Source organism: Parerythrobacter lutipelagi, assembly GCF_005434975.1.
Classification (GTDB): Bacteria; Pseudomonadota; Alphaproteobacteria; order Sphingomonadales; family Sphingomonadaceae; genus Parerythrobacter_A; species Parerythrobacter_A lutipelagi.
This window is the reverse complement of record NZ_SKCJ01000002.1, coordinates 225,540-455,564: the sequence shown is the minus strand read 5'-3', so window position 1 is coordinate 455,564 and position 230,025 is coordinate 225,540. Positions and strand designations below refer to the sequence as shown.

Annotated in this window: 208 protein-coding genes, 1 tRNA gene and 1 other RNA gene (1 of these 210 cut by a window edge); 108 read left to right on the top strand and 102 right to left on the bottom strand. The window is 61.0% G+C overall.

Annotated elements, in window-relative coordinates; all coding sequences use genetic code 11:
* The 3 genes from mgtE to E0502_RS10465 form a co-directional block, all read left to right on the top strand.
* On the top strand, positions 1-378 hold the 3' end of the coding sequence (gene mgtE / locus E0502_RS10475) for a magnesium transporter (protein ID WP_192895953.1). The gene continues 1,068 nt to the left of window position 1, outside the view; only the last 378 of its 1,446 coding nucleotides appear in the window; its start codon lies beyond the left edge, outside the window; its stop codon occupies positions 376-378.
* A 31-nt stretch (positions 379-409) separates the two neighbouring features.
* Entirely contained in the window at positions 410-811 is a 402-nt protein-coding gene (locus E0502_RS10470) for a DUF1489 family protein (protein WP_137677955.1), read from the top strand.
* 337 nt (positions 812-1,148) lie between these two features.
* Positions 1,149-2,126 carry a hypothetical protein gene (locus E0502_RS10465; protein ID WP_137677954.1) on the top strand — a complete coding sequence of 326 codons (978 nt, stop codon included), beginning with the start codon at positions 1,149-1,151 and terminating at the stop codon, positions 2,124-2,126.
* A gap of 54 nt (positions 2,127-2,180) precedes the next feature.
* Here the strand turns inward: E0502_RS10465 and E0502_RS10460 are convergent, their stop codons facing one another.
* From E0502_RS10460 to E0502_RS10450, 3 genes are read right to left on the bottom strand one after another with little or no spacing between them, the layout of a single operon-like run.
* On the bottom strand, positions 2,181-2,855 hold the full coding sequence (locus E0502_RS10460; RefSeq protein WP_137677953.1) for a DsbA family oxidoreductase: 675 nt from the start codon (positions 2,853-2,855) through the stop codon (positions 2,181-2,183).
* Entirely contained in the window at positions 2,852-3,748 is an 897-nt protein-coding gene (gene nudC / locus E0502_RS10455; protein ID WP_137677952.1) for an NAD(+) diphosphatase, read from the bottom strand. The genes E0502_RS10460 and nudC overlap by 4 nt, the downstream gene beginning before the upstream one ends.
* On the bottom strand, positions 3,748-5,058 hold the full coding sequence (locus E0502_RS10450; protein ID WP_137677951.1) for a serine hydrolase domain-containing protein: 1,311 nt from the start codon (positions 5,056-5,058) through the stop codon (positions 3,748-3,750). Before E0502_RS10450 ends, nudC begins: the two co-directional genes overlap by 1 nt.
* Positions 5,059-5,200: 142 nt before the next feature.
* Here E0502_RS10450 and E0502_RS10445 point away from each other — a divergent pair, with 142 nt between their 5' ends.
* Entirely contained in the window at positions 5,201-5,422 is a 222-nt protein-coding gene (locus E0502_RS10445; RefSeq protein WP_137677950.1) for a hypothetical protein, read from the top strand.
* Here the strand turns inward: E0502_RS10445 and E0502_RS10440 are convergent.
* On the bottom strand, positions 5,419-6,456 hold the full coding sequence (locus E0502_RS10440; RefSeq protein ID WP_137677949.1) for an A/G-specific adenine glycosylase: 1,038 nt from the start codon (positions 6,454-6,456) through the stop codon (positions 5,419-5,421). The two genes, E0502_RS10445 and E0502_RS10440, sit on opposite strands and share 4 nt — an antisense overlap.
* A gap of 29 nt (positions 6,457-6,485) precedes the next feature.
* Between E0502_RS10440 and E0502_RS10435 the strand changes: the two genes are divergently transcribed.
* The 5 genes from E0502_RS10435 (at position 6,486) to E0502_RS10415 (ending at position 13,892) form a co-directional block, all read left to right on the top strand.
* Positions 6,486-7,034 carry a DUF721 domain-containing protein gene (locus E0502_RS10435; RefSeq protein ID WP_137678778.1) on the top strand — a complete coding sequence of 183 codons (549 nt, stop codon included), beginning with the start codon at positions 6,486-6,488 and terminating at the stop codon, positions 7,032-7,034.
* 7 nt (positions 7,035-7,041) lie between these two features.
* Positions 7,042-7,734: a DsbA family protein gene (locus E0502_RS10430; protein ID WP_161593764.1), complete on the top strand. Its 693-nt coding sequence runs from the start codon at positions 7,042-7,044 to the stop codon at positions 7,732-7,734.
* A gap of 103 nt (positions 7,735-7,837) precedes the next feature.
* A complete protein-coding gene (locus E0502_RS10425; RefSeq protein WP_137677947.1) occupies positions 7,838-8,584 on the top strand; it encodes a thioredoxin domain-containing protein in 747 nt (248 codons plus the stop codon).
* A gap of 32 nt (positions 8,585-8,616) precedes the next feature.
* On the top strand, positions 8,617-12,036 hold the full coding sequence (locus E0502_RS10420) for an AAA family ATPase (protein WP_137677946.1): 3,420 nt from the start codon (positions 8,617-8,619) through the stop codon (positions 12,034-12,036).
* On the top strand, positions 12,033-13,892 hold the full coding sequence (locus tag E0502_RS10415; protein ID WP_137677945.1) for a caspase family protein: 1,860 nt from the start codon (positions 12,033-12,035) through the stop codon (positions 13,890-13,892). Before E0502_RS10420 ends, E0502_RS10415 begins: the two co-directional genes overlap by 4 nt.
* On the opposite strand, the gene E0502_RS15465 is transcribed toward E0502_RS10415, so the two are convergent.
* The 5 genes from E0502_RS15465 to rpmF form a co-directional block, all read right to left on the bottom strand.
* On the bottom strand, positions 13,889-14,533 hold the full coding sequence (locus E0502_RS15465) for a MerR family transcriptional regulator (protein ID WP_420813498.1): 645 nt from the start codon (positions 14,531-14,533) through the stop codon (positions 13,889-13,891). The genes E0502_RS10415 and E0502_RS15465 overlap by 4 nt on opposite strands.
* Before the next feature lie 4 nt (positions 14,534-14,537).
* Positions 14,538-14,837: an integration host factor subunit alpha gene (locus E0502_RS10405; RefSeq protein WP_137677944.1), complete on the bottom strand. Its 300-nt coding sequence runs from the start codon at positions 14,835-14,837 to the stop codon at positions 14,538-14,540.
* Between the two features lie 109 nt (positions 14,838-14,946).
* Positions 14,947-15,912, bottom strand: coding sequence for a beta-ketoacyl-ACP synthase III (locus tag E0502_RS10400; protein ID WP_137677943.1), 966 nt, complete (start codon positions 15,910-15,912; stop codon positions 14,947-14,949).
* Positions 15,909-16,985 carry a phosphate acyltransferase PlsX gene (gene plsX / locus E0502_RS10395; RefSeq protein WP_137677942.1) on the bottom strand — a complete coding sequence of 359 codons (1,077 nt, stop codon included), beginning with the start codon at positions 16,983-16,985 and terminating at the stop codon, positions 15,909-15,911. Before plsX ends, E0502_RS10400 begins: the two co-directional genes overlap by 4 nt.
* A 28-nt stretch (positions 16,986-17,013) precedes the next feature.
* Positions 17,014-17,193, bottom strand: a complete 180-nt coding sequence (gene rpmF / locus E0502_RS10390; protein ID WP_137677941.1) for a 50S ribosomal protein L32 — start codon at positions 17,191-17,193, stop codon at positions 17,014-17,016.
* Between the two features lie 193 nt (positions 17,194-17,386).
* On the opposite strand from rpmF, the gene E0502_RS10385 reads away from it, so the two are divergent.
* Positions 17,387-17,782 carry an MAPEG family protein gene (locus E0502_RS10385; protein WP_137677940.1) on the top strand — a complete coding sequence of 132 codons (396 nt, stop codon included), beginning with the start codon at positions 17,387-17,389 and terminating at the stop codon, positions 17,780-17,782.
* An 87-nt stretch (positions 17,783-17,869) separates the two neighbouring features.
* Here E0502_RS10385 and E0502_RS10380 read toward each other — a convergent pair whose 3' ends face one another.
* Positions 17,870-18,511 (bottom strand): MBL fold metallo-hydrolase, encoded by a 642-nt coding sequence (locus tag E0502_RS10380; RefSeq protein WP_137678777.1) that lies wholly within the window; start codon positions 18,509-18,511, stop codon positions 17,870-17,872.
* 25 nt (positions 18,512-18,536) lie between these two features.
* Here E0502_RS10380 and E0502_RS10375 point away from each other — a divergent pair, with 25 nt between their 5' ends.
* Complete coding sequence (locus E0502_RS10375; protein WP_204517955.1) at positions 18,537-19,223, top strand: hypothetical protein; 687 nt, start codon at positions 18,537-18,539, stop codon at positions 19,221-19,223.
* A gap of 79 nt (positions 19,224-19,302) precedes the next feature.
* Here E0502_RS10375 and E0502_RS10370 read toward each other — a convergent pair whose 3' ends face one another.
* Positions 19,303-19,950, bottom strand: a complete 648-nt coding sequence (locus E0502_RS10370) for a S24 family peptidase (protein ID WP_137677939.1) — start codon at positions 19,948-19,950, stop codon at positions 19,303-19,305.
* A 143-nt stretch (positions 19,951-20,093) separates the two neighbouring features.
* Here E0502_RS10370 and E0502_RS10365 point away from each other — a divergent pair, with 143 nt between their 5' ends.
* Both E0502_RS10365 and E0502_RS10360 read left to right on the top strand, forming a co-directional pair.
* Positions 20,094-20,297, top strand: a complete 204-nt coding sequence (locus E0502_RS10365; protein ID WP_137677938.1) for a hypothetical protein — start codon at positions 20,094-20,096, stop codon at positions 20,295-20,297.
* On the top strand, positions 20,287-20,646 hold the full coding sequence (locus E0502_RS10360) for a hypothetical protein (RefSeq protein ID WP_137677937.1): 360 nt from the start codon (positions 20,287-20,289) through the stop codon (positions 20,644-20,646). Before E0502_RS10365 ends, E0502_RS10360 begins: the two co-directional genes overlap by 11 nt.
* Positions 20,647-20,833: 187 nt before the next feature.
* Here E0502_RS10360 and E0502_RS10355 read toward each other — a convergent pair whose 3' ends face one another.
* The 3 genes from E0502_RS10355 to E0502_RS10345 all read right to left on the bottom strand — a co-directional run bounded on the left by E0502_RS10355 (position 20,834) and on the right by E0502_RS10345 (position 25,028).
* Entirely contained in the window at positions 20,834-22,270 is a 1,437-nt protein-coding gene (locus E0502_RS10355) for an aldehyde dehydrogenase family protein (protein WP_137677936.1), read from the bottom strand.
* 24 nt (positions 22,271-22,294) lie between these two features.
* Entirely contained in the window at positions 22,295-23,950 is a 1,656-nt protein-coding gene (locus tag E0502_RS10350) for an acetolactate synthase large subunit (RefSeq protein WP_137677935.1), read from the bottom strand.
* Positions 23,951-24,089: 139 nt separating this feature from the next.
* A complete protein-coding gene (locus E0502_RS10345) occupies positions 24,090-25,028 on the bottom strand; it encodes a D-2-hydroxyacid dehydrogenase (protein ID WP_137677934.1) in 939 nt (312 codons plus the stop codon).
* Positions 25,029-25,095: 67 nt separating this feature from the next.
* Between E0502_RS10345 and E0502_RS10340 the strand changes: the two genes are divergently transcribed.
* Together E0502_RS10340 and E0502_RS10335 are read left to right on the top strand one after the other, a co-directional pair.
* Positions 25,096-25,689, top strand: a complete 594-nt coding sequence (locus E0502_RS10340) for a 2OG-Fe(II) oxygenase (RefSeq protein ID WP_137677933.1) — start codon at positions 25,096-25,098, stop codon at positions 25,687-25,689.
* 82 nt (positions 25,690-25,771) lie between these two features.
* Entirely contained in the window at positions 25,772-26,035 is a 264-nt protein-coding gene (locus E0502_RS10335; RefSeq protein WP_137677932.1) for a hypothetical protein, read from the top strand.
* Here E0502_RS10335 and E0502_RS10330 read toward each other — a convergent pair.
* The 5 genes from E0502_RS10330 to E0502_RS10310 all read right to left on the bottom strand — a co-directional run bounded on the left by E0502_RS10330 (position 26,032) and on the right by E0502_RS10310 (position 46,228).
* The gene (locus E0502_RS10330) at positions 26,032-26,472 is read right to left on the bottom strand and encodes an RES family NAD+ phosphorylase (protein WP_161593763.1); all 441 of its coding nucleotides are present in this window, start codon (positions 26,470-26,472) and stop codon (positions 26,032-26,034) included. The two genes, E0502_RS10335 and E0502_RS10330, sit on opposite strands and share 4 nt — an antisense overlap.
* A complete protein-coding gene (gene cysS, locus E0502_RS10325; RefSeq protein WP_137677930.1) occupies positions 26,469-27,917 on the bottom strand; it encodes a cysteine--tRNA ligase in 1,449 nt (482 codons plus the stop codon). Before cysS ends, E0502_RS10330 begins: the two co-directional genes overlap by 4 nt.
* A 49-nt stretch (positions 27,918-27,966) precedes the next feature.
* On the bottom strand, positions 27,967-41,145 hold the full coding sequence (locus tag E0502_RS10320; protein ID WP_137677929.1) for a hypothetical protein: 13,179 nt from the start codon (positions 41,143-41,145) through the stop codon (positions 27,967-27,969).
* Between the two features lie 149 nt (positions 41,146-41,294).
* Positions 41,295-43,055 carry a ShlB/FhaC/HecB family hemolysin secretion/activation protein gene (locus E0502_RS10315; RefSeq protein WP_137677928.1) on the bottom strand — a complete coding sequence of 587 codons (1,761 nt, stop codon included), beginning with the start codon at positions 43,053-43,055 and terminating at the stop codon, positions 41,295-41,297.
* Positions 43,056-43,132: 77 nt separating this feature from the next.
* Positions 43,133-46,228 carry a CHAT domain-containing protein gene (locus tag E0502_RS10310; protein ID WP_161593762.1) on the bottom strand — a complete coding sequence of 1,032 codons (3,096 nt, stop codon included), beginning with the start codon at positions 46,226-46,228 and terminating at the stop codon, positions 43,133-43,135.
* A 217-nt stretch (positions 46,229-46,445) separates the two neighbouring features.
* On the opposite strand from E0502_RS10310, the gene E0502_RS10305 reads away from it, so the two are divergent.
* Complete coding sequence (locus E0502_RS10305) at positions 46,446-46,925, top strand: hypothetical protein (RefSeq protein WP_137677926.1); 480 nt, start codon at positions 46,446-46,448, stop codon at positions 46,923-46,925.
* 4 nt (positions 46,926-46,929) lie between these two features.
* On the opposite strand, the gene E0502_RS10300 is transcribed toward E0502_RS10305, so the two are convergent.
* The 6 genes from E0502_RS10300 to E0502_RS10275 form a co-directional block, all read right to left on the bottom strand.
* Positions 46,930-47,604: a nitroreductase gene (locus E0502_RS10300; RefSeq protein WP_137677925.1), complete on the bottom strand. Its 675-nt coding sequence runs from the start codon at positions 47,602-47,604 to the stop codon at positions 46,930-46,932.
* A 2-nt stretch (positions 47,605-47,606) separates the two neighbouring features.
* Complete coding sequence (locus E0502_RS10295; RefSeq protein WP_161593761.1) at positions 47,607-48,032, bottom strand: GNAT family N-acetyltransferase; 426 nt, start codon at positions 48,030-48,032, stop codon at positions 47,607-47,609.
* A gap of 4 nt (positions 48,033-48,036) precedes the next feature.
* Positions 48,037-49,854, bottom strand: a complete 1,818-nt coding sequence (gene cobT / locus E0502_RS10290; protein WP_137677923.1) for a cobaltochelatase subunit CobT — start codon at positions 49,852-49,854, stop codon at positions 48,037-48,039.
* 9 nt (positions 49,855-49,863) lie between these two features.
* Complete coding sequence (gene fsa / locus E0502_RS10285; protein ID WP_137677922.1) at positions 49,864-50,517, bottom strand: fructose-6-phosphate aldolase; 654 nt, start codon at positions 50,515-50,517, stop codon at positions 49,864-49,866.
* Between the two features lie 83 nt (positions 50,518-50,600).
* Positions 50,601-51,713, bottom strand: a complete 1,113-nt coding sequence (locus E0502_RS10280; RefSeq protein WP_137677921.1) for a hypothetical protein — start codon at positions 51,711-51,713, stop codon at positions 50,601-50,603.
* Positions 51,714-51,829: 116 nt separating this feature from the next.
* Complete coding sequence (locus E0502_RS10275; RefSeq protein WP_137677920.1) at positions 51,830-52,519, bottom strand: DUF4197 domain-containing protein; 690 nt, start codon at positions 52,517-52,519, stop codon at positions 51,830-51,832.
* Positions 52,520-52,576: 57 nt separating this feature from the next.
* Between E0502_RS10275 and E0502_RS10270 the strand changes: the two genes are divergently transcribed.
* The 3 genes from E0502_RS10270 to E0502_RS10260 are packed head-to-tail and all read left to right on the top strand — an operon-like array spanning position 52,577 to position 56,991.
* Positions 52,577-54,742: a primosomal protein N' gene (locus tag E0502_RS10270; protein ID WP_137677919.1), complete on the top strand. Its 2,166-nt coding sequence runs from the start codon at positions 52,577-52,579 to the stop codon at positions 54,740-54,742.
* A gap of 15 nt (positions 54,743-54,757) precedes the next feature.
* Positions 54,758-55,390 (top strand): glutathione S-transferase family protein, encoded by a 633-nt coding sequence (locus E0502_RS10265; protein WP_137677918.1) that lies wholly within the window; start codon positions 54,758-54,760, stop codon positions 55,388-55,390.
* 35 nt (positions 55,391-55,425) lie between these two features.
* Positions 55,426-56,991, top strand: a complete 1,566-nt coding sequence (locus tag E0502_RS10260; RefSeq protein ID WP_137677917.1) for a cryptochrome/photolyase family protein — start codon at positions 55,426-55,428, stop codon at positions 56,989-56,991.
* Here E0502_RS10260 and E0502_RS10255 read toward each other — a convergent pair.
* From E0502_RS10255 to ada, 3 genes are all read right to left on the bottom strand, one after another.
* On the bottom strand, positions 56,985-57,884 hold the full coding sequence (locus E0502_RS10255; protein WP_137677916.1) for a CPBP family intramembrane glutamic endopeptidase: 900 nt from the start codon (positions 57,882-57,884) through the stop codon (positions 56,985-56,987). The genes E0502_RS10260 and E0502_RS10255 overlap by 7 nt on opposite strands.
* An 83-nt stretch (positions 57,885-57,967) precedes the next feature.
* Positions 57,968-58,861, bottom strand: coding sequence for a CPBP family intramembrane glutamic endopeptidase (locus E0502_RS10250; protein ID WP_137677915.1), 894 nt, complete (start codon positions 58,859-58,861; stop codon positions 57,968-57,970).
* A 45-nt stretch (positions 58,862-58,906) separates the two neighbouring features.
* Positions 58,907-59,950, bottom strand: a complete 1,044-nt coding sequence (gene ada / locus E0502_RS10245; RefSeq protein WP_240049018.1) for a bifunctional DNA-binding transcriptional regulator/O6-methylguanine-DNA methyltransferase Ada — start codon at positions 59,948-59,950, stop codon at positions 58,907-58,909.
* A 117-nt stretch (positions 59,951-60,067) separates the two neighbouring features.
* On the opposite strand from ada, the gene E0502_RS10240 reads away from it, so the two are divergent.
* Positions 60,068-61,645, top strand: coding sequence for a S1 family peptidase (locus tag E0502_RS10240; protein WP_137677913.1), 1,578 nt, complete (start codon positions 60,068-60,070; stop codon positions 61,643-61,645).
* Between the two features lie 4 nt (positions 61,646-61,649).
* Here E0502_RS10240 and E0502_RS10235 read toward each other — a convergent pair whose 3' ends face one another.
* A complete protein-coding gene (locus E0502_RS10235; protein WP_192895952.1) occupies positions 61,650-62,477 on the bottom strand; it encodes a TauD/TfdA dioxygenase family protein in 828 nt (275 codons plus the stop codon).
* 230 nt (positions 62,478-62,707) lie between these two features.
* Between E0502_RS10235 and E0502_RS10230 the strand changes: the two genes are divergently transcribed.
* The 7 genes from E0502_RS10230 (at position 62,708) to E0502_RS10200 (ending at position 70,190) form a co-directional block, all read left to right on the top strand.
* Positions 62,708-63,262 carry a F0F1 ATP synthase subunit delta gene (locus E0502_RS10230; RefSeq protein WP_137677912.1) on the top strand — a complete coding sequence of 185 codons (555 nt, stop codon included), beginning with the start codon at positions 62,708-62,710 and terminating at the stop codon, positions 63,260-63,262.
* Positions 63,263-63,300: 38 nt separating this feature from the next.
* The gene (gene atpA / locus E0502_RS10225; RefSeq protein ID WP_137677911.1) at positions 63,301-64,830 is read left to right on the top strand and encodes a F0F1 ATP synthase subunit alpha; all 1,530 of its coding nucleotides are present in this window, start codon (positions 63,301-63,303) and stop codon (positions 64,828-64,830) included.
* 26 nt (positions 64,831-64,856) lie between these two features.
* Complete coding sequence (locus tag E0502_RS10220) at positions 64,857-65,729, top strand: F0F1 ATP synthase subunit gamma (RefSeq protein WP_137677910.1); 873 nt, start codon at positions 64,857-64,859, stop codon at positions 65,727-65,729.
* Positions 65,730-65,744: 15 nt separating this feature from the next.
* Positions 65,745-66,110, top strand: coding sequence for a hypothetical protein (locus E0502_RS10215; protein WP_240049017.1), 366 nt, complete (start codon positions 65,745-65,747; stop codon positions 66,108-66,110).
* A gap of 20 nt (positions 66,111-66,130) precedes the next feature.
* Positions 66,131-67,588 (top strand): F0F1 ATP synthase subunit beta, encoded by a 1,458-nt coding sequence (atpD, locus tag E0502_RS10210; protein WP_137677908.1) that lies wholly within the window; start codon positions 66,131-66,133, stop codon positions 67,586-67,588.
* 5 nt (positions 67,589-67,593) lie between these two features.
* Positions 67,594-67,851, top strand: coding sequence for an ATP synthase F1 subunit epsilon (locus tag E0502_RS10205; protein ID WP_137677907.1), 258 nt, complete (start codon positions 67,594-67,596; stop codon positions 67,849-67,851).
* Positions 67,852-68,006: 155 nt separating this feature from the next.
* Positions 68,007-70,190: a prolyl oligopeptidase family serine peptidase gene (locus E0502_RS10200; RefSeq protein ID WP_137677906.1), complete on the top strand. Its 2,184-nt coding sequence runs from the start codon at positions 68,007-68,009 to the stop codon at positions 70,188-70,190.
* A gap of 24 nt (positions 70,191-70,214) precedes the next feature.
* Here the strand turns inward: E0502_RS10200 and E0502_RS10195 are convergent, their stop codons facing one another.
* Complete coding sequence (locus tag E0502_RS10195) at positions 70,215-70,556, bottom strand: PilZ domain-containing protein (RefSeq protein WP_137677905.1); 342 nt, start codon at positions 70,554-70,556, stop codon at positions 70,215-70,217.
* A gap of 265 nt (positions 70,557-70,821) precedes the next feature.
* Here E0502_RS10195 and E0502_RS10190 point away from each other — a divergent pair, with 265 nt between their 5' ends.
* The gene (locus E0502_RS10190; protein ID WP_137677904.1) at positions 70,822-71,061 is read left to right on the top strand and encodes a DUF1153 domain-containing protein; all 240 of its coding nucleotides are present in this window, start codon (positions 70,822-70,824) and stop codon (positions 71,059-71,061) included.
* A gap of 137 nt (positions 71,062-71,198) precedes the next feature.
* Here the strand turns inward: E0502_RS10190 and E0502_RS10185 are convergent, their stop codons facing one another.
* The 3 genes from E0502_RS10185 to glmU all read right to left on the bottom strand — a co-directional run bounded on the left by E0502_RS10185 (position 71,199) and on the right by glmU (position 73,552).
* Positions 71,199-71,858, bottom strand: a complete 660-nt coding sequence (locus E0502_RS10185) for an SOUL family heme-binding protein (protein WP_137677903.1) — start codon at positions 71,856-71,858, stop codon at positions 71,199-71,201.
* A gap of 69 nt (positions 71,859-71,927) precedes the next feature.
* On the bottom strand, positions 71,928-72,197 hold the full coding sequence (locus E0502_RS10180; protein ID WP_137677902.1) for an HNH endonuclease: 270 nt from the start codon (positions 72,195-72,197) through the stop codon (positions 71,928-71,930).
* Positions 72,194-73,552 carry a bifunctional UDP-N-acetylglucosamine diphosphorylase/glucosamine-1-phosphate N-acetyltransferase GlmU gene (glmU, locus tag E0502_RS10175; RefSeq protein WP_137677901.1) on the bottom strand — a complete coding sequence of 453 codons (1,359 nt, stop codon included), beginning with the start codon at positions 73,550-73,552 and terminating at the stop codon, positions 72,194-72,196. Before glmU ends, E0502_RS10180 begins: the two co-directional genes overlap by 4 nt.
* A 71-nt stretch (positions 73,553-73,623) precedes the next feature.
* On the opposite strand from glmU, the gene E0502_RS10170 reads away from it, so the two are divergent.
* The 5 genes from E0502_RS10170 (at position 73,624) to E0502_RS10150 (ending at position 77,977) form a co-directional block, all read left to right on the top strand.
* Complete coding sequence (locus E0502_RS10170) at positions 73,624-74,307, top strand: HAD family hydrolase (protein WP_137677900.1); 684 nt, start codon at positions 73,624-73,626, stop codon at positions 74,305-74,307.
* 132 nt (positions 74,308-74,439) lie between these two features.
* On the top strand, positions 74,440-75,369 hold the full coding sequence (locus tag E0502_RS10165; protein ID WP_137677899.1) for an SDR family NAD(P)-dependent oxidoreductase: 930 nt from the start codon (positions 74,440-74,442) through the stop codon (positions 75,367-75,369).
* 107 nt (positions 75,370-75,476) lie between these two features.
* On the top strand, positions 75,477-76,583 hold the full coding sequence (locus tag E0502_RS10160; protein ID WP_137677898.1) for a hypothetical protein: 1,107 nt from the start codon (positions 75,477-75,479) through the stop codon (positions 76,581-76,583).
* A gap of 86 nt (positions 76,584-76,669) precedes the next feature.
* Positions 76,670-77,272: a DUF4328 domain-containing protein gene (locus E0502_RS10155; protein ID WP_137677897.1), complete on the top strand. Its 603-nt coding sequence runs from the start codon at positions 76,670-76,672 to the stop codon at positions 77,270-77,272.
* A gap of 18 nt (positions 77,273-77,290) precedes the next feature.
* Complete coding sequence (locus E0502_RS10150) at positions 77,291-77,977, top strand: DUF4328 domain-containing protein (RefSeq protein WP_137677896.1); 687 nt, start codon at positions 77,291-77,293, stop codon at positions 77,975-77,977.
* Here E0502_RS10150 and E0502_RS10145 read toward each other — a convergent pair whose 3' ends face one another.
* The 4 genes from E0502_RS10145 to E0502_RS10130 are packed head-to-tail and all read right to left on the bottom strand — an operon-like array spanning position 77,978 to position 80,990.
* Positions 77,978-78,343 (bottom strand): DUF2794 domain-containing protein, encoded by a 366-nt coding sequence (locus E0502_RS10145; protein ID WP_137677895.1) that lies wholly within the window; start codon positions 78,341-78,343, stop codon positions 77,978-77,980.
* Positions 78,343-79,053, bottom strand: coding sequence for a serine O-acetyltransferase EpsC (gene epsC, locus E0502_RS10140; RefSeq protein WP_137677894.1), 711 nt, complete (start codon positions 79,051-79,053; stop codon positions 78,343-78,345). The genes E0502_RS10145 and epsC overlap by 1 nt, the downstream gene beginning before the upstream one ends.
* A 27-nt stretch (positions 79,054-79,080) precedes the next feature.
* The gene (locus E0502_RS10135) at positions 79,081-79,692 is read right to left on the bottom strand and encodes a P-loop NTPase family protein (protein WP_137677893.1); all 612 of its coding nucleotides are present in this window, start codon (positions 79,690-79,692) and stop codon (positions 79,081-79,083) included.
* Positions 79,693-79,703: 11 nt separating this feature from the next.
* On the bottom strand, positions 79,704-80,990 hold the full coding sequence (locus E0502_RS10130) for a heavy-metal-associated domain-containing protein (protein WP_240049016.1): 1,287 nt from the start codon (positions 80,988-80,990) through the stop codon (positions 79,704-79,706).
* A gap of 71 nt (positions 80,991-81,061) precedes the next feature.
* On the opposite strand from E0502_RS10130, the gene purM reads away from it, so the two are divergent.
* Positions 81,062-82,165, top strand: coding sequence for a phosphoribosylformylglycinamidine cyclo-ligase (purM, locus tag E0502_RS10125; protein WP_137677891.1), 1,104 nt, complete (start codon positions 81,062-81,064; stop codon positions 82,163-82,165).
* Entirely contained in the window at positions 82,158-83,147 is a 990-nt protein-coding gene (gene purN, locus E0502_RS10120; RefSeq protein ID WP_275668359.1) for a phosphoribosylglycinamide formyltransferase, read from the top strand. Before purM ends, purN begins: the two co-directional genes overlap by 8 nt.
* A 111-nt stretch (positions 83,148-83,258) precedes the next feature.
* Here the strand turns inward: purN and E0502_RS10115 are convergent, their stop codons facing one another.
* The 6 genes from E0502_RS10115 to E0502_RS10090 all read right to left on the bottom strand — a co-directional run bounded on the left by E0502_RS10115 (position 83,259) and on the right by E0502_RS10090 (position 86,968).
* Positions 83,259-83,663, bottom strand: a complete 405-nt coding sequence (locus E0502_RS10115) for a YybH family protein (protein ID WP_137677889.1) — start codon at positions 83,661-83,663, stop codon at positions 83,259-83,261.
* A 108-nt stretch (positions 83,664-83,771) separates the two neighbouring features.
* The gene (ndk, locus tag E0502_RS10110) at positions 83,772-84,194 is read right to left on the bottom strand and encodes a nucleoside-diphosphate kinase (RefSeq protein WP_137677888.1); all 423 of its coding nucleotides are present in this window, start codon (positions 84,192-84,194) and stop codon (positions 83,772-83,774) included.
* A 106-nt stretch (positions 84,195-84,300) separates the two neighbouring features.
* Positions 84,301-84,804, bottom strand: coding sequence for a hypothetical protein (locus E0502_RS10105; protein ID WP_137677887.1), 504 nt, complete (start codon positions 84,802-84,804; stop codon positions 84,301-84,303).
* Between the two features lie 59 nt (positions 84,805-84,863).
* Entirely contained in the window at positions 84,864-85,298 is a 435-nt protein-coding gene (locus E0502_RS10100) for a DNA polymerase III subunit chi (protein ID WP_137677886.1), read from the bottom strand.
* Positions 85,295-85,471, bottom strand: a complete 177-nt coding sequence (locus E0502_RS10095; RefSeq protein ID WP_420813497.1) for a DUF2256 domain-containing protein — start codon at positions 85,469-85,471, stop codon at positions 85,295-85,297. The genes E0502_RS10100 and E0502_RS10095 overlap by 4 nt, the downstream gene beginning before the upstream one ends.
* A gap of 39 nt (positions 85,472-85,510) precedes the next feature.
* Positions 85,511-86,968 carry a leucyl aminopeptidase gene (locus E0502_RS10090; protein ID WP_137677884.1) on the bottom strand — a complete coding sequence of 486 codons (1,458 nt, stop codon included), beginning with the start codon at positions 86,966-86,968 and terminating at the stop codon, positions 85,511-85,513.
* A 100-nt stretch (positions 86,969-87,068) separates the two neighbouring features.
* Between E0502_RS10090 and E0502_RS10085 the strand changes: the two genes are divergently transcribed.
* From E0502_RS10085 to E0502_RS10065, 5 genes are all read left to right on the top strand, one after another.
* The gene (locus E0502_RS10085) at positions 87,069-89,336 is read left to right on the top strand and encodes an LPS-assembly protein LptD (RefSeq protein ID WP_137677883.1); all 2,268 of its coding nucleotides are present in this window, start codon (positions 87,069-87,071) and stop codon (positions 89,334-89,336) included.
* Positions 89,337-89,483: 147 nt separating this feature from the next.
* Positions 89,484-90,884, top strand: a complete 1,401-nt coding sequence (locus tag E0502_RS10080) for a peptidylprolyl isomerase (protein ID WP_137677882.1) — start codon at positions 89,484-89,486, stop codon at positions 90,882-90,884.
* 17 nt (positions 90,885-90,901) lie between these two features.
* Positions 90,902-91,918: a 4-hydroxythreonine-4-phosphate dehydrogenase PdxA gene (gene pdxA / locus E0502_RS10075; RefSeq protein ID WP_137677881.1), complete on the top strand. Its 1,017-nt coding sequence runs from the start codon at positions 90,902-90,904 to the stop codon at positions 91,916-91,918.
* Positions 91,911-92,729: a 16S rRNA (adenine(1518)-N(6)/adenine(1519)-N(6))-dimethyltransferase RsmA gene (rsmA, locus tag E0502_RS10070; protein ID WP_137677880.1), complete on the top strand. Its 819-nt coding sequence runs from the start codon at positions 91,911-91,913 to the stop codon at positions 92,727-92,729. The genes pdxA and rsmA overlap by 8 nt, the downstream gene beginning before the upstream one ends.
* A 54-nt stretch (positions 92,730-92,783) precedes the next feature.
* Positions 92,784-93,602: a TerC family protein gene (locus E0502_RS10065; protein WP_137677879.1), complete on the top strand. Its 819-nt coding sequence runs from the start codon at positions 92,784-92,786 to the stop codon at positions 93,600-93,602.
* On the opposite strand, the gene E0502_RS10060 is transcribed toward E0502_RS10065, so the two are convergent.
* Genes E0502_RS10060 through E0502_RS10050 form a run of 3 tightly spaced genes read right to left on the bottom strand, consistent with a single transcriptional unit; the run spans position 93,599 to position 96,988 of the window.
* Positions 93,599-94,135, bottom strand: a complete 537-nt coding sequence (locus E0502_RS10060) for a hypothetical protein (RefSeq protein WP_137677878.1) — start codon at positions 94,133-94,135, stop codon at positions 93,599-93,601. The two genes, E0502_RS10065 and E0502_RS10060, sit on opposite strands and share 4 nt — an antisense overlap.
* A gap of 48 nt (positions 94,136-94,183) precedes the next feature.
* A complete protein-coding gene (locus tag E0502_RS10055) occupies positions 94,184-94,861 on the bottom strand; it encodes a D-Ala-D-Ala carboxypeptidase family metallohydrolase (protein ID WP_137677877.1) in 678 nt (225 codons plus the stop codon).
* A 12-nt stretch (positions 94,862-94,873) separates the two neighbouring features.
* The gene (locus tag E0502_RS10050) at positions 94,874-96,988 is read right to left on the bottom strand and encodes a malate synthase G (protein WP_137677876.1); all 2,115 of its coding nucleotides are present in this window, start codon (positions 96,986-96,988) and stop codon (positions 94,874-94,876) included.
* A gap of 176 nt (positions 96,989-97,164) precedes the next feature.
* On the opposite strand from E0502_RS10050, the gene E0502_RS10045 reads away from it, so the two are divergent.
* The 5 genes from E0502_RS10045 to E0502_RS10025 all read left to right on the top strand — a co-directional run bounded on the left by E0502_RS10045 (position 97,165) and on the right by E0502_RS10025 (position 101,564).
* Entirely contained in the window at positions 97,165-98,373 is a 1,209-nt protein-coding gene (locus tag E0502_RS10045; protein WP_137677875.1) for a hydrolase, read from the top strand.
* Entirely contained in the window at positions 98,370-99,386 is a 1,017-nt protein-coding gene (locus tag E0502_RS10040) for an arginine N-succinyltransferase (protein WP_137677874.1), read from the top strand. The genes E0502_RS10045 and E0502_RS10040 overlap by 4 nt, the downstream gene beginning before the upstream one ends.
* Positions 99,383-100,645, top strand: a complete 1,263-nt coding sequence (locus E0502_RS10035; RefSeq protein ID WP_192895951.1) for an N-succinylarginine dihydrolase — start codon at positions 99,383-99,385, stop codon at positions 100,643-100,645. The genes E0502_RS10040 and E0502_RS10035 overlap by 4 nt, the downstream gene beginning before the upstream one ends.
* 119 nt (positions 100,646-100,764) lie before the next feature.
* The gene (locus E0502_RS10030; protein WP_137677873.1) at positions 100,765-101,028 is read left to right on the top strand and encodes a hypothetical protein; all 264 of its coding nucleotides are present in this window, start codon (positions 100,765-100,767) and stop codon (positions 101,026-101,028) included.
* A gap of 44 nt (positions 101,029-101,072) precedes the next feature.
* Positions 101,073-101,564 carry a hypothetical protein gene (locus E0502_RS10025; RefSeq protein WP_137677872.1) on the top strand — a complete coding sequence of 164 codons (492 nt, stop codon included), beginning with the start codon at positions 101,073-101,075 and terminating at the stop codon, positions 101,562-101,564.
* A gap of 161 nt (positions 101,565-101,725) precedes the next feature.
* Here the strand turns inward: E0502_RS10025 and ssrA are convergent.
* From ssrA to mscL (E0502_RS10010), 3 genes are all read right to left on the bottom strand, one after another.
* Positions 101,726-102,069: a transfer-messenger RNA gene (ssrA, locus tag E0502_RS10020) on the bottom strand.
* 20 nt (positions 102,070-102,089) lie between these two features.
* Complete coding sequence (gene mscL / locus E0502_RS10015) at positions 102,090-102,548, bottom strand: large conductance mechanosensitive channel protein MscL (RefSeq protein WP_137677871.1); 459 nt, start codon at positions 102,546-102,548, stop codon at positions 102,090-102,092.
* Between the two features lie 83 nt (positions 102,549-102,631).
* On the bottom strand, positions 102,632-103,114 hold the full coding sequence (gene mscL / locus E0502_RS10010) for a large conductance mechanosensitive channel protein MscL (protein ID WP_137677870.1): 483 nt from the start codon (positions 103,112-103,114) through the stop codon (positions 102,632-102,634).
* A 136-nt stretch (positions 103,115-103,250) separates the two neighbouring features.
* Here mscL (E0502_RS10010) and E0502_RS10005 point away from each other — a divergent pair, with 136 nt between their 5' ends.
* From E0502_RS10005 to E0502_RS09980, 6 genes are read left to right on the top strand one after another with little or no spacing between them, the layout of a single operon-like run.
* Entirely contained in the window at positions 103,251-103,874 is a 624-nt protein-coding gene (locus E0502_RS10005; RefSeq protein ID WP_137677869.1) for a LemA family protein, read from the top strand.
* 35 nt (positions 103,875-103,909) lie between these two features.
* Entirely contained in the window at positions 103,910-104,479 is a 570-nt protein-coding gene (locus E0502_RS10000) for a TPM domain-containing protein (RefSeq protein ID WP_137677868.1), read from the top strand.
* The gene (locus E0502_RS09995; protein WP_137677867.1) at positions 104,476-105,333 is read left to right on the top strand and encodes a TPM domain-containing protein; all 858 of its coding nucleotides are present in this window, start codon (positions 104,476-104,478) and stop codon (positions 105,331-105,333) included. Before E0502_RS10000 ends, E0502_RS09995 begins: the two co-directional genes overlap by 4 nt.
* Entirely contained in the window at positions 105,334-106,011 is a 678-nt protein-coding gene (locus E0502_RS09990) for a TPM domain-containing protein (RefSeq protein ID WP_137677866.1), read from the top strand.
* A gap of 10 nt (positions 106,012-106,021) precedes the next feature.
* A complete protein-coding gene (locus E0502_RS09985; protein ID WP_137677865.1) occupies positions 106,022-106,573 on the top strand; it encodes an NUDIX hydrolase in 552 nt (183 codons plus the stop codon).
* A complete protein-coding gene (locus E0502_RS09980) occupies positions 106,570-107,352 on the top strand; it encodes an SDR family oxidoreductase (protein WP_137677864.1) in 783 nt (260 codons plus the stop codon). Before E0502_RS09985 ends, E0502_RS09980 begins: the two co-directional genes overlap by 4 nt.
* Before the next feature lie 93 nt (positions 107,353-107,445).
* Here the strand turns inward: E0502_RS09980 and E0502_RS09975 are convergent, their stop codons facing one another.
* From E0502_RS09975 to E0502_RS09970, 3 genes are read right to left on the bottom strand one after another with little or no spacing between them, the layout of a single operon-like run.
* A complete protein-coding gene (locus tag E0502_RS09975; RefSeq protein ID WP_137677863.1) occupies positions 107,446-107,661 on the bottom strand; it encodes a PspC domain-containing protein in 216 nt (71 codons plus the stop codon).
* A complete protein-coding gene (locus E0502_RS15200; RefSeq protein ID WP_192895950.1) occupies positions 107,658-107,789 on the bottom strand; it encodes an enoyl-CoA hydratase in 132 nt (43 codons plus the stop codon). The genes E0502_RS09975 and E0502_RS15200 overlap by 4 nt, the downstream gene beginning before the upstream one ends.
* A gap of 51 nt (positions 107,790-107,840) precedes the next feature.
* Positions 107,841-107,972 (bottom strand): recombination protein F, encoded by a 132-nt coding sequence (locus E0502_RS09970; RefSeq protein ID WP_240049013.1) that lies wholly within the window; start codon positions 107,970-107,972, stop codon positions 107,841-107,843.
* 225 nt (positions 107,973-108,197) lie between these two features.
* On the opposite strand from E0502_RS09970, the gene recF reads away from it, so the two are divergent.
* Positions 108,198-109,283, top strand: coding sequence for a DNA replication/repair protein RecF (gene recF / locus E0502_RS09965; protein ID WP_137678773.1), 1,086 nt, complete (start codon positions 108,198-108,200; stop codon positions 109,281-109,283).
* Between the two features lie 397 nt (positions 109,284-109,680).
* On the opposite strand, the gene E0502_RS09960 is transcribed toward recF, so the two are convergent.
* Entirely contained in the window at positions 109,681-110,379 is a 699-nt protein-coding gene (locus E0502_RS09960) for an arylesterase (protein WP_240049011.1), read from the bottom strand.
* A 71-nt stretch (positions 110,380-110,450) separates the two neighbouring features.
* Here E0502_RS09960 and E0502_RS09955 point away from each other — a divergent pair, with 71 nt between their 5' ends.
* Both E0502_RS09955 and E0502_RS09950 read left to right on the top strand, forming a co-directional pair.
* Entirely contained in the window at positions 110,451-111,140 is a 690-nt protein-coding gene (locus tag E0502_RS09955) for an ABC transporter ATP-binding protein (RefSeq protein ID WP_137678771.1), read from the top strand.
* The gene (locus E0502_RS09950) at positions 111,137-113,659 is read left to right on the top strand and encodes an ABC transporter permease (protein WP_137677861.1); all 2,523 of its coding nucleotides are present in this window, start codon (positions 111,137-111,139) and stop codon (positions 113,657-113,659) included. Before E0502_RS09955 ends, E0502_RS09950 begins: the two co-directional genes overlap by 4 nt.
* Positions 113,660-113,777: 118 nt before the next feature.
* Here E0502_RS09950 and E0502_RS09945 read toward each other — a convergent pair whose 3' ends face one another.
* The 6 genes from E0502_RS09945 to E0502_RS09920 form a co-directional block, all read right to left on the bottom strand.
* Positions 113,778-114,182 carry a DUF805 domain-containing protein gene (locus tag E0502_RS09945; protein ID WP_161593760.1) on the bottom strand — a complete coding sequence of 135 codons (405 nt, stop codon included), beginning with the start codon at positions 114,180-114,182 and terminating at the stop codon, positions 113,778-113,780.
* A 51-nt stretch (positions 114,183-114,233) separates the two neighbouring features.
* Positions 114,234-114,668, bottom strand: a complete 435-nt coding sequence (locus E0502_RS09940; RefSeq protein ID WP_137677859.1) for a DUF805 domain-containing protein — start codon at positions 114,666-114,668, stop codon at positions 114,234-114,236.
* Between the two features lie 133 nt (positions 114,669-114,801).
* Positions 114,802-115,260, bottom strand: coding sequence for an RDD family protein (locus E0502_RS09935; RefSeq protein WP_137677858.1), 459 nt, complete (start codon positions 115,258-115,260; stop codon positions 114,802-114,804).
* Positions 115,261-115,377: 117 nt separating this feature from the next.
* A complete protein-coding gene (locus tag E0502_RS09930) occupies positions 115,378-117,954 on the bottom strand; it encodes a TonB-dependent receptor (RefSeq protein ID WP_137677857.1) in 2,577 nt (858 codons plus the stop codon).
* 177 nt (positions 117,955-118,131) lie between these two features.
* The gene (locus tag E0502_RS09925) at positions 118,132-119,343 is read right to left on the bottom strand and encodes a hypothetical protein (RefSeq protein WP_137677856.1); all 1,212 of its coding nucleotides are present in this window, start codon (positions 119,341-119,343) and stop codon (positions 118,132-118,134) included.
* Entirely contained in the window at positions 119,340-119,981 is a 642-nt protein-coding gene (locus E0502_RS09920) for a hypothetical protein (RefSeq protein WP_137677855.1), read from the bottom strand. The genes E0502_RS09925 and E0502_RS09920 overlap by 4 nt, the downstream gene beginning before the upstream one ends.
* Before the next feature lie 190 nt (positions 119,982-120,171).
* Here E0502_RS09920 and typA point away from each other — a divergent pair, with 190 nt between their 5' ends.
* Positions 120,172-121,995 carry a translational GTPase TypA gene (gene typA, locus E0502_RS09915; RefSeq protein ID WP_137677854.1) on the top strand — a complete coding sequence of 608 codons (1,824 nt, stop codon included), beginning with the start codon at positions 120,172-120,174 and terminating at the stop codon, positions 121,993-121,995.
* Positions 121,996-122,033: 38 nt separating this feature from the next.
* Here the strand turns inward: typA and E0502_RS09910 are convergent, their stop codons facing one another.
* Both E0502_RS09910 and E0502_RS09905 read right to left on the bottom strand, forming a co-directional pair.
* Positions 122,034-122,762, bottom strand: a complete 729-nt coding sequence (locus E0502_RS09910; RefSeq protein ID WP_137677853.1) for an extensin family protein — start codon at positions 122,760-122,762, stop codon at positions 122,034-122,036.
* 134 nt (positions 122,763-122,896) lie between these two features.
* Entirely contained in the window at positions 122,897-123,880 is a 984-nt protein-coding gene (locus E0502_RS09905; RefSeq protein ID WP_204517953.1) for an inorganic phosphate transporter, read from the bottom strand.
* Positions 123,881-123,946: 66 nt separating this feature from the next.
* On the opposite strand from E0502_RS09905, the gene E0502_RS09900 reads away from it, so the two are divergent.
* Positions 123,947-125,095, top strand: coding sequence for a DUF4424 family protein (locus tag E0502_RS09900; RefSeq protein WP_240049010.1), 1,149 nt, complete (start codon positions 123,947-123,949; stop codon positions 125,093-125,095).
* Between the two features lie 39 nt (positions 125,096-125,134).
* On the opposite strand, the gene budC is transcribed toward E0502_RS09900, so the two are convergent.
* Entirely contained in the window at positions 125,135-125,911 is a 777-nt protein-coding gene (gene budC, locus E0502_RS09895) for a meso-2,3-butanediol dehydrogenase (protein ID WP_137677851.1), read from the bottom strand.
* A gap of 148 nt (positions 125,912-126,059) precedes the next feature.
* On the opposite strand from budC, the gene E0502_RS09890 reads away from it, so the two are divergent.
* Positions 126,060-126,404 carry a response regulator gene (locus tag E0502_RS09890; RefSeq protein WP_161593759.1) on the top strand — a complete coding sequence of 115 codons (345 nt, stop codon included), beginning with the start codon at positions 126,060-126,062 and terminating at the stop codon, positions 126,402-126,404.
* Positions 126,405-126,417: 13 nt separating this feature from the next.
* On the opposite strand, the gene E0502_RS09885 is transcribed toward E0502_RS09890, so the two are convergent.
* Positions 126,418-129,822 (bottom strand): CheR family methyltransferase, encoded by a 3,405-nt coding sequence (locus E0502_RS09885; RefSeq protein ID WP_137677849.1) that lies wholly within the window; start codon positions 129,820-129,822, stop codon positions 126,418-126,420.
* A 15-nt stretch (positions 129,823-129,837) separates the two neighbouring features.
* Complete coding sequence (locus tag E0502_RS09880; RefSeq protein WP_137677848.1) at positions 129,838-130,380, bottom strand: PAS domain-containing protein; 543 nt, start codon at positions 130,378-130,380, stop codon at positions 129,838-129,840.
* Positions 130,381-130,615: 235 nt separating this feature from the next.
* Here E0502_RS09880 and E0502_RS09875 point away from each other — a divergent pair, with 235 nt between their 5' ends.
* Both E0502_RS09875 and putP read left to right on the top strand, forming a co-directional pair.
* On the top strand, positions 130,616-133,960 hold the full coding sequence (locus tag E0502_RS09875; RefSeq protein WP_137677847.1) for a CHAT domain-containing protein: 3,345 nt from the start codon (positions 130,616-130,618) through the stop codon (positions 133,958-133,960).
* Between the two features lie 87 nt (positions 133,961-134,047).
* Complete coding sequence (gene putP, locus E0502_RS09870) at positions 134,048-135,511, top strand: sodium/proline symporter PutP (RefSeq protein WP_137677846.1); 1,464 nt, start codon at positions 134,048-134,050, stop codon at positions 135,509-135,511.
* Positions 135,512-135,650: 139 nt separating this feature from the next.
* Here the strand turns inward: putP and E0502_RS15460 are convergent, their stop codons facing one another.
* From E0502_RS15460 to E0502_RS09845, 5 genes are all read right to left on the bottom strand, one after another.
* Positions 135,651-135,815 (bottom strand): XapX domain-containing protein, encoded by a 165-nt coding sequence (locus E0502_RS15460; protein WP_137677845.1) that lies wholly within the window; start codon positions 135,813-135,815, stop codon positions 135,651-135,653.
* Positions 135,812-136,036, bottom strand: coding sequence for a DUF1427 family protein (locus E0502_RS09860; RefSeq protein ID WP_137677844.1), 225 nt, complete (start codon positions 136,034-136,036; stop codon positions 135,812-135,814). Before E0502_RS09860 ends, E0502_RS15460 begins: the two co-directional genes overlap by 4 nt.
* 49 nt (positions 136,037-136,085) lie before the next feature.
* Complete coding sequence (locus tag E0502_RS09855; RefSeq protein WP_240049008.1) at positions 136,086-137,210, bottom strand: fumarylacetoacetate hydrolase family protein; 1,125 nt, start codon at positions 137,208-137,210, stop codon at positions 136,086-136,088.
* A gap of 65 nt (positions 137,211-137,275) precedes the next feature.
* Positions 137,276-137,713 carry a hypothetical protein gene (locus E0502_RS09850; RefSeq protein ID WP_137677842.1) on the bottom strand — a complete coding sequence of 146 codons (438 nt, stop codon included), beginning with the start codon at positions 137,711-137,713 and terminating at the stop codon, positions 137,276-137,278.
* Positions 137,713-138,606 carry a glutathione S-transferase family protein gene (locus tag E0502_RS09845; protein WP_161593758.1) on the bottom strand — a complete coding sequence of 298 codons (894 nt, stop codon included), beginning with the start codon at positions 138,604-138,606 and terminating at the stop codon, positions 137,713-137,715. Before E0502_RS09845 ends, E0502_RS09850 begins: the two co-directional genes overlap by 1 nt.
* A gap of 82 nt (positions 138,607-138,688) precedes the next feature.
* Between E0502_RS09845 and E0502_RS09840 the strand changes: the two genes are divergently transcribed.
* From E0502_RS09840 to E0502_RS09815, 6 genes are all read left to right on the top strand, one after another.
* A complete protein-coding gene (locus tag E0502_RS09840) occupies positions 138,689-139,330 on the top strand; it encodes a TetR/AcrR family transcriptional regulator (RefSeq protein ID WP_161593757.1) in 642 nt (213 codons plus the stop codon).
* 3 nt (positions 139,331-139,333) lie between these two features.
* Positions 139,334-140,155 carry a DAPG hydrolase family protein gene (locus tag E0502_RS09835; RefSeq protein ID WP_137677839.1) on the top strand — a complete coding sequence of 274 codons (822 nt, stop codon included), beginning with the start codon at positions 139,334-139,336 and terminating at the stop codon, positions 140,153-140,155.
* Positions 140,152-141,504, top strand: coding sequence for an FAD-binding oxidoreductase (locus E0502_RS09830; protein WP_137677838.1), 1,353 nt, complete (start codon positions 140,152-140,154; stop codon positions 141,502-141,504). Before E0502_RS09835 ends, E0502_RS09830 begins: the two co-directional genes overlap by 4 nt.
* A 1-nt stretch (position 141,505) precedes the next feature.
* Positions 141,506-143,257: a sulfatase family protein gene (locus E0502_RS09825; RefSeq protein WP_137677837.1), complete on the top strand. Its 1,752-nt coding sequence runs from the start codon at positions 141,506-141,508 to the stop codon at positions 143,255-143,257.
* Positions 143,258-143,577: 320 nt separating this feature from the next.
* Positions 143,578-143,964 carry a VOC family protein gene (locus E0502_RS09820; RefSeq protein ID WP_137677836.1) on the top strand — a complete coding sequence of 129 codons (387 nt, stop codon included), beginning with the start codon at positions 143,578-143,580 and terminating at the stop codon, positions 143,962-143,964.
* Positions 143,965-144,027: 63 nt separating this feature from the next.
* Entirely contained in the window at positions 144,028-144,678 is a 651-nt protein-coding gene (locus E0502_RS09815; RefSeq protein WP_240049004.1) for an extensin-like domain-containing protein, read from the top strand.
* Here E0502_RS09815 and E0502_RS09810 read toward each other — a convergent pair.
* The 6 genes from E0502_RS09810 to E0502_RS09785 form a co-directional block, all read right to left on the bottom strand.
* A complete protein-coding gene (locus E0502_RS09810) occupies positions 144,675-145,295 on the bottom strand; it encodes a response regulator transcription factor (protein WP_137677834.1) in 621 nt (206 codons plus the stop codon). The genes E0502_RS09815 and E0502_RS09810 overlap by 4 nt on opposite strands.
* Before the next feature lie 138 nt (positions 145,296-145,433).
* Entirely contained in the window at positions 145,434-146,204 is a 771-nt protein-coding gene (locus tag E0502_RS09805; protein WP_137677833.1) for a proteasome-type protease, read from the bottom strand.
* A gap of 54 nt (positions 146,205-146,258) precedes the next feature.
* Positions 146,259-147,071: a transglutaminase family protein gene (locus tag E0502_RS09800; RefSeq protein WP_137677832.1), complete on the bottom strand. Its 813-nt coding sequence runs from the start codon at positions 147,069-147,071 to the stop codon at positions 146,259-146,261.
* Positions 147,072-147,075: 4 nt separating this feature from the next.
* Positions 147,076-148,020: an alpha-E domain-containing protein gene (locus E0502_RS09795; RefSeq protein ID WP_137677831.1), complete on the bottom strand. Its 945-nt coding sequence runs from the start codon at positions 148,018-148,020 to the stop codon at positions 147,076-147,078.
* Between the two features lie 13 nt (positions 148,021-148,033).
* Positions 148,034-149,464 carry a circularly permuted type 2 ATP-grasp protein gene (locus E0502_RS09790; RefSeq protein ID WP_137677830.1) on the bottom strand — a complete coding sequence of 477 codons (1,431 nt, stop codon included), beginning with the start codon at positions 149,462-149,464 and terminating at the stop codon, positions 148,034-148,036.
* A 214-nt stretch (positions 149,465-149,678) separates the two neighbouring features.
* Positions 149,679-150,593, bottom strand: a complete 915-nt coding sequence (locus E0502_RS09785) for a hypothetical protein (protein ID WP_137677829.1) — start codon at positions 150,591-150,593, stop codon at positions 149,679-149,681.
* A gap of 78 nt (positions 150,594-150,671) precedes the next feature.
* Here E0502_RS09785 and uvrB point away from each other — a divergent pair, with 78 nt between their 5' ends.
* On the top strand, positions 150,672-152,855 hold the full coding sequence (gene uvrB, locus E0502_RS09780) for an excinuclease ABC subunit UvrB (RefSeq protein WP_137677828.1): 2,184 nt from the start codon (positions 150,672-150,674) through the stop codon (positions 152,853-152,855).
* An 11-nt stretch (positions 152,856-152,866) separates the two neighbouring features.
* Here uvrB and E0502_RS09775 read toward each other — a convergent pair whose 3' ends face one another.
* The gene (locus E0502_RS09775) at positions 152,867-153,448 is read right to left on the bottom strand and encodes a hypothetical protein (protein ID WP_137677827.1); all 582 of its coding nucleotides are present in this window, start codon (positions 153,446-153,448) and stop codon (positions 152,867-152,869) included.
* A gap of 139 nt (positions 153,449-153,587) precedes the next feature.
* Between E0502_RS09775 and E0502_RS09770 the strand changes: the two genes are divergently transcribed.
* Positions 153,588-154,019: a hypothetical protein gene (locus tag E0502_RS09770; protein WP_137677826.1), complete on the top strand. Its 432-nt coding sequence runs from the start codon at positions 153,588-153,590 to the stop codon at positions 154,017-154,019.
* On the opposite strand, the gene E0502_RS09765 is transcribed toward E0502_RS09770, so the two are convergent.
* A complete protein-coding gene (locus E0502_RS09765) occupies positions 153,943-156,057 on the bottom strand; it encodes a protein-disulfide reductase DsbD family protein (protein ID WP_137677825.1) in 2,115 nt (704 codons plus the stop codon). The two genes, E0502_RS09770 and E0502_RS09765, sit on opposite strands and share 77 nt — an antisense overlap.
* Before the next feature lie 71 nt (positions 156,058-156,128).
* Positions 156,129-157,310, bottom strand: coding sequence for a nucleotidyltransferase domain-containing protein (locus E0502_RS09760; protein WP_137677824.1), 1,182 nt, complete (start codon positions 157,308-157,310; stop codon positions 156,129-156,131).
* 91 nt (positions 157,311-157,401) lie between these two features.
* Here E0502_RS09760 and E0502_RS09755 point away from each other — a divergent pair, with 91 nt between their 5' ends.
* The 8 genes from E0502_RS09755 to E0502_RS09730 all read left to right on the top strand — a co-directional run bounded on the left by E0502_RS09755 (position 157,402) and on the right by E0502_RS09730 (position 163,817).
* The gene (locus E0502_RS09755; RefSeq protein WP_137677823.1) at positions 157,402-158,211 is read left to right on the top strand and encodes a sulfotransferase; all 810 of its coding nucleotides are present in this window, start codon (positions 157,402-157,404) and stop codon (positions 158,209-158,211) included.
* A gap of 55 nt (positions 158,212-158,266) precedes the next feature.
* Positions 158,267-158,866: an aspartyl/asparaginyl beta-hydroxylase domain-containing protein gene (locus E0502_RS09750; RefSeq protein ID WP_137677822.1), complete on the top strand. Its 600-nt coding sequence runs from the start codon at positions 158,267-158,269 to the stop codon at positions 158,864-158,866.
* Positions 158,853-159,770 (top strand): hypothetical protein, encoded by a 918-nt coding sequence (locus E0502_RS15125; RefSeq protein WP_161593755.1) that lies wholly within the window; start codon positions 158,853-158,855, stop codon positions 159,768-159,770. The genes E0502_RS09750 and E0502_RS15125 overlap by 14 nt, the downstream gene beginning before the upstream one ends.
* Entirely contained in the window at positions 159,767-160,639 is an 873-nt protein-coding gene (locus tag E0502_RS09745; protein ID WP_161593754.1) for a sulfotransferase domain-containing protein, read from the top strand. Before E0502_RS15125 ends, E0502_RS09745 begins: the two co-directional genes overlap by 4 nt.
* Positions 160,640-160,688: 49 nt before the next feature.
* Positions 160,689-160,979: a PqqD family protein gene (locus E0502_RS09740; protein WP_137677820.1), complete on the top strand. Its 291-nt coding sequence runs from the start codon at positions 160,689-160,691 to the stop codon at positions 160,977-160,979.
* A gap of 79 nt (positions 160,980-161,058) precedes the next feature.
* Positions 161,059-161,196 carry a hypothetical protein gene (locus E0502_RS15120; RefSeq protein ID WP_161593753.1) on the top strand — a complete coding sequence of 46 codons (138 nt, stop codon included), beginning with the start codon at positions 161,059-161,061 and terminating at the stop codon, positions 161,194-161,196.
* 98 nt (positions 161,197-161,294) lie between these two features.
* Positions 161,295-162,944 carry an asparagine synthase-related protein gene (locus E0502_RS09735; RefSeq protein ID WP_137677819.1) on the top strand — a complete coding sequence of 550 codons (1,650 nt, stop codon included), beginning with the start codon at positions 161,295-161,297 and terminating at the stop codon, positions 162,942-162,944.
* Positions 162,945-162,947: 3 nt separating this feature from the next.
* A complete protein-coding gene (locus E0502_RS09730; protein ID WP_137677818.1) occupies positions 162,948-163,817 on the top strand; it encodes a glycosyltransferase in 870 nt (289 codons plus the stop codon).
* On the opposite strand, the gene E0502_RS09725 is transcribed toward E0502_RS09730, so the two are convergent.
* Positions 163,814-167,032 (bottom strand): FG-GAP-like repeat-containing protein, encoded by a 3,219-nt coding sequence (locus E0502_RS09725; protein ID WP_137677817.1) that lies wholly within the window; start codon positions 167,030-167,032, stop codon positions 163,814-163,816. The genes E0502_RS09730 and E0502_RS09725 overlap by 4 nt on opposite strands.
* 151 nt (positions 167,033-167,183) lie before the next feature.
* Between E0502_RS09725 and E0502_RS09720 the strand changes: the two genes are divergently transcribed.
* The gene (locus tag E0502_RS09720; protein WP_137677816.1) at positions 167,184-168,398 is read left to right on the top strand and encodes a UbiH/UbiF/VisC/COQ6 family ubiquinone biosynthesis hydroxylase; all 1,215 of its coding nucleotides are present in this window, start codon (positions 167,184-167,186) and stop codon (positions 168,396-168,398) included.
* Here E0502_RS09720 and E0502_RS09715 read toward each other — a convergent pair.
* The 3 genes from E0502_RS09715 to hemC are packed head-to-tail and all read right to left on the bottom strand — an operon-like array spanning position 168,395 to position 170,963.
* Complete coding sequence (locus E0502_RS09715; protein ID WP_240049003.1) at positions 168,395-169,291, bottom strand: MICOS complex subunit MIC60; 897 nt, start codon at positions 169,289-169,291, stop codon at positions 168,395-168,397. The two genes, E0502_RS09720 and E0502_RS09715, sit on opposite strands and share 4 nt — an antisense overlap.
* Positions 169,292-169,335: 44 nt before the next feature.
* Positions 169,336-170,037 carry a uroporphyrinogen-III synthase gene (locus tag E0502_RS09710; protein ID WP_137677814.1) on the bottom strand — a complete coding sequence of 234 codons (702 nt, stop codon included), beginning with the start codon at positions 170,035-170,037 and terminating at the stop codon, positions 169,336-169,338.
* Positions 170,034-170,963, bottom strand: coding sequence for a hydroxymethylbilane synthase (gene hemC / locus E0502_RS09705; protein ID WP_137677813.1), 930 nt, complete (start codon positions 170,961-170,963; stop codon positions 170,034-170,036). Before hemC ends, E0502_RS09710 begins: the two co-directional genes overlap by 4 nt.
* Before the next feature lie 43 nt (positions 170,964-171,006).
* Here hemC and tsaD point away from each other — a divergent pair, with 43 nt between their 5' ends.
* From tsaD to E0502_RS09645, 12 genes are all read left to right on the top strand, one after another.
* On the top strand, positions 171,007-172,041 hold the full coding sequence (tsaD, locus tag E0502_RS09700) for a tRNA (adenosine(37)-N6)-threonylcarbamoyltransferase complex transferase subunit TsaD (RefSeq protein ID WP_137677812.1): 1,035 nt from the start codon (positions 171,007-171,009) through the stop codon (positions 172,039-172,041).
* A gap of 10 nt (positions 172,042-172,051) precedes the next feature.
* A complete protein-coding gene (locus E0502_RS09695; RefSeq protein ID WP_137677811.1) occupies positions 172,052-173,029 on the top strand; it encodes an NAD(P)H-dependent glycerol-3-phosphate dehydrogenase in 978 nt (325 codons plus the stop codon).
* Positions 173,030-173,092: 63 nt separating this feature from the next.
* Positions 173,093-174,571, top strand: a complete 1,479-nt coding sequence (locus E0502_RS09690; protein ID WP_137678769.1) for a lipopolysaccharide biosynthesis protein — start codon at positions 173,093-173,095, stop codon at positions 174,569-174,571.
* A 105-nt stretch (positions 174,572-174,676) separates the two neighbouring features.
* Positions 174,677-176,449 (top strand): vWA domain-containing protein, encoded by a 1,773-nt coding sequence (locus E0502_RS09685; RefSeq protein ID WP_420813495.1) that lies wholly within the window; start codon positions 174,677-174,679, stop codon positions 176,447-176,449.
* A gap of 55 nt (positions 176,450-176,504) precedes the next feature.
* Positions 176,505-177,248 carry an OmpA family protein gene (locus tag E0502_RS09680; RefSeq protein ID WP_137677810.1) on the top strand — a complete coding sequence of 248 codons (744 nt, stop codon included), beginning with the start codon at positions 176,505-176,507 and terminating at the stop codon, positions 177,246-177,248.
* 113 nt (positions 177,249-177,361) lie between these two features.
* Positions 177,362-178,012 (top strand): hypothetical protein, encoded by a 651-nt coding sequence (locus E0502_RS09675; RefSeq protein ID WP_137677809.1) that lies wholly within the window; start codon positions 177,362-177,364, stop codon positions 178,010-178,012.
* A gap of 70 nt (positions 178,013-178,082) precedes the next feature.
* Positions 178,083-178,439 carry a response regulator gene (locus E0502_RS09670; protein WP_240049001.1) on the top strand — a complete coding sequence of 119 codons (357 nt, stop codon included), beginning with the start codon at positions 178,083-178,085 and terminating at the stop codon, positions 178,437-178,439.
* Between the two features lie 75 nt (positions 178,440-178,514).
* A complete protein-coding gene (acs, locus tag E0502_RS09665; RefSeq protein ID WP_137677807.1) occupies positions 178,515-180,467 on the top strand; it encodes an acetate--CoA ligase in 1,953 nt (650 codons plus the stop codon).
* A 12-nt stretch (positions 180,468-180,479) separates the two neighbouring features.
* On the top strand, positions 180,480-180,923 hold the full coding sequence (locus tag E0502_RS09660; protein ID WP_137677806.1) for a lasso peptide biosynthesis B2 protein: 444 nt from the start codon (positions 180,480-180,482) through the stop codon (positions 180,921-180,923).
* 82 nt (positions 180,924-181,005) lie between these two features.
* A complete protein-coding gene (locus E0502_RS09655; protein ID WP_137678767.1) occupies positions 181,006-182,181 on the top strand; it encodes an acyl-CoA dehydrogenase in 1,176 nt (391 codons plus the stop codon).
* A gap of 165 nt (positions 182,182-182,346) precedes the next feature.
* Positions 182,347-183,000, top strand: a complete 654-nt coding sequence (gene maiA / locus E0502_RS09650) for a maleylacetoacetate isomerase (RefSeq protein WP_137678766.1) — start codon at positions 182,347-182,349, stop codon at positions 182,998-183,000.
* Between the two features lie 6 nt (positions 183,001-183,006).
* Positions 183,007-184,017 carry a fumarylacetoacetate hydrolase family protein gene (locus tag E0502_RS09645; protein ID WP_137677805.1) on the top strand — a complete coding sequence of 337 codons (1,011 nt, stop codon included), beginning with the start codon at positions 183,007-183,009 and terminating at the stop codon, positions 184,015-184,017.
* A gap of 18 nt (positions 184,018-184,035) precedes the next feature.
* Here the strand turns inward: E0502_RS09645 and E0502_RS09640 are convergent, their stop codons facing one another.
* The 5 genes from E0502_RS09640 to E0502_RS09620 all read right to left on the bottom strand — a co-directional run bounded on the left by E0502_RS09640 (position 184,036) and on the right by E0502_RS09620 (position 195,514).
* Positions 184,036-185,736, bottom strand: coding sequence for a Dyp-type peroxidase (locus E0502_RS09640; protein WP_137677804.1), 1,701 nt, complete (start codon positions 185,734-185,736; stop codon positions 184,036-184,038).
* Positions 185,733-186,692: a hypothetical protein gene (locus E0502_RS09635; protein WP_137677803.1), complete on the bottom strand. Its 960-nt coding sequence runs from the start codon at positions 186,690-186,692 to the stop codon at positions 185,733-185,735. The genes E0502_RS09640 and E0502_RS09635 overlap by 4 nt, the downstream gene beginning before the upstream one ends.
* Positions 186,692-187,348 carry a hypothetical protein gene (locus tag E0502_RS09630; RefSeq protein WP_137677802.1) on the bottom strand — a complete coding sequence of 219 codons (657 nt, stop codon included), beginning with the start codon at positions 187,346-187,348 and terminating at the stop codon, positions 186,692-186,694. Before E0502_RS09630 ends, E0502_RS09635 begins: the two co-directional genes overlap by 1 nt.
* 487 nt (positions 187,349-187,835) lie before the next feature.
* On the bottom strand, positions 187,836-191,366 hold the full coding sequence (locus tag E0502_RS09625; RefSeq protein ID WP_137677801.1) for a CHAT domain-containing protein: 3,531 nt from the start codon (positions 191,364-191,366) through the stop codon (positions 187,836-187,838).
* A 653-nt stretch (positions 191,367-192,019) separates the two neighbouring features.
* Positions 192,020-195,514, bottom strand: coding sequence for a YadA-like family protein (locus E0502_RS09620; protein ID WP_137677800.1), 3,495 nt, complete (start codon positions 195,512-195,514; stop codon positions 192,020-192,022).
* A 278-nt stretch (positions 195,515-195,792) separates the two neighbouring features.
* Between E0502_RS09620 and E0502_RS09615 the strand changes: the two genes are divergently transcribed.
* A complete protein-coding gene (locus E0502_RS09615) occupies positions 195,793-196,416 on the top strand; it encodes a helix-turn-helix transcriptional regulator (protein WP_161593752.1) in 624 nt (207 codons plus the stop codon).
* 406 nt (positions 196,417-196,822) lie between these two features.
* Here the strand turns inward: E0502_RS09615 and E0502_RS15115 are convergent, their stop codons facing one another.
* Positions 196,823-196,927 (bottom strand): AlpA family phage regulatory protein, encoded by a 105-nt coding sequence (locus E0502_RS15115; protein WP_161593751.1) that lies wholly within the window; start codon positions 196,925-196,927, stop codon positions 196,823-196,825.
* 170 nt (positions 196,928-197,097) lie between these two features.
* Here E0502_RS15115 and E0502_RS09605 point away from each other — a divergent pair, with 170 nt between their 5' ends.
* The 3 genes from E0502_RS09605 to E0502_RS09595 all read left to right on the top strand — a co-directional run bounded on the left by E0502_RS09605 (position 197,098) and on the right by E0502_RS09595 (position 198,865).
* Positions 197,098-197,652 (top strand): hypothetical protein, encoded by a 555-nt coding sequence (locus E0502_RS09605; protein ID WP_137677797.1) that lies wholly within the window; start codon positions 197,098-197,100, stop codon positions 197,650-197,652.
* Complete coding sequence (locus E0502_RS09600) at positions 197,630-198,202, top strand: HD domain-containing protein (RefSeq protein WP_204517950.1); 573 nt, start codon at positions 197,630-197,632, stop codon at positions 198,200-198,202. The genes E0502_RS09605 and E0502_RS09600 overlap by 23 nt, the downstream gene beginning before the upstream one ends.
* Positions 198,203-198,271: 69 nt before the next feature.
* Positions 198,272-198,865 (top strand): helix-turn-helix domain-containing protein, encoded by a 594-nt coding sequence (locus tag E0502_RS09595; protein ID WP_137677796.1) that lies wholly within the window; start codon positions 198,272-198,274, stop codon positions 198,863-198,865.
* Between the two features lie 297 nt (positions 198,866-199,162).
* On the opposite strand, the gene E0502_RS09590 is transcribed toward E0502_RS09595, so the two are convergent.
* Positions 199,163-199,253: transfer RNA gene (locus tag E0502_RS09590), tRNA-Ser, on the bottom strand.
* Between the two features lie 301 nt (positions 199,254-199,554).
* Between E0502_RS09590 and E0502_RS09585 the strand changes: the two genes are divergently transcribed.
* Together E0502_RS09585 and E0502_RS09580 are read left to right on the top strand one after the other, a co-directional pair.
* Positions 199,555-200,580 (top strand): peptidylprolyl isomerase, encoded by a 1,026-nt coding sequence (locus tag E0502_RS09585; protein ID WP_137677795.1) that lies wholly within the window; start codon positions 199,555-199,557, stop codon positions 200,578-200,580.
* Between the two features lie 84 nt (positions 200,581-200,664).
* Entirely contained in the window at positions 200,665-201,012 is a 348-nt protein-coding gene (locus E0502_RS09580; protein WP_137678764.1) for a DUF1905 domain-containing protein, read from the top strand.
* On the opposite strand, the gene E0502_RS09575 is transcribed toward E0502_RS09580, so the two are convergent.
* On the bottom strand, positions 201,009-203,099 hold the full coding sequence (locus tag E0502_RS09575) for a RelA/SpoT family protein (protein ID WP_137677794.1): 2,091 nt from the start codon (positions 203,097-203,099) through the stop codon (positions 201,009-201,011). The two genes, E0502_RS09580 and E0502_RS09575, sit on opposite strands and share 4 nt — an antisense overlap.
* Positions 203,100-203,143: 44 nt before the next feature.
* Complete coding sequence (locus E0502_RS09570; protein WP_137677793.1) at positions 203,144-204,133, bottom strand: hypothetical protein; 990 nt, start codon at positions 204,131-204,133, stop codon at positions 203,144-203,146.
* Between the two features lie 265 nt (positions 204,134-204,398).
* Between E0502_RS09570 and E0502_RS09565 the strand changes: the two genes are divergently transcribed.
* Positions 204,399-205,700 (top strand): patatin-like phospholipase family protein, encoded by a 1,302-nt coding sequence (locus E0502_RS09565; RefSeq protein ID WP_161593750.1) that lies wholly within the window; start codon positions 204,399-204,401, stop codon positions 205,698-205,700.
* A 6-nt stretch (positions 205,701-205,706) separates the two neighbouring features.
* Here the strand turns inward: E0502_RS09565 and E0502_RS09560 are convergent, their stop codons facing one another.
* Complete coding sequence (locus E0502_RS09560) at positions 205,707-207,599, bottom strand: M1 family metallopeptidase (RefSeq protein ID WP_137677791.1); 1,893 nt, start codon at positions 207,597-207,599, stop codon at positions 205,707-205,709.
* Between the two features lie 132 nt (positions 207,600-207,731).
* Between E0502_RS09560 and E0502_RS09555 the strand changes: the two genes are divergently transcribed.
* Positions 207,732-208,613, top strand: a complete 882-nt coding sequence (locus tag E0502_RS09555) for a glycoside hydrolase family 16 protein (protein WP_137677790.1) — start codon at positions 207,732-207,734, stop codon at positions 208,611-208,613.
* Between the two features lie 216 nt (positions 208,614-208,829).
* Entirely contained in the window at positions 208,830-209,060 is a 231-nt protein-coding gene (locus tag E0502_RS09550; protein WP_137677789.1) for a hypothetical protein, read from the top strand.
* Positions 209,061-209,088: 28 nt separating this feature from the next.
* Here E0502_RS09550 and E0502_RS15240 read toward each other — a convergent pair whose 3' ends face one another.
* Entirely contained in the window at positions 209,089-209,952 is an 864-nt protein-coding gene (locus E0502_RS15240) for a Rieske (2Fe-2S) protein (protein WP_204517948.1), read from the bottom strand.
* Complete coding sequence (hemF, locus tag E0502_RS09540) at positions 209,943-210,815, bottom strand: oxygen-dependent coproporphyrinogen oxidase (protein ID WP_137677788.1); 873 nt, start codon at positions 210,813-210,815, stop codon at positions 209,943-209,945. The genes E0502_RS15240 and hemF overlap by 10 nt, the downstream gene beginning before the upstream one ends.
* A 44-nt stretch (positions 210,816-210,859) precedes the next feature.
* Between hemF and pdeM the strand changes: the two genes are divergently transcribed.
* The 8 genes from pdeM to purT all read left to right on the top strand — a co-directional run bounded on the left by pdeM (position 210,860) and on the right by purT (position 220,198).
* Complete coding sequence (gene pdeM / locus E0502_RS09535; protein ID WP_137677787.1) at positions 210,860-211,552, top strand: ligase-associated DNA damage response endonuclease PdeM; 693 nt, start codon at positions 210,860-210,862, stop codon at positions 211,550-211,552.
* Positions 211,553-211,669: 117 nt separating this feature from the next.
* Positions 211,670-212,212 carry a translation initiation factor IF-3 gene (infC, locus tag E0502_RS09530; RefSeq protein WP_137677786.1) on the top strand — a complete coding sequence of 181 codons (543 nt, stop codon included), beginning with the start codon at positions 211,670-211,672 and terminating at the stop codon, positions 212,210-212,212.
* Positions 212,213-212,476: 264 nt separating this feature from the next.
* A complete protein-coding gene (locus tag E0502_RS09525) occupies positions 212,477-213,637 on the top strand; it encodes a DUF547 domain-containing protein (protein ID WP_137677785.1) in 1,161 nt (386 codons plus the stop codon).
* A 118-nt stretch (positions 213,638-213,755) separates the two neighbouring features.
* Positions 213,756-214,994 carry an NRAMP family divalent metal transporter gene (locus E0502_RS09520; RefSeq protein WP_137677784.1) on the top strand — a complete coding sequence of 413 codons (1,239 nt, stop codon included), beginning with the start codon at positions 213,756-213,758 and terminating at the stop codon, positions 214,992-214,994.
* A gap of 79 nt (positions 214,995-215,073) precedes the next feature.
* Positions 215,074-216,624, top strand: a complete 1,551-nt coding sequence (locus E0502_RS09515; RefSeq protein WP_137677783.1) for an SLC13 family permease — start codon at positions 215,074-215,076, stop codon at positions 216,622-216,624.
* A gap of 154 nt (positions 216,625-216,778) precedes the next feature.
* On the top strand, positions 216,779-218,098 hold the full coding sequence (locus E0502_RS09510) for a cystathionine gamma-synthase family protein (protein ID WP_137677782.1): 1,320 nt from the start codon (positions 216,779-216,781) through the stop codon (positions 218,096-218,098).
* 7 nt (positions 218,099-218,105) lie between these two features.
* Positions 218,106-218,999 (top strand): ATP-grasp domain-containing protein, encoded by an 894-nt coding sequence (locus E0502_RS09505; RefSeq protein WP_137677781.1) that lies wholly within the window; start codon positions 218,106-218,108, stop codon positions 218,997-218,999.
* Between the two features lie 11 nt (positions 219,000-219,010).
* Positions 219,011-220,198 carry a formate-dependent phosphoribosylglycinamide formyltransferase gene (purT, locus tag E0502_RS09500; RefSeq protein WP_137677780.1) on the top strand — a complete coding sequence of 396 codons (1,188 nt, stop codon included), beginning with the start codon at positions 219,011-219,013 and terminating at the stop codon, positions 220,196-220,198.
* 4 nt (positions 220,199-220,202) lie between these two features.
* Here purT and E0502_RS09495 read toward each other — a convergent pair whose 3' ends face one another.
* Positions 220,203-220,505 (bottom strand): PilZ domain-containing protein, encoded by a 303-nt coding sequence (locus E0502_RS09495; protein ID WP_137677779.1) that lies wholly within the window; start codon positions 220,503-220,505, stop codon positions 220,203-220,205.
* Between the two features lie 134 nt (positions 220,506-220,639).
* Between E0502_RS09495 and E0502_RS09490 the strand changes: the two genes are divergently transcribed.
* A complete protein-coding gene (locus E0502_RS09490; RefSeq protein WP_137677778.1) occupies positions 220,640-221,419 on the top strand; it encodes an SDR family NAD(P)-dependent oxidoreductase in 780 nt (259 codons plus the stop codon).
* 595 nt (positions 221,420-222,014) lie between these two features.
* Here the strand turns inward: E0502_RS09490 and E0502_RS09485 are convergent.
* A complete protein-coding gene (locus E0502_RS09485; RefSeq protein WP_137677777.1) occupies positions 222,015-222,548 on the bottom strand; it encodes a J domain-containing protein in 534 nt (177 codons plus the stop codon).
* A 206-nt stretch (positions 222,549-222,754) separates the two neighbouring features.
* Between E0502_RS09485 and E0502_RS15110 the strand changes: the two genes are divergently transcribed.
* Positions 222,755-222,907, top strand: a complete 153-nt coding sequence (locus tag E0502_RS15110; RefSeq protein WP_161593749.1) for a hypothetical protein — start codon at positions 222,755-222,757, stop codon at positions 222,905-222,907.
* A 44-nt stretch (positions 222,908-222,951) separates the two neighbouring features.
* Here E0502_RS15110 and pal read toward each other — a convergent pair whose 3' ends face one another.
* The 6 genes from pal to E0502_RS09455 all read right to left on the bottom strand — a co-directional run bounded on the left by pal (position 222,952) and on the right by E0502_RS09455 (position 227,368).
* On the bottom strand, positions 222,952-223,464 hold the full coding sequence (gene pal, locus E0502_RS09480; protein ID WP_137677776.1) for a peptidoglycan-associated lipoprotein Pal: 513 nt from the start codon (positions 223,462-223,464) through the stop codon (positions 222,952-222,954).
* Between the two features lie 63 nt (positions 223,465-223,527).
* On the bottom strand, positions 223,528-224,904 hold the full coding sequence (gene tolB / locus E0502_RS09475) for a Tol-Pal system beta propeller repeat protein TolB (protein ID WP_137677775.1): 1,377 nt from the start codon (positions 224,902-224,904) through the stop codon (positions 223,528-223,530).
* A 4-nt stretch (positions 224,905-224,908) separates the two neighbouring features.
* The gene (locus E0502_RS09470; RefSeq protein ID WP_137677774.1) at positions 224,909-225,709 is read right to left on the bottom strand and encodes a TonB C-terminal domain-containing protein; all 801 of its coding nucleotides are present in this window, start codon (positions 225,707-225,709) and stop codon (positions 224,909-224,911) included.
* Positions 225,710-225,720: 11 nt separating this feature from the next.
* On the bottom strand, positions 225,721-226,197 hold the full coding sequence (locus E0502_RS09465; protein ID WP_192895949.1) for an ExbD/TolR family protein: 477 nt from the start codon (positions 226,195-226,197) through the stop codon (positions 225,721-225,723).
* A 1-nt stretch (position 226,198) separates the two neighbouring features.
* Positions 226,199-226,900 (bottom strand): protein TolQ, encoded by a 702-nt coding sequence (gene tolQ / locus E0502_RS09460; RefSeq protein WP_137677773.1) that lies wholly within the window; start codon positions 226,898-226,900, stop codon positions 226,199-226,201.
* Positions 226,901-227,368 carry a YbgC/FadM family acyl-CoA thioesterase gene (locus E0502_RS09455; protein WP_137677772.1) on the bottom strand — a complete coding sequence of 156 codons (468 nt, stop codon included), beginning with the start codon at positions 227,366-227,368 and terminating at the stop codon, positions 226,901-226,903.
* Between the two features lie 251 nt (positions 227,369-227,619).
* Between E0502_RS09455 and E0502_RS09450 the strand changes: the two genes are divergently transcribed.
* Positions 227,620-229,608, top strand: a complete 1,989-nt coding sequence (locus tag E0502_RS09450; protein WP_161593748.1) for a TIR domain-containing protein — start codon at positions 227,620-227,622, stop codon at positions 229,606-229,608.
* The last annotated feature ends 417 nt before the right edge of the window (positions 229,609-230,025 follow it).

Below are 230,025 nucleotides of genomic sequence, written 5' to 3'. Positions count from 1 at the left end.
ATCGGCGGCAATGCCGGCACGCAGACCATGGCCGTGACGGTGCGCGCCATTGCGATGAACCAGCTGACCGAAGCCAACACCGGGCGCATCCTTTGGCGCGAAATGCGCGTTGCCTTGCTCAACGGCGCGACGATTGCCGTCCTCGTCGGCCTCGCCACCGCGCTGATTTTCTCCCCCATGCTCGGGGTGGTGATCGCCGTGGCGATGATTATCAACATCGTCACCGCCGGTCTCGCCGGGGTACTGGTGCCGGTGATTTTCGAACGGCTGGATCAGGACCCGGCGGTCGCCAGCTCGGTGTTCGTCACAATGATCACCGACTCGATGGGCTTCTTCGCCTTCCTCGGACTTGCAGTCGCGGTTGGCCTCGCGGGTTGAGTGACCGGCGATAATCGCTATCTCGGCGGCAATGTCCGATAAGCCGCGCCTCCATCTGACCAAGATCGCTTTCGGCGCGCAGTCCTATGGCGATCTGGAAAGCTGGTACGCCAACCGGCGCAGCCCGAACCTGACGACGCGCTACCGCCCGACGAAGTGGGAACAATGCATCGGCGGCTCGCTGTTCTGGATCCACCAGCACAATATCGTCGCGCGCAGCACGATCCTAGGCTTCAGTGAAACGCCCGACGGGCGCTGGTCGATCGATCTGGAACCCCGGCTCGTCCCTGTCCTGCCACGCCCCAAGCGCGCCCATCAGGGTTGGCGCTACCTTAAGGGCGAACCCCCGCGCGATCTGGGCGAAGGTGAAGACATCGGCGATGTCATTCCGGGCAAGCTGGCAGGAAAGCTGCAGCGCCTCGGACTGATTTAACGGCAGGAATTCGGAACAAGCGACCCCTGCACAATGAACTCTTAGACTTATTCCGAACCCTCAAACCCGAAGTCGATCTGCATAATCCGCAGCAAGGTGGGATGAAGGGTGCGAAAAAATCCGCCACCATCCAGGCCCGTCATGGTAGCTAAAAGAGCCTCCAACTACCAGAGCTTGTGACACGCTACCATTAACCGCGCTCAATTCGCGCGCAATTTTTCATTTTTATATATGCAATCTATTGGCAGTTGATCTCTGATGTTCGAGGAATATTTTACAGCCATACTCGCATTTACTGTTCGCGTCGTAAAGTCTATGGTCGGGATTGGGGGTGACCATGTCTGATGAGCTTAAAGCAAAATCTTCTTTCATCGTAATCAGTGCGGGCGCGCTAACATTCGTATTCGTTTTTTACGCGATCGGGGCGGCGCGTACATTGAAGTTCTTCCCCGAACCTGCAGCAAAGTCTCCAGTTCTGTTCATCGAAATGGCTCACGATGCTTTGCTAATCTGGGCGGCAACATCTGTTGCGATCATGGGAATATGTGTAGTCCTCCTCGCATACGCGGTTGTCGGCCTTTTAAGGCTAAGCGGATGGGTGCGGGCGTACTCGCTGATCTGGGTGGGCGCGCTGGGCGCTATCTCTGCTTATTTACTCTTCTCAACTGGCAATGGCGTCGCGAGCTCCGTAATTGCGCCCTACTGCGATGCGGCATCCAATCAACGTACACTTTGCGACATCGCGACGGCAGCAAACGAATCTCAATCGCAGAGGCTGGCCGAGCCTGCGTATATTTTTCTGGCAAATCTTAATGTAGATAACCCAGGCTATACGGTCGCAATCAACCGGATTAAGCTCCAACTGAACCTCTTGATGCAACTCGCAGGCATAGCAATCCTGAGCCTGACAATTATCCTGGCTACATCTAGGCGAGTTTACCATCTTGTCGATACGAAGCTAATACGCGAAGCCTACCTCCTTTCGGCGGGCCTTCTGTCATTGGTCGTACTATCCGACGCATTGTTTTTCGATTTCATCGCGAAAGCTGCGCAAGAGAATGGTGCGGAGAGTCCGTTGGTCGCACATCAGCGGGGTTTGTTGCTCTACTATGCGATTATCAGCACCGCGACGCTGGCTCTGACTTTAGGAATTTGCAGCGTGGTCGGAAAAACACCCATATTATTATCGGCCAAAGGCGATTCGCCTGTCGATGCGGCATTGATTGATCGCGCCAAAAACTTCTTCCTCAAGCCTGGCTTCGGCACTGCATTCGCTACTTTTGTGCCGCTTTTGGTAGGGATTTTGACACCGTAAGCCCTCCGACTTCAAGTTTTATCCGAGAATGCATCACGCTCCAAGGCCAGCGCATCACCGGGCGACTTTTTCCGCCACTTTGCGCAGCACGTTGGCGTAGGTTTCCGCCGGCTGCGCGCCGGGAACCATGAACTTGCCTTCGATCACCATCGCCGGGACACCTGAAATGTTCGCGTCAAATGCCTGTTGCTCGTCCATCCGGACATGTCTGGCGAGACCTTCGTCATCGAGCGCCGTTTCCGCAGCGGCGCGGTTCAGGCCAATTTCCTCGATGATATCCAGCAGCACGCTGCGTTCGCCGATCGGGCGGCGGTCGTTGAAATGGGCGGTGAACAGCGCGAGCTTGAGCTCGGTCTGTTCCTTGGGTCCGTATACCGCGAGCGCCCAGGCGAGCAGCTTGTGCGCATCGAACGTGTTCCACATCATCGCCGGGGGCGCAGGGTCCTCACCCTCGTAGTCGAGCGATACGCCTGCGGCCTCCGCAGCGCTGCGCATCTGGCCCTGCACGCCTTTCGATTCCTCGATCGAACGGCCGTATTTGCGGGCAATGTGCTCGGTCCGGTCTTCACCCTCTTCGCTCATATCCGGGTTCAGTTCGAAGGCGTGCCAGCGGATCTCCGCTTCGATCTCGCCTTCGACCAGCTTGAGGCCTTGCTGGAGATTGCCCCACCCAACGAGGCACCACGGGCACATCACGTCGGACCAGATATCGATTGCGAGCTTGGTCATTTGTTGATCCACCAATTGAGAAGATGATGCGCGATGGCATGCGGCGGTGGGGCGTTGAACGGGCCGTCACCGGCCAGCGCCGCCTGTACCTGTTCGCGCGTGTACCATTCGATCTCGGCCATTTCGGTTTCGTCGATCACCAGCGCGTCGTCATCGGCATGGGAATGGCAGCCCATCATCAGCTGGCTGGGAAACGGCCATGGCTGGCTGGCGATGTAGGAAACATCACGCACCCGCACGCCCGATTCCTCGAACACTTCACGCGCCACTGCCTCTTCGATGCTCTCACCCGGTTCGACAAATCCTGCGAGCGCGGAAAAGGCCTGCTCCGGCCAGCCAAGACCGCGCCCCAGCATCAGCCTCGGGCCCGAAGCGCTGGCGTATTCGACCAGCATGATGGTGACCGGATCCGTGCGCGGGAAATGCTGCGCGCTGCAGCGTTCGCAATTGCGCTGCCAACCGCCCTTGGCAATTTTGGTCGGGCCACCGCAGGCGGCGCAAAACCGGTGCCGTGCGTGCCAGTCGACAATGCTGCGCGCGCCCCCGTAAAGCGCCAGATCGTCAGGCCGAAGCGCTTGCATCAGGCCCCACAGGCGCGGGTTCGCCATACGCGGGCTGGCATCACCTTCAGGCGGTACAGCGGCAAAGCATGGCTTTGTGCCTCCCCCCTCCTGTGCATCCAGCCCGAGGAACACCAATTCCGCATCGTCCGGCGCGTCAGCCAGCGTACCCCAGACCAGGCCGTTGGCATCGTCGAGCCCCGGCATCAGACCGTCGAGAACAAGCAGTTTCGCCCGCCAGTTCATCATTCCCGCCAGCGCTTCGGGATCGGCGCGGACATTGTCAGCCCGGTCGAGCCGCGATCCGGTGAATGCCAGCGGCGGTCCCGCCATCAGGAGGCAGCCGCCTTCAGCAGCGCAAGATCCTTCATCACGATGTCAGGGAATTCGCGCTGGATGGAATAGGCATCGGACGGCATGTATTGCGTGAAATTGGCCGCGCGCAGGCGGCTTTCCATGTCGACGAAGCCGGTTGTGCCAGCCGCTCCGCCCCAGCCAAACGCACCGCCGCTCGAACGGCCGCCTGCGCCAAAGCCCTGTCCGGCGACCCAAGTGCCTGCCGTATCGGCCCCTTCGGGCAGCAGGTTGGACGTGCCTTCCAGCACCGCAGCTTCGCTCATCACTCTGGTCCCGTCGAGCATCCCGCGGCCAACCAGCATCCGCTGGAATTGATCGTAATCGCGCGGACTGGAGACGAGACCTGCCCCGCCAGAGGCAAAGCCAGGGTTGTCGTAGAAGATCGAGTTGGCACCGAGATCGATCGGCAGCGACATACCGTTCGCGACACCGTAATTGGTGGTCATCCGCGCGCTGACGGCTTTCGGCACCTGGAACCAGGTGCTGTCCATGCCGCAAGGTTTGAACAGGCGGGTTTCGAGGAAACTTTCGAACGACATGCCCGATGCAACTTCGATCACCCGGCCAAGTATGTCGAGCCCGACGGAGTAGCTCCATCTGGTGCCCGGCTGGTGAACCAGCGGCAGGCTGGCGATGCCATCGGCGAATTTCTCCAGGCTGTCGGTCGGCTTGGCGCGGCTGAGGCCGGGGATCGGGAAACGGCTGATCTGGCCGGGAACAAGGCCCTTGTCCCCCATCGCCTTAACGATCGGGCCTTTCTGGATGATACCGTAACCAAGACCGGCCGTATGCGTCATCAACATGCGCACGGTAACCGGACGCGCCAGCGGCTCGAGGTTTTCCGGGCCGATGCTGCCGTCATATTCCTTCTGCACCATCATGTTCGCGAAGCCGGGAATAAAATCCGCAACCGGCTGGTCGAGCGTAAGCTTGCCGTCTTCGACCAGCATCATCGCGGCCATACCGGTGATCGGTTTGGTCATCGAATAGATGCGATAGAGGCTGTCGAAGCCGGCCTCCGTCGCGCCGCCCAGTGCCAGCGTTCCGCGCGCGATGATGTCCGGGTGCTTCTGCTCCCAACCCAGTGTCGCGACCATATTCGCGACCTTGCCGCTCGAAACATAGTCTTCGACCGTCGCGGCGACATTGGGCCAATGGCCGACATGCGCCATCGCAGCGCGGCCCAGCGGCAGGCCGGACAGGGCAACGCCCGCCCCCAGCAGTGCCGAACCGCGCAGAAGAGAGCGGCGGGATATCTGGTTGGAATCAAAAGAGCGAAACGCCATAATAGGTCCTTGTCTGCAATCTGTTGCCGGGCGGTTTGGGCGAAGCTGGATGAACGGTCAATTGCATCACGCAAATTTCCGCCCCGATCACTCGTCAGGTCCGGGTCTTGCGCGGACAAGGCGTATTATCTATATAACACACATGCTCAATTTCATCTCGATCCTGATCGGTCTCGTAGCGCTGATCCTCGCCATCCCTTCGACCATTCCCTTCCTCGGCTGGGGCAACTGGCTGGTCCTGCCGATTGCCGTGCTCGGCGCGGGAATCGGTGCGCTTTCCTCATCCAACGGCGGGCGGAATTTCTGCCTGATCGTCTTTGTGATCGCGGTCATCCGGCTGTCACTCGGCGGCGGGCTGCTTTAAACTTCAGCAAGCGCCAGTCGCGCAGCTTTGGCGAAAAGCGTCGGCAGACCGGCATTGTCCAGATCGGCCAGCGGCCACCATTCGCCGTCGGGGACAGCCGATACCCGCACATGTTCCAGCGCGCGGACATGCAGCGTCAAATTGGCGTGGGTGAAGCCGTGCCGCACTGTCCCGCATTCGCGCCACTCGCCCCCGACCGGCGGCTGGCCACTGCCATTCGCCCGAGCCGTCCAGCCATCGTCGGGCAAGGCGCGCATCCCGCCAAGCATTCCGGTGCCCGCGCGCCGGACCAGCAGCACTCTGTCGCCATCCGCAATCCACCAGGCATGACCCACTCTCTCGGGCTTGGCCTGCTTGGGTGGTTTGACGGGATAACGCTCAGGATAACCCGCCAATCGTGCGCCGCAATCCGCTGCCAGAGGGCACAACAGACACTTGGGCGCGCGGGTGGTGCAAATGGCTGAACCCAGATCCATCATTGCTTGCGCAAAGTCTCCGGCTCGGTCTTCCGGCGTAATGGTCTCTACATGGTGGCGGATCGCCTTGCGCGCGCCCGGCAGCGGCTCGTCAATGGTGAACAGCCGCGCAACCACCCGCTCGACATTGGCATCGACGACAACAGCCCGCTGTCCGAACGCGATCGCGGCGACAGCAGCCGCAGTATAGGCGCCCAGCCCGGGCAATTTGCGCAATTCGTCTTCAGCCGCAGGGAACGCGCCGAGCGCAGCCACTGCGCGCGCGGCTTTCACCAGATTGCGCGCCCGCGAGTAATATCCCAGCCCGGCCCACGCGGCCATCACCTCTTCTTCAGGTGCCGCAGCCAGCGACTCTACCGTGGGCCAGATGGCGAGGAATTTTGCGAAATAGGGTTTGACCGCAGCAACCGTCGTTTGCTGCAGCATCACTTCGGACAGCCACACGTGATAGGGATCGGGCGCCGGTTTGCCCGGCCGCGCCCGCCACGGCAGGTCGCGGGCATGGCGGTCATACCAGTCGAGAAGTTTCGCGGGGATATCGGCAGCGCTGGCAGTCACGCCGCGCCTATGGCATGGCCCATCCCACAATGGAACGGGACAGCAACAAGAAGACCAAAGGCACTGCGCGCAAGCCGGCCAAGGTCAAACCCTACGAGCGGCCACGCGGCGGCCCGGCAAAGCCGATTGCCGAACTGATGCCGCAAATCGGGCGCACCGCTTTCCGCCGCTTCGGCTTTGTCCAGTCGAGCGTCGTCACCCGCTGGCCGGAAATCGTCGGCGAGACACACGCCCGGGTTTGCGCACCGGAATCGATCCGCTTCCCGCCGGGGGAGAAGGCCGACGGCATCCTGCAACTGGTCGTCATGCCGGCGCATGCGCCGCTGATCCAGCATGTCATCCCGGAGATTATCGAGCGGGTGAACCGTTTCTTCGGCTATCAGGCGGTTTCACGCGTGAAAATGCGGCAAGGTGCGGTTAAGGCCCCGCCTGCTGAAAAGCCCAAAGCGCCGCCGTCGCTCAAGCCGATCCCGATGGAACTGGGAGAAAGCCTGCGCGATATCGGCGATCCGGAGCTGAGGTCGGTTCTGGAATCGCTCGCGCGGAGCCTTGGTGGGCAGAATGACGAGAAGGAATAGGTTCGCAATGATCAGGATGAACACCGCAAAGCGCGCGGGGCGGCTGATGGCGCTGGCAGGTGCTGCCTTCGTCGGCATCGCGGCAACCGGTACGCCGTGGCATGCGACTGTGACGGAGAGCGACCGGGCACAGACAATCGGCAATCCCGAAGCCGAGCTTCGCCTGACGGAATTCGTCAGTTACACCTGCCCGCATTGCGCGACATTTACGATGCAGGGGGAGCCGCCCTTGCAGCTCGCCTATATCGGCAGCGGAAAACTCAAGATGGAAGTACGCTCCGTCATTCGCAACGACATCGATCTGGTTGCGACCATGCTCGCCCAGTGCGGAGACAGCGACAAATTCATCCGCAACCATACAATGTTCATGCTCACGCAGCGCAGCTGGCTGCCTGTGGCGCAGCGCGCCAATCAGGGGCAAATCGCGCGCTGGACCGGGCCGGACAAATACGCCGCCCGGCGCAGCATCGCCAGCGATCTAGGCTATTACGCGCTGATGGAATCGCGCGGCTATTCCCGGACCGATACCGATCGCTGCCTCGCCGATCAGGCCGTGGCTGACCGGCTGCGGGCCAACACCGATGCGGATTTCGAGGAATTCGGTGTCCAGAGCACGCCGAGTTTTGCCATCGACGGGCAGCTGCTCGAAGGGGTACACGAGTGGCGCACGCTGGAATCTGCGCTCAACGACCGATTCTGACCGGACAAGCACGGGGACAAGCTGTGGATAGGCGCAAGCCTTGCTTCACCCCGTCCGGTTCATCCGATAGCTTCCAATCACTTCGCCAAGGACGACACAACCTATGATCAAGTTTCGCACCCTCGCCCTCGCAACTCTCGCGGCGCCGCTCGCCTTGGGCCTTTCCGCCTGCAATTCGGCAGATGAAGCGGGCGTAACGGAAAGCGAAGCGATCGATCCGATCGAAGCGCCCGCAGGTCAGAGCTGGGTCGATACGACGACCGTGTCGGAATATGACGGTTATGTCCTCGGCAATCCGGAAGCGCCGATCAAAGTGGTCGAGTATGCCTCGCTCACCTGCCCCGCCTGTGCCGCCTTTGCGATGAATGGCGCGGAGCAGCTCAAGAACGAATATGTCTCGACCGGCCGGGTCAGCTACGAGATTCGCAACCAGATCCATGGCCCGCATGATTTGGCGCTGGCCACTATGGTTCGGTGCGGCGAGAAAGAAGCGTTCCACCCGTTGGCCGATCAGGTTTGGGCGAACCTGCCCGAAGTTCTCGGCGGGCTTCAGCAGAACGGCGGCGCAGTGCAGGATGCTGTCGGACTGCCGCCCGAACAGCGACTGGTCCGCACGGCCGAGCTTCTCGGCTTCTTCGATTTCTTCAAGGCGCGCGGGCTGAGCGAAGATCAAGCCCGCCAATGTCTTGCCGACGAGACTGTCTACGCCGCGATTGCTGAGCGTTCGACTTCGCAGTCGCGCGAATTCGGGGTCGAAGGCACACCAACGTTCTTCATCAACGGTTCGAAAGTCGATGCCAACGCGTGGGACGCGATCGAGCCCCTGTTGCAGAAGGCCGGCGCCCGCTAACACCGGGCACCGAGGGGGGAACAGGCGCGGCGATGCAAATTCGGAAGCTCAGACTGAGTGGCTTCAAAAGCTTCGTCGAGCCTGCCGAACTGCATATCGAACCCGGACTGACGGGCGTTGTCGGCCCGAACGGGTGCGGCAAATCCAACCTGCTCGAGGCGATCCGCTGGGTGATGGGCGAGAACTCGCCCAAATCGATGCGGTCCGGCGGGATGGAAGACGTGATCTTCGCCGGCACTGAAACGCGCCCGCCGCGCGATTTCGCTGAAGTCGTGCTGCATGCTGAGGATGATCGGGGCGAAGCGCTCGATGTGACCCGCCGGATCGAACGCGGTGCAGGCAGCGCCTATCGGGTCAACGGCCGCGATGTCCGGGCGAAAGATGTCGCTCTGACCTTTGCCGATGCGGCGACCGGCGCGCACAGTCCGGCTCTGGTCAGCCAAGGCAAGATCGCGCAGGTGATCGCTGCCAAGCCGACCGAACGGCGCCAGATGCTGGAGGAAGCCGCCGGGATCGCCGGGCTCCACGTCCGCCGCAAGGATGCCGAGCAGAAACTGCGCGCAACCGAGAACAACCTGGCGCGGCTTGAAGATTTGATGGCCGGGCTCGACAGCCAGATTGCTTCGCTCAGGCGGCAGGCCAAACAGGCCGAACGATATACCAGGCTGACGGAGCAAATTTCAGGAGCCGAAGCGCGGTTGCTGTTCGCGCGCTGGCGCGATGCTGCCGAGGCGGCCGAAGCGGCTCAGGCCGAAGCGAAGCGCGCAGACGAGCGTGTGGCGCAGGCCAAGGCTGCGACCGACCAAGCGCAGAAGGCACAGCACGAAGCGGCCAAGGCGCTGTCTGTGGCGCGCGAAGAGCAGCAGGACCGCCGCGACGATGCGAGCGCGCATGGCCACCGCATGGCTTCGCTGACCAGCCAGCTGGAGGCAGCAGAGCAGCGCTTGGCCGATCTCGACCGGCAGAAAACCCGGCTGGAAGAGGATCGCGGCGAGGCGGACCGGTTGACCAAAGACGCAGCCGAAGCGCTGGCGCGGCTGGAGCGCGATCTCGCGGCAAGCGAGAAAGCTCTGACTGCCAACGAGGAACAGCGCCCTTCACTCGCGGTCGCAGCAGAGAAAGCGGAGCGTGACGGCAGATCGGCGGAACTGGCGCTGGCCAAAGCAACCGCCGATCATGCCGGAGTCGAGGCCGAATGGCGCGTGGCCGAAGCGGAAATCGAACAAGCGCAGGCGCGGCTGGCGCGGCTCGATGCGGAGACACAGCGGCAGGCGGAACAACGGCGTGATTTGACCAATGCCGGTGATCCCGAAGCGCGGCTGGGCGAAGCACGCAAAGCCGCCGAAGCGGCCGGCAATGCCTTGTCAAAGGCGCGCGCCGAGCTTGAATCGAAGCAGGCACGGAAGGTGGAATTGCAGACCACGCGCGATGAAGCGGGCAGCGCGCTGGCAACCGCTCGCGCGGAACTCGCCGGGATCGAACGCGAGTATCAGGCGCTGGTCCGTGACCGTGACGCACGGGCCAGGCAGAAGGCGCAGCGACAGGGCCGCCCCGTCGCGCTCGATGAAGTGCGCGCAGAGCCGGGGTACGAGCGGGCGCTGGCTGCGGTGCTCGGCCGTGACGCAAAGTCGCCGCTGGGCGAAGCGCAGGGCGAAGGCCGCTTCTGGACGGGCCGCGACGCACCGCCCAAGGTTGCAGCCAGCCTCGCCGATCACATCACCGACTGCCCGTCACAGCTCGCGGCGCGTCTGGCGCTGGTGCATGTGGTGGCCCAAGACGACGGGCGCCAGCTTGGTCCGGGCGAGTGGCTGGTCACGCGTGAAGGCCATTTGCGCCGCTGGGACGGGTTTGTGGCACGCGGAGAAGGCGCGGCCGAGGCCGCCCGGCTCGAAGCCGACAACCGCTTGCTCGAGCAGGAAAAACTGCTTCCTGCCCTGCGTTCTGCGGTAGAGACCGCGCAATCGCGTCAGGACCAGGCGCAGCAGGAATTATCCGACCTGCAACGCGATCTTATTGCGCAGGAGCGGACAGTCGTTGCAGCGTCGCAGGCGGAGCGTGAGGCGCTGCGCGAGCTCGATCAGGCGGAGGCCGCGAAAGAGCGGATTGCAATGCGTCTGGCAGAACTTGACCAATCCGCCGGCGATCTTGCCGAACAGCGCAAGCAGGCGGACGGAGAACTCCAGGCCGCAACTGAGCGCAAGGCCGCCCTGCCCGATCCGGCGGCGGGCCGCGCGTCGCTGGAAGCGGCTCAGGCCAAGAACGAGGCCGCGAAGTCCGCTGTGCAGGCGGCCATGGCCAACCTCGCCGCGCACGATCAGGGTCTGGCCGTCGCGCGTGAACGCACCGCTGCCCAGCGCAGCGATATGGCCAATTGGCAAGCCCGCTCAGGCGAGGCAGCCCGGCGGCTGAGCGACATGGGCCGGCGCTTCGAGGAGATTGCCGAAGAGCGGGCAGTGTATGCTGCCAAGCCTGAAGGGCTGATGCGCGAGATCGAGCAAGGCGACACGGTGCGCGAACGGCTGGGCAAGGAACTGGCTGCCGCAGAAGCCGTGGTGGCCAAAGCACAGCAGTCCGCCGATGCCGCCGACCGCGCGTTCGCAGAGATCAATGAAACCCTCGCCACGGCGCGCGAGAGCCGCGCAGGACTGGCCGCGCGGGCCGAGAACGAGGCAGCACGCCGCAGCGAAATGGCGCGTATCTCTGGCGAACGTTTCCAATGTCCGCCGCCGATGCTGGCCGACCGGTTCGAATTCGACCCTGACCAGGTGAAGAATTCCGGTATCGAAGGGGAAGAACTTGAACGCCTGAACGCCAGCAGAGAGCGGATTGGCCCGGTCAATCTCGTTGCCGCCGACGAACTGGCCAAGATCGAGGCCGAGCATGGTGCCAGCGCAGAAGAACAGGCCGAACTGGCCGAAGCGGTCAGCCGGCTGCGCGGTTCGATCGGAAGCCTGAACCGTGAAGGCCGCGAACGCCTCAAGGCCGCTTTCGAACAGGTAAACACCCATTTCCAGCGCCTGTTTGCCCGGCTGTTCGAAGGGGGCCAGGCGCATCTGGCACTGATTGACAGCGATGACGTGCTCGAAGCCGGACTGGAGATTTTTGCTCAGCCGCCGGGCAAGCGGCTGCAGTCGCTGACGCTGCTCTCCGGCGGCGAACAGGCGCTGACCGCAACCGCGCTGATATTTGCCCTGTTCCTCACCAACCCTGCGCCGATCTGCGTGCTCGACGAAGTCGATGCGCCGCTCGACGATGCCAATATCGACCGCTTTTGCGATCTGCTCGATTCAATGGTGAAGGAAACCGACACCCGCTACCTGATTGTCACCCATAATGCGGTGACCATGAGCCGGATGCACCGCCTGTTCGGCGTGACCATGATAGAGCAAGGTATCAGCCGCCTGGTCAGCGTCGATCTCGGTGCCGCAGAAGAACTGATTGCGGCGGAATGACCCTGCGGGCGGCCTTGCTCGGCCTCGGCACTGCGATATCGCTTTTCCCGATAGCGGCTTTCGCTCAGACGCCGACGGCCGAGCCGGCAAAATGCGTCGAAACCGCCATGCCTGCCGCTGGCGATCGGGTGGCGCTGATCATTGCAAACAGCTCGTACGACCGCGGATTCTCAGCCCTCAAGAGCCCTGCTGCTGACCAGGCGGTCGTGGTCGACGGGCTGCGACGTGCCGGATTCGCCACCACGGTGCTGTGCGATGCCGACCGTGCATCGATGCTCGCACGATTGGACGATTTTGCCGCCTTGTCCCGCCAGGCAGACGCCGCTCTGGTCTATTTTGCCGGGCATGGCTTCGAATGGCAGGGTCACAATTATCTCGTCCCGGTAGACGCGCAAGATTCGCTCGAATCGGCGGCGGATCTTGAAGCAGGTTTCATCAGCGTCGATCGCCTTTTCGCATCGGTCGAGGGATCGCGCGTTGGCTTGGTCTTTTTCGACGCCTGCCGATCTGAAGTCGGTCCGAAAATCGAAGCCGGCGGCGCGGACATGCTTGGCGGAGCGAATACGATCGCCGCGGGTACGATGGCGATCGGGTTTTCCACTGCGCAAGGACAACCGGCCTTCGATGCCGCTCCGCCGACCTACACGGTCAGCCCTTTCGCCGAAAGTCTTGGCGAACATCTGGTTATTCCCGGCCTTGAGCTGGCGCAGATGTATCGCGCGATCCATCGCGATGTCAGGCGCAGAACACAGATATTCGATGGCGGCCCGCAAGAGCCGTGGCTGATCGACCAGCTGACAGAAGATTTCTATTTTCGACAGCCCTTGTCGCAAGTGGATGAGTCGGTGGCAGCCGGACCGCCGCTGGAAGTCGACATCCAGGCGCTTGAGAACGGAGATGAATTCGCCGTTGTCTCGCGCCTGTTGAAAGAGCGCGGCGTTAACGACATTGCCGCGCGGGCACGTGCCGGCGATGCCATGGCGCAATATCTGTTCAGCTACATGCTGGAGTTCGGAGTCGGCATCAAAGCGGATCGCACAACGGCGAGTCAGTGGCTCCGCCGATCTGCTGATGGCGGCAACGCGGCGGCGCTCACGGCGCTAGGCTTTGAAATGCAATTCACTTCGGGCACGCCGGAAGAAGATGAGGCGGGCCATGCACTGTTGCGCCAGGCGATGGAGCAAGACTTCGCCCGCGCAGCATATTTTCTCGGTGAGATCGAACAAGCTGCGCGGGATGGCGACCCCTATAGCGCTTACCTGCTCGCAGACCGGGGCGATACGGACGCTGCCTTCGCTTTGCTCGAGGGATTGTTTGACGCGGATGACGACATGGCGGCAGTCTGGCTGTGCGAGCTTGCCAGAGCGCAAGGCAAGACAGCGATCGCGCGGAGAGCTTGCCAATGGGCGGCCTTGTCCGGATTCCGGGGATCGCAGGCACAGTATGGCAGCCTGCTGGCGGAGGCAGAAGATATCTCAAACGGCAACGCCCGGGAATCGAGCGCGCATTGGGCTGCACTTGGACGCCGGACTGTCTATTTCGAGCTGGATCGCGGCTCTCCGCATGGCCTCAACCAGCAGTTCGTCATTGCCGATCTGATTGCCGAATTGCGCCGGCGGCCGCATGGCCAGATTACGCTCGAAGCCCACACGGACCAACTGTTTTCCAGCGCCTACAGCGTGGGTCTTGGCTCGCGCATGGCCGATGCCATCCGGCAACAATTGTCCGATGCCGGGATTGCAGATTCCAGGATTGAGACGATTTCTTTCGGATCAACCCAGCCGGTCACGCAGGGCTTCGGAATTCAGCCGCTCAACCGGCGAGTGGAAATAAAAATCGACTGGCGCGACGATTAACCGCCGACGGCTTCGCTAAGAGTGCGGTGGATCGATTTCAGGCGTGCGACGATATCTTCATGCGGGATGATTTGCTGGTCGGTCTGCGGCTCTGCCGGTGTTTGCGAATGGGTTGGCACTTGGGAATGGGCTGGCTCGGGCGCGGCTTCAGCCATCACTTCTGCCACCTGTGTTTCTGCGGCAGGCTCTTCAGCAGCCAGCTCTTCCGCCGGCATTTCCTCCTGCGCTGGCGCCCCGTCACCGAAGAAATTGGACAGACCGCCGTCTTCGGCAATCGGCGTGTCGGTTACGACGGGCGGAGCTTTGAACGCAGGCGAGTCTTCCGCCGGTGTGGAAGGCGCTTCGGCTTCGGGTGCTCCACCAGCCGGTTTTTCAGCCGGTGCGGCGTCATCTTCAATCACCAGTCGGGCGCCTTTCAAAGTGTATCCCTGATCGTTCACGAGCGCATCGATCCGTTCGACAAGTTGCACATCCGCAGGCCGGTAATACCGCCGCCCACCGCTGCGTTTGAGCGGCTCGAGCATGGGGAACTGCTGTTCCCAGTAACGTAGCACATGGGATTTGATATCGAGCGCCTTGCTGACTTCGCCGATGGTGCGCAGGGCGCCGTCGTCTTTCCCGTCATCGAACTCGGCGCTCATCCACTCATCCCTTTGCGATACGATCCTTCAGCAACTGGCTGGCACGGAAGGTCATCACGCGGCGCGGCGTGATCGGCACTTCCACCCCGGTCTTGGGGTTGCGCCCGATGCGCTCTTTCTTGTCCCGCAGCACAAACGTGCCGAAGCCGGAAATCTTGACGTTCTCGCCATTGGTCATGGCAACGCACATATGATCGAGTATCGATTCGACCATATCAAGCGATTCAGCCCGCGAGAATCCCATCTTGCGGTTTATAGTTTCAGCCAGGTCGGCTCGGGTGAGCGTGCTCATTGATCGCGACATCCACCATCTCCCTCTCGGCGCGACCCGAGTGTAAGAGATTGCAGGATAACGAGAAAGCTTTTGTGGGGCAATGGCTATAAGAATCGACAACCGTGGATATGCCGCAAACTTACAAACGGACCAGCGATGCGCCCCATGTGAAGCCGCCGCCCATCGCCTCGAACATGACCAGATCGCCCGGCTTTATCCGCCCGTCGCGCACAGCAACATCGAACGCCAGCGGCACCGATGCAGCGGAAGTGTTGGCATGCCGGTCAACTGTTACGATGACTTTCTCGGCCGGCAGGCCCAGCTTGCGCGCGGTCGCGTCGAGAATGCGCGCATTGGCCTGATGCGGCACCACCCAGTCGATGTCGGTCGCCTGCAATCCGACCGCGTCGAGTGTTTCGCCCAGCACCTCTGCCAGATTGACGACCGCATGGCGGAAGACCTCGCGCCCCTTCATCCGCAGCTTGCCGACCGTGCCTGTGGTCGAGGGGCCGCCATCGACATAGAGCAATTCCTTATGCTCGCCATCGGCATGCAGCTTGGTGGCAAGGATGCCGGGTCCGCCCTCTGTCACATCTTCGGCTTCGAGCACGATTGCACCGGCCCCGTCACCGAACAGAACGCAGGTGGTGCGGTCTTCCCAGTCGAGGATGCGGCTGAAGGTTTCCGCGCCTATTACCACTGCGCGCTTGGCCATGCCGGTACGCAACATCGAATCGGCGGTGCCCAGCGCGTAGAGGAAGCCGGAGCACACGGCGTGCACATCGAAGGCAATCCCGCCGCGGCAACCGAGCGCTTTCTGCACTTGCGTTGCCGTGGCGGGGAAGGTGTGGTCGGGGGTGGCAGTGGCCAGGATGATCAGGTCGATGCTGGCCGGGTCGATATCTGCCGCTGCAAGTGCGTTGCGCGCAGCCTCGGTTGCGAGCGTTGAAGTGGTCTCCCCCTCGCCGGCGATATACCGCTGGCGAATCCCGGTGCGCTCGACAATCCATTCGTCGCTGGTTTCGACCCGGTCCGCCAGGTCGGCATTGGTGACGACCTGCTGCGGCAAGGCCGAACCGCTGCCCCTGATCTGGGACCGGATCACTTGGCCAGCCTGCTCTCTTCAGAGCCCGCTTCGCCCTCGGCGACAATGGCCTGGCGATCCTGAATCTCAGCGAGGCCGGTGCTGATGCGCCGCGTCAGGTTTTCTTCCAGCAGACGAGCCGCGACAGCAACCGCGTTGGCCACCCCGCCAGCGGTCGCGCTGCCGTGGCTTTTCACCACCACGCCATTGAGCCCGAGGAAAACCGCGCCATTGTGGTTGTTCGGATCGAGATGGTGCTTGAGCAATTCGGTCGCCGGGCGCGAGACGAGGAAACCGATCTTGGAGCGCAGCGAACTGGTGAAGGCCTCTCGCAAAAGGTCGGTCACGAAGCGCGCAGTCCCTTCGATCGCCTTGAGCGCGATATTGCCGGAGAACCCGTCAGTCACCACGACATCGACTTCGCCGCGATTGATCTTGTCCGACTCGACGTAGCCGTCGAATTGCATGTCCAGCCCGGTCGCATCGTTGAGCAAAGCCGCCGCTTCACGCAGCCGGTCGAAGCCCTTGATCTCTTCAGTGCCGATGTTGAGCAGCCGGACGCTGGGCTTTTCCTTGCCGGTCAGGATGCGCGAATAGGCCGCGCCCATCACTGCAAATTGCACCAGATTGCGCGCATCGGCCTCTGTGTTGGCACCCAGATCGAGCATGACGACATCGTTGTCGCCCAAGGTCGGCATGATGGCCGCGAGCGCCGGACGGTCGATCCCCGGCATGGTGCGCAGGGCAAGCTTGCTCATCGCCATCAGCGCGCCGGTGTTGCCTGCGCTCACGGCCGCGCCCGCGTCGCCGGCTTTCACGGCGTTGACCGCAAGCCCCATCGACGTGGTTTTCGCCCGGCGCAATGCCCTGCTCGGCACTTCGTCACCGGCAACCACATCGTCGCAATGGAGGATTTCCGAAGCTTCCCGCAGGTTGGGATGCGATTCGAGCGCGGATTTGATCCGCGCTTCGTCACCCACCAGCAGGAATTTGAACCGGTCATGCCGACGGCGCGCCTCGGCGGCACCGTCGATCATCACGCGAACGCCTTCATCACCGCCCATCGCATCGACAGCGATACGCGGCAGGCTCATGACGTTCTCCGGCTAATTGCTGATTCGATCAGAGACCGACGGCGATGACTTCACGGCCGTTGTAGTGGCCGCAATGCGTGCAAAGATTGTGCGGACGCTTCAATTCGCCGCAATTGCCGCACTCGTGGAATGCTTCCGGCTTGAGCGAATCGTGGGACCGGCGGTTACCACGGCGATGCGGCGATACTTTTCTCTTAGGGACAGCCATGGTGGCACCTGTTCCTTAAATACAATAAAAATCGTTGCGTTAGCCGCCCTAAGCCAAGCCTGCCCGGCACACAAGGGTGTGCGACGCAATGGCCCTGCCATGACGGTGAAGGGCCGCGCTATAGCGCAATTTACGCCGCTTGCAAGCGGTGTGACACTGCAATAGCAAGCGGGCAACACACAGGGGAATTACCATGGGCGTCTTGCCGATCACACTTTGTGCCGCTGCGGCGGCTGCGATCATCAATCTCTGGCTGGCGGTTCGCTGCGGCCAGATGCGCAATCAGTACAAGGTCCTGCATGGTGACGATGGCGGCGGTCCGCTGACCCGCCGGATGCGCGCGCAGCTCAACTTCGTCGAGAACACGCCCTTCGTCCTGCTGCTGATCGCCGGGATCGAGCTGTCCGGCCGCGGCCATCCGTGGCTCGCCTATGTCGCAGGCATCTATATGCTCGGCCGCATCGCCCACGCCATCGGGATGGACAGCGAAGGCCCGGCCAAACCGCGCATGATCGGCGTGCTGATCACCATGCTGACGCTGCTCGGCCTGGCGATCGTCGCCGTGCTGATCGCTGCCGGGGTGATGTAGAAGGTTGTTTGTTGAGTACGGGACGCACATCCGTGCGTCCCTTGGCTGTTCCGTCCCATCGCGACAGCTCGCATCTCCGCCGGAAAACTAACCCAGCGCGTAATCGCTGACGAACTGGTTGGTCTTGCGCTCCTGACCGAAAGTGCTGGTCGGGCCGTGGCCGGGGATGAACAGCACGTCCTCGCCCAGCGGCCACAGCTTTTTGGTGATCGAATCGATCAGGTCCTGATGGTTGCCGCGCGGGAAATCGGTGCGCCCGATGCTGCCTTGAAACAGCACATCACCGACAATCGCGAATTTGCTCGGTTCGTGATAGAAAATCACATGTCCCGGCGTGTGACCCGGGCAATGGATTACGTCGAGGGTTAGCTCACCCACGGTAACCTGATCGCCATCGTGCAGCCAGCGGTCGGGTTCGAAGCTTTTCGCTTCCATCCCGTAACGCGCGCCGTCATCGTCAAGCTGCGCGATCCAGAAGCGGTCGTCCTCATGCGGCCCTTCGATCGGCAGCCCCAGCTCCTCCGCCAGCATCCCCGCCTGCCCGCAATGGTCGAGATGGCCGTGGGTGATGAGGATCTTTTCCAGCGTGACACCCGACTTGGCGACACCCGCCTTGAGCTTGTCGAGATCGCCGCCTGGATCGGTCAGCGCGCCCTTCATCGTCTTCGTGCACCAGATCAGCGAGCAATTCTGCTGCAGCGGCGTCACGGGCATGATCGCCGCTTTCATGGGCGGGGTTTTGGCTTGTTCGGTCATGGGCAGAGAGGTGGCGGTTGTTTTGCCTGAATGCAAGCTAGTGATACTCTTGGGCAAACGACAGAAATCAGAAGGAGGTACAACTGTGTCAGGCTCATGGGTTCAGACTGACGAAGCAGTGGATGTTTCTGGATCAATCCGCCACGTCATTCGCACTAGCGCATTCATTGAAGCGGACCCTCAAGCATGGAAATGGGTCGTGCTCGCACTTCACTCGGCTCTTCAAGGCGCATGCGTATGCCATTTGACGACCACGGCTTCACCAGTCGGCGCTCTAACAAATCGTAATACAGGTGAATGGCTTGCCTATTTTAAAAACTCGCGAACCGATAGCAACGCGAAGCCACCCGCTACGTATATTAAGTCGCTACCTGAATTGCTAAAGGCCGTAAGAAAGCCCCACTCGGCGGGAGATCGAAGCAATTTGAATGGGGTCAAAATTTCAGAGCATGAGTTCCGCTGGATCAGTGATTTCCACGAAGGGATACGAAACCAGTTTGTGCATTTTGAACCAATGGGTTGGTCAATTGAGGTTTCGGGAATTCCTAAAATTGCCCAGCTCGTCGTACGAATAATCCGTGAAATAGATGATCTAGGTTGGGCATTTCGGCATCAGGAACCAAGTGAAAAGAGTGAACTGAGGAAGGACCTCTGTAATATCGAGAAAATCGATTGGCCTTGCTAGAAAAATACCGACCAGCAAATCTAAAAGAATGGCCACGGCAGCAAATACTGCTCCTCGCATAGTTGGTAGTATCTGGCCTTCACAACCGCCCGCTCTTCCACACCACCCGCCCGATGATCTCAATATCCTCCGCACCGACCTCAATGGGCGGATAGGCGAGATTCTGGCTTAGCAGGGTGAAGCGTCCCCCCCCCTGTGCGGCGACGCGCTTGACCAGCAGCGTGTCGTCGAGGCGCACCACGTGAATGCCGTCGCGGAACGGCCCGTGTGCGTGGTCGACCAGCACTTCATCGCCCGCCCGCAGCAGCGGCTCCATCGAGTCGCCTTCCACTGCAATGGCGGAAAGCTTCGAACCATCGAGCCCCTGTTCGCGCAGCCACCGGCGAGAGAAGCGGAAATTGTCGAACGCCTGTTCTTGCGTGCTCACCGCACCCGGTCCGGCAGACGCCGCCAGCGACAGCCGCGGAACATCGATCCAGCCGCCATCGAGCGGCAGTTTGCGATTCGGCGTATAGGATTTTTCCTCCGGCCCGCCCAATTCCGATTCGTCCACACCGAAGAAATCCGCCAGCGCGCGGCGATCCCGCTCCTCCAGCTTGCGCGGACTGCCTTTGCGAATAAATTGCTGCAAATACGTTGGGTTGCGCCCGATCATCTCTGACAGGCGGGCAAGGCTACTCCCTGAATTCTGGCTTAGCTCCAGCAAGCGATTACGTGCATTCGACATAGCTTGTCCTCATCGTCGATATATTTCCTACCTATACGATGTATTTTTCCTAGACAAGTAGGATTTTACAAATCACGTTTCGGCTCATCGGGCGATTCGCCAGTCACCCGAACCCGCCAGCTTATCCATCGCAGGGGAGCCATATGCTAATCCGTACTATCGAGAAATTCCTTCGCCGAACCGGGATGCCCGCAACCAAGTTCGGCCGCCTCGCAACGCATGATCCGCGCTTTGTGCTCGACCTTCGCAACGGACGCATTCCTCGCACCAGTATGGAGCGGCGGGTGGAGCATTTTATCGCGGCTTATGAAGCGCAGCCTGTCGGGGGAACCAATCATGTCCATTGAAACCGGACCGGATCTTCTCCGCCGCCGCGCAGAAGTACGCGGCCTGACCGGCCGCTTGCGGCGCGCGGTGCTTGCGCTCGCCAATGGCACGGGAACCATTATCTCCCATTCGGAGAAGCCCTGGGCAAGCATCACCTTCGCCGGATCGCGTCACCGCCTGCGGATTGCATTCACCGGCCCCGAAGATGTCGAAGCGGGAGAGGAGCTGGTCGCCGAACTGCCCGAACATGAATTCGCTTTGGGCGGCCAGCTGGTCGCCGATGCGACAATCACCGGTGTCGAACACACGATGCTGCCTGAACCGATGCTGGTGGTCGATTGCGAGATCCTGTTGCTGGAGGAAGGGTGAGCTGTTCTGCCTCTCTTAACCGTCACCCCGGCCGCCGAGCCGGGGTGACGGAATTGGGGAAGGGGCAATGCGTGCGGTATGCCGTCAGGAATTCAACTCTAGAACAGTGTTCCACTTGTTCCACATGCACCAAAACGCGAACACGAGGACAGTGTCAGATGTGTCAACACCCCCTCGGCGTAACGTATCAGTCGCGCCGGATCACCAGGTTCCGAATCTCGCTCATGTCTTCCATCGCGAAACGGATGCCTTCGCGGCCCAGACCGGAGTCCTTCACCCCGCCATAAGGCATGTTGTCGACCCGGTAGGATGACACATCGTTGACCACCACGCCGCCGACATCGAGCACGTCCCACGCATCGAGCACCTGGTGGATGTCGCGCGTAAAGATACCGGCTTGCAGACCGAACTTGCTGTCATTGACCTGTTCCAGCGCCTTGTTGAAATCATTGAACTTGAACAGATTGGCGAGCGGCCCGAACGCTTCTTCCGTGTTGGCATCGCAATCGCGCGGCACACCCTCCAGCAGGGTGGCTTGCAGCATCGCGCCGTCTCGCTCGCCGCCGCACAGCACTTTGGCCCCGGCTTGGACGGCATCTTCGATCCAGCCGTGCAGGCGGGTCGCTTCCTTCTCGGAGATCATCGGCCCGATGAAGGTATCGCGTTCCTTCGGATCGCCGGCGACAAGCGTGCCGGCTTTCTCGACCAGCATATCCTTGAAGGTGTCGTAGATGTCCTCGTGGATGATGATGCGCTGCACTCCGATACAGCTCTGGCCGCTCTGGTAGAACGCGCCGAAGATGATCCGTTCGAGCGCGTGATCGAGATCGGCATCCTTGTCGACGATGACCGCTGCATTGCCGCCCAGTTCGAGCACGACCTTCTTCTTGCCGCAGCGCGACTTCAGGTCCCATCCGACACCCGGCGAGCCGGTAAAGCTGAGCAGCTTGAGCCGTTCGTCAGTGGTGAACAGGTCCGCCCCGTCACGGCTGGCAGGCAGGATGGAGAACGCACCTTCGGGCAGCACGTCGCATTCGGCCAGAACCTCACCCATGATGATCGCGCCAAGCGGGGTCATGCTGGCGGGCTTCATCACGAACGGGCAACCGATCGCAATCGCAGGGGCGATCTTGTGCGCCGCGAGATTGAGCGGGAAGTTGAACGGTGAAATGAAGCTGCACGGACCAATCGGCACGCGTTTCCACATCCCCATATAGCCTTTGGCACGCTCGGAAATGTCCAGCGGCTGGACCTCGCCGTAATTGCGCACCGCCTCTTCCGCGCCGATCTTGAAGGTATCGATCAGCCGGTCGACTTCGCCCTCCGCATCCTTGATCGGCTTGCCCGCCTCGACACACAGCGAATAGGCGAGCTCGTCATACCGCTCCCGAAACCGCTTCACGCAATGCTCGAGCACATCGCGCTTCTCGTAACTCGCCAAGCGCGCCATCGGTTCGGCCGCCCGCTCCGCCCCGGCGATCGCTTCATCGATGATGTCGGGCGTCGCCAACGCGGTGCGAAACGCAACCTCGCCGGTGTATTTGTCCGTCACCGCGAGATCGGTGTTCGGCTGCGCTGCCTTGTTGTTGAGGTAGAGCGGATATGTGTCTTTGAGCTTCACCATGTCATCCTCCAATACACTTCAATCTCAGAGCTTTGCGGAAAGTTCCTTGATGTCGTGATTGAGGATCTGGTCGTTCTCGCTGTAGTCGACCGGGCAGTCGATCAGGTGGACTCCGTCGGTCGAAAGGCAGGTGTCGAGCACTTCCTTCAGGTGGTCCGCGCTCTCGACCCGGTGGCCCTTCGCGCCGTAGCTTTCCGCATACTTCACGAAATCGGGATTGCCATAGGTCAGCCCGTAATCCTTGAAGCCCATATTGGCCTGCTTCCAGCGGATCATGCCGTAGGCATCGTCGCGCAGGATCAGCACGGTCATGTTGAGGCCGAGCCGGACCGCGGTCTCCATCTCCTGGCTGTTCATCATGAACCCGCCATCTCCGCAGATCGCCATGACCTTGCGCTCGGGATAGATCATCGAACTCATCATCGCGCTGGGCAGGCCCGCACCCATCGTGGCAAGCGCATTGTCGAGCAGCACGGTGTTCGGCAGGTAAGCGGTGTAATTGCGCGCGTACCAGATCTTGTAGACCCCGTTATCGAGACAGATGATCCCGTCTTCCGGCATGGCATCGCGGGTCGCCTTGACCAGATGCGGCGGGAAGATCGGAAAGCGCGTGTCGTTGGCCAGCGGCTCCCGGTGGGCCAGCTCGGCCTGATGATATTCGAGCATGCGACCGAAGTCCCACTTGCCCTGTTTTACGATGTCTTCCTTGATCTGCCAGATCGCGTTGGCGATATCGCCGATCACTTCGACCTGCGGGAAATAGACCGGATCGACTTCAGCGGTGCGGTTCGACACGTGGATCACCGTCGCACCGCCCTGCTTCATGAAGAATGGCGGCTTTTCGATCACATCGTGCCCGATGTTGACGATACAATCGGAATCTTCGATCGCGCGGTGGCAGAAGTCACCGGCAGACAGCGCGGCGCAGCCAAGGAACAGCGGGTGCCGTTCGTCGAGCACGCCCTTGCCCATCTGCGTGGTGACGAAGGGAATTCCGGTCTTCTCGACCAGCTGATAGAGCATCCGCCCCGTCATGGTGCGGTTGGCACCGGCACCGATGATGAGAACCGGCGACTTGGCCTTCTCCAGCTCTTCCACCGCCATCCGCACTGCCTTCGGCTCAGCCGACGGCCGGCGCGCGACAGATGCCTTGATCGGCTGGCTGTCGGTCATTTCTTCCGCAATATCTTCGGGGAACTCCAGATGGACAGCGCCCGGTTTTTCTTCCTCCGCCAGGCGGAAGGCCTCGCGCACCCGGCTCGGGATGTTGTCACCTGCGGCCAGCTGATGCGCGTATTTGGTGATCGGCCCCATCATGTCGACCACGTCGAGGATCTGGAACCGGCCCTGTTTCGATTTCTTGATCGGCTTTTGCCCGGTGATCATCAGCATCGGCATTCCGCCAAGCTGGGCATAGGCACCCGCCGTCACGAAATTGGTCGCGCCTGGTCCGAGCGTGGCAATGCAGACGCCGGTCTTGCCGGTGTGGCGGCCATAGGTCGCCGCCATGAAGCCTGCGCCCTGTTCGTGACGGGTAAGAATCAGCTTTATCTGCTTGCTGTTGGAAAGGCTTTCCAGAAAATCGAGATTCTCTTCGCCCGGAACCCCGAAAATATACTCGACCCCTTCTTCCTCAAGGCAGTCGATAAACAGATCGGAAGCTTTTTTCTTGTCGGCCATCGCGTATGTCCCCCTCGCGGCGCCAATCAAGGCACCTGGTCAAAAACTCGGACGCGACCGCAGGCGGTTCGGGAATCCCTGCCGCTCTCGGATCAACGGGTAACAAAAGGCGGCGCGCGAGTCACCGTTCTTAAGCAAATCAATATCCTCGCGCCGTATCGAACAGAGGATGCAGCTCCTCGTCCTTCATATACGCATCGAGATTGGCGAGGAATCGTTCGGCCGAACGGCGAAACATGGAGTTCTGCGCGCGGCCCGAAAGATGCATCGTGACATGGGCATTTTCGAGGCCCCACAGCTTGTGATCGGATGGTAACGGCTCCGGCGTGCAAACGTCGAGCAACGCTGCACCGATCGATTTAGCTTCCAGCGCGCTTACCAGTGCATCCTGCTGCACCACTGTGCCGCGCGCGATGTTCACCAACACCGCGCTGTCTTTCATCGCGGCAAGTTCCTCCGGGCCGATCATGCCGTCGGTTTCGGGCGTGGCGGGGACAGCCAGTATCACCCAGTCGAATTCGCGCAATCTCGCGCGCCATTCGTCCGGACCCAGAGCACCGCCTGCCGCCGAGCGGCGCACCGGCACGACTTCGACCCCCAACCCTTCCAGCCGCGGTCTGATCTGCTGGCCAATCGCCCCGTATCCGAGCAGCAGCGCGCGCGTGCCGGGCAATTCCAGCTTGCCGGGGCTGTCCTGCAGCCATTCGTTCCGATCCTGCGCGCGCACGACATCGCGATAGCCCTTGGCATGCACCAGCATCATCATGGTGACATATTCCGCGATAGCGACCGCGTTGATGCCCGCCCCGTTGGTGATCTTCACACCGCGCTGATGCAGCACGTCGAGCGGCAGGAAATCGAGCCCGGCATAGATCGAATTGAGCCATTTGAGATTGACCGCCAGCTTCACCGCTTCGATCATCGGCGCCTGTTCGTTGAGGTCGAACCAGCCGATTTCGGCGTCAGGTGCGAAAGCGTGCATTTCTTCAACCGAGGCAAAGAAGCGCGCATCGACGCCGTCCGGGATATGCGGCTCGACCATCGGGCGGATCAGAGCGCTGAGAACGGCGATGGGCATGGCGGCTTGTTTCCTCTCGTTTGTTCGCACTTGACCGCAAGGCGGCCCGGACCGCAAGGCTAAAGCCATGCTGCCACGCCATGCGACCTTCGATGATCTGCTCAGCGCAAGCGATGCCTCAGCCTTGCTCGATAATGTGCTTGGGCAAGAATGCGCCTTTTCCGCGTCGCAGGTGACATCAGCCGAAGGGCACACTGTCGACCTTGGCCATCGCAACGCAGCCTCGCTCGATATCGACTGGAATGCCGAAGGAAGCGCTTTTCGCGCGGCAGTCCGCAACACGCTGCCGGCGATCTTCGAAGCCACGGGTATCCGTCCCTTCTCGCCTGTCACGCTTGAACTGGAATGCGTGGCGCACCGCGATGGCGGCAAGTTCGGTACGCATATCGACACGCTGACCGACACGCAGCGGCAGGACAGCGACCGGATCGTCAGCGCCGTGTATTATTTCTACCGCGAACCGAAGCCCTTTTCAGGCGGCGAACTGGCGCTTCATGCCATTGGCGAAGATGAGAGCATTCATGTCGAGCCGCGACACAATCGACTGGTGGCTTTCCCCTCGTTCGCCCCGCACGAAGTCATGCCGGTGACGGTGCCCGGCAATGCCTTCCCCGATGCACGGTTCTCGATCAATTGCTGGCTGCGCCGCAAACGCGGTTGAAGCCCACATCTGTGGGATTGGCACGGCGGCACGGTACGCCACACTGGTTTCTCATGAAATCGAAGAGCGGATGGATGGTTTTATGCAGTCCGTCCAACCAGTCGGACGCGCGCAGTTTTTGCCGGGCAGCAACCGGGTCAATCTCTCGATCGTAAAGCCCGACCAGTATCGCAGCGCGGTCATCGATTGGATCGCAGTGGATTCGCGGGAAGTAAGCGGGCAAATCGGCGAGAATTACGCCGTGCAGATCGATGGCCTGCAACGTCCGGTCGATTGGGTGCGGTGGGAACAGCTCGATGTGATGCTGTTCGTCCCCTACGAGCTCGAAGTAATCCCGCGCGGCTAGCCGCCCTGAGGCAAACTCAGGGTTTGCGCGAAATCGAACGGCCGGATGGTCAGTGGCGGCACGGATGCTGCGCCGGCATGGCCCGGGTTGAGCAGCACAATGTCCGCCTCCGGCAGGACGGCGGATTGCACCGCAGCAAGCAAGGATCGTCCCGAGCGCAACCAATCGTCGCCGAGGCGGCGCTTTTCCGCTTGATCGGCCACAAACGGCAAGCGCTCGGGCACGGCATCCACTTCAGTCCAGCCGAGGACGTAGTCGCGATCGATCCCGGTCAGGTCACGGGGAAGATAGCGCAGCACGACCAGCACAGCGAGACCCGGCTCCGATGCGAAGTTGACCACCGGCAGCCCCGGCGATGTCCAGCGCGCACCGTGCTTTTCCGGCCCCGACCCGTCGAGCGCGACAAACGGCGCACGCGTGAGCCGCCAGAGCTTCAACCCAGCTTCCAGTCCCAGCCCAGCGGATCACCGTCCATCACTTCGACGCCCTTGGCCGCCAGGGATTCGCGAATCGCATCGGACGCGGCAAAATCTTTCGCCACGCGGGCTTGTTTGCGGCGGATCAGTTCGGCTTCGATTTCAGCCTCGGTCATTTGTGTGTCCTTCGGCCGTATCCGCAGGTCCGTCCGCTTCAGATCGAACAAGTCGAGACCAAGGACGTTGTCCATATGCTCGATCACGGCCCGCTTGATTCCGGCATCGACTTTCTTGACGGCCAACGCGTCTTCCAATGCGGTCAAGGCAACCGGCGTGCCAAGGTCGTCACTCATTGCATCGGTGAATTTCGCCAGTGAAGATGCGAATTTGGCGTGGTCGATCGTCGGGGCAGACACCGCATCCGACAGGCGCTCCACCGCCATCACCATCCGTTTGAGGCGGGTCAAAGCGGCAGCGAGCCCGCCCCAACTGAATTCCAGCTCGCTGCGATAGTGCGCCTGCAGGCACATCATGCGGTAAGCCAGCGGATGATAGCCTTTGTCGACCAGCAATTGCAGCCGCAGAAACTCGCCTGCACTCTTCGACATCTTGCCCGACCGCTCGACCAGGAAGTTGTTGTGCATCCAGATTTTCGCGCCGGAGTTTGCGGCCTCGGACAAGCTGCCACAGCCGCAGAACGCCTGGTTTTGGGCAATCTCGTTCGGATGGTGGATTTCGCGGTGGTCGATCCCCCCGGTATGAATGTCGAGCGGAAAGCCGAGCAGATTGCGGCCCATCACCGAGCATTCCAGATGCCAGCCGGGTGCCCCTCTGCCCCATGGGCTGTCCCATTCCATCTGCCGCGTTTCACCCGCCGGTGTCTTGCGCCAGATGGCGAAATCGGCCGCGTTGCGCTTGCCTTCGACGGTGTCGATTCTGCCTTCGCCATCGTCGGTAACCGCCCGGGCGAGCCGCCCGTAGTCCGCGACGCTGGAGACATCGAAATAAAGCCCGCCATCAAGCTCGTAGCAGTGATCCGGCGCGATCTTTTTGCCCCACTCGATCATCGCGTCGACATAGTCCGTAGCGCGTGGGTGCTGGACAGGGCGGTTGTTCAAACGGGCCAAGTCACGCTCGAAATCCTCCTGATAGAAACGCGCAATATCCCAGGCGGACTTGCCTTCACGGGCCGCCATCTTCTCCATCTTGTCCTCACCCTCGTCGGCATCGGAGGTCAGATGGCCGACATCGGTAATGTTGATGACGTGGCGAAGGGAGAAGCCTTTCCAGCTGAGGGTCCGGCCCAGCGTGTCGGCGAACACATAGGCCCGCATATTGCCGATATGCTGGTAATTGTAGACTGTCGGGCCGCAGGTATAGACCCGCGCCTGACCGGCATGGACCGGTTCGAATATCTCCAACTCGCGGGTCAGGCTGTTGAACAGCTTGAGAGGGGTGTCGCTCATGGCTGCGCGCCTTGCACGCGCGTTTGCCCAGAGGTCAAGACGTTAGCGCCTATTCGGCCGCTTGCGCCAGGCACACACCGTTCTCGTCGCTTTCGCACTCGTCCTCGTCGCCGGAGTCAAAGTCCCACAGGTCTTCATTGCCAGCACCGGTAACCGGCTCGTCGATAAGTGGATCATCCCGGCGCAGCGGATCTTCGCGCAGTTCGACCAGCCCCGTGTCGATCGTTGCGGTATCGACGGGATCGTCCTCGATTTCCTCGTCGATCAGATCGCGCAGCGGGTTGTCGCCCGGCCCGATATCGATGGGAATAACGATGCAGCTCGAGGGATTGGCGATCAGGCATCCGTTGATGGTCGAACCGGGATCGAAACTGCTGCTGATATCGGCCAGCGGTATCGCATCGATCCCCGTATTGCCGGATATGACCCCGTTAATCACAATCGGCTGCACACTGCTGCTCGGGTCGGAAATGAGCAACTGATCCACTGTAAAGCCGCGGCGTTCATCGAACGCGGTTCCCGGGACCGTGTTCTGGATGAAGACATCGCTGGCAATCGTCGTGATGTCGAGCGTTCCTGCCCGGATGACACCCTCAGGGATGTCGAGCCCATCGCTGTCCGCCAGCCGCGCGTCTATGTCTTCGATGCTCAACCCCTGAATATCGGCGAGAGCGGCCCCGGTCATTGCATAGAAATTCTCCGCCTCGATCAGGATCGAACCGGTGTAATCTCCGGTACCGGCTTGCACTTCGAGCAGACCGGTTTCTGCATCGAGGAACACATCACCGGAAGCGAAAAGGCCGAGTTTCGTGTCAACGCCCGCATTGCTGACGATTGCCTCCCCAATTACGTCGATCGAGGAGCCGATTACAAAAAGGCCTCCGCCCTGTCCGATATTCCCATCGGTCGCATCTGAGGCCGCACCGGCAATAACGGACAGCTCATCAATTGTGACCGGGAGCAAGCCTGTGTCAGAATCGCCGGAAATCAGGCTCACACGGTCGCCACTGAACACGCGCGAAAATTCGTCATTGTCGAGCTGGTAGTCTGATGCCCCGCCCGCGCCGCCCAACGTCGCCGAACTGGCGCGGGAGTTGAAATTGATCGCTTGCGTCCTGTCGCTTTCGCCAATGGCCCCGTCGGAACCGATCACGATGTCGCTTGAGAAAACATCGATTGATATGCCGCTCGCCAGAGCCTGCACATCGACGAGATTGCCAGCGTCGACGCTCAGATTGCCGCCCGCAACGACATCATCGGAGATCACGATATCGCCGGGCGAGGAGAGCAGGATATCGGCTGTCGCGCCTGCCCCAGCTGCAGTAAGATTGCCAAGCGTGCTGATATCGATGCCGCCATCGTTCGCAATCGATGACACCACCAGATCCTTGGTAGAGCGAAGCAACACACTGTTGCCCTCGGCGGCAAGACTGCCGGCCAGATCGATCTCGGTGTCGACTGACACCGGACCGGCGACAGAGATCAACGACGCGTCGAAGCCGATCAATTCGTTCAGCACCACGCCGTCATGACCCGAAATGGTGATTGTGCTGCCGGACGCAGTTCCCGTGGTGACCGACCCGAACTGCGCCAGTCCGTCCGCTTCGACGGCAATTGCATCTCCGGCATCGAGACTGTCAGCAAGAGCATCGCCGCCTGTCACGAGATCTATGTCGCTGCCCGCCGATGCGCTGGTGAATTGCGCGTCGCCCGCAGTAGCGATGACTATCGAAGTGCCGGCAGCAAGGCTTGTTCCGCTGAAGCTTTCCCCGCCAATGGAGATTTGCGTACCGGCATCAAGGGAGCCGGTCGATACATCGGTTGCAGCGCTCAATGCGATCGAACCGCTTGCTTGCGCATTGCCGAGCAACAAACCGCCGACATTCGCGATCCCCGTGATATCTCCGCCGGAAGCAACACTACCCACATCGACAGTGTCGCCCTCGACAGTCGCATTGCTGCCAGCGTCGATGGAAAGCCCGACCAGCGGACCGTTTCCGGCAAATACCGTGACGAAGCCATCGGCCTGAAGATCGGCGAACGAAACGGTCCCGTTGCTGCTGGATATCGAGATGTCGGTCCCGTCGCCGCCAATCACGTCTTGCAAGGTGATGTTGCCGCCCGCTGTGATCTTGGCCGGACCGGCGGACATAATCACGTCCTGCAAATCGACCGTCCCGCCTGCAAGGACATCCAGACCATCGCCAACGAACATCTCGGTGCCGGCAATCGAACCAAGCGTCGCTTCGAGAAACGCACCGTTTCCGGTTGTTACTGTGCCAGTGCCGAGAATGTCACCGCTCTGCGCGAGGAAATCGAGCGCGTCAGCAACATCGGTCGTGCCATGGCTGATCGAGCCACCAGCGGTGGCGATGAAGTCGCCCCCCTGCACATCGGTGGCCGTGAGGACGATGTCGTCAGCCGCATCCAGCGTCAAACCGCCGCCGATCGTCATGGTTCCGCCAATCAGGATCGATCCGAACGCATCCATGCTGCTCGCCCCGGCGCCAGCTGTGACGGTCGTGCCCGCAATGTCGCCATTGCCGACCGAAGTGTTCGGCGTGACTGCAGTCAGAAGGTCGATCGAACCGCCTGCAATCAGCGTCACGAAATCGATCTGGCTCCCTTGCACGTCGATCAGTCCGCCTGCGGTCGAGTTTCCGAGATTGACGATGTTGCCGGCGACGATCTGGATATCTCCGCCGGTGATGATCGAGTTCAGTCCAGTGGTGAAATTGCCGTCCGCGGTGCCAGTGAAATCGGTCCCTGCTTCCGCATGATCGGCGAGTATATCGCCGGTGGCGCCAAGAGTGATCGACCCAAGCGCGATGGTGTTGGCGAGCGAAATGCCGCCTGCTGAAGCAGTGACATCGACGGATCCTCCGCTCAGCAGATCAGTCACGCTGACAGCGGATCCTTCGAGCGAAACATCGCCGGCTGCATCGACGGAAACGCCTTGAAGCGTGCTGCCAGCGCTCATTTCGACCAACGCCGATCCCGTTGCCGCAACAAAGGATATCGCTCCCCCTGCATCAACCAGGAAGTCGCCACCCTGAGCTTCCAGCGAACCAAATGCGATGTCACCGCTCGCGTTCAACGCGATGCCGCCGCCGACCGACACGGTTCCGTTACTGGAAACATTGCCCGCTGTTGCGGTGAGCGCGAGATCGCCGCCAATTGTGCCATTGTCGAATGCGACCGACTGGCCGGTGATGCTGGTTTTCCCGCCGCTGATGGCATTGACGAGGGTCGGCGTGCCGCTGGCTGTGATAGTGATGTCCGCCGCTGTTTCGACCGTTCCGAACGACGCGTTACCCGCCGTCGCTTGCGCATCGACTGAACCGCCTGCAGTAATATCGTTGAGCGCTATCGCTTGCGCAGTCAGCGAAACATCGCCGTCGCTTTCGATATCTCCCGGGCCGCTGTTTGCGCCAATCACGCCATTGGCCGCGATCAGCGTGATTCCATTGGGCGATTGCAGCAGGTCGAACAGAATATCGCTGCCGCTGGTCAGTCCGATCAGATTGGCAGAGGCGTTGCCGATGGCAATCGAGCCGCCATCGAGTGACAGCGATCCCGCCGCGGTCAAATCCCCGCCGGTGATCGCACCGACTGCAAGCAGGCCGATATCATTCCCCGCAGTGATCGTTCCGATATCGATAGTCGAACCGGAATCGGCGGTAACATCGCCTGTCGCATCAATCGCTCCGAATACGACTGATCCGCCGTCGAGGCCGACATTGTTGGCCGTATCGGTGAAGCCCAGTTGAGCCAGCCCGCCGGCCGAAAGATTGATGTCGGTGCCCGGTACGATGATCGTCCCGATGTCAATATTGCCGCTCGCCGAATAGTTCACCCCACCGATGCCGACTTCAAGCGTACCGATGTTGATGTTGCCCGGAACGCTGAAGAATCCTTCCGGCGCATCACTAACGTCCGCAACTGTGGTGAGTTCTCCGCCAGTTACGATCGAGGCAGCATTCAAATCCTGCCCCACGGTGATCCCGATATCGCCGGTGCTGGTCAGGCTGGCTGAACCCAGCAGACTGCCCGCAGCTTCGATCAGGATGTTGCCGCTTGAAATGGTCGCATCGAGCAGATTCACATCGCCGGAAATGCTGGTCGCACTAAACACATTGGCGGCATTCAGCGTGGTCGCAATGCCGCTGGTGCCCATAACGATGTCGTTGCGCGTGGTGATCAGAATGTCATTGGCATCGACGGTGCCTTGCTCGACAATCGCCTGGATCACGTCATTATCGCTGTTCTGGCCGATAGCCAGGACGTTGTCGGCGGCAATATTGCCGACGCAGATGTTCCCTTGCAGACAGGAAGCAGAAAGCAGGCCCGCATCGTCCGACTGGATCATCCCGGTCATCGGCGCGCCATTGATATCGAGCGCGATGGAACTGGCGATAAAGTCACCCGCAAGGCCATCAATCGCCCCGGCCGAAGCGATAATCGCGCCATTGTTGGCATCGAGCGTACCGCCAACGACAAGCGATGCCACCGGAGTAAGCGGGACCGACAACAGGTTACCCAGCCCACCGGCCTGGAGCTCGAGTGCGGCAACGCCGTTGAACGGATTGCTCGGGTCCGGCGCGGTCGCCGGATTGCGCCCGCTGACCAGCGAAGCGCCTGTCTCGACAATGATGTCATCGCCGGTCTGCACGCTCAGCCGGTCATTGGCCACGGTGGTTGAGCCTGACGCAAACACTGCATTGCCGCCCGATCGGACGGTAATGTTGGCATAGGAATCCACCGTTCCTGTGATCCGCGCTTCCGCCGCATTGTCATAGACAGGCGAGAAGAACGGATTGAGGCCCGCATCGATCGTGATTCCGCTGAAGTTCGAGCCACCCTGCGGCCCTGTGGCGGACGCATTGTTGACCAGAACATTGCCGCCGGCAGTAATGATCAGGCCAGGCACGGAGCGCACGTCATCCACGTCGATATCCCCGCTGGCGAGCAGGAACACTTCATTGCCGGAGAGGATCGATCCTGCCTGAGCATCAATCGAACCGCCGAGCGCCTGTGCCAAAATGTTCCCGCTCACGTCGAGCGACAGGGTACCGGCAGTGTTGTTGCTGTGTGTGACAGTGATGCCGCCAGCCGAAGACAGCGTCGCGCTGCCACCGACAACGATCTGCTCCGCACCGTCGAGCGACAGGACAAGATCGCCAATTGTCGAGGTGAGATTCAGGTCACCCGCGATGCTGCCCCCGCCCAGGCCGACAGAGGCGCCGGTGATCGATAGATTGTTGCCTGCGTCAAAACTTCCGATTGTCGGCGTTCCCGCCGCAACCACAGTGATATTGGTCGCAGCCGTAATCGCACCGAAACTGGCATCGCCTGAAATGGCATTCGCGGTCACAGACCCGTTGACCGAATTGGCGGACAAAATGTCGATACTGGCAGCGTTGATTGTCAGCACCCCGTCGGCGGCAAATGCGCCCCCGGCCAAGGCTCCGCCCACCTGAATGTTGGCTGGACCCGCCAATGCAGTAAACGAAGCGATATCGGCGTCCCCGCCAACTGTCAGCGCAGTGCCCGGACTTACGACATTGGAGGAAAGATCCCCCGCCGTCAGATTTCCGCCGACAGTCACCGTCAACTGGTTGCCCGCAGTCGCATCGCCGATATCTGCATCAGTGCCGGCGTTGACGGTTATGTCCGAAGCATTGGCTGTCCCGGTGGTCAAAAGATCGCCAGTGGTGACTGATCCTGATGCGAGCGCAGAAATGCCGAAAATCGTGTTGGTCAGGTTGCCGGTCACTAGGTCCCCGGCAGTCGCCTGAAGCACGATCGGACCGTTGATGAGGACCTCGACATCGCCCACATCGATGCTGTTCGCGAGGATATTGACTCCGTCATCGGCAATAATATTGCCGCCGCCACTGACCGAGCCAACGTCGATATCGATGCCTCGGCCAGCTGTCAGCGAAGCGAAAGAAAGCGCTCCGCCTGCATTTAGATCGATCGCGATCCCTCGGATGTCGCGGCCCAGTGCGTCGACGTTGCCGAGTTTAATGTCGTTGCCAGCAGTGACGGTGAAAATCCGCGTCGTTACGTCATCCAGAATCACATCCGTTCCGGCCGTAAACTCCGAGCTTGCGGTAGCCTGTTCGGTTGTAATCGTGCCGCCAAGGATGTTTCCTCCGGCATCGAAGGTCATGGTGTTGGTAGATGATGCAGACGAGAAGGAAATGTCGCCGCCGGCATTGGCGTTGAACAGGCCGTTCGCGGTGAGGCTGCCAAACCCGATATTGCCAGTCGCGTCGAGATCGATTGCACCGCCGACGGTAATGACACCCGCCCCCGACACGTCGCCTGCCGTCGCGTCGAGGATCAGGCCGCCTGCCAAAGCACCCGAATTGAGCGTGACCGAACTGCCGCGCAGCGTCGCGTTGAAATTGTTGGCGTTCCGGACCGTATCGACCACAACGACGCCTGTTGCGATGGCCGAGATTGTGTCCGCTGCGTCGATGGTTGCGACGTCGATATTGCCAGCCGCAGTCAGGAACACGCCGTCATCTACGGACTGCGCGACCCCGGTCAGGGTGATGTCTCCACCAGCATTGATGATCGTCCGGTCCAGTCCGCCGCTGCCTACCGGCGCGGTGTTGACAGCATCAACGCCGGTCACATTGGCTGCCGCCGTCAGCGACAGATTTGCATTGCTGTTTTCAATCCGGTCAAAATCGATATCGGTCGCGGAATTGACTGCGATTCCGCCTCCAGATTGAATCAGTCCGGTGAAAAGCACCCCGCCGGTGTTGGATGTAACGCTCAGCAAGCCAGCGACATCCGACGTGTCCAACGTGATGTCAGCGGCTGTCAGCGTGGCATTGGCGTTAGCTCCGATTGCATTCGCATCGATCGAACCGACCGCCGTAACCGTCAGGCTATCCTTGGCAAAAACGGTCCCGGTAAAGGTAATGTCGCCCCCGGCAGTGAACACATGGTTTTCATTGAAGATGGTGCGGTTGCCGGTGCCGGCGGTGGAACCCCCGACTATGTTGGCACCGGCATTGAGGTTGATCTGACGCGAACTCGTCAACGTTGTGAAGTTGATATCGCCCGCCGCGTCGAGGTCGAATGCTGCACCTCCGGAAACATCTCCGAAAATGTCGAGATTCCCCCCAGAGGCATTGGCCACCAATCCACCGACCAGCGAACTTGCGCCGAGTGAAATGATCGGCGCGTTGATGGTCACCGTGTTGCCGGTACCAAAGACGGTGGTCGTCACTCCGGCTATGTTCGCAGTGGTTCCGGCCGTGACATTGACATTGTCGAAAGCCGTCAACTGCTGCGCATCGACCGCTCCACCAGCCGTCAGATTTATACTGTCGTGAGAGTCGATCACGCCGGCAACCGTCACATTGCCCGCGGCGTTGAAGGTCATTGATTCGTTGCCGAACGTGTCGGTTCCGCGTTTCACACTGCTACCAAGCAGGAGATTTGCTGCAGAATTTACGATCACGTTGCCGTCGGTAACAACCGAGTCGAGAATGATATCGCCGTCGGCAGAATCGAGGAACGATCCGGCCTGGACTGCGATATCGCCAATAGTGATGCTGGCGGCGTCGACATCGATGAAACCCTGCACATCGGCGGACCGAATTGTTGCGTTGCGGATGACGTTGATGATGACATCGCTTGCAACGCCCGCCGCACCATTGCCGGTGATGATCGAATCGGTTTCGAAGGACCCAGCCGTTATCTCGACATCATTTATCGTGCTGAACGATGTGACCACGACATCGCCCGGCGCCGTGATCTGCACATCGCGCGGACGACTGGTGTTGATGTTGCGATCTGTGCTCGCGAAACTGCCGGTCACATTGCCGGCAGTCGTTGTAAGAAACACGCCTGCACCTGTCAGTGTGTCAAACACGATGTCACCGGTCGCAGCGACATCGAGGAACGCCTCGGTGTTGATCGTACCGAGCGTCATTCCCCCGGCCACGGCATCAAGCAGGATATCGTTGCCGACCAGCGTGGAAGCATCGGCACTGCCGAGAATGATGGACGTGCCGGTGATAGTGATCCCGCCGCCGCCGGCCACGCCATTGAAGATCGTCGCGTCGCCAATATTGACCGCGCCCGCTGCGGTTGCCGTGATGCCCGTCGCGCGCAGCGAAAGCGCGTCCAACGATCCGCCGCTGGTGATCGTCAGCTCGTCGATCGCAGCAACATTGCCGAGCGTCGTGTCGCCTCCGGCGTTGATCGCAATCGACTCATTGCTGACGAACCCGCCCTGGTTGATGGTGATATCGCCTGCGCCTAGCGTAGTCCCCGCATCGATCCGTATCGGGCCGTCGTTGATCGCCAAATCGCCGATCGAGATCGCCTGTGTCGCATCGAGGTCGACCCCGGCCACGGCGGTCAAAGAGCCAATCGGCCCCGAAGTGATGCTGCCGTTGGTCGCGTTGAGCGTAAGTGCGAACTCGCCCGCATCGAAGATATTGTCATTGCCCGCAGCAATCGTGTCGAAAGCAATATTCTGCGCGGTGATCGATACTTCTCGGGAAGCGGTGATGATCGAATTTGCGCCCGCGTCGAAGTCGAGCCCGGCAGTCGCCGTCAGATCATTGCCGATATCGAGCGAATTGACCGGCCCCGTGTTGTTGGTGTGCGTCAGCAGAATATTGCCCGCGGCGTTGAGCACCGCGTTGTTGCCCACAACCAGTTGACCGTCACCGTCGAAGTCGAACACGATATCAGCGCTAACATCGGCAACCATGTTGTTGGTGACAGTGATCGGGCCGCTATCACTGCCAAGCGTCAGCGAAGCCGTGCCGGCGGTGGTGCTCGTGCCAGTCGCTGTGACCGTAAGGTTCGTCATGCTGATCAGGCCGGCCGGATCGGCCGAACCATCGGTAATGGTGATCTGCCCTCCTGCTGTCGAACCTGCAATCGTGCCGCCACCTGCGAGGCCGCTTGCATCGATTGTCACCGTGCCGAGCGTGATGATCCCCGGACTACCGTCGAACGTTTCGATTGTAGGCGTGCCGCCGACACCGGTGCCGCCATTGCCTTGCGCACCCAGTACAACTGCCAGATCATCGCCGCCGGTCCCGCCTGTGCCGCCAACACCCTCTGCAACAAGCGAGATAGCGCTGCCATTAATAGTCCCGCCCACCGCTCTCAACCGCGGAGAACCGCCGGTGCCGGTGCCGCCGTCGCCGCCATTGCCGGCGCTTCCACCGGAAACCATATCGATCCCGCCACCGGTTCCGCCAAGGCCGCCCGTACCCGTGGCGGATAGCAAGAAGGGATCGCTCGTCGCCTGGAGCAAGGTCAGTGTGGAACCACTACCAACCTCGAGGATGATTTCGCCGCCAGTTGCGTCGCCACCTGTGCCGCCGTTTCCGGCAATCCCACCATTCAGGTTGGTGCCGCCGCTGCCGCCGGTGCCGCCCGTTGCGTCGGCATCGAAGATAACAACCTGGGGATCCAGATCGTAGCTTGCGCCAACACCGCCGATAATAAATGCGGCGGTGCCACCATTGCCTGAGCCGCCGGAAGCACCGGCGCCGGAGAATTCATCCGAGCTACCGGAACCGCCCACACCGCCCGTACCGCCTCGTCCGCCCGCCTCGATGCTTGCATCAGCCAGATCGGCGAGCAAGGGGCCGGTGCCTGAGACAGATAGCACGGCCGAGCCACCGGTTCCGGTACCGCCGATGCCGCCTGAGCCGCTAACCTGGCCATTTCCGCCGGTGCCACCGGAGCCGGCCGATCTCACTACCAGATCGACAATCGTCGCAAGGTCGTTTTCCGCGATGACCTCGGAAGTTCCGCCGAACCCATCTCCTCCAGCGCCGCCCGAGCCGCCAGTTCCGCCATCGCCGCCCGCTCCGCCGATGCCGCTGGTATCGGTTTGCAGAAATGTCAGCCCGACAATCGTGCCAGTGGAATTGAACGATGCTGTCCCGCCGGTGCCGGTGCCGCCCGTGCCTGCCGCCCCGAATGACACGCCCGATCCGCCATCTCCGCCGAGGCCGGTGGCCGTCATCTCGATCGAATCGACGGTCAGTGTGCCGCTGTTGTCGAGGACGATAGTGCCGCCCGTGGTCGAACCGCCCTGCAAACTTTCCGAAAGCGCAGTAGCGGCGCCGCTATCATCTCCGCTCGCGTCGAGTTGCAGGCTGTTTGCGGACAGGCTGCTGCCTGCCGAAACGTTGACCGTAATCGTGCCGCCCATGCCGGAACTGGTATCGAACAGGCTGAAATTTTGCGCTTGGGCAAATGCCTGAACAATGTTGGCGACAGAAATATCACCGGCATTGCGCGCGGCAATATCGATCGAGCCGCCGGTCGTGTTCGCGCCGTTGGCGCTAACGTCGAGAAGTAGCCGACCGGTATCGAAGTCGAGCAGCGAACCGGCCCCGTCCGAGATCAGCGAGATGCTACCCCCGGTCCCCGCACCGAATGATCCGGCCTGCGCCGAAGTTGTTCGCCGCGCGCGAACGCTGCCGGTAAAGCCCGTCGCAGACAGGGAAACCGTACCACCATTTGGCCCGGCCAGGATTTGTGCACCGTCAAGCGCGGCAATGGAAATAGAACCGCCCGCCCCATCGCCTGCATCCCCGTCAATGTCAGGCAAAGCACCTGCTGTGAATCCGTTGCCCCCTTCACCTGTGGCGGAGATTACAAGGCCGCCCGTTGTGTCGAAGGAATTGACCGAGCCGGAGACCGTTAGCGATACATTGCCGCCGATCCCCAGACCGCCGTTGCCGCCAACCACGCCCACAGTTCCGGTCGTAACGCCCGAGGTCCCACCAACACCTTGGGCAAAAATGGAGACGTCCGATGCTGCTGTGCTGGTCGTCAGCAAGTCGATCGCAACGTTTCCAGCCTGTGCATTGCCACCATCACCGGTGAATGCATTATCGGCTCCATTGCCGCCCAATCCACCAACTGCCGTGGTGTCGATTGAAATCGCACCAGGCTCGAATACACCGCTATCCAGATCAATCAGGACATTACCGGCTCGGGCATTCCCGCCTGCGCCGCCACTGCCACCGACACCGGCTGCCCCGCCAACACCGCCCACGGCGGTTGCGGTAATCTCGAGCGAGGCCAGGCCGATGAAATCGGAGACACCTGTCAGAGCGATGTCTCCGGCGGTCGCCGTGCCGCCATTGCCGCCAGGGGGTGAGCCAAAGCTGCGTCCACCATTGCCACCCAAGGCATCCGAAGTGAGAGCAATGAGAGGTACGTTGATCGTGGCACTGTTCGCAAAGGCGATCGAACCGGATGTGGCGTCCGGCGCGTCTGCTGTCGCTTGAAGTCCCGACGTTGCAGTCGCACCGCTGCTGAGACGGATCTCGGCAGCGTTCAGCAGGCCATCGACAAGCGTGAACCGGATGTCGCCGCCAGTGGAGTTTCCTCCGACAAAGGGATCGAACCCGCCAGAAGCCGGATTTACAGCCGCTCGCCCAGACGTGTCTGCGGATATGGTCCCACCAACCAGCAAGCGGCTGTTCTGACCGGTCATGTTGAGATTCACTGTCCCGCCCTGAGCGGTCCCGGCAAGTGTTTCCCCGAAACCTGCCTGAGCAAAGGCCTGCAAGCTCAGGTTTCCGCCGGCGATGATCTCTCCGCCTTGCGACAGGTCGATATTTATCTGACCGCCGATTGCATCCCCGCCGACGCCGCCAGTGTTGGTGTCGTTGGTGCCGACAGCTTGTACGCCGACAGTCAGATTTCCTCCGACGATCAGCCCGCTGAAACTCGTGTCATCGTTTCTTCCGGCATCATCGACCGTGATATTGACGGTGCCGCCAGTCTGGCCATTGCCAGCCAGGGCAAAGAAATTGTCAGCAGCGAAAATGCTCGAGCCGCCGGTGGCGCTGATGTTGAGCTCGCCCTCCGAAATTATGAAAAAGTCGGATTCATTGGCCGCGTTGCCGACTGTCAGCGTCTGGTTCTGGCCATCGAGTTTGATCGACGTTTCGCCAAATGCACGCATCAGCGTGCTTGAGGTAAAGGCACCCGCGCCCAACGCGATATTCCCCGAGCCGGGTTTGCTGTCCTCGCCCGAAGTCAAAAACACCACGCCATTACTGATGCTGGCTGCCGACGCGTTGTCATATCCGATATTACCGCCCACCAGCATGGTGACGAAATCGTTCTTCGCCACCGAAGCCATCGAAATCGCGCGGGTCGGATTGTCGATTGGCGTTGCACCGCCCGTCGTGCCTGTGTGGACGATGCCATTGGCATCTTCCGTGCCCACACTGACCGACATGTCGAACAAACCGCCTGTCACAATCAGCTGGCCCTGTTCCGCGCCGACATAAGACACATTGCCGGTTGCCCGGACATTGCCGGCCTGCTCGATGCGCGGTGCCCACATCACGACATAGTCGCCCGCATTCACGGCAGCGCCGTTCTCGATCATGACCTGACTGCCGGGCTCGCTCACGCCGAGAAAATTTAGCTCCGTCCCGAGCTTGTCGATCTGCGCCAGATTGCTGGTCGTCAGTACAAGCCCGCCGACATTGAATGCGGCGGTCGAACTGACCAGAATGCCGCCTGGGCTGTAAAACCACACATTCCCGCCAATCGGCCCGGCATCCGATAGGCGGCTGGTTACAGTCCCTTCAAACGCGATCCCGCGATAGACGCCCGATGCATTGGGCGTCCCGAAGATCCGGTTGAGGACAGTGTAATCGGTGCCGGTTCCGACGAATTCCAGCTCGGTCCCGGCTGGCAGGAAATTGATTGCATCGGTCGTGCTATCGATTGTTGCAGTATCGAGCGTGGTCCAGTTGAGCACGGCTTCAGTGCTTCGCACTTCGACCTGATCCTTGGTCGATGAACGGTTCACAACGACAGAACCGGATTGGACCGCGACGGTGCCTTGGGCGGATACAGTGCCGTTCGCGCGCGCCGCGACTTTAGGCTCCGGACCGGAAACCGAAGTGACCGATCCCTCGATAGCGGCGATCGTCTGGTTGGGCATGCCGCCGCCGGTATTCGGTGCCGGCAAGGACCCTGCGGGAATCGCGCTGCCGCCAGACGGCGGGCTTGCAGTGGGACCGGGCACGACCGGCGCATCCAAGGTCATGCCCAGATCGGCCATGTACGGTGCGCTCGCGATCGTCCGGACTTCGGGCGTAGCGCGCATTTGCAGGATCGCTCGGGAATCGATCGGTTGCGGCGCGGGGCGCGCGGCGGGCATCGCTGACTGGGCGTGGGCGGACGGACTCCACACGCCGGCAAGAGCGACGGCCGCTGCAAGCGCCGAGCAGCCGCGAAGAAGCGGAGAGCGCTTCCTCCCCCTCGCCAAAGCTTTCGGGTTCGAAACCCCTGTGCGTTTGTTAGTCATACAGTCCTCTCTGCCCATCGTTCGGTGTGCCCTGTTCACCGGAACCACGGGGCCAGTTGGATCGTCAGATTGACCAGCAGGCGGAAGTCTCCGCGCTCGGCCTGAAATGGCGCGCGTTCCAGGGGAACGGCGCCGAAAACGTCGAGAAACAGCCGCTGTCCGAGGTTAGCCCTCAGCCCGCCACCCAGCGAACTGATCGTTTGCGGGTCACCTGCAACATTCTTCGTGCTGACCGCCATCAAGTCGAAAAACGCGTAGCCCTGAAACGCTTTTCCGCCGGGCGCATCCGGGACCAGCGAACCATAGGCCACTTCGACCTGTCCGCCATACCCGCTGTCCCCGATGACCGCGCCCGGATCGAACCCGCGCCCGACCGTATAATTGCCGCCAGAGACCTGCTCGAAGCTGAGCAGTGCATCGGGCGAGTACTGGAACCGCGGTGCGAAGCTGAGCTTCCACAAAGGCGTGGGCCGCAGGTCGATCCGCGCCTCCCCGCGCAAGGAAAGGCCCGAAGGATCACCATCGAGCCTTGAGATTGGCACCACACCGGGGGCAGCGCAGGCCAGAAAGCCGGTCGATGCCGGTCCGCAATCATTGCTTGCGCCGAGGAAATCGAGACCCTGCCGCAATTCGAGCGAACCGGCGATCCCGAACCGAGGTTCGATCCCGCTGTATCCGCCAGCGCCGCGCAGGCTTGCGTCATCGATTTTGTTGAAATCCAGCCGCGCATAGGCGACGCGCAGCTTGTCTTCGCTCAGTGGAACGCCGGAAAAATCGGTCTGCTGGTCAATCAGATCGACCCCGACACTGCCGAACAGGTTCATCGCCTGCGTCCGCTTGAACGGATAGCTCGCATAGGCCGAGATGATGGTCGTATCGGATTCGAACGGATCGGGACCGACGAAATCGGGCCGCGACCAGGCAGTGGTGTACCCGGCACCGAATTTCAGTCCATCGCCGCCCACACGGAATTCATGGCTCGCCTGCAATACGACCTGTTCCGACGTGTCGGCTGTCGAATAGGCACTCAGTACGGTCTCGTCGCCCAATCCGGTGATACCGTTGAAGCGCATCCGCAGCAGTCCGCCAAACCGGCCGACCGCTTTCGAGCCGAAGTTCTGGATGTTTGCGTCGGAATAGAACGGCGTCCGGGTGACGTTGATGATGCCCACCACATCCCCCGGCTGCGCACCGGCTTCGCGCGAGGCAGGCTGAAGCACCAGCCGGACATCGAGACCGGGTATGTCGCGAGCGAGCAGCAAGTAGCGCTCAGCCTCGTCGATATTGAAAACCGGCTGGCCGGTCAGCTGATCGATGTAACGTTGCAGCGCTTTGCCCGATGGCCCCGCTTCGCCGCGCACTTGAACTGCGCTCATCCGGGCGAGCACCGCGTCGAACTTCACTTCTCCGCCGTCGACCGCCTGAACCGGCACCTGGACCGCTGCGAGGTAGCCTGCGCGGCGCAGGATCGTTGCAGCCCGATCGCGAATTTCGCAGATCGCGGCTACCGGCAGTTCCTGGCCGATCTGATCGGCATAGGCAGGGCGAACAACATCGGCACCGATTGCGTCGAGGCCGGTAAAATCGGCGCCGGTGAAGGTGAAGCGAATTTCAGCAAACTGCGGATCGGCCAAAGGGCATGGAGCGCGCTCGACCGTACCATCATCGACAGTCACGGCCTCCCCTTGGGTCTGCAACCTGTCTTCAAGCTGATCGCGGCGGATCTCCTCGCGTGTCGTGGGAACCGGGCCTGTCTGCGCTACGGCGATGTCAGGCACAGTGACAGCGGTAATCAACGGCGCCGCAATCAAAGCAAATGTCTTGGTACGCAATGTGATAGCGCGGGTCCTTCTCAAGGCTTCTTTGTTCCGGTTCATTGGCCGACAACCGCTTCATCGGAGCCTTCGCCCGATGCCACGTTCGGCACAGGGGCTTTGCCGGAAAGCAGCGGACGCGAGGCGTCACCGATGATCGCAAAACCGCCCCAATAGAACGGGTGCGAGGTATCGGGCTCGTCCATCAGCACCCGCTGCGACTGGCGCAGTGCTGAACCAACGCTGCCCTGCCTGGCGCGGGAGAACATGCCGTTCATCAACCGCTCTGTTGCGCGAAAATCGTCCGGCGCGGGCCAATGGCTGGCCATGACCGAACGGCTCCCGGCCCCGACGAAGGAACGCACGAGACCGTCGAGCGAGGTGCCGCCGCCGCTGGTCAGGCCCGCCGCGCGCGTCGCTTCGATGCTGGCTTCGCCCGCTGTGTCGCAGGCAGACAGGATCACGATGTCGGCGTCGAGGTCGAGATCGAAAATCTCCTCGAACGAAAGCAAGCCGTCGGAATCACCGCGGCCGAAGGATGTCAGGAGCGCAGGCTTGGCCGGGCAGTCCGGGCGCGGCGGCGTGACCAGCCCGTGGGTTGCGAAGTGGATGATGCGGAATTCGTCGAGGTCTTCTTTCGCCCTGATCGCAGTGTCGCTGAACGCCGCCCCGGTAATCAGTTCGGATTCAGCCTGGCCGACCAATGCGCTCGCCGTAATCAATTCGGCATCATCGATCGGCTGGTTCCACAATTGTGCGTCCCAACCGCACGTGTCGCTGCCGCCGACTACCGCCGCCCGCAGCTGACCAAGGCGTGCATCGCCGATTGGTGCATTGTCGCCCATGCCCAGATAATCGCGATTTCCGCTGGCCGAGCCGACCCGGCGTGCGTCGACGAAAGCTTGGGCCGACACTGTCGTGCTGATGATCCGGTCGCGGCCGAACCACGATGTGCCGGTGAAGTCGAACCTGTCGCCTCCGGCAGCGAGGCGGGTGTCATACCGTGCAACCGATGCATCGTCGGTCACCAGGATATCAATCGGCAGGCGGAGCATCGCCCCATCGGGTTCGAAAATCAGGTGATCGATCCCGCTCAGCTCTGCCTGAAGCGGCCCGAACAGTGCCGCATACAGGTCGCGCGCCATGGCGAGATCATACGGATAGGTCGCGAACTGGCCGCCTTCGAACAACGAGATCGATGCGCGCAGCATATCGACATGGAAATCGAGGTCTTCCTCGGTCACCGTAGTCCGATAGGCGCGCGCGTTCTGCGCATCGGTGTAGAACAGGAAAACGTCACCGCCGATGATTGCCAGCCGGGCATAGGCCTCGCCTGGCTTCAGGGCAGATCGGAAGGCATCCAGTTCCATCGCCCTTGGCGTGACGACACGGTATTGCGGATAGTCGTTGAGCCGCACCTGCGTTTGCTGCTGCTCGCGTTCGAGCCGGTCGATCTGATCGGACAGCTCGCTCATTTCTTGCGCGACCAACGGTGACTGTTCGGCCTTGCCCAAGGCGGCATAGCGCATCCGCAATCGCTCGATGTCGCGCCCGAGATCAAGCGACTGCCGAAACAGCGCCGCGCCTTCATCGGAATTCGCACTCAGCTCGCGCGCAAGAACGGCCTGCGTTTCCGCCACACCCGGGCGCAGCAACACCTGCAACGCGCGGAAATATTCCGCAGCCGCATCCGGATCATTGTCTGCCCGCTCGGACAGAATACGGTAATAGGGATTGAGCTGGTTGGCGAAGCCCAGCACCGCGTTCCGCTTGCCCAGCGAGCGATCGATCACGGTCCGGTAGAGGTCCATCGCCTCGCTCTCGCGCCCGCGCCGCAGAAGGAAGCTTGCCAGCCGTGCCTGTGCGCCGCTGACCGCACGGCGCTCAGGATATTGCAGTTCGAGAATTTCCAGCCCGTTGCGCAGAAGCGTCTCGGAATCGCTGAAGCGATCGGACTGTTCCGCAATCAACGCCAACTCGCCGAGGATCTGCGCGCGCATGCGGGCGATCGACGTCACCCGCCCGTCGCGTACACCGATGGCGCGCGAATAGGCCTCGAGCAGCGCCAGCCGCGCGCCGTCGCTGTCACCCTCGATGCGCAGCCCCGTACCGCGCAGCTGCAGCGCCTGCGCGTCGATGATCTCTGCACGTTCCTGAGGTGTAAGCTTCAGCTCATCGACAAAACCGAGCAATGAACTTGCTTCACCCGACTGGTTGATGCGCGCTGAAAGGGGCAGAGTAATCTGCAAGCCCGTAGCAAGATCGGCCGCCCCGGCGGCCGAACCGTCAAGGCCGCGCCCGGCCCGCTCGATAGCCTCAAGATAAAATCCCTGATTGAGCAAATGAAATGCTTCGAAATTGCGCTGGAGCCGGCCGGCCACCGGATCGCCTTCAGTCAGTTCTTCCGCATCGGCAAACAGGCGATTGGCCTCGGCAAATTGCCCGAGGTTGGATTTCTGCAAGGCGCGGTTGATCAAAAACTCGCCGGGATTGATGGTCTCGTCATCCTCGCCTTCAAGCCGCTGCTGGAGCGTTTCGAAATAGGCCGCCGCCTCTGCATACTCGCCGCCCAGATTGCGCCGATAGCCTTCCCACAGCGCCTGTTCCGGCTTGAGCGTCTCGGCCTGCACGCGCGCGAAGGACAGCGGGTCGAGCACGGATGTCGTCGCGACATCGATCGTCCCTTGCGCGATGGCATTGTTGCGCACCGATTTGAGCGCCAGCTGCGTCGCGCTGTCATAGGCAGCAAAGCCCTCGGCCACGAAAATCATGTCGCCAGACTCGGCCCGGTACCGGTTCCACTCGAGATCGGTCGCCCCCGACAGCTGGCAGCTTTCGCGCCGAATCCCATCGCCGATACTGGCCAGTCCGACTCTGGCCGGGCATTCGGTATTTTCCTCCCGCACCGACGGCAGGTTCGATCCGTCGTCCTTGAAGGCATAAAGGGTTGCAACCGGCCGCGCGCTGTCGCGACATATAACCGCCCATCGGCGGTCGAACATCGTGCGTTTTGCCGGATTGCCGACACTGCGGTCCTGCACCTGGCACAAAATGCCATTGCCATCGCCGATCGGAAAACTGTCTCTGACAAGGGGTGGCTGCGTCTGCGCGAGCGCAGGGGCCGAAAGGCCGGTGCCTGCCAAAAGACAGGACAAAATAAAGGCGCCTCGCCGTTGCACGATGTGCTTCCCTCCCCAAGGAATGGGGGCCGAAAGCATTCCGACCCTGCGTGCGCGACCCATGATTTTCTTATTATGTCTAAGGAGCCTAGACGCTGATTCGAGTCGCATCTAGGATATTTTGGACACTTGCCGGATATGGCATCGGAAGCGCTTCAATCACTTGTCGATTGACAGCAACAGGGGATTTACAATGCGGGTCATTTTCATTGCATTGATCGCCATCGCTGCCGCCGGATGCCAGGATGACTCGGTTCGGGAGGGCACGCACGCAGAGGCAAGCACTTCGGCCGCCCAGCCTGCCGCAAGCCAGCCGGAGCAGACCATTGCTCAAGCCCCATCCGTTTCCAGTGACGAGCAGCAAGTGGCACCAGTTAGCCGGCCCGGCTGGAAATCGGCGCTCTGCGCGGTCGAAAGCAGCGGCGAAGAATATCGCGGCCCGTGCGATTTCTTGGCGGAACGGGGCGGGACCTTTTCAGTGCAGATGCCCGGAGGCAACGAAGCGATTGCGCCGGGCGTGGCCAACATCACTGTCGCGGTGATTGCGCCGGGAGAAGCCGAAGTGCGCGGACTGACCCTCGACGGGATCAATTCACGCTGGGGGTCCGCAATACGGTCGCAGGAAGACCCGGCATGCTGGCTCGGCAGCGATTTCCGGGTCTGCGCTTACTGAGCAGTCAGTTCCAGCCGTCCCACCGGATGGTTTCGTCCAGCGGCGCGCGGGCAACCGTGAAATTGTTCACCGCTGCATCAGGATCGCGATAGCCGATCGCGACACCGCAAAAGAATATGTGATCTTCCGGAATATCGACCACTTCGCGGATTTGCGGCGAGTAGACCGCCCAAGCCTCCTGATAACAGCAGTCGAGCCCCTCCTCGCGCAGCAGCAAGCCAATGGTCTGGAGCCACATGCCGATATCGGACCATTGCGGCGGTCCCATATATTTCGGCGTGTGAACCAGCATCAGCACCGGCGCGCCGAACGCGCGGAAGTTGTTGGCGAACCACATCAGCCGCTTTCCCTTTTCCTCGCGGGTGATTTCAAGCGCGCCATACATGTCCTCGCCAACCCCGCGGCGGCGCTGCTCATAGGCCCCGTCGAGTTCGGGCGGATAGACATTGTATTCCGGCGCAAACGCCTCGCGCCCCTTGGGCAATTCCTGCGCGACCCGGTCGAACAGCCGGTGCATCGGCTCACCGGTGACGACGATCCCGTGCCACGGCTGGGTGTTCCCGCCGGAAGGCGACCGCTGCGCCTTTTCGAGGATACGGGTCAGGGTTTCGCGCTCGACGGCCTTGTCGAGGAATGCGCGCACGGAGCGGCGAGTCTCGACGGCTTCGGTTACGTTCATTTTTACTCCCATTCGAACACGGTCGCGCCGCGTTCTTTCATGTCTCCAAGTGATCTGTAGAATGCGATCGCCTGCGCATCATCCCCTTCGGCAGCGACCCATATCGGCCAAAGTCCATTCATTTTTCCGTATTCCTGCACCGTCCGCATCAACCGCGTAGCAATCCCTAGCCTCCGGAAACCTTCACGTGTCTCGAGCTCGTTGACAAACAGATGGGGCAGCTTGTCGGGATGGAGAATGCTCGTCGCGCTAACGAAACCCGCCACTTCACAATCGTAAAACGCCAGCCAAAGGAACTCGCGATCGCTGGCAAGAAAATCGTGCGTCTGGTCCGGGATAGGGCGGTTGTCGAAGATGCCTTGAGCGGCGATCACGACAGCATGGTCATCCGGGCCCAACAAGCGGATGTCTATCGTCCTTTCAGCCAAGCGATCACTCCACCTCGAACAACCCAGCGAGTTGCTCGATTATCGTCCCGCCCAGTTGCTCCACATCCATGATCGTTACCGATTTCTTGTAATACCGCGTTACGTCGTGCCCGATCCCGATTGCGGCGAGTTGCACCGGCGAGCTTTTCTCGATCCATTCGATCACGCGGCGCAGGTGCTGTTCGAGATAGCCGGCGTTGTTCACGCTGAGCGTGCTGTCGTCGACCGGGGCGCCGTCGCTGATCACCATCAGGATGCGGCGGTCCTCGGCGCGGGCAAGCAGGCGCTGGTGCGCCCACATCAGCGCTTCGCCGTCGATATTTTCCTTGAGCAGACCCTCGCGCATCATCAGGCCCAAGTTGCGGCGCGCGCGGCGCCAGGGCTCGTCGGCCTTCTTGTAGACGATGTGGCGCAGATCGTTGAGGCGGCCGGGATGCGGCGGCTTGCCGTCGGCGAGCCAGGCCTCGCGGCTCTGCCCGCCCTTCCATGCGCGGGTGGTGAAGCCGAGAATCTCGGTCTTGACCCCGCACCGTTCCAGCGTGCGCGCCATGATATCGGCGCTGATCGCGGCGATGCTGATCGGCCGCCCGCGCATGGAGCCGGAATTGTCGATCAGCAGGGTCACGATGGTGTCCTTGAACTCGGTATCCCGCTCCATCTTGTAGCTGAGCGAGTGGCCGGGGCTGATGACCACACGGGCGAGCCGTGCGGCATCGAGCATCCCCTCTTCCTGGTCGAAATCCCAGCTGCGATTCTGCTGCGCCATCAGGCGGCGCTGGAGCCGGTTGGCGAGCTTGGTCACCACGGACTGCAAGCCGGTCAGCTGGCTATCGAGATAAGCTCGAAGCCGGTCCAGTTCCTCGCTGTCGCACAGCTCGGGTGCTTCGATGACTTCGTCGAACCTGTCGGTGAAATGCTTGTATTCGAAATCGTTCGGGAGATCGGTCCATGGCCGGTTGGGGCGCACCGGAAGCATGCCCTCGTCGCCTTCTTCGCCAGCTTCGCCATCGGACATTTCTTCCGAGGATTCGAGCTCGGTTTCAGCCTCCCCGTCGCTCTCGCCCTCGGCCATTTCGCCGGCCATTTCGGTCGACTGCGGCTCCGCCCCGTCGGCCTCCTGATCGCTCTCGTCCTCTTGCTCGTTCTCGCCCTCGTCGTCGTCGCCTTCGTTGTCGTCAATATCGCCCGCGTCATCGGGACGCGTAAGCTCGAGATGCTGCAACATGTCGAGTGCAAGCGACTGAAAGGCCTCCTGATCATCAAGCGAAAGCGCGAGCGATTCAAAATCACCCCCGGTTCGAGCCTCGATGAACTCACGCACCATTTCGACACCGGCGCGCGCTTTCTCCGGGATCTGCGCGCCGGTCAGTTCTTCGCGCAGCATCAAGCCTAGCGCGCTCTGCAACGGGACGTCGTTCTCCCCTTGCGCCCGCGTGATCGGGTCCGAAGCCGTGCGCAGTTCGGTCGCGGCCTCAAGATTGGTCCGCATCCCGCTGAAATTATTGGCCCCAAGCGCTTCATAGCGAACCTGCTCGATCACATCATAACAGGCGCGGGCCACCGGCTCCGGCGGCGCGTTTTTCGTATGGAGAGCCTCATTGTGATGGCGCAGCTTGAGCGCGAAACTGTCCGCAAACCCGCGCGCTTCGGCAGCTTGCTCGGGCGGCAAGTTCCGTCCGGGCAAAGGGACGCGGAAATTCTTCCCGCTCGCCGATGGCGCATCCGCACTCCACGCGACCTCCACCTCAGGCTCGCGCGCCACCGCGCGGGCCGTGCCGGTCAGCGTTCGCTTGAAGCGATCAAGGGGCGTTTCGTCAGCCAAATCCCGGGATCAGAGAATGCTCTGTCCGGTCTTCTCCCAGTCGGCAAGAAAGCCTTCGATACCCTTGTCGGTCAGGATATGCTTGAACAGGCCTTTGATCACCGCCGGCGGCGCGGTCATCACGTCGGCGCCGATCAGCGCGCTTTCCAGCACATGGGTCGCGTGCCGCACCGATGCGACGAGGATTTCCGTGTCGAACGCGTAATTGTCATAGATGTGTCGAATGTCGCGGATCAGGTCCATGCCGTTCGATCCGTTGTCGTCATGCCGTCCGACGAAGGGCGAGATAAAAGTAGCGCCCGCTTTCGCTGCCAGCAGAGCCTGATTGGCGCTGAAGCAGAGCGTGACATTGACCATTGTGCCATCTGCCGTCAGCGCATTGCAGGTCTTGAGCCCGTCGATCGTCAGCGGCACCTTGATGCACACATTGTCCGCGATCTTGCGCAGGACTTCGGCCTCTTTCATCATCGTCGCGTGATCGAGCGCGACAACCTCAGCGCTCACCGGACCATCGGTGATGCCGCAGATTTCCTTCGTCACTTCCATGAAATCGCGGCCCGACTTCGCGATCAGCGAGGGATTGGTGGTAACGCCATCGAGCAGGCCGGTAGCGGCCAGTTCCTTGATGTCATCGATTTCGGCAGTGTCGGCGAAGAATTTCATGTGCGCGTGTCCTTGCGGGATGGGTGATTCCCGCAAGGCTTTAGCGTCAGGTTCAAACCACGGCTAGGGGTTGAGCCGCGCTGTCAGGCCCCGTAGCTCGCTTCAAAAATCTCATCGCAGAAAAAATAGGTCTCGCCGTTGATCCGTTCGATACTTGTGATCACCCCGTCGATTGCCTCAGCGACTTGGACCTTGCCCTGCTGATCGGTGTAGCGAGAGCGTTCGACCTTATCGACTTGCCGCCGTTCGCTGCCGTCGCGGTTCACTACGAAGCCAGCCGCTGCCAGCCGCTGCGCCACAATTTCGACCGGCTCAGCAAAACGAATGCCGTCGCCCCACACCCCGTGCGATTCTTCTACGAAGGTGGTGAAGGTTCCAAGCACCGTGAGCCCGTTCCAGCGCCCTTTCACATCCGCTTCCACCCGCACGATGCTTTCCCATTCCTTTTGCGGCCGGGTGATGCGGCCGGTCACTCGCTGACCGGTGTCCGGCACAGATGTGGTTGCAGGCTTGGTCAGGTAGTCTCGGTCATCAATTCTGTAAGCGCCCTGCATCATGCGCTGCCATCCCTCGCTGAAATGGCAACGCTTGGGGTTCTTGAAGTCGAGCCAGGCGAGGCTCGGCAACCGGTTCTGCACATCGACTGTCGTCGCCGCGTTGCGCAATCCGCCATAGGGTCCGTCGGTCGCGAGCTGCGTCGCAAGCTGGATCGCTTGCTGGTCGATAACCGCCGTATCACTGACGCTGCTGCTCAGCGAAGATAACAGGTCCAGCGCTTCGCTCCGCAGCGAAGCGTCGTCTCCCGACAGCTGGTAGGCCACTTGTGCATAGAGATACGCCTGGTCGCCCCGGCCCAGAAATTGTGCTGCCGAGACGAACCCTTCCGGTACGCCGCGCATCCCCGCCTCGACGAAATATTCACCCGACTTCTCTTTGCAGCGCGAACGACTGAGCGCGGTCAGGATCATCGATTGGCTGGCGGACTCTTCATACTGACAGGCATGACCGAGGGCGTAATATTCCTCACCCGTGGTGAGCTGGCCCTTTTTCTCGAGGCTGCGCAGCTTCTTCCGTGCGTCGGTGATGTTCTTGTATCGCTGGAACACCGAACCATAGATTTCGTTCGGCGAACGCGCCTCTGCCGATATCGCGACCATGCTGCTACCCACCAGCCCGAAAGCAAATATCGCTGACACAATTCTCCGCACAACACCCCCCTCTTCACCGCCGATAACTGACTGTAAGAGAGAGTCTTAAGTTGCAGAATCGGATTTTTGAACCCCCTTTGGAACGAATAGCGCGCCAGACGGGGTCAGAGATTGCCCAGACCGAATACTCCGATCAGCAGCGGATCGTTGGTGGCGCGCGGGTTGCGGCGGATTGCCGCCTCTTCGACGCCCATCTCGTCCCATATCGCGTTGTTGATCGTGTCCGAGAACCGTGTCGCGACCCGTCCCACATCGACCCCCGCCAATTGCGTGATTGCGCGGGCAATGACCGGATCGCGCGCGAGCCTGATGCCTTCGCCAAGTTCAGGGATCATCGCCTCGACCAGAGTATTGCCCATCTCGCCGCGCAGGAAGCTGGTGGCAGCAGTCGGGCCGCCGCGAACGAGCTGTTCGGCCGCTTCGAAACCGACAATCCGCACAGTGTCGGCAACGATCGGAGCGGCTCGCTCGGCCCCTTCGATAGCAAGATCCGCGAACGCGCCTTCCAGCTGGTCCTTGAACAGCGCCGATGTGAGGATGCCCGACAGAATATCGCCGCGCGCACCCATGATGTTGTTCAGGCCGATCCGTTCGACCTGACCGTCCCAGAAACCGCCAGGGGCAGTCAGCCGGGCAAACGCGCGTTCGCTCGACAGTAACAACAAACGGCGCACCGCATCGGTCAGACTGTATCCGGGCAAGGCTGCGCAGCCCGATAGCCCGACCACGCTTGCCGCAGATGCTGCCGCGATAAATGCGCGCCGATTGAAGTGTACTTGAACAATCTCGGTCATTTTCGTCTTCCTTCCCTTGCCGCGCATGGCAGCCGGTGCCCATATGTACGGTCAAACATGAACCGCGTCCGCTGCCTCGTCTTCAATGCCGCTCTCGGCCCGCTCGACTATCGGGTGCCCGATAACATGACAGTCGAGTACGGTTCGATTGTCGTGGCACCGCTCGGGCCGCGACAGATCATCGGCATTGTCTGGGAAGAGGAACGCCTGCCGACCGATCCGGTGCCCGAAAACAAGCTCCGCCCGATACTGGAGGTGCTGCCGGTCCCTCCGCTCCGGCCTGAATTGCGGCGACTGATCGAATGGACTGCCAACTACTACTGCGCGCCGCTCACTTCGGTTGCGCGGATGGTAATCTCGTCCGGCGGGGCTTTGCGCGGCCCGGCGACGATCACCGAGTATCGCTTGTCAGGCGGCTTGCCAGAGCGGATGACACCGAAACGCGAGCAGGCGATGGGCGCGCTCGAAGGCGAACAGGCGACGATCCGCGAGCTGGCGGAACTGGCCGATGTGTCGGACGGAGTGCTGCGCGGACTGGTCAATCAGGGCGTGCTGGAGCCGGTGGTGGTCGATTGCGACCGCCCCTATCCGCGCGCGGACGACGCCCACGCCACAGTCGAGCTGAACGAGCAGCAGACAGCGGTTGCCCGCCAGCTTGCCGAGGCGGTTCAGTCCCGCAAGTTCGCGCCCTATCTGCTCGATGGGGTGACGGGATCGGGCAAGACGGAAACCTATTTCGAACCGATGGCCGCAGCGCTGCGAATGGGGCGGCAAGTTTTGGTCCTGCTACCTGAGATCGCTCTGACCGAAGCGTTCTTGCGCCGGTTCGAAGACCGGTTCGGTGCGCCGCCCATCGTGTGGCACAGCTCGCTAAAATCGACCGAGCGCCGCCGTGCGTGGCGCGCGATTGCCAGCGGTCAGGCGCAAGTGGTCGTCGGCGCGCGATCGGCCCTTTTCCTGCCCTATGCGAACCTCGGCCTGATCGTGGTCGATGAAGCGCATGAGATCAGCTTCAAACAAGACGAGGGCGTGCGCTACAACGCGCGCGATGTCGCGGTCATGCGGGCGCGGTTCGAGAAAATCCCGGTGGTTCTGGCCAGCGCGACACCGGCGCTCGAAAGCCTGCAGATGGCGGAAAGCGGGATTTACGAGCGTCTCGACCTGCCGAGCCGATATGGCGGGGCACAATTGCCTGAAATCCGCATCGTCAACCTGACTGAAGAACCGCCCGAGCGCGGGCGATGGCTCGCCCCCTCACTGACCCGCGAGCTGTTCGTACGGCTCGAACGCGGCGAACAGTCGCTGCTGTTTCTCAACCGGCGGGGCTATGCCCCGCTGACATTGTGCCGCAATTGCGGCTTTCGCTTCCAATGCACCAACTGCAGCGCATGGCTGGTCGAGCATCGCTTCAGCAAGCGCCTCGCCTGCCATCATTGCGGCCACGAAGAAAAGCCCCCGCTCAATTGCCCCGAATGCGGAGAGCCAGAGTGTCTCGTGGCTTGCGGGCCGGGGGTCGAGCGCATCGCGGATGAAGTGGCAGAGATATTGCCGGATGCGCGCGTCGCGGTCGCCACGTCCGACACGCTCAACACGCCGGAGAAAGCGGCGGAGTTCGTCGCGCAGGCTGAAGCCAAGGCAATCGACGTGATCGTCGGCACGCAGCTTGTCACCAAGGGGTTTCACTTTCCCGAACTGACGCTGGTCGGGGTGGTCGATGCCGACCTGGGCCTCGAAGGCGGCGATTTGCGCGCGGCAGAACGGACCTACCAGCAAGTCGCACAGGTGGCCGGGCGCGCAGGGCGCGGGGCCAAACCCGGCACCGTGCTGATCCAGACGCGCCACCCCGAAGCCCCCGTTATCGAAGCTCTGGCGGCCGGCGACCGCGATGCGTTCTACGACGCCGAAACCGAAGCCCGCCGCCACGCAGGCGCGCCGCCGTTTGGCCGGTGGGCCGCAATCATCGTTTCGTCCGAAGACGAGACAGAAGCCCGCGAGGCTGCCCGCGCAATCGGCGGCACGGCTCCGCATTTGCAGGACATAGCCATTCTCGGCCCTGCCCCCGCCCCGATGGCTCTTTTACGCGGGCGTTATCGTTATCGCCTGCTGGTCAATGCCAGGCGCAGTGCGCAAGTGCAGGACGTGATCCGCGACTGGCTGGCAAAGCTCGACTTGCCCCGCACGGTTCGCGTAAGCATCGACATCGATCCCTATAGTTTTGTCTGAGAGGAATAGCCCGACATGCTCACCATTCACCACCTGCGCATTTCACAATCCGAACGCATCGTCTGGCTGTGCGAGGAATTGGGGCTGGAATACGACCTGAAACTCTACAATCGCGATCCGGAAACCCGGTTGGCCCCGCCGGAGCTTAAAGCGCTTCATCCGATGGAGATCGCCCCGCTTATCGAAGACAACGGCACGCTGCTGGGTGAGAGCGGAGCCATCGTCGAGTACATCGTGGGAAAATATGCGCCCGATACCGGCCTTGTTCCCGGGCCCGATCATCCGGACTTCGCCGACCATCTTTACTGGTTCCATTTCGCCAACGCGACATTCATGACCAATGGCATGATGCAGATCGCAGTGGGCGCAGTCGGCGCGGAAATGCCACCTTCGCTGGGCAAACGCGTGTCCAATGCCTGGGCGCAGGTTGAACGCCGGTTGGGCGAAGCCGACTATTTTGGCGGATCGCAGCTGACCACTGCAGACATCATGATGGTGTTCCAGCTGACCACCAGCCGCGCGTTCAACAACCTCTCGATCGACGACAAGCCCAACCTCAAGGCCTATCTGCAGCGGATCGGTTCGCGCGAGGCATATCAGCGCGCAATGGCCAAGGCCGAACCCGGTTTTCCGCCGAAGCTGGATTGACGGGAGCGAAGCGCAAGATCGTGCGTTAAAGGCCCATGTCTTCGCAACGACCGATCCTCGTACCCATCCTGGGCGACCAGCTGACCCGCGACATTGCGTCGCTGCGCGGGAGGGCCAAGGACGACACGGTCATCCTGATGATGGAAGTCTGGGACGAGGCGACTTACGTCAAACACCACAAGCAGAAGATTGCCCTGATCTTTTCCGCCATGCGCCATTTTGCGCAGGACTTGCGCGATGCCGGGTGGACCGTGGACTATGCAAGCCTGACCGACGAGGGCAATGCCGGCGGTTTCTCCGGCGAAGTCGCGCGGGCGGTCGAGCGGCGCACTCCCCGCGCCATCCATGTGGTACAGGCGAGCGAATGGCGGGTGCAGCAGGACATCGAGCAATGGCCCGACAAATTTGCTTGCGAAGTGGACATCATGCCGGATGACCGCTTCGTGTGCTCGCTCGACGAATTCAATGACTGGGCGGAGGACCGCAAGACGCTGCGGATGGAGTATTTCTACCGCGAGATGCGCCGCAAGACCGGAATCCTGATGGATGAAGACAAGCCCGAGGGCGGCGAGTGGAACTATGATAGCGAAAACCGCAAACCACCCAAGGACGGGCTGAATGCCCCACAGCGTCCGCTGTTCGAACCGGACGATATCACGCGTGAAGTGATCGAACTGGTCGAAGATCAGTTTGCCGATCATTTCGGCAACCTGGACCGCTTCGGCTGGCCGGTGACCCGGGCACAGGCGGAAGAAACCGCAGATGCCTTTTTTGCCGAACGCCTGCCCTTCTTCGGCGACTATCAGGATGCAATGGTCCACGGACAGGACGACCTGTTCCACTCGATGCTGTCGACCAGCATCAACCTCGGGCTGCTCGATCCGCTCGAGTTGTGCCAGCGGGCCGAGCGGGAATATGAACAAGGCAACGCCCCGCTCAATGCGGTCGAGGGCTTCGTTCGCCAGATCATCGGCTGGCGCGAATATGTGCGCGGTTTCTACTGGCGCTTCATGCCCGGGCTGGAGAGCGACAATGCGCTCAACGCGCAGCGGGGGCTGCCGGAGTTTTACTGGACGGGCAAGACCGACATGCGGTGCTTGGCCGATGCCATCCGGTCGACCCGCGAAAACGCGCATGCCCATCATATCCAGCGGCTGATGGTGCTGGGCAATTTCGCGCTGATCGCGGGGATCAGTCCGCGTGAAGTGCAGGACTGGTTCCTGGTGGTCTACGCCGACGCCTATGAGTGGGTCGAACTGCCCAATGTCGCCGCGATGGTGCTCTACGCCGACGGCGGTAAGCTCGCTTCGAAACCCTATGCTGCGAGCGGCAATTACATCAACAAGATGAGCAATTACTGCTCCGAGTGCAAATACAGCGTCAGCAAGAAAACCGGCGAAGGCGCGTGCCCGTTCAACGCGCTCTATTGGCACTTCATGGATCGCCACCGTGAACGGCTGGAGAAAAACCCGCGCATTGGCCGGATCTATTCCAACTGGGACCGGATGGGCGAAGACCGGCAGGCCGAATATCTCGACAGTGCGGAAACGTTTCTGGACACGCTGGAACCTGCACAAAGCGGCTGGGCGCGCGATCAGTAAGCGGTAATCGGCTCGCCCTTGCGGCTCCACATCGGTTTGACGATCCGGCCCTTGCGCGCTGCGAGCACGAGCATCCAAACGCCGGCGCCGGTTGCGACCACCAGCGCGAAGATAGTCGCCTCCAGGCCAAAACCACCACCGGCGAGCAGGCTTGGTCCTTCAAGTTCGGCGGCAATCACACCGTCGAAGTCATTGCCTGAAACCGGAACGTCCCACAGGCCCTGGACAACGTTCCACCCGGCATGGATTCCGATCGCCAGCCACAGCGAGCGGGTGAGCATATAGGCACCGCCCAGCAGAATGCCTGCTTCGATGGCGATCGCGACCGAAGAAAAGACCGTCGCATTGTCATTCCACGCATGGCCGAAACCAAAAATGAGCGAACTGATCCCGAGCGCGATCCAGCTACCGGTCATCTCCTCCAGCCAGCGCAGGATGATACCGCGGATCAGCAGCTCCTCGAAAAAGCCGGCATAGACGCCTGTCAGCAGCACGATCGTGGCAAGGTCTGTGCCCTCGCCGCTGCCTTCAATGCGATACACGCCGAACGCCGCAGCCAGTGCCACGCAGATACTGATCAGCATTCCGCCGAACACAAAACCCAGAGCGGTGTCCTTGAAAGCCCCGGCAAGCGGCAGATCATCGTGCTTCTTTCCGCCCAGCCGCCTGATGATCAGCTTGTAGGCTGCAGCGGACAGCACGACGAGCAAGAGAACGCTGCCGAGGAATTTCGTTTCCTCCGGCAGCGCAAGGCCGTCTGAATATGCGTATGAGATTTGCATCAGGCTGACGATCCCGATGATCACCGCGATGGCCACCAGCATGGCGGTCAGCGGGAATTCCCACACTTTGCGCCACAGCGGGCGCTGTGCAGATTGCTCTGAGGCTTCCATAGATCGACCCGTTCCCCTTCAGGCCTATCCTATGCTGTTCCGAACATAGTGGCGCAAGTCATACGCTGTTGGTATTGCCGAGTTTATGGCTCGCAGACCGCTCGCTGCCAGCCGAACGGCAGCCAATGCCCCACCGCGGCCGCCTTGCGCGTCACCCACACAGCAAAGAGCAATCCGATGCCAAGCGCGATGGCTGAACTGCCCAGCCCCATGATCCCGCCGGAAAGCCAGTCGCTGCCCCCATATTCGGAGATGACAAGCCCTTCATACTGGATACCCGAGACAGGCTCCCCCCAGCCGAGAGCCAGCGTCACATTCCAGCCCGCGTGCAAACCAATAGGCAGCCATAGCGAGCGCGTGAGCATATAGGCACCGCCCATCAGCAGCCCGAAAACGACCGCTTGAGAAGCAATGAAGAGCGGTGCCGCGTTGGGAGAAAACGCCTGAATCGCACCGACCAGTGCGCTTGTCAGGATCAGGGCGAGGAAGCTCCCTCCCGCCTCTTCAAGCCACCGGAACAGAATGCCGCGGAGGAGGATTTCCTCGATCACGGCGGCGGAAATGCCGGCAACAACCACGATATACAGCGCGTCCACCATGCTGCCCCAACCGGCAATGCCGTAAACACCCGCAAGCATTGCGATGCCGACCACTGCAGAGATCAGCGCTGCCCCCGTGCCGAGACCGATGGCGGTGTCTGCTAAGACGCCGCGCAGCCCGAGATCATCCTTGCGGAACCGGCCAAGCCGCGTGATGACCAGCTTGTAAACCGTCACACAGGCCAGAACGGGGATCATCTCGCGCACCACCATGTCGACCGCTGGCGACAGCCCCGTGTCCCACTGCACCATTGCGACGGCAAAACCGAGCCATACGAAGACGAACAGGCTTGCCGCCACAAACGCGGCGGTGATCGGATGGTGCCAGAGCTTTTGCCACGCGAGTGCGAAGGCTGAACTGTGCGTTGCCGTAGTCATTGCGACTCCTTTTCACCGCACAGGACTGGCAACTCCCGTCCATCGTCAATCGCGTTTACCATCCTCCCTGCGCAGCAGTTCCGATTTGATACGGGTTCCGTAAGCATAGCCGCCCAGCCCGCCGTCATGGGCGATGACCCGGTGGCACGGGATCAGCACCGCGATATTGTTCGCCCCGTTGGCCCCGCCCACCGCGCGGCTGGCCTTGGGTTTGCCCAGTGCTGCGGCAAGCTGCCCATAGCTACGCGTTTCGCCCGCCGGAATGGCGCGCAAGGCCTGCCACACGCTTTGCTGGAACGCGGTACCTTTTACATCCAGCGGAATGTCGTTTCCGGTGCCGGGTTGCTCGACCGCAGCGACAACACGTTCAAACAGATCACGGAACGAATCGCCGCCTGCCACCAGTTCGGCATTAGGGAATCGGGCGCGCAGCTCCTCTTCGCTTTCATCGAATGACAGGCAGCAGACCCCTGTTTCAGTGGCTGCAACCAACATCGGCGCGATGGTCGTCCGGATCACTGCAAAGTGGATCACGCGCCCTTCCCCGCCGTTCTTCCAGTCGCTGGCGCTCATCCCCATCTTGCCCTCCATCGCGGCGTAAAAGCGGCTCGGCGCTTCAAAACCTGCATCATATATTGCATCGCTGACCCGGGCCGCCCCGCCCAGTGCATCCTTGGCCCGCTCCTCACGCAGCGCGCGCTGATAGGCGGCGGGTGACAGGCCGACCGTCCGTTTGAAAACCCGCTGGAAATGGGTCGGCGAGTATGCGGTCAGAATTGCAAGCTGTTCGAGTGAGACCGGCCCTTCGCTTCGCTTGAGCAGATCGAGCGCGTCCTTAATTGCCCCCTCCTCACGCGATTGCTGATCGGGGGCGCAGCGTTTGCAAGCGCGCAAGCCCGCCGCCTCCGCATCTTCGCAGTTCGCGTAAAACCGGACATTCTCACGCTTGGGCGCCCGCGCCGGGCAGGACGGGCGGCAATAGATCCCGGTCGAATGCACGCCGGTTACAAACACTCCGTCGAAACGGCGATCCTTTGCCAGCGCGATTTGCCAGCGGTCATCGTCGGAAAGGTCGTTCTGCGATTCCATGTCGGCCATCCTCGCTAATCTGCCACCGTGCCACGCAATGCACCAGATAGCAGCGCAGTTATCCCGCCGCGTCCCGAAGCTTGCGATCAATGTGGCGGCGGCATAGACAGCCCGGCGATGACACGTATCCTATCCGCACTGCTGGCGCTTTGCGCTCTCGCCCTGCCGCTGACTGCCCGGGCCGATCCCGCCGATATCGACGCCGCCGCGCGCGGGGTCGTGCGGGTCGTTATCATCGGCACCGATGGCGATGAAGTCTACCCGATCAGTCATGGCACCGGCTTTGCCGTTTCGCCCACGAAGATCGTCACCAACGCGCATGTCGTACGTGAGGCGGCGCAGGACGACACACTTCGGATCGGGATCGTGCCGAGCGAAGGCGACGATGCGACCTATGCGCGGATCCTCTCGGTCAGCCCGAGGAATGACCTTGCCCTGATCGAGATCACCGGCGCACTACGCCTGCCACCGCTGACCCTGTCAGCCAATGGCAACCGCGACAGCGGGCAGGTCACCTCGGTCGGCTACCCGATGAATGTCGACCGCGCACAGGGGCTGGAGATAGACGACATCTTCAATTCGCAGCCACCGGTGAAATCGCCAGGCTTCATTTCCGGGGCGCGGCCCAGCCGACAGTTCGACAGCATCCTGCACACTGCCCCCATCGCACGCGGCAATTCGGGCGGCCCGCTGCTCGACGGATGCGGGCGTGTTCTCGGGGTCAACAGCTTCGGGGCGGATTCAGGAAATGCGGATGCGGAGTTCTTCTTCGCGGTCTCGATGCGCGAGCTTATCCCGTTCCTGCGCGCGAATGATGTGGCGGCACGGATCAACGAACTGCCGTGCCGCAGCCTCGACGATCTCGACGCGGCAGAGCGCGCGCGAATGACTGCCGAGCAGGAGCAGGCGCGCAGCGAACTGGCCGCAAGAAACCAGCAAGAGCGCGAAAAACGCGAACGTGCCCAGCTGGAAGCCGAACTGGAAGTGCAGGCCGAGCGCGAAAATGCCATGTTGTTCACGCTACTCCTTCTGGCGCTTGGCGCAGGGGCCGGGGTGATCGCGTGGCAGGGCTGGCAGCAGCGCCAAACCGCACCGGCCAGCCCCGAAGAAGCCGCCAGCAATATTGGCGAGCGCAAGCTGATGATCGGCGGGACGATTGCCACCGTTGCACTCGTCGCTGCGCTAGCGCTGTGGTTCACCCGCCCGGGCCTCGACGCGATCGATCGCAAGGTGGCCGCTGCGATGGCTGACGGCGCTGAGGAACCGGACGCGCCGGACACGCAGGCATCGGGCAATGGCACCCTGACCTGCACGCTCGACATATCGCGCAGCCGCGTCACCGGCGCGCCCGACGAAACAGTCGAATTCGACTGGAATGAAGGTGGCTGCGTCAACGGCCGCACGCAATACGGCCTTGCCGCAGGCGACTGGAGTCGCGTGTTCGTGCCCAACCAGGACGCGGCCGTTTCGATCAACACCTATGATCCGGACAGCGGCACTTTCCGCACCGACCGCTATCTGCTCGGCCGCAATGACATGAGCGCCGCCCGCGCAGCGCGCGGAAAATACACCCCGCCCAGTTGTGACAGCGAGAATGCCGGCAGCAAGCTTGGCGACCTGCAGGGCGCGGTGACGTCGCTTCTGCCACCCGCGCCGAACGAACGGCTGGTGTATAAGTGCGAGGTCAAGGAGTGAGCGATTAAGCCGCCAGCGCCTCACCCGACAACGTGATCCGGTGCATTTCGCGGGCGTGGCCCGGATAATCGTTCAGCGCATTGTGCCAGGTGGTCCGGTTATCCCAGATCGCCACAGTGCCGGGCTGCCATTCGACGCGGCACTGATTGTCTTCGCGCACCGCTGCGGCGAGCAATTTCTGCAGCAGCGGGAGGCTTTCCTCGCGCGTCTGGCCGACGAAGTTGATCGTGAAACCGCCATTGACGTAGAGCAGCTTGCGCCCGGTGACCGGGTGACGGATCACCACCGGATGGACCGCCCCGGTCTTGAGGTCCTGCCCCCGCAGTTCCTTGCCCATATCGGTCTGCGCATAGAGACCGTCGGCCTTATATACATGGTCGGCAGTGTGGAACGCCTCAAGCCCGTCGATTTCCTGCTTCAATTCATCAGGCAACGCATCGTATGCGGCGCCCATGTGGGCGAACAGAGTGTCGCCGCCCTTTGGTGGCAGGGTGCGGGCGACCAGGATCGATCCCATCGCCGGGATCTGGTCGTAGGAATGGTCGGTGTGCCACGCGCCGCCGATATTGGTTTCCTGATCGGCGGCTTTGCGCACGATGGCGATTTCGGGGTACTCGTCCTCCAGCGGGAAATAATTGTTGATGTCGATCCCGCCCCAGCGCTTGGCGAAGGCGATGTGATCTTCAGGCGAAAACTCCTGACCGCGGAAAACCGCAACTCCGTTTTCGTAGATGGCCTGCTTGATGGCATCGATCTCTGTGTCGCTGCAACTCGCCAGTTGGATACCTGATATCTCCACACCGCAGTTTTGCGCCATCGGCGTCATCTTCATTGCTACTCTCCCGATCTGGATTCTCTGTCCTGGTCTAATACGCTCTTAGCGCAAAAACCCGTCAGGTGCATCCTGCGAAACAGTTGTGACGCAAATCGCCACCGAGTCGGCTTGCCATCATCAAGGCCCAATGCTAGGCGCGCGCCAGCTTTGCCGGGGTGACTCGATCACCCTCCGCAGGCGAGGCTGATGCATCGTTATTTTCCGGACCTTTAGAGGACGAGACACGCGTGGAAATTTCCGCCGGTATTCAGGCTAGCCTGTCAGGGCGTTATGCCTCTGCTTTGTTCGAACTTGCGAGCGAAGGCGGCACTGTGTCCGCAGTCGAATCGGATCTCGACAAGCTGGCTTCTGCGCTCGCCGAATCGGGCGATTTGCGCGAGGTTACGACCAACCCGGAACTGAGCCGCAAAGCGCAGGGCTCGGCCATTGCCAGTGTCGCTGCCCATCTCGGGCTGAGCGAACTGACGAAGAACTTTCTCGGCGTGCTGGCTCAGAACCGCCGCCTGTCGCACCTGGACGACATGATCCGCGCCTTCCGCAGCATTGCCGCTGCCCAGCGCGGTGAAGTGACTGCCGAAGTCACCAGCGCCCATGCGCTGACCGATGCGCAGCTCGATACATTGAAAAACAAGCTGACCGCGCGCGAAGGCCGCACGGTCAAACTCCAATCCAAGGTCGACCCGGATTTGCTGGGCGGCCTCGTCGTAACTATCGGTTCGAAGCGTATAGATGGTTCGATCCGTACCCGTTTGAATTCCCTCGCGCAGGCGATGAAGGGCTGAACGCCCGTATGCCAAAAGGCTCGATGAAAGGCTAAATGATGGAAATCCGCGCCGCAGAAATCTCCAAGGTCATCAAGGACCAGATCGCCGGTTTTGGCACTGACGCTGAAGTCAGCGAAGTCGGTAAAGTGCTGTCGGTTGGTGACGGCATCGCCCGTATTCACGGCCTCGACAAAGTCCAGGCCGGTGAGATGGTCGAATTCAGCAACGGCGTGCAGGGCATGGCCCTGAACCTCGAAGCGGACAATGTCGGCGTCGTGATCTTCGGCTCGGACTCCGAGATCAAGGAAGGCGACAGCGTCAAGCGGACGGAAACCATCGTGGACGTTCCCGTCGGCAAGGGCCTGCTGGGCCGCGTGGTCGACGCGCTGGGCAATCCGATCGACGGCAAAGGCCCACTGACCGACGTCAAGCGCGAACGTGTCGAAGTGAAGGCGCCGGGCATCATCCCGCGTGAATCGGTTTCCGAACCGGTCCAGTCGGGCCTCAAGGCGATCGACGCGCTCGTTCCCGTTGGCCGCGGCCAACGCGAACTGATCATCGGTGACCGCCAGACCGGCAAAACCGCTGTCGCGATCGACACCTTCATCAACCAGAAGGGTCCGAACCAGAGCGACGACGAGAAGAAGAAGCTTTACTGCGTCTATGTTGCCGTCGGTCAGAAGCGTTCGACCGTCGCGCAGATCGTGAAACAGCTCGAAGAAAACGGCGCGATGGAATATTCCATCGTGGTTGCCGCCACCGCATCGGAGCCGGCTCCGCTGCAGTATCTCGCACCTTACACCGGCTGCGCGATGGGCGAGTTTTTCCGCGACAACGGCATGCACGCCGTGATCGTTTATGACGATCTTTCGAAGCAGGCCGTTGCTTACCGCCAGATGTCGCTCCTGCTGCGCCGCCCTCCGGGCCGCGAAGCCTATCCGGGCGACGTGTTCTACCTCCACAGCCGCCTGCTTGAGCGTGCCGCGAAGATGAACGGCGACAATGGCGGCGGTTCCTTGACCGCGCTGCCGATCATCGAAACCCAGGCGGGTGACGTTTCGGCCTATATTCCGACCAATGTGATTTCGATCACCGATGGTCAGATCTTCCTTGAAACCGATCTGTTCTTCCAGGGCATTCGCCCGGCGATCAACGTCGGTCTCTCGGTCAGCCGTGTGGGCGGTGCCGCTCAGACGAAAGCGATGAAGAAGGTTTCGGGCTCGATGAAGCTCGACCTCGCGCAGTACCGCGAAATGGCTGCCTTCGCGCAGTTCGGTTCCGACCTCGATGCATCGACGCAGAAACTGCTCAATCGCGGCGCGCGCCTAACGGAACTGCTCAAGCAGCCGCAGTTCTCGCCCATGCCGTTCGAAGAGCAGACCGTGTCGATCTTCGCCGGGACCAATGGCTACCTCGATAGCGTAGCCGTCGACCGGGTGACCGAATACGAAGCCGCGATGCTCAGCTTCTTCCGCAACGATCATGCTGACGTGCTTTCCGAAATCCGCGACACCGGCAAATTCGAAGACGGCACGAAGAGCAAAGTCGTCGCCGCGCTTGACGCTTTCGCCAAGCAGTTCGCCTGAGCCTGAAGAGAAACTAGGGAGCCGAAATGGCCTCGCTGAAAGAACTCAAGGATCGGATCGGGTCGGTCAAGTCGACTCAGAAGATCACCAAGGCCAAACAGATGGTCGCGGCGGCAAAACTGCGCAAGGCGCAGGCTGCTGCCGAAGCCGCGCGCCCATATGCCGAGCGGCTTGGCGCTGTCATGGCGTCGCTGGCCGGCAAGGTCAGCGGCGACAGTGCGCCCAAACTGCTCGCCGGCACCGGTAGCGACAAGCGCCATCTGCTGGTGGTGGTCAACACCGACAAGGGTCTGTGCGGCGGCCTCAACGCCAATGTCGTCAAGGAAGCCAAGAAGCAGGCGCAGAAGCTGATCGCTGAAGGCAAGGATGTTGTTTTCTATCTCGTCGGCAAGAAGGGCCGTGCGCCGATCAAGCGTGACTATGCGGGCAGCATCGAGAAGCACTTCGACACCAGCACCGTCAAGAACCCGGGCTTCGAAGAAGCAGCGGCCGTCGCCGACGAGCTGATTGCCCTGTTCGAAGATGGCAAATTCGATGTCGCGCATCTGATCTACCCGACATTCCAGTCGGCGCTGGTTCAGAACCCGACGACCACACAGCTTATTCCGGTTCCCGCGCCCGAGGGCAGCGAGTCCGCCGGTGATGCCGTGGTTGAATACGAGCCCGGTGAAGAGGAAATCCTCGAAGAACTTCTGCCGCGCTATGTGAAGACGCAGGTCTTTGGTGCGCTGCTGGAAATCGGTGCCTCCGAACAAGGCGCGTCGATGACCGCGATGGACAACGCCACGCGCAATGCGGGCGACCTGATTAACAAGCTGACGATCCAGTACAACCGCAGCCGTCAGGCCGCGATCACGACGGAACTCATCGAAATTATCGCAGGCGCGGAAGCGCTCTAGAAACGGACGGATATCGTGAAGAAACTAGCCCTCGCCCTTCTCCCGGCATTTGCGCTCGCAGCTTGCGGCGAAGAACCGGCCCCCGCGCCGGAGCAGACTGAATCTGCCGCACCCGCACCGGAATCGACTTTGCCGGCCCCGGACCAAGCTGTATTCACTGAATTGTTCGCCAGCTCGTGCGAAGGCGCAGAGCCGGTCAATACCGCAGTATGCCGCCGCGCCATGGGAGCCGACGAAGCGCAGTGCGAATTTGGTCTCGGCGAAGACGAATACATGCGCCACAAAGCGAACATCACCCCAAATGACGACATGACCGCCTGGGTCCTGTCCGATCCTGAATCCATTTGCGCAGAGCATGGCGCTCACCACGTAGATTCCTGAGCCAGTAGGACACATTTATCATGGCCACCGCACCCGCATTGAACAAGACCACCAATGGCAAGATCAGCCAGGTTATCGGCGCTGTCGTCGACGTAACCTTCGAAGGCGAACTGCCAGCGATCCTGTCCGCACTTGAAACCAAGAACGGCGCTAACACGCTGGTTCTCGAAGTTGCGCAGCACCTCGGTGAAAACACCGTTCGCACCATCGCGATGGACGCCACCGAAGGCCTCACGCGCGGCAGCGAAGTAACCAGCACCGGCGCGCAGATCAGCGTTCCTGTCGGTCCGAAGACACTTGGCCGGATCATGAACGTGATCGGCGAACCGATCGACGAACTCGGTCCTATCGGTGCTGAAAAAACCATGCCGATCCATGCTGAAGCCCCGGCTTTCATCGACCAGTCGACCGAAGCGGCCATCCTCGTCACCGGCATCAAGGTGATCGACCTTCTCGCGCCATACGCAAAGGGCGGCAAGATCGGCCTGTTCGGCGGCGCCGGCGTTGGCAAAACCGTTCTTATTCAGGAACTGATCAACAACATCGCGAAGGGTCACGGCGGCGTGTCCGTGTTCGCCGGTGTGGGTGAGCGGACCCGTGAAGGGAACGATCTCTACCACGAATTCCTCGACGCAGAGGTCATCAAGAAGGACGAAAACGGCGTCGCAACGCCTGAAGGTTCCAAGGTGGCACTGGTGTTCGGCCAGATGAACGAGCCTCCTGGCGCACGTGCCCGCGTTGCTCTGTCCGGCCTGACCATGGCGGAATATTTCCGCGATGAAGAAGGTCAGGACGTGCTGTTCTTCGTCGACAACATCTTCCGCTTTACTCAGGCGGGTTCGGAAGTGTCCGCTTTGCTCGGCCGCATTCCTTCGGCGGTGGGCTATCAGCCGACCCTGTCGACCGACATGGGTAACTTGCAGGAACGCATCACCTCGACCAACAAGGGTTCGATCACTTCGGTTCAGGCGATTTACGTGCCTGCCGATGACCTTACCGACCCTGCCCCGGCCACCTCGTTTGCTCACTTGGACGCAACGACCACGCTGAACCGCGCGATTTCCGAGCTGGGCATCTATCCCGCTGTTGACCCGCTCGATTCCACCAGCCGCGTGCTGGAGCCGCGCGTTGTCGGACAGGAACATTACGAAACGGCTCGCAAGGTCCAGGAAACGCTACAGAAGTACAAGTCGCTGCAGGACATCATCGCCATCCTCGGCATGGACGAGTTGTCGGAAGAGGACAAGCTGACTGTGGCCCGCGCCCGCAAGATCCAGCGCTTCCTGTCGCAGCCGTTCCACGTGGCAGAAGTCTTCACCGGCATCAGCGGTAAATTCGTCCAGCTCGAAGACACCGTGAAATCGTTCAAGGCGGTTGTCGAAGGCGAATACGATCACCTTCCGGAGCAAGCCTTCTACATGGTCGGCGGCATCGACGATGCAGTCGCCAAGGCCAAGAAAATGGCTGAGGACGCCTGATCGCCATGCCCCTTCATTTCGAACTCGTCACTCCGGAACGCCAGGTCCGCTCGGAAGACGTCCATATGGTCGTCGTCCCCGGTGCCGAAGGCGAATTCGGTGTGCTTGAAGGTCATGCGCCCTTCATGTCGACCATCCGTGACGGCGTGGTCCAGGTCTACAAGACCGACGGCGCAGCGGCGGAAGAAATTCAGGTTCGCGGCGGTTTTGCCGAAGTGAGCGAGAACGGCCTGTCCGTTCTGGCGGAACATGTCGAAACCTGAGCGCGGCTGACATATCGAAAATCGACAGGGCGGCCCACTGCGGGCCGCCCTTTTCGTTTCGACGAACCGCGCTGCCTTTTCGGCAAAGCCCCTTGTTATTGCTGTCCGGCTTGGCACAGTGCACCCCTGAAACCGGGGAAAGGGACGCTCCACACATGAAACTCGTATCCACCCGAGCACTGGCCGCTGGCCTTGCGCTTGCCACACTTTCGACACCGCTTGTCGCACAGGACTCCAACACCGTGATGGAACCCGAATACGAAGCCGAGAACGATCCGTTTATCTGGCTTGAGGAAACCCGCAGCGATCGCTCGCTCGATTGGGTGCGCGGAGAGAACGACAAGACCGAGAACGCCTTGCAGACGGATCCCCGGTTCGAGGAACTGAAGGCGGAAGCGCTGGCAATCTACAACGCCAAGGACCGCATCCCGGGGGTCGGCTTTACGCCCTACGGCATGGTGAATTTCTGGCAGGACGAGAGCAATCCCAAGGGTATCCTGCGCCGCACCACGCTGGACAGCTGGCGGACCGACGAGCCCGAATGGGAAACCATTCTGGATATCGACAAGCTCGCCGCCGAAGAAGGCAAGGAATGGGTTTACGGCGGAATGAGCTGCCTGCCGCCCGCCGGGACCAAATGCATGGTCTACCTGTCCGATGGCGGCAAGGATGCCCGGGTGGCGCGCGAATTCGATATCGAGACGCTGAGCTTTGTCGATGGCGGTTTCGAATTGCCGGAAAGCCAGGGCGGCGCGAGCTGGGTCGATGAAGATACGCTGCTGATTAGCAGGGACTTCGGTGAGGACACTGTAACCGACAGCTTTTACCCATTCACCACCCGGCTATGGAAACGCGGCCAGTCGATCGAGGAAGCCGAAGAAATATTCCGCGGCGAGAAGAGCGATGTGTCCTCGGGCGCATACCTCTTGCGCGATGGTGAGGCGACAGTTCATGCGCGGATGGCCTATCGCGGTGTCTCGTTTCACGAGCGCGAATATTTCGTCGAGCATGAGGGCGAGTGGCTGAAACTCGACCTTCCAAAGAAAGCCAATCCCTACGCGATCATTGATGGGCACATGTTGTTCTCGACTGATGTCGACTGGGAAACGGATGGCATAACATTCCCGGCAGACTCCATCGTGGCCGCCAATCTGGAGGCATGGAAAGCGGATCCCAACGGGGCTCAGAAAGTATTGGTCTGGGCACCGGGTGAGCGCCAGACCAAGCGTGGTGCAACCACCACGAAGAACAGCCTCTATGTGAACCTGCTCGACAATGTGCGCGGCAAAGTGCTCAAATTCGATTATTCCGATGGCGGCTGGGCCTGGATCGAGATCGACCTGCCCGAAAATGCGACGGTCGGTATCGCAGCCTCGTCGGATGAAACCGACGAAATCATGTTTACGTCAACTGACTTCCTCACTCCCGGAACATGGTTCTACGCTGCGGACGGGGTAACCCCGGAAGCGGTGAAGGAAAGCCCCACTCGATTTGATTCGGCCGGCATGGAAATCGAGCAGTTCGAGGCGGTCAGCAAAGACGGCACCAAAATTCCGTATTTCATCGTCAAGCCTGAAGGCATGGTGCTGGACGGTTCCACCCCGACCCTGCTGACCGGCTACGGCGGTTTCCAGGTTCCCCGCCTGCCCGGCTATCTCGGCTCGACCGGCAAGCTATGGCTGGAACGCGGCGGAGCATATGTCCTGGGGAATATGCGCGGCGGCGGCGAGTTCGGCCCGGACTGGCACCAGACCGCCATTCGCGAGAACAAGCAGCGCACGTGGGATGATTTTATCGCCATCGGTGACGATCTCGTCGCGCGCGGTTTCACCAGTCCCGACCATCTCGGCATTCAGGGCGGATCACAGGGCGGCTTGCTGGTCGGCACGGCGTTCACTCAGCGTCCCGACCTGTTCAACGCTGCGATCGTCCAGATTCCGCTGTTCGACATGCTGCGTTATCATCTGATTGGTCGCGGCGCATCGTGGATCGGCGAATATGGCGATCCGCGCATTCCCGAACAGCGCGAATGGATCGAGGGGTACTCCCCGTATCAACAGCTGACCGAAGACAAGGATTTCCCGCGGATTTACTATGTCACCTCGACTGCGGACGACCGGACGCACCCGAGCCATGGCCGCAAGGCCGCGGCACGGATGGCGGCCAACGGGCAGGATTATCTGTATTACGAAGATATGCAGGGTGGCCATTCCGGCGGCGTCGATAATGATCAGCGCGCGAAACTGCAGGCGATGCAGTGGGTCTATCTGATGCAGCAATTGATGGACGGCGGAGAGACCAGTGGCGAGATCAGTGGTGGGGACAGCGGCGGCGACTAGTCCACGCCGTCTCTTCGGCAGCTGTCAGGGCTTGATTGCCACAACCACGTCGGATGCGATGGGCGGGGGCAAGTCCGTCTTCACATAGTTGTGGACGGTGAAATCGAGCACCGAGGGATCCAGTTCGTGGCGAAATTCGACCCCAATGGAGCCGGCCGTCGACCAGCGGACGTGCGCCATGGCACTGGCCAGTCCGATCAGTCGCACAAGCACGGCTTCGCCGACAGCCAGTTCGAGATCCACGGGCACTTCCAGCATGGCACCGCCAATCGATAGATCGACCAACAGGGCGGCGCGTATCTTGCCGCGCGCATAGAGCTCGACCGGGACAAGTGCTTCCTCCCTGACGGCTTTTCTCTGGCTCATGACTTGCTCCGATTCCACACTCTATCAAAGCGGCCCACCAGCTAAATACTGGCAATTGGTTAACGGAACTGAAGGATGAAATGTAACATTTGCTGCATGCCAAAAGACGCGCGATCACGACCGACTGGCGCGTGCGCAAAGCAATTCATCGGACACCAGCCTCCGTTCGGATGGTGAATTCCCGGTTTGCTACGATTGTTGAGCCGTAATTAAGGCTGCGCAGCGAGTATTTTCAATGACAGGGGGGCAGTTTGGAGAAGAAGTCATGCCTTACCCCCCGAATGAAACCATCGCTTCGCGGATCAAGCGCGCCGGCCTGCCGGAATCCTATGATGTCCACTGGTCCAAGAACCGCAAGGAAGAAGTGGTGAAAGCTGTGCGCGACAAGCTGATCAGTTTCGATGAGGCGCGCTGGCGTTACCTGCTCAGCCGCAGCGAGTTCGAGAGCTGGCAGCGACAGGTTGCCCGCACCGACAAGAAGTCGAAAGAACTCGAACTCACCTGAGCCGACTGGTCCCGGCTTGAACAATGGGTCCTTACCCCGTCAGGCCGTCCGCTTTCACAGCCGTTCCTTGCCCCCGGTTCGGGCCCAGTTCGGTACGATAGGTGAAAGTCGGGCGGTCTGACCCGATTACCGATTGGCTATTCTGCGGACACCTCTGCGGACACCGGGATCATGACTTCGTTGCGCCGAAAACGGCCGGGCACCATCGGTGCATCGTAGAATGCATGTTCCACACCGCCGGTAATCTCCAGCTCCTGCGCCGCGATCCATGCCCGCAACTGCGACTCGGCCAGTTCAAGATCCCTTTGCGGTGCATTTCCGCTGAAGGTGATGACCGCCATCCGCCGCCCCGGCACAGTGGTCAAAGTAATATCCTCCGGCGCGGTTGGCAGCGTATCGAGCGTGTATTTCCCGGGCATGACAAATCGCGTCCGCCAGACACCGGCTTCAGGCGAATCCGCCATAACCGGGGCAGTCATCGCAATCTGCTCGTCTTGCGCAGGCCGGTCCTGCATCACAGGCGCAGTCATGGCGATTTTCTCACCGCCATCGGGGCGATCCTGCGCAAAGATGTAAGCCGCCAGCCTGCGAAAGCCTTGTCCGCGCGCGCTCCGTCGATCACCCGTAACAGTCACCTCTGCCACGATCATCGGCGCGTAATCCCGCAATTCGAACAGGTCCTCGCTTTTGAGGACTTCATGCGCCGGCTCTTCGGTATCACTATACTGCGCGTAAGCCACGGCGCTTCCCATCGCCACGGCCCCGAGGCCAGCCAGTGCCCATTTCCATTTGCGCATTTCCATTTCCCTGCTGTTGCTTGCTCAGACAGCAGCTACGCAGCGAATTTGTTCCCGGATGCAAAATCGCTAGCGGGTCGGCGCATGGAAATCAGGCGGCTTGCCCTTCACCCAGGCGACGAATTTGGCCAGCGTCGCATCTTCGAGCAGTCGGGCAGGCTCATCACCGATCCGGGCCAGTTGCGCGTTGGTGAAGTTGGTATGGATCGCCTTGTGGCAAATCGGGTGGACCGGCACCGTACCGCGTCCCTTCTTCGATTTCGGGACCGGGTGATGCCACTGGATGCGTGTTTCGAACCCCCGCCCGCATAGCCAGCAAACAGGCGCCTTTTCAGTCAATCTTTCTTCGCCGCCGCTTTCTTCTTTTTCATCGTGTCGTGGAAACGGTCGGCCCAGCCTTGCTTGACCAGCTGTTCGGCCCGGACCATGCGCAGTTCGCCATCGCCGACATCGCGGCTGACCGCGCTGCCCGCAGCAACAATCGCATCCTTGCCGATCTTGACCGGGGCTATCAACGAACTGTTGCTGCCGATGAAGGCGCGGTCGCCGATCTCCGTCTGGTATTTGAAATAGCCGTCGTAATTGCAGGTGATCGTGCCGGCGCCGATATTGGCGTCCTTGCCCACAATGGCATCGCCGAGATAGGTCAGGTGGCTCGCCTTGGCACCTTCGCCCAGCACCGCTTTTTTCATCTCGACGAAATTGCCGACCTTGCTGCCTTTTTCCATCACCGCACCGGGCCGCAGGCGGGCATAGGGCCCGACCGAGCAGGCCTCGCCAATCGTTGCGCCTTCGAGATGGCTGAAGGCGCGGATCGTCGCGCCCTGCGCCACCGTGACGCCGGGTCCGAACACCACATTGGGTTCGACCGTTACATCATTGGCAAGCCGCGTATCGTAACTGAAAAATACGGACTCGGGCGCGCGCAGGGTCACGCCTTGTGCCATCCAGTGCTCACGCTGTTCCTGCTGCCACTGCGCCTCTGCATTGGCGAGTTCCCCGCGGCTGTTGATCCCGGAGACTTCGTTCGGATCGTCCGTCGTCACGGCCGCACATACGCGCCCGTCACTGATCGCTATATTGACGATATCGGGGAGGTAATACTCACCCTGCGCATTGTCGTTGCCAACCCGATCGAGCAGCGCCCACAGATCCGCCGCCTTCGCCGCCATCAGGCCCGAATTGCACAGGCCGCAGGCGCGCTCTGCCGCATCGGCATCCTTGAATTCGACCATCTTGGATATCCGGCCGGCTCCATCGGCAATGACCCGGCCATAGGACAGCGCGTCCTCCGGTTCGAATGCCAGCACAACCGCAGCCGGGCCATCGCCCTCGTTCAGCCGGTCGAGCATCGCCTGCATTGTCGCGGCCCGCACAAATGGGACATCGCCGTACATGACCAGCACGTCGCCGTCGAAGCCCGCCAGTTGCGCCTGCGCCTGCTGCACCGCATGGCCGGTGCCAAGTTGGGGTTCCTGCAGGCAAGTTCTTGCCCGGTCGGCCATGGCACTTTCGATCTGTTCGCGCCCTGCACCAACGACCACGACTTTCTCCGCAGGCTGCAGCTGATCGACCGACGCCATCAGGTGGTCGATCATTGCCCGCCCGGCGATCGGGTGAAGGACCTTGTGCAGGTCCGATTTCATTCGGGTGCCCTTGCCCGCGGCGAGGATAACGGCGGCAAACTGGTTCATGGTGTCTCCTGTTGCACGCCCCTTGCCAGCAAATGCTTGCGGATTGAAGAACCATCCTGCACGCCGCGTGGATGAACGGATTTCCATTCGACGCGATCGGCTTCGACCTCGACGGCACTTTGCTGGACACGCACCAGGACCTGGGTGCTGCAGTCAATCACGCGCTGGGGCTTGGCGGGTTCGACCCGGTGCCGGTCGATTCCTCGAAAGACCTGATCGGCGGCGGGGCCAAGATCATGCTTGCCCGTGCGGTCGATGCACAAGGCGGCCTGCCGGCAGAGGATTTCCGCCCGCTCTACAAGCAGATGCTGGCTTTTTACGCAGAGAACAACGCAGTCCATTCGCGGCCCTACCCCGGCGCGCTGCAAGCACTCGATGCGCTTGATGCAATGGGCGTGAAAGCCGCTGTCGTGACCAACAAGTTCGAGGAATTCGCAACCTCGATCCTGACTCAGCTCGGCCTGGCGGACAGATTCGTCACCATCATCGGTGGCAACAGCATGGGCAAGGGCCCGGACGGACGATATCTGGCGAAACCGTCGCCTGCGCCTGTGGTCGAGGCGCGCACACGTTGCGGCGGCGGCCGCTTCGCCTTTGTCGGAGACAGTTCTTACGATGTTGCCGCGGCGAAAGGCGCCGATGTGCCGGTGCTGGTGGCCGCCTATGGATATTGCGACAAGCCTCCGCACGAGCTTGGCGGTGACGCGGTAATCGATTCGTTGGACGGCCTTATTCCCGCCCTTGAAGGGCTGTAAACGGCCCGCTTAACCCTACGGCATGGCGGTTCACCATGCATACGGTTGCATGCCGCGCACGAACCTGCCAACCCGCCTGCCAGATTGACGCAAACGTAAGGCCGGACTCGGCCCTATCAGGAGGATTTGACCATGAGTATCGACTTCAAGGACAAGGTAGCAATCGTGACCGGCGCTGGCGGCGGACTGGGCCGCGAATACGCGCTGGAACTTGCCCGCCGCGGTGCAAAGGTCGTGGTGAACGATCTGGGCGGTTCGCGTGACGGTACCGGCCATTCCGACATGGCCCTGCAGGTCGTCGAAGAAATCGAGAAAATGGGCGGCGAAGCCATTTCGAACGGCGGCAGCGTTACCGAATACGACCAGATGGAAAAGATGGTCGCCGACGCCAAGCAGAAGTGGGGCGGCGTCCATGTTCTGCTCAACAACGCCGGTGTGCTGCGCGACAAGACCTTCGCCAAGATGAGCCCGGAAGATTTCGAATTCGTCCTCAAGGTTCACCTGACCGGCTCCGCCTTCGTCACCAAGGCCTGCTGGGAGACTTTCCGCGAGCAGGCCTATGGCCGGATCATGATGACCGCCAGCTCGACCGGCCTGTTCGGCAATTTCGGCCAGGCAAACTACGGCGCAGCCAAACTGGGCCTCGCCGGTCTGACCAAGACGCTCGCGCTCGAAGGCGCGAAGTACAACATCAAGGTCAACACCCTCTCGCCAGTCGCTGGCACCCGGATGACCGAAGACCTGTTCCCGGAAGAGGCCTTCAAACTGTTCGATCCGATCAATGTGGTTCCGGCCGCGTTGTTCCTGGTCAGCGAAGACGCGCCGACCAATGCCATCGTCGGCGCTGGTGCGGGCGGCTACCACTCTGCATGGACTGTGATGAACGACGCCGTGTGGCTGCCTGAAGGTGAGCGGACGGTCGAGGGCTTCGCTGAGAATTGGGACAAGATCTCGGACTTCTCGAACCTCAAGGCTCCGCAATCGGGCAGCGAGCAGTCGGGAGCGATCCTGACCGCGATGCAGAAAGTTACCGGCACTGGTCCGTCTTCGGCGCGGAGCTGATCGTTCGTCCGCAACGGTCGACGCTTCGTCGATAACAATCCCGCTGTGTTGACACAGTAATACACCGGGCGTATCCCCGAACCATCACAGGGGAGGAGATACGCCCGATGTATACCGAAGATGACCTGCGCAGCGCGGTTTCCAGCGGCGCAATCAGCGCCGATGCCGCCGATGCACTGCGCAATTCCGTTCGCGCCACACGCTCAGCGCCCGCCGGGGATGAAGAACATTTCCGGCTGATCAACAGCTTCAACGATATTTTCGTGACCATAGCCGCCATTCTGCTGCTGGTCGCCATGGCCGGGATCGGTCAGGCGTTCACCCCCGATATCGACGGGCCGCCGCCCTTCGCCGGGGCCTTCGTGGCCGCCGCCGCCTGGGGCATGGCAGAATTCTTTACCCGCAAACGCCGGATGGCGCTGCCCAGCATCGTGCTGCTGCTCGCATTCGTCGGCGGCGTTTTTGCTACGCTGCTCGGCTTTGTCGTGCTGGGTTTCAGCGGCGACGATTTCGGCCGGGAAAACGCCACATTGCCCGGGTTGCTGCTGGCCGGTTCTGCACTTCTGACCGCAGGTGCTGCATGGTTGCACTGGCGCCGCTTCATGGTGCCAATCACCGTGGCTGCCGGCGCAGGGGCCATCGCGCTCACGGTTGTCGCGCTCGTGGTAACCGGCATCGGACCGCAGAACATCGACAATCCGGAACGCATCATCATTCCGATGGTCTTCATTCTCGGGCTGGCGATCTTTGCCTTTGCCATGCGCTGGGATACGAGCGACCGCGAGCGTCAGACACGGCGCAGCGATGTGGCCTTCTGGCTGCACCTGCTCGCCGCACCGATGATCGCACATCCGATTTTCCACGCGCTGGGCGTGACCGACGGCGGCGCCATCGGCCTTGGCGGGGCCTTTGCTGTGCTCGCGGTCTATGTGCTGTTCGGGCTTGTCGCGCTGGCGATTGACCGGCGTGCATTGCTCGTCTCGGCCCTCGCCTATGTGCTGGTGGCGCTGACCTTCCTGTTCGACCGCTTCGGTGCGGTGGAGCTCAATGTCGCGCTGACCGCACTGGTCATCGGCTCGGCCCTGCTCACGCTGAGCGCGTTCTGGAGCCCGATCCGCCGCGCGATTGTGGTGAAACTGCCAGAGAACCTGCAGGCCCGCCTCCCAGTCTCTGCACCAGTCTCTGCGCCGGTCTCCGCACCGCTCGCCGCCTGACGCGAAAGCCCTTGCAAACAGGGGCTTGCCCAGAGAGAGACCCCTGCGCATAAGGCGCGGGGGTTTTCTCATTTGGGGGTGGTTTGATGAATTCCGAACTCGAGCAGGGGCTCGATACGCTGGATCAGCGCGCGACTTTGGCTCGCATCGCGATCATCATTGTCATAGCAACATCGCTCCTCTCACTGGCCGCTGTCGTTCTGCTGCTCAATGGTGTGATCGATCAGGTAAATCCCTATTCCGATGAACTGCATCCGGTCGATTTCGTCGTTCTGCTAGACTTTCTCGCTCTGGTCGTATCCTTTGTCCTGGTCGGCATGTGGATCCACCGCGGGCACAAGAACCTGATTGCCGCCGATCTGCCGTCGCTCAAATATACGCCGGGCTGGGCGATCGGATGGTTTGCCATTCCCTTCGCGAATCTCTTCAAACCGTTTCAGGCCATGCGCGAATTGTGGAACGCGAGCCACGGAGCGATAGGCGACTATTCCGACGAAGTCCCGGGCTTCTTCTGGGTGTGGTGGCTGGCCTATGTCTTCAGCGGACTCGGCGGGTTCGGTGAGGAATATTCCATGATCGATGTCATTGGTTACGCGCTGACGATCATGTCCGCAGCCGCGCTGCTGCATATCGTCAATTCGGTCACCCGGGCGCAGCGTTCAATGAACCTTGCCGATACCTTTGCCTGAACCGGGGATCGCTTTTTCATGAGCATTGATCATGCGCACCAGTCACTCGCCACCCGGGCTCGCCTCGTCAAAATTTTCGCGTGGATTTTCGCAATTGTTTTCGTGACGCAGGTCGCCTTGGATGGCTATTTCACCTTCAAGCCGGATGATCCGATCGTAGTCACGGCGGGAGAAGCGCCCACTGGCCGATCCCCGGAGGAAATCCTGCTTGTTGTCGCAGTGCTGCTTCCGCTTCTGTTGCTGGCAAGCATCGCGGCTCTAGTGATTGTCTCGCTGATCTGGATCCACCGTGCGCATAGCAATGTGATCGAGCAAGGCGTGCCGATGGACCATTCGGCGGGATGGACAGTCGCCAGCTATTTCATCCCCTTCGTCAATCTGGTGGTGCCCTATCGCGCCATGCGCGAGCTGCACAATCGCAGCCATGGAGAGATAGACGAACATGCGCATAATGGGGTCGAGGATGTCGGCGCGTGGTGGACCGCCTACATGGTCGGCTTTTTCATTTCCCTGGCACTTTTGTCGCAGCTGATCATCAACCTAACGACCAATCTGGTGCTGTACACGCCCGCATGGATGGAGTTTGCGATCAATGGCTTCGCCAGCCTGTGTTTTGCCGGTGCGGCGCTGTTGCTGGTCAAGCTGGTGGGCAACATCACGGAAGCGCAGCGCAGTTCAGGCCTGGTCAGTTCCGCTTTCGAGTAATCAGTCGTCGATTGCCTTGAGCAGCCGGCGCTCCATCGGTGCGAGCACGCCCGCCAGTTCATGGCCGCGCTTCATCACTTGCCCGTGTTCGCCGAACAGCGTCCACATGCCTTGCCGGTTGCGCAGCGCCGGGCGCTTTTCGATCCGCGCTTGCGGACGCTCTGCCGCGCGGCGGAAGGCTGCGAAAACTGCGCACTCCTTTTCGAAATTCATTGCATAATCGCGCCAGTTCCCTGCCGCGACCATACGCCCGTAAAGGTCGAGTATGCGCTGCAATTCCTCGCGGGTGAAGCCGACCTGTCCGGTCTTGCCGCCGGGGAAAGGCACCACTGTACCGGGCAGCGCACCGCCCATGCCTGACGCCATCAGCTATCCGTCCCGCTGCGCTTGGTCACTTCCCGGCCTTCGCTCAGCGCCCGCAGTTCGTTCATTTCCGCGCGCAGGCTGGCAAGTTCCGTCTCCAGCTTTTCAACGCAGTCGCGCCCCACCGCTTCGGAATCCTTGCAGGGGTCATCGCACGGCGTGCCATAGGGGATGAACTCGCGGATCCACTCTTCAGCCGGAACCAGCGTGGAGCGCGCTTTCAGGCCGATCATCGTCGCGCCTTCGGGCACATCATCGGTCACCACCGCATTGGCACCGATCCGCGCGCGTTTACCCACATTGATCGGACCGATGACCTGCGCGCCGGACCCGATGATGACATTGTCGCAGATGGTCGGATGGCGTTTGCCGCCAATCCCGTTGGTCGGATTCGTCCCGCCGAGCGTGACACACTGGTAAATCGTGACGTTGTCGCCGATTTCCGCCGTTTCGCCGATGACGGTGAAGCCATGGTCGATGAAGAAATTCTTCCCGATTGTCGCGCCCGGGTGGATGTCGATTGCCGTCAGGAACCGCCCCGTGTGATTCACGAACCGCGCCAGAAAATACAGCTTGGCGTCGAACAGCCAATGCGCGAGCCGATGAAACCCGAGCGCCCAGACGCCAGGATAAAGCAACACTTCCCACCGCGAGCGCGGCGCAGGGTCCCGCTCGCGAACGGAGTCCAGATAGCTCTTCAGCCGGTCAAACATCGCAGGCATACTCTCATTTCAACGCCGTCAGAGCAAGCGTGCTTGCTCCGGCCCTTGCACCGCCTCCAGCGCATCGCGCCAGACAGACAGCGTAGCGGGCACTTTTCGCTCCAGGCTGAGCCGGTCGATTGTCGCTACAAGACGCTCGATCTCCGCAAAACTTCGCTCCGCACGGGGCACAAGATAGGTAAGCGCCCCCTCGCCAAGCGCAAGGCCGCGCTGCGATGCCAGCGCTTCGATCAGGTCGGCCAGCATTGCATCATCGGGCGAACCGATTTCGAGGTGAAGCGCCGCGCCCATCCGGCTGCGCAAATCGGGCAGGTCAATGTCCCATTTTTCGCGATCAACGATCAGCAGCAAGGGCTGCCCGTCCTCCTGCGCGCGGTTCCAGCGGTGGAACAGTTCGGTTTCGTCCAGCGCGTCGGCCCCGTCGATCACCGCGCCGCTACCTTGCGCCGCGAACCATCTGCCGAGCAGCGACTTGCCCGCGCGCGCTTCACCGGTGAGGATCGCTGTCCGGAACGGCCATTTTTCCGGCTCACGCAGCGCTTCGATCACGCCGATATTCGCATTGCCGACCACGATTCGTTCGGGGTCGGTACCGCGGCGATGGGCAAGAGGCAGCGCGATCTGCGACATCGCCGCCGACCCTAGCGCGAAATGGCGAGCGCGTTGCTGCCCTGATTGACGCTGAAGCCGCGCGAGCGCAGCGCACCGGCCAATTCGCCAAGTGAACCGGAATAGGAAACGCGCATGACCGATGTGCCGCCGATGGCAAGGCTGCTTGTCGCCGCACCGCGCACGCCCGGGGTCGCACGGACAGCGGCCAGGGTTGCGTCGATCGAACCCGCGTCGGGGCTGGCGAACTGGACGACGAAGCTGTTGACCACGGCTGCAGCGGTCGGCGTTGCGGTTGGTGTGGCCCCGGCGGAAGGCGTCTCGCTCGAATCGGCAGCATTCGCTGATGAACGAGCCGCCGCTTCACGCGCCTGGACCGCGCGGCCGATCTCGATCAGGCGCTGGAGCGCCGGATCGGTGCCAGACATGCCAATGCTGAGCGTGGAATCCGGCTTCAGCTTGCCGTCCGCCAATGCTGCTTCGTACAAGCTGTCAAAGCGCCGTACCGCCTGCGTCAGCATCTGCGGCAGTTGCTCGGTGGTGGCGGCTTCGAGCGTAAAGCTGGCGAGATAAGTGTTGTCGGGCCCATAGCGCGCGGTGAAGGTCCCGCGGACAGGGCCGCCGGGATACTGATAATCCAGCCGCGATATAGCTGTCAGGACATCGGCCGCTTCGAACTCGTCGAGCACATTGCGCCACCATGTCCGGCTGCGGCGTCCGGTCTGCCCGTAGGTCAAAAGAAGCGAATCGCCACCTGCGCCGGACGGGCGAACGTAATCAATGCGGCTGTTTCCGGGATTGAATTCAGCCCACGCCCGCTGCCAGGGATTGCGCCGTTCATAGACAGTCTCCGTCCCGGCCGTGATCGTCACCGGAACCAGCAGCATCGGCGCAGACCGGCTGCGCTGCGCGGTTCCGCCCAGATAACGCCCTGCCCGCGCGCGGTCGAAGATGACCCCCAGCGTGGCAATATAGCGTTTGGGTCCGATCTGCTCCTGCTCGATGACAACCGCGGAAACGAGACTGGAAATCTGGTTGTCGGGCAGCGCCGGACCCTTGAGCTTTGCCCATGCCAGCTTCTGCGCTTCACGCCAGCCCTTCTCGCGAGCCTCCTGCGCAGTGTCTCCGCGCACGTCGACTTCGATCCCGCTCACCTCCACATCGCTGCTGCCAGCGACCGCTGCAATCCCTCGATCACCTTCGACCTGTGCGGTCAGAGTGCGCGATGCCAGCATGGCTGCGGCAAGCGCAGCCAGCACCAGCAAACCTGCAATCAGCGGGCGGCGCGCAATAGCGGAAAGGGGGAAAAATCGTGCCATGGGGGAAAACTCGCCGCCTTTTGCCCAATCAATCATGGAAATCCAAGCGCGAAAGACTAAAGCCTGTGCGCATGTCTGATGATACGTCGCCGGAAAGCTACACCTACGCGGGTGCAGGTGTCTCGATCGAGGCCGGAAATGCGCTGGTCAAAGCGATCGGTCCGCTGGTCAAAGCCACCGCGCGGCCCGGCGCGGATTCGGAAATTGGCGGCTTCGGCGGCTTTTTCGACCCCAAAGCCGCCGGGTACAGGGATCCGCTGCTGGTTGCGGCCAACGATGGCGTCGGCACCAAGCTGAAGCTGGCGATCAACCACGACCGCCATGACACAGTCGGGATCGATCTGGTTGCCATGTGCGTCAACGATCTGATCGTGCAAGGCGCGGAGCCGCTGTTTTTCCTAGATTATTTTGCCACCGGCAAGCTGGAGAACGGCGTTGCGGAACGTGTAATTGCGGGGATCGCAGAGGGCTGCAAACAGGCCGGCTGTGCGCTGATCGGCGGGGAAACGGCGGAAATGCCCGGCATGTATGCAGCGGGCGACTATGACCTCGCGGGCTTCTGCGTCGGCGCGGTCGAGCGCGGCGAGCAGCTGACCGGAGAGAAAGTCGCCCCGGGCATGGTGCTGCTTGGTCTGGCCAGTTCAGGCGTGCACTCGAACGGCTATTCACTGGTGCGCCGGCTTGCAGCCGACAAGGGGTGGAAGCTGGACCGACCCGCCGTGTTCGATCAGGAGCGGCTGCTGATCGATGCGCTGATCGAACCGACTCGCATTTACGTGAAGAGCCTGCTCGGGCCCATCCGCAGCGGCAAGATCGCCGCGCTGGCGCATATAACCGGCGGCGGCCTGCTGGAGAATATCCCGCGTGTATTGCCCAAAGGCGCCCATGCGGTCGTCGACGCGGACGCGTGGGAGCAGCCGCGCCTGATGGCGTTCCTGCAAGCGCAGGGGAATATCGAGCCCGAAGAAATGGCACGCACCTTCAACTGCGGGGTCGGCATGGTGCTGGCAGTGGCTGTGGGTGATGCCGCCGATGTGACCGCGATGCTCGAAGCCGCTGGCGAAACCGTTTTGCAGGTTGGAACGATCGACACCGGAGAACGCGGCTGCACCGTGCGCGGCTCTGCCGGCACCTGGTCGGCGAAGGTTGACTGGGACGCCGTTCACCTTGCCTGACGGGACGCATCCCGACGCCACACGCAGAGCGCGAGTCGCTGTTTTCATATCCGGCAAAGGCACCAATATGGCGGCGTTGCTCTACGCCAGCCGGCAGCCGGCCTGTGCCTATGAAATCGTGCTCGTGGCCGCAAACGATCTGTCTGCCGAAGGGCTGAAGCTGGCCGCAGCAGAAGGCGTTGCGACCTTCGCCCTGCCGCACAAAGGCATGGCCCGGGCAGACCATGACGCTGCGATGGAACAGGCGGCCAAGGACGCCGGTGCCGAATACATCGTTCTCGCCGGGTATATGCGGATCTTGAGCGAAGGCTTCGTTCAGCGCTGGGCGGGGCGAATGCTCAATATCCATCCGTCGCTGCTGCCCAAATATCCTGGTCTCGACACCCATGCCAAGGCCATAGCCGCGGGCGACAGCACGGCAGGCGCAACGGTTCATCTGGTAACTGAAGAACTGGATGCAGGCGAGGCGCTTGGCCGCGTGGAAGTGGCGATCTGGCCCGGGGACACGCCCGAAAAGCTCGCCAGCCGCGTGCGCGTGGCAGAGCATCAGCTCTATCCGCGCGTTCTGTCGGACTATGTCTCTCGCGGCAATGATCCAGCCCACTTGCTTGCCCGAGTGCGCGAACTCGCGCTGGCCTTGCCGCAGGCGCATGAACGCGAAAGCCATGGCGCCGCCGGATGGCGCGTTGGAAGCGAGAAATCCGGCAAGTATTTCGCCTATTTCAACGACCAGCACCACGGCACTCCGCATATTGCCGTGCTGGCAAAGACATCGGGCATGGACGAGTTGCTCGGTCTGGTGGAAGCGCAGCCGGAAGCCTATTTCAAGCCCGCCTATTATGGCGCAAGCGGATGGATCGGCGTGATCCTCAACCGCCCCGATGTCGACTGGGAGGATGTTGCCGACTGGCTCGAACGCAGTTGGCGGCAGGTCGCCCCGAAGAGCGCAACAAGGCTTCTCGACGTGGCAGGCAACTTCTGACCCAAGAACCATGATGTCCTTGTCAGATCGCACGGCTAGCACCGTCTGACGAAACACGGCGGGATCGCAAGCGCGAAGCCCTCGAGACGGTTCCGTTCGCCTGTTTGAAGCTCAGGCGGCGACGGACCGTTGCACTAGGTCCGGGACGAGCGCTTGGAGCAGGGTCTGTTCCACCTGACTGCCGTGCGTTTCCCAGAAATCGATCTGGCGACCCGACACGTGAACCCGCCACAGCAAGTCGTTGCAGAATGCCGGTTCATTCGAGGTCGCCTTGCCGCGCATCAACAGCTGCCCGCCTACCCGCGCCACGCTACCGACTTGAAGCCGATATTCGATCCCGGAGTCGAACAGCCGTCTGGCCATTTCGAGAGCGTTCGCTTTACCAACGATACGTTGTCCACGCGCGTCGAGAAATTCGAGATCGTCAGCCAGGACGGCACTCAACGCGTCAATATCTTCGGAATTCATGGCGGCAATCAGCGAGCGGATTGCGCGCGGGACCGGTTTGGGACCCAAAAAATTTTGCGATTCGACCTAGCATGACCAGCTAAGGCTAACACATTGGTTCCCTTCGGGAAACCCACGCCTCAGCCTTAGCCGGTCATGCCAGACTTCAAAATGTAATTAGCCGACGATCTCGTCTTCGTTGAAGAAGTAAGCGATTTCGGTCGCTGCGTTCTCGTCCGAATCCGAACCGTGCACGGTGTTCGCTTCGATGCTTTCGGCCAGTTCCTTGCGGATTGTGCCCGGTGCAGCGTCGGCTGGATTGGTTGCGCCCATGATATCACGATTGCGCTGCATGGCATCTTCGCCTTCGAGCACCTGAACCACAACCGGGCCGCTAATCATGAAATCGACCAGTTCGCCAAAGAAAGGGCGTTCCTTGTGAACCGCGTAGAAGCCTTCAGCCTGTTCGCGGGTCATATGGATGCGCTTGGAGGCAACGACCCGCAGGCCGGCTTCTTCCAGCATCTTGGTGACTGCGCCGGTCAGGTTGCGGCGGGTGGCATCGGGCTTGATGATCGAAAAGGTGCGGGTAACCGCCATGGGGTATTCCTTCGATTGGGGAGAAACGGGGTAATTTTCTTGCGCGCGCCCCTAGCCTCGCCCCCTTAATTCCGCAAGTGTTTCGCTTGCGTGGGATGCCGCGACGCTAAGGGGCCGAGCCAATCATCAATTGCCCCTGTGTCTTGCCCTTGTCCCCGCCCGGGACTGTACTGAACGAGAATATGACGTCTTTTGCGCCCTTCCCGCCGATGATCATCGAGTTGTCGGTGGTCAATTCCATTTCGATCTCGATGCCCGCCTGATCCGCCTTCTTCCGATAATAGGCGATCAGATCTTCCGGCGACGAATCGCTCACAAAGGTCAGAAGTGCGCCTTTGTCACCATTTTGGGCAAAGCTGGTCGACTGCAGGACCTGGGCACCGGGATAAACTTCAAACCCGAGGGGAAGATCGATCGCCGCACCGGGGCCGGATCGCATGGTTGCAGTGCCGCCTTCGGTCGGGATCGTGGTGGTCCGCGTTTCACCGTCGGCGCTGCGCTCGACTTCGGTCGTCGCACTGGCATCAGCCTCCGCTTCCGACACCTGAGCACCTTCACCGCTGCAGGCTGCGAGCAAGGACACCATCCCCAAGATTACCAGATTGCGCATCGGCCAAGCCTCCTGTCCGGTCATAGAGGAGCATATTCGCGCTGAAGTCGCAACGCCCGTCACGCAGCCTTGATCCAGCGTCCCGCCTCCTGTTTCCAGAAATTGCGCTCGATATCCTCTGCCTCGCCAAGCTCGCGCCACAGTTCGCGCGCGGCTTCGATGGTCGCATCGCCGAACATCAGAAACACGCGGTCGAACCGGCGCGCCTCTTCGCGCCACGCGCCATCGGCCATCAGCACCATCTTCGCTTCATTGGCAGCACTGCAACTGTCCGACAGCAGGATCGGTTGCCGGGCGGCATGGGGTTCTTCTGCGAAGCCATTGGCGAGGAACGCTTCCGATTCGGCCCACAGCCCCTCGGCAATCGCCTCGAGCTGAGCGTGCTCGTGCGACACAATCAGCAATCGCTCACCGCTCTCGCACACCTTGCGCGCCAGCATGGGCACGACTTTCTCGACCGGGTCGCGGCTGAGCTGGTAGAAATCGACTCTCACGAACCTGCCTTCTCATGACCCGTGGCGCGCGGCTTGTTGCCTGTCTTGTTCAGACGGCAACGCTCCGAGCAATACCGCACTTTGTCCCAGTCGCGCTCCCACTTCTTGCGCCAGACAAAGGGCAGGCCGCATGCCGCGCAGATCTTGCTTGGCAGATCGGCCTTCTTGCGCATTTTCGGGATGGAATTGCCTCCGCCTTGTGCTGCCGCCGCTCAGTTTTCCAGCGTGTTGCGGACGAGCTGGTCCATCAGCCGCACACCATAGCCGGTCGCGCCCTTGCCCCAGGTCAGTCCGGGCTTCTCCGCCCACACCGTTCCGGCGATGTCGCAATGCGCCCACGGCGTATCATTCATGATGAATCGCTTGAGGAATTGCGCCGCTGTGATCGATCCGGCCTCGCGTGGTCCGATGTTCTTCATGTCCGAGATCGGCGAATCGATAAGCTTGTCATACGCCGGGGCGAGCGGCATCCGCCACAGCTTGTCGCCGGTCTCACGGCCCGCAGCCAGCAGATCATCTGCCAGCGCATCATTGTTCGAGAATACGCCGGCATGTTCATTGCCGAGCGCGATCAGCATCGCGCCGGTCAAGGTAGCGAAATTGACGATTCGCGCCGGCTTGTATTCCACCTGCGTCCAGTGCAGCGCGTCGCACAGGACCAGCCGGCCTTCGGCATCGGTGTTCAGCACTTCGATCGTCTGGCCGGACATGGAGGTGACAATGTCCCCCGGACGCTGTGCCTTGCCATCGGGCATGTTCTCGACCAGCCCCATGACGGCAACGATGTTCGCCTTGGCCTTGCGTTTGACCAGTGTGAGCATCGCCCCGGCGACGGCCCCAGCCCCGCCCATGTCGAATTTCATGTCCCACATGCCCGGACCCGGCTTCAGCGAAATCCCGCCGGTGTCGAAGGTCACACCCTTGCCGACAAACGCGACCGGCTTTTCATCTCCGCCGCCGTTCCATTCGATTGCCAGCAGATAGGAAGGCTGCTCACTGCCGAGGCCGACACCGAGCAGCGCGCCCATTCCAAGATCTTCCATCTCGGCTTCATCGAGCACGCGCAGCTTGGCGCCGGTGCCGTCGAAGCGTTCCTTGCAGCGTTCGACAAAACTGCCCGGATAAATCGTGTTGGCCGGTTCGGCCACGAGTTCGCGGGTAAATTCGACGCCTTCCGCCAGCGCCGCATAATCGGCCCATGCAGCTTCGGTGCCTTCTGGCGCGCCGACAACGGTTACAGCGGCCAGAGTAATCTTCTCTTCGGCCTTCATCTTGGTGCGATAGACATCATGGCGCCACGCGCGCAGCCGCAGACCAAGCAGAACGGCCGCCGCATGGACCGCATCGAGCCCGCTGTCGGTCAGGTCGAGCGCAAGGTCCGTAGCGCCGGAAGTCATGAATTTTGCCGAGATCGCCGCGCCGGCCTTCTCGCAATTTGCATGGCGGGCTTCGGCATCAGGCGCGCCAGCACCGGCAATCGCGACACGGACGGCTTTACCGCCGCGCTCGACAAAACTTTCGAACAGCTGGCCGGCCGTGCCTTTGAAACGTGCAGCTTCTGCACCTTCGTCAAGGGCAAGCTCGAGACCGGAAGGCATCTTGCCCTTGTCGGCAATATGCGCCACCAGCCGCGCGTCCGAAGGCCGAGTATCGGTGAAATTGATCTGCATGGGTTCTCCAGAAAATCCTGATCTTCCGCGATGCGCGTCTAATCGCGCTTCATCGGCTATGGCGATTGCGATTAGGCGCGGCCAGTGCGATAGGCAAGCCATGCGCCGCGCCGATCCTGTGCTGGTTAACCCCCGTCGCCGTTATCGGGTGCCGATTGTGCCGGGCGCACTGGCCTTTGCCATGCTCGCATTCTGGGCGCCGTCGGCGATGGCTCAGGATGAAACCGTTAGCCCGCCGCAGTCTGAGGCTTCACCAAGCGGGCGAATCATCGATTTCGAAGCCGATGAACTGGCTTACAATTCCGAAACCGATACGGTCACCGCCACCGGGAACGTGATATTGCGCAGCGACGATCGGTCGGTGCGTGCCGATCAGGTCGTGTGGAATCGCCCTTCAGGAACGATTCTCGCTGCTGGCGGCGTGCGGTTTGTCGACGAGGCCGGCAATCAGCTGTTTACCGACCGTGTGGAGCTGACCGACGAGTTTGAAGCGGGCGCGATGGACGACCTGCTGCTCGCTTTGCGCGAAGGCGGCAGGCTGGCCGCCCGATCCGGCGAGCGCGGCGATGACGGGACGGTCGTGCTCAATGATGCCGCCTACAGCGCGTGCGCTGTGGTCGATCCGGAAGGGTGCGACAAAGATCCGAGCTGGCGCATCACGGCTGACCGCGTGACCTATGATCCGGCGGACAATCGCGTGCGCTTCAAGGGTGCGGTACTCGAACTGTTCGGCGCGCGCATTCTGCCCTTGCCGGGCCTCGCCGTGCGAACCGATGGCAAGGCAGTATCAGGTTTCCTCGTGCCGGATTTGCGGGTCTCGGAGTCCAACGGTGTCGAGGTCAGCGGTAGCTATTACTGGCGGCTGGCGGAGAACAAGGACCTCGAAGTCACCGGATATGTCTTCAGCGAAGCCCCGCCAATGGTGCAGGCCAACTGGCGTCACCTCGCAGCCGAAGGCGCGTACAAGATCACCGGCTATGTGACGCAAAGCAGGCGCATCTCCAGCTTCACCGGCGTCCCGACCAGTGAAAGCGATATTCGCGGCTATATCGACGCCAACGGCAAGTTCCAGTTCACGCCCGAATGGAGCATCACCGGCTCAGCGCGGGTGGCGACCGATCGCACTTTTCTGCGCCGCTACGATATCAGCCGCGACGATCGCCTTCGCTCGACCGTGAACGCCGAGCGGATTGATGATACATCCTACCTGTCGATTGCAGGATGGGCGACGCAAACGCTGCGCCTGACTCAGGACCAGGGGCAGGTCCCGATAGCCTTGCCGGTGATCGATTTCCGCAAGCGGGTAAGCGATCCGACCGGCCTGGGCGGAACGCTCGAATTTCAGGCCAACACACTCGCGTTGTTCCGCGACGAAGGGCAGGACACGCAGCGTGCCTTTGCCTCGGCTCAGTGGGCGCTCAAGCGCCTGACCAATCTGGGACAAGTCGTCACTCTGACCGGTCTGGTGCGCGGCGATGTTTATCACAGCGATGAGAATTTTCTTACGGCAACGGCATCCTATCGCGGCAACCCCGGGTGGGAAACGCGCGGTGTCGCGCTTGCAGCGCTCGACATGCAATGGCCCCTGGTCGGCGAAGCATTTGGCGGCACTCAGGTGCTTACCCCGCGGGTGCAGCTGGTCGCGAGCCCCTCGATCCGCAATCTGGCTGTGCCGAATGAAGATGCGCGGGCAATCGATCTGGAAGATTCGAACCTTTTCTCACTCAATCGTTTTCCCGGGTACGACCGGATCGAAGACGGTGTGCGGGTCACCTACGGGTTCGACTGGGAATTGCAGCGCCCGGGTTGGCGGGTCCGGTCGACGCTCGGTCAATCCTACCGGCTCGACAACAACAAGAACATCCTCGTCGACGGAACCGGGCTGAGCGATCGCGTCTCCGATTTCGTCGGCCGGACTGAAGTGCGTTACAAGGATTTCGTCAGCCTCACGCACCGCTATCGCCTCGACAAGGATAATTTCGCAATCCGGCGCAACGAGTTCGACGCAACCGTCGGCAGCAAGAAAACCTATGCCGAGATCGGCTATTTGCGCCTCAATCGCGATATCGACGCCGGGATCGAGGATTTGCAGGACCGTGAAGAATTGCGCATCGCCGCCCGGGTGGCCTTCGCCCGCTACTGGTCGGTTTTCGGGTCGGGCGTGTTCAATCTGACCGATGCGAAGGAGGATCCATTGCTGTCGTCCGACGGATTCGAACCGATCCGCACGCGCCTTGGCGTGGCCTATGCCGATGATTGCCTGGAGATGGGGCTGACATGGCGGCGCGACTATGTCACCGCCGGCGATGCGCAGCGCGGGGACACGTTTCAGCTGTATTTCGCAATTCGCAATTTCGGCTTCCGATAAAGCCGGAACGCATAATTTCACCGCCATTGGCAGGCGACTATCCTTCAGCTATTTGACCGGCACACTCAGCTTCGGTTAAGCCGCGATGCTCAAGAGGCGGACAGCAATTCGGCGCGCGGATAAGCGCAAGAGACGGAAACAAAATACGTGATCAATAGCATTTGTACCAAGCTTCTTGGCGGGCTTGCCGCCGCTACTCTCGCCGCAACGCCGGCGATGGCTGCGGCACAGGCTGCCCAATCGCAGGCCGAGCAGGCTCAGGCCGCCCAGGCTCAGGCCGCGCAGGAAAATCTCCGGGTCGGGCCTTACGGTATTCCGGTTGCCACGGTCGGCGCAAAACTGAATGATCCGAACAATCGCGCACCGGTCGTGGTGGTCAACGGTGCCGTGATTACCGGAACCGATCTCGCCCATCGCGTGGCTTTGCTGGTGGCGACTTCGGGCGGTGAACTGCCGGAGAACGAACTCCAGCTGGTCAGACTGCGCGTGCTTGGCAATCTGATGGACGAGACGCTGCAGATGCAGGCCGCCACCGCCCAGGAACTGCCGGTCGACAACGCCCAGGTCGAAGCGCGGTATGCCGAAGTGGCGCAGCGCAATTTCGGATCGACTGCAGATGCGATCGATCAGATGAACGCGCAGGTGATCGCTTTCGGATCGTCGCCAGCATCACTCAAGCGCCAGATTCGCGGCGAGCTTGCCTGGCAGAGGCTGCTTGGACGCAATGTCGTGCCATTCATCAATGTTTCGCAGGAAGAAGCGCAGGAGCGCTGGGAACAGCTGCAGGCATCGCGTGGGGCTGCCGAATACCGGATCGGCGAGATTTTTCTCGGCTATACGCCTGAAACACGCGAAGCCGTGCTGCAGAACGCGCAGACGATTTTCGAAAGACTGCGCCAGGGCGGCAACTTCCAGGCCTATGCCCGCCAGTTTTCCGAGATGTCGACCGCAGTTCAGGGGGGCGACCTCGACTTCGTCCAGCTCAATCGGCTGCCGCCGGAAATCGGCACTGAAGTAAACACCATGCAGGTCGGCGAATTGCGCCTCATCGAAAACTCCGGCGGATTCAGCATCATCGTGCTGGCTGACCGGCGTCAGGTGCTGCAAGCCGATCCGCGCGACACGATGCTCAACCTCACGCAGGTTTCGCTTCAGGTCCCGGCTGGGATCAGCCAAGCGGATTTCAACGCCCGCATGCAGGCCATGCAAACCGGTTTCCAGAATGCCGGAAGCTGCGCAGCCGCTAGCGGCATAGCGCAGCAACTGGGCGCTGAGATCATCGAAGGGCGCGCCTTGCAGGCCCGCGACATTCCGCAACCGTTGCAAGGCGTGTTGTTGGGGATGCAGGTTGGCCAGGCCACCGAAGCTTTCGGCACGCCGGAAGAAGGCATCCGGGTTCTGATGCTGTGCGGCAAGCAAGCCCCGCAGAGCGAAGCGGGCAAGACCGTCGGTCAGATCCAGCAGGAAATCGAAAACGAGCGGATCGAGAAACGCGCCAATGCCTTCCTGCGCGATCTGAGAAACGACGCTGACATCCGGTTCTTCTGACCCATGCGGGCGCGCTGATGGCCCGACACGATTTGTCCGCCCCGTTGATCCTGTCGCTGGGCGATCCGGCGGGTGTCGGCCCTGAGCTGATCGCTGCCGCGTGGGCAGCGCGGGAAGCAGAAGGTTTGCCTGCGTTCGCTGTGGTCGGCGATGCCCGATGCCTGGAGCAGGCGGCGACGACCCGCGGGATCCATATCGTTACACGCGAAATCGCTGCGGCAGCGCAGGCATCAGAGGTGTTCAGCGCCGCCTTGCCGGTGATCCCGTTGCTCCGCTGTGCTCACACGCCGGGCACACCGGGCAGTGCGGGCGCGAGTGCAGCTCTGTTGTCGCTTGAAGAAGCAACGCGGCTGGTCCGAGAGAATGAAGGTTCTGCGCTGGTCACCGCACCGGTCAGCAAGCACGAACTGGTGCAGGTCGGCTTCGGCTTTCCCGGACAGACTGAATTTCTGGCGGAGCGATGCGGGATCGCGTGGCAGGAAACAGTGATGATGCTGGCCGGGCCCAGTCTGCGCACAGTCCCGCTGACTATCCATTGCGCGCTGGCCGATGTGCCCGGCAAGCTTTCAGCCGAGCTGATCGTCAGCCGTGCTCAGGTCACGGCGAATGCGCTGCAGCGCGATTTCGGCATCCCGCAGCCGCGCCTCGCGATTGCCGGCCTCAATCCGCACGCCGGTGAAAACGGTGCGTTCGGCGATGAGGAAGCGCGGATAATCGAACCCGCAATCAAGCGGCTGCTCGACGACGGATTTGACGTGTCCGGCCCGCACGCTGCCGACGCGCTGTTCGCGCCGCACAAGCGCGGAAGCTATGATGCAGCGCTGTGCATGTATCACGATCAGGCACTGGTGCCGATCAAGGCGCTGGACTTCGATCAGGGGGTCAACTGCACGCTTGGCCTGCCGATCATCCGTACCAGTCCTGACCACGGAACGGCGTTCGATATTGCGGGCAAGAATATCGCCGATCCCGGCGCGCTGATTGCCGCGATCCGGCTGGCGGGCGAGATGGCCGTCCGGCGCGCGCATGGCTGACCTCCCGCCCCTGCGCGAAGTCATCGCAAGGCATGGCCTGAGCGCGTCGAAAGCCTTGGGGCAGAACTTCCTGTTCGACGCCCAGTTGCTCGACCGGATCGCGGCCATTCCGGGAGATCTGGCAGGCACGCCAGTCCTCGAAATCGGCCCCGGTCCCGGCGGATTGACGCGCGCCTTGCTCAAGGCCGGTGCTCGGGTGACCGCGATCGAGATGGACCGCCGCTGCATGCCTGCTCTGGCCGAACTGTCCGAAGCCTATCCCGGCCAGCTGAAAGTGATTGAAAGCGATGCCCTGAAGATCGACCATGCGGAGCTGATGGGCGAGCCCTTCGCAGTGGTCGCCAACCTGCCTTACAATGTCGGGACAGCGCTGTTCGTGCGCTGGCTGGGCGGAGAAAGCTGGCCGCCGCACTGGACCTCGCTAACGCTGATGTTCCAGCAAGAGGTCGCGCAGCGCATTGCGTCGAAACCCGGCAGCAGCGCCTATGGGCGGCTTGCGGTTTTGGCGCAGTGGCGCAGCGAAGCCGCTCTGGCGATGAAAGTCCACCGCAGTGCCTTTACGCCGCCACCCAAGGTGATGAGCGCCATCGTCCATGTCACACCATCGGACATGCCCGACGGCGTTTCCGCCCGCATGCTGGAGCGGCTGACCGAGGCAGCATTTGGCCAGCGCCGCAAAATGCTGCGGCAAAGCCTGAAAAGCGTTCCCGGCGCGGTCGAAGCGCTGGCCGAATTGGGGATCGATCCGCAACGCCGGGCTGAAACGCTGGCAGTCAGTGAGTTTGTATCGTTGGCCCGCAACCTGAGCTGAGCCAGCCCGAAAACCCGCTTGTGCTGCCCCAATGCTTTGGGCAAATGGCGGCACATGGATATCCTCGCCCTGCTCTCCGATCCGGCTGCCTGGCTGGCCCTGCTAACCCTGATCGCGCTCGAAGTGGTTCTGGGGATCGACAATTTGATCTTCATCGCCATCCTGTCGAACAAGCTACCCGAGCATCAGCAGCAGAAGGCGCGGCGTATCGGGCTGTCGCTTGCGCTCATCATGCGGATCGGGCTGTTGATGCTGATCGGCTGGATCGTGACCCTGCAGACACCGCTGTTCGATCTCGGCATTTCAGGGGCTTCCAACGAATATGGCGATGCAACCTTCGAGACGGCATTTTCCGGGCGTGACCTGATCCTGCTCGCTGGCGGGTTCTTCCTTTTGTGGAAAGCAACCAAGGAAATCCACCACTCGATGGAACCGGACGACGACAGCGGCGAATTGCTCGACAAGACACCCGGCATCGCTGCGGCCGCAACCGCCACATTCGGCACAGTGATTGTCCAGATCATCGCCATCGACATCGTATTCTCAATCGATTCCATTCTCACTGCTGTGGGCATGACCGATCACATTCCCATCATGGTAACAGCTGTTGTGATAACGGTCGGGATTATGATGATCGCAGCCGATCCGCTGGCAAAATTTATCGAGAAGAACCCGACGCTGGTGATGCTCGCGCTGGCCTTCCTCGTGATGATCGGGCTGGTTCTGGTTGCCGATGGTTTCGGCTTCCATGTGCCGAAGGGCTATATTTACGCGGCGATGGGCTTCTCTGTCGGGGTCGAAATTCTCAATATCGTCCAGCGTGACCGGCGGCGCAAAGCGGCCGCCGATGCCAAAGCCATTGAAGCGGCCTAGCTTATTACCGGGCGATTGAGTGCCGGATTGGCCTTCACCATCATGGCGGCGATGCTGGGCGATTGCTCGGCTGCCCATTCCATGATTTCGCGGTAGAGGATGATGTCGATCCCATCGAGTTGCTTCATGCGGATCGCCACCGGGTCACCCCACAGTGCCCATTTGGTCGATGCAAGCTCCATTTCCGAAAACGGAAGGATCAGGGGTTTCGAGCCGTATCGGAAGGGGTGCATGATCTGCAGGCCGATGCCTGTTGGCAAGACCGTGACATGGACCGGCGGATAGACCCGCTGACGCTGGTTGGTGCTCATGCCCCAGCGAATTCCGCGTTCAGCGATCGCGGCCGCCCCGGCCAGCTTGGAGGGGTTTCCGCTCCGCTCGAACGCCCCCGCATAGGGTCCGGCCGCTTTGCGCCACATGGCCAGATGCATTTGCAGGATCGGGTACAGGATCGCGCCCAACACACCCACACTCAAGGCGAGTGAGAACGAGTATCTTAGCGCCAACCCGATGAATTCTACGACCTGTTCCATCCTTCAGCCATGCCACCAATGGCTGAACAATTGGTTTTCAGAGCAAAATCAGCGGAATGCGCGGCAACCGCTGCTTTCGGAGCGCTGCGAATAACCCCAGCTGCGATAACCCGAAACATCGACATGAAACCGCCCGCTCGCCCGGTCCGGCATGGAGGGATCGAAATAGGCGCCGAGCCCGAAGCGGCTGGCCGGTCCGAGCTGTGCTTGCAGCTGGCACAAGTTGCCGAACAGCTGCGAATTGGGGATCGGTTCGACCGGTGTCAGGTCAACAGCCGAAAAGGAAAGGTGCCTGCTACGAACCGCGCCGCCGATGCAGTCATTGAAATCGGGCGTGCGATAGGTCGATTGCACTTCGACTGCGCCGATTTCAGGGGAAACATGATCCCGCACAAGCACCAGCACAGGCACGATATTCGCCCAGTCGTCCCGCGGCGGGATCAGGAATTGAGGACGCTCGCAATCCTTGGAACGATTGGCATCGGTGCGCGTCAGCTGCCAGACGGGCACGACATTTCCCACCCCCTGCCCGGCGAGATAGTCAGCGAAGTCTTCGAAATCGCGGATTCGGTCAGGGTCCGCAATCAACCATTGGTCGAAGGCTGCGCGAGAATAGGCTTGCGGAGCATTGCTGCCGATCAGCGGGGCATCGCCCGGCCGCGTGAGCAGCCAGACGACAAGTCCCAGCAACACGAATGCGACGACGGCAAGCAATCGGCGGCGCATGACGGGCCGCCCCTAGCAGGCCTTCTTCGCCTGCCGCCATTTGTGCAGCAATGGCTCGGTATAACCGCTCGGCTGGCTTACACCCTTGAACACAAGGTCGCATGCGGCCTTGAACGCGAGGCTGGTGTCCCAATTGCCCGCCATCGGCTCATACAGCGGGTCGCCCGCGTTCTGTTCATCGACCTTGGCAGCCATGCGTTGCAGGCTGTCCATCACCTGCGCCTCGCTGCACACGCCATGGAGCAGCCAGTTGGCCATATGCTGCGAGGAGATGCGCAGTGTGGCGCGGTCTTCCATCAGGCCGACGTCGTTGATGTCGGGCACTTTCGAACACCCGACCCCGGCATCGATCCAGCGCACCACATAGCCCAGCAAACCCTGCGCGTTGTTGTCGAGTTCCTCGCGCACTTCGGCTTCCGACCAATTGGTCCCATCGGCCAAAGGGATGGTGAGCAGCGGGGCAAGGCCCGGTGTTTCGCCGAGGTCCTGCTGGATCTCGAAAACGTCTTCCTGATGATAATGGAGCGCATGCAGCGTTGCTGCGGTGGGTGAGGGAACCCAGGCGGTGTTCGCGCCGGAGCGCAAGTGACCGATTTTCTCGATCATCATCTTGCCCATCAGATCGGGCGCAGGCCACATGCCCTTGCCAATCTGCGCACGGCCCGAAAGGCCGCACGCCATGCCGATACCGACATTGCGTTTCTCGTATGCGGCTAGCCATGCGCTGCTCTTCATCTCGCCTTTGCGCATCATCGGCCCGGCGTGCATCGAGGTGTGAATTTCGTCGCCGGTCCGGTCGAGGAAACCGGTGTTGATAAACACGATGCGATCCTTCACCGCATGGATGCAGGCAGCAAGGTTGGCCGACGTGCGGCGCTCCTCATCCATCACGCCGACCTTTATCGTGTGGCGGGGCAGCGCGAGCAGATCCTCCACCGCATCGAACAGTTCGTTGGTAAAGGCGCATTCTTCCGGACCGTGCATCTTCGGCTTCACGATATAGATGCTGCCGTGGCGCGAATTGCCGAACTTTACCAATCCATCTTTCTTGGCGCCTTCGACATCGAGCGCGGAGATCGCGCTGGTGAAGACGGTATCCATGATCCCTTCTGGAATCTCTTCGCCGCCCGGTAGCAGGATCGCCGGATTGGTCATCAGGTGGCCCACGTTGCGCACGAACAGCAGGCTGCGGCCCATCAGCGCGTGCTGGTTGCCGTCGCCGTCGCGGTAGAGTTTGTCGCCATTGAGCGAGCGGGTCATCATCGCCCCGCCCTTCTCGAATGTGTCCTCCAGATCGCCTCGGATCAGGCCGAGCCAGTTGGTGTAGGCGAGCGTCTTGTCCTCGCCATCGACCGCCGCGACCGAATCCTCGCAATCGCAAATCGTGGTCAGCGCAGCTTCGACCACTATATCGGCAATACCCGCCTTGTCGGTCTTGCCGACCGGGTGCTTGCGATCGAACACGACTTCGATGTGCAGACCGTGGTTGCGGAACAGCAGACCCTGATCGGTATGCCCCACCCACTGGCTCTCGTCCTGCAGCTTGCCGTCATGCTCGTTGGCAAGATCGGCCCAGCTTTGGTCCACCAGTGGCAGCGCCGAATCGAGGAATTCGCGCCCGCGCGCGATCACCGCTGCGCCGCGATCCTCGTCATAACCACCGGGGCGCGCAGGCGGCGCATCGAGCGCATCGGTGCCGTAGAACGCGTCATACAGGCTTCCCCAGCGCGCATTGGCCGCATTTAACAGGAAGCGCGCATTCAGGATCGGCACCACCAGCTGCGGCCCCGCCATCGTCGCGATCTCGGGATCGACATTTTCGGTACCGATAGTGAATGTTTCCGGCTCAGGGACGAGATAACCGATCTGCTGGAGAAAGGCGCGATATGCGTCCGCATCATGCGGCTGGCCCGCGCGATCCTTGTGCCAGGCATCGATCTTTGCCTGCAGGTCCTCTCGCTTCGCCAGCAGTTCGCGATTGCGCGGCGCCTTGCTGGCGAGGAGATCGGCAAACCCCTGCCAGAAAACCGCGACATCGCGGCCCAGCGCCCGGAGCACCTGCGTTTCGAGCAAGTCGGCAAGTCCCGGATAAACCTGCAATCCGGCGCGCTTCACATATTCGGTCATTGGTCCTCGCAAGAATAGATTGCGCACAGCGATGCGCGGGGGGATTCATAACAGCAAAACCCGGGGAGGACAGGCGCGCTATGGCCAAGCTCGCCTGCCGATGCAACGCTTTCAGACCCAAGAATTTCTTGCCTGCCCTTGGACAGCCGCGTCCGCGCGGCTAGAGGCTGTTGCCAATGAAACCGGATACCGAACACGAAGCGCTGATCGCCCCGATCGATCAGGATGCCATGCTCGCCCAAGCGCGTGAGTGGAGCGCGATCAACACCGGTACCGCCAATCTCGAAGGGCTGGCTGAAATGGCCGCCAGACTGGCCGAAGCCTTCTCCGCGCTGCCCGGCGATATCGAGATGATCGACCCGGCCCCGGTATCCGCAATCGATCCCGATGGCAGCGAAGTCGACCGGCAATTCGGCCAGCATATGGTGCTGCGCGTGCGGCCCGATGCAGCGAAGCGGCTGCTGTTCACCGGGCATATGGACACAGTCTTTCCCAAGGATCATCCGTTTCAGGACCAGCAGTGGCTCGACGAAGAGACGCTGAACGGCCCGGGCCTCGCCGACATGAAGGGCGGTATCGCCGTTATCCTTCACGCACTGATGGCGTTCGAAACGAGCGAATGCGCCGCGAACATCGGCTATGATGTGCTGATCAATTCGGACGAGGAAACCGGATCGCTCGCATCCGCGCCGCTGATCGAGCAGCTGGCGCAGGGCAAATATGCTGCGCTCACTTACGAACCTTCCGCCCTGCCCGACGGCACGCTGGCCCATGCGCGTGGCGGCAGCGGCAATTATTCGCTCACCATCACCGGCAAGTCCGCCCACGCCGGGCGCAATCCGCAGGACGGGCGCAACGCGATCGTCGCAGCGGCCGCGCTGGTGCTCGGGCTCAAACAGCTTCAGACCGGGGAATGCCCGGTCAACCCGGCGAAGATCGACGGCGGCGCCGCGAACAATGTGGTGCCGGACCATGCCGTCTTGCGGTTCAACATCCGGCCCAAGAGCCCTGACGCTGCGGCGCAGTTCGAAGCCGGGCTGGCGGCGCTGATCGGCGATGTCCAGCAGACGCACGAGGTTTCGATTCACCGCCACGGCGGCATCACCCGCCCTCCAAAGCCGGTCGACCGGCGGGCGCAGAAACTGTTCGATCTGGTGCGCGACTGCGGGGCGTCGCTCGGTCAGGAAATCGGCTGGCAATCGACCGGCGGAGTGTGCGACGGCAACAACATCGCCGCCACCGGCGTTCCCGTCGTCGACACCATGGGTGTGCGCGGCGGTTCAATCCATTCGCCGGATGAATTCATGATCGTATCATCACTGCGAGAACGGGCGGCCCTGTCCGCGCTGGTGCTGCACAAACTTGCTTCGGGGGATCCGCTTTGACCTTTCGCCTGCGCGCTGCACGCGCTTCCGATCTCGAACCGCTGTATGAAATGGCCAAGCTGACCGGCGGGGGTTTCACCAACCTGCCGGCAGATCGCAAGGCGCTGGGCAGCAAGCTGGACCGCGCCGAGCAGGCCTTCGCGCGCGACGATGAAAAGCTGGGCGACGATCAATTCGTATTGGTGCTGGAGAACGCGGAAACCGGGGCTGTTCGCGGCACCTGCCAGCTGTTCACACAGGTCGGCCAGCAGTGGCCATTCTATTCCTACCGCCTCAGCACGCTGTCGCAGCATTCGCAGGAACTCGACCGCACAGTGCGCGCGGAGATCCTCGGCCTGACGACCGATCTGGAGGGGGCGAGCGAGGTCGGCGGACTGTTCCTCCATCCCAACGAACGCGCCGGGGGTCTCGGCCTGCTGCTCGCGCGCAGCCGCTACCTGTTCATCGCCATGCACCGCGCGCGGTTCGCCGACCGGGTGCTGGCCGAATTGCGCGGGATCATCGATGATCGCGGCGGCTCGCCATTCTGGGACGGGGTTGCCGGCCGGTTCTTCGGCATGAGTTTTCAGGAAGCCGATTATTTCAACGCCATCAACGGCAACCAGTTCATCGCCGATCTGATGCCCAAGCATCCGGTCTATGTCGCCATGCTGGATAATGATGCGCGCGAGGTCATCGGCTTGCCGCACCCCACCGGGCGCGCGGCCATGCGCATGCTGGAGAACGAAGGCTTCGCTTACGAAGGCTATGTCGACATATTCGACGGCGGGCCGACCATGCTGGCCAAAACCGATCAGGTGAAAAGCGTGAAAGACGCGCAGCATGCGGCAATCGAGGGGATCGATTGCGAGAACGGAGAGCGTTCGCTGATCGCCACCGGTCATCTGGCGACCTTCCGCAGCTGTTACGGCGAGCGCTGCGTCAATGATGATGGCTCGGTCACCATCGATGCGACGGCGGCCGAGGTGCTCAATGTGCAGCCGGGCGATATCGTGTGGAGCGTAGCGCGTTGAACAAGCCCGGAAATCTGGTCGAGATCAACTTCGATGGTATTGTCGGCCCGTCGCACAATTACGCGGGGCTCAGCCTCGGCAATATTGCCAGCGCAAGCCACAGGGGCGATCCGTCCTACCCGCGCGCTGCTGCGCTGCAGGGGATCGGCAAGATGCGCGGCAATATGGCGCGCGGGCTGGCGCAGGGATTTCTCCTGCCGTTGCTGCGACCGAACGAGGAAACGCTTCGGCGACTGGCGGTGAACCCGGCTGAGGATCGCGCCCTGCTGGCGGCGGCCTGGTCGGCCAGTTCGATGTGGACGGCCAATGCGGCGACGGTCAGCCCCGCGCCAGATACCGCCGACGGCAAGTGCCACCTGACACCGGCCAACCTCGTCACCATGGTCCATCGCGCGCAGGAATGGCGCGACACCAAGGCTCAGCTCGATATCGCCTTCGGCAATTCCGACCATTTCACCGTACATGACGCGGTGCCGCCCAGTTTCGGTGACGAAGGCGCAGCAAACCATATGCGGCTGTGCGAAGGGCATGGCAGTGCCGGAGTGGAGGTGTTCGTTTATGGCCGGCCGGGCGGCAGATTTCCTGCGCGCCAGCACGAACAAGCCAGCCGCGCTGTCGCCCGGTTGCACGGGCTCGATCCCGCACGCACAGTTTTTATTGAGCAGAACCCCGCCGCGATCGAAGCGGGTGCGTTTCACAACGATGTCGTCTCGGTCGCCAACGAGCGCGTCCTGTTTACTCACGAAGAAGCCTTCGCCGACCGCGACAGCGTATATCAGGCAATCCGCGCAGCCTTCCCCGCGCTGGAAGTGGTCGAAGTGCCGTCGAGCGCCGTCAGCCTGGCGGAAGCGATCAAGACCTATCTTTTCAACGCCCAGCTCCTCACCTTGCCTTCCGGCGAGATGGCGCTGGTTGTGCCGGACGAATGTCAGGAAAGCGCGAGCGTGTGGGCCTGGTGCGAAGCCATGCTGGCATCGAATGGGCCGATCCGGCAGGTGATCCCGGTCGATGTCCGCCAGTCGATGGCCAATGGCGGCGGCCCCGCCTGCCTGCGCCTGCGCGTTGTCGCCGATCCGGCAACGGTCGACCCGCGCTTCCTGCTCAGCGAGGCAAAGGCCGAACAGCTCGAAAAAGTCATCGGTGAATGGTGGCCCGAACAGATCGACCCGTCCGATATCGGCCTGCCCGAGCTTGCCAAAACCGTTCGAACAGCGCGCGGCAAGTTGCTGGAATCGCTCGATCTGACGATTCTGGGTTAACACGCTCGACAGCTCGTCGGGTTTGTTTACAATCCCTTGGACGTTAACCACCGTATCCCGCAGCGCCGTGGCGCTGGCATGGGGCTTGCAGTGTAAAATGTTAACAAGAAAGGGAGCGCATGCTGAAAAAGATCGCCAGGCTGTTCGTCATCAAGACGCGGATCGAGGCTTTCGTGATCATCTATGCGCTGGCGCTTGGTGCGACCGCACGCGGCGCGCAATATCTCGTGGAATATCCCGGCTGGGGCGGCAAGCTGCTGTTCCTTGCAACCACCGGCGCGGTGTTCCTCGCCGGCGCGAAGATCCTCGATTGCCTGAGATTTGAACGAGAACGGGAAGAGGCAAATAGTACCGTTGATTGTGCAGTCGGCCGGGCCGAGTAAGGAGAAATCGCGTGCGATATCTTTGTTTGACGTCACTGGCATGTATGGCGCTGACAGCATGTGGAACACAACCGGCGCAACCACCCGCTTCAGCCGATGAAACCGACCTTTCAGCTGGCAATAGCTCGTCGCCAGCGGCTCCTGAAGAAAGCGCGACCGTACCAATGACTGTCAGCCTGGGCCAAGCGCTGCGTTGTTCGCGTATTGGCGAGTTTGCCGTCAGTCGCAGCTCTGCGTTGAAGAATCTATCCTCCGACCAAGCGCGCTCGATTGCTCTCAAGGCGAAAAATGCTGCATATGCGGAAGGTGCGAAGCAGGATTTGACACCGGCCCAGATCGACGATCAGGAGCGGAAGATCTACCTCGGTTACGAAGGCGCTGCTGTGGGTGCCGTGTCAGCCTTCCGGAGAAGCAAGGAAGAAGAAGATGCCGCTTTTTCTGAAGCTGATCGCCGCACCCGAGCAGCCATTGAGCGTGTTGAACCCGAACTGAGCGCCGAATTGATTGAGATCTGCGCTCCACTTTTTCTCGGATAGCCAGGTCCCGGTTTCAACGCTGTCAGAAGGTGGGGGTTTCTGTTGCTAGCTACCCGCGCCGATCATTTCATGGGGGGAGGCCCGTTGTACACTCGGCAAACGGTTTACTTCCAACCAAGTGAAGGGTGGGGGGTTCTGTTGCTAGGCCCCCCCGGGCCCCCGGAATCCGCTTCTGTTGCCCGGTGGGTCCAACCGCGCTTTAGCTTTGTAAGATCAGGCCGTTAAGCCGTCAGATTACGCTGCAATTGCGAGTGCTTCATTATCATTGGCACTTGTGTGTTGTGAACAGTTTAGCGGGTTACTCAGCCCGGGTAAAAACTACGTCTTTCAACACACGTCGATCCTAGTTCGGCCCCATCAGGAACCCCGGAAATCCGGGGGTTTTGGTGGAGCCGCCGGGTACTGCCCCCGGGTCCGTTGTGTCTATTGCACGCAGCAATTTATCACCATAGCCCGCCGAAACGGGCAGGACCTATATAGGCCCCGCCCGCTTAATGTGAAGTGTATATGGGTGAGTGAGGGGGTTCAGCCCATCGGGCCGTTTTTCGGAGCGCCCGGCGCGCCGCCCTTCAGCGCATCGCGAATTTCGGCCAGCAGTTCAACTTCGGTCGGACCTGCGGGCGCTTCTTCTTCGGCCGGTTTTTCCAGCCGCGCTTTCACCTTGTTGGCATAACGGACCAGCAGGAAGATGATGAATGCGAGGATCAAGAAGTTGATGATCGAAGTCACAAAAGCGCCCCATGCCAGCACATTCGCCCCGGCTTCGCGCGCTGCTTCCAAAGTCATGCCTTCCTCGACTTCGCCGCTCAGCACGATGTATTGGCTGCTGAAATCGACATCGCCGAAAATCATCCCCACGATCGGCATGATAATATCGGCGGTCAGCGAAGAGACGATGACTGCAAAGGCCCCGGCGATGATGACCGCAACGGCCAGTTCCATAACATTGCCCTTGGCAATGAATTCCTTGAATTCGGTCAGCATGGTGTTCTCCCACAAATGCACGATTGTGCCGTGACTTCTGGCACCAGCTGTTCACCCTGCCAAGTGGGTGCACAGGTAAAATCTCATGCGCCGCCCGCTTCGCGCAGCCCCCTCAGTTCCTTGCGGATATCGCGCAGCACATCGAGCTGGGGATCGGTCGGCACCTTGTCGCTGTCGGAACTGCTGTCCATGGCCTTCTTGTCTTCCTCGATCGCATCGAGCACCCGGTTTACGCCTTTGATCAAGAGGAACAGCGCGAAGGCCAGAATGAGGAAGTTGACCATCTGAGTCAGCAGATCGCCGTAACCGATCATCGCCACCCCGGCTTCTTTCAGCTCTGCATAATTGGCGGTCGAGCCGGAATATCCTTGCGGAATGCTGCCAAGCCGGATGAACCAGTTCGAGAAATCAACCGCGCCGAACAGCCAGCCGATGAAAGGCATCAGCACGCTTTCCGTCAGCGATGTCGTGATCTTGCCGAAAGCCGCGCCGATCACGACGCCCACCGCCAACTGCAGCACATTGCCGCGCGAAATGAATTTCTTGAACTCGTCGAAAACGGACATGCTGGAAAGCTCCCTGTTGCCTTGCGGACCAACGGCAGGATCGCGAGCACGTTCCTTGAAAACGCTGTCCGGTGTGCTAACTAGATAACACAGATGATGCACGCGTCCCGCCGTGCGCCCAAGGGGAGTTTCTCAGATGGATTTCCACTCAGTCCGCCGGTTCGCGCTTGTCGCGATGGCATCGATCGGGCTTGCCGCCTGCGGCATCAATTCGGTCCCGACCAAGGAGGAGGCCGCCAAGGCGCAGTGGGGCAATGTGGAATCGGCCATGCAGCGCCGGCATGACTTGATCCCGAATCTCGTCAGTGTTGCCGAAGCCGCAGCAGTGTCGGAGCGCGATATCCTGACCGGCGTGATCGAAGCGCGGTCCAAGGCGATGGGCGTGAACATCACCACGGACGACCTGTCTGATCCCGATGAGTTTCAGAAGATCCAGCAAGCGGAAAACCAGCTGACACAGGCGATCGGCCAGTTCCGAACCGTTGTGGAGCAGTACCCGGAACTCAAAAGCAACCAGAACTTTCAGGACCTGATGGTCGCGCTCGATGAATCGGAAAACCTGATCAACACCGAACGGGTTCGCTACAACGAAGCGGCGCAGGATTTTAACACCACCATCCGCACGTTCCCTGACACCATCGGTGCCAACATCATTCACGGTGCCGAACCGCTCGAATATTTCGATGCGGAGAACGGAGCTGAAGACGCCCCCGATGTCGAATTCGACAGCATCACCGGCGGCGACAGCGCAGCGGAGTGACACCGGCGCGCGCCCGATCAGGGGCCGTCTGGCGGATGGCCTCGGCGGTTCCAGCCGGATTTCTGGCTCTCGCCCTGCCGCTGGCCTCTTGTTCTGCACAAGAGGGGGCCGCCGCTGTAAACGAAACGGACGCAGCGGCGAGCGACCTTCCTTCCGGCCCGGTGGCCGATCGGGCTGACATCATCCCGCCAGAATCCGAAGCGGAGTTGACGGCGGATCTGACGCAATACTGGCAGCGCAGCGGCACTGCGATTGTGGTCGCATCCTTGCCGACGCTCGATGGCAAGCCGATCGAACAGGTCGCGTTCGATACGTTCAAACGGTGGGGCATCGGTGACCGTGAAACCAATCGCGGTTTGCTGGTCCTGGTCGCTCCGAATGATCGGCAAATGCGGATCGAAGTCGGATGCGGTCTGGAAAAGCCGATCACCAACGAATTCGCCAAGACAGTCATCGAGCGGAACATGGTGCCGCCATTCCAAGCGGGTGATTTCGCCGGCGGGATCGAAGGCGGGGTGAATGCCCTCATGGCAAAGCTCGATAGCGCAACCGAGTTCGGACCAACCAGCGAAGTGTGCGTCAGATCGATGAAGGCAGCCGCATGACCCGCCTGTGGACATTCATAGCCATGGTGCTGATGGCCGTTTCAGCGCCGGTTCTGGCGCAAGACTTACCGCCGCGGCCCGATGGCCCGATTTATGACGGTGCAGACATTCTGTCCGCTGAAACCGAGTCTGCGCTCGACACGCGGCTGCGCGAGTATAACGCGCGAACCGGCAATGCGATCATCGTTGCGACGATCCCCTCGCTCGGAGGCGAGAATATCGAGCCTTACGCCACGCGCCTGTTCAGCACCTGGGGTATCGGCGGAGAAAAGCGCGATACCGGCCTGTTGCTGCTGGTCGCGCGCGATGATCGCAAAATGCGCATCGAAGTCGGTTACGGCCTGCACCCCTATTTCGGGGGCATCATGAGCGGACGTGTAATCCGCGAAACGATCACTCCGCAGTTCAAGGCGGGCAATTTCGACGCCGGTGTCACACAGGGGATCGACCGGATACTCGAGCACCTCGCGAAATCGCCGGAGGACGCCATTGCCATCGAGGAAGCGGCAAAAGCTGCCGAAGCCAACCGGTCCAGCCGCGAAGGCGGGTTCCCGATCGGCACGATTTTCTGGTTCGGGTTCCTGTTCTTTTTCTTCATCCTGCCGATGATCCGCGGCGGCAAGCGGCGGCGTTATCGCCGCGGCGGGGTTGGCGGTGCGGTCGGCAACATCATTCTGTGGGAAGCTGGCAAGGCGGTCACACGCGGCATGTCGGGCGGCCGGAGCAGCGGCAGGAGCAGCGGCAGGAGCAGAGGCTGGGGCGGCGGGGGATTCTCCGGCGGAGGCGGCGGAGGAGGATTCGGCGGATTCGGCGGCGGCATGTCTGGCGGCGGCGGTGCGAGCGGGGGCTGGTAGATGGCGCGTTATCTGGACGAAAAGAGCCATGCGATCGTCAGCGACGCGGTGCGCGAGGCGGAATTGCACACTTCCGGCGAGATCGTGACCGTGCTGGCCGACCGGTCGGACGGGTATTCGGACATCGTGCTTGCCTGGTGTGCATTGGCGTCCTTCACAGTGATGAGCGTATTCGCTGTCTGGCCCGACGTGCTGGTCGAGAAAGTTGACGGCCTGTTCGGCGGTTGGGGCACTCAATGGACAACGGCAGAAATTGTCACACTGGTTCTTTCGCTGGGCGTGCTAACATTCGGCCTGATGTGGCTGCTCCTCCAGTCCGACAGGCTGCGTTTTCTTTCCATTCCCGGCCCGGTCAAATCAGCCCGTGCGCGGCAAGCAGCGATCAAGCATTTCAAGGTCGGCGCAGAACGGCGCACGCACGGGCGCACCGGCGTCCTGCTTTATCTCTCGATGCAGGAACACCGCGCAGAGATTATCGCTGACGAATCGATAACGGAGAAAGTCGAGGCCGATGTCTGGGGCGAGGCGATGGCGGATATGCTGGTCGAGATCCGCCAGGGCGAGATCGGACAGGGACTCGCCGCCGGGGTACGCGATGTCGGCGCAGTCCTGTCACAACACTTCCCTCGCGCCGGAGAAGACGAGAACGAGTTGCCGGACAGGCTGATTGAAGTCTAACACGGCTCGCATGAGCAATCAGGATGCCGAACTGCCGGAAGAAACCGTCTGGCAGGGCAAATTCATCACCGCCAAGAAACGCGGTAAGTGGGAATATGCGGGCCGCGCTCGCGGTATTCGCGCAGCGGCCATCATCGCGGTCGACGAGGAAGGCTACGTCCTGCTGGTCGAACAGTACCGCGTGCCGCTTGGCCGCACCTGTCTGGAAGTACCGGCTGGCCTGATCGGCGACGACGACGGTAGCGAAGACGAAAGCCCGGAAACTGCCGCCGTGCGCGAGCTGGAAGAAGAAACCGGCTACACCGCCGCACATATGGAAAATCTGGGCGAATTCTATTCCAGCCCCGGCATGGTGAGCGAGAGCTTCACCCTGCTTCGTGCATCGGGTTTAACCAGAGTCGGCGAAGGCGGCGGCACGGACAGCGAAGACATTACCGTTCACCGGGTGAAACTTGACCACCTGCCGCAATTCGTTGCCGCATGGCGGGCAAAGGGTCATGCGGTGGATGTGCGCATTGCCATGCTGATGGCGGCGGGATTTATCGGAGAGGACAAGGCATGACAGGCAGAGTTGCAGGCAAACTGGCACTGGTAACCGGGGCCGCGCAAGGGTTGGGCGCAGCCCATTCGACGCTGTTGGCACAGGAAGGTGCGCGCGTGCTGTGCACCGATATCAACGCCAATGGTGCGGCCAACACCGCGCAGGCGATCAACGAGCGGTTCGGTGCAGGCACCGCTTACTCGATCGCGCATGATGTGACCAACGCATCCGACTGGGAGAAGGCCGTCGACGCCGCGCGCGATAACCTCGGCGGGCTTAACGTGCTGGTCAACAATGCCGGGATTGGCGTTGCGGGCAACATCGAGACCTGCAAATTCGAAGACTGGAAGCGCTGCTTTGCGGTCAATGTCGATTCAATCTTCCACGGTTGCCAAAAGGCGCTACCGCTGATGCGCGAACACGCGCCGGGTTCGATCGTCAACATTTCAAGCATCGCCGGCCTGATCGCAAGCGACACCATGCCGGCTTACAATTCTTCGAAAGCGGCGGTGTGGATGCTGAGCAAGTCGATTGCGCTGCATTGTGCGAAGCAGAACATGCAAATCCGCTGCAACTCGATCCACCCCACCTTCGTCGATACGCCGATCCTCGACGGGACAGCGAAGCATCACGGTCTTGAGAAGAATGTGCTGCTCGACAAGCTGGCGCGGCAGATCCCGCTGAAAATGGTTGGAGAGCCGATCGATATCGCCAATGCGGTGCTTTATCTTGCGAGCGACGAAAGCCGATTCATGACCGGCGCGGAGATCAAGCTCGATGGCGGCATTTCCGCGATGTAGGAATCAAGAGAGGGGCCGATCGGCCCCTCCCGGTTCTCATTCCTGGTGGCACAGCCGGCCCGAAAAACCGGGACGGATGTCAGGGGCTGCGCCTTAGTCTGCGATCAGGCCGATCGCTGCGTAGATGATGGCCGCCGTGCCGACACTTATCAGCGCGCCGATAACGAAACCGATGCGAACGAGCATGGGGTCGATCCCGGTGGAATTGGCGATACCGCCGCAGACACCCCAGATTTTGGCACCGCTCCGGTCGAGGCGAAAACCCTGGTTCGGGACGCCGACAGCGGGCTTGCGGTCGAGATTGTTCATGCCATCACTCCCGGCAGAATTACACCGTTGCTGACGGGCACAATCGCAGCGGCGAGAAACAGAGCCGAGACGGCGACCGATGCCACAGCAGCGAAAAGCTGGTTGCTGACATTCGAGAGAGTGAACATTTCAAAATTTCCTTGTTTAAGACGTGCAAGAGACGTGGTGGTTGCGGCGGTTCAGGCCATCACGATGGGGAGAACTGCGCCCTGGTTTGCCGGCATGATTGCGACGGCGAACACGAATGCCGAGACTGCGAGCGAAGTAACCGCAGCGAAGACCCGGCTGCTGAAACCTTCCTGAGTGAACATGATATTTCCTTTCTTCATCTGCCCTCGGGACCATTCCTTCGGACAAACAATACACTGCAGGAGGCGTGCCAGTTTTCTAATTCCGTTTTATAGCAAGGGTTTAGATATTTTTCACCCTTTTTCGAACCTTAACAGATACTGAATGTTGGTATTTTTCACCAACTGTTGGAAATCGTGCTTTCGGCTGGAATGAGCGATGCCGCACGGCTAGAGACCGGTCACCCTATGGCGCTCGACCGCATCACTCTTTCACGCTTCAGAAACCACGCTGAGACCGCGCTTGACGGTTCGCGCGGCTTCAATCTGTTGGTCGGCGAAAACGGAGCGGGAAAAACCAACGTCCTCGAGGCGATCTCGCTGCTGGCACCCGGGCGCGGTCTACGCCGTGCAGCGCTGGCGGAAATGTCCGATCAGGCCGGGGACGGCGGATTCGCGGTCGGCGCATCGCTTGGCCAGCCGGGCAATGCCGAGCCGGTCAGGCTTGGCACCTTTACCGAAGCACAGCAGCCGGGCCGCCGCCGCGTTCGGATCAACAGCAGCGAGACCAGCGCCTTATCCCTTGGCGAATGGCTCGCGATAGGCTGGCTGACGCCGGCGATGGACCGCCTGTTCATGGACAGCGCAGGCGCCCGGCGGCGCTTCATCGACCGGATGGCGCTGGCCTTCGATCCGGCCCATGCCCGCTACGCCACGCGCTATGAAAACGCCCTGCGCGAGCGCAACCGTCTGCTGTCAGCCGAACAGTCCCCCGACACCGCATGGCTCGACGCGATCGACCGCCAGCTGGTGGAGCACGCCGAAAATCTCTCGCTCGGCCGTGTCAGGACCATCCGGAAGCTGACCCGCGCACTCGAAGCACTGCCCGAGGAACCCTTCGCCCGCCCCGACATCCTCTACGCGCCAGTCGGACCAACCGATCGCGGCGATCTGCTCATGCTGCTGCAACAAACCCGGTCCCGCGATCGCGCCGCCGGGCGCACCCTGGTCGGCCCGCATCGCGACGATGTGAGAGTGACCATGGCGAGCAAGGCAATGCTCGCCGCCAATTGCTCGACCGGGGAGCAGAAGGCGATGCTCATCGCGATGGTCGTCGCTCACGCCGAACTTGCCTCGCAAGGCCGCCCCAATGTGCTGCTGCTGGACGAAGTCGCCGCCCATCTCGATCCGATCCGCCGCTCGGCCTTGTTCGACCGGCTACGAAGCAGCGGTGCGCAGGTGTGGATGACCGGCACGGAACTCGCCCCATTCGACGCCATCCGCGCAGAGGCCGCTGTGTGGCAGGTCGAGGGCGGCTCGGTCCGCCGGATTTAACATGCCGGGGCGTGCTGCCCGGCAGTTTCAGTCAAATCGCGGCACCGCAGCGCAGCCTGTTCGGCGAGGGAAGACACGCCCGATCGTCTCGCCCCTTTCCAGGGTCACAATCGCGCTTCCGGCCAGAGTGCGCGCGACAAGGTCGATCCACGGGACTGCGTACCAGTTGGAGCGCCCTCGGAAGCGGCAATGCTCGCTCCGGGCAGGCCGTGCGGCGAGGCCGCAATATCCGTTCCCTGGGCCGGATCGGAATAGGTCCGGTCAGGGTACTCCGCGTTCGCGAGCGCAGGGGCCGCAATCGCCTTGGTGAGCAAACACGTTACCAGCCGCACGGCACCCTCCAATCGGCGTCACAGGATGGTCGGTCCTGAAGTCCCGCAGCGGTTGTTCGCCCGATCTACTCGTCGGGCAAGGCCTCACTTACGGCATCCACTGTTCCGCCCACCAGCTGTTCGATCCCGCTCGGCGTCGGGTGGATGCGATCCCGCTGGAACAGCTCCGGCTCCTGGTAAATCTCTTCCAGGAAGAACGGGTAAAGCGCGGCGTCATACTCCTCCGCCAGCGCGGGATAGAGCCCGTCAAATTCGGCCTGGAACTCCCCCATATTGGGCGGAGCGCGCATGCCCATGATCAGCACCGGTATTTCCTGAAGCTGCAATTCATCGAGCATCGCCGAGAGATTGGCTCTGGTCTCCGACGGTTTCAGACCGCGCAGCAAATCGTTGCCGCCCAGTTCCAGAATGAACAGGTCGGGCTTCTGCTCCATCGCATCGAGCGTGAAGCCCAGCCGCTGCAGTCCGGCGGCTGTCGTATCCCCGGAAACGCCTGCATTGGTCACTCGGGCATTGACCCCGCGCGCCCGCAGCGCCGCTTCAAGCTTTGCCGGATAGCTGTCTGCCTTGTCGACATTGTAGCCGGCAAACAGGCTATCCCCATAGGCGAGGATGCGCCGTTCAGGCCCCATGACAGGCTGTTCCATCGCAGCTTCGGCAGCGCTCGCTTCACGCTGTTGCGGGACAGGTGCTTCGCTGCCGCAACCGGCAAGCAGTCCGAATGCGCTCAGGACTGGAACAATCGACCAAAGGCGTAGTTGCATCGGTGAGCCTCCTTGCTCGTTCCCCTCACCTATGCAATCGGCAGGCCGTGACAAGTCAAAACCCCGCCACAATGGCAATCTCCGCCCGCAATCTCACGCTTACGCTCGGTCAGGACAGCGCTCCGGTCGAGATTTTGCGCGGGATCGACCTCGATGTCGCTGAAGGCGAAGTCGTTGCGCTGCTTGGCCCCTCAGGCTCTGGCAAGAGCTCGCTGATGGCGGTGCTGTCCGGCCTTGAACGTGCGACCGGCGGCGAACTCAGCGTGGCCGGGCAGGATTTCACGACGATGGACGAAGACCAGCTGGCGCTTGCCCGGCGTGGCCGGATCGGCATCGTGCTGCAGGCGTTTCACCTGCTGCCGACCATGACCGCTCTGGAGAACGTCGCCACGCCGATGGAACTGTCGGGCGAAAGCGACGCGCAGGCGCGTGCCGGTGCCGAACTCGAAGCGGTCGGGCTTGGACACCGGCTGGATCATTATCCGACCCAGCTTTCCGGCGGCGAGCAACAGCGTGTGGCCATCGCCCGCGCCACCGCTGCGCGCCCGACACTGATTTTCGCTGATGAACCGACCGGAAATCTGGATGTCAGCACCGGGCATGACATCATCGAAATGCTGTTCGATCGCCGCCGTGAGACCGGTGCAACCCTGCTGGTCATCACGCATGACAACGAACTGGCGGAACGCTGCGACCGGGTGCTGAGCATTGCCGACGGCCTGATCGCGAGTGATACGGCGGGGCGCAACGCGGCGGTATGAGCACCCCCACCCTGCCCTGGTCCACAGCCTGGAAAATCGCGCGGCGAGATCTCAACGCGCGGTTCAAGGGGCTGCGGCTGCTGCTGGTTTGCCTGTTCCTCGGCACAGGCGCTCTGGCAGCAATCGGTACGCTGACCGCCGCGATCGAGAATGAGTTGGCGAGCCGTGGGCAGGAACTGCTCGGCGGCGATCTGGAGATCGAAGTCTGGCAGCGCGACCTCACGCCTGAAGAGCAAACCGCTTTTGCCGACTATGGCGAGATTTCCGGCGGTACGCGGCTGCAGGCAATGGCGAGCGCAGGGGAAAATGCCGCGCCGGTCGGGCTGAAAGCGGTCGACGGCAAGTATCCGCTCTATGGCGCGCTCACACTCAAGGACGGCCGATCGGTCGGCGCGCCCGAACCCGGCACTGCTTGGCTCGACCAGGGGGCGATGGACCGCCTCGGGATCGCAGTCGGTGACGAATTCCGTGTCGGCACGCAGCAATTGACCGCCGCCGGAGTGATCGAAACCGAACCGGACAAGTTGAGCGAAGGCTTCTCGCTTGGCCCGACTGTGCTGGTTGCACAGGGAATGCCCGCAGAGGCAGGGCTGACCGCACCCGGCTCGATGTACCAGAGCAAATACCGTGTCGCATTCTCCCCCCAGCGCGAGCCCGAGGCGGTCGAGGAAGCGCTGAGCGAACGTTTTCCCAACGCCGGGTTCGACTTCCGCAGCCGCGACCGCGCTTCGCCCGGGGCGGACCGCTTTGTCGGGCGGATGGGCGAGTTCCTGACGCTGGTCGGCCTTGCTGCGCTGGTGATTGCCGGGATCGGCATAGGCGGCGGCGTCGCTTCTTATCTTGAAGCGCGGCGGACCAGCATCGCGACGCTGAAGGTCATTGGCGCGTCGAGCAAGGACATTGCCCGCGTCTACGCGCTGCAAATCGGCGCAGCGGCGCTGGCGGGCAGCGTGCTGGGCCTGATTGCGGGAATATTGGTTACTCCGCTCCTGGGCATGGCGCTGGACGGATTGCTGCCGGTGGAAACCGGATTCGTGTTCGAGCCGGCCGCGCTGCTGCTTGCCGCGGCATACGGATTGCTGGTGGCGCTGGTGTTTGCCGCAACGCCGATCCTGCGCGCGCGGCGCTTCCCCGCCATGGCGCTGATGCGCGCGCGCGTGGTGCCGCTATCGCGCGACGGGCAATCACTCGGCTGGGTTATCGGCGGCCTGATCGCGATTGTCGCTCTGGCACTGCTCACGGCGCGCCAGCCGATGCTTTCCGGCGGCTTCCTGGCGGGCGCGGCGGTCATGCTCGGCCTGCTGGCCTTGCTTGGCTGGGGGATTCGCAAGGCGGCGGGCGCGCTGCCTTCGCCAAAGAACCCGCTGGTCCGCAATGCGCTGGCGAACCTGCACCGGCCCGGTGCCTCGACCGGAGCGCTGGTGACGGCGCTGGGCTTCGGCCTGTCGGCCTTCGTTCTGCTGGCCGCGATCCAGTCGAGCATCAACGGCAATATCGAGAGCCGTGTGCCGCAGCAGGCACCCGATTATTTCGTTCTCGACGTGCCGCGCGACCGGGTCGGCGAATTCGAAACACTGGTTCGCGCGGAAGACGAAAACGCGATGATCCGCGCTGTCCCGGCGCTGCGCGGCGCGATCCTGGCTTACGGACCGGAGGACGCGCAAATCCGCGTGTCCGAACTGGAGGAAATCCCCGACGGGGCATGGCCGCTGCGCGGCGAGCGCGGACTGACCTATTCCGACGCCTTGCCGGACGGCAATTCACTGGTCGAAGGCGAGTGGTGGAGCGCAGACCATGCGGGCGAGCCACTGGTGTCCGTCGACGAGGAATTCGCCCGTGCCATCGATCTGAAGATCGGTGACAGGCTGACTGTCGGTCTGCTGGGGGTCGAGCGCACCGCGCGCGTCGCGAACCTGCGACGGATCGACTGGGAAAGCATGGGCTTCAACTATGTGCTGGTGTTCAGCCCCAACGCGATTCAGGACGCACCGCACAATTTCGCAGCAACGATCGAGATCGGCGATGCGATCCCCACCGGTCCGCTGCTACGCCAGCTGGTGAACGCTTTTCCGTCCAGCTCGGTTATCGAAGTGGGTGATGTGCTCAAGCAGGCGCGGACCATTCTGAGCCAGGTTGGCATCGCAACCTTTGCCGCTGCCTCGGTCGCGGTGCTCGCAGGACTGGCGGTTCTGATCGGCGCAATCGCTGCCGCCCGCGCCGCGCGGACTTACGACACCGTGGTGATGCGCGTGCTCGGCGCGAGCCGGCGACAGGTGCTGGTCATGCAGCTTGCGGAATACGGCATCCTGGCGCTGGTGCTGGCGGGCGTCGCGCTGGCGCTCGGCACAGGGCTTGGCTGGCTGGTCATAACCCAGCTGTTCGAATTCGACTGGCTGCCCGATTGGGGCGAGATCCTCGGCGTTCTGGGGCTCGGCCTGGCATTCGTGCTGTTCTTTGCGCTGGCCGGTTCACTACCGCTGTTGCGGGCGAAACCGGCGCAGGCGCTCAGGCAACTTTAAGTCCCTCTGTCAGGCGAAGGTCTCAGGCCCGAACTTGTCGTGCGGGGGAAGATATGGAAACTCGCGGCGCGGAAATATGCCTTAAGTCTGGCACTTCCGCCGCGCGATCAACGGCAGGCTAAGTGAACACGCCAGCCAGATCCTCGCCGTAAACCGGCGGGCCATAGCTATTGAACACCGGCTTGCCGGGCAGCGCCATCACGACGAGATAGGCAAACCAGGCAAGTATGCTGAAAAATATCATTCCGCCGTAGACCAGCCAGGTCATATGGCCCGAGACGCCGAGATCGTGGAACCGGCGGACCGTCAGCGCCAATCCGGGGATGAATGTGCCCAGGAACAGTGCAAACGATGCAAGTGCGGTGATCCCGGCCGCTCGGCCGCTTTCGAATGCGGTGGCGAGCCCCGCTCCGAGCAAGAGGATCGCGGTGTAGGCCAAGGCAAGAAACAGGCTGTACCACCAGAACTCCCGGCGCCCCGACCGCCCGGTAAACTCGGCGTAGCGCCTGAGGGGCAGCACCATCCACGAGATGACACTGCCGTTTTCGGGTAAGGCTGGCTGCATCGGTTGCTGTTATTCGAACACCGACTGGGCACCCGGATCTTTCGGATCTTCGCCATAGCTGTTCGGACCGTGCGTTCCGTCCAGACACATCAGGACGAGAAATATCAGTCCGCCGACGTAAGGAACGAAGGAAATCAGATAGAGCCATCCGGTCTTGTCCTGATCGTGCAAGCGGCGCACGCCGACCGCGATCGACGGAATGATCGAACCGAGCACAAATATGGCCAGCAATCCGAGCCCGATCCAGAAAAGCACGCCGGGCTCAGCCTGTCCGCCGCCATCATACTGGCCGATGCTTTCCTGCGCCGGGATGCCAGCGATCATGATTGCCGCAAGGATCGCGGCAACGATCAGGTAAAAGAGCGTGAACATCCAGTATTCCATACGCTGCGAACGCCCTTCGAAATCCGCATAGCGCTTGTACGGCAAAATCATCCAATCCATTGAGCGATCCTCCAAAATTCTGTCAATGGAACTACAGCACCACAAATGGTTGAGCGCAAGAAAAAGGGGCCCCCGTTTCCGGAAGCCCCTTCATTCTGCGTTCGACTGCAAACCAGCCGCAGGCATTCACGGCTTAGCTGAAGACGTTCGGATCAGTTCCGGTCATGCCGGGCTGGCCCTTCACCACCAGCGTGCCGGCCAGCATATCGTGCAGGCCCTGCTTGCGTTCGGTAAAGGCCACCATGATGAAGCCGATCAACAGGATCAGCGCCGAAAGGATCTTGCCGAAATACCGGCCGATCGCACGTCCGATACCGATCCGGTTTCCGTCGATATCTGTCACCACGAGGCCGAGAGCCTTTTTACCCACTGTCGCCTGCCAGGAAGAGCTTTCCAGCCCGGCAAAATAGGCAACCGCGATAACGATGCTTACCACGTTGAGCAGTATGCTGCTGCCGCCGCCAGCGGATGCTTCCGGGTCCATCAGGTTCACACCCAATATCGCTGCGAGAGCGAATTGAACGACAGTCATGATGATCGCGTCGATAATATAGGCCACTACTCGCAGCCAGAATCCGGCATAATTTTCCATCGAGTCCTCCTGTACCCCTCTTCAGGTCGGGGCAAACAATAACCAACGTTTGGCGCGGCGCAAGAAAAAGGGGGCCCTCCGGTGTGGAGAGCCCCCTCTATGTCGCTGTGATGCAAATCAGAACTTGAAGCGAACGACACCGCCGTAGGTGCGCGGTGCGCTGGGGTAGCCCGATACGGTACCGGCCTGTGCCACGCCGTCGAACACTGTCAGAATGTACTGATCGTTCAGCAGATTGCGGGCATAGGCACCAATTTCGAGCCCGTTGTCGAGCGCGAAGGTCATCGACGCATTGACCAAATTCACTTCGCGGCGGAAGTTGTTCGGGCCGAAGGTCGGCAGACCGTTGTTGATATCGGTGTTGCTTTCATGGCTGTAATCCACGCGGGTGATCAGGCGGTTGCCGCTCGATCCGAAATCATGCGTGTAGGTCGCCGAGGTCGCAATCGCGATTTCCGGGATACCGGCCGGGCGCTGGCCTGACAGGTCGCCCACCGGGCTTTCCGTAAAGCTGACGAACAGCGGATCGAGATAGGTCAGCGCGAAAGTGAGCACGAGACCATCGGTCGGCTGGATGCGGGTATCGAGTTCGAAACCCTTCACCGACTGCTCGCCAGCGTTGTTGAGCTGGAAGCCCGTGCCGGTGAACAGGAAGCTCTGGAAACCCTTCAGCGTCTGGTCGAACAGCGCCAGATTGACGTTGAGACCATCCCATTCACCCTTCAGGCCGAGTTCGTAGACTTCCGCATCTTCCGGACCGGCAAAGCGCGAACCGGTGGTCAGGTTCGCCACCGCAAGACCGGCATCGCGGATCGGCGAAGAAGGCGAAAGGATCAGCGAACGGCCGGGTCCGGGGATGAAATCACCGAACGCCGGGCGGCTGTCACGCGACAGGTTGACCGAGCTGGCTTTGAAGCCGGTGGCGTAGCTGAAATAGGCGTTGATATTGTCATTGACCTGATAGGCTGCGCGCAGCGTGTAGCTGAAGTCGTCATCACGCGTCTGGCCATCTTCAACCGCGTTGGGAATGGTCAGGAAAGGCGGCTGGAACTGGAATGCCGCCAGACCCAGCAGCGGGTTGATCTGGGGGTTCAGCGCCGCTGCTCGCAACGCGGCCTGGTTCGGTGCCGGAAGCGCGGCGAATTGTGCCGGAGTGCTCACCGTTCCACCTGTCGCGCCGAAGATGAAGGCATCGACCAGATTGACATTTGCCAGTTCGTCGAAGGCGACCCCGCTCAGAGCGAAGTCCTTCTTGTCGTCGGTGTAATTGAAGCCGGCGGTAAGCACGAGGCCGTCAAACGGCTCGAAGTCAACCGTGCCGAAGACGGACCACGACTGGTTGTCCATCGAATAAGTTTCACTGGTCAGCGGTCCGGCTGAGAAAATGCTGTTCTGCGGCAGGCCGAGACCAGCTTCGACAGCATTGAAAGTGAACGTCGGATCTCCCGTGGCGCCGCGGCCCAGCAGGGTAAAGAAGTTGCGACCGGCAGTGCCGGTTGTCAGCGTGCTGTCCTGCGTCACGCTCTCGTCGAAGAAGAAGCCGCCGAGCAGGAAGTTGATCGGGCCGTCGAAGTCCGATGCGATGCGCAGTTCCTGCGTGAAGGTATCCACCCGCTGGTCACGCACTTCGCTGACGATATCCGCGCTGGTGAAATCGACATCCTGATCGACGAAGTTCTGCAGCTCACGATAGGCGGTAATCGAGGTTACCGAGATCGCTCCCAGCTCCAGATCGGCCTGGATCGAGCCACCATAGTTGTCGACTACATTCAGCGGCTGCTGGTTGAGGAAAATGTCATAGCTGAAGAAATCGGTGCTGAGCGCACCGCCGACACCGAACACAGCCGGCGCGGTCGGACCGGCGACCAGCGTGCTGACGACGCAGCAGCTTTCGTCGATCTTCGAATAATCGGCCATCGCGCGAATGCTGAGGTTCGAGGTCGGTTCGATCAGCAACTGGCCTCGAGCGGTCCAGCGATTGCGATCATTCACGTCCGAACCGAGGTTGACGATGGTGCCGTAACCGTCGCGCTTGTTGTAGCTGCCGTCGATCGAGAATGCGATTGCATCGGTGATCGGACCGGTGACGTCACCCTTGACCTGGATGTTGTTGTAATTGCCGTAGCTCGCTTCGATCGAGCCGCCGAAGTCGAACTGCGGCTTGCGGGTGATGACCGAGATCACACCGGCAGACGCGTTCTTGCCGAACAGGGTCGATTGCGGGCCGTTGAGCACTTCGATGCGCTGGACGTTGGCGAGGTCGTTGAGCGACGATGCCGAACGCGAGCGGAACACGCCGTCGATAAACACGCCGACCGACGGCTCGATGCCGAAGTTGTTGTCGCCGTTACCGAAGCCGCGGATGATGAATGTCGAGGAAGAGGAGTTCTGCAGCTGGCTGACGCGCAGCGAAGGCGCGACCGTCTGCAGGTCGAGCACGTCACGGATCTGTGCCTGCTCGAGCGTTTCACCCGAGGTCACGGAGACCGAAATCGGGGTTTCCTGCAAAGTCTGTTCGCGCTTGGTCGCGGTAACGATGATGATGTCGTCATCGAACGCCGGCTCTTCGGCCTCGGCTTCGTCGTCCATGTCCTGCGCTGCGGCGACGCCAGGCAGCGCGAGACCAAGGGCCGCAACGCCTGCAAGCAAGGCATAGCGGGGCGAACCGGACTTACGGGAAAAAACAGTCTTCATGGAATTTCGATCCTCTCTCTGTGCGCCCAGTGCAAAACGGGGAGAAGAACCCGGACGCTTGCCCGCGCGCATACGATTGCACGAGGCATTGCTCAAGGCATTTGCACTGCGTTTCGGGGGTTTAGGCCGAGTGTTGCAGTGCGGGCACAGTGGGCTGTATTACGCGCGACGCGCGCCTCAACCTTGCGGTCCCGCTTCCGGCATTCCCATGCCGTCACTCAAGGCTTCCAGCGCAGCCCCCTCCATCTCAGACCCGATCGTTTCTGCAACGCCTTCAGATGCCTCGATCGTGCTCTCGCGATCTTCGATCGTTTCGCGTTCAAGCGTGATTGCGTCGGGCGCGACCTGGACCAGGTCTAGCGACCGCCTCGCTGTGGCCGGCAATTGCCGAGCTGTGGAACGGGGCAATGCGGCATTGGCAAACGCGGACGAATACGCATCATCGCGTCCGAGATCGGCCAATCGCTCCGCCGCGCGATACGAGATCGCAGCAGCCTCCCGCTCATCAATGCTCGGGGCTCCGCTCGTGCCGAGCTGCCGTGGTCGTTGTTCGAACTGTGTGTAAAGCGCCTGTATTTCCCGATGGCGCAGATTGACCATCGAAATCTTCTGCGCCCTGAATGCGCCGAGGTATCGCTCTTCCTCCGCCGCGTCCTGCAGCTTGCCGTTGATCCGATCGAACCGGTCGAAATCGCCGCGTTCCAACGCGCGGATCGATGCATCCTCGGCGGCTTTCATGGCGAGGCCATCGACCTGAGCCTGATAGGCATCGATCCGCTGGTTTACTGCGCGTGTGTCGCCGTACTCGGCGCGGAAGATCCTCAGGACGTCGGGCGAGAAGTCGAAAAACCGCGACTCCTTTGCCAGATCATAATTCAGTTTGAACAGCAAATTGACGAGGTTACGCCTGTTGGTGTCATTGCAACCGGTGCTTCTCCGCTCAAGCAGGACGATGATTTGCAGCATCACTTCCAGCCGGGATTCGGTATCGCTGCGCCGTGCCTGGCGGAAAAGCGCAGCGACCGGGTCATCGTTGCACAACATGCCCGTATCGGGTTTGGCGACCCGAAAGAATTCCGGCTCGCTACCGGCCTCCGCGACCTGCGCCCTTCCGCGAAGGGTCAGCGCCAGACCGGGCCACCGCACGACAAAATCCTCTTGCGCGTGCACTGAGTCGAAACGCCGTTCACCAAGGTAATGATTGGGCTTTTCCTTGAACGGGCGCGTGTTGATGCTGCCGCTCTTGAATTCGACATCGCTGGGCTTTCCGCCCTCGTCCCAGCCAACCTGCGCGGCAAATTCCGCCTGGGCCAGCGCGGTCGAACTTAAGCCAATCACCCCCAGTCCGCCGAACACAACCGCAAGCAGCTTTATGCATGCACTGCTCATGCATCACCTCCGGTCCAGCGTTTCCACAATTCCTTCATCAGGCCCATCGTATCGCCCACGCCGACCTGGCGACCGAGGAACACCAAAAACCAACCCGCGATCAAGCCAAGCATCCCGTAAAGATTGGCCTTGAAAGCGGCATCGTCCATGTTCGACGGGCTGCGCAGCATCCCGAAATCGGGCTCTCCGGATAACTGCCACATCATCAAGATTGCCAGAACGGTGCCGGACAGACAGAGCCAGATCACCGCTTGGGCGAGCCATTTGCTGGTCGTGTCTTTCGCAATCACTCCGATCCCGACCGACAGGATTGCAGTGGCCAAGGCGATTATTTTCGACAGCAGCCCGCCGCTGGCAACAAGCCACACAAAAGCATCCCACGGCCAATAAAGTTCGGTTTTCTGGGCGACCAGGTTCTCGAAATCCGGCATTTCGCCGGATGGCGGGCCGAACAGATTGAGGAAAGCCATGACGAACAGCGCGGCGAGCGCGAACACGGCAATCCCCAGGACTGCAAAAGACACGGCGCCCATCTGGCTCTTGAAAACCGGATTGGACGATACTGCCGGTCGAGACTGCGAAGCTGGACGCGGTGTCTCGTTATTCAGATCCGGCCCTGGCGAGTTCTGGTCGGCCAATCTCTCTCCCCCTGGGGAATACTACGTCGGCGAAGGATATTACCTGAAATACTTGCGCAGGGCAAAAGTCTTCTTCCGAGCGATTGGCCGTGCACGTCTGCCCCTTGCCCCCGGCGCCTCGCTCGGCTAGGGGCGCGCACGAATATTGCGCTGCACAATTGCGCGCTGCCAAACCGAAAGCATACATCCGATGTCCGCAAACCTGCGCAACGTGGCGATCATCGCCCACGTCGATCATGGCAAAACCACGCTGGTCGACCAGCTTTTCCGCCAGTCCGGCACCTTCCGTGAGAACCAGCGTGTCGAAGAACGCGCAATGGATTCGAACGATCTGGAAAAAGAGCGCGGGATCACGATTCTCGCCAAGTGCACCAGCGTCGAATGGAACGACACGCGGATCAACATCGTCGACACGCCCGGCCACGCCGATTTCGGCGCCGAGGTTGAGCGTATCCTGTCGATGGTAGACGGGGTCATCCTGCTGGTCGACAGTGCCGAAGGCGCGATGCCGCAGACCAAGTTCGTCACGGGCAAGGCACTCGCGCTCGGCCTGCGCCCGATCGTGGTCGTCAACAAGATCGACCGGTCGGACAGCCGCGCTCAGGAAGTGCTCGACGAAGTGTTCGACCTGTTCGTTTCACTCGACGCCGACGACGATCAGCTCGATTTTCCCGTCCTCTACGCTTCAGGGCGTGAGGGGTATGCCGGCGAAGAAGACAGCGTGCGCGAAGGTTCGCTTGAGCCGCTGTTCCAGCGTATTGTCCAGCATGTGCCCGCGCCGGGCCTGGAAACCTCGGGCCCGTTCAGCTTCCTGGCGACCCTGCTCGACCGCGACCCGTTCATGGGCCGCGTGCTGACCGGCCGCGTCCAGTCCGGCACGATCAGAGTCAACGATCCGATCCACGCGATCGACATGGATGGCAAGGTCGTCGAAACCGGCCGCGCCACCAAGCTGATGAGCTTCGACGGGCTGGAACGCGTTCCGGTCGAAAGCGCTCAGGCGGGTGACATCATCGCTCTGGCCGGTCTGGAAAAGGCAACAGTCGCCAACACGCTGGCCGACCCTTCGGTCAAGACACCGATCGCAGCGCAGCCGATTGATCCGCCCACACTGGCCATGCGCTTTTCGGTTAACGACAGCCCGCTCGCCGGACGTGAAGGCAGCAAGGTCACCAGCCGGCTGATCCGCGACCGCCTGCTCCGCGAAGCGGAAACCAACGTCGCCATCCGCATCACCGAAGCCGCCGACAAAGACAGCTTCGAAGTGGCCGGGCGCGGCGAATTGCAGCTGGGCGTGCTGATCGAAACCATGCGCCGCGAAGGCTTCGAGCTCGGCATCAGCCGTCCGCGCGTCCTGTTCCGCGAGGAAGACGGCAAGCGCATGGAGCCATACGAAACCGTCGTGATCGACGTGGATGACGAACATTCCGGTACAGTCGTCGAGAAGATGCAGAAGCGTAAGGCCGAGCTGACTGAAATGCGCCCGTCGGGCATCGGCAAGACCCGCATCACCTTCAGCGCGCCGTCACGCGGGCTGATCGGCTATCACGGCGAATTCCTGTCCGACACGCGCGGCACCGGGATCATGAACCGCCTGTTCGAGAAATACGGCCCCTACAAGGGTCTCGTCGGCGGCCGCCAGAACGGCGTCCTGATTTCCAACGCCAGCGGCGAAGCAACATCCTATGCGCTGTTCGCGCTAGAAGACCGCGGCGAGCTGTTCGTCAGCGGCGGTGCGAAGATCTATGAAGGCATCATCATCGGCGAGAACGCCAAGCCGGAAGATCTCGAAGTCAATCCGCTCAAGTCCAAGCAGCTGACCAACTTCCGCTCCACCGGCAAGGATGACGCAATCAAGCTGACCCCGCCGCGCGTCATGACGCTGGAACAGGCAATCGCCTATATCGAAGACGACGAGATGGTCGAAGTGACGCCGGAAAGCATCCGCCTGCGCAAAGCCCTGCTCGACCCGCACGAGCGCAAGAAGGCGAAACGCAAAAACGAAGCTGCGTAAGCCAGGACGGACGGAGTCGTCCCTAATGTGGGCAGGAGTTATGAGGGCAGAAGCTGTCCGCAGCACGGGCAGGTTTCGGGCTCGAAATCTTCCGGATCGCCGACAGTGCCGCGTTCCTGCTCCATCGCGTCTTTCGCGATCTGGTCGAGCAGTGCCGTCCAGTTGCTGACACTGGACAAGGCCCCGATCCCGAAACGGTCCCGCAGCGCCTTGACCTCCCGGTCGGTCTGCGGGCCCCAGACACCGTCGCGCCCGATCGGCATCTGATAGACCAGCGCAATCGCGTTCTGGAGGAAGATGACGTGGCTCTTCGCCGCTGATTTGAATTTGACCGCCGTGCCATTGTCGAAATGGAAATGGTCCTGGTGCGCGCGGTTGTAATCGTAACTCAGCACCGTGCCGAAGTGCTTGCGCAAGACCGCTTCGATCCCGAGGTAAAGCTGCGGCCGCTGCGGAAACGTGTCTGCAACCCAATTGGTGCCATCGGCAAACAGGAACCCGTCGAGGTCGAAGGCGCGGTTCTGGTGATGCAGGCTCGATCCGCTGCCCGCCCGGCTGACACCGCCGGTCAGTATCTTGTCGACTTCCAGCCCGGCATCGTCCTTGAGCCGCCGGCACAGTTCGACAAAGCAGTCTTCGCATTCGCTGGCGAAGGTTTGATTGATAAAGGGCCGTGTGGGAACGCCGCCGGTGCCGTAGTGGCCAGGTGCCGAGCGGTCATAGAGCAGCGGCTTTCCCGCAAGATCATCAATTCGAATATCCGTCATCTCTTCCTCCCCAAGAAAACAACTGGCGTGCTACGAATCGCACCGGATTTAGGACAGGTTATATTACACGGATTGCCGACTATAGGCGAATCCGGTCAGGCAATAGGTATGGTTGACGGACTTTTACCGGTCGTTCAGGCAATCATGCCCAGGGTGAAGGCCAGACCCGCAGCGATCGGCAGGGTGGCAACCCAGCTCAACAGCACATTGCGAACGACCGACAGGTCGAGCGTACGGGCACCGGCACCGGTTCCGATGATCGAGCCAACCGACACATGGGTGGTCGAAACAGGAAATCCCCACCGGCTGGCGAACAGCACCAATGCGGCAGTCACAAGATTGGCCGATACGCCTTGCGTCGGATCGAGCTGGTTGAGTTTGAGGCTCATCGTTTCCGCCACCCGGCGCGACAGCAGCCAGCCGCCCACCGCCATCGCCAGCGCAACGGCCAGCGCGGAGATATCCGGCGAAACCAGCCGGGTTCCGATCAGCAGGGCCGCGATCTTGGGTGTGTCGTTGACCCCGCGCGCGAAGCAGATTGTGGCTGCGGAAAGGTAATGCACGGTGTCGAGTACCGGCGTCTTGTGGTCCTTCCCATGTTCGCCCGCTTCCGCTTCGGCATGCTCGGTTTCCACCTTTCGCCGCCCGCGCACCTGCCGCAGAACGAAATAGGCCAGAAACGCGAGCGCGGCCGAAATGAACGGGCTGGTCAGCAGCGGCAGGACGAACCCCTGGCCGAGATTGCCGAGGTCGACGCCATCCGAACTCTGCGCCAGTCCGGCCCCGACCAGCCCGCCGACCAGCGCATGGGTGGTCGAGATCGGGAAGCCGCTGCGGGTGGCGAGAATAACCGTGATCGCCGCCCCACCGGCCACCGACAGGGCAAAGCCCGGCGTGTTGGCGAGCTCGTCACCCACCAGTCCCTTGCCGGAGAATTGCGCGACGAGTCCGTCGGCAATCACCACCGAGGCAATCCCCCCGAGGACGGTTGCCAGCGTCGCAAGCAGCAATGCCCGCCGATAGCCGAGCGACGCGGAGCCCCAGACCGTCGCGAAGCCTTTGAAATTGTCGTTTGCGCCATTGCTGAAGGCAAGAAAAAGCGCGGCGAATGCCAGCAAGGCGATGATAATGATGGAATTGTCCCCTGTTGCAAGGCCTGTGACCGTGGTCCGCCAGCTTGTAAAGTGCGTCGACTCGTTTCTCTGTTCGCGGCAAGCCGCGCGCTGGTTACAGATTACCCGCTGGCGCGCAATCACGGCCGCCCGCAACCTGCCGCAAACATGGCGCTTGCGCGGAACGAGCAGCTGGATAGTCTGCCCTTGATGAAACTCGCCGCCGCCTTCTCCGCCATCGCGCTCTTCGCAGTTGCGAGTTCGGCCCCGGCCCGGGCCAATGACAGCGAGGCCGAATGGGCGCTCGGCGGTCTGGTGTTAAAGAGCAACGCAGCGATCTCGATGGACCGGGAAGACCTGTTCATTTCAGCCGATGAAGTGCGGGTCGATTACACCTATACCAACCACGCGCCCGAAGACCGTGAAGTTCTGATCGCATTTCCCCTGCCCGCGCAGCCCGATGCGGAATCCTACAGCGAGTATTACTCTTATCCTGATTGGGACGAGCTCGAATTCACCACCACGGTGAATGGCGAAAAGGTCGATTATGAGATTGCCGATCGGGCAATTTTGGGCACGCGCGATGTGACCGATCTCATCGCTGCAGAGGGCTGGCCGCTCTACTGGTTCCGCGACTACGACTTCGAAGAGAGCCTGTCGGACCTGCCCGATACAGAGAAAAAGCGGCTTGAGGGCTTGGGCCTGCTCAAAGGCCACGATGATTACGGCATTTTGCGAGTTCAGCCCGCATGGCAGGTCCGGCGGAGTGTCGTGCGCAAGCAGGTCTTCCCGGCCAAATCCACTGTCAGCGTCAGCCACCGCTACACCCCGCTGGTTGGTGGCAGTGTGGGCGGGATGCTCTATCCGTCAAACCGCGAATCCTATCCCGAAGGCATTCAGGACTACCGCGACAAATGGTGCACCGACGACAGTTTCCTCGCCGGGGTCGACCGCAAGTTACGCGCCAGCCCCGAAGGCAAAGTCACCTATTACGGAGAAACATGGCTCGGCTACGTACTGAAGAGCGGCGCCAACTGGCTCGGCCCGATCAAGGAATTCCGGCTGGTGGTGGACAAGGGCGAGCCGGGCAATCTGGTCAGCTTCTGCATGGACGGGGTGAGGAAAATCAGCCCGACGCAATTCGAAGTGGTGAAGCAGAACTTCGAACCGGAACGCGATCTCGATATTTTACTCGTCAGCTTTTACGATATCGAGGACTAAGGCCGCCCCCGCCAGGCGACCCGCGCCATTGGGAAAAGCCTAGCCGAAGAAGTTGGGCTGCCCGCTCGACGCGGTAACACCGCCATCGACCGGCAGGTTCACGCCGTTGACAAACACCGCATCGTCGCTGGCGAGGAACAGCACTGGTCCGGCGATCTCGTCCGGCTCCGCCGCGCGGCCCAGCGGCATCCGGTTCGCCAGCATCTTCATCGCCTGCTCGCTTTCCGTCACACCGGTGGTCATGTCGGATCGGGTCATCGACGGGCACACCGCATTGGCGCGCACGCCCTGGCTGCCGAATTCGAGCGCCATTGCGCGGGTGAGATTGCACACGCCGCCCTTGGACGCATTGTAGACCCCGAGACCCCAGTCCGCGCCGAGGCCGGAGACGCTGGAAATGTTGATCACATTGCCCCCGGTCTTGAGCAGATGCGGCAAGGCTTCGCGCGTGAGATAGAGAACGCCCTTGAGGTTGATGTCGATGATCATGTCGATCAGCGCATCGTCGGCATCGGCCAGACGCCCGGTGCGCCCGACCCCGGCATTGTTGACGAGCACGTCGATCCCGCCGAATGCCGCGACCGTCTGCTCGACGATTTCACTGGCAAATGCCGATGACGAAACATCGCCCGGCACCACCAGCACGCGGTCATTCCCAAGCGAGGCCGCAACTTTCTCGCAATCCTCGGCCTTGCGCGAGTTGAGCACCACATTGGCCCCCTCGCCGTGGAACCGCCGCGCAATCGCTTCGCCGATACCCATCGACGAGCCGGTTACGATTACAGTCTTGCCGGTGAAGCGATCTGGACGGGTCATGCAGGCGGCCTTTCTTGTTCTTACGAAGATATGTCCACCCTAGCTTACGGGAGGGAGAGCGAGAAGAACCCAAACTCTATAACATTTTTTAGTTTCAGACCGGAACCTGATTGCGAACTCTACGTTTCTTGCTGCACCACCTATGAAAATGCAAAAGATCATGATTGTCGACGACGAAGCGCTTGTGCTGCTCGATCTGACGATGACGGTAGAGGACCTTGGTTACGAGGTGTTCTGCGATTGCACCGACATAGAAACAGCATTGTCATGTCTCGAAAAAGAGACGCCGGATGCTGCATTGCTCGATATAGATGTTGGCGGAACACCGGTGTGGCCACTCGCAAGGGCCCTGCAGGAATGCGGCTGCCCGTTCGTGTTCGTCAGTGCGGACAGCGGGCATAAGGAACTGCGCACGGAGTTTGCCGGTGCTGCACTGGTCGACAAACCCGCATCGACAGACGAATTGGCCCGCGCGCTGCAGTCCATTTTGTAATTGCGGCGGGGGTTTACCTGTCGAGTGTGAACTTCATGCGGGTTTCATAGCGCCCGTCAGCAGCCTCGGCTTCGACCACGCCGCCAAGCTGCCTTGCCGCTGCGGCGACCAGACGCGTTCCGAAGCCGGTGCTGTTTTCTGCATTGCCGTTCTCGCCGGTGGATTTCTCGCGCCAGGACAGCTCCACCTGATCCCCCGCAACAGTCCAATCGACCGCCAGCTCGCCCGTTGGCTCTGACAGGGCACCGTATTTCGTCGCATTGGTCGCCCATTCGTGCAGGATCAGCGCTAGAGAGGTAATCTGGCTGTTGGCGATGCCCGTCTCAGGACCTGAGATGAGCAGCTTCTGTTCCGACTTGCTCGGCTGGACCACAGTCTCGACCAATTCCTGCAAGGTGACCGCACCGGAACCGCCGTGGTCGGTCTTGGTGGTCAGGGAATGCGACCGGCCCAATGCGAAAATACGGCCGCGCAAATCGTCGGCGAACATCTCTATCGTCCCGGCCTCTCTGCTGGCGATCGAGACCATTGCGCTGATCACCGAGAACAGGTTCTTCACCCGGTGGTTCATTTCGCGGATCATAAGTTCACGCTGATCGAGCAGCGCCCGTTCCGCGCTCACATCGATCGTCACGCCGATGAATTTCTTCTTGCCCTGGCTTTCGATTGCGCGCCCCATGCCGTGCAGAAAGCGATAGGAGCCATCTTCGAGCGGCAAACGGAAGTGCTCGTCGAAATTGCGTGTCCCTTCCATCGCCTGGCGGAGAGACTTGTTCACTCTGGCCTGGTCTTCGGGCGGCAGAGACGCGATTATCGGCTCCATCGTGTCGCCCTCGCCCTCGGGAATATTGAGCAGTTCCCGCTCGGTCGCATCGAGCACGGTGATGTCGGTCTCCGGCTCGTATTCCCACACGCCGATCTTTGCCACTTCAAGCGCCAGGCGCAGCCGCTCGCGCTCTTCGCGCAGATCGCGCTCCATCAGCAAAGCCTGAGTCACATCGGTGATCACCAGAGTTGCCCCGTCGAGTTCCCCGTCGAGTCTGCGGTAAGGGATCGCCCGCACGAAATACTCGGTTCCCAGCTCGCTCGCATTGATGCGCGTTTCCTGCGTATCGCCCCCGGCAGCCGCTTTCTGCGCCAGCGCGAGATACTCGTTGCTGTCGAGTAAAGTCGGAAGCGAAGCCAGGTCCGCGCCCTCATGCTCATCTTTGAGCGGGAATATCTTTGCCGCAGCCCGCGTGAAGCTGCGCAGTTTCAAACTGCTGTCGACAACCAGCACGCCAAGCTGCGTGCTGTCGAAGAAGTTTTTCAGATCCGAATTCGCGATCACCAGCTGATCGAGTTTGTTCTTCAGCTCGTCGTTGACCGTTGTCAGCTCTTCGTTGGTGGACTGAAGCTCCTCGTTCATCGACATCATTTCTTCGTTCGATGATTTCAGCTCCTCGTTGGTCGTCTCCAGTTCCTCGACGGTCGAACGCAGCCGGTGGCGGGTCGCCTGCAGTTCCTCTTCGAGAAACTTCTGCTGGCCGTCCTCGACATCGAAATCGTCGAAATCGTCTCCCTTCGGGATGAGCGAGCTCGTTTCCTCGATGACGAGAAGATAAGTGCCGTCGCTCACCGGCTCGCACACCACGCGCGCCTCCAGCATACCAAAATCGGTATTGATTTTCGCATCCTTCACCCCGGCGCGTCGGCGACTTTCCTTCACTTGTCTGATCAAAGGGCTGATCAATTCTCGCAGGCCTGGTCGGGCCAGAGACGGAACATGGACATTGCGTTCCAGCCGCTCGGGAAAATCGAGATAGCGCCCGGCCGATCCCCAACGTTCGAGCAATGTACCTTCCTGATCGACCAGCAGGCTGACTGGCGCATAGCGCTGGGCAACAATCTGGAGCGCGTCGATCTCCGTTCCGTTGGCGCGCGGACGCGCATCGGAGCCGTTCTGTTGCGCGATGCGCGGCCTTCTCGTTCTCTTGGGACTGCCAAGCTGGAGCGAATATTTGCTTTTCACATCGCGCCGTTTGAACAGCCGGGACGGCTGATCGACAACGTCGAACAGATCGTCATACCGGCCCACCGTCTCGGATGAACCGAGGAACAGCTTGCCTTCGTCGCTCAAGGCGAAATGGAACAACGGGATGATCCGTTTTTGCAGCGCCTCGTCGAAGTAAATCAGCAGGTTTCGGCACGACACCAGATCAATCTTCGAAAAGGGCGGGTCGCGCACCAGATTGTGCGAACTGATGCGAACCATGTCGCGGATGCGGGTAATAACGGAAAAACGGTCGGCACCGCCGACCGTATAGGCGTCACGCAGATGCTGCGGGATATCGCTCAGCGCAGACAGCGGATAGGAACCGGATCGCGCGATATCGAGCATCATGTCGTCGATATCGGTCGCGAAGATCTGCACGTAGGGCCGCGTGCCATGCTTGTCCGCCGCAGCCGCAAACATCATGGCGATCGAATAAGCCTCTTCACCGCTGGAACAGCCGGGCACCCAGACCCGCAGTTCTTCCGAATTGCGCGCGTTGGCGACAAGCGGCTCGATCACCTGCTGGTTGAGTGCCGCGAACTGGTTCGGATCGCGGAAAAAACGTGTCACATTGATCAGCAGGTCGCGGAATAGCGCAACGCATTCATCGCTGTCTTCGCGTATGCGCTTGAGATATTCCTTCGCGGACTCGATGCCGAGAACCTGCATCCGGCGCGCAATCCGCCTAGTGAGCGTGGTGCGCTTGTACTGCGAGAAATCGTGTCCGACCGCATCCTGCAAAACCACGCACAAGTCATCGATATGATCAGTAACTTCGTGCGCTTCTTCCTCGAATTCATTGGCATTGGTGCCGCGAGCAAAGAAGTTGCGCAGTTCGTCGATGATCGTTGCAGGCTTGCTGACGATATCGACCAGCCCGGTGCCAATCGCCGATTCCGGCATGCCATTATAGGCTGCGGTCTCCGGGTCTTGTGCGATGCACAGTCCGCCATGCTCCTTGATAACCCGCAAGCCGCGGCTGCCGTCTCCGCCGGTGCCGGACAAGATTACACAAGCGGCCTTGCCGCGCCGGTCTTCGGCCAGGCTCTCGAAAAAATCGTCAATCGGGCGGCGCATCCCGCGTGGATCCTTAAATTCGGTCAGTTCCAGCACACCATCATCGAGCGCCAACCCGTGGCCGGGCGGGATCACATAAATGTGATCCTTCTCGACCGTCTCGCCGCCGGTCGCTTGGCTGATCGTCATCGCCGTGTAGCGTTCGATCAGCTGTGCCATTAGCGATTCATGTGTCGGGTCCAAATGCTGTACGACCACAAACGCCATCCCGGTCAGACCGGAGTAGCCGCCGAACAGAGAGCGCAGCGCCTCCAGCCCGCCTGCCGATGCGCCGATCCCGACGACTGGAAAATCAATCTCTGCCATGCGATCCCTCTTGCGTCACTCAAGCCGAAGCTGGGCCAGAATGGCGTGACTTGATGCGAGTGCTTCGAAGCTGCCGAAGACGCCCCAGTTGTTTTCGTTGGTCAATTGATTGAGCTTGCGCAGATCATCTCTCAATGCGCGGTCGTACAGGTCTGCGGAGCTCATGGTGACGTCCTTGATCTGAAACTGCGAACCGAGGATCAACGAAACCTCGCCCTTAAACTTCAGCTTCGACATATAGACCAGATTGAGAAACGGCGTCCCGTCCTTCTTCTCGTTCGGGATGACGAACCGGCCGTCTGCGACCGTGCTATCGCCGATAAAGTCGCGCATCCGCTTGCGCACAGGCCCAGCCCCGCCTTCGGGTTGCAGGAACCGGCAATTGCGCCCGATGAACTCCTGCGCAGCATATCCCGATAGATCGCAAAACGCCTGATTGGCTGCGACGAGCGGGCAATCCTCGCGCGTATAATCCGCCAGTGTCAACGACACGCCGCTCTTGGCGAAGAGTTGCGACAGCCCGTCCGGCGTCGCCGTCGAGTCAGCGAAGAATCCCATCGGGCCCCTGCTAAACAAAACTAACCTTCGCGCAAGTTTTCTTCGCAACCCCCTGCCAAATCTAATATTTATTAAGTATCCGCCGAGAGGGGGCAGCCTTCGGCGGGTGCTGGCAAATAACGCCCTGCAAGGCTGCTTGGCCGGAAGCGCTACTTTGACCGGTGCGTATTGTCTCTGTTAGGCCGCCACCGCACGAGAACGCCGCCAAGGCTCGGCTCGGCATGAGGGGGACAATTTGCATAGAACCGTTTTTCTGGCCGCATCGGTATTCGCATTGGCAATCTCGACCGCTCCGCAGCGCGCAAGTGCCAACCCGGAGAACGCCAGCGAATGGTACGGGGCAACCGATGAAGATCGCTTGGCCGACTTCGAGCGGATCCTTCTCACCACCGGCAGCGAGAACAATTACGGCGAGTTCAATTTCGCGCACACGACCGGGGCAGGACGAATTTACCAATTGGTCGAGCTTGTTCGTGCAGCAGAGGATCCGGAGGTTCTGCTCAGCAGCGACATTTTCGCATTCTTGATCGGGGGGTCGCCAGCTGCCGAGAGCGACGTGAGCGTCCAAATAGCCTATCGCGAATTGTTGAAGCTCTCCCTTGCAAACTGTAGCAGGACGACATTCCAGCTCGGATGTCTCCGGCGCTTTCCCGCCTATGCCGAGATGCTGTATCTCGACAACAATCCGGAGGAAGTCAGGACGTTGCTCAGCAACGTGCCTTTGCCAGATGACGCCACAATCAAGTCGCAACCCGAGATCATGGGAACGCTCTCCAAGCTACAGAACGAAATGAAATTCGCGGGCCTGCATGGCCAGCGCGTAAAGATCCTGGAGCAACTTGCGAAACCGACCTACGCCGGCAACAGCGAAAGCGAAAAAGCGAGCGTCGACCTGTTTCTTGCCAACGCTTTGCTCGATGCCGATCGTGCAGCCGATGCGGTGCGCCGTCTCAAAAAACGAGATGTTGATAACGAACTTCTTCTGCGCGAGACTCGGCGGGTCCGCGCCACAGCCTTGACCGCAGACGGAAAGGGCAAACAGGCACTCGCGGAATTGAAACCGTTGCTTGATGAAGTCGACCAGTTGTCTTCTACCCAGCGGGCCGAGATTTTTGTTCTGGCAGCCTCTGCTGAAATCGCGCGCGGAGATCTGGACGCTGGCAGGAAAAGACTGGAACAGGCTTGCCAGCAATATTCCGCACCGAACCAGCCATGTGATCAAAGGCAGATTTCCGATCAGTACCTGCTGGCCTGGTCCGACCTTCATCTGGCGACCGGCGATACCGAGAAGGCCGAAGCGCGCATATTGAAGTCCGTCCAAGGAAGAGCAAGTCCACCCGAGGCATTCCTGCGCCAGCTCGACAAGATTCCGGGCGGCGCAGACCGTTCAATCGTAAATGGGCCGCTACAGGAGAGGAGCCGTCGTGCGGCGGTTTCGAATTTCAAATCGCTTTATCCAGACTTCAGATTTCACGAAGCACGCCTTCAGGCAGAGGAACGCAGACACAGCGAAGAAAGAATTGAACAGGTGCTACTCGCTGGGTTCAAAAGGGAATGGCTTGGCGATTTCAGCGATTATGAAGTCGACGTAATGTGGAAAAAGCTGGCGCTGACCCGATTTGCCGACGGCGACAGCGAGACCGCCCTGAAATATTACGAAAACTATCTGAGTGGCAGCCCGAACTATTCGAGAAATTGCGAAGCTGCCGCGTGGTTTTATCAATTCGGTGACCTACAAAAACTATCGTCACAGCCTGGTATCGCAGGGTGTGAATCGCCCGAAATGGCCGAGCGCGAAGCAAATGCTTTCTGGCTGCAGATCGCATTGCATGGCGGCCGCGACGAAGACCTTCGCAGCCTCGCTCGCTCGAAGGTGATTGAGGCTTTCGTCGTCAAGGAAACCGAAGCGGCGCAGTACATCAGCGAAAAGGCCAAGCCGCTCTATTCCGGCATGCTCCACGTCGCTTTCCCGCAAAGCGATGATCCTGATCCGCTGCCACATGCCGACTGGGTGTATCAGGTCATGCAGATCGTCATGGCCAACGAAACGGCGCGCAATATTGCGATCAGCGAGGCGAACCGGCAGGCCGAGACGATTAGCCCGCGCGCGGCGGAGCTTGCCAAACAGTATCAGCGCTATTTCGACCGGCTCAACAATGTCGAAGAGGTCCAGCCGGGCCTGTTCTTCCCGCGTAGTTCCCTGATGGATTACGACGAGCAGCGGGCCCGCGAAAAGCAGATCCGTGCAGACCTCGAGGCGGAATTCCCTGCCTATTTCGACCTGATCGAAGTTCGCCCCATGTCGCTCGAGGACACGGCAGCAACTTTGCAGGCTGACGAAGCCGTCCTGCATATTTTGCCCAGCCAGAACGGCACGCTGGTCGCATACGCGGATGCCGAGGGGGTTCGTTTTCATCGCGGCGAATGGTCGGCGGATGAAGTGCAGCGTGCGGTGCAGCGCCTGCGCTGGAGCATGGGGGCCGATGTCGGTGCGCCGCAGGAGGTCGTGTTCCGCTGGACCGACGAAACGCCCGATGCGACCAGCCTGCCCTTCCCCACTGCACTGGCGCACGATCTTTACCGCGAGATCCTCGCCCCCTTCGAGGAGCGGTTGCGCAGCAGGAAGAACGTATTCGTGGTTGCCGACGGTGCGATTGCGTCGCTGCCGCTGCATGTGCTGCTCGCCAAACCGCACCAGAGTAGCGACTGGCAGCCGTCCGACCTGCGCGATGCACCGTGGGTTGCCGATGAGCCCTATGCGCTGATCCAGCTGCCCTCGGTCCAGACCCTGTCCATCCTGCGCCAACGGGCGCGGCGAGAGGGGCGTTCGACTTCGGCCACGCCCAGCTTCGCGGGCTTCGGCGATCCGACCCTGTCGGGCGAGCCGGTCAGCAAGACCTTGCCGACGATGGACAAACGCAGTTTCGATCTTGCCCGCATCACGCGATCAGGCGGCCCGGTCCGTTCGGTTGCTGAAATGGCCGAACTGCCAGGCACCGCGCGCGAACTGGAGGCCATGCGCCAAAGCCTCGGTGCGGGAGAGGACAGCATCGTGCTGGGTGATTTTGCCACCGAGCAGGCGGTGCACAATGCCGACCTGTCGCAGGTCGATGTGCTGCATTTCGCGACCCACGGCCTGCTGCCGGGCGAAATGGCGGGGCTGCTCGAAGCCGCGCTCGTATTCACTCCGGTGGAGAATCCCGCAAGCCGCCAGAATGACGCGCTCCTTCGCGCGACCGAAATCGCCGGGATGAACCTCAATGCCGACTGGGTAATCCTGTCTGCCTGCAACACCGCGACCACCGGCGGGGAGACCGGCTCCTACGCCTCGTTCGGCGGCCTGCCCGAAGCGTTTTTCTATGCCGGAGCAGACACTCTGCTCGCCTCGCACTGGCCCGTGCTCGACGATGTGGCGGAGCTGATTTCCGTGCGCACGATCGAACTGGCGCGACAGGACGAGGGGCTATCGCGCGGGCAGGCGCTGCAACAGGCCATGCGCGAGATCCGCCGCGATCCGGCCAACCCCGGCTGGGCGCATCCCAGCGCGTGGGCGCCGATGGTCGTCATCGGGATGGACTGAGCGTAGCCGCACACCCCGCTGCGCGCTCCTGCCGAATTTGCTGCGCGCGGTGGCCATATCGCACGCGCCCTGTTACCCGCTTGCGCCATGCAGACCGGAACCCTGATTTCACTCGCCGCCTACTTCATCCTGATGCTCGCCATCGGGTTCTACGCCTGGCGCAAATCGACCGAAGACAGCGAGGGCTATCTGCTCGGCGGGCGCAATCTGCACCCGGCCGTGGCTGCGCTCAGCGCCGGGGCATCCGACATGTCGGGCTGGCTGCTGCTCGGGTTGCCGGGGGCGCTGTTCGCCGCCGGTCTGGTCGAGGCATGGATCGGCATCGGCCTGTTCATCGGCGCGCTGGTCAACTGGATCGTCGTCGCCCCGCGCCTGCGCCAGCAGACCTTCGAACTCGGCAATGCGCTGACCATTCCCGAATTTTTCGCCAACCGTTTCCCGGACAAGGCGGTCGCGCTGCGGGTCGTGTCCGCCATCGTCATCGTGGTCTTCTTCAGCGTCTACACCGCCGCCGGCCTGGTCGGCGGAGGCAAGCTGTTCGAGACCAGTTTCGCCGCGCTGGTTGACGGCTGGGGCGATCCCTACACCGCGGGCCTGTGGATCACCGCAGGCGTGGTGCTGGCCTACACCATGGTCGGCGGGTTCCTCGCCGTCAGCCTGACCGATTTCGTGCAGGGCTGCATCATGGTGGTGGCGCTGGTGCTGATGCCGCTGGTGGTGATGTTCGGCCCCGGCGGCGCATCGGGGGAGAGTATCGCGGCCATCTCGCAGGACGGCTATCTCAGCATGACGCAAGGGCTGACGGTGATCGGCTTCCTCAGCGCGGTCACCTGGGGACTGGGCTATTTCGGCCAGCCGCACATCATCGTGCGCTTTATGGCGGTGCGCAGCGTGGAAGCGGTCAAGACCGCGCGCAACATCGGCATGACCTGGATGGGCGTCGCCCTGCTCGGCGCGCTGGGCGTGGGGATTGCCGGTCGCGCCTATGCCGAGCGTGAGGGCATTGTGGTGGAGGACCCGGAGACGATCTTCATCGTGCTGGCCGATCTGCTGTTCCACCCGCTCATCACCGGCTTCCTGCTGGCCGCCCTGCTCGCCGCGATCATGAGCACGATCAGCTCGCAGCTGCTGGTCGCATCATCCAGCCTGACAGAGGATTTCTACCGCCTGTTCCTGCGCAAGCAGGCCAGCGAGCGTGAGGCGGTCAATGTCGGCCGCGTCTGCGTGCTGCTGGTCGCACTGGCGGCAATTGCCATCGCGTCCGATCCGGACAGCCAGGTCCTCGGCCTTGTGTCCAACGCATGGGCCGGTTTCGGCGCAGCATTCGGCCCGCTGATCATCCTGTCACTGACCTGGAACCGCATGACCGGCGCAGGCGCGCTGTCGGGGCTGGTGGTCGGCGCAGGCACGGTGATGGCGTGGATCGCGCTGGGGTGGAATGCAGAGTTCATGGGTGGCCCGGGCGTTTACGAGATCATCCCGGGGTTCATCGCTGCCTGGGCGGCGATTGTGCTGGTGAGCCGGGTGACTGAGAAGAAGGTGGCGGCCTAGGCGGCGAGGTATTGAGGGAGCTTTAGAGAGGTCTCCTTTCAACGCGAATGTCGCCTTTGCGCCCCAATCTCGGTCATTGGAGGCCATTTCCGAGGCACCCGGAAGCAGACATGCTCCGCGCCTAAATGGCTCGGAGAAATCAACCTGAAATCGCAACAGTAAATTCTGCCGCAAGAAACCCCACAGTCATCGTGATCACGAGTAGTGCGCCGAGCAATTTGGGCGGCGCTGGGAGGGGGAGACCAAACCACCTGCATCCATATCCAATGACAAAAGCGAGAAGTAAGCCGACTGCAGTCGTCACCTTCCGTGTCCCCCATTTGTTGGATCATCTGCCAAACCCTCATCGCCAACGTCATTTCCCGTGCGCCGGGCGATCTGCTTTTCTGCGACCAGATGTCCGAGCGTCATCGCCAGTACTAGCAATGCACCAACAAGGGCGGGCGGTGCTGGCAGTGGTATGCCGATCATCCGCGTGGCCGCGCCAATTGCCAGGGCGAGCACAAATGAAAGCGCGATCTTCATATGCAGAAATTTTCCCCTGGATAGTGACGCGCGAAATGCTGGTTGCGCATCATTCCGCGACCCCCACTACGATATCCCCGAGGTGATTGGAGCCGTGCCTTACGACGTCTCCCGGCTGAAGAAAGTGCTTGCCCGCAAGTTCGTTGGCGATGAATGTCCGGCGCGCGACATCCATAAAATCCTCGTCTGCGAGCGGTCCGCCCTGTCCGAGATAGGCTATGATCGCCTCGATCACGTCGCCGCGGGTGGGAGGAGTAAAAATTGTCCCTTCCGAGGTTCCAGACATCAACGTGGCGGAGGTCGGGATCGAAGCTTCGGCCATCAGTTTGACGTAACCGTCGCGAAACAAAAAGCGCGGTTCCTTCATATCGCCGAAGGAATTCTCGACCAGCGACCCGAAGTCGAGCGTCATCTCGCTACCGCGTGCATCCTGGCGGGGTGATCCGTTGACCGAGGTGGTCATGCGGACATTCGAGATGAAAGCCTTCCAGTCTTTGGGGATGACCAGAAACGGACCGGTCGGGAAGAAATCAGGGCCGCTCTTCGCGTCGCTGAAACCGTGTCCCGAATCCAGGTTGTCGGGGTCGGCGAGTTCGATCAGCGCATTGCGGTTAGTGAAGTCACCGCAGAGGAAGAAGCCCTTCGCGGCCTGGTCGAAATCCGCAGGTGAGGTAAGCTCTCGGTCGAAGCGCACGCATAGCTCGACCTCATAGTCGAGCAGGATACCGGGATTGGCGCGAACCGTTGTGCGTGCAGGGGTAGCCGGACCGAATTTCGGAAACTGGAAGACCGAAGTGCTGTTGGCCTCTTCGGCATGCTCGGGGAAGTTCGTGCCTGTCCCGATATGCTGCTCGCCGCCCGGCCCCGAGGGGAGGAGATTGGTCATGGCCACGGTTGAGATTGGCAAGCCTTCGAATTGGCCGGCGCGAACCACGGACAGATCGGCTCCGCCAAGTGCCTCGAAAGGATCGTCCGTTACGGGTGCTCCTATCTGTTCAAGATCAATGCCCTTCGCGGTCTCGTCGTCCCAGCTGGTGACGACCATCGTGCGCACTCTGCCATCATCACCCGCGAACCGGGCAAGCGTGATCGCTTGATCGAGCGGGGCCAGCCCCAGTTCGAGCGGCTCCTCCTCGAAGCTCGCCGGATTGTAGCGTGGATCGGGCGAGGTCACCCAAGCCGCGAATATGCCAGCAGATGAAAGGGCTACTAGTGCTACCGACCATTTTCCAAAAACGTTCATGAGCGCTTCCCATCACCGGGCATTTTCGCAAGCAGCACAAGCGCAATCAGGTAAACCACCGTCAGGATGAAGAAGACGAAGACATTCTCGTCCATTCCCAGAATCGCGACATGGTGCTCTGGATCGACGATCGCGCCACCGTAGGAATCCACGGCTATCGTCGCGACCCAGAATCCGGCGAGGTTGCAGGCTTGCCAGATTGCAGAAATTCCGAGGTCACGGCGCTTATTTTCAGCCGACCGCCAGATGAAATAGAGGTTCGCCAGTCCCGAAAAGACCATGAAACCCAGCAACCAGACCAGGTGCAGTCGTGCGTGACCGACCCAGCTGGCATTGAGAAGGTGCGAGTGACTGATGTCCCTTATAGCCGGGCCGAAGAACTCAAGCGCGGTGATTGTCAGAAGGATTTGGATTGCGCGCAATCTGGATGGCATCAGACGATCTCCTCTTTTGGGGCATCCAAGTCATCGGCCATTGGCCATTCTTTCCAGGTTGCAAGCGAATTGCCGCTCACTCGTCGGAAGAAGCGGTAGATCGGCGATAGGATTCTAAGCGGGAGCGGCCCCTTATTGATTTCGGTCCGAAATGCAGGACGGTCGAGCATCCGGCGATAGTATTCCCTGACTGCAGGGTGTCGCTCCAATGGATAGCCCGCCAGCGCGGCGCGATGAATGTTGATGAACCAGGCGATGTCGACAACCGTTGGATGGTCAGTCACCAGCCATTGGCTGCCGGCCAGGCGCTGCTCAAGCCGCGAGAATGCGTCGCTAAACGCGAGGACAGCCTTGCGCACCTGCGTATTGCTCACTCCATTGAGGGCAAATTCGCGCCACCATTCAACTTGACGCTTACGATTGGGATCGTCCGGCCCATTGGCGAGATAGGCTTCAAGCTCGGCCTCGCTCTTCTCCATCATCTTGCGCGGTGCAAGAAAACCCATGGTGATCGCGCGCAAATGGTCATGCAATGCGCTTTCGAGCTCCAGCAGTTCGAACGCGGCCTGCCTTTCGCGCTTCTCTGATGGAATCCAGCTTGCTTCGCTTGGATAACGATCTTCGAGATATGTGAGGATGTCGTTGCTCTCGATGTGGACAACGCCATCGTCGATCAGCACCGGCACAACGCCGCGCGGGTTGATGCCAAGATACCATGGCGTCGTGTGCTCAAGCTTCTTGAGATCGATTTCACGCGACCGATAGGGGAGTTCCTTCTCCCGCAGCAGGATACGCACCTTCTGCGAGCAACTGCTCTGGGAAAAGTTGAGCAGGTGAAGGCCCTCCCACCCGAGCACATCCTTTGTCTGCAGCTGTGCCGGATCAAGCAACATGTTCCGTTCTCCGTTTCGGGTCCGCGATCTTGCGGTTCTAAGAAAATTGACACATGTTATAAAAATGCTTATTCCGCGTCCCATGTCAAGGCGAGAAGAAGCAAAAGAATTCAACCGCGCCCGCATTCGTGCGGCGGCTGAGGAGATCATTCGGACCGAGGGTATGGAAAAACTCACCATGCGGCGGCTCGCCGAACAGGCCGATGTCAGCCTACGGACGCCGTACAATCTGTTCGGCTCCAAAACTGACGTTTTGATCTCCCTGATGGAGGAGGCGGAGTTCGAGCTGTCGCCACTCGGCGCGGGCGATGAGAATCTCACGATTATCGAACAGCTGCTTGGCTCGCTCGACCGGATCGAGGCTTTCTTCGAAAGCGACGAAGAGTACTTCCGAGGAATATACGCTAGCATCATGGCTTCCGATCACCCGGAGGCGCGCGAAACAGCTGTTTTGCGCAGCGTCGGATTGGCGTGCGTCCGCCTGCGGCAGGCCGCCGAGAACGGTGAGCTTGTTCCGGATACAGACACAGACAATCTCGGCAAACATCTCGCCATCCAGCTGTTGGCTGTGCTGGGCATGTGGGGTTCGGGATTTTTCTCGAACCGCGAAAGCATCACCCAGGTGCGCCAGAGCTGGTGCGCAGCGCTGCTTCAGCATTGCAGCGAGACATCGCGCCCCTTGATCACCGCCGCCTATCGCGCCGCCATTGAATCGAAAGGCTGAAGCATGACCGAGCGCCTGCTTGGATATTCGGAGCAAGAGCTTGCACAAAGCCCCTATGCTCGCTTCTACGACCCCGAGCTCGATCCGCTTCAGCCGCAAGTCGCCGAAGCGCTGCTCGTGGGACCGCAAGCGTATGAGCTGTTTGCACCGGCCACGGATGCCACCTCGATGATCGAACCAGGGTATTGGCCGGTGGAAACAGGCTATGCGCGCCCACCAGACGGTTCGATCCGGGTCTTCTGCCTCACCAAAATGCCGCGCGTTACTCCGCAGATGTGGGACTGGTGGTTTGGCTGGCACGGCTGCGAAGCGCAGCGTTACAAGCTGTGGCACCCTAAAGCACACGTCAATGCTCAGTGGGCCGATGGTCGCACCGACGAGAGCTATATCGGCCGTGTTTCGCACATTACCGAATATCTCGGTCCAAAACTCGTGAAAGGGGCGATTGGCTTCGTGTCTCCTTCGGTCATGGGTTTCGATGAAGCCCGGCTGGCGAAGCAAGGCGAAGTGGCTATCTGCGCCCGAGTCGGCCTACCGGGCGCTCCGCTCAAGGCTGGATGGTTGCTGCACCAGCTGCGCCCTGTCGAAGGCGGGAGCGAAATGCGTTCGCGCATGTGGATGGGCGGTGAGAACGTTGCTCTGGGCGACAATCCCGGCACATTGGGCCGAGGGATTGCCAAGGGCTTGCGCCCAATCGCAGGCAAGCTCCTGCCATCCCCAGCAGATCTCCTCGTCCACAACGCACAGGAAATGGCGCATCTGGCGGGCTTCCTTCCCGAACTGTTCGAGGAGTTCGGCGCTGCCTATCTGGAGCGGCAGGCATGAAACGTCCCAAGGGCAAAGGACGCATTTGGCGGCGCGGCGAACAAGGCTTCGACAAGGCGGTCCTTGGCACCAGCTTTAACGCCCGCGATTCCGGCGCGCGTCCGGACATGCTGGTCGAAGCCAATTCGGCCGAGGATGCGCAATGGGCGCTGTTGCAGGCGCGCGAGAAAGGCTGGCAAGTCAGCATCGTTTCGGGCGGGCATAGCTGGGCGCAGAACCATCTTCGTGAAGGCGGCTTGCTGCTCAGCATGGCTCGGATCAACCAGATCGAAATCGATCCTCAGGCGGGCGTAGCAAAAGTTGGACCGGGCTGTTGGGGTCTCGACCTCGACCGCGCGCTCAAAAAGCACAAGCTGTTTTTCCCGATCGCTCATGCCCCCGATGTCGCGCTAGGCGGCTTCCTGCTGCAAGGCGGTTTTGGGTGGGGCAGCCGCGCGCTTGGCATTGCAGCTCAGAGCGTCATTGGCATCGATCTAGTGCTCGCCGATGGCAGCCTCATCCATGCCAGTGAAACCGAAAATTCGGACATCTTCTGGGCCGCGCGTGGATCGGGACCGGGCTTTTTTGCTGTCGTTCAGCGCTATCACCTGCGCCTGCATCCTCGGCCGAAGTTTACCGGCATGAAGGTACAGGTGTTCAGGCAGGAACATCTCGACGATGTGTTCCGTTGGGCCGATGATGTCGGGGCCAGCGTTGCGCGCTCGGTTGAGTTTCAGATGCTGATCACGCCCAAGGCGATGGGTATTTTCAAGCCGGGGATAGAGGTTTTTGCGCCGGTCCTTGCCAATAGCTGGAAAAAGGCACGCGAAGCGGTCCGCTTCATCAACGATAGCCCGATCAGGAAGCTTGCCAGTTTTACAACCCCGCTCATTCCTTCAAGCACGAGCATCTTGTCACAGACCGCGAACATCACGCATTTCCCGCCCGATGTGCGCTGGTGCGCAGACAATATCTGGACTGATGCGCCGATTGACGACCTGCTGCCCGGCCTGAATGCCATTGCCGATACGATGCCGCCTGCTCCAAGCCACGCACTGTGGCTCAACTGGCACCCGCCCAAGGAACGGCCTGACATGGCGTTCTCGCTCGAGGCCAATCGCTATCTCGCGGTCTATGGCGAATGGAAGCACGCTGCGGACGATCACAAGTATGAGAACTGGGCGACCGAACGTATGTCGGCGATGCAAGATCATGCCGTGGGCATCCAGCTTGCCGACGAAAATCTCGGCAAGCGCCCGTCGCGCTTTATGAAGGATGAGAACCTGATGCGATTAGATAGCTTGCGCGCCAAGTACGATCCCTCAGGGATGTTCAGGCCATGGATGGGCCGCCCGGATCAAGCGAACTGATATGCCGCGCATTTCCCGCAGGACGGTGATGGGGGGCGCAGCGCTGGGGGCGTTAGGCGCAGCTGGTTATGGTCTGGGCTGGTTCACTCCCAAGGAAGCACCTGGCACGCGAGGGGTGAATCCTGATGCGCCCGTTCCCAAGGGCCGCAAGGACCTCAACCTGCTGGTGATCATGGTGGATCAGGAACGGTCATGGGAAACGCTTCCCACGAGCCTTGACCTGCCCAACCATCACCGGATTGCCGAACGCGGCACCTATTTCTCGGGGCTGCAAGTGACCTCTCCGCTGTGCACGCCCTCGCGTTCAGTCTTCTGGACCGGTCAGCACGTTCAGCACACTGGCGTGCAGGACAATACCAATGTGCCGCTGATGGGCAGGCCGCTCGATCCGGCGATCCCGACCCTTGGCCACATGCTGCGCGATGCGGGCTACTACACGGCCTACAAGGGCAAATGGCACTTGCACGAATTGCCGCAGGATAAAGCCTGGGAAGGCGCTGCCGACCGCCCCGATGCGCTCGAAGCCTATGGCTATTCCGACTATGGTTGGGGGCCGGAGCTGATCGACTCACAGGCAGGATGGAAGTTCGATGGCCGGATAGCGGGCGACGCGGCAAAATGGCTGACCGGCAAGGTTCGCAATCTGGACCAGCCTTGGGCGCTGACGGTCAGCTTCGTCAATCCGCACGACATCATGTTCCTCGATGCGACCGGCGAGCAGGCGTCGACACGGGTGCAAAACACCTTGCCGGGACCGGTCCTGCCGATACCCGACGATCCGCTTTACCAGATTGCCAAGGTTGCCGACCTGCCGCGTGATTTCAAACCTGGCGGCTACCACGGACAGCTTCCCGCGCAGGCTGACTACGATACCTACATGGACTATTTTTACGGATCCATGCCGCATGACAATGTCGAAGCGTGGATCAGGTTCTCTCAATACTACTACAACTGCATCCGCGACGTAGACCGGCATCTGGGCACGGTGCTCGACGCGTTGGAGAGCAGCGGTCAGGCTGACAATACGATCATCGTGCTGACGTCCGACCATGGAGAAATGAGCGGCGTCCACGGCCTGCGGCAAAAGGGCCCGTGGATGTTCCGCGAGAACCTCAATGTGCCGCTGGTGATCTCCCATCCGGACTCGCGAGCACCGCGGACAAACGATGGTCTGGTGTCTGCCGTAGATTTCACACCAACCATGCTGGGGTTGGTCGGCCTAGAAGCGCAGAGTGTCAGGGATCGCTATTCGGCAATGCGCGGTTCCGACATGTCGCAAGAACTGGCGAGCGGTTCAACCGAACGCAGCCGTTCAGGCAAAGGCGCGCTGGTCACCTACAGCGTGAGCCATCATGCGGACCCGGATTTCGCCAAATCCGTTTTCGAGAACCAGAAGATCGATTCCGCCATTGGCAGGTTAGGAAACAGCATCAACGCTGGCCTGACACCTGATTTCACTGCCCGCAGCTTCATGCGCGGCGTGGTGACCGACGACTATAAATTTGCGCGCTACTTCTCACCGCGCGAACACCATGTGCCGCGAACCCTCGAGGAGTTGAAGGCGCGCAACGATCTCGAAGTCTTCGACCTGAAACGGGACCCGGGCGAGACCCGCAACCCGGCCGCATCGGGGGCGATTTCGGATGAGGTGCTCGAAGGCCTCAATACGAAACTGAACGCGCTCACAGATGCCGAAGTCGGACCAGACGACGGGCGGGACATGCCGGGGCCGGAATTTTATTGGAGGGGTTGATTATTTGTTCGGTTGCCATGTCCAGATTCGGGGGAGCTTTCCCGAAAGCAGTCTGTCAGCAAACGGCCCATCAGTCGCCATCGAAGTGATAAGAATTTTCGCGGGAATGCAGGCCTAGCCAAGACTTAACACACCCCATTTTCCTACACGCCGCTTCCCTCCTAGCTTCGCCCAGCATCATCTCATCCGGCTTTGGCGCAGATCAGGGCAAAATTGCACTGTTACGGCCCTCATACGTATGAGTTTGATCAACTTGCAGCCATCGTCACGCTGCGACTCGGGGCGACCCGGGGCGACTCGGGGCGAAACGGAGAATTACCATGGCTAAAATCACCGGGCCCAAAATTACCGGACTGGGCGGCGTGTTTTATGTCGTCAAAGACCCGGAGGCGACGCGGGCGTGGTACCGCGATGTGCTCGGCATCGACGGGGAATACGGGCCGCAACTGAACTGGTCCGAGGAGACGGGGGACAAGCCCTATTCGCTGATCAGCCATTTCAAGGATGACGAGTATCTCAAGCCCGGAACCGGCGGTTTCATGATCAATCTGCGGGTCGACGATCTGGACGGCTTCGTCGCGCAGCTGAAGGGCAAGGGTGTCGAGGTGCTGGACAGCGTGGACGAGGGGTACGGCAAGTTCGCCTGGCTGCTCGATCCCGACGGGGTGAAGATCGAGCTGTGGCAGCAAGTGGAAGCGCCGGAGTAGCGCGCTGACCGGTTAGAGCGATTTTAACCGTGCGCGTGGCATGCTCGTCCCATGGCATGGAGAATGGCGAGTCTTTTGGCGCTGTTTGCGCTGGGCGGGTGCAACCTGCTGCCCGAGGGGCGCGAGGCCCCCGCACCGCGCGCCACGGCGGAGCGGATGGTGGCCCCCTCGCCCGCTGCACGGCAGTGCCTCTCCGCACTGGGCGGCACCGGGGCGCGGTTCTCCGCCCAGCCGGACCGCTATTACGGCGCGGGATGCTCGACGCTCGGCGCGGTCAAGGTGGAGCGGTTGCGCGGTGACGGGTCGGAGTTCGCGCTGTCGAACATGGGGCCGGTAACCTGCCCGACAGCCAGCGCGCTGGCCGGGTGGGCGCGATACGGGGTCGACCGCGCGGCGCGGCAGATCCTCGGCAGCCCGCTCGAACGGATCGAGACCATGGGCAGTTACGCCTGCCGCAATGTCTCCGGGTCAAGCCGCCGCTCGGCCCATGCGACGGCAGAGGCGGTTGACGTTGCCGCTTTCGTGCTCACCGATGGCCGACGGGTGAGCGTGGCGGGCGATTGGCGCGGCGGCAACAGCAAGGAACGCGAGTTCCTGCGCACCGTCCAGCAGAGCGCCTGCAAGCGGTTCGGCACTGTGCTGGGGCCGGAATACAACGCGGCCCACGCCGACCATTTCCATCTGGAGGCGGGCGGCCGGGGGTTCTGTCGCTAGGCGGCTTTCGGCGTCTCCAGCTGCGCCTCGATCGACAGCCGGACCGCTTCGGCGGCATGTTTCGCGCCGAGCTTCTGCATCATGTTGGCCCGGTGAATTTCAACAGTGCGCGGACTGATGTCGAGCGCCCGGGCGATTTCCTTGTTGCTCAACCCCGTGGCGAGCAGATCGAGCACCTCCCGCTCGCGATTGGACAGATGTGAAATCAGGTTGCGTGCTTCGAACATCCGCCGCCGCGTCCTGCCAAAAGCCGCCGCATCGTGCTCGATCCGATCAAGCGCCCGGTCGAACAATCCGACGTCGAGAGGCAGCTTGAAATAGTCGATCGCCCCTGCGCGTATCGCCGAAACCGTCCGTTCGACAGTGGGCTTTTCCGCCAACGCGATTACCGGCAGCCATATCTCGTTCACTTCCAGGCGGCGCATCAAGGCAGTTATACCGCCATCTGCGAAATTGTCTCGCGCAAGGATCAACCCAGCCCTGAGCGGACGTTCGGTGATCTCGAGAAAATCGGAGTAAACCTCGGCGTGGTATCCAAGCCCAAGCGCGATACGCGACAATTCGGCTCTAACCCTGCTGGACGGATCGATAAAATGAATGACAAGTTTGCGTTCCATGCCGCATTTTGTGCAGCAATACGGATCTATCCGTAATACGCAAGAATACCGACTTGGGATGAATAGTGTTACCAATAATTGGCTTACAAACAGTTATCTGCGATAAACAGAAGTCCAAATCGGAGCGTTTAGATCGACTTAATTAGTTTTATTCTCCGACCCGATCAGATCTTGATCGAAATTGAAGTCTGGCAATGAATGAAAGGCCGACCTAAGCGCATCGCCCCAACTGGACGATATGGCTTGAAAATATTCGTCCTCATGCGAGATCCGCTGCGAATGAGAGACGGCAAACGCGTCACGCTCAATGACCATCATGTCGAGCGGCAATCCGACCGACAGGTTGGCTTTGAGGGTGGAATCGAACGACACCATGAGAAGCTTGACGGCATCTTCGAAGCTCATTGCCCGATCGTATCCGCGGATCAGGATAGGGCGACCGTATTTCGTCTCGCCAATCTGGAAAAAGGGCGTGTCCAGGCTGGCTTCGATGAAATTGCCTTCCGGATAAATCATGAACAGGCGCGGTTCCATGCCGGAGATTTGACCGGCCAAAATTATCGAAGCGGTAAAGCGGCCCTTTCCGCTCGATCCATTCGCTGATTGCTGGCCTTCGATCGTCTTGCGCAGGAGCTTGCCGATCTCAGTCGCGACCTGAAACATAGTCGGCGCTTCCAGCAGCGAGTTTTCCCTTTCATCAGGAGCCTTGGTTCGCTCTTCCAATTGACTGATCACTGACTGCGTCGTCGCGAGATTACCGGCCGTCATGACTGCAAGCATCCTGTTCCCCGGCACTTGCCAGTGGAACATCTTGCGAAACACAGAAATGTTGTCGACGCCCGAATTGGTCCGCGTGTCGCTCATCAACACAAGGCCCTTGTCGAGCACCATTCCCACACAATAAGTCATAAAAGGTCTTTATCCCAAGATCGGACTAAGCCGCTAGCGCCGGGCCGGGCAGTCTTACTGCCCCACCTGTTGCTGCTCGACGGTCACGTCAACCTGCAAATTTTCATTGGCGGTGCCAAAACTGATCCCGGTCAGCGGCGCGGCATCGCGGTAATCCATACCGGTCGCAACACGGACATAACGCGGGTCCGGGCTGATCCCATTTGAAATATCGAAGCCGATCCAGCCAACGCCGTCAACATGCGCTTCCGCCCATGCATGCGTGGCCTCTTGTTCGATGCGATCATTCATCATCAGGTAGCCGCTGACGTAGCGAGCGGGTATATCCATCGTCCGCGCCGCGCCGATGAAAATGTGCGCGTGATCCTGACAGACACCCGCACCCAGTGCCGCAGCTTCCTCGGCCGTAGTACGGGCCCCTGTCTCACCGGTACGATATTCGACCTGTTGTGCGATAATTCGCGACAGGGCATGTAGCCGGTCGATGGCTTGCGCTGAATTGTCGAGCTGTGAAATCAGACTCTTCACCTTGGCACCCGGCTTCGTAAGAGCTGTCTGGCCAAGGAACGCCCACAACGGCATGTGTCCGGAATGCTTGCCGATAACGCCGGCGTTGTCTTCCGTCTGAACGATGCCGTCACACTGCACAACGACTTCTCTTGCACCGCTTTCAACATTGACCATGGTCACTGTGTTGAAGTGCTGGTCTTCGTATTCGAATTCCGGCTGAGCGTTCTCGTAAGACATGGTCCAGTCGAGAATCTTCTGACCCTGGGTTTCCTTCGGCGTCAGCCGCAAGCGCTGTAACGCGTGCACCACCGGCTCTGAAAAGCTGTACCGCGTCGTGTGTCGGATAGAGAGTCTCATGGCTTCACCTCACGAACCGGTAATCTTCGGCAATTGCGGCAGCGATCCCTGAATTCGCCGCCATGAAGCCAAGCAGGAATTCATGCAGCCCCTGCTCGAAAATCATCTCGGTAGTGAGGTCCGCCATGCGCATATCGGCCTCACGCATCAGCGCGTTGCATTCACCTTCACGGCCATGGATCCGGGCCAACGCAGCCAGTTCATCGCGCAGGGCGGAATGGCAGAATGCCAAGCTGCGCGGGAAGCGCTCGTCCAGAACAAGGAACTCAACGATGCCGCGCGCGTCGATTTGTCCCGCATGCAGCCAGCGATAGGCGCTGTCACCGGAAACCGATCGCAACACATTATCCCATTGCCCCTTGTCGAGGCTCGATCCGACATAAGACAGTGATGGCAAAAGCAGGAAATACTTAAGGTCGAGAATGCGTGCGACGCTATCCGCACGCTCGACATAGGTCCCGGCCCGGGCGAAATGAAAGCTTTCGTTGCGCAGCAGTGTTCCGGCCATGGCACCATGTGCAAGCGTGCCAGCACGGCGCACCATTGCGACGATCTCTCCCACGCTTCCCTGACTGACCGGGCGCGCCAGAGCATCCTTGATCTGCATCCAGCTTTCATTGACGACTTCCCACAGCTCTGCGGTTATCGCTGTGCGTACGCCGCGAGCATTCGTTCTCACGTGCTCCATCATGGCCAGAACACTGGAAGGATTGGCTTTTTCGCGCAGGATGAAGTTCCACACCTGATGGCCGGTGTAGCCATCGTGTTCAGCCTCGTATGCCCATTTGAGGCCTGAAGCCGCGATAACAGAGCGCCACTCGTCTTCCGCCGTGGCAATGTCGCGGGTCACGGCCATGCGCAGCCCGGCGTCGAGCAGGCGCGCCGTATTCTCGGCCCGTTCGAGATTGCGAAACATCCAGAACAGGCCATTTGCGGTCCGGCCTAACAAGGTGATTTCCTTCTCATGTTTCTTTGAGGACCCATGTGTCTTTTGTCCCCCCGCCCTGGCTCGAATTCACGACAAGCGATCCCTCCTTCAAAGCCACGCGGGTCAGGCCTCCGGGCGTGATGTCGATGCCATCGGGCGACACGAGCACATACGGGCGAAGATCCACATGCCGCGGTACGAGCCCCTTTTTGGTGAAGATCGGGCAGGTCGAAAGAGACAAGGTCGGTTGCGCAATATAGTTGTGGGGGTTGGCTTGTAGCTTTTTGCGGAACTCGGCCAATTCCTTCTTCGAAGACGTCGGCCCGATCAGCATCCCATAGCCGCCCGATCCGTGGACTTCCTTCACCACCAACTCATCAAGATTGTCGAGCACGTGGCCGAGGCTGTCTTCATCCGAACAACGCCAGGTTTCAACATTTGGCAGCAATGGTTTCTCGCCGGTATAAAACTCGACGATTTCAGGCATGAAGCTGTAGATGGCCTTGTCATCGCAGATTCCCGTCCCGGGTGCATTGGCAATCGTCACGCCGCCGGATCGATAAACATCCATGATGCCGGGCACGCCCAGCATGCTGTCCGGATGGAACGATAGCGGATCTAGATATTCATCGTCGACGCGCCGATAGATCACGTCGACCGGTTGGTATCCGCGGGTGCAACGCATCTGGACCCGGCCATCCTTGACCCGCAGATCGCTGCCTTCGACCAGTTCCGCGCCCATCTGATCAGCAAGGAAGGCGTGTTCGAAATAGGCGCTGTTATAGATGCCCGGCGTCAGCACCGCGACATTCGGCTTCCCCTTTGTCGCAGCCGGAGCGCATGCGGCCAGGCTCTTCGCCAAGCGGCGTGGATAGTTCGAAACCGGCTCAACCGGCACTTTCGAAAACAGCTCCGGAAACATTGCCATCATGGTTTCCCGGTTTTCCAGCATGTAGCTGACACCGGACGGGGTGCGGGCGTTGTCTTCCAGCACAAACCAGTCATTTGGCCCCGTGCGAACGAGGTCGATGCCTACGATATGGGTGTAAACCCCTCCCGGCGGTGTAAAGCCAACCATCTGCTGCAGCCATGCGGCGTTGTCGCGCAGCAGGCGCACTGGCAGGCGGCCGGAACGAATGATCTCCTGGCGGTGATAGAGGTCATAGAGAAACGCGTTTAGCGCGCTTACACGCTGTTCAATCCCGCGGGTGAGCCGGCGCCATTCAGCGGCGGTGATAACGCGCGGAACCATGTCGAACGGGATCAACCGTTCCTCGGCCTCGTCCTCGCCATAGACGTTGAACGTGATGCCGGTCTTGCGGAAATTGGATTCGCAATCGGCATGTTTGCGCCGCAGCCACGCGGTTTCCTGGCCGTCATGCCATTCGCAATATTCAGAGTAAGCCGGGCGGATTGAACCATCCTCGGCATGCATCTCGTCGAAATTTGCTTGCCGCTCGGCCATGAACCCCCGGAGCCGTTGGAATTTTGCGCACAGATTTGTGCGAGTGCGAATGGTACCGCATAGTCAGAAAGGTTCAAGCGGCGTCGAGTTCCCGCAAAGTCCGGTCACTGGAGCTTTTCGCCAACCAGACTAGCGCGCGCAAGACGGCGCACCATAGGTCGACCGATAAATCTGATGGCGCCCAGCAGAAGCCGTCCGTTTTCCAAAGCCGATGTCAGGACAGGCTTCCGGCGAAATCGTGCAGGACGTAGTGAATGAACAGCATCGTCGCGGTGTGGCCTTGCGGAAGCGGGTCCCGGCTGTGCGCGAGTTCGCGTCCTTTGAAGATCGATCCACCTCCGAACGGGTGCAGATGTTCCACGTCGCCGTGTGCAGTATGAATTTTGATCGGCCACGGTGAGGCCTTAAGCTCACCGCTTGGCTCGTAATCCAGGGCGATGCTGACCGTGTATTCGCACTGCGCGCGATCCCGGTGCCGAGGAAGATCCTGCCCACCTTCATACTGAACCGCGTAGGAATAGGTCGGCAGGAGCCTGCAGCCGGTCGCGGCTTCGACCGGCGCCGCCATCGCTTCGATCACCAGCCGGCCAATCGGATCATTATGCAAGACTCGCCGGGGGGAGTCGGGGCTTTCTTGCCGCGCCCAACCCTGCGCAAACATTTGTCTGTACCAAGATCGAATGGTGCTCAGGGCAGTCCCACTGAACAGGACAGGCCATTCAGCATACCGGTTTGCCGTCAATGTCTTGCTGAGTTCGGGCGCGACTTTGTTTAAACAAATGCAGGTTTCAATCAGGTCGCCAGCTTCCGGAAGAATTTGCCGGGCAATCGCCAGACCGCCATCGAGCGCAGGGCCTGTATCGAAAGCCGGCTTGCTGGCCCGGCTCAACAACAGGCCCTTGTCCGCCCATTCGGCGAAAGTGTCCGCATCGAATGGTGGCGCAGAGACCGGCATCTTCGACCGAAACCAGTCGAGCAGGAATTCAAACAGAGGCGGATTGTCCCGCTCTGCATGTAACAGCGAGGCGACCGGCTTTCCCGCTGCATAAACATGCAATTCCAACGTCGGTCCAGCTGCCGGATCATCGAATAGCCGTCCGGTGGTACTGGGGTTGAGCATTGGGATCATGGAATGCTCACGCTATCGCCGCTTGCGCGGCATAGAAAGCCCTTTGATTTGCCGCCCCTTCAACCCATATCTGCCTGCATGGCTGAATTGGTGATCCGACGCGGGCTGGAAGAGCCAGACACTTCTGGCGGCTTTGTCCCGCACAAGCCAGCCCGACCGGAAAAGTCGATGCCGGGCAAAGCGTTCGAACTGGTGTCAGATTATCAACCGGCGGGTGACCAGCCCACTGCGATTGCCGAACTTGTGCAGGGCATGCGTGAGGAAGACCAAACGCAGACGCTGCTCGGGGTCACCGGCAGCGGCAAGACGTTCACCATGGCCAAAGTGATCGAGCAGCTTCAGCGTCCAGCCTTGGTTCTCGCGCCGAACAAGATCCTTGCTGCGCAGCTTTACGGCGAATTCAAAAGCTTCTTTCCGAACAATGCGGTCGAGTATTTTGTCAGCTATTATGACTATTACCAGCCGGAAGCCTACGTCCCGCGGTCCGACACCTATATCGAGAAAGAATCGAGCGTAAACGAGGCGATCGACCGGATGCGCCACTCAGCCACGCGCGCGCTGCTCGAACGCGACGATGTGATCATCGTGGCGTCGGTCTCGTGCCTCTACGGCATCGGTTCGGTCGAAACCTATTCGGCGATGATCTTCGACATCAAGAAAGGGCACACGGTCGACCAGCGCGAGTTGATCCGCAAGCTCGTGGCGTTGCAATACAAACGAAACGACGCAGCATTTGCGCGCGGCAACTTTCGTGTGCGCGGCGACAATCTGGAAATATTCCCGAGCCATTATGAAGACATGGCCTGGCGGGTCAGCTTTTTCGGTGACGATATCGAGGAAATCCACGAATTCGATCCGCTGACCGGAACCAAGGGGGCAAGTCTCGACACGGTACGGGTCTATGCCAATTCGCACTACGTCACGCCCGGACCGACGATGAAGCAAGCGAGCCAGGCGATCAAATTCGAGCTGCAGGAGCGACTGAAAGAGCTCAATGAAGAGGGCCGCCTGCTGGAAGCCCAGCGGCTCGAGCAGCGCACCAATTTCGACCTCGAGATGATTGCAGCAACAGGCAGCTGCGCTGGTATCGAGAACTACAGCCGCTTTCTGACCGGGCGATTGCCCGGAGAACCGCCACCCACTTTATTCGAATATCTACCGGAAAACGCGCTTCTTTTCGTCGACGAAAGTCACCAGACCGTGCCGCAGATCGGCGCGATGTCGAAAGGTGACCACCGGCGCAAGATCACCCTTGCCGAGTACGGGTTCCGCTTGCCTTCCTGCATCGACAATCGCCCGCTCCGATTCAACGAGTGGGATGCGATGCGACCGCAGACTGTTGCAGTCAGCGCCACACCGGGCAATTGGGAGATGGAGCAAACCGGCGGGGTCTTCGCCGAACAGGTCATTCGCCCCACGGGCCTGATCGATCCGCCGGTCGAGATCCGCCCGGTCGAGGATCAGGTGCAGGATTGCATCCAGGAATGCCTGGCTACTGCGAAAAAGGGTTATCGCACTTTGGTGACCACGCTCACCAAGCGCATGGCGGAAGACCTGACCGAGTTCATGCACGAGGCGGGCGTGCGCGTTCGCTATATGCATTCCGATGTCGAGACTCTCGAGCGTATCGAACTGATCAGAGACCTGCGCCTCGGCGTGTACGACGTGCTCATCGGCATCAACCTGCTGCGCGAGGGGCTCGACATCCCCGAGTGCGGGCTGGTGGCAATCCTGGACGCTGACAAGGAAGGGTTCCTGCGCTCGGAAACCTCGCTTATCCAGACGATTGGCCGCGCGGCACGAAACGTCGATGGCAAGGTGATCCTCTACGCCGACCGCATAACCGGCAGCATGGAACGCGCAATGGCGGAAACCGATCGCCGCCGGGAGAAACAGCGCGCATACAACGAAGAGCACGGGATCACACCGACAACGATCAAGCGCGACATCGCTGACATCGTGGCACACACTGCAAGCAGAGATGGGGTTGTGGTCGATACGGGCGATGATCAGGTCAACAATCTCGTCGGCCATAACCTTCGAGCCTATATCGAAGACCTCGAAAAACGCATGCGCGATGCTGCAGCCGATCTGGAATTCGAAGAGGCCGGCCGATTGCGCGACGAAATCCGGCGCCTCGAAGCCGACGAATTGGGCATCCCCGACGGGGAGAAGAAGGCCCCTCTGGTCGGACGCTCCAATGAAGGCAAGCCGGGGACACGCAAGATGCGCTATGGCAAGACGCAGCGGAAGATGCGTTAAGCGTCAACCGATCAACGGAGGGGCTCGACCCTCACATGTTTCGAGACAGCCTCGAGCAAGTCATCGAAATTGCCATCGGAGCGCCCTGTATCGAGATTGATGTCGCCCAGGTCACCCGACATCTTGTTCATCTGCCCGACCTTGCGGGCCATCGGTTTGATGGGAAAATCATCCGCATCCCGGATCCACACGGCCAGCACGCGATACACGCTCATCTTGCGGATGGCGACGCGTTCCACCCGGTCCCACGGCAGCATCTCTTTGAGCGCGGGGGGATACAAGATGCCGTCGCGCGAAATCTCGATCTCGACTCCCCTCTTCAGCGCGAGCGGGATGAAGAGAGCCCCCGCCACGATTGCGAACCAGCCCATCCATGGCAGCAATCCGACCAGCTTCGCACCACGGCCCGATACCGCTCCGCGAGGGAACAGACCTGCAAAATCGACTGTCAGGAGTAACAGGCCGATCACTATCAGCAGGGCGATCAGGACAAACATCTTTGCCGGTGATCGGTTAGCCAAATAGTCTGGATCGTCCGATTGCATCGCTTCCTCCGCAACTGTCGATAGCGGGCGGATAGACAGCGATGCCATGGCATGAATATGGGAGGCTATGCGTAAGAGTTTCCGCCCCCTGATCGCGATTCCCGCGTTGCTTCTCGCAGCATGCCAGCCGCCTGCTACGGAAAACTACGCGGAACGCGCGCCGGAGCCGCAGCAAAGAGACGCTCCGATGGCACCGATTGATGCCCCTGACACGCAGCGCGCAATCTGGAGCGCGGCGAAGCAAGGCGAAAGAATCGTCTACGGCGTGCCCGGCCAGACCCCCCTCCTTTCGCTGAGCTGCGAGGAAGGTGACGGAGAAAGCACAGTCCGGATCACACGCTTCGTTACCACCGATGCTGAAGCGGACGCCATCATGGCACTGATCGGCAATGGTCATCGCGCAAGGTTACCGATCGAAGCGGTGTGGAATGGTCAGGGGTGGCTATGGGAATCGAACTTTCCTGCATCCTTGCCCGATCTCGATGTTTTCACTGGTCTTCGCGCGGTCGAAGCGACCATCCCCGGCGCCGGGACGGTTGTGCTCAATCCAAGTCCGTTGCCTGCTCGATTGGTCGAGCAATGCCGGGGCGACCCGGTGACCGATCGGTCGCCAGAGTAACCAGCATATCGGACGTCACGATCTGCGGCAGGATTTCTGCATCGCCGCCAGCCGGATACCACACATAGAGCGGCACACCGGCTGCCCCTTGCTGTGCGAGATATTCCGAGATCGCGCTATCACGGCGCGTCCAGTCGCCGCGCATCGCGATCACTCCCGCTTTGCCGAACGCTTCTTTCGTCGCTTCGCGTTCGATTGCCACCCGTTCGTTGACCTTGCAGGTCAGGCACCAGTCGGCTGTGAACCAGATGAATACGGGCCGACCGCTCGCCCGCGCCTCGGCCAGAGCGGCGGCCGAGTAGGGCGCGGGGTCAAGCATCGAATCCGCTTCGCTCGCGGCGTCCTGCGAATAACTCGCCGGCAGCGCGAACGCCGCGAATAGCGCGAAGGGCGCAACAATCAGTGCGAAGGCCGGCCAGGCCATCTTGCCACGTTGCTGCAGGCGGCCAACCACCATCAGCGCGATGATAAAGCCGATCAGGAGAACAAGCGTGAACAGGGCAAAGCCCTGGCCACCAAGCCGCGCGGTCAGCCAGACGAGAGCCAATGCGGTGAGGCCCATCGGTATGGCCATCGCACGCCGAAATCGCTCCATCCACGGGCCCGGTTTGGGTAGCCGGTTGCGCAGCGCGGGGAGGAACCCGATCGCGAGGAAAGGCAGCGCGAGGCCGAACCCGAGTGCGGCAAACAGCACCAACGCCTCCACCGTCGGCAGCAACAAGGCCGCACCCAGCGCAGCTGCCATGAAAGGGCCGGTACACGGGGTCGCAACCGCTGCGGCCAGAAGGCCGGTGGCAAATGCGCTGGCTGGTTCTCCTCCGCGGGTCATGGATAGGCCTGGGAGCTCGAAAATGCCCGCAAGATTGGCAGTTATCGCGGTAGCCAGCACCAGCAGCCCCACAACAACTCCCGGCTCCTGAAGCTGAAATGCCCACCCGACCTGCTCGCCCGCCGCCCGTAGCCCCAGCATCAGACCGCCCAAGGCGATGCAGGCGAGGACAACACCTGCGGTATAGGCCAATGCCTCGTGACGTGCCTGCTTCTGACTTTCGCCCGCCCGCGCCAGGCTGATGGCTTTGAGGCTCAGGATCGGGAACACACACGGCATGATGTTCAGCACGAGGCCGCCCGCCACAGCAGCCAGCACGAGCCACAACAGAGCCGTGCCGCCGCCGGCAGCGCCCGGATATTCAACCGAGACAGAAGGAACAGGTCCGCTATCGGCATGGAAGCGAACACCATTCTGCTTGTCGAATGCAAGGATCGCCTCGATGGTTTCCGGCACCGACGCGTCGTCCGCCAGCGCCAGCTCCGCGATCAGACTGTCGCCATCGCGCGCAAAACCTTGCGGCGATGCGTATCGGACCAGATCCGTATTGGCGATGAACACATGCGGCTCGCCGATTTCCAGCGATGCGGGGAGCGGGATCGCAATCCTCAATCTGTCGCCAGCAATCGTGAAACTGCCGCGGCTGTCGAGCAGTGGCGGCAAAGCTGCCTGCCATGCCGTGCTCTGCTCATTCGCCGCGTTTGACCGGCCCATTGCGATCGCCAGCACAAGCCTGTCCTGCTCCGGCACGCAAATCTCGTCAGTGCAAGCCAGCCACTCAGCGTCGAGGCCGATGCGAACGACACCGGTGGCGGACGCACTGTCGGGAACAGTCACCGGCACCAGCACCGCATAACGCCCCTTGTAGACATGGTTCATCAGACCGCTGATCAGCAAGGTTTGCGGGACCGGGTATTGCGGCTCGCCCGCTTGCCAGCCTTCCGGCAAATCCCATTCCAGCTCCATCCCGTAACCGGCATCGCCCGGGTTCTTCCAGTATCCATGCCAACCCGGTGCGGGATCGAATGCGATCGCCACCAGCATCACTTCCCCCGGCGTAGCCGGGGTCGCCGCGACAAGTTGCGCGCGGATGTTCGGTTGGCTGCCAGCCTCCACGATTGGCTGAGCCTGCGCCGCATGTGCCAGCACCAGCGCAGCAAGCGCAAGAATTCGCGTCAGCCAGTTCGGAAAGGAAAAGAAACGGAGCAAGGATCGACCTGCGCTAGATTGCGATACGGATGTAGTCGGTCTCACTGTGCATCGCAATGCGCCGCCTGCCCCTATTTACCCGGGCGGATCGCGCGGCCAAGCGCCAGGATGGGTGATGCTATCGCCAACAGCCCGCTAGCACCTGCGGGAAGCGGCAGTTGTTCCAGATCGGCAGGTCTGGCGAGTTCACGCAACAGGGCTTGCCGCTTGAAGCCGGGATGATCCGACAGCGACATGGAATTGCGCACACGCGTGGCCAGGTAGCGCAAATCGCCAAACCCTGCTCCTCCGTGCGGAATATCTGCCGCAATCATTTTCATGGCCCAGCGCTGGTTCCGCGTCGCCGCATCGGTTTCAGCAAAAGGCACCAATGCGGTGGGCAGTTCGGTGCCGAACAACGATCTACACAGGCGGAATGCTGCCCCGGCAATTGTCCCGATGCGATGCCTTTCGAGCGACGCCGCCAACAGCTCGGCGCCCGCAGCATCGGTCGAACAAAGCATTCTTGCAACGTCCGCCAGCCATTTGAGCCGCGACCATCCATGTTTTGCGCCATGCGCCAAAACATAAGTGAAGTGGATGTCCTCAGCCAGTGCCGGGAACCCCGCCGCACCATCACGGGCCGTCATCTTCTTCCATTCGTTGTCGATCACGGGCAGGAAACGGGGATTCTGCATGGTCCGCCAATGCAGATCGAGTTGTGCTCCATCGCTCTTGCGGATGAATGCAAAGGCGGATTGGATGGTCATGAAATTGGTGCGCTGTGCGGCGCTGAGGTCGTAGCGCGGATAATAGCGCTCGAAGCCAAGCCCCCGCAGCACGGTTTCCGCGTCCTCGATGCGATCCTGATCTACCAGCAAGTCGATATCGATCATCTCTCGCAAAGCGGGCCGTTCGTAGAACCCTTCGGCCAGCAACACGCCCTTGAGCAACAGCCAGTCGATCGACACTTTGCCAAACGCCAGGTCGACCTCTCGCAGCACAGCAATCGAGCGCAAATAGGCGGATGCGTTGGCCTCTTCTTCCGAACCCAGACGCGTCGCCAACTCTGGCGGCAAACCAAGATCCCTTGATGCAGCAGACACCAGTGCACCAACCCGGTGGCGATGAACGAGCGCTTCGAATTGCGTCCAATCGATTGGTCCCGGCGCGCGGTGCTGCACGCCCCAAAACGGTGACGCTGCGGGGTTTGGCGCAATCGCGCACACCAATATCTGCAATTCTCGATCGAAGTCGGCGTTCATCAGTGTCATTTCCCCATTGCGCTGCTTGTTGGCTTTGCAGACGTCTGGCAAGGGACGATCACGCCATGGCCAAAGAATTCATTCCCTTAGTCGAACGCGCATGAGCCGGCAGCATCTCGAGATCGTTGCGCAAGCGGTTCGTGCGCATTTGTTTATCCTTTGCCCGAACAACAGCGGTTCGACCTATCTTTCACGGGCGATTGCCGAGTCGAACAAGGTGTGGAGCCTCGAACGGGAGGGTCAGCATGTGGTTGGTTTCGCCGGACCACAAACTCTCAATTCGCCATGGCCACTGATCTGGGGCGCAAACGAGGAAAGCGTCGCGTACTTTCAGGACAGTCTTGAATATGATTGGGCGCGAACTCGAAAAGCCTGGTATGTTCAGGCCACCGCCAAACGCAATGACGCGCCGGTGTTCCATACCAAAGCGCCTCCGTTTCTGCTGATTGCAGACCAGTTGGTTGAGGCATTCGAGAACACGCGGTTCATTATCATGGTGCGCAATCCGTATGCCGCGCTCGAGGGGATCCTGCGGCGCTGGCAACGGATGGATGTGGAACGGCGGTCGCCAGATCTGGCAGAGACCGGGGCGAGACATCTTGTGACTTGCTTCAAGCAGCAACGCCGCAACATCGAACGGTTTGGCGGCCAGTCGATCACGTTCACCTATGAGGAACTGTGTGACGATCCAAAGGATACGGCTGCCCGCATCGCGCGTCTTGTTCCGGAACTCGACGATCTCGATCTTTCACAGCGTCTTGCGATCAAGGGCAGCTATGACGAGCCGCTCCGGAACATGAACGCCGAACAGATCGAACGGCTGACTTCGGAAGAGATCGAGCGCGCAAATGCGGTATTCAGCGAAAACGCACAACTTCTGGCTCATTTCGGATATGCCCTTGTCGATTGACCGAGGCCTCGCTCCTGCTAGTCCTGCGGCGGAGTGCTGATTAGGGGGTTTGTGCATGGTGCCCAAGGTCACCAAACCTGCAACTGTAATGCGTCTTGGGCCTGTCCCGTGCGAACAGCTGATCAATATGGCAAAGCGTATCTCACCTGCCACATGGGCCGGGGAAGATGCGTTGAAAGAGAACGATTTTGCCGTCTTCCATCACACGCAGCACATCATTTTCCGTTTCATTGAAAGCAATCTCGATCCGCAGAACTGGTACGCCAATCCCGCGTGGGACGTGTGGGCGCCAATCCTTCTGCCGGTGATGGATGCTGCGATCCAGCCCTATGGCTTCGCCCGACCGCAATACCCCAAGGCGATGCTTGCGAAGCTCGCAGCAGGGCACCGGATCGATCCCCATTATGACGGGGCGGGCTCCAACTTGCGCACGCACAAGATCCACGTGCCGCTCGTGACCAATCAGAATGCCTATTTCCTCGTTCGGGACGAGCATGTGCATCTTGAACAAGGGATCGCCTACGAGGTGAACAATATCGTCAGCCATGGCGGAGAGAACTCCGGCGCAGAGGACCGGATCCACCTGATCTTCGAAGTCTACGAGGCGGATCCGGCTGCGTGGGCCGACACCCGGGGATCGCATGCCGACGTATAGAATTTACGGGTTCATTCTCGATTCCGACATAGCTCTCCCGGCGCTCCCGCAGGTGGAACGCTCTGACGCGGATGTCACAATCTGCGCTGGCGATGTGCCGGAGACTGCCGGGCTGCAAACGAGCTTCCGCAATTGGGAAGCCGAACCCGGCCGATTCTTTGCGATCTTTCACGAGACAGGCCGATTCCTGGTCACCGGCGGCAACACCATCCGCTATCACCGGTTTGACACCGCCGATGACAGCCAAGTGGTTTCAGTCTTGCTCGGCACCTGCATGGCCGCCTTGCTAATGCAGCGACGCATTGTCCCGATTCATTCGTGCTCCGTCCTGACAGACAAGGGCGCAGTGCTGGTGATGGGGATGTCTGGCGCGGGCAAATCAACCATGCTCGGCGGATTGCTTTCGCTTGGCTTGCCGATGATGGCGGATGACGTGACCGGACTTGTTTTGGCCGGCACGGGCGCTCCCACCGCAGTGCCTGCATTTCCCGCTACGCGCCTGTGGAAGGACTCGCTCGACTATCTCGGTCACGATTCCACCGATCTCCCGCGTGTCAGGAGCGACATGGCGAAATATTACCGCTCAGTGCCTCAATTCCACGATCGGCCCGAGCCAATTCGCGCCATCACCTATCTCCAGGCCAGCAATCGGCCTGACCCGCAAATGGGATTGCTGGAGCCGGAGAAACGGGTCGAATGTGTTTCCCGGTTTATCCACCGCAAGAACTTCATCGATGGCATGCAACTGCGCCGCTGGGCATTCGAAACCGTGACAAAAACGGTGCGGCACGTTCCAATATTCCACCTGCTACGCCCGTCGCACCGGGTCGAACCTTCAGAGCTTGCCCAGATGATCCTTCACGGTATCGATCAAAACGAGACCGTGGCAACGGAGCAGATATGACGTCTGGCGCTTTTGCCCGGTATGGACCGGACCGCACCATTGTCTGGCTTGCTTCCTATCCCAAGTCCGGCAGCACCTGGCTGCGCGCCCTGTTCACGGCATATCTTTGCCCTGACGAACCTCTCGATCTCAACGCGCTACTTGGCGCACCTTCGGTTTTCGATCGCGCGCTGCTCGATGATCATGCAGCAATCGATTCGGCGACCATGACATTGGAAGAATTGATACCGTATCAGGCCAGCCTGCATCGCGCGTTCGCTGGCGGTGGGCCGCAACCCAACCTTGTGAAGACCCATAGCGCCTTTACCGAAAACCGGGATGGAACCCGTCTATTCCCGGCCGAAGCAAGCGCAGGTGCGATCGTCATCGTCAGGGATCCGCGCGATGTGGTCAGTTCCTACGCTCATCATGAAGGCAAGACCAAGGACGCGATCATCGCGCGCATGGCCGACGAGCAGGCAGCGCAGGATTGCTGGGCCGACCGGATCAGCAAGGCCGTGCCACAGCGCCTTGCAGGCTGGTCGACGAACGTATCCTCATGGCTCGACCAGGATCACATTCCGGTGTGCCTGGTGCGCTATGAAAATCTCTCGGCGGAGACCGAGGAAACCTTCGCGCGGGCGCTGGAATTTTGCGGAATAGCGCCCGATCGCTCTGCCGTGTCTGCGGCCGTCGAGGCATGCAGGTTTGAACGTCTTGCGGCCGCTGAGGCGAAAGCCGGGTTCAGCGAAAGGCCTGCCGGCGGACGCAGTTTCTTTCGTTCAGGCGAAGTGGGCGGATCGAAGGGCGAACTCACTGCCGATCAGGAACGCGCTGTCCGTTCGCAGCATCGTGCCACTATGGACCGTCTCGATTATTTAGAGGATTAACCGGCAATCGAGACTTGCGGCAGCGACAATATGCTGGAAACATGCGGATATGAGCACACTTACGGTTACCCCCGATTCCGTCGTCACTCGCAACGAAGATGTTCTTTACAGCGAGGTCGCCGACGGAATGTCATTGATGGATATCGAGAGCGGCAGATACTTCCATTTCGAGCCAACCGGATCCAGCATCTGGCTCAAGCTTGCGCCGGACCAATCAATCGCCGATTTGTGCGGCAGCCTTGAAAAGGAATTCGAGGTTGAGCCCGAGCAGTGTCGCATTGATACAATCGAATTCGTGACGGAGCTCTATGGCTTGGGGCTCGTCAAAGTTGATAGTTAACGCATATTTCAAATTGCTTGCATGTTGGCCAGCGATGCGCCTATCAAACAGACACAGTTGAATGATTTGGGGAAGATACATGACTGACCGTAAGAGCTCTGATGCGTCGCGTAGCGCTTGGAAGAAACCGAGTGTCCGTTCGATCACGCCGGTAAAGCGCACTGCGGCAGGCCCTGTCCGCCGCACAATCGAAGATCCCTTCTACAACCCATCGTGATCGGTAGCAGGCCGCAAGCGCGTCTTGCGGCCTGACCATTTTCGAATCCGGTTGGCTTCGCAGACTGATCTGCGGAGCTCTTTTTGTGTGTGCTAACCATGCTGCAGGCGAAAGACTGTTCTGAAGGCAAGTCGCCTTTCATTCGAATCGAAGGTCCTGGCGGCCAGAGCGAGTTTTTCATTGATGCGCGGCTCGATGAACGTTCAGCTCTGGCCCACAAGCTCAACCTGCCAGATTCTGCGAATAATGCGGAACTGCTTGCTGCGGCATTTTTTCGCTGGGGCAGCGAACTCTGCTCCGAACTTCTGGGCGACTACGCCTTAATCGCTATCGATCGCAAGTCCGGCTCGATTCACGCATTCCGCGACCATATCGGCGCGCGGCCGCTGTTCTACGCTGTAAGCGGAGGAATATTCCTTTTTTCTTCCGATATCGCCGGGCTCGTCACCACTCTCGGCATTTCGACCCTGTCCGAAGAAGTGCTTGCATCAGAAATTGTGGGGGGCCGCAGGACCGATGCAACCAGGACCTTTTACCAGCAAATCAGGCGTTTGCCGGCGGGGCATCGTTTGGAAGTACGGAACGGCGAAGCTAAACTATCGCATTGGTGGCAGCCATTCTCATCGCCGGCTGCTTCGTCGTCCTCGATCGAAGCACTGCTGGACGAAGGACGCGACTTGCTTGATCGAGCTGTCGCCGACCGGGTGGGCACAGATGAGAGAATTGGAATCCATGTCACGGGCGGCCTCGATTCCTCCAGCATTCTCGCGCTCGGCATGCCGCGGCTTCGCGGTGCCGCAGCTCCGCCGATAGGCTTCGGTTGGCAAGGGCCCGCCGCCACTGACGAGGGCCCGCGTGTCGAGGCAGCGCTCGCGCTTGCGCCAGACATTTTTAGGGCACCGCAACTGGATGATGTCCAGTTGCTCGACCTGTGGCGGCAAGACTGGACACGGCACCCGTCACAGTGGAACCTCTTGCACGAATTGGCGGTGCAGCAAGATGCCGAGCGTCACGGTATAGGCGTGATGCTGTCAGGCTGGGGCGGCGACGAGGCCATAAGCTTCAACGGCCGCGGCCTGCACGCGGAATATCTGCGCGCAATGGAGTTCTCAAAACTTGCCAGCCTCTCCCCGCGGCGCGGACCGGCCGGCATGGCGGCGGCGATCAAAGCCGGTCTTCGAGAGGCTCTGCCCCCTAAGGACAAGCAGTCTTCAGCGCCTGTCGGCAGTTTCCTCAAGCGAGAGTTCATCGCGTCGGTCGACTTGCCGGAAAGAGCGGCGATCGACAGCCGATCCTGTCGCGATGCCATGCAATCGCTGCTCCAGTTGGGATCGGTGACAGCCCGGATAGAGGATTGGGCGATCTCCGGGCGGCGGCATGGAATCGACTATCGCTATCCCCTGCTCGATCGGCGGGTGATGGAGTTCGCTTACCGATTACCGAGCGAACATTTCCGGCAAGGCACGACCAAACGCTGGTTCTTCCGCGAGATGATGCGCGGCCTTTTGCCGGAAGAGATACGCAGCGAGACTTCAAAGCTGGAAGACTTGCGAACGCGTTCTTTGATTGCGCGCTTGCAGCAATCCTTTGTAGCGATTGCCGACGAGGTGGAGGACAGGCGCCGTACCCTGAAGCGCGCCGAGTTTTTCGACATGGACCGGTTGATCGAAGCGATGCGGCGTCCGCCTGCGATAGGCAATCCGCAGCTGGGCCACCTGCGCCGCGCGCTGCAGTTTCTGGACATTTGACCGGTGACGAACAAACTCAAGCCTCAGGTACTGGCCACGGTCACCTCAGCCGACTTCCTGATCGGCACGCAGGTCATGATTGATTCCTTCCTGTGTCACAATCGCTGGTTCGATGGCCGAATAGTGATCATCCATGATGATCTCTCACCGGCAGACCAGGCTGTTCTGAGGCATCGCTTCCCCCAGTCCGAATGCCGCAATCCTGCGCCGGACCTTTGGCATTGCATCGCGGATCTGATCGAACACCGCCCGAAACTGTCCAGTCGCTATCGGCGTTTCTTTTCGCTCGATATATTCGATGACGATGGAAACGGCGGTGTCTTGTTTGCAGACAGCGATATGTTGTTCAGCAAATCGATCGAGCCGATCGCCAATGTCTCCGCCCCGATAGCAGCGTGCGCAGATCGTGCGATGCTGGTCGGAAATTCCCGCGACCGAAAAACGCTGGAAGAACTGACACAGCCTGCCGGTACCGATGGGTTTCAAAGCTTCAACGCCGGACTGATGTTTATCAAGCCGGAGCTTCGCACCCGAGAGACGCGCCAATGTTTGCTCGGATCGCTGGCCCCCAAGGCTTGGGATAACGTTGTCAGCGATCACACGGATCAGGCGGTGCTCAATCGCTGCTTTGGCGATCTGGTGGAATTGATCAGTCCGGCATACAATCGGATGGTCGGCCATGGCGGGAGGCTGAGTGGGATCGAATATCCAAGCGTTGCTTCAGCCCGCGCGCTGCACTTCAATGGCAAGGCCAAGCCCTGGCGCATGACAGACGATGTTCGGAAAATGACGCAGCATCCCGATTATGCGGCAGCTCTCAAACTATGGCATGCAGCTTATCGGCGCCTGCTAGATCGCGCACCATCTACCTAGCGACTACGCTTCACAACCACTTCAGAGCCCGGCGAGAATGAGCCGGTGAGTGAAGATTTGCGGCCATCGCGCCAGGTGATTTCAATGCGATTCGCCGTCTTTGCGTCACCGATGCCGAAATGTGCCTGCGGGTAGATGCCACTGGCGAACCCGCCGCTCTGACGGATATCCCGGACCCGCTGGGTGCCGTCGTCTGTGGTCAGGACGATCCGCGCGCCGATACCGTCGCGGTTGCCAATCTCGTCTTCCAGCCGGACCCAGATAGCACCGCCTCGGGGCGCATCATTCCGGTGGATAATTGGCTGAGTGACCGCCGATGTGCGGATCACATCCATATCACCATCCCGGTCGTAATCAATCAGCGCATAAGTGGTCGACGGGACATTGTCGGCAAGTCCAAAGCGTTCTTCGGCGCGAACGAAACCAATGCCGCCACGATTGCGGTAATAGGCATTGGGCAAAGTGTTGCGATGGTAGACCATACCGGTCGCGACGAGCAGGTCCTGCCAGCCATCCTGATCGAGATCGACGAAGCGCGAGTTCCAGCTCCACCCCGGCTGCGCCACGTTGAACGCTTTCGTCAAATCTTCGAAACCGCCGGATTTGTCTCGTTTGAAGAGGATGTTCCGTTTGCGGATGCCGCCGACATAATCTTCGTCTTTCATCGTCTGCTCGGCGTTTTCGAACCGGGGCCGCGCTGCTACTTCGCACATTTTTTCCCATTCGCCGCCCAGACGCGCAAGCAAGGGGCAGTCGGACAAATCGCCAAAAAAGCTCGCCCGCCAGGTGAGGCTTTGCGCGGCGCACACCCAGCGATACGTCGGGTCTGCAATCTGCTCGCAATCGGAATAGACCGAATGCGCCGATGTGGCCGCAAGGCTGCGGCGGCGCAATTGCAGGAAACATTCCTCGCTGTTCTCGATCCCGAATTCTTCGCGAGCACAATAACTCAGTTCCGGTTTGACTGAGTCGATCCGCCATTGATCCCACGCAATTTGCGCGACGTACATTTCGTCGACCAAATCGTTGTCGACATCACCCATATCGAGACTCATCGAAGTGCGGGTCAGATAAGGCACGATCCCGTCGGACTTCTTGGCCAGGCGGAACTTTCGATCACCCTGATTGAGATAGATTTTGTCTGCGGTGGAAACGTCGTCACCAATAATTATGTCCGGCCGGCCATCGCCATCGATGTCCTTGATAAGCGAAGCCAGGCTTTCTCCGGGCACGCCGGTCAGAACCTGAACGTCGAACGTGCCGTCGCCTTCATTCCAGAAGATGCGGTCCTGTGAGGAAAGCAGATAGGGATTGCCGTTGTTCGCGGTGGTCCCGATCGTCCAATTGGCCGACAGGATGTCGAGATCGCCGTCATTGTCCAGATCGGCGAAGCCGGGCGCACCTGACAAACCGGCATCGCCGTTGTCCAGATCAACCCTGTCGTCCCATGCAAATTCGCCGTCGCGGTTCCAGAAGACATGCGTGCCCTGCAGATAGGCCGAAACGAACAGGTCTGGCCGGCCATCGCCATTGAGATCGCTGAGCACGATGCTCCCGATGAACTGCTGGTCGAGCGGCCCCAGAGACAGCGGCGATTGCTGGAATTTGCCGCCGACATTGCGGAAATAGGCCAGCCCGCCGGTTGCCGGACTACGGGCCATGACCAGATCGACCCAGCCGTCACCCGTCGTATCGCCTGACGCAATGCCCCAGAAAAAACTGAACGGCTCCAGCACTTCGAAACCGGTGGTCGACGGCGGAAGATCAAGGCCAACCTCAGGTCCCATCAGGCGCGAAAATCCGGTATCGGCCCCGGCACTGGGACCGTTCATCGCAGGGATGGCGAATGCCTGGACCGATCCGGGTCCATCATTGGTAACGGTCGCGGCTACAGGGAGATAGCTGACGGGCGCGATGGATGAATCGTCGATTGCGGCAAGCGTTCCTGACGCATCGACTTCTGCGGCACGAAGAGAGGTCGCGCCAGCCAGATAGGCGATATTTGCTTCGTGCCGTTCGGTCTGGATGGACTTGTCGATCCAGTTGGCGGCGACACCTAGCAAGACTGCCATAGCGGCCAGCGATCCCATCATCGCGAATGATATGCGCCACGATATCGCCCGGCCCACGATCATCATCGAATAGACGCTATAGCAACCGAGCGCGAACAGCAGCGGCATGACATACCGCACCGGCCAACCGGCGTTCACCAGAATGACCGCGAGAATGATGTCGAATGCAATCGGCACCGGCAGAAATATCGCCACGGCCGCGATAAATGTCATGGCCAGCAGGATCGTGATGGTCGAACTTGGCACACCCACAGCGCGCCGGAAATCCTCGAAATCGAAGAACGTGATAAGGATCGCGCCCAAGGCGCCCGCCAACAGCATCATCGGCACCGTCACCGCGACGATAAACAGAAGATTGCGCCCAAATGTCTTGGCCAGCCAGCCGAATGCCTTGGGCCAACTGTCGATATCCGACGCCGGTACGGGCAACGGTCGGAGGGCCTCAAGCTTGCGTGCAATCCAGCCGCGCCGGTCGTCCACTTCCCCTTGCATTTGCATCAAAGAGACGTCGTCGAGTCCCTTGGGGTGCAGGAAACGGGTCAGGATGGGGACACCGATCAGCACGAACGCCAGAGCCCCGGCTACTTTTAGCGTCGCCAGATGCAGAGGCAGCAGCGCGAAGGACATGCTGACAACGATGACGTTCAGCGTGGGCGATGCGACCAGCGCGCTCAAAGTTGTCTCAAGCCGCATTCCGGCGCTGTGCAGTCCGCGGGCGATCGGGGCCGCACAATTGACACACACGCCCAGCGGCGTGCCGATCGCTGCACCCAAGGCCGCATTGGCAAAGCGATTGTTGAAGCCCCGCCGCTCGATCAGGCCGAGCAGTGTCAGCGCGCAGGCCGCGAACAGCACGCCGAAGGTCATGCCCTTCCAGTTGGTGTAGATCCAGTTCACTGTGTTGACAGTGATGTCCCACATCAAACCGCTGTTCGGGACCCACTCGAGCACTTCGTCGAAAGCGATGCCGCTCATATTGGTATCGCCGCCCATCGCGGCTTTCTCATTGAGCGCCGGATAGCGAGACTGAGTCCAGAAAAAGAGCGCCACACCGACAGTGAGCAGAACGGACAGGACTATGCGCTTGTCACGCAGCATATTCGTCAAACTGGTGCCGGCCTCAGCCGGTGCGGCGGTCGCCATTGCTGTCCCCCCGGGCAAACCGCTTCAAGCAATTCGCCGGTTATTTGTCCCAATTCTGCAGAGCCTTATTTTACGGTTTATCAGGCTGCAACCACTATTGCGCATAAGCGGCTTGTGTTTACCGGCTGCCCGCCATTAGGACGGCGATGCAATGACAGACAAACGCGATCTCGTAATCCTTGGCGGCGGCCTGGTCGGCATGACGCTGGCCCTCGCCGCAGCCCGCAAGGGAATCACCAGCCATGTGATCGATCGCGCCGATCCCGCTGAACTGACTGCCGATGGTTTCGACGGGCGCGCGTCGGCGATTTCGACGGCGAGCTGGAATCTCTTCACGAACATCGGTCTGGCCGAGCGGCTGGAGCCGCATGGCTGCCCGATCGCATCGATTGCCGTTACCGACCAGTTGAAACCAGGCGGCATCGATTTCGCGCCTGCGCCACATGAAGGAACACTCGGCCGGATGTTCGCCAACCGAGAGCTTCGGCTTGCGCTGTTCGAAGCCGCACGCGAAGAAGAACGGATTGACTGGCACGCGAAGAGCGAAATCGTCGAGCGCAAGCGTGACGCGCATGGCGTCTCAGCGGTCCTCTCTGACGGCACCGAATTGCATGGCAGCCTGATGATCGCAGCCGAAGGCCGGGGCTCGCCCACCCGTGAGGAAGCCGGCCTCGCTATCGCCAAGTGGGATTACAGCCACCGCGCCATAATCGCCGGTTTGGTGCACGAGAAACCGCATAACAATGTCGCGTGGGAGATATTTTATCCTGCCGGCCCCTTTGCCCTGCTGCCAATGCTCGATGATTCGGGCGGCAAGCATCGCAGTGCACTGGTGTGGACGGTTGATGAGAAGGACGCAGCGGGTACGCTGAAGCTATCCGATCGGGCATTTCTCGCTGAAGTCCAAAAACGGATGGACGGACTGTTCGGCACAATCGAAGCAGTCGGGCGGCGCGCGTCCTTCCCGCTCGGATTTCATCACACAGCGCGTATCACCGCTGAACGGCTGGCACTGATCGGCGATGCAGCGCATGGCATCCACCCGATTGCCGGCCAGGGTCTCAATCTTGGCTTGCGCGATGTCGGGGCACTGGTCGAAGTGCTCGCCGATGGCATGCGCCTCGGGCTGGATCCAGGTGACGCACAACTGCTGCAAAAATACGAGAATTGGCGCGGGGTCGATGCGTTCACCGTGGCGCTGGCGACCGATGGCCTGACCCGCCTGTTCGGGATACCGGGCAAAACAGCATCGGCCATCCGCCGCCTCGGCATGGCCGGTGTCGAGCGTGTGCCGATCCTAAAAACCTGGTTCATGGACGAAGCGCGCGGCGTAACCGGCGATATGCCAGCAATCCTGAAGGCCTAGCGCGCTTCCTGTTCGACCGGGCTCGGCTGTTCAATCGTCTGCCCTTCACTGTCCCGAAGCCCGCTCGACTCGCCAATCGCCGATGTTTCGAGAATGTTGAGCGCATTTTGTATCGCAGCATAGCGTTTCGCATCGGCAATCCATGCTTCCGCATTGTCCGCCCCGGGGAGCGTCTGGACTTCCTCGATCGCTTTCTCCACCCGTCCGCTCTCCAGCGACAGACGTGCCCGGTACAATGCACGGTCAGGCCGGGTGGAAGCGGTCGTTTCACGGCGCACAATGAACAGCTCGCCCAATTCCTTGCGCAACCGGGCGAAGGACGGGCCTTCGTCGGAAGTAACCAGCGATGGGCCAAGCCCTTCGAGGCGGGCGATCAGCTGGTCTAGCCGGATCGGGTTTTCCGATGCGCTGAGAACCGTCCGCACGGCCTCAGGCTGCGCCATGCCGAAGCGAAGCCGCAACTGGTCGCCAAGATAGCCAAGGCTTTCCCCACGCTCGAGCGTCCTTCGCGCGGCAAACGCAATCAACAGGCCTTCAGCCCTTCCCGCATTGCCGGATGCGGCTTGAGCCTGCAGGTCCAGCCTCGCCAGCCGCTGTTCCGCAGCGGCAAGACGCGATTCCAGTCCGCCTTGTTGCTCGGCCACCCGCTCGACCGCTTCTGTCGCCTCCGCCACTCGAGCCGAAGCAGTTGCCGTCGGCGTCGGTGACGCATCGACAAGTGTGGCTGGCGCTTCTGCCCCTGTCGCCACTTCCGCCGCCTCGTCGGCTTCCCCATCCTGCGCATCAGAGCCGCGCCAGGAGAAATACCAGACCACTAGCGCACCGAGCAGAAAGGCACTCAGCGCGACCCCGAGGATCGCCTGCATGGAACCGCTTGAGCGGCGTGTTCCCATCGTTTTGTCCATCACTCTTTCTTCCGAGACCCGAAAAGCCGAGCTTACCGGCGTAATTCCTGATTGTTGTTACACATGTCACGCGCCAAGGCCAGAAGCGCCGTGTCGTCCGCGCTTGGCGCAACCGAAACGCTCTTCCAGCCTTTGCCGGCGCTCTCGGCAACCCGCGGAGCAATAGCGGCAATGGCAATCTTAGCGCGCTGAATGCCGCATCGGTCACATTCTTCGGCAAAATGTCTTGCCGCTCGTGCTGAATGCAGCAAGACCACCCCGCCCGGTCCAAGCGCCTCGCTCATTTGTGTGCTCATCGCCCGCATTGCCGCGCGATAGACGACCCGGTCCGTAATCGTGATGCCTCGCGGCGGAGTAAGAGAGACCCGGTCCTGCCCGCCCAGCCGCAGCAGTTTGAGCGAGCGAACGGTGAGCGAGTTCAGCAATTCCTGCAATCCGCCCGAGCCGGTCTGTGCAACTGAAAAACCGGCGTTCTTCGCCACATCCGCAGTGGTCTTTCCAACGGCAAGAACAGGGATGAAGGCCAATTTTGCCATTTGCTCGCCGCCGTGGCGGAAAACGTTGCCGCTACCGATCAGAAGGCCGTCGAAGGCGAGCTCTTCCGGCAAGTTCCACGCAACGGTTTCGATCTCGAACAGCGGCTCACCCGCCATGTCCAATCCCAGCTCACGGCCGCTGTCGATGGTCTGCGAGTACCCCGGCTCCGGGCGGATGGTGTAAATGCGGCCGGTCACGGCTGTGCGGTGAACAATTCGCGCACTGCCGGGCCGGATCGCTCGAGCAAGTCACGGGCCAGTTCGCGGATTGCCTCCGTATCGCCGGATGCGCAGGTGATCGTGCCGTCGACTCGCTCGGAGCCGTCCGAACAGAACAGACTGGCACGGATCGTCAGTTGCTCGTCCCGGACAGTGGTCAGAACGGCAATCGGGCTGTGACATGTGCCGCCGAGCGCTGCGAGCAACGCGCGTTCAGACATGACGCTACCTCTGCTTTCGCTGTGGTCGATGGCTGAGAGCAGCCGCAGCGTTTCGCTGTCTTCGCTGCGGCATTCGATTCCGATCGCCCCCTGCGCCGGAGCTGGCAACCAGCTACCTGCATCGAGCGGGTTGCCGATGTTCTGCTCACCCAGCCGCTGCAATCCAGCGGCGGCCAGCAGGGTGACATCGGCCTCTCCGGCCTCCAGCTTGCCGAGGCGGGTCGCCACATTACCGCGAAATCCGACGATCCGGCAGTCGGGCCGGTAGTGCAACATTTGCGCGGCCCGGCGCGGCGCGCTCGTGCCGACACGCGCACCCTTGGGGATTGCGTCAAGCGATAGCGCACCGATCAGCACGTCGCGCACATCGGCGCGCGGGAGGATCGCCGCTATGGTAATTCCCGCCGGGCGCAAGGTCTCGACGTCTTTCATCGAGTGTACAGCGGCATCGATGCGCCCTTCGCTCAGCCAGATGTCCAGCTCGCGGGTCCACAGGGCCTTGCCGCCGATCTCCGCCAACGGGCGGTCGAGTATCTTGTCGCCGCTGGCGATCACTTTGACCAATTCGACTTCGCCCTTCGACCAGCCGTGCGCATTGCACAGCCGGTCTCGCGCTTCCTCGGCCTGGGCCAAAGCAAGCGGCGACTGGCGCGTTCCGAGCCGAAGTTTGATTTTGTCACTCATGCGGCGCTTGCCCTAACGGGGCATCTCGCTAAGGGAAAGTGCCATGGGGATCGTTCTCGGCATTGAATCGAGTTGTGACGAAACCGCCGTCGCGCTCGTCACCACAGACCGGCGTATCGTGGCGCAGCGGATCGCTTCGCAGGATGCCGAGCACGCGCCTTATGGCGGCGTGGTTCCTGAAATCGCGGCACGCGCCCATGTCGAGAAACTCGCCCCGATGATCACTCAGGTCATGGATGATGCAGGGATGCAACTGGCAGACCTCGACGCGATCGCTGCGACCGCCGGCCCCGGGCTGATCGGCGGGGTAATGGTCGGACTGGTCAGCGCAAAGGCCCTGGCAATGGCAAGCGATGTCCCGCTGATCGCGATCAACCACCTGGAAGGCCATGCGTTATCGCCGCGCCTTGCCGATCCTGAACTTGCATTCCCTTATGCACTGCTGCTCGTGTCAGGCGGCCATTGCCAGATTTTGCTGGTCGAAGGCGTTGGCGAGTACCGGCGGCTTGCAACCACGATCGACGATGCGCTGGGCGAAGCCTTCGACAAGACAGCAAAGATCCTCGGTCTCGGCTACCCCGGCGGCCCTGCAGTGGAGCGGCTGTCGGAGCTCGGTGATCCGGACGCTGTGCCTCTGCCGCGTCCGCTGGTCGGCAGCGGTGAGCCGCATTTCTCCTTCGCCGGCCTCAAGAGCGCGGTGCTGCGCGCCAAGGAAAGCGGTAAACACAAAGACGCCGATATCGCGGCAAGCTTCCAGCAAGCGGCGGTCGATTGTCTGCTCGACCGGCTTGCGGTCGCGCTCGGCGCAATCGCCGCTCCGCCGGCCCTTGTGGTGGCAGGAGGGGTCGCGGCAAACCAATCAGTTCGCGCCGCACTCGAAAACTTCGCCGCTCAGCGCCACATGCGTTTCGTCGCCCCGCCGCTGGCACTGTGTACGGACAACGCTGCCATGATCGCCTGGGCGGGCGCGGAAAGGCTTGCCTCGGGCCAGTCCGACCCACTCGACATTGCCGCCCGGCCCCGCTGGCCGCTCGATCCAGCAGCCGAGCCCGTACGCGGCGCGGGACATAAGGCATGAGGAACTGGCCATGAACGGTGTCGGCGTCATTGGTGCGGGTGCCTGGGGCACTGCCCTCGCCCAAATGCTCGCAAGCGACGGGCGAGAAGTGCTGTTGTGGGCGCTCGAACCCGAAGTGGTCGAAGAAATCAATCGCCACCATCGCAATTCCCCATACCTTCCTTCCGCCGAGCTCGCGCCGTCTATCCGTGCAACCGGGAACATGGCCGATCTGGCGCGCTGCGACACATTGCTGGCGGTAACGCCTGCTCAGCATCTGGCACGCACAATCGGCGACCTCTCCGCTCCGCCGCGCGACCTGGTGTTGTGCAGCAAAGGCATCGAAGCCGGAACCGGCCGGATGATGAACGAAGTCGCCGCTGAAGTGGCGGGCGAAAGCGAAATCGCCATCCTGTCCGGGCCGACCTTCGCGCATGAAGTCGCTGCCGGCATGCCGACCGCGGTCACGCTCGCCTGCAGCGGCGGAGAAGCACAGTGGGAACGGCTTTCACCGGTCATCGCCCGCCCGCAATTCCGGCCCTATTACTCCGACGATGTTATCGGAGCGGAAATTGGCGGCGCGGTGAAGAACGTTCTCGCCATTGCCTGCGGTGTGGTCGATGGCCTGGGTCTTGGCCAAAACGCCCGCGCCGCACTGATTGCGCGCGGCTATGCGGAAATGCAGCGGTTCGGCGATGCACTGGGCGCACAGCGCGAAACGCTGGCGGGGCTCTCCGGCCTCGGCGATCTGGTGCTGACCTGCTCATCGACCTCAAGCCGCAATTTTTCGCTCGGCAAGTCGCTGGGCGAAGGTCAGACCGCGCGTGATCTGATGGCCGACCGGCGTACAGTCGCTGAAGGCGCGCACACAGCGCCGGTCTTGCGCGAACTTGCCGCCAAACATGACGCCCGTATGCCGATTGTGGAAGCGGTGAATGCGGTGCTTGAAGGCGCAGATGCAAAGTCGGTCGTGGCTGGTTTGCTGTCGCGCCCGCTCAAGGCTGAATAGGTTGTCAGCTTGAGCATCCCCACGCAGCCGGACGGTCCCGAGCCCGCAAAGGGCGGCGACGATATGGCCACGCTCGCCAAGGGCGGGCGTGACAACACTATGGGCTTTTTCATTCGCTTGCTCGGCAATGTGCCCTTCCTGTTTATCGGATACCGGCTCTACGGCGTCGAGGATATGGGCCGGTTCGTGCCTGCGATCGTCATCATCGAGATCATGGCGCTGATCTGCGCCATGGGCGAGAAACGCGGACTGGCTCAGCGGTTGAGCGAAGGCGCGGATGCGGACGGAGGCTCACCGGCCAATCTGGTGTTCGACGGAATGCTGGCCTCGCTTCTTTTTTCATCGGTGACGATTGGCGTCTTGCTGGCTTTTCCGGTGCTCATGTTCCCGAGCGGGACAAGCAGCGATTACGATATCTGGATCGTGGCAGCGATTCCGGCGTTTGCACTGACCGAGATCCTGCTTGCTGCGCAGGCGTATCGCTATGACATCGCCACCACTGTCCGCACCCGAGCGGTGGTCGAGCCTTGGACCCGCTCGATAGCCGCAGGAGCGTTCTTTTTCATTCCAGCGATCAGCGACGGCGGTCTGACCCTCGCCTTTCTTGCTTCGATTTACGCCGGGCTGCTGACCGCCGCATGGCCATTCCTGCGCACCTATGGTCTCCCCAGCGGCTGGCGGCCGCGCCCCCGTTACCTTGGCAAGATGACCTTGCGCGCGCTGCCACTGGTCGGGGCCGATGTGATCGAACGCGGGACGCGGCTGCTCGATGTGTTCCTGCTCGGTCAGTTTACCTCCCCAACCGCGGTCGCGATCTACTTCTTCGCCAAGGAGGTGGCGAGCTTGCCACAGAAACTGAAAAGCAGTTTCGAGCCGATTCTGGCACCGGTCATCACCAAGAACCTGAAGACGGGAAACCTCGGCGCCATCGCCAGTCAGGTCCGGCAGGTCGGGTTCTGGATTATCGCCTTGCAAATCGGCATCGCGCTGGCCCTAGCCATACCGGGCGAAGCAGTGATGGGCCTGGGCGGACCGGCAATTGTTGGCGGGACCGGCGCGCTCGCGCTGCTGCTGATGGCGGAAGTTGTCGCCTCGATGGCCGTCGTCTCCGAGGGCGTGCTCGTCTATATCGCGAAGAAACGAAATCTCGCGATCTCCATCGCTATCATTACCTTGCAGGGTGCGCTCACTATCGTGCTGATCATGCTGGTCGATCATTTCGGCTTCGATGAAGGATTCAACGCAGCGGGTGCTGCAGCGGCCCTGTTGCTCTCGCTCGGCGCGTCGAGTCTGATCAAGGCGCTGCTTCTGAAAAAACTGCTCAAGGCCCCCGTAAGCAATCTGCGCTGGGGGCTGGTCTGGGCGACCGGCCCTGCTGTGGTCGTCGGCTTTGCCTTCACCCTGCTGCCTGAGTGGATCGAGCTGCTGATCGGCATTCCGACGATCCTCGCGGTCTATGGCTATGTCATCTGGCACAAGGGATTCGGCCCCGATGACCGCGTGCTCTTCCGCAAGAACCTTGGCGCATCAGCCCCCTCCTGAAAGCCACTCCTCAATGTTGGCAATCCGTCGTCTGTACAAAACGTTCAGTCGGCATTCACGGCATGAGACGATGTTACATGCCGGGACTGACAAGGGAGTGATACTATGCAGGTGGGACGCCTTTTTTTCGCTGTTTCGATGGGTGCATTGGTTGTCGGTTGCGCCACAAGCCAAACGCCGGGTGTGGCATCTACCGAAAGAGAACAGGCGGCGAAGCCGTATCCTCCCAGCTCTCCTCCACCGTCGAAAATTGTCGTCACCGGATCGCGGGTTGGCGGCGACCGGCAGTTTGCCAGTGCGGCGCCGATAGCGGTCGTCGAGGCAGATGAGTTCGCACTGTCCGGAACGGTCAATGTCGAGAACGTCGTCAACGGTCTGCCTCAGGTCGTGCCCGTTGACCAGGCCGGACAACCGGTCGAGCCGGGCTATCGCTATTTCGTGCCGCCCGTTGTCGTTGCAACCGACCCCGGGCGCGAGCAGTACGACGGCGAGGAAATCTCGCCGGTCAAGATCGCTGCGGCGGAACCGGTTTCGACTTTCTCGGTCGATGTCGACACCGGCGCCTACGCCAACGCGCGGCGTTTTCTCACTCAAGGTCAGATGCCACCGCGGGCATCGGTGCGGACCGAGGAACTGATCAATTATTTCCGATATGATTACGACCGGCCCGACACGCGCGAAACACCGTTCAGCGTTTCGACCGATCTTGCGGTTACGCCGTGGAACCCGGACACACGGCTGATGCGGATTGGCCTGCGCGGCTATGACCTCCCGCAGGACAGCCGCCCGCCGGCAAACCTCGTCTTCCTGCTCGATGTCTCGGGCTCGATGAACAGTCCGGACAAGCTGCCGCTGGTCAAGACCGCAATGCTCGGCCTCGCCAACCAGCTGACAAGCAAGGACAAGGTCTCGATCGTCGTCTACGCGGGCGCGGCAGGCCTGGTGCTGGAGCCGACCAGCAGTCCGTCCGAGATTCGCAACGCAATCAACGATCTCAGCGCAGGCGGATCGACCGCTGGCGGAGCGGGTATCGAACTGGCCTATCGCATTGCCGAAGCGAACAAGATCGATGGCGGCGTCAACCGTGTGATCCTCGCTACCGACGGCGATTTCAATGTCGGCCTGTCCGACCGCGACATGCTGGTCGAGATGATCGAGAAGAAGCGCGCTAGCGGGATCACCTTGACCACGCTCGGTTTCGGTACCGGGAATTACAATGAAGCCCTGATGGAGCAACTCGCGAACAAGGGTAACGGCAATTACGCCTATATCGACAGCGCGCTGGAAGCCCGCAAAGTGCTGGGCGAGGAAATGGGATCGACCATCTTCACCATTGCCAAGGATGTGAAAATCCAGGTCGAGTTCAACCCCGCAGTGGTCAGCCAGTACCGCCTGATCGGCTATGAAAACCGCGCGCTGCGCGAAGAAGACTTCAACAATGACAAGGTCGATGCGGGCGATATCGGCGCAGGCCATCAGGTGACCGCAATCTATGAAATCGTCCCTGCCGGCATGACCGGCTGGATCGAGCAGCGTCGCTACGAAACCCCGGTTTCCAGCACCGCACGCGAGAGATCGAGCGAAGCGGCCTTTGTCAAACTGCGCTACAAGCTGCCCGACGAAGATACCTCGAAACTCATCACCACCATCGTGCCGGCTTCGCGGCTGGCCAATGCATCATCGCCGCGCGGCGATTTCGCTTTCGCGGTTGCCGTTGCCGCCTTCGGTCAGAAGCTGCGGGCCGACAATTTGCTCGGCGAATACAGTTTCCGCGACATCGAAGCACTGTCGGGTGGTCAGGGGGACTTCTACCGCCAGCAGTTTCGCAAGCTGGTCGGCGTGGCGGACGGTCTTGAGGGTCGCGAACTCGGCGGCTGACGAAAGCCGCAATCGCCCCCTTTGCGGCAGGACACTGCATGGCTAAGGAGCAGTCATGCAGCTTCGTCCATCGATCGGAATTCTCGCCGGCGCCTTGATCGTCATATCCGGTAGTCTGCTGTTTGCGCAGTCGCGCGACGATGTCCTGGCCGAACTGCTTGCGAACAAAGCCCGTGCGGCACTCGATCAAGCAGGCGCCCCAGCCGTTTCTGCAGATTTCGGCCTCGGTTCTTCAGACATGCCGACGCGCCATGCGATTCTGAGCGACGGTGAAGATCTCGACGAAGGCAAACGCGCGGCAGCAGCCAGAGCAGTTGCCGCCATAAGCGGAGTGGGCGGAGTCAACTGGATAGACGGCACCGTGCAAGCGGAGAGCGACGAGCTGGAGTTCGCGCCAACCCATTGTCAGGACGATGTCGAAGCTCTGCTCCGTGCGCGTACGATCCGTTTCGAGGAATCCTCTTCCGAAATAGAACCCGCCAGCCGCGAGTTGATCGACGAAGTGGCGGCAGCTCTGCGTCCGTGCCTCGGGAGCATTATCGCCATAACCGGGCACACCGACAAATCCGGCCCTGAACCGGGCAATCTGGAACTTTCGCTCGAACGCGCCCGTGCGGTGCGCGAAGCGCTGGTCCGGGCCGGCATCCCGCGCGACGGGTTGCGAGCCCGAGGGATCGGTTCGCAAGAGCCGGTCGAAGGCCTCGCACCGTCCGATCCGGCAAACCGGCGGATCGAGTTCTCAGTCATTTCGACCGTGCCGCTCAAACCGACACCGGTCGACACGCCGGGGGCCCGCTGACATGCCGATAGCCTATGAAGTCGCTGTTCTCGCGCTGGTTGCCTATGGCATCGGCCTGACTCTGGGATGGGCCCTGTGGGGCCGATCGTCGGAACCAGACTAGGAAGAATTGTATGAATGAACTTATTGCAGCCAACTGGCCCATCATCCTTGTTGCCCTGTTTATCGGCATCGCTGTCGCATGGTTCGTATTTTTCGCGACCCGCAAGGCAAAGGTCGATATCGACACCAGTGATGTGCTTGACGCGGGCAAAGGTCCCGCAGCGCGCAATCAGGCCTTGATCGACGCGCCCGCCGCTGCGGCGGGATCGACCGATCCGCAACCGGAACCCAGAGCACAGCAAATCGCCGAAGTTGCACCCGGCAAGGTTTCTGCCGCTGCCAATCTGGATGTTGCAGCGCATGCCAGCGCCGAGGCCGACGCAGAAGCCGGGGCGCCCGGTTCCGCGCGCGAAGCGATGCAGGAAATGCACGACACGGCGGCTGAGACCAAGCCGGCGCAGGACGATCCAGCACTGGATGATGAAACCGACGATCTCACCCGGATCAAGGGCGTGGGGCCCAAGTTGCGCGATTTGTTGAACTCGCTCGGGGTAACCAGTTTCGAGCAGATTGCCGGCTGGAGCGCGGAAGACATCACTCGCATTGATGCGCAGCTTGGCCGGTTCGAAGGCCGCATCATGCGCGATAGCTGGGTCGAACAGGCGCGCTTGCTTTCCGCTGGTGATACCGCCGCTTACGAAGGGCAATTCGGCAAGCTCTGACCCCTACGGGAACCGAACCGCCACCGCCACATTGATAAATGATAGGGTTGGTGCGGATTGGAGAAGCGAAGTGAACAAGCCGAGGGTATTGGTAGCCGAAGACGAGTTTATCGTCGCGATGGATCTGTGCGATACAATTGCCGAAGCGGGCTGCGAGATCGAAGGACCCCACGCGGATCTTTCTTCCGCTATGCTTGCGGTGCAAAAGAACAGGCCCGACATTGCCATTCTCGATGTGAACCTGCGCGATGGCGAGTCCTTCGCACTGGCTGAAAAGCTGATGGCGGAAAATGTCCCGGTGATATTCCATTCGGGCCATTTCACTGTCGCCGAGATGCAGGATCGTTTCCCCGAGGCGACCGCGTGCACCAAGCCTTGCCCGCCGGGCCAGATGATAGAACGGGTCCAGGAAGCACTCGCAGCCTGACCAGTCAGACGAAGCTCTGGCCTTCCAAAGTCCGGTGTTCTATTCCCGAATGTGACATTCTGTTGGGAGTAGATGATGAGCGATGAGCTCTTTCCGGTACCGTCCGAATGGGCGAAAAATGCGCTGGTCGATGCGCGCAGCTACGAGGATCTCTATCGTCGTTCCATAGAAGATGTCGACGCCTTCTGGCGAGAGCAGTCGCAGCGGATCGACTGGATAGAGCCTTTCCATTCAGTCAAGGACACGTCTTTCGACAAGGACGATTTCCACATCCGGTGGTTCGAAGGCGGCAAACTCAACATCTGCGCCAACGCTCTCGACCGGCATCTCGCCGAACACGGCGAGCGCGTCGCGATCCTGTGGGAGCCGGATGATCCCTCCAGCCCATCGCGCAAGCTGACCTACCGCGAACTGCATGCCGAAGTCTGCAAACTGGCCAATGCGCTGAAGGAACGCGGTGTGGCCAAGGGTGACCGCGTCACCATCTATCTGCCGATGGTCCCGGAAGCCGCCATGGCGATGCTCGCCTGCGCCCGCATCGGCGCGGTGCATTCCGTGGTGTTCGCAGGCTTCTCGCCGGATGCGCTCGCAGGACGGATCGAGGACTGCCAATCGAACATCGTGCTGACCGCAGACGAGGGTCTGCGCGGGGGCAAGAAAGTTCCGCTGAAAGCCAATGTCGATGCCGCACTGGAGAAAGTCTCAGTCGATACCGTTATTGTGCTGGCCCATACCGGCGCTGACGTACCGATGGCCGAAGGCCGCGACATAGGGTGGGCTGCAGCAGTGTCTGGCCAACCGGCCGAATGTCAGCCCGAAGCAATGGACGCGGAAGACCCGCTGTTCATCCTTTATACCTCAGGCTCGACCGGCAAGCCCAAGGGCGTGCTGCACACCACCGGCGGCTACGCCGTGTGGACCAGCATGACGCATGAATATGTGTTCGATTACCGGCTCGACGAGAACGGCAACGGCCCGGTGTACTGGTGTGCCGCCGATGTCGGCTGGGTCACCGGGCACAGCTATGTCGTCTACGCGCCGCTGATCAATGGCGCGACACAGGTCATGTTCGAGGGCGTGCCAAACTATCCCGATCACTCGCGTTTCTGGCAGGTGATCGACAAATACGACGTCGAGATTTTCTATGCCGCCCCGACTGCGCTGCGCGCATTGATGCGCGAAGGGGATGAGTGGGTCACGAAGACCAGCCGCCGGTCCCTCAGGCTGCTTGGCTCGGTTGGCGAACCGATCAATCCCGAGGCGTGGGACTGGTATCACCGCGTGGTGGGGGAACGGCGTTGCCCGATCGTCGACACGTGGTGGCAGACCGAGACCGGCGGGGCGATGATCACTCCTCTGCCCGGCGCGACCGACCTCAAGCCCGGCAGCGCATCCAAGCCGATGTTCGGCGTCAAACCGGCGCTGGTCGATCCGGAAAAGGGGACGTTGCTTGACGGAGCGATCTCTGGCGCGTTGGTCATTACGGACAGCTGGCCGGGCCAGATGCGCACCGTCTATGGCGACCATCAGCGCTTCTTCGAAACCTATTTCAGCCAATACAAGGGCTATTACTTCACCGGCGACGGATGCCGCCGCGACGAGGACGGATATTATTGGATCACCGGCCGCATCGATGACGTAATCAATGTCTCTGGTCACCGAATGGGAACCGCCGAAGTGGAAAGCGCACTCGTGGAACATCCCTCCGTCGCCGAAGCCGCAGTTGTCGGGATGCCGCATGACATCAAGGGGCAGGGTATTTATGCGTATGTCACAACCAACGCCGGCACGGATGACAATGAGGAATTGCGCAACGAGCTGGTGCGGTGGGTGCGCAAGGAAATCGGACCGATCGCAACTCCGGACGTAATCCAGTTCGCGCCCGGCCTGCCCAAGACCCGCAGCGGCAAGATCATGCGCCGCATTCTGCGCAAGATTGCCGAAAACGATACCGGCAATCTGGGTGACACCTCGACGCTCGCCGATCCGGCAGTGGTTGACGACCTGCTCGCCAACCGTCCCGGGTAGAGCGGTCACCCCATGTCCAAACTTCAGACCATGGCCCGCATGCCCGCCAGCGAATGGCTGGGCTGGATCGAAGCTGCGGCCTGTCTGGCATGGGCGCGCCTGCTGGTCCTTCTGGTGCCGGTGAAGCACTGGCGCGATCAAATTGCCGACGGGGTCGAGGCGAAGGGTCAATTGCCGGTCCTGACGCAGAAGGAGCGCGCTGCGGTGCGCCTGGTGGCTCGCTCCGTTGGACGCGCGGTACGCAACGCCCCGGTAGAGCTGGTTTGCCTGCCGCAGGCGCTCGCCGCGCGCTGGATGCTCAAGCGGCGGGGGGTCGAGACGCAACTCTACATCGGCACCAGGCGAGCCGCTGAGGAAACCCGCGAATTTCATGCCTGGCTCAAGTCAGGGCGCACATGGGTCACTGGTCACTGCGAAGAAAAAGAATACGTGACCTTTACCCGCCAGACAGCGTAATCCAGACCAATCCAAGGTTGCCCCGGTCGATGCAAATCGGCATTGCGGCAAAAAATAGTTTCAGGAGTAACCAATGGCCGGAATGGTGCCGTTCAACTGGGAAGACCCGTTCGACCTCGAGAGTCAGCTGACAGAGGAAGAGCGGATGATCCGCGACGCCGCACACGGCTTTGCGCAGAGCGAGCTTCAGCCGCGGGTCATCGATGGCTTCGCCAACGAGATTGATGCGCCCGAACTGTTCCCCTTGATGGGCCAGGCCGGATTGCTCGGCGCGACCGTGCCGGAGGAATATGGCGGCGCGGGCGCTGGCTATGTCGCCTACGGCCTGATCGCTCGCGAGATCGAGCGGGTGGACAGCGGCTATCGCTCGATGGCCTCGGTCCAGTCGAGCCTCGTGATGTATCCGATCCACGCCTACGGCTCGGAAGAGCAGCGCCGTAAATACCTGCCCGGTCTTGCTTCGGGCGATCTGATCGGGTGCTTCGGCCTGACGGAGCCGGACGCCGGATCTGACCCGGCGGGCATGAAAACCGTCGCGAAGAAGAACGGCGACGGTTACGTGATCTCCGGTTCGAAAACCTGGATTTCCAACGCGCCATTTGCCGACGTATTTGTCGTCTGGGCGAAAAGCGAGGAACACGGCGGCGGCATTCGCGGCTTTATTCTCGAAAAGGGGATGCAAGGCCTCTCCGCCCCGAAAATCGAAGGCAAGCTGAGCTTGCGCGCATCGACCACCGGCATGATCGTGATGGACGAGGTCAAGGTGGGCGGCGACGCCTTGCTGCCCGATGTGCAGGGCCTCAAAGGGCCCTTCGGCTGCCTTAACCGGGCACGATACGGCATCAGCTGGGGCGCACTGGGCGCGGCGGAGTTTTGCATGCACGCAGCGCGCCAGTACGGGCTCGACCGGCACCAGTTCGGAGTGCCCCTCGCCAGCAAGCAGATTTACCAGCTCAAGCTGGCCAACATGATGACAGACATCGCCATGGGCCTGCAGTCATCACTGCGTGTCGGTCGGTTGATGGATGAAGGCAGGTTCGCACCCGACATGATCAGCATCGTCAAGCGTAACAATGTTGGCAAAGCGCTCGATATCGCACGCCATGCCCGCGATATGCATGGCGGCAACGGGATCAGCGGCGAGTATCAGGTAATCCGTCACATGGTGAATCTGGAAACGGTCAACACCTACGAAGGCACGCATGATGTCCACGCGCTGATCCTGGGCCGCGCGGTAACGGGCATTTCGGCATTCTGAGCGCGCGCTGTCCTACTCCCGAATTGTATGGCAGGATGTGGTGATGAGCGTCCTGCCCTGCCCGTTCTTGCCGTTCACATTAAATGCGATCGGGCAGTGGAAATCTCGGATCAGGACAGTGTTCCAGTTGTTCCACTTGGTGACAGGGAAAGGCCGAATTCACTCGTGAAGCTCTTTGGGTATTACCGCAGCTCGACCAGCTATCGGCTGCGCATCGCGCTGGAATTGAAAGGCATCGCCTTTGAAAACGTGCCGGTGAACCTGCTCAAGACGGAGCAGAAAAGCGACGCGTTTACCTCGCGCAACGCCTTTGGCAGCGTCCCGATGCTGGAGACCGAGACTGACGGGGGCAAAGTCGATCGTGCGCAATCGATGGCGATCATCGAATGGCTCGACGAGGCTTATCCCGAGAAGCCGCTTCTGCCTGCCGACACGGAACAGCGCTACATCGCGCGTGAGCTGGCCTATGCCATCGCCACTGAATTGCACGCACCGCTCAACCTGCCGGTGCTCAAATATCTCGCCAACGAATACGGCAAATCGCCGGAAGAGATCGGCATCTGGTATCGCCACTGGCTCGCCCGGACGCTTGAACCGCTGGAGCAACGGCTGGATCAGTTGGAAACCGGCGATTTCCTGTTCGCCACGCCCGGCTTCTTCGAAGTTTGCCTGCTGCCGCAGATGTACAATGCCCGCCGGTTCGATTTCGACTTTTCCGACAAGCCGCGGATGGAGCGGATCGAGGCTGCCTGCCTCGCTCTTCCGGCTTTCCAGCGCGCCCATCCTGACAATCAACCAGATAATCCTGAGAAAGGCTAACCGCCCATGAAGCTCGCCACCCTCAATGACGGAACCCGCGACGGCAAGCTGGTCGTCGTCTCGAAAGACATCACCCGCTACTGCCTCGCCGATAACATTGCCGCGACCATGCAGGCGGCGCTCGATGACTGGGACAATATCGCGCCGAAACTCGAAGCACTTTACCGCGATGTCGAACACCAGACCGTGCCGTGCGAGCGTTTTCACGAGCGGGAAGCGCATTCTCCGTTGCCGCGTGCATACCAGTGGGCCGACGGATCCGCCTATATCAACCACGTCGAGCTGGTGCGCAAAGCGCGCGGTGCCGAAGTGCCGGAAAGCTTCTATCACGATCCGCTGATGTATCAGGGCGGCAGCGATGATTTCCTCGCCCCGCGCGAAGAAATTCCGCTGAAGGACACTGCGTGGGGTTGCGATATGGAAGGCGAGATTGCCTGCATCACCGACGATGTCCCGATGGGTGTCTCGTCAGCCGACGCGGCGGGTCACATCAAGCTCCTGATGCTGGTCAATGATGTCTCGCTACGCGGACTGATCCCCGGTGAACTGGCCAAGGGCTTCGGTTTTTTCCAGTCGAAACCCGCCACTGCTTTCTCGCCGGTCTGTGTGACACCTGACGAATTGGGCGAGGCGTGGAAAGGCAGTGTGATCCACCTGCCCCTGCTGGTCGATTACAACGGCGAGCCATTCGGCCGCGCCGAGGTGGGACAGGATGCGACCTTCAGCCTCGCCGATCTGGTCGCTCATGCGGCCAAGACCCGCAACCTGGGCGCAGGCTGCATCATCGGCTCCGGCACGATTTCGAACCAGGGCGAAGATGGCGGCCCCGGCAAGCCGGTCAGCGATGGCGGGGCCGGTTACAGCTGCATCGCCGAAATTCGCATGATCGAAACCATCCGCGACGGCGAAGCCAAGACCCGGTTCATGGCGCCGGGCGATACGGTGAAGATCGAAATGCGCGACAAGGAAGGCCATTCGATTTTCGGCTCGATCGAGCAGGAAGTCGTTCAGGCCTGATGGCAGGCGCTGCGGGGATCAGGTGGGGTCGATCACACCCTGCCCGATCATCCGCAATGCTGTCATACTCGGCATGAAGAAATAGTCCCCGCCTTTTGGGATCACCAGCTGCGGCAGTTCGTCGAGGATGAACGGCGGTCGGCCCAACGCTGGATCAGCGGCGATGACCTGCTTGCGCTTGTCGGGTTCCAGATGGTTGCCGATTACCGGACAAGTGTCACTCCCGGCGTTGAAATCGAGGCCGTATTGCATCCACTGGCCTTGCAGAAATTCGAACTGGCGAAACAGGCTCGCACACATGGCAATGAAGACAATGCCTTGTTCCCCAACATCACGCTCCGCACCGGGGGCATAGGGCCCATAAGGCATGCCGCGTCGCAGGATGCGCCTACGATCCACGATTGATGATCCGACCGTCGAATTGCCGGCTTTGTCATAGGTCGGCCCCAACTGATCACGCGGATTGGCCCGCCGCATATGCGAGGTAACCGGACAGGAAATGCCGGAGACATCCTGCGAATAGTGAAAGTTCGTGAATTCCAGCGTGAGTTGGGCCAGTTTCTTGCGATCGCCGTCAGCCCGAGCTTGGCGCAATTCCGCGTTGAACGCCTGCCATTCGCGATAAGTCGGCGCGGTCATCAAGGGCACGCCATCAGGCCATCGACCGATCATCTTGGCCCGGATCGTGTCCGACGCTTCATCGGCCGGGACCCCCATGGCCTGAGCATAGCGATCGGCCTGCCGCGCTATGTAGGCATCGAAATCCGCCACATTCTCATGCAGTTTCCGATAGGCAAGAAACGTCCCGTTGCGGCTGAAATCATGCGGCCTTGCCGCCACGGGCGTGTCTTGCGATTCATCCGCATAGCCGAGCAGGAATTCGCCGGTTGCCAGCGGTGCCCAGGAAAGATCGGGGAGGAGCTTGCCCCCGCCCCGTATCTTGATGGCCTCGATCTCCGGCGGATACTGGCCAGAGAACACCGGATCGCCGTAACCGTCGGAAAAGCCGAAGTGTTCCTTGTTCGTCGGGACCTCGTGTCCGTCGAATTCCGTCATGACGGCGGACATATCCTGCCAGCGGGCGTTATCCGGGCCGACGCCATCGAGCATAGTGACCCCGCCATCGGACTGATTGCACAGGGCCTCGAGTTTGCCTGTCAATTCGCCCAGTTCTGCGCACGGCGTCCCATCGGCGTTCATCTGCGCAAACATACTGATCAGGATATGCACCCGGCGATCACCGCGTGAATTGCGCCAAACCGTATCACGGCCCTCCATGAAGGGTTCGTCGCCCAGCAACGGCGCGCGCGCTTCCATTCCTTCAGCAAACTCGACCGGCATGGATTGCAGGGTTACTGCCGGAACACCAAGCACGTTCAGACCCGCATGGCTGAAAGCGATATTGAGCGTTGCTTTAGGCCTCTGTTGCAGGGCTGGCCCCGGGTAGGTCTGCAGCCCTTCCGCCTGCGCAACGTCATGCGGCGTGGGATGTCTTGACGGGGCCGGCGGCTTGTGCTTTTCCGCGTCTTCCCAGCGGGTCGCGGTCGTAACCAATGGACGCAGTGCTTCGACAAAAGCCCGCCCTTTCACCCCGTCACTGACATGGAGAAAGAAGCTGCGCCCCTTAGCAAAGCCTGTGCCGTAATTGCGCAGGATGCCGCCTTGTATGTCGGCCAGGTCAAGCACTGTCGGGGCACACGTTCGAGTGGTCTTGCTCACGCCCCGCCTCCCTTAAGATCGCTTCGGATCACACCGGCAGGCTGAGTCGGGCTTTCGAGATCAGCCGGGCGGTTGCGCTCGAGAAACGTCCTGAAGGCTGCGCCGCGTTCGGCTGGATCGCGCGATTGTTGCTCGATGGCGAATTCAGTGAATGCTTGCTGCAGGTAAAGGCCCTTGAGCACATTGCGCAAAGATGCATCGGGTGAAGCCGGCCATGGTCTTGGCCCGACCGCCAGAATTAGCCGATAGACTCCGAAGAAGGCAGCAAGCGGCAGCAACACAGCCCCTGCAATCGCCCACGGCCACTGTATCCATCCCAACAAGGCTGCCGCCAAGGGCAACAAAAGGGCCAAGACCGGAAGCGCCAGCAACGGAATGAACGGCAACGAGGGCAATTTTTCCGGCTGCCACCAATAGTCGTGAACGGACATGTTGGAATCGAGCTGGCAGCGCATCAGATAGGTCGCAAAGCTCTGCCCATCGATGACGTCTTCGAAGCCATAGCAATATCCGAAAATCGAGCGTAGCTCGTCCGCCATGTCATCCCACAGTTCTTCGAGATAGCGCCGCGGCTCACCTTCGCCCGAAGGGTCAAGGAGATCGTAATCGATGAATACCATCAGGTAGGGACAGCTGAGCTGCCCTGACGGCTCCGGCTTGAGCAGATCGACATTGCGGATCTGATCGATAACCGGGTTGCTGGGATTCCGGCCATTGTAATATGGTTGCTCAAGCACCACGACCCGCGCGAAATGCGTCCGCAGATTGCGCGCAAACGGGCTGTTGAGACCGATCTCTTCAGTCTCCGGAGACTGCAACGCCGTTGGCATCAGTTCAAGATAGCTGCGCACAGCGTCGATCGGGGAGCACTGGATGCCGCGATGCTCGACCATGCCCTCGTTGCGCACCGGCACGAAAGCGGTGAGGAAATAGCAGTCGGTATCGATGTTCGGCATCAGACAGCGCCATCTGCGTTAGTGCGGATCGCTCGCGCGCGATTGCGGGCCGCCTCAGCCGAAGCAAGACTGGCGACCGGCGCGTATCCGGCTGAACCGAGCCCGTTCTGGTTGTCCAGCAAGATCTGGTCATACGCCGCTGCCAGTTCCTCATCGCTAAGCTCCGTGAGCCGGCTGGCCGAGCCGCGCAGGGCTGCGGCCAGTTTCAGCGCCATCTTTATGTCGCGCTGCCCGTTGCCGGGTGTCGCGTTGTAATAGTAGTTGGTGGCAATCTGGTTGTTGCGAATGTAGCCCGCAAAGGGTGTCACCGGCACTGCCCCGGGATAACGATCCGTTCCATACCAGAGGAGGTCGAGCCTCAGCGGCAATCCGGCGGAGAAAGCCCCGGCATATTGCCCCCATGTCCCGTTGAAATTGCTCACGAAGATCATGTGATCTTTGATCAGATGTTGCTTCGGCTGGCCCAATTGCGGCCAATCATCACGGCGAATTATGACCCATCGCGCAAAGTGAATCAGCCCGAGTCCGAACAACCCGGCCAGAACCGCAGGCCAGGTCCGCGCAGACATCAGCGCCACCCGGGTGAACCAGGTCATGCGCGGCGACATCGATGTCATTGCATTGATCGCGTAGGCTTTGCCCGCAATATTGCTCATCAGTCCCCCCATTGACGATAGCGCTGCAAGATTGCCTGTTTCGCGTGGAATTGGCAATCGTTTGCTAACGGCGGGATGATGCAATCTTTCGCCGTCACTCCAATGCCGGAGCTTTTTCAATTGGCACATTCGGCGTGTGCTCGGCTGCAACGCCGGTCATGGCGCTATCACCAGCTCAGGCAGACGACGGTTTGAGCGCCAATCAGAGGGTATCGGCACATGGGTCCATAGTGCGGCCATCCGACTTTGCCCTCGATACGGCCAGGCATGGATGCGCTGGTCAGTGACTTTGGGACGGAACGGACACAACTGAATTGGAAGCCATGACCTTTGGAATTTTCTCCGCCTAATAATCGATTGGGCGGAAATCCAGGCTCCAGGGCAATCGGTGCATAACGGCCGGGCAATACGCCGCTTGGTTCTGTGCATCTGATAGGTGGCGGGGCTGTCAGTCTAATCGTAACTTGTCTCTGAGTGGGTCGCGTTTTCAGTCGACGTCGCCATAGATGCTATGCGAGGCCCAGAAGCGTGGATGCGCCCAACTTGCCGCGCCGAAATCCGCTTTATCGTCGAGATCCGTGTTGTCGCGCACGGTTCGCATTGCGACCTGAAGGGCCTCGGCACGACTGAGCCGAGGGTTGTCTTTCTGAGTACGGAAGGTTGCAGCCGTCAGCGCTTCGGCGGCATCATCATCGACATACCAGTGGGTTGCAAGCACACTGCGCGCTCCGGCAAAGAAGAATGCGTCGGTCAGGTTCGACGTAGCTCCACTCCCACCCACGGCGGTGTTGCAGGCTGAAAGGAGCACCCAGTCGGCGTCCAGTTTCAGCGCTGCTATTTCGGATGCGCTGAGAAAGCCGTCATCGGCCTCGCTCGCGGTTAGAGGCGGGGTCATCACCAAACCCGGCTCATCAAGGCCTGCCATCTCGCGCGGCATGACTCCGTGTGTCGCGAAGACGAGGATCGATACATCGCTCAGGTCTGCATCGCGCACCGATGGTTCAGTCGCGCGTTCCTGCAGCTTCACGTCCTCCTCACTTGCGCCAAGCGCCTCCTTGATCGCATTGAGCTCGCGCTCGGTTCCCTTCAAACGGCTCAGGTTGCGCAAGCGCTCGACGAAGGGAAGGTTGGTGTCGTTGACCTTGGCTGAGCGGACCACACCCGCGCCGCTCCGCGAATTATTGAGCACCCCCCGAGAAACCGCCTCCCCGATCAAAAGTGGATCTCCGAAGCCGGCAAGAGCGAAGTCGCTCTGCGACGGGTCTGCATCCTCTTCATCGAGCAATCTCAGCGATGCGATCGAAGGCAGGTTGATGATGGCAATTTCCTCTGCCAACCATGCGGTGTTGCGAAGGGTATCGGGATCGTTGTCGGCCCCGTTCGGCGCCTCGGTCACGAGCATCCCCAGAGGCATCGAACCGAGCCAACCGGAAGCGGAAACGAACAAGCGCGTTTTGCCTTCGAAAACCCCCTCGACAGGTTTGAGAATCCGGTCGTAGAGTTTAAAAGCCAACGACCGCTCGAATGGCCAACCCGGACCGGCATCGGCCGCCCAGCGATCCTTTTCTTCCTGCGAATAATTTCCCGGTGAACCGACATCCCACAGCAATCTGCGGACATCGCGGGACAGCTCGATCGTGGCATAGGGGACCGCGTGCCACTGGCTATTGGTCTTGCTTATCGCCAGCACATGCACTTCGGTTTGCGCAGGGTAGATGACAACGATCGCCTCATCGTCAGAGAGTTTGTCGCGCGCTTCTTCGATGCTGAGCGCACGCGGCTTTATGAAGTCAAAGTAGCGCGGAAAGGCTGATCGGATTTCGCTTTCAAGCTGGTCGATCCGGGCCTTGCGATTGTCGCGAATCTCGCGGGCGGCTCGATTTTCCTGACGGCGGCGCTCGAGCGCTTCGGCCGAGTTGTCTGTCGGAGGAGGAACAGGGTCGCCGATACGATTGTGATCTTCTGAGAGCGCAGTAAATGTGTCGATGGCGTCGACGAGTGCGGGGTCGATCCGCGCGGCAATCCGCGCCGCAGCTCCTCGGATCACCGCATTTCCGGCCTCCCCCAGCATCGCTTCCTGTAGTTCGCGGAAAACGAAATCTTGCCGTGCCGGATCAGCAGTTTTCTCACCCGCGCGCCAGGCGACGAACACGTCGAGGGGCTCGCTCTCGCGGCGATTTTCCTGCTGCTGCAGCGCTTCAAGGATGCCATCCATTGAAGCGCCGTGCTGTAGCGCCAGAAACGCCATGCTTTCCGCCGGCAGCCCCGCGTCGTAAGTGGTGTAATCGCACTCGGCAAAGTCCGCGAACAAGGTGCCTTCGGGTTCAAACCGGCGATAGGATGCGACAGTGGTCGGGCACCGCTCGAAGAAGTCGACCCGCTCCTTGACCGCATAAGGATTTTCGGGACGGGCATCCACCGCGAGGCGTTCCAGCTCGAGTGCCTTGGTCCATTCCCTGCGCACTTGGGCAACGATCCAGCCCAAAGAGATTGTCCGCGAGTAGATCGGATGGGGGGCACGCGCATTCCTGGCGAGCGCGTTGTCGAGACGCTCGTAGACCACCCGCATGGGAATCGAAGGTGGTAAGCCGTCGCGCGAAATTGATGCGAGCTCGCCAATCTGATTGCTGGTGTCCCCATCGAAACCGCGCGGCGTCTGGCCTGGACGGTTCCTGTTCTGCTCCCCGTATTCCAGCCATTCCGCGATGACTGCGTCAATCTCCTCCCCCGACTTTGCTTCAGGCTGCGAAAGGTAGATCGGGCGGAGAAGATCTACCGCTTCATTCACGCCGGCGGAGCTGAAGCGGATTATCGCATTCTCAACATCGCTCGCATTCGATGCTCCCTCCTGCGCACGGTCGATCACCGCGCCAAGTGACAGCCAGTCGGCTTTGCCACCGAAGGTGAAAAACTCGTCATAGACCGACTTCACAACGCTCGGTGCAGTCTCGTAGACAGAAATCGCATCACTGACTTCGCCTGCCGCGCCGGATTCAAAGAGCTTTTCTGCTCTCAGCGCTGCAAGCTCGCGAATGTGCGGGAACTTCTCCTGCACGGACTTCAGACCGGCGAGATCGCCGCGGGCCTTAAAAATACGAGCCAGCTGATAGTAACCGTTCGGGTTATCGGGGTAATTATCAATCAGCGACCGGAAGACCGGCTCGGCCTCGTTGAAACGTTCGATATCTATCAGCAGGACACCAATGTAAGCGCGATACCCTTCGACCATAGGTGCTGGCACGACTCCGCGCTCGATCATTTGCGACCAGAGCGTGATGACATCGGCTTTGCGGTCCGCGCCGAGCAGTCGCTTCTCGATGGCATCCAGCAGCTCGAAACGCGCATCCTCGTCAGAAGCCGGAATTTTCTCGAACCGGATCATCGCCAGCCGGTTGGCCTGATCGACATCGTCCGATGCGTCGTATGCCTCCAGAGCAGACTCGACCATCGCGCGGTCGGCTGCGCTGTCAGAATTCGCCAGCTCTTCCAGCGATCGGCCATGCTCGGCCAGCATCGGCTCGATTTGTTCGCTACGCCCAAGCCATGCCAGGGCTGCCACTGCATCCTGCAAGGCGGTTTCCACCTCTCCGGGCTGCTGCGCAGCCGTCAGCCGCTGGCGTGATATCTCCAGCACCAGTTCCGCCACAAGCGGGTTGTAGATTGTATCGGTGTCCTCCGCATCCTTGCGAGGCACAGCGAATTCTTTGAGCTTCTCCACGATGATATCGGCAGAGCCTGAAAACAGCAGGGTGTGCTTGTCGGTTCCATCATAATCCGCAAGCGCGAGCAGTTTAAGGTATTGTATGCCGAAGGCGCGGGTCGCCTCGAAACGCTCTCGCTTCTTGAATGAGCTTTCGTAAGGCTCATCAGATGGCACCGCACGGTTCCGAGTGCTTTCTTCGATCGACTTGCGCTTCAGCCCGTCCAGCGTTTCAGCAAAAATCGCGATCGCCTCTTCGAAATCCCCGACTTCGCTGCCATAGGAATAGGGCGATATCGGGCCTGATGCATTGGCCATGGATGAAAGCCCGAAGTTCGCAATCAATGCCACAAGGACTGCTAGCGCCCATTTATTCACTATGCCTGCCCCCACATCATTCCGCCCAACTTGCAGCCTAACGCTCGCAAGTCTTGAGGTCCACCGACCAGAACGAAAGACTAACTTCCTAAAGTCAGGGGACGAAGTCCGTAGCTTAAGTCATAGGGTTGGACATGCAGCCCATTGGTGTTGAACTTGGTTTCAGGATCATAGCAGCAGCCCACTCGGCGATCGCGCTGATACCGGCCGAGGCCGTCGGTGGCACAATTGCGGGTGAATTGGTGAAAAGTGGCGGAGCGGGTGACCGCCACAACCCCAAAGAGAAACGGCGGAAATCTGCCGACTCCCGCCGCCCGCTTTGCGATGTTACCCGCAATGTTACCCGCAGATGTGCGGCGCTTGGACTATTCTTTTAACGTCCACTATTCGGGATCTTCGATTTATTTCCCCGCCTTGCTCGCGCACCAAGCCACGCCCGAGCCACCCAAGCTGACTTGCGCAGGGAAGGCACAGATCGACGGGAGCACCCGGATTGGCCAGCTTCAGGCAAAGCAACCGAAGCTGCTCTGGCAAGACAAACTGGGCGAATCGGCTGCAAACCAAGACGCCCAACTTGAGCCCATTGCTTGACGTCAGAAGCCGAAAGCGACGCCTACGCGGCCACCGGTGGTGTCTTTCACCGTCGAACCGGCAACCCCGGCAGAAATGTAGATCCGCTCGCCGGCACGTGCTGTGATAGCACCGGAGAAGCCCTGCTCACCCTGGTAGGTCGAGGCATTAAGGCTGATCGAGAAGGTGCTGTCCGGCACCACCATCGTTCCGCCGAAGGCCATAGCCGCAGCCACGCCACCGCTCATCGCGCGGTCGAGTTCCTGGATCCGGAAGTCCAGCTGGTCAACGCGGTTCTCCAGCGTCAGCACACGGCTCGACAGGGCCGAGAACTGTGCATCAGTTACGGCCGCAACTGGCGGCGCGCCGGGTGCAGCAAGGCTTGCGGTGTTCGAGCGAACCGCTTGCCGCGTTCCCGCATCGAAGCTGCGTTCGCTTGGCGGCTCGGCAATAACTTGGTTCTCGTCCAGCATGGCCGCCTGCGCCGGCCTCTTCTGGTTCTGTTGCAGCCCTTCGGCCGTCGGCGCCGCCATCACTGCTTCGCCAGCGGCAAAGCCAACCGCAGCATCGCTGCTGGTCGCAGTGATCGACGGGATCGCGCTACTGGGAATCATCGACATTGCGGTGCTGGCAGGAGCGGTCATTGTCGAACTGCTTGATGCGCTCATAGTCGTACTTTCGCCGCCCGACATCGAGGGCGCCGCCGCTGGGATCGCTGTGTAGCCCAGGTTCCCCGCGCTATCGACGGTCACATAATACAGCGAGCCGGTCTGCTGGTTGTTCGAATTGGCAGTCGGCAGACCCGGCATGGTGTAAGTGTAACTCGAGGTGCCGAACATCATCTGGTTCATTCGGCTCGCCGTGGCTTGGTAGCCAAGGGCCATGCTGTTGAGGAAGCCCGAGGTAGAGAACGCACCGATCGCAACACTGTTATTGCCGCTTGCATCTGCATCGTAGCCGAAGGCAGAAGAACGGCTGCCGGAGCTCTTCGCACGGGGACCCACCGCGATGGATTGGAGCCCTGCACCTTCGGCACGGAAGCCCAAGGCGACGGCATTGCTGCCCGTCGCCTTGGCCAGTGAACCTACTGCGACAGAGTCAATCGCTGTCGCCTTTGCATTGAAGCCATACGCAGTCGATCGAATCCCGGACGCGCTAGCAAGCCCGCCGACGGCTACAGCATTGTCACCCCCGGCGTTTGCGAGCAAGCCAAGTGCAATGGAGTTTGCTCCGGCTGCAGTGGCTCGCCGTCCCGCCGCAAATGCATTGCGCGCTGAAGCCAGCGCATCGAGGCCAAGGCTAATTGTCGCTTCGCCGCTGGCGACTGCTCCAATGAAATCGCCATCATTTCCCGCGCCGCCGATGGCGATTGCACCATAGCCAGAAGCATCAGCCGCATTGCCCATGCTCATGGCCTGCTCGGCCGACGCCTTCGCAATGGCACCGATGGCGATAGAGTTGATCACACCACTGGAATTGGCTTGATTGCCAATTGCTATTGCATTTGTGCCCGTGCTTCTCGAATTGACGCCCAGAGCGACGCTCTGCGATCCAGCCGTCACTCCGTTGTTGGCCAGAAATCCCACCGCCGTAGAGTTGAACCCGCTGGCATTGGCGCGCTGGCCAAGCGCAGTGCCCTGCGTGCCCGCGACTGCGGAAGCCCCGATTGCTGTTGCGTTCGTATCGGTCGTGCGGGCAGAAGCGCCAACCGCAACACTGTTTCCGAAGGGCGCAGTTCCCGACTGGGTGTTGCTCGCGTTCGAACCAATGGCCACACTGTTGATCAGCGCGCTATTGGCAGAATTGCCCAGCGCAATCGAATTGTCCGTCGACGCGGCGGCGGAGTTGCCCAACGCTATCGTTTGGGCACCCGACGCATTCGCATTGTTGCCGACTGCAGTTGAGGCAATTCCCGAAGCGTTGCTGCCACCGCCCAAGGCGGTTGCCGCTTGGGCGCCGGCATTGGCGAAAACGCCCAGCGATGTCGCGGCATCTGCGGTCGCGAAGGACCCGCGGCCACCGGCAAACGACCCAGACCCAGACGAAGTTGCACCTGGGCCGACCGCGATAGAGGCTTCGCCAGAGGCAGTCGTGCCTGCGCCCAATGCCGTTGCCTCGACACCTGACGCGGACGCTTGACGACCTACGGCCGTGGCCAGATTGTTGCTTGCCACCGACAAGGAACCCAGCGCGGTAGAGTTTGCGCCAGTTGCCTCAGCAGACGAGCCGGCAGCGAGCCCGTTGTCATCGCTGGCATTCGCGTTAACGCCAAGCGCCGTAGAAGATACCCCTGTCGCATCAGCCGAAAGGCCAAGCGCGGTGGATGCGCGGCCAGATGCGACCGCTGCGCCGCCAACGGCCACGGCATCATCGCCGCTAGCCACGGAGGCTTCCCCGGCTGCGATGGCATCAACGCCTGTAGCCGCGGCAGCAGGCCCGGTGCTGTTGGCGACGAAATAATCGCCGCCCTGGTCTGCGCCTCCACCAGAAACGCTGGCAAGCGCGGTGTTGAGCTGGCCTAGGGTAACCGCGTCTGTGTCATCCACTCCGTCGGATACATTTACGATGCGACGGGTAAAGCCGTCACCGGCCCCTGGCGAACTTTCTGCACGTCCTAGCGAGACGACGAATGCCTGGTCCGTGCGTGAATCGTTACCTAGCGCCACCGAATTGACGCCCCCAGCCAGTATCTTGGCGTCGAAACCGACCGCTGTTCCGGTCGCTGCATTTACCAATGACGCGCCGCCTAGTGCCGTTCCGCCGCTTACCGTAGACAGGGCACGATGACCGACAACAACGGAAGAATTGGCATTTGGGTTCGAACTTGCCGCTGACCCAATCACTACTGAACCCTCCCCACGTGCAGCCGCCGACTGGCCAATACCAATCGCGTCAGCTGATTCGGACCGTGCCCAATAGCCAATCGCCGTTGCGTAGGCAGCAGAGGCGAAAGATTGGAAACCGATGGCGATCGCACCATCACCAGTTGCTCTCCCTGAGAAACCTACCGCGATTGCTTCGCGGTTCTCGGCCCTGGCTGATCGCCCTACTGCGGTTGAGCCGTTCGCGCTTGCCAGAGCCGCTGCACCAAGTGCCGTAGCACTTTCAGCTGTCGCGTCCGCGGATGTCCCGACGGCGGTCGCATCACGTTGGGTGGCGGTCGTGTTGTGGCCGATTGCAAGCGCCTGCAGACCGCTTGCGAGCGAGTTCGCCCCGATTGCAGTCGAAATGGCACCTGTGGCGCGAGCATTGAAACCGACAGCAGTCGCTCGATCGGCATTTGCCCGAGCCTGCACCCCGCAAGCCAGCGAGTCATTATTATTCGGGTCGCGCGTATTGGGCGCCCCTCCCGAGTCGGCACCGCCGTCTGTATCGATTGGTCGCGCGGTTTCCCCGACAAGATCGTCATCGAAATCATCCAACAAGCACTCTTCGGCCTGCGCCATCTGAGGCACAGAGGCCATTGCGATGGCCATCGCACTTGCGGCGGTGGCAGCGAGCCAGTTTGCTTTTCTCATTGTATCGATCTCCCCATCTATGGCGTCGTCGAGGCCGATGTGTCAGGCCATTGACCTTTGTCGAAACGGTTAGATTCGACCCGATTCGGCACATGCGCGTCGTCGGAAGAGGCTGACGGGATTGACAAAAGCTGCCAATCTATAAGAAGTTATAGAGATAACGAGAACAGAACCATGACGGGTCGTGAGCTTAGGGGGAGTTTACGATGGAAGAGGCAAGGCCTCAAATTCACGAATTTTTGGACAGGCTGTATGCTGCTGCGGCGGAGGCCAACCCGGTGCGTCGCACAAAGCTCTGCCTGCGCGCCTTTCGCCGCTACCTGTGCCACCATGGGGTCGAACTGGCCGGACTCGCGGGCATCGGGGACGGGGCATCCGGCGAGCAGCAGATTCAATGGCTCGGCAAGGGCCCACCGCCCGATCGTTTCTCGATGCGCAAAGCGGCGCTCGCGAGCGAGGAGCAACTAATGGCGCTTGATTCGCTCCCGCGAGTTTCGCAATCTGGCGAGGGAAGTGGACCCAATGCTTTCATCGGCCGAACCCTGCGGTTGCGAGGCGAGCGGTTTCGGCGACTGACCGGCTTGGTTTTCTTGAACATCCGCGAGTGGGTGCACAGGTCCGACCGGATCATGCGCGACCTGACCATCGCCGCAAGAGCTTTCATCGACACCATGTTGTGCCGACTTTTCGCCCAGATGGACGGATTTTCATACGATCTGACCAGCCGTGAGCGGGAAGTGCTGCGCGCATTGGCTTCGGGGATGCAGCGCGCACAGATCGCGCATAGCTTCAATTTGGCAGTGCCGACGATCGACCTCCACCTCGGAAACCTGCGCCGGAAGCTGGACGCAGCAACGCCCGCCGAAGCTGTGGCGAAAGCACACCGCTTTGGATTGCTTTGAAGCGGATCCTTGAGCCTTTGGCTTGCATATGCGACACGAGTCCATTCCGCTTGGTCAGCTTTTGATCGTTGAGCCACGGCTTAACGATCTACGCACGCGAATCCCTCAGCGGTCCAGCACACCATCGGAAGCGGGACATTTGGCTGGGCTGAACGACACTCATTGACTTGTGAGCCGTAGAATCTTGTGGCCGCATTGGTGCTGCTCCTCACTTCATGAGACACACAAAAATCCCGATCATCGTAACCGCCATATCGCACTGGGACGAGGTGCGGCGATTTGAAGCAAGGGAGTGGCGGAGCAGGAGGCCATCACAACCCCAAAGAGAAACGGCGGAAATCCGCCGATTCCCGCCGCCCTTGCTGAGAAGTTGCCCGCAAAGTTGCTCGCAAATGATGGTGCTTGGTTACTCGTTGGCCGACCATCCTTCGAGATCTTCCATCCATTTCGCCACTTCGCTCGTGCGCCAGGCCACGGCCGAGCCGCCTAGGCTGACAATCTTAATAAACATCTGACGAAAAAAATGCTTGCACGTGCTGCCAAGCATGATAGCTTTTTCAATTGTTGGGATTTGATCCCGACGCTTCATGAAAATGAAATGCAGTTACGAACCCGAGCCGATGGCTCTGCTGGGTTCCGACCTGCGGTGCGAAGGCTCGGTGTCTTGTTGGGAGACGGCCGATGAACCTGCTTGCCTCGAACCAGTTCATGGCGGTGCACGGCACTTTCGTGGGTCTGCCCGCACAGCAGCTCCATGTCTCAGACCACTCGATCAGCCATGACGAGTTCGCGTTCCACCAGAAGCGATCCGCCGAGGCAGACCTCAAGGAGCTCATCTGGTTGTGCCGCGACCGGTATGTCTACGTCCTTGCGCTGATCAAGCCCCACGCATTGCCGCCTGAAAGTCTCTTCGACAGGTCGGCGCTGGATCTCGCCAACTTCCACCTCGCCTGGTCCCGGCTCTGTGCCGGGTATCGCGAGATAGCGTTCGACCAACAGATCGACCTGTTCGAAGCGCAGCGTGGCCGCGAGATTCAAAAGTGGGTCGAGTTCGTGGACCGCAAATGCTTCGCGCGCTTCAAGCGAGACCCCGAATGGACCCGTTGCGTGCTCGAGACAGCAAACCTGCTCGAGGACCGACCGATCGAGCGAGAACTCGATCTCGCTCACCTGATCGATGACATCATCGAGGACCTGAAAGAAAGGAACGACTGTGGTCAAAGAGAAAATGGCTGAATCCGCGCGTCTGGTCGATGCCTCATGCTTTGCTGCAAACAAGCACCGCGACCAGCGTCGCAAGGACCTGGACGCCACGCCATATATCAATCATCCGCTGGAGGTTGCCCGCATCCTCAGCGAGGCCGGGATCGACGACACCGAAGTCTTGATGGCGGCGATTCTTCACGACACCATCGAAGACACGAACACCACGCCTGATGAACTGGTCGACGCCTTCGGCCAACGGGTGTGCGACCTCGTGCTCGAGGTGACTGATGACAAGAGCCTCGCCAAGCTTGAGCGCAAGAGGCTCCAGGTGATCAAGGCGCCAAGCAAGTCCGACGATGCAAAGCTGATCAAGATCGCAGACAAGCTCGCCAACCTGCGCGACCTGAAGGCACCGCCTCCGGACTGGGACGATGCGCGCGTGGGCGCATACATCCAGTTTGCCGAAATGGTCGCCGGTGGCTGCGCTGGGGTGAATGCCAATCTGGACGCGACCTTCGCCTCGGAGGTCACAAAATGGGCTGATCACTCGGATGCCGCCAGCATCGCAGAGATGGGATAGTCATTCCGAGGTTTACCGGCTGAGACCCCAGTGTCGAGAATCTAAAACTCTACTGTCTTGGAGAAACGAATGACCCAAAGAACATACGCGAGGAATCGCATTCAGGAGTTGCGGAAAGCGGCGGGACTTTCGTTGGAGGCGCTTGGCGCCGCCATTCCTTCGGAGCTTACCGCGTCGACGATCAGCAAGTTGGAGAAGGGCCGCATGGCTCTCTCTGCGGATTATATTATTGAGATTGCATCGGCGCTCGGGGTGGAGCCGGGCGAAATCTTTTTAGGCGGAGGTCAAAGCGGTCGCATCGTGAGCTTCATCGACATTAAAGAAGCGCGCGAATGGCGCCGCGCAGATACCAAGGGCAGCGTTGCCGTTCCCGATCATATAAAGGGCGACCTGTTTGCGCTGCGCTGCGAGCATGGGCTTTGTCCCTCGATCGCTGGCGATGGCGGGTCCATCATCGTCGCCCCGCAAGAGCGCGAGCTCGAGGACGGCAAGACCTATCTGGCCGACGTCGGGGAGCGCGGGGACGAGTACCCAGCTTGCTATCGCTTCGATCAGCACGAAATGATCCTTGAGTCATTGACGATTGGGCGGGTTGACGCAAAAATCGGGGCCGAACCGCTGGCCGTGTTAGGACGTGCAGTTTTCGTTGGTTGTGATTTATGAGGGAACCCGCCCGAAGGCGTCGGGTGATTCTGAGAAAAAGAAGAACGGACATGCCCGCAGCTGCCGGCTTATTGTCCTTTGGTCTAGGCATGGCTTTGCGCACCTACAGCCATTTGAGCGACTGTCATTTCCAGATGCGGGTAACTTGGCTTTGGCTGGTGATGTTACCCGCAATGTTACCCGCAGATTCCGGCCCTCGCGTGGCTCATTAAGACACACCATGAGACAACCATTTGCCCAACTGATTGGGGTGTCACGTCCGATTGAGACACGATGCTACAATTTGAAACAGGGGGGTGGCGGAGCGGGTGGGATTCGAACCCACGATACGGGGTTACCGTATACACACTTTCCAGGCGTGCGCCTTCGACCACTCGGCCACCGCTCCGCATGCCTGTCTTGGCAGAAGGCGCGCGTCTAGCGGCGAAAGGGGCGTATCGCAAGGTGGCTTGCAGCAAAGAATTTCCGGCGACTCGTCCGCCTATGGTAGACGCACCGCTGACGGCGGCGCTGCGCGGATAGGCATTCCCTGCGAACGCCGCCGACAGAGCCCCTTTTCGCCCCCCTATTTGCGCGGAAAGGGGCTTTTGATTCTCGATCGGGTTCAGGCACCTCCGCCCATATCCAGCACATCGCGCAGGGGCAGCAGAACAGTAGCGCAGCAAACATTTTGCTGGCATTGTTACCGCATGATCAAACCTTTGCTTTCGCTCGCCGCCACGCTCGCGCTCACCACATCGGCATTCGCTCAGGAAGAACCGCAGGGCGAGCCATCGCCCGGCCAGATCGTGGCCGAGGCCACGGCGAGCGACTGGGTCGCCATCCCGGCGGAGGATTTGCTCGTGATGACGCTCGCCCCCGATGCCGAAGGCAATGCGCGCCAAGTGGTGATCCAGCTGATGGCCGCGCCGTTCAGCCAGGGCTGGGTGGAGAACATCCGCACCCTCGCCCGCGCAAAATGGTATGACGCCATCAGCGTCAACCGGGTGCAGGACAACTACGTCGTCCAGTGGGGCGATCCCAATTACGACAATCCGGAGGCAAGCGGAGAGACGAAGCCGTTGCCCGAGGGACTACGGGTGATGGAGGAGAGTGAGTACGATATCAGCCCATTCAACCCGATCATAAAGGAAAAATTGGCTCAGCAATTCGACAAACACCTCGAAAACCGTTTGAATGGCACCAGCGACTACGACGACCTGGAATCATCAATGATGCACGATCCATACGCCCGACAGAACATGCTGGCTGAGGGATGGCCCATTGCGCTCGATCATAATGAGGTCTCAGCATGGCCCGTCCACTGCTACGGCATGGTTGGCGTCGGGCGGAGCTATTCGCCGGACACCGGTTCGGGCGCCGAACTCTACACCGTAATCGGTCACGCGCCGCGGCATCTCGACCGGAATATTGCGCTGGTCGGGCGGATAATCGAGGGGATGGAGCACCTATCCTCCCTGCCGCGCGGCAAGGGAGATCTCGGCTTCTATGCCGAGGACGAATTCGACAAGCGCACCCCGATCCTGACCGTACGCGTAGCGAGCGACGTTCCTAAGGCGGAGCAGCCGACATTCGAGTATCTCTCGACCGAGAGCGAGACCTTCGCCCGCTATGCCGATGTGCGGGCCAATCGGCGCGATCCGTTCTTTATCGTGCCCGCTGGCGGGGCGGATATCTGCAATATCCCCGTGCCGGTGCGCGCGGTCGAAGATTGATGATTCTCGTCATTGCGAGGAGGCGAAGTCTAAGCGGCAATCCGGTTGCAGCCCTGGATCCCTTCGCTACGCGTGCAAAGACGCGTGACTGACCGGGTTGAAGCTGTTCTCGCGCTCCGCCGCTGGCAGGGCGATCGCGGGGCATACCATCTCGTTTCGATCGAAGGCGAACCAGCCGAAGCCATTGCCATGCACGAGCGGCTGCGCTGGCTCGAATTCGGCGCGCGGCGAGGGTTCGGATCGGTCAAGGTCATGGCCCGTATCGGTGAGACGCTGTGGAAGACTTCGGTGTTCCCGCAGAAATCCTCCTCAAGTAGCAAAGCAACTGGACGACCGGAACGCGAATGGATTCTGCTGGTCAGCAAGAAAGTGATGCGCGCGGAGGGCCTGGCTGATGGCGACACGCTGACGGTCGAGATGGAACTGCTTTAGATTCGCTCCGCCTGTGCCACCGCGTCACTGGCGCGCAGGGCGCTGAGGATGCGGGTGAGATGGGCGAGATCTTGCACCTCCAGATCAACCTCGTACACGCCGAAGGGATGTTCCGCCTGGCTCAATTCGAGCGCACGGATATTGGCGGCATTCTGTCCAAAGATACCGGCCATTTCCGCCAGTGCGCCCGGCCGGTCATAGAGCGTGGCGCGCAATCTTCCGACCGCACCGATAGAGCGTTTGCCCCATGACAGGTCGAGCCAGTCGGCATCGATCCCGCTGGCCAGTTCGAAGCAGTCGATCGCATGCACTTCCACCCCCTCGCCCGGTTTGCGCAAGCCGACGATGCGGTCGCCCGGGACCGGGTGGCAGCAGGTCGCCAGCTGGAATCCGACACCCGCTGTCAGGCCGCGGATCGATATCGCCTTGTCCTGTTTGCCCCAGTCTTCGGGTTGCTCCATCTCAGCGGTGCACCCCGGGACCAGTGCTTCCATCACTTCGCGGTCCTCGATCTTGGCCGCGCCGATGGCGTACATCAGGTCTTCTTCATCCTCGAGCCCGAGCCGTTTGATCGCTTCTCTGGTGGCTTTCTTGCCGATCTTCGCAGGGACGCGCGCGGCGATCTCGTCGAACATTTTCTTGCCGATTTCAGCCACTTCGGCGCGCTCTTTTAGTCTGACAGCGCGGCGGATCGCAGCGCGGGCCTTGCCGGTCACGACAAACCCGAGCCAGCTCAGCTGAGGCTCCGAATTTTTGCCCTTGATGATCTCCACCACGTCGCCATTGCCCAGCGGCGTGCGCAGCGGCATGTGCCGGCCGTTGATTTTTGCACCCACGGTTTGCGCGCCGAGATCGGTGTGCACGGCAAACGCGAAATCGACCGGGGTCGAGCCTTTCGGCAGCTGGTGCAGAGCGCCCTTGGGCGTGAAGGCAAATATCCGGTCCTGGTAGATCGCCATGCGGGTGTGCTCGAGCAATTCCTCGGCATCGTGGCTGGCATCGACTATCTCTATCAGGTCTCGCAGCCAGCTGACCTGCCCGTCGGGCCGGTCATGCTGCTTGTAGGCCCAATGCGCAGCCAGTCCGAATTCGTTGGTCTGATGCATCTCGCGCGTGCGGATCTGGACCTCCACGCGCATCGAATTCTCGTACATCAGCGATGTGTGGAGCGAACGGTAGCCATTGTTCTTGGGGGTCGAGATATAGTCTTTGAACTTGCCTGGAATGAACTGCCACGTGGTGTGCAGCACGCCCATCGCACGGTAGCAATCGGCCTCGTCCTCGCAGATGACGCGAAAGGCCATGATGTCGCTCACCTGTTCGAACGGCAAATGGCGTTCGGCCATCTTCTTCCAGATCGAATAGGGATGCTTTTCGCGTCCGGAAACTTCGACCTGAACCTTGGCTTCGGCAAGCGCTTGCTTGATCGCCAGCGCAATTGCATCAACCTGCCCGCCGTCCTGCCGCCGGATCTGTTCGAGCCGCCCGGTGATGGTGCGATACGCTTCGGGTTCGATCTGCTCCATTGCCAGCAACTGCATCTCGCGCATGTACTCGTACATGCCGACCCGCTCAGCCAGTGGTGCATAGATATCCATCGTCTCGCGCGCGATGCGCTGGCGCTTTTCCGCGTTCTTGATGAAATGCAGCGTGCGCATATTATGCAGCCGGTCACCCAGCTTGACCAGCAGCACGCGGATATCCTCGCTCATCGCGAGCAGGAACTTGCGCAGATTCTCCGCCGCGCGCTCGTTTTCCGGCATCGCTTCGATCTTGGAAAGTTTGGTCACTCCGTCGACGAGCCGCGCGACATCCGGGCCGAAATTCTGTTCGATATCCTCGATCGTGGCCAGCGTATCTTCGACCGTGTCGTGCAGCAACGCGGTCATGATGGTTTCCTGATCGAGCTTGAGGTCGGTCATCAACCCCGCAACTTCGACCGGATGCGAGAAGTACGGGTCGCCCGAAGCACGCTTCTGCGTACCGTGCTTCTGCACCGTATAGACATAGGCGCGGTTGAGCAGCGCCTCATCGGCGTCAGGGTCGTAGTCCTTGACCCGTTCAACAAGTTCGTATTGGCGCAGCATCGGATTTGAATGTGCGTTGCAGCGCACAATAGGGCAAGCGGGAATTACCGCGCCGCGAGCGATTCCTCCATCGCTGCGTGAAATGCGCCGCTTTCATCGAGCCGCAGCGCGATGGCGTCGATCTTGCGCACGCTGCCGAAGAAGGTGCGATACTCGACCGGTTGCTTCAACACGATGCAGCAATTGGGGGATGACAGGAGTGCGAGATTGAGCGTGGTCCTAGCGGCAAGCCGCTCTGCGCAAAGGCTGCTGACCAGTTCCGACACCGAAGCATAGGGCACTTCGAGATCGACGATCCGGCCAGAGCGAACGCGCAGCGCGCTGCCCGAAAGCAGGACCGGAAACAGGCGGAAGCTCTTCATCAGCGCGACCAGCCAGATTGTGCCCCACAGGCTGAGCGCAAGCAGGATCAGTGCTGCTGTCTCGCTGAACTGGCTTACAATCAGATGGACCACTGCAAGCTCGATCAGTTGCAGCGCCAGGAAGGTGGCGAGCATCGGGGTCAGATAGCGGTGGTAGGCGAAGCCGCGAGCGTCGCTGGGAATGTCAGGCTTGGCACCCCAACTCAGCAAGCCGATACGGAGCATGTCCAGTTCGGCGAGCAGGAAGTGAACCGGCCTGGCGGGGAGTATTTCGGTGAGAGCGGGCACCAGTTCGCGAGTCGATCTCCATGCCGACAGCGCATGCCAGCCGCTCCAGCCGAGATAAATCGCCAGAGTACCGGCGATTGCCACAAGCAAGGGCGGCATATCGATCATCGCGTCCCGGACAGGCGCGGCGGAACCCACGAAGGCGATGACCAATCCTGCGGCAATCGCACCAAGCAGCGCGCGCAGGCCTGGCCGCCGGTTGGGCGCCTTGGCAATGACCGCCAGCGCCAGCGCATCCGCAGCAATCCAGGCAAACAGTATGGATGCGAGTCCGGGATTGTTCGTCGCAAGCTCTGTGTGAGTGGCAAACCGAGCCGCAAGAATTGCCGCGATCGGAAGAATGATGGGCGCGAAACCCGTTGCTTTGACGGACAGGCTCTTCATGTGTTCCTGTTAGCGATGCAACCACGTTGCGACCAGCGCGCAAAGAGCAACTTCGATTGCACTGAATGCGACGCGGCCAAGCTCATCCCCATCTCGATTTGCCAAATGCTCCGATTTGGCCGCATAGTCTTGCATGCGGGACGCGAGAAACGACGGTGTCGAATTACAAATATTGAGGGGGGATTGGCATATGCCGCGCTGGGTAGGAAATGCTGCGATTCTTGGGGCCCTTTGCTGTGCCCTGCCGGGCTGCAGCCAGAAAGCGGTGTTTACGCCCGAAAGCAAGATGTGCGGATTTGTGGCGTATGATCTGGAAGTTCCCGTCCCAACTTCCGAAGGCCTGCCCGAGCCGCCATCCGGCGCACCGGTTTCATCCTTTGCCGCCGCAATCGAAGAAGCCCTTTCATCCTCCGACGCTCCGGCTGGCGTGCCGGACACCGACGGACCGCCCCGGCTGCTTTCGATTTCAGGCGGCGGTGAATTCGGCGCGTTCGGCGCCGGCATATTCAGCGGCTGGAACGGCGATGGCGATATGCCGGACTTTCATGTCGTAACCGGCATCAGCACCGGTTCGATCCTGTCCACCTTCGCCTTTGTCGATCGCGCCGACCTAGCGGTTGACGGTTACACGATCGACAGCGAAGCGCAGCTGCTCGATGTCTATGCCAGGCCGAGGAACGGGCAACCCGGTGCCGCCAATATCGCCAGCTTGCTGCGCAAGGGCGCGTTTGCCGATCTTGCGCCTCTGCGCGGCAGACTTGCCGGATATCTCAGCGAAGATGTGATGCGCGCAGTGGCGCAGCGCCATGCGCAGGGGCGGCGCCTTTATGTCGGCGTGACCAATGTCGATACCGGACAGGCCGAAGCGTTCGACATGGGCGAAATGGCGACGCGCCATGTCAACAATCTCAACGGCCGCGCCGCGCAGTGGAAGGATTGCTATATCGAAGCGATCATTGCGTCATCCTCCGCGCCGATGGCGGCCCGCCCGGTCTTCATCGACAACACCATGTATGTCGATGGCGGGGTGCGTTTCGGCATGTTCGCAGAAGCCGTAGTCGGGGCAGTTATCTCCCGCCAGGCAAGAGTGAACATCGACGCGCAATCGGTCGATGCCCCCGTGGTCTATGCAATCGTCAACGGGACGCTGACCTTGCCGGAGAGGCCATGCCCGAAAAAGGACAGGTCACTCTGCACGGAAGAACAACCGATGGGTCCGCGCCATGCGCCGCACCGCAACTGGAACATCATCGAACTGGCTTTGCAATCCGAAGAAATGCTCGTCGATCAGGTGTATCGGTTCTCTGCCGCATCGGTTGAGCAGGAAGCCTGCGATGAGCCGGGTTGTTTCAATTTCATGCGGATCACCGACGATGTGAAGGAATTCGCCATCAGCCTGCCTGCCCCCCTCAACGCCGGCCGCGCAGGCCAGCTGACCTGCCCGGAGTGGGCCGAGGTCGACATTGCCGTCGACGACCCGATCCAGTTTCAGAAACGCTACATGCGGTGCCTGATCGCCTATGGAAAAGCCCGCGTCCAAAGCGAGGGATGGGGCGACAAGATCTGACCGGGCCTAGGCGCCGGCAGGATTCAACACCTTGTCTACCCCGCCCTGCGTCACCGAGTGATAGCTGCTGCGGGTCTTGGCATAGACCCGCCGCGCAATCGCCTGTCCCCACGCACCCTGGTCCATCAAAGTGGTGAACAGCGGGCGGACGAACTTGGCGCGCCCCACCCGCGACAGGAACTGCTCGGTCTGCGGCACGGCAGCCTCGTACCGGTTTGCCATAGCCAGATCGAGCCACAGGAACAGCTCTTCATTGTTGGTGCTGGCTGACAGCCGGAGCGCCTCGTCCAGGCCCGCCAACTCGGCGTTCTCCAGCGTGCGCGGCAGATTGGCCAGAAAGCGTTGGCGCTCGGCAGAGGTCCAGCTCTCCCATGCCTTGTCATCAAGCTTGCGATCGTTCGCGAAGGCCGCGGCAGCGGCATCCACTTCAGCAAAAGCTTTGGGATCAGGCTTGTAGACATTGTCGGGCAAGCCCGGCTCAAAGATCCATTCGCGCAGCTTGAGTTTCTCGGCTTCTTCCGGGCTTTCGACGAGGTTTTCCATCATGTCGTCGAGGATCATCTGGCTGGTCGCCGGCTGGAAGGCGTGGTTGTCGAACCACTGGGTGAGCCACGCATCGAACCGGTCGCGGCCGACCTCGTGCTCGATAGTGCGCAGAAAATATGCGCCCTTGTCATAAGCGATCGCGCTGCCGATCAGCTCGCCTCCGTCGCTCTTGGTGTGGAGCGCTGTACCCGGCGCATCCATTCCGACATCGGCCAGCGTCTTTACGATATTGGCATAGGACAGCGCGGCTTCCTGTTCTGCCCGCTCCTTGCCGTAGACTTGTTCGATAATCCGGTTTTCGAAATAGGATGTTACCCCTTCATTCAGCCAGCCGTCACCCCACACCGCATTGGTCACGAGGTTGCCCGACCAGCTGTGCGCCAGTTCGTGCGCAATCAGGCCGGTCAGGCTCTTGTCACCGGCGATGAAGGTCGGAGTGAGAAAGGTCATCACCGGGTTTTCCATTCCGCCATAGGGGAAGGCCGGGGGCAGAACGATCATGTCATAGCGACCCCAGCGATAGGGACCGTAGAGTTCTTCGGCGGCCTCGATCATCGCCTCGGTGTCTTCGAGCTCCTTCGCAGCGGCCTCGATCATTTCGGGTTCGGACCACACGCCGCTGCGCGGGCCGAGCTCCTCGAACACGATATCGCCAGCGGCCAGCGCGATGAGATAGGGCGCGACCGGTTTGTCCATTGCGAAGGTGAATGCGCGCCGCCCGTCGTCAAGCTGCTCGGGATCTCCCTGCGAAAGGCCGGACATGACCACGGTCAGTTCCTCCGGAGCGGAAATGCGCGCCGACCATGTCTGGCGGATGCCGGGGCTATCCTGTGTCGGGATCCATGTGCGGTTGAGCGTCGCCTGACCCTGGCTGAACAGATAGGGATGGTCGCCGCCGGCTGTCTGCTCCGGGCTGAGCCATTGCAGCGCATCGGCATCGCTGGCCGAATAGGCAATCGTGATTTCGCGCGCGTCGCCCATGGTGATGCTGAGCGGCGCACCCTTGCCTTCGACCGCTTCGCCGACTTCGTATTCGAGCGGCTTGCCCTCGGCATCAGTAACGGATTCAATCTCCAACCCGTCATCGTCCAGTATGACTGTGTCGACACCCTTGTCTGCAATAATGTCGATCATCGCGGTGCCTGAGACCGTCTTCGTCTCGAAATCGAGATCAAGGTCCAGATCGACATGATTGACCCGGGCTTCCAGCGGTTTGGCGAAGGTTTGCGTGTCGATAGCATCCGGACGGTCAAGCACTGGCGCGACCTTTGGCGCGCCCGGATCCCCCGATTCCGGCACATTGCAGCCCGCAAGCGCGAGCGAGACAGACAGGGCGGCAAACAGAAAACGCATCGAACTCTCCGGATTCGGACTTCTTTAATGCAGCCCTACAGGATCAAGTCTGAACGCGCACCAACCCTTTGCGTCTCTCGCCATCTTGGCCTATACGGCCATTTGTGAACGTTATCAAAAAGGGGCCGTGAAATGCGCAAACTGGGACTATCGGCGATCACGGCGGTTTTGCTGCTGGGCTGCACCAACACCGGGGGTGCAAATCAGGCCGACAGCGAAACAGCCGAACGGCAATTGGTTTTCTCTGACGAATTCGACGGCTCCAAGCTCGACCGGAGCAAGTGGAATGTCGAAGGCATGGAATTCTGGGTCAACAACGAACAACAGGCCTATACCGATAGTCCGGAGACGATCAGCTTTGCTTCCGATGTGGAAGGTGCCGAAGGCGGCGTCCTGATCCTGAAGCCCGTGTTCAAGCCGGGTGCCGACACACTGGCAGATCGCGGTGCCGACTTTGTCTCCGGCCGGATCGACTCGCGCGGCAAATTCGATTTCACCCACGGCCGCGCCGAAGCCCGCATCCGGATGCCGGACAATGTCGGAGCCTGGCCCGCCTTCTGGCTCCTGGGCAATGGCAAATGGCCCGACACCGGCGAGATCGACATCATGGAATATGTTGGCGACAAAAGCTGGACTGCTGTCGCCGTTCATGGCCCGGGCTATTCGGGCGAAACCCCGATCGTAAAGCGCCAATCTTTCCCGGATGGAGAAGATGCGACCGGATGGCACGTCTACGGGGTCGAGTGGACGGATGAGACCATGGTGTTCGATGTGGACGGCCGCGCGTTCTACACAGTGACCCGCGCCGAGATAGAAAAGCACGGCGAATGGCGGTTCGACACACCCAAGCACCTGATCCTCAACTTCGCAGTCGGTGGCATCTATCCGTACAAGGTGTTCAAGATCGAAGACCCCTATTACGGCCTGCCGCAGGAAACCGCAGATGCAATCAAGCGCGGTGAAGTCCAGATGGAAGTGGACTGGGTGCGAGTCTGGAGCATTTCCGAAAACTGAGATGAATTATTGTTTCATATGAAGCATAACGCTTCAAATTTGCCGAGTCGGCCCTATATTCTTGGTAAACGATTCTTTATTCATTGATACCCTATCAGAGAATGCTCAATCTATCGAATAAAACCCACATTTGAGCGAAATATTACTTACCTTAATTGACGACGATCATCATTCTGGGTTCCCTCTTCTTTCCCAGTCCGGGAAAGGAGAAACAGCATGAAAAAGAAAAGATTGTTCGCCGCTCTTTCAGCGGGTGCACTGCTGGCGGGTCCTGCAACGGTGTTCGCACAGATTTATGAACCGCCACCGCCGCCGCCTTCGGACTTTGTCTGCAATGGCGTGACGTGCGAAGGGTGGATCGTGGTCGGCTATGATATCGATGGCAATCCGATCCTCGGCTACGTGGTTCTGCCCGACATCAACAGCGAAGCACCTGCTCCTCTGTAGAGGTCAGCGGTACCCGTGGGTGGTGGCGCTAGTCCGCCACCACCTTGTGGCGCCCGTTCACGTTAATCACGCGTGGGGGACGGGGCAGCGCGCGGCAGCGCCCCTCCTGCTCGGTTCCGTCGGTCAGCGAAAAGCGGTAGCCGTGCCATGGGCATGCTACGCGCCCATCCTGTCCGATTTCGCCCGCGCTGAGCGGACCCAGCATATGCGGGCAGACAGCCGCATGCGTGATCCAGCGGTTTTCGTGCCAGCGAACCGCGAAGTCGCCGCTACTTAGCCGCGCGCGGTACACTTCAGCGCGATCCAACCTGTCCACCGGCCCCAAATCGATTGCGTCGGGCCATGCGTGACTTGCCAGATCGCGCTTTGCATCCAGCGCATCCTGCCGGCCGCGCATCAAGGCTTCGTCTTCATCATACAAGGTCTTGTACTGCGCAGAGAGCATGGCGGCCATGGCACGGCCCTGCGCCTCGTCCGCAGGAGGATCGGGCAGGTAGAATCCGACATCGACCTCTATTCCGCCGCCAACTGCCTCGCTCGCTTGCGTGTGTATCTGCACGCCAGCGCCCACACCGCCGACAATTGTCGTTGCCCAATAATGGTTCGGCCGGTCGACCAGCAGCTCAACCAGCTGCTCGCCCGCCTGATTGGGCAAAGCCGTCTTGCTGCGCCATCCCCACGCGCCCTGGTCGATCACGGCAATTTCCGCGAACGATCCCGGATGAACGAATGGCAAGTGTTCCCAGTCGTATGCGTTTTCCATCATCCGCGCGAGGTTGCTTGAAAGTGCGCGGCGATAGTTGCCGATATACGCGAGGCGGTTTCGTGCATCGCGATCGATCTGGGTCGATCGCCCGTCGAAGGCACGCAGATCGGCCTGGTTCAGCTCCACACGGCCTCGGGCGGCAGGCTCATCAGGATCGCGTCGATATTGCCTCCGGTCTTGAGGCCGAACAGCGTCCCGCGGTCGTAAACCAGGTTAAATTCCGCATAGCGCCCGCGCCATTCGAGCTGGGTCTGCTTGTCTTCCGGCGTGAATTCACTGTCCATCCGGCGCCGCACCAGCTTCGGGAAAATGTCCAGAAACGCCTTGCCGACATCCTGCGTGAAAGCGAAATGGCGGTCGAATGCAGCCCCGCCATCCAGCTTGGGAATCTCGCATTCCAGATGGTCATAGAAGATCCCGCCAACCCCGCGATGAACGCCGCGATGCGGAATGTAGAAATACTCGTCCGCCCATTTCCTGAACCGGTCGTAATAGGTCGGGTTGTGTCCGGCGCAGGCGGCGCGGAAGGCGGCATGAAATTCAGCCGTGTCTTCATCATAGGGGATCGGCGGGTTGAGGTCTGCTCCGCCGCCGAACCACGCCTTGCCGGTGGTCAGGAACCGGGTGTTCATGTGCACGGCCGGCACATGCGGATTGGCCATATGCGCGACCAGGCTGATGCCGGTGGCGGTAAACCCCGGGCTTTCCGCGCTGGCGCCGTTCACTTGCCCGGCAAACTCGGGCGAGAAATTTCCGCGCACGGTCGAAACATTGACCCCGACCTTTTCGAACACCTTGCCTTTCATCAGTCCCTGCACGCCGCCGCCGGGATCGGCATTGCCTTCTTCCTCGCGCTCCCACGGCGTGAATGCAAAGCTCGCTTCCGAACCCGCTTCGCGCTCGATGGCTTCGAATTCGGTGCAAATCTCGTCACGCAGGGTTTCGAACCACTGCTTTGCGCGGTCGGTGCTGTCTTGCCAGTCGGTCATGGCGCACTCTTGCCAAGCTGCGAGGCCTGCGGCAAGAGCGACCGATGGTTCCCCTTTCGTTCGCACACGAGGAATTCGCACTCCTGCGCAACAATGCGCTCTACTGGCCGCGCGAGAACGCGTTGCTGGTGGCCGACCTGCATCTGGAGAAAGGGAGCTTTTTTGCCCGCCATGGACAGATGATCCCGCCTTACGATTCGCGCGAAACGCTGGAGCGCATCGCCAATGCCATTCGCGAGACGGGCGCGCGGCGGGTCTACACGCTGGGTGATAATTTCCATGACAGCGCGGGGTCGCAGCGGCTGGAAGACCACGCAGCCGGGATGCTGGCGGCCCTGACCACGGCAACCGACTGGGTGTGGATCACCGGCAACCACGACCCCGAAATGGAGGCGCGTTACGGCGGCACGCTGGCTGAGGAACTTGGAATCGGCGGGCTGGTGCTGCGGCACGAAGCACGCAAGGGAGAGACCCGCCCGGAGCTGTCGGGCCATTTCCATCCCCGCCTGAAACTAGTCGTGCAGGGCCGCCATATCCGCCGCCCTTGTGCGGTGGTCGGTCATGGCGATACCGGCGCCGATCGGCTGATCATGCCCGCCTTCGGCGCCTATACCGGCGGGATGGATGCCGCCGACCCCGTGATCATCTCTGCCATGCAGCCGGCGCAGTCCGTCGATGCGCTGGTTCATGCCGGGAAGAAGGTCGCCACGTTTCCGCTCTGGCGGCAGGCGGCGTAGCGCAAATTCCACAGCCCGCAAAAATCGCACATCGGCCATGCCGTAACCTCTGGCGTTTGCCTGACGTTCTCCCTACATAGCCGCCTTCAATCACGGTAATTCCCAGGAGACTGCCCCATAGCCCGTCCACCGCGTCGTTCACTTCAGCCGCCGACCAAAAGCGGCCCGCGCTACGACAATTTCATTCAGAGCGACAAGGTTCGCGTAATCGATCACGAGGGTGAAAACCTCGGCGTGATGTTTACCCGCGAGGCAATCGAGCAGGCTGGCGAAGTTGGTCTCAACCTCGTTGAAGTCTCGCCCAACGCAGATCCGCCCGTTTGCAAGTTCCTCGACGTCGGCAAATACCGGTTCGAGGCGCAGAAGAAGGCCAACGCTGCACGCAAGTCGCAAAAGACGCAGGAGATCAAAGAGATCAAGATGCGTCCGAACATCGACACGCATGATTACGACGTGAAGATGCGCAATGTGACCAAGTTCCTCGAGAACGGCGACAAGGTGAAGCTCACCCTGCGCTTCCGCGGCCGCGAAATGGCGCACCAGGAACTGGGCATGAACCTGCTCAAGCGGGTGCAGGACGATGTCGACGAAATCGCCAAGGTGGAGGCATTTCCGCGCCTCGAAGGACGCCAGATGTTGATGGTGCTCGCTCCGAAATAGCGGTTCGACAGCTCCGTACGACAAAAAAGGGCTGCCAGATGTGCAGCCCTTTTTTGGTGCTTACCGAGAACTGCTCTCACCCCTCGCCCGGTGTGCATCTGATGCTTCTGCGAAGCCGTCGGCAGCAAGCTCCGGTTCAGCGATAGCTTGCGAGACAACGCGTTTTGTCGAGCACCACATGTGTTTCATAGAGTGCCGGCGTCAATAGATCTGCAGCGCGTGTTACACGCGTTACAACGCTTATTTTAGAACAGGATACAGTCGATGCGCCCCGCTTTTCTAGTCGCTGCCAGTCTAGCCGCCCTGACGGTGACGATACCGTCCTACGCTCAGGCCCAAGACACCGCCGCCTCTGCGCAGCCGAATGCATCCTTTGATCGCTTTACCCCCAAGCCCAATCCGATAGCGACCCGGATCGACTATACGATCTGGGACGAAGCCCTGAACTTCATGGTCTTCCGCATGGGTCGTTCGATTCGCGAAGGCGCCCCCCGGGTTGATCCGTCCATGGGCACCCGCCGGATTTACGGCCATGATTCGCGTCTTCGGCTCGAAGGCAACCGGGTCATCTTCTCGTTTCTCGAAGAGAACGTGATCCAGTCGCTGACCGAGTATCGGCAGGATCTGGAGCGGACCGCCGATCAGGTCGATATCTCCAGACTGAGCCGCAACGAGCAGCTGGCATTCTGGACCAATTTGCACAACGCGGCGGTGATTGAACAGATTGCGATAAACTATCCGCTGAGCCGCCCCTCGGGAATGAAAATCGGTCCGGAGCGACTTCCGCTCGACGAAGCCCGCTTCATCACCGTCAACGGCGTGGCGATGAGCCCGAAGGACATCCGCACGAGGATCGTATACCCAAACTGGAAGGATCCAAAGGTCATCTACGGATTCTGGCGCGGCGAAATTGGCGGTCCTTCAATCCGTGATGTGGCCTTTACCGCGGCCAATGCCGGTGAGTTGCTCGATGAAGGGGCGCGGGAATTCGTCAATGCCCTGCGCGGGACCGAGAAGCGCGGCGACACGCTGCATGTCTCCCGGATTTTTGCCGAGGCCGCCCCGTTCTATTTCACCGATTTCGAGCGGGACGTGAAAGCGCACATCGCTCAATATGCAAACGATGAAGTCAAGCCGATGCTTGCCGAGACGAGCAAGGTCGAGCCGTCTATCTATGACTTTGCCGTCGCCGATCTCGCCAATGGCGAGCGCGAGCCGAGCTACAGCAATGTTGTTCAGTCGGATCGCCCCGGCGGTGAAGAGACGACTCCGCGCACCCGGATCCCCGGCAACATCCAGCGGCTTGTCACGGAGCGGGGTCAGAAGCTGAACAAGATCATCCGGCGCGGCGAGCGGACCGGCACAGTGACGTTTATCGGCATCGACCTTCCCGGACAGGACAACGCACCGGAAGAGGTTGAATAAGGGCTACAGGCCTGGCTGACGAAAACCGGAAAGGGCGCGCAGCAATGCGCGCCCTTTTTTGTAGTGTCGCTGAATCGCAAATCTTTGCTAGACCGGCCCCAAGGGGGAAGCAGCCGGCATGATCAATTCGCATTACTGGCGCACACTCGGGCCGGGGCTGCTGTTCTCGGGTGCCGCTGTCGGGGTATCGCATCTGGTCCAGTCGACCCGCGCCGGCGCGCTGTTCGGGCTCGCGCTGGCAGGCGTGATCGTGCTGATCAATATCCTCAAATACCCGGCCTTCCGGTTCGGAGTGGACTATGGCCATGCGAAGCAGCGCAGTCTGCTTGCGGGATACCGCGAGCTGGGGCTGTGGGCACCGGTATTGTTCCTCTGTGTGATCGTGCCTGTAACGCCAATCGTTGTTGCGGCGATCAGCGCGACGACCGCCGGATTGATCGGCGCTTTGACCGGAGTCGGGCTGTCCGTCCCGCTGCTCGCCGCACTGGTCATTGGCGGCACTTCGGCCCTCATCATCGTCGGCGGTTATAGCTGGCTCGATGCAGTGAACCGGCTGTTGATGGCGTTCCTCATCCTGGCCACCGTCGCGACGACGGTTCTGGTCCTGCCGCGCGTCGAATGGGGAACCCTGACCAGTATCGGTTGGGCTGCAGATCCCAAAGCACTGCTGTTCCTCGTTGCGCTCGCCGGGTTCATGCCCAATCCGCTCGACGTTTCCGTCCCGCAGTCCATCTGGACAATCGAAGCGGAAAACCGCGTCCGCGATTCTGCACCTGTCACGCTGCATGAGGCGCGGCTCGGCTTCACCAGCGGCTATGTCCTGAGCGCGGTATTGGCGCTGTGCTTTTGCATCATGGGTGCAGGGGTGTTGCATGCAGGGTCGGTCCAGCCGGCGAGCGATGCGGTGGGCTTTGCCACGCAGATCGTCGGGCTTTACCGCGAAACGCTCGGGCCTGTTCCAGCGACGCTCGCAGCCATATCGGCGCTGGCAGTCATGCTCACCACGATGTTTGCGGCGTTCGATGCCTATGGCCGGGCGTTTGCTTCGGCCTATGAGGAAATCACCGATCAGCGCGATCCCGCCCGCCTGCGCAAGGTCTATATGCTGATCGTCATTGCAGTCGCACTTTCCGCATTGAGTGCGGTGTTTTTCCTGCTGTCGGACTTCGGCGCGTTCATCGATCTGGCGACTTCCATCGCTTTTCTGTCGGCCCCTGTCATCGCTGCGCTCAATCACCTCGTAATGATCCGCTGCGACCTGCCGGACGAGGCACGACCGAGCAGGCGGATCCGTCTGCTCAGCCTGGTGGCAATTGCCACGATGTCTGCGCTCGCGCTCAGCTATTTCCTGCTCTGAAACCGAAATACACTGACCAGATTGTATGCACGGCGATGGCCAGCTAGGTGACGGATCGACAGAGGGAGCATCGCGCACAATGACGGCAAGCCGTATCGGCCTCTTCATCGGACTGGCCGCGCTCGCGGTGACGATATTCACTTCTCCTCCGGCGGGTATGCCGCAAGGCGCGTGGATCGTCGCCGGACTGGTCGTGCTGATGGCCGCGTGGTGGATGACCGAGGCGATCCCGCTAACCGCGACTGCGCTGATGCCGTTTATCGTGCTGCCGCTGGCAGGGGTATTGAATGCGAAGGACACAGCCAGCGCCTATTACGCGCCAATCCTGTTCCTGTTGCTGGGCGGCGCATTCCTCGCGCTGGCGATCGAGCGGACCGGATTGCACCGGCGGCTCAGCCTCGCGATCCTCAAGCTGGTGGGTGCCTCGATCAGCCTGCCACGCAAAACCTCACGCCTCTTGCTTGCCGGAACGGTCAGCACCGCGCTGTTCACGCTGCTGATATTCGGCAACTGGATCAGCATCATCGTTCTGGCCGGGGCTGTGATGGTGGTCGCGGGCCTCGCCCTGTCCGCCCCTGAAAAGCTGCTGTTTGCATTCATGACCAGCGCGGCGATCCTCTCCATGCTGATTTCCAACACGTCGACAGCACTGATCATGATGCCGATGGCGATCGCGGTGATCGCCGGGGCCGGCATCGGCAAGAGCCAGCAACTGGGGCTCGCCGGGGCGCTGCCGATGGGCATTGCCTTTGCCGCGAGTATCGGCGGGCTCGGGACCATCGTCGGTTCGCCGACCAATGGCATCGCAGTGGCCCTGCTCGACGACATGACCGGATTGCAGATCAGTTTTGTCGACTGGATGTCCTACGGACTGCCGATCGTGCTGGTCGGGGTGCCGCTGGCAACCTTCATCATCTCGCGAGTGCAGCAGGTAAACGCGCACGAATTCGATGTCGCCGCAGCCAGGACCGCGATCGACGACCATGCCCCGTGGTCGAGCGCGGAGAAACGCTTGCTCCCGGTCATTGCGATCACTTTCATGCTGTGGATGACTCAGCGCTGGGTCGCACCTCTGTTGCCGGAGAACAGCTGGACCGACGGCACAATTGCGATCATCGCCGCGCTGGTTCTGTTCCTCCTGCCTGACGGGACAGGCCGACCGATGCTGGTGTGGAAGGAAGCCGACCGCGCACCGTGGGGTGTGATCATGATGTTTGGCGGCGGGCTGGCTCTTGCGGCGGGGATGCAGGCATCGGGCCTTGCCGACTGGCTTGGTCAGGCGCTGCTTCCGCTGGAAGCTTTCCCGCTGATCGTCATTGCCCTTGCAGTGGTTGCTCTGGTGGTGGTCATCACGGAATTCGCCAGCAATGTCGCTACCGCCAGCGGGATCATCCCGGTTGTCGCCAGTCTTGTCGTCGCACTGGGGGTCGATCCGGTGCTTCTGGCGATGCCTGCTGCCTTGGCCGCAAGCTGGGGTTTCATGCTGCCCGCCGGGACCGGACCCAACGCCATTGCCTGGTCGACCGGCCGCATCCGGATCGAACGAATGGTCGGCGCCGGACTGGTCCTCGACATTGTCGGAATTTTCCTGATCGTCGGGCTGGTGTGGGCTGTCGCCGCTTTCGTCTGACGGCGATGTTGAAAAACCGGCGGTCCGGCGATATTGGGCCAGCCATCATTCGGCATCCGGCGGAGATGCGTTCCTGCGGAGGTTAGGAACGGGCGCCCCGGGTCCCCTACCCGCTCCTGCCTTCCTGGGAGCGTGATAGAAGGAAAGCCTCCCCATGACGGACGCAACCGACGCAGTCGACACCCCGACACCCCGCCGCAATCCCAAGCCCGAAGCCAAGACCATCGGCGGACGCGAACTGAAGCCGAGCACGCTGATGATGGGCCATGGCTATGATCCGGCCCTGTCCGAGGGCTCGCTCAAGGCACCCATCTTCCTAACCAGCACCTTCGCGTTCGAAAACTCGGCCGCCGGCAAGCGCCACTTCGAAGGCATCACCGGCAAACGTCCTGGCGGGGCAGAAGGCCTTGTCTATTCGCGCTTCAACGGCCCGAACCAGGAAATCCTCGAGGATCGCCTGTCGATCTGGGACGGGGCGGAAGATGCGCTGAGTTTCAGCAGTGGGATGACCGCCATCACAGTGATGCTGCTCGCCTATTGCAACGCAGGCGACGTCATCGTGCATTCTGGCCCGCTCTACGCCGCGACCGAAGGCTTCATCGCCAAGGTTCTGAGCAAGTTCGGTATCACCTATCTCGATTTCGCCGCCGGTGCGACGCGCGAGGAAATCGATGCTGTGTTGGAACAGGCCAAGGCGCAGGCTGCCGATCAGGGCGGCAAGGTGGCGATGGTCTATCTTGAAAGCCCTGCCAACCCGACCAATGCGCTGGTCGATGTCGAAGCGGTCAAGGCCTCGCGCGATGCGATCCTCGACGCTGATGTCACACCGATTGCGATCGACAACACGTTCCTCGGGCCGCTGTGGGCGCGCCCGCTCGATCAAGGGGCGGATATCGTCGTCTACTCGCTGACGAAATATGTCGGCGGCCATTCTGACCTTGTTGCAGGCAGCATTGCCGGCGCGAAAAAGTGGATGGACCCGGTCCGCGCTCTGCGTAACACGATGGGCGGCATCGCCGATCCCAACACCGCATGGATGCTGATGCGCAGCCTCGAGACCGTCGAACTGCGGATGCAGCGCGCGGGCGAGAATGCCGCCAAAGTGTGCGCTTTCCTCAAGGACCATCCCAAGGTCGAGGGCCTCGGCTATCTCGGCTTTATCGACAATGCACGCCAGCAGGACATCTACGACCGCCATTGTTTGGGCGCGGGCAGCACGTTTTCGCTGTTCGTCAAAGGCGGCGAAGCAGAGGCGTTCCGCTTCCTCGACGCGATGAAGATCGCCAAGCTTGCGGTCAGCCTCGGCGGGACGGAAACTCTCGCCAGCTGCCCGGCGGCAATGACCCACCTGTCCGTACCGGATGAACGCAAGGCGCAGCTCGGCATCACGCCGAATCTCGTGCGCATCAGCATCGGCATCGAGGATCCGGACGATCTGATCGCCGATTTCGCGCAGGCGCTCGACGCAGTCTGACGCGCCCATGGCCACGCGGATCGGCTTCCTTGCGTGCCCCGGCACGCTTCCCGGGTCGCCGGTCCGCCGTGGTGACGCATATGAGCATGACATGCAGGTCGATGCTCTGCGCTCCGGGTTCGGTCCGGCGGGCCTCGAACTGGTCGAAGTCGACTGGCACGCACCGCTGGAGGAACTGGCAGATTTTCCGCTCGTGCTGCTCGGCACGGTGTGGGATTATCAGGACCACGAAGCGGCCTTCCTCGCCAAGCTGGAGGCGCTGGCCGCACGCGGAGTGAAAGTGTGCAATCCGGCCGATCTGGTGCGGTGGAACATCGACAAGGCTTACTTGCGCGATCTTGCTGCATCGGGTGCACCGACCATTCCCACTCTCTGGCCCGACGATCCGACCGGTGCTGACATCGCCGCCGCATTCGACCATTTCGGGTGCGATCGGCTGGTGGTGAAGCGCCGGGTTGGCGCAGGGGCGGAGGGGCAGGAGATGTTCCGGCGAGACACCGCCCCGCCCGAAGATTGGCGCTTCGGCCACCGCGCCATGGTCCAGCCGTTCCTCGAAGCGATTGTCGAGGAGGGCGAATACAGCTTCGTGTTTGTCGACGGGCGTTTCAGCCACGCGATCCGCAAGACAGCAGCAGCGGGCGACTATCGCATCCAGTCGCTCTATGGCGGGCAAGAAGAGGCGGTCGACCCGCGCCCGACCGATATCGCCGCCGCCGAAGCGGTGGTCCGCTCGATCCCCGGCGAAACCCCGCACCCCCCGCTTTACGCACGGATCGACATGATCCGCCACGACGGCGCTCTGGCGGTGATGGAGGCGGAGATGATAGAGCCGTTTCTCTACCCTGCGCAGGGGCCGCAGCTCGGGCAACTCATGGCCGAAGCGATCCTGCGCCGACTTTAGAAAGCTTGTTCATGGCCCACACCGCAAAGATCCTCCTGCTCGGTTCCGGAGAACTCGGCCGCGAATTCGTGATTTCGGCCAAGCGGCTCGGCGCATATGTCATCGCGTGTGACAGCTATGCCCGTGCCCCTGCCATGCAGATGGCCGACGAAGCAGAGATTTTCTCCATGCTCGATGGCGACACATTGCTCGAGGTAATCCTCAAACATCGGCCCGACTTCATCGTGCCGGAAGTCGAAGCGATCCGTACCGAAGTGCTTGCGCAGGTCGAGGCTGACGGCTTCAATGTCGTCCCTTCAGCCCGCGCGACCCAGATGACGATGAACCGCGACGCGATCCGCGATGTCGCCGCGCAGGACCTGGGCCTGACGACCTCGCGCTATCGTTATGCGGAGAGCCTGGAAGAGGTACTTGCAGGCGCGCAGCACACCGGGCTGCCGTGCGTAATCAAGCCGGTCATGTCGTCATCAGGCAAAGGCCAGAGCACTGTGCGCCACACAGGCGAACTGGAAGCGGCATGGAACCATGCCGTCGACAATATGCGCGGCGACCGCAAGCGGGTGATCGTCGAGCAATTTGTCGATTTCGATTACGAGATCACTCTGCTGACGGTGCGGCACAAAACCAAAGACGGGGACGCAGTCACGTTCTGCCCGCCGATCGGCCACCGGCAGGAACGCGGCGACTACCAGGAAAGCTGGCAACCTGCGCCGATGTCCGATGGCGCCATCGCCGCTGCGCAGGAGATGGCGCGCAAGATCGTGGATGACTTGGGCGGTTATGGGTTGTTCGGGGTCGAGTTTTTCGTCGCCAGGAACAAGGAGGGCGGAGAAGATGTCATCTTCTCAGAACTGTCGCCGCGCCCGCATGACACCGGCATGGTGACACTGGTCAGCCAGAACCTGAGCGAATTCGACTTGCACGCCCGCGCGATCATGGGCCTCCCCATCCCGGCAGAGATCCGCGCGCGCCCTGCTGCCAGCGCAGTGATCCTCGCCGATCGCGACAGCGCGACTGTCAGCTATTCAGGCCTCGCGGAGGGGATGAGCAATGGCAGCGACATCAGGATTTTCGGCAAGCCGGAAACGCGCCCCTATCGCAGAATGGGCGTAGCATTGTCGGCCGCAGGCGATACGGATAGCGCGCGTGCGCAGGCCGCATCAGCCGCGGCGGCCGTCAGACTGGGTTATGACGATTGACCGATCAAGCGCGGCCGGGTTCTGGCGCCGAATTGTCTTTGTCTGCCGATGGCGCTGCCTCGGCCTCGTCGATCAGGAAGCGCGCGCCGAACTCGTTGCCGTCGACCCACACGACTTCGCCCGGCACGACCAGCCCATCGACCAGATCGATCTTCAGGGTGCTGCCAGCATATAGTGGCGTGCTGCCGAATGTCCCGCGGCAACCGCTCATGGATACATCGTTGAGGCAGATATCGACCGGCGCCGCAGGCGCCCTGCAGCGCGTCGCGTAGTCCACCTTCGCTCTGGCTTTCTTCCTTTGATCCATCTTTTTTGCCTAACGGCTGAATGCTTCCCCGCCCCGAGACTGCCCGCAATGTGTAAAATTTCCGCTAACATGCCTACTGTCGGATTAACGCCGGAGAGTTCGGCGCAGAACGGCGCAACGTGAAGGAACCCGCGATGACGAAAGCCAAAGGTGTTTTTCTGGTGCTGGGGGCCGGGGCCGGGATCGGCGGCCACGCCGCAGCGCGCTTTGCACGTGATGGCTATCACGCAGTGCTCGCCCGACGGTCGGACGAAGACGGGCTGCGCGCGCTTGTCGCGCAGATCGAACAGGCTGGCGGCAAGGCAAGCGGGCGGCTGCTCGATGCAGCCCAGCCCGATACGATCGAGGATCTGGTCGAAGAGGTCGAGAACAGCATCGGACCGATCGAAGTCGCGCTGTTCAACCTTGGCGCGCAGATCGGCAATCGCACCCTGGCGGACACCAGCGACAAGGCGTTCGAGCTGGGCTGGCGGCTCGCGACCTATGCGCCCTTCCGTCTCGCGCGCGCATTGATGCCGCGAATGGTCGAGCGGGCCAAAAATGGGGGGCGCGGCACACTGATCGTCACCAGCGCGACCGCTGCCGTGCGCGGCAACGCCGGCCAGCACAGCCACGCCGCAGCGATGGGCGGGCGGCGGATGCTGTGCCAATCGCTCAACGCGGAATTTGCCCCGCAAGGCGTGCATGTCGCCCATGTAGTGATCGACGGCCCGGTCGATGCACCCGACACGCTCGGCAAGATGCTCGGTGAGAATTTCGCAGCCTACAAGGCCAGCAAAGGCGAAGACGGCCTGCTCGACCCGGCTGCGATTGCGGACACCTACTGGCACCTCGCGCACCAGCCGCGCAGCGCGTGGACCCACGAGATCGACTTGAGGCCTTGGAGCGATACGCCATGGTGGAACGATAATTAGCAGCACCAAAGTCGGCGGCACTGACTTGTGGATCACTGACGAGCCGAAAATTCAATCATCCGAGCATTGCGCCAAGGTGAGTTGATGCGTCGAACGTACGATAGTGGGGTGGGAAGCTGACGAACCAAATGAACGCGACACGAGGGTTAATCTAACCTCGTTCCACTCGGTTTCCGTCTAAAAAGCGACGCCACTAAAATGGTGGCTACGAGGGCTACTGCACCCGCACCCCATGGACCGAGGCCGTATTCGCGGAAACCAATATAGATGAGCGCCCCAGTCAGGGCGAAAAACGCGCTATTATATTTGCGCAGTAAGTGGCTTATCATGGCTTCCTACCACTCTATTTTAGCTGGGTCGGAATTAAGGCATGACAGCGATGTCCGCAACCGGGTCGGGAGCAGACTGTCCGTCTCGTCAACAAATGAACTCACAACACACGCCCCGTCATTGCGAGGAGCCGCAGGCGACGCGGCAATCCAGAGCAGTGCTGCACCGCCCTGGATTGCTTCGCTGCGCTCGCAATGACGAGGGAAGTTGCAGGGTGTCATATTGGTCCGCTAGCGGGTCGCAATCGGACCTTGCGAGACTGCCGCTATCCCTTCCACTCGCGCCGTTCTTCTGCTGCTTTCAGCACTTCATAGGATAGCTGGAGCTTCTGAAATTCCGCTGCGGCTTCCTTGTCGTTCGGCTTTACGTCAGGGTGCACGGCCTTGGCCTTCACGCGGTAAGCCCGCTTGATCGCGGCGAAATCGGCGTCGTTTTCCAGTTCGAGCACATCGAGCGCGCGCATTTCGTCGGCGCTGCGCGATCCGTCACCGCTGCCGGCCCAGCCATAGTGCTGTGCTTCGGCATAGCCGGCGTTTTCGGTCTGCTCGTCCTTCGTCCGCGCTTCCTTTTCGGCCTTGTCGAGGCCTTCGAAATAGTCCCACTTGCGGTTGTACTCCGCTGCGTGCTTTTGACAGAAATACCACCGCTCGGGCGTGTTCGGCGCCTTGGGTGCGGGGCAATCGCCCTTTTCCTCGCAGCCATGCCTGTCGCACAGCCGCACGGTCACCGCATCTTGCGAAGAGCCATAGCCGCGCCAGCGGGGGAAGCCCCAATCGTTCGAGCGCCGTGCGCCTACCATGACGAGCGGGCCATCAGCGGGCGCTCCGCAGGGCGGAATATGTCGTTGGACTATGGGTCATGACATTTCGTCTAGGGATGATTGCGACCTTTTGGAAGGACGGGAACAAAGTTGCGATGTGAAATGTTGCATTGCGGAAACCCGCACAACAGTTTGTTTATTCTCAGGTGCTAGGCGCACCGCAAATTCAAGACCGGACCCGTTCGATGAGCCAGCAGCTTCGTTTTTCCGCCACTGTTTCAGTGCTGACCATGGCGCTTTTCGCGCTGACGATGAGTGTGGGCGGCGCTGGCGCGGGTGACGCCGCGCCAGCCGCGAGCCATCTGCCGGCGTTCGCCGCAACTAGCATCGGCGAGTAAGCCGGCCCGCCCCTGTTCGGGCGAGCCGGCTTACCTCAGTTCATTCAATTGATAACCACAGTCACCGCGCGGCGGTTCTGCGCCCATGCGCTCTCGTTCGAGCCGAGTGCAACGGGGCGTTCCTTGCCGTAGCTGACGGTGCGGATGCGGCTTGCATCGACGCCCAGGCTGACGAGGTAATTCTTCGCCGAATTGGCCCGACGCTCACCCAGCGCGAGGTTGTAGTCCCGCGTGCCGCGTTCATCGGCGTGGCCTTCGACCGTGACCGAAATGCCCGTGTTGCGCTGCAGATACTGCGCCTGCGTCTGCAGAGCGACGGCATCTTCGCTGTCGATGTTGTAGCGATCCGTGTCGAAGAAGATCACGTTCAGGCCGTTTACGCCATTCACGAAATGCTCCTGCGTGCCCAGCACGGGGCCGGTCGGCTGCTGGTACTCGGGAACAGCCGCTGTCGTTTCCACCGGCTCAGGGGGCAAAACGTCGGGCGCCTTCGGTTTGCACGCACCGAGACCGACGGTGCCGATCATGAGTGATGCGATGACAAGTTTCGTATTCATAAGCCTCTCCTGAAGAGGAAGTTGAAACAGATGCGACCCTGCCAGCTCAGTTAATCAATGCATTCAAGGCAAAATCGGTCCCCAGGCGGGGTCGGACGCGTCGACCGGGGTCGGCAGCTTCCTTTCGTTGCGGCCGGTGAGATCCACCTGCCAGAGCGACGTTTTGCCCGAACCACGCTCGGTCCGGAAGAACTGGATGATCCGCCCATTGGGCGCCCATGTCGGGGCCTCGTCCTGCCAGCCGCTGGTGAGCGTGCGCACGTTCCCGCCCGATGGGGACATTACCGACACGTTGAAATTGCTCGCGTTGGTGAATGCGATCTGGTCACCGCGCGGGCTCCATTCCGGCGTCGCGCAGCGCGACCCGCCAAAGCTCAGGCGGCGCTGGTTCGACCCGTCGGCATTCATCACATAGCACTGCTGACTGCCCGAACGATCGCTCTCGAACACGATCCTGGTCCCGTCCGGTGAATAAGATCCGCCAATGTCGATCCCCGGGGTGTTCGTCAGCCGGACGCTTGGCCCGCCCTGCGACGAGACCCGGAAGATATCCGTATTGCCCGCTTCGGCCATGGAATAGAGGATCCACCGCCCGTCAGGCGACCAACGCGGGGCAAAGGTCGGATTGCGGTTCTCGGTAATCAGCGTCTGCCGCCCGGTGCCGATGTCGTAGACATAGATGCGCGGATTGCCGTCGACATAGCTGAGATAGAGCAGTTTGCTGTAATCCGGCGAATAGCGCGGCGTCAGCGCGGTCGAGCGGCCGGTCGTGATGAACCGGTGGTTCGCCCCGTCGCTGTCCATGATCGCCAACCGCTTGGTCCGGTTATCCTTCGGCCCGGTTTCCGCAATATAGGCAATCCGGCTATCGAAGAACGGGCTTTCGCCGGTCAGACGCGAATAGACGAGGTCGGCGCATTTGTGTGCCGCCCGGCGCCAGTCGCGCGGCTGCACGACCCAACCTGCCCGCGCCAGTTCATCGCGCAACGCCACGTCATAAAGATAGCACCCGACCGTCAACCGCCCGTCGGAACGCGCCTGGACATAGCCATGGACCAGCATTTCCGTGCTGCGGTTCGACCACGTCGGCCAGCTGGGTGCAGTGATCTGCGCAAAGCTCGGCTTGGGCAAAGCATCCGGACCGGCCGGCTTGAACAGCCCGTTGTTCTTCAAATCGTTGAACACGACTCGCGAAATATCGAGCCCGAGCGCCGCGGTACCGCTGGCGTTGGCCGGGGTCGAAACGTCGCGGTCGGCGGCAAAGCTGGCAATCGCAATGCCGAGGTCTTCCCAATCGCTTTCGTCGGTCACACTGCCCGACAAGCCGGTCTCCTGTTCGACTGTCTCGACCGCCGCGTCTTGCGGCACGGGGGCGCCGAGGTCTTGCGCGATCAGCGGCGCCGGGGCGGCGAGAACAAGAGCGAAAAACCAAAATCGCATAGAATCAGAGCCTTCTGTCAAACCGCCATTCGCGGATGTAGGACCACTTATCATAGAATTCGTCCGGCAGGTTGAACGGCGCGGCGAGTTGCACCGCACGTATGGCGCGCTCCGCATGAACCTCTGCCTGCGCCCGGTTTGCGTCATTGATCCCGCTTTGGCTGACCACCACCGGGCTTCCGGAAAGGCTGCCGTCCCGGTTGAGCCGCCAGCGCAGCACTGTGACCAGTCGTTCAGCGTCGGCCCCCTGCGGCGCGCGCCAATGCGGTTTCAGCTGCCGGTTGATCGCTTGCGAGAGCGCCGCTTGCTCGCGCGCACCGAAAGTGCTGGCGGGCGCGCGGGTTTCGCTTGTCGTCGTGCTCGATCCGGCACCACCGAGGAAATCATCGCCCACCCTGCTCGCGCGCTGCCGGTCGGGCTGGCGCTGTTGTTGCTGCGGCTGGGGCCGCTGGCGCGTTTCCTCGGGCCTGCGCCGCCGTTCCTGTGATCTTGGTGCGGTTGCCGCAGGGCGCGTCTCGCGCTCCGGCGGCTTTGTAGCCGGCTCTGCCGGAAGCGGCGGTGCAGCAGGGGTCACGAGATCACCCAGTTCAGGCGCAACCGCGAGGCGGCTTTCCGGAACCGGCTCTGGCGAAGCGGCCTCCAGACCAACTTCCTCCGCCAGGCTTACGGTTACGCGCTCCGGAATGATCACCGGCTCGGCAGGAAAAAGCAGGCGGATAACCAGCGCCGCGAGCAGCGCCAGATGCAGCAACAGCGCCAGCATCAGGCCGGTGATTTCCTCGGAACGAAGGCGCGCGGTTTGCATCGGGCCGGACGCTATTGCTCGCCGTCTGAACCGGCGATTGATGCCGGCGGGGCCGCTGTGGAATTGGTCACCAGCGCGATCTGGTTGAAGCCGGAGCGGTTGAGTTCGCCCATCACCGCCATGACCACCCCGTAATCGAGCAGCCGGTCGGCGCGCAGCGTGATCTGCGGCAGCTTGCCAGACGGATCGGGGCTGACGTTGGCGAGCCGCTCGGGCAATTCACCCGGCGCGAGGCGATCTTCGTTGAAATAGATCGTCCGGTCGCTGGCAATGCTCAGCGTGATCGGCTCCGCATCTTCCGGCAGCGCATTGGCGCGGCTGTCCGGCAGCTCCACCGGCACGCCCGTGTTGAGCAGCGGGGCGGTGACCATGAAGATGATCAGCAGCACCAGCATCACATCGACGAACGGCGTAACGTTGATCTCCGCCATCGGCGCGCGGCGCGAACCGCGTTGGCGTTTGCCCGGACGGGTCAGGCCCATCGCCATGCTACATCCGCTCCAGCTGGCGGCTGAGGCTGGAATGGAACTTGTCGGCGAAACGCTGCATCTTCGCGTCGTAGCTGTTGAGCGACTGGCTGAAACGGTTGTAGCCGATCACTGCAGGGATTGCGGCAAACAGGCCGATCGCGGTGGCAAACAGCGCTTCGGAAATACCTGGCGCGACGACCGCGAGCGAGGAATTCTGCTGTACGCCGATCTGGAAGAAGCTGTTCATGATGCCCCACACGGTGCCGAACAGGCCGACAAATGGCGCGACCGAGCCGACCGTCGCCAGGAAAGTGAGGCGCGAAGCGAGATTGTCCGACTCCTCGGCCACCTGGCTTTCCATTGCCAGCGCGAGCCGCTGACGCACCCCGTCGCGGTCAGCCACAGTGCCTTTGGTCGAGCGACGCCATTCAGCCATGCCCGCTCCAGCAACCCGCGCGAGCGGGATGTCGCGCTTCGACTGGCGCTTCATCATGTCGTCGAATTCGTCGGCCTGCCAGAATTCAGTTTCGAACGCCTGACCGCGGCTGCGCACGTTTTTCATCCTGAGCACAAAGCCGATCATGATCATCCAGCTCCATATGCTGGCGAGCAGCAACCCGACCATCACGGCCTGAACCACAATATCGGCATCGAGGAAAAGCTGGACCGGATCGACGCGGGTCGGAGCGGTGGTAACGGCAAGCATTTGAAGTAAAGCCATTTACTTGTCTTCTTCCAAAAGGACTGTCTGATAAGCGGCGCGCCATTCTTCCGGTTGGCGGCAGGGCCGACCATCCGGAGCGACGAAGCCGACGCGCAAACTCGCCTCGGTGATGAGTTCCTCGTCTGCGCCGAAATTTCTGAACGCGCGCTGATGCATCCGCAGGCTGGCGGCGCGCATTTGCGTACAGGTTGTGACGATGACGATATCGTCGTCGAGTTTCGCCGGGCGGACGTATTTGATCTGGAGATCGGCCACCGCATAGGCGCCCTCCCCCGCTTCGATCGCTGCGCGCTGGTCGATCTCAAGCACGCGCAGCATGTCGGACCGGGCGCGCTCGAACCAGCGCAGGTAATTGGCGTGGTAGACGATGCCTGAGAGATCGGTGTCCTCGTAATAGGCGCGCACGGCATAAAGATGCCGCTTGCCGTCGATGATACCACCGGGTGGGTTGGGACGCGTCGTCATGGTTGACGCGCCCTTAGCGCAGCGGGGACTCGCGCTGCAAATGAAACCGACGGACTGGTGATTTTGCGCGATGGAGATTGACCGCGCCGAGGAGCACCCTTGCGAGATTCGGCGCTTGCCGTGGAGATTTCTGCGACGTAAGCCGCCATTCTGCAAACGACCCAGTTGCGGACATTCATCGCGGGCCAGCCTGACACTTTGCCAATTCTCAAAGCCTAGATAAGATAGCCGTTAGCTTTTGGGGGAATGGCGTGGCCGATGTTTTTATATCTTACAGCCGGACAGACAAGAACATAGCCGAGCAGTTGGCTGTCGCGCTTGAGGCTGCAGGTATCTCCTCCTGGCTCGACCAGCATCTCCAAGGCGGATCGACCTTCACCGACGTGACCGAGCAAGAACTGGTCGATGCTGCCAGCGTGGTAGTGCTGTGGACTGACACCTCGGTCAAATCCAACTGGGTAAAGGATGAGGCGCAGGTCGGGCGTGAGCAAGGCAAGCTGGTGCCGCTCTTGATCGATGGCACGCTGCCGCCGCTGGGCTTTCGGCAAATACAAGCAATTGATTTTACGAACTGGCCCAAGGATACCGTGCCATTCGGGGCTCTCACAGGAGCGCTTCAGGCTATAATGGGCGATGCCAATTCTAGTCTGATCGTGTCGGATGAATCCGCACCACCGGCCTTGCCAAGCCGAAAGTCACTTATCATGGCCGGGATGGCAGCGATTACCCTCGCCGTTGCGGCTGCGGGCGGCCTCGGTTATTGGGTCTGGGGAGGTGGATTGTCGGGCAGTGGCAACGAAGCCTCTGCCGAACAGGCAGATGCCAAATCCATCGCCATCCTCCCCTTCCGCGACCTCTCTGCCGAGTCACAGAGCTGGTTCTCGGACGGTCTAGCGCAGGAAATCAGCGCCGCGCTCAGCCGCACCCCTGATCTCAAAGTTGCGCCCATCGCCGAAAGCTTCCGCTTTCGCGAACGCCAGCAATCGATGAGCGACATTGGCGGCGAACTCGGCGTTGCCCGTGTCCTCGATGGTTCTGTGCGCCGCAGCGAAGACCGCATCGTCGTCGATATCGAACTGATTGATGCGCAATCCGGCGACCGCCTCTTTACCCAACGCTATGACCGGCCGCTCGCCGATACCATCACTGTCCAAGAAGAGATCGCCACCCGCGTCGCCCGCGCGCTAAACACCGCGCTCGATCCCGCAGCGCTCGCCGAGCTTATCGACAGCGGCACCAACTCGGTCGAAGCCTATGAAGCATTTCTTCGCGCTCAGGGTTTCACGTTCAGCGGGGAGGATGGCAACGGACAAGCATCGCTTGAACAATATCGCCGTGCTCAGGAACTCGATCCCAGCTGGTCGCGGGCGCACATCGCCGCTGCAAGTAATATCGTCGATGGTCTTTCGCTTGCCAGCTTCTCCTACATTAACGATGCCGATCGCGCCGCACTCAGCGCCGAATTCGATCGCAATATCGAGGCTGCCGAGCGCACCGCCAGAAGTGCCAGCGAGCGTGACACGGCTCTGTATTTGCGCCACTACTTCAGTGGCGATCTCAATGCCGCCCTGCGCGTGATCACCCGTAATACCGAGCGCGCGCCAGAGGATGCCGACTCGTGGCGCACCAAGGGCAATCTCGAAGACCTGCTTGGTCGCAATGATGCGGCAGCGGCAAGCGCTGCCCGCGCCAGTGCGTTAGAGCCCGACCGACCCCATTTGAATATCAATAATCTGTATGACGCGCGCGCCTATGACGAGGCGGAGGCCCTTTATGACGCTACGCCAGCCGATCATCGCGGCTCCATGTTGTTCCTCTACCAATCGCACCGCGTATTATTGTCCGTCGGACGCGTCGAAGAAGCTGCCCGTCTTGCGCGCGAGATACGCAGTTATGAGCCGAGCAGGGATTCCCGAATGATAGTCGACATTCGACAGGCGTGCGCGCAGGGCGATCGGGCGGGCGCCAATGCGCTTATGGATATTGAAGCCGAATATGCCAACACGCAGTGGCAGGCGCTGATGTATCTGGGCCGGACCGAGGAAGCCGTTGAAGTAATGCGCCCCTATGATTTCGCCGAGGCGCCGTTCCCCTTGCTCGAACTTTTGTCCTACCCCTTCTTCGATCCGCGCCCTTACCCCAATTTGATGGCCGTGATGGCACGCCAGAACATTCCCGTGCCCGATCGCTTGTTCTTCAATCCCCCCGCCTGCCCGCCGGCAAAAGAGGAAAGCGTCTAATGGCCGACACCTTCCTCTCTTACGCAAGCGCCATTTGAGCAGACTGTGGCCGTATAGAATTGTGTCCGCTTCCCACCCAATAGCAGTCGAAAGATTTCTGCTGCACGTACCTCCCAAAGCTGCCAGTTAAAACGCGGCCAGCCATGCGCCCCCTTGTCAATCGGCAAGAACAGAAATCGTGCCTTCAATCTTGGTCTAACGAGATAAGGCCAATTTTCTCCATAACCTTGAGAGGGACAGCGCATACAATCAAACCCGCAAACAGCGACCAGATTATGCCTTTTATCGAGAAATACTCGAGCCTAAAAAACAACAGATAGGATGTCGCGGCCAAGCCTGCCAACAGGCAGATTGCTGACAGAATTACCGACCTCATTCCTTTATTCATCAAAAGCCCCCGTCGCTTTTATCGTGCAA

What these genes read in the sequence shown, in the direction of transcription:
- E0502_RS10470 (WP_137677955.1), top strand. Translation starts at nt 410, where the DNA reads ATGTCCGATAAGCCGCGCCTCCATCTGACCAAGATCGCTTTCGGCGCG.
- E0502_RS10465 (WP_137677954.1), top strand. Translation starts at nt 1,149, where the DNA reads ATGTCTGATGAGCTTAAAGCAAAATCTTCTTTCATCGTAATCAGTGCG.
- E0502_RS10460 (WP_137677953.1), bottom strand. Translation starts at nt 2,855, where the DNA reads ATGACCAAGCTCGCAATCGATATCTGGTCCGACGTGATGTGCCCGTGG.
- nudC (WP_137677952.1), bottom strand. Translation starts at nt 3,748, where the DNA reads ATGGCGGGACCGCCGCTGGCATTCACCGGATCGCGGCTCGACCGGGCT.
- E0502_RS10450 (WP_137677951.1), bottom strand. Translation starts at nt 5,058, where the DNA reads ATGGCGTTTCGCTCTTTTGATTCCAACCAGATATCCCGCCGCTCTCTT.
- E0502_RS10445 (WP_137677950.1), top strand. Translation starts at nt 5,201, where the DNA reads ATGCTCAATTTCATCTCGATCCTGATCGGTCTCGTAGCGCTGATCCTC.
- E0502_RS10435 (WP_137678778.1), top strand. Translation starts at nt 6,486, where the DNA reads ATGGAACGGGACAGCAACAAGAAGACCAAAGGCACTGCGCGCAAGCCG.
- E0502_RS10430 (WP_161593764.1), top strand. Translation starts at nt 7,042, where the DNA reads ATGATCAGGATGAACACCGCAAAGCGCGCGGGGCGGCTGATGGCGCTG.
- E0502_RS10425 (WP_137677947.1), top strand. Translation starts at nt 7,838, where the DNA reads ATGATCAAGTTTCGCACCCTCGCCCTCGCAACTCTCGCGGCGCCGCTC.
- E0502_RS10420 (WP_137677946.1), top strand. Translation starts at nt 8,617, where the DNA reads ATGCAAATTCGGAAGCTCAGACTGAGTGGCTTCAAAAGCTTCGTCGAG.
- E0502_RS10415 (WP_137677945.1), top strand. Translation starts at nt 12,033, where the DNA reads ATGACCCTGCGGGCGGCCTTGCTCGGCCTCGGCACTGCGATATCGCTT.
- E0502_RS15465 (WP_420813498.1), bottom strand. Translation starts at nt 14,533, where the DNA reads ATGAGCGCCGAGTTCGATGACGGGAAAGACGACGGCGCCCTGCGCACC.
- E0502_RS10405 (WP_137677944.1), bottom strand. Translation starts at nt 14,837, where the DNA reads ATGTCGCGATCAATGAGCACGCTCACCCGAGCCGACCTGGCTGAAACT.
- plsX (WP_137677942.1), bottom strand. Translation starts at nt 16,985, where the DNA reads ATGAGCCTGCCGCGTATCGCTGTCGATGCGATGGGCGGTGATGAAGGC.
- rpmF (WP_137677941.1), bottom strand. Translation starts at nt 17,193, where the DNA reads ATGGCTGTCCCTAAGAGAAAAGTATCGCCGCATCGCCGTGGTAACCGC.
- E0502_RS10385 (WP_137677940.1), top strand. Translation starts at nt 17,387, where the DNA reads ATGGGCGTCTTGCCGATCACACTTTGTGCCGCTGCGGCGGCTGCGATC.
- E0502_RS10380 (WP_137678777.1), bottom strand. Translation starts at nt 18,511, where the DNA reads ATGAAAGCGGCGATCATGCCCGTGACGCCGCTGCAGCAGAATTGCTCG.
- E0502_RS10375 (WP_204517955.1), top strand. Translation starts at nt 18,537, where the DNA reads ATGGGCAGAGAGGTGGCGGTTGTTTTGCCTGAATGCAAGCTAGTGATA.
- E0502_RS10370 (WP_137677939.1), bottom strand. Translation starts at nt 19,950, where the DNA reads ATGTCGAATGCACGTAATCGCTTGCTGGAGCTAAGCCAGAATTCAGGG.
- E0502_RS10365 (WP_137677938.1), top strand. Translation starts at nt 20,094, where the DNA reads ATGCTAATCCGTACTATCGAGAAATTCCTTCGCCGAACCGGGATGCCC.
- E0502_RS10360 (WP_137677937.1), top strand. Translation starts at nt 20,287, where the DNA reads ATGTCCATTGAAACCGGACCGGATCTTCTCCGCCGCCGCGCAGAAGTA.
- E0502_RS10355 (WP_137677936.1), bottom strand. Translation starts at nt 22,270, where the DNA reads ATGGTGAAGCTCAAAGACACATATCCGCTCTACCTCAACAACAAGGCA.
- E0502_RS10350 (WP_137677935.1), bottom strand. Translation starts at nt 23,950, where the DNA reads ATGGCCGACAAGAAAAAAGCTTCCGATCTGTTTATCGACTGCCTTGAG.
- E0502_RS10345 (WP_137677934.1), bottom strand. Translation starts at nt 25,028, where the DNA reads ATGCCCATCGCCGTTCTCAGCGCTCTGATCCGCCCGATGGTCGAGCCG.
- E0502_RS10340 (WP_137677933.1), top strand. Translation starts at nt 25,096, where the DNA reads ATGCTGCCACGCCATGCGACCTTCGATGATCTGCTCAGCGCAAGCGAT.
- E0502_RS10335 (WP_137677932.1), top strand. Translation starts at nt 25,772, where the DNA reads ATGCAGTCCGTCCAACCAGTCGGACGCGCGCAGTTTTTGCCGGGCAGC.
- cysS (WP_137677930.1), bottom strand. Translation starts at nt 27,917, where the DNA reads ATGAGCGACACCCCTCTCAAGCTGTTCAACAGCCTGACCCGCGAGTTG.
- E0502_RS10305 (WP_137677926.1), top strand. Translation starts at nt 46,446, where the DNA reads ATGCGGGTCATTTTCATTGCATTGATCGCCATCGCTGCCGCCGGATGC.
- E0502_RS10300 (WP_137677925.1), bottom strand. Translation starts at nt 47,604, where the DNA reads ATGAACGTAACCGAAGCCGTCGAGACTCGCCGCTCCGTGCGCGCATTC.
- fsa (WP_137677922.1), bottom strand. Translation starts at nt 50,517, where the DNA reads ATGAAATTCTTCGCCGACACTGCCGAAATCGATGACATCAAGGAACTG.
- E0502_RS10275 (WP_137677920.1), bottom strand. Translation starts at nt 52,519, where the DNA reads ATGACCGAGATTGTTCAAGTACACTTCAATCGGCGCGCATTTATCGCG.
- E0502_RS10270 (WP_137677919.1), top strand. Translation starts at nt 52,577, where the DNA reads ATGAACCGCGTCCGCTGCCTCGTCTTCAATGCCGCTCTCGGCCCGCTC.
- E0502_RS10265 (WP_137677918.1), top strand. Translation starts at nt 54,758, where the DNA reads ATGCTCACCATTCACCACCTGCGCATTTCACAATCCGAACGCATCGTC.
- E0502_RS10260 (WP_137677917.1), top strand. Translation starts at nt 55,426, where the DNA reads ATGTCTTCGCAACGACCGATCCTCGTACCCATCCTGGGCGACCAGCTG.
- E0502_RS10255 (WP_137677916.1), bottom strand. Translation starts at nt 57,884, where the DNA reads ATGGAAGCCTCAGAGCAATCTGCACAGCGCCCGCTGTGGCGCAAAGTG.
- E0502_RS10250 (WP_137677915.1), bottom strand. Translation starts at nt 58,861, where the DNA reads ATGACTACGGCAACGCACAGTTCAGCCTTCGCACTCGCGTGGCAAAAG.
- ada (WP_240049018.1), bottom strand. Translation starts at nt 59,950, where the DNA reads ATGGAATCGCAGAACGACCTTTCCGACGATGACCGCTGGCAAATCGCG.
- E0502_RS10240 (WP_137677913.1), top strand. Translation starts at nt 60,068, where the DNA reads ATGACACGTATCCTATCCGCACTGCTGGCGCTTTGCGCTCTCGCCCTG.
- E0502_RS10235 (WP_192895952.1), bottom strand. Translation starts at nt 62,477, where the DNA reads ATGAAGATGACGCCGATGGCGCAAAACTGCGGTGTGGAGATATCAGGT.
- atpA (WP_137677911.1), top strand. Translation starts at nt 63,301, where the DNA reads ATGGAAATCCGCGCCGCAGAAATCTCCAAGGTCATCAAGGACCAGATC.
- E0502_RS10220 (WP_137677910.1), top strand. Translation starts at nt 64,857, where the DNA reads ATGGCCTCGCTGAAAGAACTCAAGGATCGGATCGGGTCGGTCAAGTCG.
- atpD (WP_137677908.1), top strand. Translation starts at nt 66,131, where the DNA reads ATGGCCACCGCACCCGCATTGAACAAGACCACCAATGGCAAGATCAGC.
- E0502_RS10205 (WP_137677907.1), top strand. Translation starts at nt 67,594, where the DNA reads ATGCCCCTTCATTTCGAACTCGTCACTCCGGAACGCCAGGTCCGCTCG.
- E0502_RS10200 (WP_137677906.1), top strand. Translation starts at nt 68,007, where the DNA reads ATGAAACTCGTATCCACCCGAGCACTGGCCGCTGGCCTTGCGCTTGCC.
- E0502_RS10195 (WP_137677905.1), bottom strand. Translation starts at nt 70,556, where the DNA reads ATGAGCCAGAGAAAAGCCGTCAGGGAGGAAGCACTTGTCCCGGTCGAG.
- E0502_RS10190 (WP_137677904.1), top strand. Translation starts at nt 70,822, where the DNA reads ATGCCTTACCCCCCGAATGAAACCATCGCTTCGCGGATCAAGCGCGCC.
- E0502_RS10185 (WP_137677903.1), bottom strand. Translation starts at nt 71,858, where the DNA reads ATGCGCAAATGGAAATGGGCACTGGCTGGCCTCGGGGCCGTGGCGATG.
- glmU (WP_137677901.1), bottom strand. Translation starts at nt 73,552, where the DNA reads ATGAACCAGTTTGCCGCCGTTATCCTCGCCGCGGGCAAGGGCACCCGA.
- E0502_RS10170 (WP_137677900.1), top strand. Translation starts at nt 73,624, where the DNA reads ATGAACGGATTTCCATTCGACGCGATCGGCTTCGACCTCGACGGCACT.
- E0502_RS10165 (WP_137677899.1), top strand. Translation starts at nt 74,440, where the DNA reads ATGAGTATCGACTTCAAGGACAAGGTAGCAATCGTGACCGGCGCTGGC.
- E0502_RS10160 (WP_137677898.1), top strand. Translation starts at nt 75,477, where the DNA reads ATGTATACCGAAGATGACCTGCGCAGCGCGGTTTCCAGCGGCGCAATC.
- E0502_RS10155 (WP_137677897.1), top strand. Translation starts at nt 76,670, where the DNA reads ATGAATTCCGAACTCGAGCAGGGGCTCGATACGCTGGATCAGCGCGCG.
- E0502_RS10150 (WP_137677896.1), top strand. Translation starts at nt 77,291, where the DNA reads ATGAGCATTGATCATGCGCACCAGTCACTCGCCACCCGGGCTCGCCTC.
- E0502_RS10145 (WP_137677895.1), bottom strand. Translation starts at nt 78,343, where the DNA reads ATGGCGTCAGGCATGGGCGGTGCGCTGCCCGGTACAGTGGTGCCTTTC.
- epsC (WP_137677894.1), bottom strand. Translation starts at nt 79,053, where the DNA reads ATGTTTGACCGGCTGAAGAGCTATCTGGACTCCGTTCGCGAGCGGGAC.
- E0502_RS10135 (WP_137677893.1), bottom strand. Translation starts at nt 79,692, where the DNA reads ATGTCGCAGATCGCGCTGCCTCTTGCCCATCGCCGCGGTACCGACCCC.
- E0502_RS10130 (WP_240049016.1), bottom strand. Translation starts at nt 80,990, where the DNA reads ATGGCACGATTTTTCCCCCTTTCCGCTATTGCGCGCCGCCCGCTGATT.
- purM (WP_137677891.1), top strand. Translation starts at nt 81,062, where the DNA reads ATGTCTGATGATACGTCGCCGGAAAGCTACACCTACGCGGGTGCAGGT.
- ndk (WP_137677888.1), bottom strand. Translation starts at nt 84,194, where the DNA reads ATGGCGGTTACCCGCACCTTTTCGATCATCAAGCCCGATGCCACCCGC.
- E0502_RS10105 (WP_137677887.1), bottom strand. Translation starts at nt 84,804, where the DNA reads ATGCGCAATCTGGTAATCTTGGGGATGGTGTCCTTGCTCGCAGCCTGC.
- E0502_RS10095 (WP_420813497.1), bottom strand. Translation starts at nt 85,471, where the DNA reads ATGCGCAAGAAGGCCGATCTGCCAAGCAAGATCTGCGCGGCATGCGGC.
- E0502_RS10090 (WP_137677884.1), bottom strand. Translation starts at nt 86,968, where the DNA reads ATGCAGATCAATTTCACCGATACTCGGCCTTCGGACGCGCGGCTGGTG.
- E0502_RS10085 (WP_137677883.1), top strand. Translation starts at nt 87,069, where the DNA reads ATGCGCCGCGCCGATCCTGTGCTGGTTAACCCCCGTCGCCGTTATCGG.
- pdxA (WP_137677881.1), top strand. Translation starts at nt 90,902, where the DNA reads ATGGCCCGACACGATTTGTCCGCCCCGTTGATCCTGTCGCTGGGCGAT.
- rsmA (WP_137677880.1), top strand. Translation starts at nt 91,911, where the DNA reads ATGGCTGACCTCCCGCCCCTGCGCGAAGTCATCGCAAGGCATGGCCTG.
- E0502_RS10065 (WP_137677879.1), top strand. Translation starts at nt 92,784, where the DNA reads ATGGATATCCTCGCCCTGCTCTCCGATCCGGCTGCCTGGCTGGCCCTG.
- E0502_RS10060 (WP_137677878.1), bottom strand. Translation starts at nt 94,135, where the DNA reads ATGGAACAGGTCGTAGAATTCATCGGGTTGGCGCTAAGATACTCGTTC.
- E0502_RS10055 (WP_137677877.1), bottom strand. Translation starts at nt 94,861, where the DNA reads ATGCGCCGCCGATTGCTTGCCGTCGTCGCATTCGTGTTGCTGGGACTT.
- E0502_RS10050 (WP_137677876.1), bottom strand. Translation starts at nt 96,988, where the DNA reads ATGACCGAATATGTGAAGCGCGCCGGATTGCAGGTTTATCCGGGACTT.
- E0502_RS10045 (WP_137677875.1), top strand. Translation starts at nt 97,165, where the DNA reads ATGAAACCGGATACCGAACACGAAGCGCTGATCGCCCCGATCGATCAG.
- E0502_RS10030 (WP_137677873.1), top strand. Translation starts at nt 100,765, where the DNA reads ATGCTGAAAAAGATCGCCAGGCTGTTCGTCATCAAGACGCGGATCGAG.
- E0502_RS10025 (WP_137677872.1), top strand. Translation starts at nt 101,073, where the DNA reads ATGGCGCTGACAGCATGTGGAACACAACCGGCGCAACCACCCGCTTCA.
- mscL (WP_137677871.1), bottom strand. Translation starts at nt 102,548, where the DNA reads ATGCTGACCGAATTCAAGGAATTCATTGCCAAGGGCAATGTTATGGAA.
- mscL (WP_137677870.1), bottom strand. Translation starts at nt 103,114, where the DNA reads ATGTCCGTTTTCGACGAGTTCAAGAAATTCATTTCGCGCGGCAATGTG.
- E0502_RS10005 (WP_137677869.1), top strand. Translation starts at nt 103,251, where the DNA reads ATGGATTTCCACTCAGTCCGCCGGTTCGCGCTTGTCGCGATGGCATCG.
- E0502_RS10000 (WP_137677868.1), top strand. Translation starts at nt 103,910, where the DNA reads ATGGCCTCGGCGGTTCCAGCCGGATTTCTGGCTCTCGCCCTGCCGCTG.
- E0502_RS09995 (WP_137677867.1), top strand. Translation starts at nt 104,476, where the DNA reads ATGACCCGCCTGTGGACATTCATAGCCATGGTGCTGATGGCCGTTTCA.
- E0502_RS09990 (WP_137677866.1), top strand. Translation starts at nt 105,334, where the DNA reads ATGGCGCGTTATCTGGACGAAAAGAGCCATGCGATCGTCAGCGACGCG.
- E0502_RS09985 (WP_137677865.1), top strand. Translation starts at nt 106,022, where the DNA reads ATGAGCAATCAGGATGCCGAACTGCCGGAAGAAACCGTCTGGCAGGGC.
- E0502_RS09980 (WP_137677864.1), top strand. Translation starts at nt 106,570, where the DNA reads ATGACAGGCAGAGTTGCAGGCAAACTGGCACTGGTAACCGGGGCCGCG.
- E0502_RS09975 (WP_137677863.1), bottom strand. Translation starts at nt 107,661, where the DNA reads ATGAACAATCTCGACCGCAAGCCCGCTGTCGGCGTCCCGAACCAGGGT.
- E0502_RS15200 (WP_192895950.1), bottom strand. Translation starts at nt 107,789, where the DNA reads ATGTTCACTCTCTCGAATGTCAGCAACCAGCTTTTCGCTGCTGTGGCA.
- E0502_RS09970 (WP_240049013.1), bottom strand. Translation starts at nt 107,972, where the DNA reads ATGTTCACTCAGGAAGGTTTCAGCAGCCGGGTCTTCGCTGCGGTTACT.
- recF (WP_137678773.1), top strand. Translation starts at nt 108,198, where the DNA reads ATGGCGCTCGACCGCATCACTCTTTCACGCTTCAGAAACCACGCTGAG.
- E0502_RS09960 (WP_240049011.1), bottom strand. Translation starts at nt 110,379, where the DNA reads ATGCAACTACGCCTTTGGTCGATTGTTCCAGTCCTGAGCGCATTCGGA.
- E0502_RS09955 (WP_137678771.1), top strand. Translation starts at nt 110,451, where the DNA reads ATGGCAATCTCCGCCCGCAATCTCACGCTTACGCTCGGTCAGGACAGC.
- E0502_RS09950 (WP_137677861.1), top strand. Translation starts at nt 111,137, where the DNA reads ATGAGCACCCCCACCCTGCCCTGGTCCACAGCCTGGAAAATCGCGCGG.
- E0502_RS09945 (WP_161593760.1), bottom strand. Translation starts at nt 114,182, where the DNA reads ATGGTGCTGCCCCTCAGGCGCTACGCCGAGTTTACCGGGCGGTCGGGG.
- E0502_RS09940 (WP_137677859.1), bottom strand. Translation starts at nt 114,668, where the DNA reads ATGGATTGGATGATTTTGCCGTACAAGCGCTATGCGGATTTCGAAGGG.
- E0502_RS09935 (WP_137677858.1), bottom strand. Translation starts at nt 115,260, where the DNA reads ATGGAAAATTATGCCGGATTCTGGCTGCGAGTAGTGGCCTATATTATC.
- E0502_RS09930 (WP_137677857.1), bottom strand. Translation starts at nt 117,954, where the DNA reads ATGAAGACTGTTTTTTCCCGTAAGTCCGGTTCGCCCCGCTATGCCTTG.
- E0502_RS09925 (WP_137677856.1), bottom strand. Translation starts at nt 119,343, where the DNA reads ATGAGCAGTGCATGCATAAAGCTGCTTGCGGTTGTGTTCGGCGGACTG.
- typA (WP_137677854.1), top strand. Translation starts at nt 120,172, where the DNA reads ATGTCCGCAAACCTGCGCAACGTGGCGATCATCGCCCACGTCGATCAT.
- E0502_RS09910 (WP_137677853.1), bottom strand. Translation starts at nt 122,762, where the DNA reads ATGACGGATATTCGAATTGATGATCTTGCGGGAAAGCCGCTGCTCTAT.
- budC (WP_137677851.1), bottom strand. Translation starts at nt 125,911, where the DNA reads ATGACCCGTCCAGATCGCTTCACCGGCAAGACTGTAATCGTAACCGGC.
- E0502_RS09890 (WP_161593759.1), top strand. Translation starts at nt 126,060, where the DNA reads ATGCAAAAGATCATGATTGTCGACGACGAAGCGCTTGTGCTGCTCGAT.
- E0502_RS09885 (WP_137677849.1), bottom strand. Translation starts at nt 129,822, where the DNA reads ATGGCAGAGATTGATTTTCCAGTCGTCGGGATCGGCGCATCGGCAGGC.
- E0502_RS09880 (WP_137677848.1), bottom strand. Translation starts at nt 130,380, where the DNA reads ATGGGATTCTTCGCTGACTCGACGGCGACGCCGGACGGGCTGTCGCAA.
- putP (WP_137677846.1), top strand. Translation starts at nt 134,048, where the DNA reads ATGCAGACCGGAACCCTGATTTCACTCGCCGCCTACTTCATCCTGATG.
- E0502_RS09860 (WP_137677844.1), bottom strand. Translation starts at nt 136,036, where the DNA reads ATGAAGATCGCGCTTTCATTTGTGCTCGCCCTGGCAATTGGCGCGGCC.
- E0502_RS09850 (WP_137677842.1), bottom strand. Translation starts at nt 137,713, where the DNA reads ATGCCATCCAGATTGCGCGCAATCCAAATCCTTCTGACAATCACCGCG.
- E0502_RS09845 (WP_161593758.1), bottom strand. Translation starts at nt 138,606, where the DNA reads ATGTTGCTTGATCCGGCACAGCTGCAGACAAAGGATGTGCTCGGGTGG.
- E0502_RS09840 (WP_161593757.1), top strand. Translation starts at nt 138,689, where the DNA reads ATGTCAAGGCGAGAAGAAGCAAAAGAATTCAACCGCGCCCGCATTCGT.
- E0502_RS09835 (WP_137677839.1), top strand. Translation starts at nt 139,334, where the DNA reads ATGACCGAGCGCCTGCTTGGATATTCGGAGCAAGAGCTTGCACAAAGC.
- E0502_RS09830 (WP_137677838.1), top strand. Translation starts at nt 140,152, where the DNA reads ATGAAACGTCCCAAGGGCAAAGGACGCATTTGGCGGCGCGGCGAACAA.
- E0502_RS09825 (WP_137677837.1), top strand. Translation starts at nt 141,506, where the DNA reads ATGCCGCGCATTTCCCGCAGGACGGTGATGGGGGGCGCAGCGCTGGGG.
- E0502_RS09820 (WP_137677836.1), top strand. Translation starts at nt 143,578, where the DNA reads ATGGCTAAAATCACCGGGCCCAAAATTACCGGACTGGGCGGCGTGTTT.
- E0502_RS09815 (WP_240049004.1), top strand. Translation starts at nt 144,028, where the DNA reads ATGGCGAGTCTTTTGGCGCTGTTTGCGCTGGGCGGGTGCAACCTGCTG.
- E0502_RS09810 (WP_137677834.1), bottom strand. Translation starts at nt 145,295, where the DNA reads ATGGAACGCAAACTTGTCATTCATTTTATCGATCCGTCCAGCAGGGTT.
- E0502_RS09805 (WP_137677833.1), bottom strand. Translation starts at nt 146,204, where the DNA reads ATGACTTATTGTGTGGGAATGGTGCTCGACAAGGGCCTTGTGTTGATG.
- E0502_RS09800 (WP_137677832.1), bottom strand. Translation starts at nt 147,071, where the DNA reads ATGAGACTCTCTATCCGACACACGACGCGGTACAGCTTTTCAGAGCCG.
- E0502_RS09790 (WP_137677830.1), bottom strand. Translation starts at nt 149,464, where the DNA reads ATGGCCGAGCGGCAAGCAAATTTCGACGAGATGCATGCCGAGGATGGT.
- E0502_RS09785 (WP_137677829.1), bottom strand. Translation starts at nt 150,593, where the DNA reads ATGATCCCAATGCTCAACCCCAGTACCACCGGACGGCTATTCGATGAT.
- uvrB (WP_137677828.1), top strand. Translation starts at nt 150,672, where the DNA reads ATGGCTGAATTGGTGATCCGACGCGGGCTGGAAGAGCCAGACACTTCT.
- E0502_RS09775 (WP_137677827.1), bottom strand. Translation starts at nt 153,448, where the DNA reads ATGGCATCGCTGTCTATCCGCCCGCTATCGACAGTTGCGGAGGAAGCG.
- E0502_RS09770 (WP_137677826.1), top strand. Translation starts at nt 153,588, where the DNA reads ATGGCACCGATTGATGCCCCTGACACGCAGCGCGCAATCTGGAGCGCG.
- E0502_RS09760 (WP_137677824.1), bottom strand. Translation starts at nt 157,310, where the DNA reads ATGACACTGATGAACGCCGACTTCGATCGAGAATTGCAGATATTGGTG.
- E0502_RS09755 (WP_137677823.1), top strand. Translation starts at nt 157,402, where the DNA reads ATGAGCCGGCAGCATCTCGAGATCGTTGCGCAAGCGGTTCGTGCGCAT.
- E0502_RS09750 (WP_137677822.1), top strand. Translation starts at nt 158,267, where the DNA reads ATGGTGCCCAAGGTCACCAAACCTGCAACTGTAATGCGTCTTGGGCCT.
- E0502_RS15125 (WP_161593755.1), top strand. Translation starts at nt 158,853, where the DNA reads ATGCCGACGTATAGAATTTACGGGTTCATTCTCGATTCCGACATAGCT.
- E0502_RS09745 (WP_161593754.1), top strand. Translation starts at nt 159,767, where the DNA reads ATGACGTCTGGCGCTTTTGCCCGGTATGGACCGGACCGCACCATTGTC.
- E0502_RS09740 (WP_137677820.1), top strand. Translation starts at nt 160,689, where the DNA reads ATGAGCACACTTACGGTTACCCCCGATTCCGTCGTCACTCGCAACGAA.
- E0502_RS15120 (WP_161593753.1), top strand. Translation starts at nt 161,059, where the DNA reads ATGACTGACCGTAAGAGCTCTGATGCGTCGCGTAGCGCTTGGAAGAAA.
- E0502_RS09735 (WP_137677819.1), top strand. Translation starts at nt 161,295, where the DNA reads ATGCTGCAGGCGAAAGACTGTTCTGAAGGCAAGTCGCCTTTCATTCGA.
- E0502_RS09725 (WP_137677817.1), bottom strand. Translation starts at nt 167,032, where the DNA reads ATGGCGACCGCCGCACCGGCTGAGGCCGGCACCAGTTTGACGAATATG.
- E0502_RS09720 (WP_137677816.1), top strand. Translation starts at nt 167,184, where the DNA reads ATGACAGACAAACGCGATCTCGTAATCCTTGGCGGCGGCCTGGTCGGC.
- E0502_RS09715 (WP_240049003.1), bottom strand. Translation starts at nt 169,291, where the DNA reads ATGGGAACACGCCGCTCAAGCGGTTCCATGCAGGCGATCCTCGGGGTC.
- hemC (WP_137677813.1), bottom strand. Translation starts at nt 170,963, where the DNA reads ATGAGTGACAAAATCAAACTTCGGCTCGGAACGCGCCAGTCGCCGCTT.
- tsaD (WP_137677812.1), top strand. Translation starts at nt 171,007, where the DNA reads ATGGGGATCGTTCTCGGCATTGAATCGAGTTGTGACGAAACCGCCGTC.
- E0502_RS09695 (WP_137677811.1), top strand. Translation starts at nt 172,052, where the DNA reads ATGAACGGTGTCGGCGTCATTGGTGCGGGTGCCTGGGGCACTGCCCTC.
- E0502_RS09690 (WP_137678769.1), top strand. Translation starts at nt 173,093, where the DNA reads ATGGCCACGCTCGCCAAGGGCGGGCGTGACAACACTATGGGCTTTTTC.
- E0502_RS09685 (WP_420813495.1), top strand. Translation starts at nt 174,677, where the DNA reads ATGCAGGTGGGACGCCTTTTTTTCGCTGTTTCGATGGGTGCATTGGTT.
- E0502_RS09680 (WP_137677810.1), top strand. Translation starts at nt 176,505, where the DNA reads ATGCAGCTTCGTCCATCGATCGGAATTCTCGCCGGCGCCTTGATCGTC.
- E0502_RS09675 (WP_137677809.1), top strand. Translation starts at nt 177,362, where the DNA reads ATGAATGAACTTATTGCAGCCAACTGGCCCATCATCCTTGTTGCCCTG.
- acs (WP_137677807.1), top strand. Translation starts at nt 178,515, where the DNA reads ATGAGCGATGAGCTCTTTCCGGTACCGTCCGAATGGGCGAAAAATGCG.
- E0502_RS09660 (WP_137677806.1), top strand. Translation starts at nt 180,480, where the DNA reads ATGTCCAAACTTCAGACCATGGCCCGCATGCCCGCCAGCGAATGGCTG.
- E0502_RS09655 (WP_137678767.1), top strand. Translation starts at nt 181,006, where the DNA reads ATGGTGCCGTTCAACTGGGAAGACCCGTTCGACCTCGAGAGTCAGCTG.
- E0502_RS09645 (WP_137677805.1), top strand. Translation starts at nt 183,007, where the DNA reads ATGAAGCTCGCCACCCTCAATGACGGAACCCGCGACGGCAAGCTGGTC.
- E0502_RS09635 (WP_137677803.1), bottom strand. Translation starts at nt 186,692, where the DNA reads ATGCCGAACATCGATACCGACTGCTATTTCCTCACCGCTTTCGTGCCG.
- E0502_RS09630 (WP_137677802.1), bottom strand. Translation starts at nt 187,348, where the DNA reads ATGAGCAATATTGCGGGCAAAGCCTACGCGATCAATGCAATGACATCG.
- E0502_RS09625 (WP_137677801.1), bottom strand. Translation starts at nt 191,366, where the DNA reads ATGGCCAATGCATCAGGCCCGATATCGCCCTATTCCTATGGCAGCGAA.
- E0502_RS09620 (WP_137677800.1), bottom strand. Translation starts at nt 195,514, where the DNA reads ATGAGAAAAGCAAACTGGCTCGCTGCCACCGCCGCAAGTGCGATGGCC.
- E0502_RS15115 (WP_161593751.1), bottom strand. Translation starts at nt 196,927, where the DNA reads ATGTTTATTAAGATTGTCAGCCTAGGCGGCTCGGCCGTGGCCTGGCGC.
- E0502_RS09605 (WP_137677797.1), top strand. Translation starts at nt 197,098, where the DNA reads ATGAACCTGCTTGCCTCGAACCAGTTCATGGCGGTGCACGGCACTTTC.
- E0502_RS09595 (WP_137677796.1), top strand. Translation starts at nt 198,272, where the DNA reads ATGACCCAAAGAACATACGCGAGGAATCGCATTCAGGAGTTGCGGAAA.
- E0502_RS09585 (WP_137677795.1), top strand. Translation starts at nt 199,555, where the DNA reads ATGATCAAACCTTTGCTTTCGCTCGCCGCCACGCTCGCGCTCACCACA.
- E0502_RS09575 (WP_137677794.1), bottom strand. Translation starts at nt 203,099, where the DNA reads ATGCTGCGCCAATACGAACTTGTTGAACGGGTCAAGGACTACGACCCT.
- E0502_RS09570 (WP_137677793.1), bottom strand. Translation starts at nt 204,133, where the DNA reads ATGAAGAGCCTGTCCGTCAAAGCAACGGGTTTCGCGCCCATCATTCTT.
- E0502_RS09560 (WP_137677791.1), bottom strand. Translation starts at nt 207,599, where the DNA reads ATGCGTTTTCTGTTTGCCGCCCTGTCTGTCTCGCTCGCGCTTGCGGGC.
- E0502_RS09555 (WP_137677790.1), top strand. Translation starts at nt 207,732, where the DNA reads ATGCGCAAACTGGGACTATCGGCGATCACGGCGGTTTTGCTGCTGGGC.
- E0502_RS09550 (WP_137677789.1), top strand. Translation starts at nt 208,830, where the DNA reads ATGAAAAAGAAAAGATTGTTCGCCGCTCTTTCAGCGGGTGCACTGCTG.
- hemF (WP_137677788.1), bottom strand. Translation starts at nt 210,815, where the DNA reads ATGACCGACTGGCAAGACAGCACCGACCGCGCAAAGCAGTGGTTCGAA.
- pdeM (WP_137677787.1), top strand. Translation starts at nt 210,860, where the DNA reads ATGGTTCCCCTTTCGTTCGCACACGAGGAATTCGCACTCCTGCGCAAC.
- E0502_RS09525 (WP_137677785.1), top strand. Translation starts at nt 212,477, where the DNA reads ATGCGCCCCGCTTTTCTAGTCGCTGCCAGTCTAGCCGCCCTGACGGTG.
- E0502_RS09520 (WP_137677784.1), top strand. Translation starts at nt 213,756, where the DNA reads ATGATCAATTCGCATTACTGGCGCACACTCGGGCCGGGGCTGCTGTTC.
- E0502_RS09515 (WP_137677783.1), top strand. Translation starts at nt 215,074, where the DNA reads ATGACGGCAAGCCGTATCGGCCTCTTCATCGGACTGGCCGCGCTCGCG.
- E0502_RS09510 (WP_137677782.1), top strand. Translation starts at nt 216,779, where the DNA reads ATGACGGACGCAACCGACGCAGTCGACACCCCGACACCCCGCCGCAAT.
- E0502_RS09505 (WP_137677781.1), top strand. Translation starts at nt 218,106, where the DNA reads ATGGCCACGCGGATCGGCTTCCTTGCGTGCCCCGGCACGCTTCCCGGG.
- purT (WP_137677780.1), top strand. Translation starts at nt 219,011, where the DNA reads ATGGCCCACACCGCAAAGATCCTCCTGCTCGGTTCCGGAGAACTCGGC.
- E0502_RS09495 (WP_137677779.1), bottom strand. Translation starts at nt 220,505, where the DNA reads ATGGATCAAAGGAAGAAAGCCAGAGCGAAGGTGGACTACGCGACGCGC.
- E0502_RS09490 (WP_137677778.1), top strand. Translation starts at nt 220,640, where the DNA reads ATGACGAAAGCCAAAGGTGTTTTTCTGGTGCTGGGGGCCGGGGCCGGG.
- E0502_RS09485 (WP_137677777.1), bottom strand. Translation starts at nt 222,548, where the DNA reads ATGGTAGGCGCACGGCGCTCGAACGATTGGGGCTTCCCCCGCTGGCGC.
- E0502_RS15110 (WP_161593749.1), top strand. Translation starts at nt 222,755, where the DNA reads ATGAGCCAGCAGCTTCGTTTTTCCGCCACTGTTTCAGTGCTGACCATG.
- pal (WP_137677776.1), bottom strand. Translation starts at nt 223,464, where the DNA reads ATGAATACGAAACTTGTCATCGCATCACTCATGATCGGCACCGTCGGT.
- tolB (WP_137677775.1), bottom strand. Translation starts at nt 224,904, where the DNA reads ATGCGATTTTGGTTTTTCGCTCTTGTTCTCGCCGCCCCGGCGCCGCTG.
- E0502_RS09470 (WP_137677774.1), bottom strand. Translation starts at nt 225,709, where the DNA reads ATGCAAACCGCGCGCCTTCGTTCCGAGGAAATCACCGGCCTGATGCTG.
- E0502_RS09465 (WP_192895949.1), bottom strand. Translation starts at nt 226,197, where the DNA reads ATGGCGATGGGCCTGACCCGTCCGGGCAAACGCCAACGCGGTTCGCGC.
- tolQ (WP_137677773.1), bottom strand. Translation starts at nt 226,900, where the DNA reads ATGGCTTTACTTCAAATGCTTGCCGTTACCACCGCTCCGACCCGCGTC.
- E0502_RS09455 (WP_137677772.1), bottom strand. Translation starts at nt 227,368, where the DNA reads ATGACGACGCGTCCCAACCCACCCGGTGGTATCATCGACGGCAAGCGG.